Annotated in this window: 230 protein-coding genes, 1 tRNA gene, 1 other RNA gene, 2 pseudogenes, 3 riboswitches and 3 other annotated features (2 of these 240 cut by a window edge); of the genes and pseudogenes, 54 read left to right on the forward strand and 180 right to left on the reverse strand. The window is 47.4% G+C overall.

The window, feature by feature from the left end:
* Positions 1-2,425 carry the 5' portion of a DNA polymerase III subunit alpha gene (gene dnaE, locus ACY2IG_RS12635; protein WP_329468858.1) on the reverse strand. Its footprint begins 737 nt before the window's first position, so 2,425 of the gene's 3,162 nt are visible here — the first part of the coding sequence; the start codon lies at positions 2,423-2,425; its stop codon lies off the left edge, out of view.
* Positions 2,426-2,570: 145 nt separating this feature from the next.
* On the opposite strand from dnaE, the gene ACY2IG_RS12640 reads away from it, so the two are divergent.
* Positions 2,571-2,765, forward strand: a complete 195-nt coding sequence (locus ACY2IG_RS12640; RefSeq protein WP_035406258.1) for a hypothetical protein — start codon at positions 2,571-2,573, stop codon at positions 2,763-2,765.
* Positions 2,766-2,830: 65 nt separating this feature from the next.
* Here ACY2IG_RS12640 and ACY2IG_RS12645 read toward each other — a convergent pair whose 3' ends face one another.
* A complete protein-coding gene (locus ACY2IG_RS12645) occupies positions 2,831-3,766 on the reverse strand; it encodes a DHH family phosphoesterase (RefSeq protein ID WP_329468859.1) in 936 nt (311 codons plus the stop codon).
* Between the two features lie 63 nt (positions 3,767-3,829).
* On the opposite strand from ACY2IG_RS12645, the gene ACY2IG_RS12650 reads away from it, so the two are divergent.
* Positions 3,830-4,138 (forward strand): YtpI family protein, encoded by a 309-nt coding sequence (locus ACY2IG_RS12650; RefSeq protein WP_035406252.1) that lies wholly within the window; start codon positions 3,830-3,832, stop codon positions 4,136-4,138.
* Between the two features lie 52 nt (positions 4,139-4,190).
* Here ACY2IG_RS12650 and ACY2IG_RS12655 read toward each other — a convergent pair whose 3' ends face one another.
* Entirely contained in the window at positions 4,191-5,501 is a 1,311-nt protein-coding gene (locus tag ACY2IG_RS12655) for a DRTGG domain-containing protein (protein ID WP_023469046.1), read from the reverse strand.
* Positions 5,502-5,656: 155 nt separating this feature from the next.
* Here ACY2IG_RS12655 and ACY2IG_RS12660 point away from each other — a divergent pair, with 155 nt between their 5' ends.
* Positions 5,657-6,760 (forward strand): M24 family metallopeptidase, encoded by a 1,104-nt coding sequence (locus ACY2IG_RS12660; protein ID WP_329468860.1) that lies wholly within the window; start codon positions 5,657-5,659, stop codon positions 6,758-6,760.
* A gap of 46 nt (positions 6,761-6,806) precedes the next feature.
* Here ACY2IG_RS12660 and ACY2IG_RS12665 read toward each other — a convergent pair whose 3' ends face one another.
* Entirely contained in the window at positions 6,807-7,532 is a 726-nt protein-coding gene (locus ACY2IG_RS12665) for an SDR family oxidoreductase (protein WP_035406245.1), read from the reverse strand.
* A 154-nt stretch (positions 7,533-7,686) separates the two neighbouring features.
* Here ACY2IG_RS12665 and ACY2IG_RS12670 point away from each other — a divergent pair, with 154 nt between their 5' ends.
* The gene (locus tag ACY2IG_RS12670) at positions 7,687-8,124 is read left to right on the forward strand and encodes a universal stress protein (RefSeq protein ID WP_029342342.1); all 438 of its coding nucleotides are present in this window, start codon (positions 7,687-7,689) and stop codon (positions 8,122-8,124) included.
* A gap of 111 nt (positions 8,125-8,235) precedes the next feature.
* Here ACY2IG_RS12670 and ACY2IG_RS12675 read toward each other — a convergent pair whose 3' ends face one another.
* From ACY2IG_RS12675 to tpx, 4 genes are all read right to left on the reverse strand, one after another.
* Positions 8,236-8,841, reverse strand: a complete 606-nt coding sequence (locus ACY2IG_RS12675) for a 3D domain-containing protein (RefSeq protein WP_035406242.1) — start codon at positions 8,839-8,841, stop codon at positions 8,236-8,238.
* A gap of 303 nt (positions 8,842-9,144) precedes the next feature.
* Positions 9,145-10,356 (reverse strand): acetate kinase, encoded by a 1,212-nt coding sequence (locus ACY2IG_RS12680; RefSeq protein ID WP_035406240.1) that lies wholly within the window; start codon positions 10,354-10,356, stop codon positions 9,145-9,147.
* A 120-nt stretch (positions 10,357-10,476) separates the two neighbouring features.
* Positions 10,477-11,385: a class I SAM-dependent methyltransferase gene (locus ACY2IG_RS12685; RefSeq protein WP_023469052.1), complete on the reverse strand. Its 909-nt coding sequence runs from the start codon at positions 11,383-11,385 to the stop codon at positions 10,477-10,479.
* 100 nt (positions 11,386-11,485) lie between these two features.
* Entirely contained in the window at positions 11,486-11,983 is a 498-nt protein-coding gene (tpx, locus tag ACY2IG_RS12690) for a thiol peroxidase (RefSeq protein WP_155960139.1), read from the reverse strand.
* A gap of 165 nt (positions 11,984-12,148) precedes the next feature.
* On the opposite strand from tpx, the gene ACY2IG_RS12695 reads away from it, so the two are divergent.
* Positions 12,149-12,964: an NAD kinase gene (locus tag ACY2IG_RS12695; RefSeq protein ID WP_023469054.1), complete on the forward strand. Its 816-nt coding sequence runs from the start codon at positions 12,149-12,151 to the stop codon at positions 12,962-12,964.
* Positions 12,965-13,054: 90 nt separating this feature from the next.
* On the forward strand, positions 13,055-13,825 hold the full coding sequence (locus ACY2IG_RS12700) for a MerR family transcriptional regulator (RefSeq protein WP_462617983.1): 771 nt from the start codon (positions 13,055-13,057) through the stop codon (positions 13,823-13,825).
* Here the strand turns inward: ACY2IG_RS12700 and ACY2IG_RS12705 are convergent.
* Both ACY2IG_RS12705 and ezrA read right to left on the reverse strand, forming a co-directional pair.
* The gene (locus tag ACY2IG_RS12705; RefSeq protein WP_329468862.1) at positions 13,817-15,376 is read right to left on the reverse strand and encodes an amidohydrolase; all 1,560 of its coding nucleotides are present in this window, start codon (positions 15,374-15,376) and stop codon (positions 13,817-13,819) included. The genes ACY2IG_RS12700 and ACY2IG_RS12705 overlap by 9 nt on opposite strands.
* A 67-nt stretch (positions 15,377-15,443) precedes the next feature.
* Positions 15,444-17,150 (reverse strand): septation ring formation regulator EzrA, encoded by a 1,707-nt coding sequence (gene ezrA, locus ACY2IG_RS12710; protein ID WP_290752050.1) that lies wholly within the window; start codon positions 17,148-17,150, stop codon positions 15,444-15,446.
* A gap of 222 nt (positions 17,151-17,372) precedes the next feature.
* On the opposite strand from ezrA, the gene ACY2IG_RS12715 reads away from it, so the two are divergent.
* From ACY2IG_RS12715 to ACY2IG_RS12725, 3 genes are all read left to right on the forward strand, one after another.
* A complete protein-coding gene (locus tag ACY2IG_RS12715; protein WP_023469058.1) occupies positions 17,373-17,858 on the forward strand; it encodes a GAF domain-containing protein in 486 nt (161 codons plus the stop codon).
* Between the two features lie 233 nt (positions 17,859-18,091).
* Positions 18,092-18,691 carry a 30S ribosomal protein S4 gene (gene rpsD / locus ACY2IG_RS12720; protein ID WP_035406229.1) on the forward strand — a complete coding sequence of 200 codons (600 nt, stop codon included), beginning with the start codon at positions 18,092-18,094 and terminating at the stop codon, positions 18,689-18,691.
* A gap of 153 nt (positions 18,692-18,844) precedes the next feature.
* Positions 18,845-19,372: a biotin transporter BioY gene (locus ACY2IG_RS12725; RefSeq protein WP_290752056.1), complete on the forward strand. Its 528-nt coding sequence runs from the start codon at positions 18,845-18,847 to the stop codon at positions 19,370-19,372.
* A gap of 44 nt (positions 19,373-19,416) precedes the next feature.
* On the opposite strand, the gene tyrS is transcribed toward ACY2IG_RS12725, so the two are convergent.
* On the reverse strand, positions 19,417-20,664 hold the full coding sequence (gene tyrS / locus ACY2IG_RS12730) for a tyrosine--tRNA ligase (protein WP_035406219.1): 1,248 nt from the start codon (positions 20,662-20,664) through the stop codon (positions 19,417-19,419).
* 55 nt (positions 20,665-20,719) lie between these two features.
* Positions 20,720-20,927 (reverse strand) — a binding site (T-box leader).
* A 148-nt stretch (positions 20,928-21,075) separates the two neighbouring features.
* Here tyrS and ACY2IG_RS12735 point away from each other — a divergent pair.
* Positions 21,076-23,646: a transglycosylase domain-containing protein gene (locus ACY2IG_RS12735; protein WP_462617984.1), complete on the forward strand. Its 2,571-nt coding sequence runs from the start codon at positions 21,076-21,078 to the stop codon at positions 23,644-23,646.
* 47 nt (positions 23,647-23,693) lie between these two features.
* On the opposite strand, the gene acsA is transcribed toward ACY2IG_RS12735, so the two are convergent.
* Positions 23,694-25,397, reverse strand: a complete 1,704-nt coding sequence (gene acsA / locus ACY2IG_RS12740; protein ID WP_056062704.1) for an acetate--CoA ligase — start codon at positions 25,395-25,397, stop codon at positions 23,694-23,696.
* Between the two features lie 146 nt (positions 25,398-25,543).
* Here acsA and ACY2IG_RS12745 point away from each other — a divergent pair, with 146 nt between their 5' ends.
* From ACY2IG_RS12745 to ACY2IG_RS12760, 4 genes are all read left to right on the forward strand, one after another.
* Positions 25,544-26,176 carry a GNAT family N-acetyltransferase gene (locus ACY2IG_RS12745; protein ID WP_023469064.1) on the forward strand — a complete coding sequence of 211 codons (633 nt, stop codon included), beginning with the start codon at positions 25,544-25,546 and terminating at the stop codon, positions 26,174-26,176.
* Positions 26,177-26,194: 18 nt separating this feature from the next.
* A complete protein-coding gene (locus ACY2IG_RS12750) occupies positions 26,195-26,827 on the forward strand; it encodes an acetoin utilization AcuB family protein (RefSeq protein WP_462617985.1) in 633 nt (210 codons plus the stop codon).
* Positions 26,824-28,017: an acetoin utilization protein AcuC gene (locus ACY2IG_RS12755; protein ID WP_056062706.1), complete on the forward strand. Its 1,194-nt coding sequence runs from the start codon at positions 26,824-26,826 to the stop codon at positions 28,015-28,017. Before ACY2IG_RS12750 ends, ACY2IG_RS12755 begins: the two co-directional genes overlap by 4 nt.
* A gap of 102 nt (positions 28,018-28,119) precedes the next feature.
* Positions 28,120-28,863 (forward strand): FixH family protein, encoded by a 744-nt coding sequence (locus ACY2IG_RS12760; protein ID WP_155960138.1) that lies wholly within the window; start codon positions 28,120-28,122, stop codon positions 28,861-28,863.
* A 53-nt stretch (positions 28,864-28,916) separates the two neighbouring features.
* Here the strand turns inward: ACY2IG_RS12760 and ccpA are convergent, their stop codons facing one another.
* The 4 genes from ccpA to ACY2IG_RS12780 all read right to left on the reverse strand — a co-directional run bounded on the left by ccpA (position 28,917) and on the right by ACY2IG_RS12780 (position 32,473).
* Positions 28,917-29,927: a catabolite control protein A gene (gene ccpA / locus ACY2IG_RS12765; protein ID WP_035406207.1), complete on the reverse strand. Its 1,011-nt coding sequence runs from the start codon at positions 29,925-29,927 to the stop codon at positions 28,917-28,919.
* A gap of 158 nt (positions 29,928-30,085) precedes the next feature.
* Positions 30,086-31,171: a bifunctional 3-deoxy-7-phosphoheptulonate synthase/chorismate mutase gene (locus ACY2IG_RS12770; RefSeq protein ID WP_035406204.1), complete on the reverse strand. Its 1,086-nt coding sequence runs from the start codon at positions 31,169-31,171 to the stop codon at positions 30,086-30,088.
* A gap of 199 nt (positions 31,172-31,370) precedes the next feature.
* Positions 31,371-31,907, reverse strand: a complete 537-nt coding sequence (locus ACY2IG_RS12775) for a YtxH domain-containing protein (protein ID WP_056062709.1) — start codon at positions 31,905-31,907, stop codon at positions 31,371-31,373.
* Complete coding sequence (locus tag ACY2IG_RS12780; protein WP_035406198.1) at positions 31,904-32,473, reverse strand: DUF948 domain-containing protein; 570 nt, start codon at positions 32,471-32,473, stop codon at positions 31,904-31,906. The genes ACY2IG_RS12775 and ACY2IG_RS12780 overlap by 4 nt, the downstream gene beginning before the upstream one ends.
* A gap of 138 nt (positions 32,474-32,611) precedes the next feature.
* Between ACY2IG_RS12780 and ACY2IG_RS12785 the strand changes: the two genes are divergently transcribed.
* Positions 32,612-33,724 carry an aminopeptidase gene (locus tag ACY2IG_RS12785; protein ID WP_035406195.1) on the forward strand — a complete coding sequence of 371 codons (1,113 nt, stop codon included), beginning with the start codon at positions 32,612-32,614 and terminating at the stop codon, positions 33,722-33,724.
* A gap of 53 nt (positions 33,725-33,777) precedes the next feature.
* Here ACY2IG_RS12785 and ACY2IG_RS12790 read toward each other — a convergent pair whose 3' ends face one another.
* From ACY2IG_RS12790 to ACY2IG_RS12820, 7 genes are all read right to left on the reverse strand, one after another.
* Positions 33,778-34,218, reverse strand: a complete 441-nt coding sequence (locus ACY2IG_RS12790; RefSeq protein WP_023469073.1) for a Dps family protein — start codon at positions 34,216-34,218, stop codon at positions 33,778-33,780.
* Positions 34,219-34,310: 92 nt separating this feature from the next.
* On the reverse strand, positions 34,311-34,826 hold the full coding sequence (locus ACY2IG_RS12795) for a DUF2179 domain-containing protein (protein WP_035406192.1): 516 nt from the start codon (positions 34,824-34,826) through the stop codon (positions 34,311-34,313).
* A gap of 170 nt (positions 34,827-34,996) precedes the next feature.
* Positions 34,997-36,292 carry a UDP-N-acetylmuramate--L-alanine ligase gene (murC, locus tag ACY2IG_RS12800; protein WP_035406189.1) on the reverse strand — a complete coding sequence of 432 codons (1,296 nt, stop codon included), beginning with the start codon at positions 36,290-36,292 and terminating at the stop codon, positions 34,997-34,999.
* Positions 36,293-36,370: 78 nt separating this feature from the next.
* Complete coding sequence (locus ACY2IG_RS12805) at positions 36,371-37,108, reverse strand: hypothetical protein (RefSeq protein WP_462617986.1); 738 nt, start codon at positions 37,106-37,108, stop codon at positions 36,371-36,373.
* 37 nt (positions 37,109-37,145) lie between these two features.
* Positions 37,146-37,754, reverse strand: a complete 609-nt coding sequence (gene ytpR / locus ACY2IG_RS12810; RefSeq protein WP_462617987.1) for a YtpR family tRNA-binding protein — start codon at positions 37,752-37,754, stop codon at positions 37,146-37,148.
* Positions 37,755-37,807: 53 nt separating this feature from the next.
* Complete coding sequence (locus ACY2IG_RS12815; protein WP_069201486.1) at positions 37,808-38,581, reverse strand: DUF1444 domain-containing protein; 774 nt, start codon at positions 38,579-38,581, stop codon at positions 37,808-37,810.
* A gap of 77 nt (positions 38,582-38,658) precedes the next feature.
* Positions 38,659-38,967, reverse strand: a complete 309-nt coding sequence (locus tag ACY2IG_RS12820) for a thioredoxin family protein (RefSeq protein ID WP_035406177.1) — start codon at positions 38,965-38,967, stop codon at positions 38,659-38,661.
* 126 nt (positions 38,968-39,093) lie between these two features.
* Between ACY2IG_RS12820 and ACY2IG_RS12825 the strand changes: the two genes are divergently transcribed.
* Positions 39,094-39,384 carry a hypothetical protein gene (locus ACY2IG_RS12825; RefSeq protein ID WP_056062721.1) on the forward strand — a complete coding sequence of 97 codons (291 nt, stop codon included), beginning with the start codon at positions 39,094-39,096 and terminating at the stop codon, positions 39,382-39,384.
* Between the two features lie 88 nt (positions 39,385-39,472).
* Here ACY2IG_RS12825 and ACY2IG_RS12830 read toward each other — a convergent pair whose 3' ends face one another.
* Positions 39,473-40,486, reverse strand: coding sequence for a PTS transporter subunit IIC (locus ACY2IG_RS12830; protein WP_290772160.1), 1,014 nt, complete (start codon positions 40,484-40,486; stop codon positions 39,473-39,475).
* Positions 40,487-40,665: 179 nt separating this feature from the next.
* Positions 40,666-41,736 (reverse strand): M42 family metallopeptidase, encoded by a 1,071-nt coding sequence (locus tag ACY2IG_RS12835; RefSeq protein ID WP_214852775.1) that lies wholly within the window; start codon positions 41,734-41,736, stop codon positions 40,666-40,668.
* 119 nt (positions 41,737-41,855) lie between these two features.
* Between ACY2IG_RS12835 and ACY2IG_RS12840 the strand changes: the two genes are divergently transcribed.
* A complete protein-coding gene (locus ACY2IG_RS12840) occupies positions 41,856-42,158 on the forward strand; it encodes a PepSY domain-containing protein (protein ID WP_012371126.1) in 303 nt (100 codons plus the stop codon).
* A gap of 69 nt (positions 42,159-42,227) precedes the next feature.
* Positions 42,228-42,584: a DUF1304 domain-containing protein gene (locus tag ACY2IG_RS12845; RefSeq protein ID WP_035406166.1), complete on the forward strand. Its 357-nt coding sequence runs from the start codon at positions 42,228-42,230 to the stop codon at positions 42,582-42,584.
* A 38-nt stretch (positions 42,585-42,622) separates the two neighbouring features.
* On the opposite strand, the gene ACY2IG_RS12850 is transcribed toward ACY2IG_RS12845, so the two are convergent.
* Together ACY2IG_RS12850 and trmB are read right to left on the reverse strand one after the other, a co-directional pair.
* Entirely contained in the window at positions 42,623-43,138 is a 516-nt protein-coding gene (locus ACY2IG_RS12850) for a hypothetical protein (RefSeq protein WP_035406163.1), read from the reverse strand.
* A gap of 116 nt (positions 43,139-43,254) precedes the next feature.
* Positions 43,255-43,896 (reverse strand): tRNA (guanosine(46)-N7)-methyltransferase TrmB, encoded by a 642-nt coding sequence (gene trmB / locus ACY2IG_RS12855; RefSeq protein WP_035406161.1) that lies wholly within the window; start codon positions 43,894-43,896, stop codon positions 43,255-43,257.
* A 176-nt stretch (positions 43,897-44,072) separates the two neighbouring features.
* On the opposite strand from trmB, the gene cydS reads away from it, so the two are divergent.
* The 3 genes from cydS to budA all read left to right on the forward strand — a co-directional run bounded on the left by cydS (position 44,073) and on the right by budA (position 46,754).
* Positions 44,073-44,174 carry a cytochrome bd oxidase small subunit CydS family protein gene (cydS, locus tag ACY2IG_RS12860; RefSeq protein WP_414651135.1) on the forward strand — a complete coding sequence of 34 codons (102 nt, stop codon included), beginning with the start codon at positions 44,073-44,075 and terminating at the stop codon, positions 44,172-44,174.
* A gap of 163 nt (positions 44,175-44,337) precedes the next feature.
* A complete protein-coding gene (gene alsS / locus ACY2IG_RS12865) occupies positions 44,338-46,029 on the forward strand; it encodes an acetolactate synthase AlsS (RefSeq protein ID WP_056062730.1) in 1,692 nt (563 codons plus the stop codon).
* Positions 46,030-46,040: 11 nt separating this feature from the next.
* Complete coding sequence (budA, locus tag ACY2IG_RS12870; protein ID WP_214852765.1) at positions 46,041-46,754, forward strand: acetolactate decarboxylase; 714 nt, start codon at positions 46,041-46,043, stop codon at positions 46,752-46,754.
* A 40-nt stretch (positions 46,755-46,794) separates the two neighbouring features.
* On the opposite strand, the gene ACY2IG_RS12875 is transcribed toward budA, so the two are convergent.
* Genes ACY2IG_RS12875 through pepV form a run of 6 tightly spaced genes read right to left on the reverse strand, consistent with a single transcriptional unit; the run spans position 46,795 to position 53,832 of the window.
* Positions 46,795-47,595, reverse strand: a complete 801-nt coding sequence (locus tag ACY2IG_RS12875; protein ID WP_056062733.1) for a phosphotransferase family protein — start codon at positions 47,593-47,595, stop codon at positions 46,795-46,797.
* Between the two features lie 51 nt (positions 47,596-47,646).
* Positions 47,647-49,788 (reverse strand): type I pullulanase, encoded by a 2,142-nt coding sequence (pulA, locus tag ACY2IG_RS12880; protein WP_462617988.1) that lies wholly within the window; start codon positions 49,786-49,788, stop codon positions 47,647-47,649.
* Between the two features lie 34 nt (positions 49,789-49,822).
* Entirely contained in the window at positions 49,823-50,677 is an 855-nt protein-coding gene (locus ACY2IG_RS12885) for a hypothetical protein (protein WP_308101853.1), read from the reverse strand.
* Positions 50,678-50,699: 22 nt separating this feature from the next.
* A complete protein-coding gene (gene thpR / locus ACY2IG_RS12890) occupies positions 50,700-51,218 on the reverse strand; it encodes an RNA 2',3'-cyclic phosphodiesterase (protein WP_308101854.1) in 519 nt (172 codons plus the stop codon).
* 7 nt (positions 51,219-51,225) lie between these two features.
* Positions 51,226-52,374: an MFS transporter gene (locus ACY2IG_RS12895; RefSeq protein ID WP_462617989.1), complete on the reverse strand. Its 1,149-nt coding sequence runs from the start codon at positions 52,372-52,374 to the stop codon at positions 51,226-51,228.
* Positions 52,375-52,434: 60 nt separating this feature from the next.
* Complete coding sequence (gene pepV / locus ACY2IG_RS12900; RefSeq protein WP_462617990.1) at positions 52,435-53,832, reverse strand: dipeptidase PepV; 1,398 nt, start codon at positions 53,830-53,832, stop codon at positions 52,435-52,437.
* A 320-nt stretch (positions 53,833-54,152) separates the two neighbouring features.
* Between pepV and ACY2IG_RS12905 the strand changes: the two genes are divergently transcribed.
* The gene (locus ACY2IG_RS12905; protein WP_023469095.1) at positions 54,153-54,371 is read left to right on the forward strand and encodes a DeoR family transcriptional regulator; all 219 of its coding nucleotides are present in this window, start codon (positions 54,153-54,155) and stop codon (positions 54,369-54,371) included.
* Positions 54,372-54,479: 108 nt separating this feature from the next.
* Positions 54,480-55,112, forward strand: coding sequence for an SDR family oxidoreductase (locus ACY2IG_RS12910; protein WP_462617991.1), 633 nt, complete (start codon positions 54,480-54,482; stop codon positions 55,110-55,112).
* A gap of 60 nt (positions 55,113-55,172) precedes the next feature.
* Here ACY2IG_RS12910 and ACY2IG_RS12915 read toward each other — a convergent pair whose 3' ends face one another.
* Together ACY2IG_RS12915 and ACY2IG_RS12920 are read right to left on the reverse strand one after the other, a co-directional pair.
* The gene (locus tag ACY2IG_RS12915) at positions 55,173-55,892 is read right to left on the reverse strand and encodes a pseudouridine synthase (protein ID WP_056062750.1); all 720 of its coding nucleotides are present in this window, start codon (positions 55,890-55,892) and stop codon (positions 55,173-55,175) included.
* On the reverse strand, positions 55,879-57,543 hold the full coding sequence (locus ACY2IG_RS12920) for a putative polysaccharide biosynthesis protein (RefSeq protein ID WP_462617992.1): 1,665 nt from the start codon (positions 57,541-57,543) through the stop codon (positions 55,879-55,881). The genes ACY2IG_RS12915 and ACY2IG_RS12920 overlap by 14 nt, the downstream gene beginning before the upstream one ends.
* Positions 57,544-57,734: 191 nt before the next feature.
* Between ACY2IG_RS12920 and ACY2IG_RS12925 the strand changes: the two genes are divergently transcribed.
* Entirely contained in the window at positions 57,735-59,006 is a 1,272-nt protein-coding gene (locus tag ACY2IG_RS12925) for a BaiN/RdsA family NAD(P)/FAD-dependent oxidoreductase (protein ID WP_462617993.1), read from the forward strand.
* 57 nt (positions 59,007-59,063) lie between these two features.
* Here the strand turns inward: ACY2IG_RS12925 and ACY2IG_RS12930 are convergent, their stop codons facing one another.
* The 5 genes from ACY2IG_RS12930 to ACY2IG_RS12950 form a co-directional block, all read right to left on the reverse strand.
* Complete coding sequence (locus ACY2IG_RS12930; RefSeq protein WP_035406133.1) at positions 59,064-60,041, reverse strand: hypothetical protein; 978 nt, start codon at positions 60,039-60,041, stop codon at positions 59,064-59,066.
* Between the two features lie 131 nt (positions 60,042-60,172).
* On the reverse strand, positions 60,173-62,578 hold the full coding sequence (gene leuS, locus ACY2IG_RS12935; RefSeq protein ID WP_035406130.1) for a leucine--tRNA ligase: 2,406 nt from the start codon (positions 62,576-62,578) through the stop codon (positions 60,173-60,175).
* Between the two features lie 46 nt (positions 62,579-62,624).
* Positions 62,625-62,847 (reverse strand) — a binding site (T-box leader).
* A gap of 38 nt (positions 62,848-62,885) precedes the next feature.
* A complete protein-coding gene (locus tag ACY2IG_RS12940; RefSeq protein ID WP_035406128.1) occupies positions 62,886-63,530 on the reverse strand; it encodes an HAD family hydrolase in 645 nt (214 codons plus the stop codon).
* 90 nt (positions 63,531-63,620) lie between these two features.
* A complete protein-coding gene (locus ACY2IG_RS12945) occupies positions 63,621-64,655 on the reverse strand; it encodes a peptidoglycan bridge formation glycyltransferase FemA/FemB family protein (RefSeq protein ID WP_056062759.1) in 1,035 nt (344 codons plus the stop codon).
* Between the two features lie 183 nt (positions 64,656-64,838).
* Positions 64,839-66,017, reverse strand: a complete 1,179-nt coding sequence (locus tag ACY2IG_RS12950; RefSeq protein ID WP_056062761.1) for an MDR family MFS transporter — start codon at positions 66,015-66,017, stop codon at positions 64,839-64,841.
* A 177-nt stretch (positions 66,018-66,194) separates the two neighbouring features.
* Here ACY2IG_RS12950 and mnmM point away from each other — a divergent pair, with 177 nt between their 5' ends.
* On the forward strand, positions 66,195-66,770 hold the full coding sequence (gene mnmM, locus ACY2IG_RS12955; RefSeq protein WP_035406120.1) for a tRNA 5-(aminomethyl)-2-thiouridylate-methyltransferase MnmM: 576 nt from the start codon (positions 66,195-66,197) through the stop codon (positions 66,768-66,770).
* 50 nt (positions 66,771-66,820) lie between these two features.
* Here mnmM and ACY2IG_RS12960 read toward each other — a convergent pair whose 3' ends face one another.
* From ACY2IG_RS12960 to metK, 3 genes are all read right to left on the reverse strand, one after another.
* Positions 66,821-67,525, reverse strand: a complete 705-nt coding sequence (locus ACY2IG_RS12960) for a serine aminopeptidase domain-containing protein (protein ID WP_035406117.1) — start codon at positions 67,523-67,525, stop codon at positions 66,821-66,823.
* Positions 67,526-67,603: 78 nt separating this feature from the next.
* On the reverse strand, positions 67,604-68,092 hold the full coding sequence (locus ACY2IG_RS12965) for a GNAT family N-acetyltransferase (RefSeq protein WP_035406114.1): 489 nt from the start codon (positions 68,090-68,092) through the stop codon (positions 67,604-67,606).
* A gap of 137 nt (positions 68,093-68,229) precedes the next feature.
* On the reverse strand, positions 68,230-69,438 hold the full coding sequence (metK, locus tag ACY2IG_RS12970) for a methionine adenosyltransferase (protein ID WP_023469108.1): 1,209 nt from the start codon (positions 69,436-69,438) through the stop codon (positions 68,230-68,232).
* A 128-nt stretch (positions 69,439-69,566) separates the two neighbouring features.
* Positions 69,567-69,693, reverse strand: a riboswitch (SAM riboswitch).
* Positions 69,694-69,927: 234 nt separating this feature from the next.
* Here metK and pckA point away from each other — a divergent pair.
* Positions 69,928-71,496 carry a phosphoenolpyruvate carboxykinase (ATP) gene (pckA, locus tag ACY2IG_RS12975; protein WP_197026209.1) on the forward strand — a complete coding sequence of 523 codons (1,569 nt, stop codon included), beginning with the start codon at positions 69,928-69,930 and terminating at the stop codon, positions 71,494-71,496.
* A 26-nt stretch (positions 71,497-71,522) separates the two neighbouring features.
* On the opposite strand, the gene ACY2IG_RS12980 is transcribed toward pckA, so the two are convergent.
* The 9 genes from ACY2IG_RS12980 to ACY2IG_RS13020 all read right to left on the reverse strand — a co-directional run bounded on the left by ACY2IG_RS12980 (position 71,523) and on the right by ACY2IG_RS13020 (position 81,696).
* Positions 71,523-72,776 carry an EAL and HDOD domain-containing protein gene (locus ACY2IG_RS12980; protein ID WP_308101859.1) on the reverse strand — a complete coding sequence of 418 codons (1,254 nt, stop codon included), beginning with the start codon at positions 72,774-72,776 and terminating at the stop codon, positions 71,523-71,525.
* A 166-nt stretch (positions 72,777-72,942) separates the two neighbouring features.
* Positions 72,943-73,707 carry an alpha/beta hydrolase family protein gene (locus tag ACY2IG_RS12985; protein WP_052018981.1) on the reverse strand — a complete coding sequence of 255 codons (765 nt, stop codon included), beginning with the start codon at positions 73,705-73,707 and terminating at the stop codon, positions 72,943-72,945.
* Positions 73,679-74,152, reverse strand: a complete 474-nt coding sequence (gene ytkD / locus ACY2IG_RS12990; RefSeq protein ID WP_035406108.1) for an RNA deprotection pyrophosphohydrolase — start codon at positions 74,150-74,152, stop codon at positions 73,679-73,681. Before ytkD ends, ACY2IG_RS12985 begins: the two co-directional genes overlap by 29 nt.
* A gap of 173 nt (positions 74,153-74,325) precedes the next feature.
* Positions 74,326-75,675 (reverse strand): glucose-6-phosphate isomerase, encoded by a 1,350-nt coding sequence (locus ACY2IG_RS12995; protein WP_035406105.1) that lies wholly within the window; start codon positions 75,673-75,675, stop codon positions 74,326-74,328.
* Between the two features lie 113 nt (positions 75,676-75,788).
* Complete coding sequence (locus ACY2IG_RS13000; RefSeq protein WP_056062767.1) at positions 75,789-76,955, reverse strand: iron-containing alcohol dehydrogenase; 1,167 nt, start codon at positions 76,953-76,955, stop codon at positions 75,789-75,791.
* Between the two features lie 136 nt (positions 76,956-77,091).
* On the reverse strand, positions 77,092-77,484 hold the full coding sequence (gene yugI, locus ACY2IG_RS13005) for a S1 domain-containing post-transcriptional regulator GSP13 (RefSeq protein WP_012371159.1): 393 nt from the start codon (positions 77,482-77,484) through the stop codon (positions 77,092-77,094).
* 425 nt (positions 77,485-77,909) lie between these two features.
* Entirely contained in the window at positions 77,910-78,953 is a 1,044-nt protein-coding gene (locus ACY2IG_RS13010) for a ribonucleotide-diphosphate reductase subunit beta (RefSeq protein WP_035406099.1), read from the reverse strand.
* Positions 78,922-79,410, reverse strand: a complete 489-nt coding sequence (locus ACY2IG_RS13015; protein WP_056062771.1) for a flavodoxin domain-containing protein — start codon at positions 79,408-79,410, stop codon at positions 78,922-78,924. The genes ACY2IG_RS13010 and ACY2IG_RS13015 overlap by 32 nt, the downstream gene beginning before the upstream one ends.
* Before the next feature lie 18 nt (positions 79,411-79,428).
* Positions 79,429-81,696, reverse strand: a complete 2,268-nt coding sequence (locus ACY2IG_RS13020; RefSeq protein WP_056062774.1) for a ribonucleoside-diphosphate reductase subunit alpha — start codon at positions 81,694-81,696, stop codon at positions 79,429-79,431.
* 461 nt (positions 81,697-82,157) lie between these two features.
* On the opposite strand from ACY2IG_RS13020, the gene ACY2IG_RS13025 reads away from it, so the two are divergent.
* Genes ACY2IG_RS13025 through ACY2IG_RS13040 form a run of 4 tightly spaced genes read left to right on the forward strand, consistent with a single transcriptional unit; the run spans position 82,158 to position 84,938 of the window.
* A complete protein-coding gene (locus tag ACY2IG_RS13025) occupies positions 82,158-82,397 on the forward strand; it encodes a NifU N-terminal domain-containing protein (RefSeq protein WP_035406091.1) in 240 nt (79 codons plus the stop codon).
* Between the two features lie 57 nt (positions 82,398-82,454).
* Positions 82,455-83,249 (forward strand): glycosyltransferase family 2 protein, encoded by a 795-nt coding sequence (locus ACY2IG_RS13030; RefSeq protein WP_035406088.1) that lies wholly within the window; start codon positions 82,455-82,457, stop codon positions 83,247-83,249.
* Positions 83,250-83,253: 4 nt separating this feature from the next.
* On the forward strand, positions 83,254-83,751 hold the full coding sequence (locus ACY2IG_RS13035) for an Lrp/AsnC family transcriptional regulator (protein ID WP_035406085.1): 498 nt from the start codon (positions 83,254-83,256) through the stop codon (positions 83,749-83,751).
* Positions 83,748-84,938 carry an aminotransferase gene (locus ACY2IG_RS13040; RefSeq protein ID WP_462617994.1) on the forward strand — a complete coding sequence of 397 codons (1,191 nt, stop codon included), beginning with the start codon at positions 83,748-83,750 and terminating at the stop codon, positions 84,936-84,938. The genes ACY2IG_RS13035 and ACY2IG_RS13040 overlap by 4 nt, the downstream gene beginning before the upstream one ends.
* Before the next feature lie 38 nt (positions 84,939-84,976).
* On the opposite strand, the gene ACY2IG_RS13045 is transcribed toward ACY2IG_RS13040, so the two are convergent.
* Complete coding sequence (locus tag ACY2IG_RS13045; protein ID WP_231496827.1) at positions 84,977-85,864, reverse strand: MazG nucleotide pyrophosphohydrolase domain-containing protein; 888 nt, start codon at positions 85,862-85,864, stop codon at positions 84,977-84,979.
* Positions 85,830-86,015 carry a hypothetical protein gene (locus ACY2IG_RS13050; RefSeq protein WP_056062777.1) on the reverse strand — a complete coding sequence of 62 codons (186 nt, stop codon included), beginning with the start codon at positions 86,013-86,015 and terminating at the stop codon, positions 85,830-85,832. Before ACY2IG_RS13050 ends, ACY2IG_RS13045 begins: the two co-directional genes overlap by 35 nt.
* Positions 86,016-86,104: 89 nt before the next feature.
* Between ACY2IG_RS13050 and ytvI the strand changes: the two genes are divergently transcribed.
* Entirely contained in the window at positions 86,105-87,229 is a 1,125-nt protein-coding gene (gene ytvI / locus ACY2IG_RS13055) for a sporulation integral membrane protein YtvI (protein WP_056062778.1), read from the forward strand.
* Here the strand turns inward: ytvI and ACY2IG_RS13060 are convergent.
* Genes ACY2IG_RS13060 through ACY2IG_RS13070 form a run of 3 tightly spaced genes read right to left on the reverse strand, consistent with a single transcriptional unit; the run spans position 87,209 to position 89,437 of the window.
* Positions 87,209-87,877 (reverse strand): DUF429 domain-containing protein, encoded by a 669-nt coding sequence (locus tag ACY2IG_RS13060; RefSeq protein WP_462617995.1) that lies wholly within the window; start codon positions 87,875-87,877, stop codon positions 87,209-87,211. The two genes, ytvI and ACY2IG_RS13060, sit on opposite strands and share 21 nt — an antisense overlap.
* Entirely contained in the window at positions 87,858-88,028 is a 171-nt protein-coding gene (locus ACY2IG_RS13065; RefSeq protein ID WP_156358998.1) for a hypothetical protein, read from the reverse strand. Before ACY2IG_RS13065 ends, ACY2IG_RS13060 begins: the two co-directional genes overlap by 20 nt.
* On the reverse strand, positions 88,025-89,437 hold the full coding sequence (locus tag ACY2IG_RS13070; protein WP_308101863.1) for a leucyl aminopeptidase: 1,413 nt from the start codon (positions 89,435-89,437) through the stop codon (positions 88,025-88,027). The genes ACY2IG_RS13065 and ACY2IG_RS13070 overlap by 4 nt, the downstream gene beginning before the upstream one ends.
* Positions 89,438-89,789: 352 nt before the next feature.
* Between ACY2IG_RS13070 and ptsP the strand changes: the two genes are divergently transcribed.
* Positions 89,790-91,514 carry a phosphoenolpyruvate--protein phosphotransferase gene (ptsP, locus tag ACY2IG_RS13075; RefSeq protein ID WP_056062784.1) on the forward strand — a complete coding sequence of 575 codons (1,725 nt, stop codon included), beginning with the start codon at positions 89,790-89,792 and terminating at the stop codon, positions 91,512-91,514.
* Positions 91,515-91,621: 107 nt separating this feature from the next.
* Here ptsP and ACY2IG_RS13080 read toward each other — a convergent pair whose 3' ends face one another.
* The 6 genes from ACY2IG_RS13080 to ACY2IG_RS13105 all read right to left on the reverse strand — a co-directional run bounded on the left by ACY2IG_RS13080 (position 91,622) and on the right by ACY2IG_RS13105 (position 99,827).
* Positions 91,622-93,139, reverse strand: coding sequence for an MDR family MFS transporter (locus ACY2IG_RS13080; protein WP_290783253.1), 1,518 nt, complete (start codon positions 93,137-93,139; stop codon positions 91,622-91,624).
* A 136-nt stretch (positions 93,140-93,275) separates the two neighbouring features.
* Positions 93,276-95,387 (reverse strand): glucose-specific PTS transporter subunit IIBC, encoded by a 2,112-nt coding sequence (gene ptsG, locus ACY2IG_RS13085; protein WP_462617996.1) that lies wholly within the window; start codon positions 95,385-95,387, stop codon positions 93,276-93,278.
* Between the two features lie 129 nt (positions 95,388-95,516).
* On the reverse strand, positions 95,517-97,040 hold the full coding sequence (gene ptsG / locus ACY2IG_RS13090) for a glucose-specific PTS transporter subunit IIBC (RefSeq protein WP_290785426.1): 1,524 nt from the start codon (positions 97,038-97,040) through the stop codon (positions 95,517-95,519).
* A 217-nt stretch (positions 97,041-97,257) separates the two neighbouring features.
* Positions 97,258-98,115, reverse strand: a complete 858-nt coding sequence (gene glcT / locus ACY2IG_RS13095; protein WP_035406051.1) for a glucose PTS transporter transcription antiterminator GlcT — start codon at positions 98,113-98,115, stop codon at positions 97,258-97,260.
* Between the two features lie 101 nt (positions 98,116-98,216).
* Positions 98,217-98,534, reverse strand: a complete 318-nt coding sequence (locus ACY2IG_RS13100) for a YuiB family protein (protein WP_035406048.1) — start codon at positions 98,532-98,534, stop codon at positions 98,217-98,219.
* Positions 98,535-98,615: 81 nt separating this feature from the next.
* Positions 98,616-99,827 (reverse strand): NAD(P)/FAD-dependent oxidoreductase, encoded by a 1,212-nt coding sequence (locus ACY2IG_RS13105; RefSeq protein ID WP_023469134.1) that lies wholly within the window; start codon positions 99,825-99,827, stop codon positions 98,616-98,618.
* Positions 99,828-100,070: 243 nt separating this feature from the next.
* Here ACY2IG_RS13105 and ACY2IG_RS13110 point away from each other — a divergent pair, with 243 nt between their 5' ends.
* On the forward strand, positions 100,071-101,069 hold the full coding sequence (locus ACY2IG_RS13110) for an NAD(P)/FAD-dependent oxidoreductase (protein ID WP_035406045.1): 999 nt from the start codon (positions 100,071-100,073) through the stop codon (positions 101,067-101,069).
* A gap of 241 nt (positions 101,070-101,310) precedes the next feature.
* On the opposite strand, the gene ACY2IG_RS13115 is transcribed toward ACY2IG_RS13110, so the two are convergent.
* The 4 genes from ACY2IG_RS13115 to ACY2IG_RS13130 form a co-directional block, all read right to left on the reverse strand.
* The gene (locus ACY2IG_RS13115; protein WP_462617997.1) at positions 101,311-101,802 is read right to left on the reverse strand and encodes an N-acetyltransferase family protein; all 492 of its coding nucleotides are present in this window, start codon (positions 101,800-101,802) and stop codon (positions 101,311-101,313) included.
* Positions 101,799-102,302, reverse strand: coding sequence for a GNAT family N-acetyltransferase (locus tag ACY2IG_RS13120; protein ID WP_462617998.1), 504 nt, complete (start codon positions 102,300-102,302; stop codon positions 101,799-101,801). Before ACY2IG_RS13120 ends, ACY2IG_RS13115 begins: the two co-directional genes overlap by 4 nt.
* On the reverse strand, positions 102,299-103,165 hold the full coding sequence (locus ACY2IG_RS13125) for an NAD-dependent epimerase/dehydratase family protein (RefSeq protein ID WP_290774118.1): 867 nt from the start codon (positions 103,163-103,165) through the stop codon (positions 102,299-102,301). Before ACY2IG_RS13125 ends, ACY2IG_RS13120 begins: the two co-directional genes overlap by 4 nt.
* 118 nt (positions 103,166-103,283) lie before the next feature.
* Positions 103,284-103,634, reverse strand: a complete 351-nt coding sequence (locus tag ACY2IG_RS13130; RefSeq protein ID WP_029342414.1) for a HesB/IscA family protein — start codon at positions 103,632-103,634, stop codon at positions 103,284-103,286.
* A 111-nt stretch (positions 103,635-103,745) separates the two neighbouring features.
* Positions 103,746-103,888: riboswitch (FMN riboswitch) on the forward strand.
* Between the two features lie 154 nt (positions 103,889-104,042).
* On the opposite strand from ACY2IG_RS13130, the gene ACY2IG_RS13135 reads away from it, so the two are divergent.
* Positions 104,043-104,609 (forward strand): ECF transporter S component, encoded by a 567-nt coding sequence (locus ACY2IG_RS13135; protein WP_029342415.1) that lies wholly within the window; start codon positions 104,043-104,045, stop codon positions 104,607-104,609.
* A gap of 76 nt (positions 104,610-104,685) precedes the next feature.
* Here ACY2IG_RS13135 and ACY2IG_RS13140 read toward each other — a convergent pair whose 3' ends face one another.
* A complete protein-coding gene (locus ACY2IG_RS13140; protein WP_023469141.1) occupies positions 104,686-104,919 on the reverse strand; it encodes a YuzB family protein in 234 nt (77 codons plus the stop codon).
* Between the two features lie 92 nt (positions 104,920-105,011).
* Here ACY2IG_RS13140 and ACY2IG_RS13145 point away from each other — a divergent pair, with 92 nt between their 5' ends.
* Positions 105,012-106,064, forward strand: coding sequence for an NAD(P)/FAD-dependent oxidoreductase (locus tag ACY2IG_RS13145; RefSeq protein WP_035406037.1), 1,053 nt, complete (start codon positions 105,012-105,014; stop codon positions 106,062-106,064).
* 41 nt (positions 106,065-106,105) lie between these two features.
* Here the strand turns inward: ACY2IG_RS13145 and ACY2IG_RS13150 are convergent, their stop codons facing one another.
* Positions 106,106-106,402 (reverse strand): DUF1462 family protein, encoded by a 297-nt coding sequence (locus tag ACY2IG_RS13150; RefSeq protein WP_035406035.1) that lies wholly within the window; start codon positions 106,400-106,402, stop codon positions 106,106-106,108.
* Between the two features lie 109 nt (positions 106,403-106,511).
* Here ACY2IG_RS13150 and ACY2IG_RS13155 point away from each other — a divergent pair, with 109 nt between their 5' ends.
* Entirely contained in the window at positions 106,512-106,739 is a 228-nt protein-coding gene (locus tag ACY2IG_RS13155; protein ID WP_012371190.1) for a NifU family protein, read from the forward strand.
* Between the two features lie 42 nt (positions 106,740-106,781).
* Here ACY2IG_RS13155 and ACY2IG_RS13160 read toward each other — a convergent pair whose 3' ends face one another.
* Together ACY2IG_RS13160 and ACY2IG_RS13165 are read right to left on the reverse strand one after the other, a co-directional pair.
* Entirely contained in the window at positions 106,782-107,546 is a 765-nt protein-coding gene (locus ACY2IG_RS13160) for a TIGR01457 family HAD-type hydrolase (protein WP_023469144.1), read from the reverse strand.
* Positions 107,547-107,552: 6 nt separating this feature from the next.
* On the reverse strand, positions 107,553-107,996 hold the full coding sequence (locus ACY2IG_RS13165; protein WP_462617999.1) for a DUF86 domain-containing protein: 444 nt from the start codon (positions 107,994-107,996) through the stop codon (positions 107,553-107,555).
* A 151-nt stretch (positions 107,997-108,147) separates the two neighbouring features.
* On the opposite strand from ACY2IG_RS13165, the gene glpX reads away from it, so the two are divergent.
* Complete coding sequence (gene glpX / locus ACY2IG_RS13170; RefSeq protein ID WP_462618000.1) at positions 108,148-109,128, forward strand: class II fructose-bisphosphatase; 981 nt, start codon at positions 108,148-108,150, stop codon at positions 109,126-109,128.
* Between the two features lie 35 nt (positions 109,129-109,163).
* Positions 109,164-109,439: a DUF3055 domain-containing protein gene (locus tag ACY2IG_RS13175; RefSeq protein ID WP_023469147.1), complete on the forward strand. Its 276-nt coding sequence runs from the start codon at positions 109,164-109,166 to the stop codon at positions 109,437-109,439.
* A gap of 35 nt (positions 109,440-109,474) precedes the next feature.
* Here ACY2IG_RS13175 and ACY2IG_RS13180 read toward each other — a convergent pair whose 3' ends face one another.
* The 27 genes from ACY2IG_RS13180 to ACY2IG_RS13310 form a co-directional block, all read right to left on the reverse strand.
* Positions 109,475-109,921, reverse strand: coding sequence for a general stress protein (locus tag ACY2IG_RS13180; RefSeq protein WP_214727844.1), 447 nt, complete (start codon positions 109,919-109,921; stop codon positions 109,475-109,477).
* A gap of 85 nt (positions 109,922-110,006) precedes the next feature.
* Positions 110,007-110,384: a YutD family protein gene (locus ACY2IG_RS13185; protein WP_056062847.1), complete on the reverse strand. Its 378-nt coding sequence runs from the start codon at positions 110,382-110,384 to the stop codon at positions 110,007-110,009.
* 95 nt (positions 110,385-110,479) lie between these two features.
* Positions 110,480-111,379 (reverse strand): lipoyl synthase, encoded by a 900-nt coding sequence (gene lipA / locus ACY2IG_RS13190; protein ID WP_035406024.1) that lies wholly within the window; start codon positions 111,377-111,379, stop codon positions 110,480-110,482.
* A gap of 61 nt (positions 111,380-111,440) precedes the next feature.
* Positions 111,441-112,742, reverse strand: coding sequence for a bifunctional metallophosphatase/5'-nucleotidase (locus ACY2IG_RS13195; protein WP_462618001.1), 1,302 nt, complete (start codon positions 112,740-112,742; stop codon positions 111,441-111,443).
* 21 nt (positions 112,743-112,763) lie between these two features.
* Positions 112,764-113,606: a DUF72 domain-containing protein gene (locus tag ACY2IG_RS13200; RefSeq protein ID WP_035406019.1), complete on the reverse strand. Its 843-nt coding sequence runs from the start codon at positions 113,604-113,606 to the stop codon at positions 112,764-112,766.
* A gap of 167 nt (positions 113,607-113,773) precedes the next feature.
* Positions 113,774-114,847: an acyltransferase gene (locus tag ACY2IG_RS13205; RefSeq protein WP_462618002.1), complete on the reverse strand. Its 1,074-nt coding sequence runs from the start codon at positions 114,845-114,847 to the stop codon at positions 113,774-113,776.
* A 145-nt stretch (positions 114,848-114,992) separates the two neighbouring features.
* Positions 114,993-115,544: a dihydrofolate reductase family protein gene (locus tag ACY2IG_RS13210; RefSeq protein WP_462618003.1), complete on the reverse strand. Its 552-nt coding sequence runs from the start codon at positions 115,542-115,544 to the stop codon at positions 114,993-114,995.
* An 86-nt stretch (positions 115,545-115,630) separates the two neighbouring features.
* The gene (gene sufB / locus ACY2IG_RS13215) at positions 115,631-117,028 is read right to left on the reverse strand and encodes a Fe-S cluster assembly protein SufB (RefSeq protein ID WP_023469154.1); all 1,398 of its coding nucleotides are present in this window, start codon (positions 117,026-117,028) and stop codon (positions 115,631-115,633) included.
* A 36-nt stretch (positions 117,029-117,064) separates the two neighbouring features.
* A complete protein-coding gene (sufU, locus tag ACY2IG_RS13220) occupies positions 117,065-117,499 on the reverse strand; it encodes a Fe-S cluster assembly sulfur transfer protein SufU (RefSeq protein ID WP_023469155.1) in 435 nt (144 codons plus the stop codon).
* Positions 117,489-118,712 (reverse strand): cysteine desulfurase, encoded by a 1,224-nt coding sequence (locus ACY2IG_RS13225; protein ID WP_035396382.1) that lies wholly within the window; start codon positions 118,710-118,712, stop codon positions 117,489-117,491. The genes sufU and ACY2IG_RS13225 overlap by 11 nt, the downstream gene beginning before the upstream one ends.
* A gap of 1 nt (position 118,713) precedes the next feature.
* On the reverse strand, positions 118,714-119,991 hold the full coding sequence (sufD, locus tag ACY2IG_RS13230) for a Fe-S cluster assembly protein SufD (RefSeq protein WP_023469157.1): 1,278 nt from the start codon (positions 119,989-119,991) through the stop codon (positions 118,714-118,716).
* Between the two features lie 18 nt (positions 119,992-120,009).
* Positions 120,010-120,795 (reverse strand): Fe-S cluster assembly ATPase SufC, encoded by a 786-nt coding sequence (gene sufC / locus ACY2IG_RS13235; RefSeq protein WP_023469158.1) that lies wholly within the window; start codon positions 120,793-120,795, stop codon positions 120,010-120,012.
* 133 nt (positions 120,796-120,928) lie between these two features.
* Positions 120,929-122,179, reverse strand: coding sequence for an MDR family MFS transporter (locus tag ACY2IG_RS13240; protein ID WP_462618004.1), 1,251 nt, complete (start codon positions 122,177-122,179; stop codon positions 120,929-120,931).
* Between the two features lie 79 nt (positions 122,180-122,258).
* Complete coding sequence (locus tag ACY2IG_RS13245; protein ID WP_308101874.1) at positions 122,259-123,086, reverse strand: MetQ/NlpA family ABC transporter substrate-binding protein; 828 nt, start codon at positions 123,084-123,086, stop codon at positions 122,259-122,261.
* Positions 123,087-123,118: 32 nt separating this feature from the next.
* On the reverse strand, positions 123,119-123,784 hold the full coding sequence (locus tag ACY2IG_RS13250; RefSeq protein WP_035406001.1) for a methionine ABC transporter permease: 666 nt from the start codon (positions 123,782-123,784) through the stop codon (positions 123,119-123,121).
* Positions 123,781-124,803: a methionine ABC transporter ATP-binding protein gene (locus ACY2IG_RS13255; protein ID WP_308101875.1), complete on the reverse strand. Its 1,023-nt coding sequence runs from the start codon at positions 124,801-124,803 to the stop codon at positions 123,781-123,783. The genes ACY2IG_RS13250 and ACY2IG_RS13255 overlap by 4 nt, the downstream gene beginning before the upstream one ends.
* 78 nt (positions 124,804-124,881) lie before the next feature.
* A riboswitch (SAM riboswitch) is annotated at positions 124,882-124,986 on the reverse strand.
* A 57-nt stretch (positions 124,987-125,043) separates the two neighbouring features.
* Positions 125,044-126,210 carry a bifunctional cystathionine gamma-lyase/homocysteine desulfhydrase gene (locus ACY2IG_RS13260; protein WP_290752251.1) on the reverse strand — a complete coding sequence of 389 codons (1,167 nt, stop codon included), beginning with the start codon at positions 126,208-126,210 and terminating at the stop codon, positions 125,044-125,046.
* Positions 126,203-127,126 (reverse strand): PLP-dependent cysteine synthase family protein, encoded by a 924-nt coding sequence (locus ACY2IG_RS13265; protein WP_462618723.1) that lies wholly within the window; start codon positions 127,124-127,126, stop codon positions 126,203-126,205. Before ACY2IG_RS13265 ends, ACY2IG_RS13260 begins: the two co-directional genes overlap by 8 nt.
* Positions 127,123-127,587: an S-ribosylhomocysteine lyase gene (locus tag ACY2IG_RS13270; protein WP_023469165.1), complete on the reverse strand. Its 465-nt coding sequence runs from the start codon at positions 127,585-127,587 to the stop codon at positions 127,123-127,125. Before ACY2IG_RS13270 ends, ACY2IG_RS13265 begins: the two co-directional genes overlap by 4 nt.
* A gap of 3 nt (positions 127,588-127,590) precedes the next feature.
* Positions 127,591-128,229 (reverse strand): class I SAM-dependent methyltransferase, encoded by a 639-nt coding sequence (locus ACY2IG_RS13275; protein WP_290774097.1) that lies wholly within the window; start codon positions 128,227-128,229, stop codon positions 127,591-127,593.
* A 539-nt stretch (positions 128,230-128,768) separates the two neighbouring features.
* A complete protein-coding gene (locus tag ACY2IG_RS13280) occupies positions 128,769-129,050 on the reverse strand; it encodes a thioredoxin family protein (RefSeq protein WP_023469167.1) in 282 nt (93 codons plus the stop codon).
* Positions 129,051-129,148: 98 nt separating this feature from the next.
* On the reverse strand, positions 129,149-129,532 hold the full coding sequence (gene gcvH / locus ACY2IG_RS13285) for a glycine cleavage system protein GcvH (RefSeq protein WP_029342437.1): 384 nt from the start codon (positions 129,530-129,532) through the stop codon (positions 129,149-129,151).
* A gap of 64 nt (positions 129,533-129,596) precedes the next feature.
* Positions 129,597-129,959 carry an arsenate reductase family protein gene (locus ACY2IG_RS13290; RefSeq protein ID WP_290752257.1) on the reverse strand — a complete coding sequence of 121 codons (363 nt, stop codon included), beginning with the start codon at positions 129,957-129,959 and terminating at the stop codon, positions 129,597-129,599.
* A gap of 34 nt (positions 129,960-129,993) precedes the next feature.
* Positions 129,994-130,446, reverse strand: a complete 453-nt coding sequence (locus tag ACY2IG_RS13295; RefSeq protein WP_308101877.1) for a DinB family protein — start codon at positions 130,444-130,446, stop codon at positions 129,994-129,996.
* 75 nt (positions 130,447-130,521) lie between these two features.
* Complete coding sequence (locus tag ACY2IG_RS13300) at positions 130,522-132,306, reverse strand: acyl-CoA dehydrogenase family protein (protein WP_308101878.1); 1,785 nt, start codon at positions 132,304-132,306, stop codon at positions 130,522-130,524.
* Complete coding sequence (locus tag ACY2IG_RS13305; RefSeq protein ID WP_462618005.1) at positions 132,303-133,493, reverse strand: acetyl-CoA C-acetyltransferase; 1,191 nt, start codon at positions 133,491-133,493, stop codon at positions 132,303-132,305. The genes ACY2IG_RS13300 and ACY2IG_RS13305 overlap by 4 nt, the downstream gene beginning before the upstream one ends.
* 17 nt (positions 133,494-133,510) lie before the next feature.
* A complete protein-coding gene (locus ACY2IG_RS13310) occupies positions 133,511-135,928 on the reverse strand; it encodes a 3-hydroxyacyl-CoA dehydrogenase/enoyl-CoA hydratase family protein (RefSeq protein WP_462618006.1) in 2,418 nt (805 codons plus the stop codon).
* 183 nt (positions 135,929-136,111) lie between these two features.
* Here ACY2IG_RS13310 and ACY2IG_RS13315 point away from each other — a divergent pair, with 183 nt between their 5' ends.
* Entirely contained in the window at positions 136,112-136,759 is a 648-nt protein-coding gene (locus ACY2IG_RS13315) for a class I SAM-dependent methyltransferase (RefSeq protein WP_462618007.1), read from the forward strand.
* 624 nt (positions 136,760-137,383) lie between these two features.
* Here the strand turns inward: ACY2IG_RS13315 and ACY2IG_RS13320 are convergent.
* The 14 genes and pseudogenes from ACY2IG_RS13320 to ACY2IG_RS13385 form a co-directional block, all read right to left on the reverse strand.
* Positions 137,384-138,064 (reverse strand): hypothetical protein, encoded by a 681-nt coding sequence (locus ACY2IG_RS13320; RefSeq protein ID WP_368914603.1) that lies wholly within the window; start codon positions 138,062-138,064, stop codon positions 137,384-137,386.
* A gap of 75 nt (positions 138,065-138,139) precedes the next feature.
* Complete coding sequence (locus tag ACY2IG_RS13325; protein ID WP_462618008.1) at positions 138,140-138,958, reverse strand: DUF2785 domain-containing protein; 819 nt, start codon at positions 138,956-138,958, stop codon at positions 138,140-138,142.
* A 59-nt stretch (positions 138,959-139,017) separates the two neighbouring features.
* The gene (locus ACY2IG_RS13330; protein WP_029342446.1) at positions 139,018-139,935 is read right to left on the reverse strand and encodes a proline dehydrogenase family protein; all 918 of its coding nucleotides are present in this window, start codon (positions 139,933-139,935) and stop codon (positions 139,018-139,020) included.
* A gap of 84 nt (positions 139,936-140,019) precedes the next feature.
* Positions 140,020-140,694 (reverse strand): TVP38/TMEM64 family protein, encoded by a 675-nt coding sequence (locus ACY2IG_RS13335; RefSeq protein WP_290779020.1) that lies wholly within the window; start codon positions 140,692-140,694, stop codon positions 140,020-140,022.
* Entirely contained in the window at positions 140,691-141,350 is a 660-nt protein-coding gene (trhA, locus tag ACY2IG_RS13340; protein WP_035396436.1) for a PAQR family membrane homeostasis protein TrhA, read from the reverse strand. The genes ACY2IG_RS13335 and trhA overlap by 4 nt, the downstream gene beginning before the upstream one ends.
* Positions 141,351-141,568: 218 nt before the next feature.
* Positions 141,569-142,184 (reverse strand): annotated as a pseudogene (hisIE, locus tag ACY2IG_RS13345) (bifunctional phosphoribosyl-AMP cyclohydrolase/phosphoribosyl-ATP diphosphatase HisIE).
* Complete coding sequence (gene hisF, locus ACY2IG_RS13350; protein ID WP_023469183.1) at positions 142,181-142,930, reverse strand: imidazole glycerol phosphate synthase subunit HisF; 750 nt, start codon at positions 142,928-142,930, stop codon at positions 142,181-142,183. Before hisF ends, hisIE begins: the two are co-directional and overlap by 4 nt.
* On the reverse strand, positions 142,924-143,628 hold the full coding sequence (hisA, locus tag ACY2IG_RS13355; RefSeq protein ID WP_029342450.1) for a 1-(5-phosphoribosyl)-5-[(5-phosphoribosylamino)methylideneamino]imidazole-4-carboxamide isomerase: 705 nt from the start codon (positions 143,626-143,628) through the stop codon (positions 142,924-142,926). Before hisA ends, hisF begins: the two co-directional genes overlap by 7 nt.
* Positions 143,601-144,188 carry an imidazole glycerol phosphate synthase subunit HisH gene (gene hisH / locus ACY2IG_RS13360; RefSeq protein WP_029342451.1) on the reverse strand — a complete coding sequence of 196 codons (588 nt, stop codon included), beginning with the start codon at positions 144,186-144,188 and terminating at the stop codon, positions 143,601-143,603. The genes hisA and hisH overlap by 28 nt, the downstream gene beginning before the upstream one ends.
* The gene (gene hisB, locus ACY2IG_RS13365) at positions 144,185-144,766 is read right to left on the reverse strand and encodes an imidazoleglycerol-phosphate dehydratase HisB (RefSeq protein WP_462618009.1); all 582 of its coding nucleotides are present in this window, start codon (positions 144,764-144,766) and stop codon (positions 144,185-144,187) included. Before hisB ends, hisH begins: the two co-directional genes overlap by 4 nt.
* Positions 144,739-145,710: a pyridoxal phosphate-dependent aminotransferase gene (locus ACY2IG_RS13370; protein WP_462618010.1), complete on the reverse strand. Its 972-nt coding sequence runs from the start codon at positions 145,708-145,710 to the stop codon at positions 144,739-144,741. Before ACY2IG_RS13370 ends, hisB begins: the two co-directional genes overlap by 28 nt.
* Complete coding sequence (gene hisD, locus ACY2IG_RS13375; protein ID WP_029342453.1) at positions 145,710-146,927, reverse strand: histidinol dehydrogenase; 1,218 nt, start codon at positions 146,925-146,927, stop codon at positions 145,710-145,712. Before hisD ends, ACY2IG_RS13370 begins: the two co-directional genes overlap by 1 nt.
* Entirely contained in the window at positions 146,924-147,535 is a 612-nt protein-coding gene (gene hisG, locus ACY2IG_RS13380) for an ATP phosphoribosyltransferase (RefSeq protein WP_023469189.1), read from the reverse strand. The genes hisD and hisG overlap by 4 nt, the downstream gene beginning before the upstream one ends.
* Positions 147,536-148,357, reverse strand: a complete 822-nt coding sequence (locus ACY2IG_RS13385; RefSeq protein WP_462618011.1) for an ATP phosphoribosyltransferase regulatory subunit — start codon at positions 148,355-148,357, stop codon at positions 147,536-147,538.
* 122 nt (positions 148,358-148,479) lie between these two features.
* On the opposite strand from ACY2IG_RS13385, the gene hisJ reads away from it, so the two are divergent.
* Positions 148,480-149,274, forward strand: coding sequence for a histidinol-phosphatase HisJ (hisJ, locus tag ACY2IG_RS13390; RefSeq protein WP_462618012.1), 795 nt, complete (start codon positions 148,480-148,482; stop codon positions 149,272-149,274).
* Positions 149,275-149,313: 39 nt separating this feature from the next.
* On the opposite strand, the gene ACY2IG_RS13395 is transcribed toward hisJ, so the two are convergent.
* The 3 genes from ACY2IG_RS13395 to hxlA all read right to left on the reverse strand — a co-directional run bounded on the left by ACY2IG_RS13395 (position 149,314) and on the right by hxlA (position 151,459).
* The gene (locus tag ACY2IG_RS13395; protein ID WP_462618013.1) at positions 149,314-150,084 is read right to left on the reverse strand and encodes a hypothetical protein; all 771 of its coding nucleotides are present in this window, start codon (positions 150,082-150,084) and stop codon (positions 149,314-149,316) included.
* Positions 150,085-150,274: 190 nt separating this feature from the next.
* Positions 150,275-150,823: a 6-phospho-3-hexuloisomerase gene (gene hxlB / locus ACY2IG_RS13400; protein ID WP_058713829.1), complete on the reverse strand. Its 549-nt coding sequence runs from the start codon at positions 150,821-150,823 to the stop codon at positions 150,275-150,277.
* Positions 150,824-151,459 (reverse strand): 3-hexulose-6-phosphate synthase, encoded by a 636-nt coding sequence (gene hxlA, locus ACY2IG_RS13405; protein WP_214805356.1) that lies wholly within the window; start codon positions 151,457-151,459, stop codon positions 150,824-150,826.
* 204 nt (positions 151,460-151,663) lie between these two features.
* Here hxlA and ACY2IG_RS13410 point away from each other — a divergent pair, with 204 nt between their 5' ends.
* Complete coding sequence (locus ACY2IG_RS13410) at positions 151,664-152,029, forward strand: winged helix-turn-helix transcriptional regulator (RefSeq protein ID WP_029342458.1); 366 nt, start codon at positions 151,664-151,666, stop codon at positions 152,027-152,029.
* 57 nt (positions 152,030-152,086) lie between these two features.
* Here the strand turns inward: ACY2IG_RS13410 and ACY2IG_RS13415 are convergent, their stop codons facing one another.
* From ACY2IG_RS13415 to ACY2IG_RS13485, 15 genes are all read right to left on the reverse strand, one after another.
* Complete coding sequence (locus ACY2IG_RS13415) at positions 152,087-152,596, reverse strand: GNAT family N-acetyltransferase (protein WP_023469196.1); 510 nt, start codon at positions 152,594-152,596, stop codon at positions 152,087-152,089.
* A gap of 123 nt (positions 152,597-152,719) precedes the next feature.
* On the reverse strand, positions 152,720-154,972 hold the full coding sequence (locus ACY2IG_RS13420; RefSeq protein ID WP_462618014.1) for a caspase family protein: 2,253 nt from the start codon (positions 154,970-154,972) through the stop codon (positions 152,720-152,722).
* A gap of 187 nt (positions 154,973-155,159) precedes the next feature.
* Positions 155,160-155,518, reverse strand: a transfer-messenger RNA (tmRNA) gene (gene ssrA, locus ACY2IG_RS13425).
* 58 nt (positions 155,519-155,576) lie between these two features.
* On the reverse strand, positions 155,577-156,047 hold the full coding sequence (gene smpB / locus ACY2IG_RS13430; protein WP_029342464.1) for an SsrA-binding protein SmpB: 471 nt from the start codon (positions 156,045-156,047) through the stop codon (positions 155,577-155,579).
* Between the two features lie 32 nt (positions 156,048-156,079).
* On the reverse strand, positions 156,080-158,434 hold the full coding sequence (rnr, locus tag ACY2IG_RS13435) for a ribonuclease R (RefSeq protein ID WP_023469199.1): 2,355 nt from the start codon (positions 158,432-158,434) through the stop codon (positions 156,080-156,082).
* Between the two features lie 14 nt (positions 158,435-158,448).
* Positions 158,449-159,189, reverse strand: coding sequence for an alpha/beta hydrolase (locus ACY2IG_RS13440; RefSeq protein WP_023469200.1), 741 nt, complete (start codon positions 159,187-159,189; stop codon positions 158,449-158,451).
* 101 nt (positions 159,190-159,290) lie between these two features.
* The gene (gene secG, locus ACY2IG_RS13445; RefSeq protein WP_023469201.1) at positions 159,291-159,524 is read right to left on the reverse strand and encodes a preprotein translocase subunit SecG; all 234 of its coding nucleotides are present in this window, start codon (positions 159,522-159,524) and stop codon (positions 159,291-159,293) included.
* A gap of 137 nt (positions 159,525-159,661) precedes the next feature.
* Positions 159,662-160,579, reverse strand: coding sequence for a ribose ABC transporter substrate-binding protein RbsB (gene rbsB / locus ACY2IG_RS13450; protein WP_035396322.1), 918 nt, complete (start codon positions 160,577-160,579; stop codon positions 159,662-159,664).
* A gap of 27 nt (positions 160,580-160,606) precedes the next feature.
* A complete protein-coding gene (rbsC, locus tag ACY2IG_RS13455; protein ID WP_052019102.1) occupies positions 160,607-161,575 on the reverse strand; it encodes a ribose ABC transporter permease in 969 nt (322 codons plus the stop codon).
* 1 nt (position 161,576) lies between these two features.
* On the reverse strand, positions 161,577-163,055 hold the full coding sequence (locus tag ACY2IG_RS13460; RefSeq protein WP_462618015.1) for a sugar ABC transporter ATP-binding protein: 1,479 nt from the start codon (positions 163,053-163,055) through the stop codon (positions 161,577-161,579).
* A 12-nt stretch (positions 163,056-163,067) separates the two neighbouring features.
* On the reverse strand, positions 163,068-163,457 hold the full coding sequence (rbsD, locus tag ACY2IG_RS13465) for a D-ribose pyranase (RefSeq protein WP_462618016.1): 390 nt from the start codon (positions 163,455-163,457) through the stop codon (positions 163,068-163,070).
* Positions 163,454-164,332: a ribokinase gene (gene rbsK / locus ACY2IG_RS13470; RefSeq protein ID WP_462618017.1), complete on the reverse strand. Its 879-nt coding sequence runs from the start codon at positions 164,330-164,332 to the stop codon at positions 163,454-163,456. The genes rbsD and rbsK overlap by 4 nt, the downstream gene beginning before the upstream one ends.
* Entirely contained in the window at positions 164,329-165,309 is a 981-nt protein-coding gene (locus ACY2IG_RS13475; RefSeq protein WP_050678689.1) for a LacI family DNA-binding transcriptional regulator, read from the reverse strand. The genes rbsK and ACY2IG_RS13475 overlap by 4 nt, the downstream gene beginning before the upstream one ends.
* 197 nt (positions 165,310-165,506) lie before the next feature.
* The gene (locus ACY2IG_RS13480; RefSeq protein WP_308101896.1) at positions 165,507-165,746 is read right to left on the reverse strand and encodes a hypothetical protein; all 240 of its coding nucleotides are present in this window, start codon (positions 165,744-165,746) and stop codon (positions 165,507-165,509) included.
* A gap of 357 nt (positions 165,747-166,103) precedes the next feature.
* Positions 166,104-166,448 (reverse strand): hypothetical protein, encoded by a 345-nt coding sequence (locus ACY2IG_RS13485; RefSeq protein ID WP_290772979.1) that lies wholly within the window; start codon positions 166,446-166,448, stop codon positions 166,104-166,106.
* A 135-nt stretch (positions 166,449-166,583) separates the two neighbouring features.
* Between ACY2IG_RS13485 and ACY2IG_RS13490 the strand changes: the two genes are divergently transcribed.
* Positions 166,584-166,904, forward strand: coding sequence for a hypothetical protein (locus tag ACY2IG_RS13490; RefSeq protein ID WP_023469210.1), 321 nt, complete (start codon positions 166,584-166,586; stop codon positions 166,902-166,904).
* Positions 166,905-167,042: 138 nt separating this feature from the next.
* Here the strand turns inward: ACY2IG_RS13490 and ACY2IG_RS13495 are convergent, their stop codons facing one another.
* The 10 genes from ACY2IG_RS13495 to ACY2IG_RS13540 all read right to left on the reverse strand — a co-directional run bounded on the left by ACY2IG_RS13495 (position 167,043) and on the right by ACY2IG_RS13540 (position 177,067).
* Complete coding sequence (locus ACY2IG_RS13495) at positions 167,043-167,291, reverse strand: hypothetical protein (RefSeq protein ID WP_312193586.1); 249 nt, start codon at positions 167,289-167,291, stop codon at positions 167,043-167,045.
* 2 nt (positions 167,292-167,293) lie between these two features.
* The gene (locus tag ACY2IG_RS13500; protein WP_462618018.1) at positions 167,294-168,217 is read right to left on the reverse strand and encodes an acyl-ACP desaturase; all 924 of its coding nucleotides are present in this window, start codon (positions 168,215-168,217) and stop codon (positions 167,294-167,296) included.
* 265 nt (positions 168,218-168,482) lie between these two features.
* Entirely contained in the window at positions 168,483-169,775 is a 1,293-nt protein-coding gene (gene eno, locus ACY2IG_RS13505; RefSeq protein ID WP_035409961.1) for a phosphopyruvate hydratase, read from the reverse strand.
* A gap of 59 nt (positions 169,776-169,834) precedes the next feature.
* Entirely contained in the window at positions 169,835-171,382 is a 1,548-nt protein-coding gene (gene gpmI / locus ACY2IG_RS13510) for a 2,3-bisphosphoglycerate-independent phosphoglycerate mutase (RefSeq protein WP_462618019.1), read from the reverse strand.
* Positions 171,383-172,135 carry a triose-phosphate isomerase gene (tpiA, locus tag ACY2IG_RS13515; protein WP_023469215.1) on the reverse strand — a complete coding sequence of 251 codons (753 nt, stop codon included), beginning with the start codon at positions 172,133-172,135 and terminating at the stop codon, positions 171,383-171,385.
* Positions 172,136-172,162: 27 nt separating this feature from the next.
* Positions 172,163-173,347, reverse strand: a complete 1,185-nt coding sequence (locus tag ACY2IG_RS13520; protein ID WP_035396304.1) for a phosphoglycerate kinase — start codon at positions 173,345-173,347, stop codon at positions 172,163-172,165.
* Positions 173,348-173,468: 121 nt separating this feature from the next.
* Entirely contained in the window at positions 173,469-174,476 is a 1,008-nt protein-coding gene (gap, locus tag ACY2IG_RS13525; protein WP_462618020.1) for a type I glyceraldehyde-3-phosphate dehydrogenase, read from the reverse strand.
* A gap of 53 nt (positions 174,477-174,529) precedes the next feature.
* Positions 174,530-175,558: a sugar-binding transcriptional regulator gene (locus ACY2IG_RS13530; protein WP_023469218.1), complete on the reverse strand. Its 1,029-nt coding sequence runs from the start codon at positions 175,556-175,558 to the stop codon at positions 174,530-174,532.
* A gap of 115 nt (positions 175,559-175,673) precedes the next feature.
* The gene (locus ACY2IG_RS13535; RefSeq protein ID WP_035409973.1) at positions 175,674-175,934 is read right to left on the reverse strand and encodes a glutaredoxin family protein; all 261 of its coding nucleotides are present in this window, start codon (positions 175,932-175,934) and stop codon (positions 175,674-175,676) included.
* Complete coding sequence (locus tag ACY2IG_RS13540) at positions 175,925-177,067, reverse strand: RNA polymerase factor sigma-54 (protein WP_462618021.1); 1,143 nt, start codon at positions 177,065-177,067, stop codon at positions 175,925-175,927. The genes ACY2IG_RS13535 and ACY2IG_RS13540 overlap by 10 nt, the downstream gene beginning before the upstream one ends.
* A gap of 153 nt (positions 177,068-177,220) precedes the next feature.
* Between ACY2IG_RS13540 and ACY2IG_RS13545 the strand changes: the two genes are divergently transcribed.
* Together ACY2IG_RS13545 and clpP are read left to right on the forward strand one after the other, a co-directional pair.
* A tRNA-Arg gene (locus ACY2IG_RS13545) sits at positions 177,221-177,296 on the forward strand.
* 182 nt (positions 177,297-177,478) lie between these two features.
* Positions 177,479-178,063: pseudogene (gene clpP, locus ACY2IG_RS13550) on the forward strand (ATP-dependent Clp endopeptidase proteolytic subunit ClpP); the annotation flags it as partial.
* A gap of 118 nt (positions 178,064-178,181) precedes the next feature.
* On the opposite strand, the gene ACY2IG_RS13555 reads toward clpP, so the two are convergent.
* From ACY2IG_RS13555 to hprK, 11 genes are all read right to left on the reverse strand, one after another.
* Complete coding sequence (locus tag ACY2IG_RS13555; RefSeq protein ID WP_035409978.1) at positions 178,182-178,418, reverse strand: hypothetical protein; 237 nt, start codon at positions 178,416-178,418, stop codon at positions 178,182-178,184.
* Positions 178,419-178,500: 82 nt separating this feature from the next.
* Positions 178,501-179,457: a DNA-binding protein WhiA gene (gene whiA / locus ACY2IG_RS13560; protein ID WP_035409981.1), complete on the reverse strand. Its 957-nt coding sequence runs from the start codon at positions 179,455-179,457 to the stop codon at positions 178,501-178,503.
* Positions 179,454-180,452 carry a gluconeogenesis factor YvcK family protein gene (locus ACY2IG_RS13565; RefSeq protein WP_035409984.1) on the reverse strand — a complete coding sequence of 333 codons (999 nt, stop codon included), beginning with the start codon at positions 180,450-180,452 and terminating at the stop codon, positions 179,454-179,456. The genes whiA and ACY2IG_RS13565 overlap by 4 nt, the downstream gene beginning before the upstream one ends.
* Positions 180,452-181,321, reverse strand: a complete 870-nt coding sequence (rapZ, locus tag ACY2IG_RS13570; RefSeq protein WP_035409987.1) for an RNase adapter RapZ — start codon at positions 181,319-181,321, stop codon at positions 180,452-180,454. The genes ACY2IG_RS13565 and rapZ overlap by 1 nt, the downstream gene beginning before the upstream one ends.
* Before the next feature lie 112 nt (positions 181,322-181,433).
* Positions 181,434-182,396 carry a thioredoxin-disulfide reductase gene (trxB, locus tag ACY2IG_RS13575; RefSeq protein ID WP_023469225.1) on the reverse strand — a complete coding sequence of 321 codons (963 nt, stop codon included), beginning with the start codon at positions 182,394-182,396 and terminating at the stop codon, positions 181,434-181,436.
* Positions 182,397-182,457: 61 nt separating this feature from the next.
* Positions 182,458-183,942 carry a tetratricopeptide repeat protein gene (locus ACY2IG_RS13580; protein WP_047393317.1) on the reverse strand — a complete coding sequence of 495 codons (1,485 nt, stop codon included), beginning with the start codon at positions 183,940-183,942 and terminating at the stop codon, positions 182,458-182,460.
* A 96-nt stretch (positions 183,943-184,038) separates the two neighbouring features.
* Entirely contained in the window at positions 184,039-184,419 is a 381-nt protein-coding gene (gene kapB, locus ACY2IG_RS13585; RefSeq protein ID WP_023469227.1) for a sporulation phosphorelay system protein KapB, read from the reverse strand.
* A 30-nt stretch (positions 184,420-184,449) separates the two neighbouring features.
* Positions 184,450-184,932, reverse strand: coding sequence for an acyltransferase (locus ACY2IG_RS13590; protein WP_035409993.1), 483 nt, complete (start codon positions 184,930-184,932; stop codon positions 184,450-184,452).
* On the reverse strand, positions 184,916-185,572 hold the full coding sequence (gene ppaX, locus ACY2IG_RS13595) for a pyrophosphatase PpaX (RefSeq protein WP_462618022.1): 657 nt from the start codon (positions 185,570-185,572) through the stop codon (positions 184,916-184,918). Before ppaX ends, ACY2IG_RS13590 begins: the two co-directional genes overlap by 17 nt.
* 3 nt (positions 185,573-185,575) lie before the next feature.
* Positions 185,576-186,406, reverse strand: a complete 831-nt coding sequence (lgt, locus tag ACY2IG_RS13600) for a prolipoprotein diacylglyceryl transferase (protein ID WP_035409997.1) — start codon at positions 186,404-186,406, stop codon at positions 185,576-185,578.
* Positions 186,406-187,341, reverse strand: coding sequence for an HPr(Ser) kinase/phosphatase (hprK, locus tag ACY2IG_RS13605; RefSeq protein ID WP_035396292.1), 936 nt, complete (start codon positions 187,339-187,341; stop codon positions 186,406-186,408). The genes lgt and hprK overlap by 1 nt, the downstream gene beginning before the upstream one ends.
* 123 nt (positions 187,342-187,464) lie before the next feature.
* On the opposite strand from hprK, the gene ACY2IG_RS13610 reads away from it, so the two are divergent.
* The gene (locus ACY2IG_RS13610) at positions 187,465-187,851 is read left to right on the forward strand and encodes a hypothetical protein (protein WP_290773001.1); all 387 of its coding nucleotides are present in this window, start codon (positions 187,465-187,467) and stop codon (positions 187,849-187,851) included.
* Between the two features lie 246 nt (positions 187,852-188,097).
* On the opposite strand, the gene ACY2IG_RS13615 is transcribed toward ACY2IG_RS13610, so the two are convergent.
* The 16 genes from ACY2IG_RS13615 to ACY2IG_RS13690 form a co-directional block, all read right to left on the reverse strand.
* Positions 188,098-189,207, reverse strand: a complete 1,110-nt coding sequence (locus tag ACY2IG_RS13615; RefSeq protein ID WP_462618023.1) for a DUF4097 family beta strand repeat-containing protein — start codon at positions 189,205-189,207, stop codon at positions 188,098-188,100.
* A gap of 100 nt (positions 189,208-189,307) precedes the next feature.
* On the reverse strand, positions 189,308-192,163 hold the full coding sequence (gene uvrA, locus ACY2IG_RS13620) for an excinuclease ABC subunit UvrA (protein WP_375091983.1): 2,856 nt from the start codon (positions 192,161-192,163) through the stop codon (positions 189,308-189,310).
* Position 192,164: 1 nt separating this feature from the next.
* Positions 192,165-194,132, reverse strand: coding sequence for an excinuclease ABC subunit UvrB (gene uvrB, locus ACY2IG_RS13625; RefSeq protein ID WP_290785545.1), 1,968 nt, complete (start codon positions 194,130-194,132; stop codon positions 192,165-192,167).
* A 207-nt stretch (positions 194,133-194,339) separates the two neighbouring features.
* Positions 194,340-195,503, reverse strand: coding sequence for a PDZ domain-containing protein (locus ACY2IG_RS13630; protein ID WP_462618024.1), 1,164 nt, complete (start codon positions 195,501-195,503; stop codon positions 194,340-194,342).
* 22 nt (positions 195,504-195,525) lie between these two features.
* On the reverse strand, positions 195,526-196,950 hold the full coding sequence (locus tag ACY2IG_RS13635; RefSeq protein ID WP_290752387.1) for a S41 family peptidase: 1,425 nt from the start codon (positions 196,948-196,950) through the stop codon (positions 195,526-195,528).
* Positions 196,951-197,043: 93 nt separating this feature from the next.
* The gene (locus ACY2IG_RS13640) at positions 197,044-198,420 is read right to left on the reverse strand and encodes a murein hydrolase activator EnvC family protein (RefSeq protein ID WP_462618025.1); all 1,377 of its coding nucleotides are present in this window, start codon (positions 198,418-198,420) and stop codon (positions 197,044-197,046) included.
* A 40-nt stretch (positions 198,421-198,460) separates the two neighbouring features.
* Complete coding sequence (gene ftsX / locus ACY2IG_RS13645; protein WP_462618026.1) at positions 198,461-199,360, reverse strand: permease-like cell division protein FtsX; 900 nt, start codon at positions 199,358-199,360, stop codon at positions 198,461-198,463.
* Positions 199,350-200,036, reverse strand: coding sequence for a cell division ATP-binding protein FtsE (ftsE, locus tag ACY2IG_RS13650; protein ID WP_035410018.1), 687 nt, complete (start codon positions 200,034-200,036; stop codon positions 199,350-199,352). Before ftsE ends, ftsX begins: the two co-directional genes overlap by 11 nt.
* Positions 200,037-200,230: 194 nt before the next feature.
* Positions 200,231-200,605, reverse strand: a complete 375-nt coding sequence (gene cccB, locus ACY2IG_RS13655; protein ID WP_056062994.1) for a cytochrome c551 — start codon at positions 200,603-200,605, stop codon at positions 200,231-200,233.
* A gap of 115 nt (positions 200,606-200,720) precedes the next feature.
* Positions 200,721-201,590, reverse strand: coding sequence for a YitT family protein (locus ACY2IG_RS13660; protein WP_023469242.1), 870 nt, complete (start codon positions 201,588-201,590; stop codon positions 200,721-200,723).
* Between the two features lie 97 nt (positions 201,591-201,687).
* The gene (locus tag ACY2IG_RS13665) at positions 201,688-202,191 is read right to left on the reverse strand and encodes a GNAT family N-acetyltransferase (RefSeq protein ID WP_462618027.1); all 504 of its coding nucleotides are present in this window, start codon (positions 202,189-202,191) and stop codon (positions 201,688-201,690) included.
* Entirely contained in the window at positions 202,191-202,958 is a 768-nt protein-coding gene (locus ACY2IG_RS13670; RefSeq protein WP_462618028.1) for a class I SAM-dependent methyltransferase, read from the reverse strand. The genes ACY2IG_RS13665 and ACY2IG_RS13670 overlap by 1 nt, the downstream gene beginning before the upstream one ends.
* A gap of 60 nt (positions 202,959-203,018) precedes the next feature.
* Positions 203,019-204,119: a peptide chain release factor 2 gene (prfB, locus tag ACY2IG_RS13675; protein ID WP_035410029.1), complete on the reverse strand. Its 1,101-nt coding sequence runs from the start codon at positions 204,117-204,119 to the stop codon at positions 203,019-203,021.
* Positions 204,120-204,187: 68 nt separating this feature from the next.
* Positions 204,188-206,707, reverse strand: coding sequence for a preprotein translocase subunit SecA (gene secA / locus ACY2IG_RS13680; protein WP_214852501.1), 2,520 nt, complete (start codon positions 206,705-206,707; stop codon positions 204,188-204,190).
* Positions 206,708-206,923: 216 nt separating this feature from the next.
* The gene (hpf, locus tag ACY2IG_RS13685; protein WP_035410035.1) at positions 206,924-207,487 is read right to left on the reverse strand and encodes a ribosome hibernation-promoting factor, HPF/YfiA family; all 564 of its coding nucleotides are present in this window, start codon (positions 207,485-207,487) and stop codon (positions 206,924-206,926) included.
* 279 nt (positions 207,488-207,766) lie between these two features.
* Positions 207,767-207,967: a cold shock domain-containing protein gene (locus ACY2IG_RS13690; protein WP_023469248.1), complete on the reverse strand. Its 201-nt coding sequence runs from the start codon at positions 207,965-207,967 to the stop codon at positions 207,767-207,769.
* A gap of 250 nt (positions 207,968-208,217) precedes the next feature.
* Here ACY2IG_RS13690 and ACY2IG_RS13695 point away from each other — a divergent pair, with 250 nt between their 5' ends.
* The 8 genes from ACY2IG_RS13695 (at position 208,218) to ACY2IG_RS13730 (ending at position 215,229) form a co-directional block, all read left to right on the forward strand.
* Positions 208,218-208,724: a competence protein ComK gene (locus ACY2IG_RS13695; RefSeq protein ID WP_462618029.1), complete on the forward strand. Its 507-nt coding sequence runs from the start codon at positions 208,218-208,220 to the stop codon at positions 208,722-208,724.
* A gap of 108 nt (positions 208,725-208,832) precedes the next feature.
* On the forward strand, positions 208,833-210,689 hold the full coding sequence (locus ACY2IG_RS13700; RefSeq protein WP_462618030.1) for a hypothetical protein: 1,857 nt from the start codon (positions 208,833-208,835) through the stop codon (positions 210,687-210,689).
* A 14-nt stretch (positions 210,690-210,703) separates the two neighbouring features.
* Positions 210,704-210,994 carry an EscU/YscU/HrcU family type III secretion system export apparatus switch protein gene (locus ACY2IG_RS13705; RefSeq protein ID WP_462618031.1) on the forward strand — a complete coding sequence of 97 codons (291 nt, stop codon included), beginning with the start codon at positions 210,704-210,706 and terminating at the stop codon, positions 210,992-210,994.
* Entirely contained in the window at positions 210,991-211,383 is a 393-nt protein-coding gene (locus tag ACY2IG_RS13710) for a flagellar export chaperone FliS (RefSeq protein WP_214852487.1), read from the forward strand. The genes ACY2IG_RS13705 and ACY2IG_RS13710 overlap by 4 nt, the downstream gene beginning before the upstream one ends.
* Complete coding sequence (locus tag ACY2IG_RS13715) at positions 211,380-212,261, forward strand: flagellin N-terminal helical domain-containing protein (RefSeq protein WP_462618032.1); 882 nt, start codon at positions 211,380-211,382, stop codon at positions 212,259-212,261. Before ACY2IG_RS13710 ends, ACY2IG_RS13715 begins: the two co-directional genes overlap by 4 nt.
* Positions 212,262-212,274: 13 nt before the next feature.
* The gene (locus tag ACY2IG_RS13720) at positions 212,275-212,715 is read left to right on the forward strand and encodes a YaaR family protein (RefSeq protein WP_462618033.1); all 441 of its coding nucleotides are present in this window, start codon (positions 212,275-212,277) and stop codon (positions 212,713-212,715) included.
* Between the two features lie 24 nt (positions 212,716-212,739).
* Positions 212,740-213,402, forward strand: coding sequence for a DUF2225 domain-containing protein (locus tag ACY2IG_RS13725; protein ID WP_462618034.1), 663 nt, complete (start codon positions 212,740-212,742; stop codon positions 213,400-213,402).
* Between the two features lie 87 nt (positions 213,403-213,489).
* On the forward strand, positions 213,490-215,229 hold the full coding sequence (locus ACY2IG_RS13730) for a diguanylate cyclase domain-containing protein (protein WP_462618035.1): 1,740 nt from the start codon (positions 213,490-213,492) through the stop codon (positions 215,227-215,229).
* 49 nt (positions 215,230-215,278) lie between these two features.
* On the opposite strand, the gene ACY2IG_RS13735 is transcribed toward ACY2IG_RS13730, so the two are convergent.
* The 12 genes from ACY2IG_RS13735 to ACY2IG_RS13790 all read right to left on the reverse strand — a co-directional run bounded on the left by ACY2IG_RS13735 (position 215,279) and on the right by ACY2IG_RS13790 (position 225,844).
* Complete coding sequence (locus tag ACY2IG_RS13735; RefSeq protein ID WP_169738097.1) at positions 215,279-215,455, reverse strand: hypothetical protein; 177 nt, start codon at positions 215,453-215,455, stop codon at positions 215,279-215,281.
* Positions 215,456-215,482: 27 nt separating this feature from the next.
* Positions 215,483-215,836: a hypothetical protein gene (locus ACY2IG_RS13740; protein ID WP_462618036.1), complete on the reverse strand. Its 354-nt coding sequence runs from the start codon at positions 215,834-215,836 to the stop codon at positions 215,483-215,485.
* Entirely contained in the window at positions 215,833-216,201 is a 369-nt protein-coding gene (gene fliS, locus ACY2IG_RS13745) for a flagellar export chaperone FliS (RefSeq protein WP_056063022.1), read from the reverse strand. The genes ACY2IG_RS13740 and fliS overlap by 4 nt, the downstream gene beginning before the upstream one ends.
* A gap of 15 nt (positions 216,202-216,216) precedes the next feature.
* A complete protein-coding gene (gene fliD / locus ACY2IG_RS13750; protein WP_462618037.1) occupies positions 216,217-217,788 on the reverse strand; it encodes a flagellar filament capping protein FliD in 1,572 nt (523 codons plus the stop codon).
* Positions 217,789-217,805: 17 nt separating this feature from the next.
* Positions 217,806-218,150, reverse strand: coding sequence for a flagellar protein FlaG (locus ACY2IG_RS13755; RefSeq protein ID WP_082478690.1), 345 nt, complete (start codon positions 218,148-218,150; stop codon positions 217,806-217,808).
* Between the two features lie 25 nt (positions 218,151-218,175).
* Entirely contained in the window at positions 218,176-219,387 is a 1,212-nt protein-coding gene (fliB, locus tag ACY2IG_RS13760) for a flagellin lysine-N-methylase (protein WP_462618038.1), read from the reverse strand.
* 101 nt (positions 219,388-219,488) lie between these two features.
* Positions 219,489-220,322: a flagellin N-terminal helical domain-containing protein gene (locus ACY2IG_RS13765; protein ID WP_462618039.1), complete on the reverse strand. Its 834-nt coding sequence runs from the start codon at positions 220,320-220,322 to the stop codon at positions 219,489-219,491.
* Between the two features lie 215 nt (positions 220,323-220,537).
* Complete coding sequence (locus ACY2IG_RS13770) at positions 220,538-221,821, reverse strand: methyl-accepting chemotaxis protein (protein ID WP_462618040.1); 1,284 nt, start codon at positions 221,819-221,821, stop codon at positions 220,538-220,540.
* A 164-nt stretch (positions 221,822-221,985) separates the two neighbouring features.
* Positions 221,986-223,494, reverse strand: coding sequence for a peptide ABC transporter substrate-binding protein (locus ACY2IG_RS13775; protein WP_462618041.1), 1,509 nt, complete (start codon positions 223,492-223,494; stop codon positions 221,986-221,988).
* Positions 223,495-223,589: 95 nt separating this feature from the next.
* Positions 223,590-223,826: a binding site (T-box leader), on the reverse strand.
* A gap of 62 nt (positions 223,827-223,888) precedes the next feature.
* On the reverse strand, positions 223,889-224,281 hold the full coding sequence (locus ACY2IG_RS13780) for a hypothetical protein (RefSeq protein WP_290785599.1): 393 nt from the start codon (positions 224,279-224,281) through the stop codon (positions 223,889-223,891).
* A gap of 185 nt (positions 224,282-224,466) precedes the next feature.
* Complete coding sequence (locus ACY2IG_RS13785) at positions 224,467-225,297, reverse strand: GNAT family N-acetyltransferase (RefSeq protein ID WP_462618042.1); 831 nt, start codon at positions 225,295-225,297, stop codon at positions 224,467-224,469.
* Between the two features lie 64 nt (positions 225,298-225,361).
* Positions 225,362-225,844 carry a hypothetical protein gene (locus ACY2IG_RS13790; protein WP_462618043.1) on the reverse strand — a complete coding sequence of 161 codons (483 nt, stop codon included), beginning with the start codon at positions 225,842-225,844 and terminating at the stop codon, positions 225,362-225,364.
* Between the two features lie 137 nt (positions 225,845-225,981).
* On the opposite strand from ACY2IG_RS13790, the gene ACY2IG_RS13795 reads away from it, so the two are divergent.
* The gene (locus ACY2IG_RS13795; protein ID WP_035410079.1) at positions 225,982-226,485 is read left to right on the forward strand and encodes a hypothetical protein; all 504 of its coding nucleotides are present in this window, start codon (positions 225,982-225,984) and stop codon (positions 226,483-226,485) included.
* A 258-nt stretch (positions 226,486-226,743) separates the two neighbouring features.
* Here ACY2IG_RS13795 and ACY2IG_RS13800 read toward each other — a convergent pair whose 3' ends face one another.
* Positions 226,744-227,840: the 3' portion of a HAMP domain-containing sensor histidine kinase gene (locus ACY2IG_RS13800; protein ID WP_462618044.1), read on the reverse strand. The gene runs 169 nt beyond the window's last position; only the last 1,097 of its 1,266 coding nucleotides appear in the window; the start codon falls outside the window, past its right edge; it ends in the stop codon at positions 226,744-226,746.

Genomic DNA, 227,840 nt, shown 5'->3' on the forward strand with positions numbered 1-227,840 from the left:
CTAATGCGCCACTATAAAGTAGTAATTCGATTTTTGTTCGTTCCTTTTTACCCCATCCGACATGAGTCAATAGATCGGCGATCGTCGCCGTGTGCTTCGACGCTTCTTTTAACCGTTCGAACTCTCGCTCGGAAATACCTTTAATCACATGGATTCCAAGTCGAATCCCCTTTCCCTCTAGTGAAGAACGATAATCGGAAATCCAGACGTCCGGTGATAGGACAGGGAGACGTCGTTCGCGCATCAACCGGACGAGGCGTTCTGGTTGTTCCACCGAAACGAGAAAGAAAATTTGCGGGAAATGCGCTTTGATATACCCAAGGGCATAACTAATCTTTGAGTAGGCGACTGCATGACTTCGGTTAAATCCATATCCGGCAAAACGTTCGATTTGTTCATAAAGTGAATGTGCTACTGTATCATCGAATCCATTCGTTCGTGCACCTTCTAAAAAATGGAGACGTTCCTGTTCGAGTGAATCCGTACTCTTCTTGGAAATCGCACGTCGTAATATATCTGCTTGAGCAAGCGTAAAACCAGCCACTCGCCGTGTGATTTCCATGACTTGCTCTTGGTAGACGATGATGCCATATGTCGACGCCAGCACCTCTTCTAATACAGGATGTACCATCTGATAAGGTTGACCGGCTTTTCGTTTTGCGTACAGATCAATGAATTTCATCGGTCCTGGACGATAGAGCGACATCGTGGCGACCAAATCTTCAAATCGATTCGGTTTCACTTCTCGCAATGTTTGTTTCATGCCTGGTGATTCGAATTGGAAGATATCATCCGTCTCAGCGCGGGCAAAGACTTGGAACGTCGCACGATCTTCTTCTGGAATTTGCGAGAGCGTAAAAGAGGGGTGTTCTCTTCGAATCAATTCTTCCATCCGACGCAAACGACTAAGATTGCGCAGTCCCAGCAAGTCAATCTTCAGTAATCCTTGACGTTCTAATGCTTGCATCAGGAACTGCGTCACGTATCGCTCGTTCGGTCCTGTCTCTAAGGGTGTCGTCTCGACGAGATTCTCTGACCCGATGACGACGCCGGCTGCGTGAACCGAACGTTGTCGCGGGAGACCTTCGACTGCTTGCGCTAGCTGTAAGAGTTGTCGACGTTTTTCACTTCCAGAGAACCAGCGATACGTCTGTTTATTTTGTTCGATTCCTTGTAACGTCGTCGATTTCCCAAGTTGTTTGACTGCAGCATCCAGTTCATCTTTTGAAAACTCCAGCGTTCGTCCGACATCTCGCAGAGCAGCTTTGGCACCAAGCGTTGATAATGTTCCGATTTGGGCGACATGGTCTTTTCCATAACGCATTACGAGATCTTCTAATACCTCTTCGCGTCGTTCATCTTCGATATCAATATCGATATCCGGCATCGAAATCCGCTCTGGATTCAAAAACCGCTCAAAGAGTAATCCATATTTCAACGGATCAACCGTCGTGATTCCAAGCGCATAACTAACGAGAGAGCCTGCTGCCGACCCACGACCAGGTCCAACATGAATGCCTTTCGCCTTTGCTCGTCGAATAAGTTCCTCGACGATCAAGAAATAATCAGCAAATCCGGTTTGTTCGATGATGGACAGTTCATAGGCGAGACGTTCCTCCGCCTCTTTACTTTCATGACCGTGTGCCAGTAATCCTTCTTCAGCATGCGTCCGCAGCATCGCATTCGAATCTTCTGCGACGCGTGGTAATGGACGTTGCTGGAACGGTAATTCTAAGCGTTCAGATGTCGCGGCAAATTGCTCAGCCATCGTGATTTCTCGCTCCGTAAAGTCTTCGAGTAACTCTTCTCGAGTCTTTAAATGCATCAGACGATCTGTTTTTTGATCTTGGAACGTCGTTGCTTCACGGATCGCACGTATTGCTTGATAAGCTGGGGCTTCAGCTCGATGAAGATAACGGACAGGATCGACCGGGATTGTCTCTACACCGAGTGATGCGGCTACTTCCCGATAACGCATGCGACTCTCTCGCTCGACCGTCGAGCGACTCGAAGTCACTCCCATATATGTACGCGCCCCTTGAACGTGTCCCATCCACTGCACGACGGAACGACGTAGACGTGTCATATCTTCCGATGCCTGACGAAGCGGAACGAGCACCGCAATGAGCGATGAGGCTTCAATAACCGGTTGTTCACTAGCTAATCGGTACAATTGCCGTAAGCCATCAGAAGAAAAAGCAAACCACAAGATACAACAGTCTTCTTCCTCGATTCGCTGCTCCCAGCCAATGACCGGTTGTAACTGTCGACGCTGACACGCCTCGATGAATGCCGGAACTCCGGTTAATGTCGTTTCACAGATGATCGCTCGTCCAAGCTGACGATGAACAAGCTCATCGAGGTACGTCTCGATTCGAATCAAACTTTGTAAGGGACTATATTGTGTCCGGACATTTAAGTGCATCTTCTATTCTCCTCTCTCTTCTGATGAAAGCTTAAAAAGTTTTCAGAACATTCATATCTAACTAACTCAAGTACTCGCCATCTGATTTATTATTCGCTACAATAAGTATAGAAATATCATGACGGGTACGGAAGGAGCATTTCTCATGATTTTGAATCGTAGTCAAATCGCACGTGAAAAGGTTGAACAACTAAAGTTAGGTGTTACTGCTTTTACTGAAACGGAAGAAATCGCTGAGAAGATTCGCAAGTCGGTCGCTGAACTTCAACTGAATGTCATTGAAGACCACACAGATCGTGGCGTATGGTTCATTCCGCAAGAAGAAACAAAAACGAAATAAGCATAAAAAGGCTGTTCGCTCCGCTTCCTCACGAGAGGAATGAGACCGAGCAGCCTTTTTTCCATTTAAAACTGGAAGTTCGCAGCGACCTCATTCAGACGATTAACGACACGTTCGACTTCACTTAACTGTTCAATCGTCGCACCAGACGCCATTGGATGTCCACCGCCATTGAATTCTTTTGCTACTTCATTGATGACCGGACCCTTCGAGCGAATTCGGACGCGAACTTCCATATCCGTTTCGAGGAACAGCGCCCAGCACTTCATTCCTTGTAAACCGGCAAAACTATTGACGAGTAACGATGCTTGTTCGACCGTTGCTCCAAATTGCTTCAATGTATTCTGTGTCAAAACGACATAACCGACACCTTGATCCGTTAACTGAATATGTTGAAGAACATATCCTTGTAGATGAAGCGCCGCCAGTTCTGTTTGGTACATATTCCGATACAACCAATCTGTATCAATCCCTGCATCAATCAATTGCCCCGCGACTTCAAAGGTTCGTTTCGTCGTACCACGGAATTGAAAACGTCCCGTGTCACCGACGATTCCCGCATAGAATTGAATAGCAGCTGATGCCGGAATGTCGTATCCCCATTCATTCAATAGATGAACGAGCAGTTCCGATGTCGAACTCATCGTCGTATCGACGAGTTGCACTGACGCGTATGGATCCTCATCGGGATGATGGTCGATTTTAATGACGTCTTTTCCTGTCATCGCGACCTTCCCGTCAATCCGCGCTTGATTCGCCGTATCCAAAATCACGACTAACGCCTCTTTGTATAACTCGTCTTCTACCTGATCGAGCTTCCCCATAAATGACAATGATGTCGCCATCTCACCTGCCGACAAGACTGTTTTTTCAGGAAACTGGTGTTGCAATGTCAATTGTAAGCCGAACTGACTACCGAGTGCATCGGGATCCGGTCGTTCATGACGATGAATGATGATCGTATTTGCAGCTTCAATCATTTGTTTGATTTGCTCTTTCACTGTGCACAGCTCCTCTAATCTTGATATGATACTAGATGAAGACAAAAAGGAGGTCCTTTTAACATGCAATTCATCCTCATCGCCCTCATCGTTTTCTCGCTTGGTGGGTATTTGTTAGCAAAACGCCGCGCGTTCCATACGAAAAGCACGAACCGAAAATACTTGTTCAATACACAAGCGAGCATTTGGTTGAGTCTGTTCGTCATCCTATTCGCCGTCAATCAGTTCGTTTCCGGGAACGGATTAACGACACTCGTCGGAAAAGTGGTCTGTTCTATTTTAATCGTCGTCGGTGTTGCTTCATTCATCGCTGGATTCATCCGTTACAAAAAGATTTATCCATATGTCGTCCGTGAGATGGAGCAATCCTGAGCGAGATTCAGAGGAACCGAAGTCAATAGACTTCGGTTCTTTTTGTATTCACTTAACGATCGATGAGTTGCGAAGTCACGAGTGCTTTCGCAACGATTTGTGTACCTTGATACATTTCGACATCGACTTTCCCGAATTTCCGACCAACGTCAAAGACATTGGCCCGGATCGTTACCGTGCTCTCGATCTGAACAGGTTTAATGAAATAGATGCTGACGTTTTCAATGACAAGGTCACCTTTCTTCATGTGACGCAACATTCGCGTCGCCCCTTCGACGAGAAGCGTCGTCAATACACCACTTGAAGCAGTCCCCATGAAATTCGTCATTTGTGGAGAAACCTCAAGGGATAAGTACGGTCCCCGTTCGTCCTCTGCCGCTTTAATCTGCCCTGTGATCAGATCATCGAATGTCTCCCCGACCTGCGGCTGGCGATTCGCCAGTTGCAACGCCTTGAGGACATCTTGACGGCTAATGATCCCAAGCAATCGCCCATACTGGTCAATGACCGGTAACATTTCGATGCCTTCCCATACCATCTGATGCGCAGAATTCGTGACACTCGTTCGAATGCCGACCGTAATTGGATGCCGCGTCATGACTTTTTCAACAGCCCAGTCATGTGGACGGTCAATGATGTCCTTCGCCGTCACGACACCGACGACCTTCATTTGTTCATCGATGACAGGATAACGATTGTGTTTTGTCTGTTCGTTCAACTCGTGCCAACGTGAAATCGGATCCGTCGTCTGTAAATAGAACGTATCATGTAAAGGGATCAAGATATCCGAGACGAGTAAGATTTCTTTTTTGATCAATCGATCATAAATTGCTCGGTTGATCATCGTTGCGACCGTAAATGTATCGTATGACGTCGAAATGATGGGTAACTCCATCTCATCCGCCAATCGTTTTGCATCCTCCGTTGTATCAAATCCACCGGTGATCAATACAGCGGCCCCTGCTTCAAGCACAAGTTCGTGTGCTTTTTCACGGTTCCCGATGATGACGAGACTGTCGACATCGATGTAACGCATCATCGCTTCAAGCTTCATTGCGCCAATGACGAATTTCGTCAATGTCTTGTGTAATCCGTTTCTTCCACCGAGAACTTGACCATCGACGATATTCACGACCTCCGCGAATGTCAGCTTCTCAATATTTTCTTTTTGTTTCTTTTTGATTCGAATCGTTCCGACTCGTTCGATCGTCGAGACGAACCCAAGATTCTCCGCTTCCTTGATGGCGCGATAGGCCGTTCCTTCGGATACGGTCAAGTCCTTCGCGATTTGTCGGACGGAAATCTTCGTTCCGACATCAAGATCTTCGATATGTCGAATGATCTGTTCGTGTTTCGTAGGCATACTGTATCCCTTCTTTTCCTTTTTTCTACTCTCCTGTCATTATACTGTACTACTCCAAAGATGAAAACGTGTACTAGTCTGATTTACGAGAAATGTTTTTCGAATCGGACGATGGTATACTTATGTAGAAAATGAGTAGAGAGGTGGAGTCACATATGAGCGAACGTACAAATTACATTAGTGCTTTCTTGAAAGAACAAGGAATCGATTTAGCCGTCATTACTTCAAAGGCGAATGTCTTTTACTTTTCAGGAGTCTACGCAGAACCACACGAACGTGTCATGGCAGTCCTCGTTGATGTAACCGGCAAACATGTATTATTCTGTCCGGCACTCGAAGCAAGTATCGTTGCAGCGAGTCCTTGGGAAGGAGACGTCGTCACGTATGAGGATCATGAAAATCCATTCGATCGTTTAGCTGAATTATTCAAGACATTTGAACATTCGAACAATCGGATCGGTATTGAAGGTGAACATATGACGTTTAGTCGATATCAAGAACTGAGCTCACATCTTGAAAATGCAGCCATTCTTGATATTGGTGAGTCCTTACAAGCGCTTCGCTTGAAGAAAACACCGGAAGAAATTGCTATCCTTCAAGAAGCAGCAGCACTTGCGGATGAAGCGATCGAAATCGGTAAACAAGCGATCCGTCCAGGTATCACGGAAATCGAAGTCATTGCGGAAATCGAATATGAAATGAAGAAAAAAGGCGTCCGCGAGATGTCGTTCGATACGCTTGTCCTATTTGGTGCAAACAGTGCTGATCCACACGGTGTCCCAGGTGACCGCGTCATCCAAGAAGGCGATTTCGTCCTATTCGATCTCGGTGTCATTTGGAAAGGCTACTGTTCAGACATTACACGGACCTTCATTTATGGTCAGGCAAGCGAAGAACAGACTAAAATCTATGAAACGGTCCGCCAAGCACTTGAAGCCGCGACAAAAGCGAGTCAGATCGGTACGATACTCGGCTCGTTGGATAAAGCAGCCCGCGACGTCATCACAGAGGCTGGTTACGGTCAGTACTTCACACATCGCGTCGGTCACGGACTCGGAATCGAGGTTCACGAATTCCCGTCCCTCGCTTCAAACAACTTACTGACGGCTGAAGCTGGTATCGTCTACACGCTCGAACCAGGTATCTATGTTCCCGGAGTCGGCGGCGTCCGGATCGAAGATGATATCCATCTTACTGCGGAAGGTCCGGTTGCGTTAACTCGCACACCAAAACACCTTCAATCGATTCCATCATCTTAAATCAGTAAAAACACCTAATCCAAGCGATGGATTAGGTGTTTTTTATTTACTTACGGGATTGATGGACGACATTGACGCCCCCTGTCACATCAAGAATCGCACCTGTGATCATACTTGATTCTTCTGCGAGTAAGAAGGAGATGGCGCGAGCGATATCTTCCCCGACACCCGTTCTTCCGACCGGTGTTTCTTCATCTTGCTCTGCTTCGGAAATCCGTTTCGTCTTGTTATCACCGACGATGTTCCCCGGATTGACCATGTTGACCGTAATGCCGTGCTCTGCCTCTTCAAGCGCCACACTCTTCGTCAAACTCACCATCCCGCTTTTAGCAGCAGCGAACGCTGCCCGGCACACCCATCCTGGCGCTGTCGCACTTTCCGGAAAACCATACGTGATGATTCGACCATAGGCTTGCTTACGCATGACGGGTAATACTTGACGTAACAACCAGAAACTAGCGGTCAGATTCCCGGTAATGACTTCATTCCATTCTTGATCGCTATAATCTACTAATGCTTTCCGCTCGAATATATATGGTCCTGCATTAAGTATCAACGCATCAATCCGACCTTGCTCGTTAATTGCTTGTTGAGCTGCGTGTTCCACTTCTTCTTGGTTCGTCACGTCTGCTTGAATCGTCACAAGATTCGGATGTGTAAACTCGGGTTCGGAACGATGGAACGCCGTTACTTTCCATCCTTCTTCCAATAACTGGCGTGTTACTCGTTCTCCCAGTCCTTTTGTACCTGCTGTAATTAACGCGTGCCTCATCTTGGCATCGCCCCCTTTCACTGACTCCATCTTACGATGGAATGGAAAGGTAGGACAATTTTTAGAACTCGTTGAATGTTTCGTCCGCTTCCAGTAAGAGAATGGTATAATTAGGGTGTACTCATCATATCGATTACGAAGGGATGGATTCATCATGGCAATCGTCTATCATAATGTACTTGTAGCAGTAGATGGCTCAAAAGAGGCAGAACGTGCCTTCGAGACGGCAATCGATGTTTCATTGCGAAATGATGCAAAATTGATCATCGCACACGTCATTGATACACGGACGTTCGCAACAGTAGAAGCATATGACCGTACTATCACGGAACGTGCTGAATCTTACGCGAAGGAATTGCTAGACGAATATGTCAAGACCGCTCAAGATCGCGGTGTACAGGAAGTCGAAGTTGCAATTGAATACGGTTCTCCAAAAGTCACGATTGCCAAAAAACTTGCTCCTAATCACGATGCTGATTTAATCATCTGTGGCGCGACCGGCTTAAACGCTGTTGAGCGTTTCTTCATCGGTAGTGTCTCTGAAAGCATTACGCGTTACGCAAAATGTGACGTCTTGATCGTTCGTTTATGAACCACTCTTCTATCAAACAAAAGCCTCTCTCCCTTCATCTCAAAGGAAGAGAGGCTTTTTGACGACCTGCTTAAACAAAAAACCATCGAACCAATGTCCGATGGTTTGAAATCATTTGTATTTTACTGTAACGGTACGACGACCCCAGTTGAATGCTTCTGAACGAGAGTAGTAAAGGATATCCATCTTCTTACCTTTGATGGCACCGCCAGTATCAGCAGCTGTATATGTCCCTTTCAACTTCCCTTTGTAATACACTTTGACTGTCGAACGAAGTGGAATGACACGTGGATCAACAGCTACGACTTTCTTTTTCGAGCTTTTGATGTTCCAACCGATTGCTGTCAGGTTGCCACTGCCTGGATCATACGGTGTATAAGCTGTCGCACTCACGTTCGTGACTGTTTTCCAACCGCCCGTAGATTGTTTTTTTGATCCGCTTGACGTCACGACCTTCGAGTAGCTCGCGCTAAGATAAGCCGTCTTACCTTTGTAGCTTACTTTGTACCAGTTCCCTGTTTTTGCTTTGTATGATAACGTTTGGTTCTTATATAGAAGACCGAGTTTCTTCGAAGAAGTAGTAGCTTTTTGACGAATGACTAGGCTATCGACTGTTGACTTGACGCTTTTCTTAGTTGCAGCCTCTGCTTGAAGACCTGCGAACGAACTGAGTGCTAACACGACCGTTAAAACACTTGCGAGCATTCGTTTCATCATGTATTTTCTCCTCCATCATTGTTTCGTGTTTGTTAACTGAGATTAATATACATGACAAAAGCAAGTAGTGCCGTTACATATAGACCACAAAAATATGTCTGTACTATTACCGTTATGTTACAAAAGACTCATTTTTTTAAGAAATGACCCTTTTTTAGGTTTATTTTTACGATGATGACGCTTCTTTTTTCGTTGTATGACAAACGTCGTAACAATAGATCATACGTTCGCGTATCACTTTTCTGGGATTTCATCAAAAAAAGGACTAAATCGTCGTATTAACGATTCAGTCCTTTTTAAAAATTATGCGTTTTGAGCAACCAATCCACCAACACGAACTGTATCGCGTGCGATCATCAATTCTTCATTCGTTGGAATGATAATGACTTTGACTGGTGAGTGTGGGTAGTTAATGAAGAGTTCTTCTCCATGAGCTCCATTGTTGAGTGATGGATCCCAGTAAACGCCCATGAATTCGAGACCACGTAGGACACGCTCACGGATTGAATCTGAGTTTTCCCCAACACCAGCTGTGAAGATAATGGCGTCAACACCATTCATCTCAGCAGCATATTGCCCGATGTATCCGTGGATACGGTTCGCGAAGATACGGAGTGCCATCTCTGAACGGTGGTTTCCTTCCTTCGCAGCCGTTTGGACGTCACGCAAGTCACTTGAAAGACCTGAGAGTCCGTAGATTCCAGACTCTTTGTTCATGACGTTCAAGACTTCTTCCGCTGTTTTCCCTGTTTTCTCCATCAAGAATGGAATCAAAGCTGGGTCGAGTGAACCAGAACGTGTTCCCATCGTGATCCCTTCAAGCGGTGTGAAGCCCATCGTCGTATCGATTGATTCGCCACCCGAAACTGCTGCGATTGATGCTCCGCTACCTAAGTGACATGAGATCAAACGAAGGTCTTTTAATGGACGACCGAGTAATTCAGATGCACGTTCCGTAACATATTTGTGGCTCGTACCGTGGAAACCATATTTACGGATACCGTATTCTGTGTAGTAATCATACGGTAAGCTGTAAAGGAAGTTTTCTTCTGGCATCGTTTGATGGAACGCCGTATCGAAGACCGCCACTTGCGGCACTTCCGGAAGCAATGCTTGGAATGCCCGGATTCCGATCAAGTTTGGTGGAATGTGAAGTGGTCCGAGTTCTGTATACGACTCGATATCTTGCATGACTTCATCCGTGATCAATACAGAGTCTGCATATTTTTCTTTACCATGAAGAACACGATGTCCGACACCTTTAATCTCATCGTAAGACGAGATGATTCCGAACTCCATTAATTTTTCGAGGGATAACTCGACTGCTTCTTTATGTGTTGCAAGCGGGAGGACATCTGTATACTTTTGTCCTTCACCATATTTAATCGTAAAGATTGCATCGTCTTTACCGACACGTTCAACGAGTCCGACTGCAATCATCGTTTCGTTCGGCATTTCGAGCAATTGGAACTTCAAAGACGAACTACCTGCGTTTACCGCCATAATTTTTGCCATGATTTTTCCCCTTTTCCATTTGAATCCAATGAACATTCACATCTGTTTAGGTTTTCTTCTATTTCTGTTCTACAACTAGAATAGTCAAATTAACGACAGATTTCAATCACTTTGCGTAATTCATTTTAATTCTGTGTTAATCCATTCATCAATCTGTTTCACCATACCACCAAACGCACGGGCATCTGTGAAAGATGGTAGTTCAGCAAGTAACGCTTGTTTTGGCATCTTCATACCGGCTAAATGATTACGGACGATCAAATAACTTTTTGCTGCCTGTTCTTGTTTGAACATCGTGAGCGGCAACTGCAAAATACCGATGACGTGCGCTTTTGATTCGAAGTATTGTTTCAACTTGCCTTCCGTATCATGCTGGAACAAACCGTTCGGAATGACAAAAACACCGAACCCACCTGGTTTGACGTATTGCATCGCTTGTTCGATCAATAAGAAATGACTATAGCTCATACCCTCATCTCGTTTCAAGATGTAAGAAGCAGCAGCCTCTTCATCCGGATAATAACCGACTGGGAGATCAGCCATCGCAAGATCAACTGGATCTAGCAACAAAGGTCGTAACGCATCTTGATGCGTATACGTAACAGGATAGTCGAGTAATTCCGTTACCGCTGCCGATAAACGAATTAACGTCTCATCTACCTCAACTGCTTCAGCAGATGTGCCCGTCGAAAGCTGACTCAAGACAGCGTGTAACATACCACCTGTTCCACTTCCTAATTCAAGTAGTCGGATGTCCTCCTTACCTACCAATTTCCCGATTAGATAACCAGCAAACAAAGCGACGCTGTCTGGCGTCGGCAAATGGTTCGGTTGCGCTTGTTTCATCCCTTCTAAAATAGCAAGCGATACTGCCTTTCGAATGACCTCTTTGTCTACATTTTCAGTATGGCGATCGTTCAACCGGTCAATCACAGTCGTCAACGCTTCTAGGTAAGGCATATCAAGATCACGTTCGATTTGTTTTGTTTGACGTGTTAATTCCTTATATAACTTTTCTAACGGCTCCATGTACGTCATCCTCTCCAAAACGAAACGGCCCCCCGTAGAGCGGGAGCCGTTTCTATCATTAGTTCCATTGTAACGCTTCAGCGTCGTTTGTAAACCATTCTTACTTCGCTTCACGTGCTGCAGCGAGTGCAGCTTCGAAATTTACCTCATCCGTTGATTCTTCGAGGTATTCGACATACGTGATTTCGTTGTTCGAATCTAAGACGAAGACAGAGCGAGCAAGCAGACGTAATTCTTCGATTGCCACGCCGTACTGTGTACCGAATGAAAGATCACGGTGATCAGACAATGTCACGACTTGATCAAGACCACTTGACGCACACCAACGACGTTGCGCGAACGGAAGGTCGTTTGAGATCGTCATGACCGTCACACCTTCGATTTTAGCTGCTTCTTCGTTAAATTTACGAGTCTGCGCATCGCATACCCCTGTATCGATTGATGGGACGACACTGATGATTCGAACACCTTGGTATGTATCACGTGTTACGGGCGATAAGTCGTTAGCTAACACTTGAAAGTCCGGTGCTGTTTGTCCGACTTGAACCGCTGTACCTTGAAGTGTGATTGGATTTCCTTTAAACGTTGCCATATGAATTCCCCTTTTCCCCTGATTGGATATACTGTATTTTCTATTTAACTATAGGAATGATCTGCGAAGATGGCAAGTATTCTGCCATAATTGATGGACTTCAGTACCCGTCTTTCTAAAAAACAGGTATAATAAAAGAGTTCATGAAACGCTTTCAAGGGGGAATTGACCATGGCTCGAAATAATGTCTACCTGTACTACCGAAATACACAAAGACACGAGACGCAGGTGCGAAAGTTGATTGATGTCGGTACACGATACGGACTGAATGTCGTCCAAGATCATCGACAAGCAAACATCATCGTCTCGATTGGTGGAGATGGGGCTTTCTTGCAAGCGGCACGCTTCACAGGTTTCCGTGATGATGCGATCTATGTCGGATTCGCTGAAGGACCAAACTCGTTCTACTGTGACTTTGATATCAATGATCTTTCTGCGGTCGAAGCAATCTTTAAAGAGACGGGCAATCGTGTCTCGGATGGCGAAATCGAAGTACGTCGTTATCCACTACTTGAAGCATCCATCAACGGTGGACCACCAATGCTCTGTCTGAACGAATGTTCCGTAAAGTCGAGCATCATCAAATCACTCGCAATCGAAGTCTATATCGATGACTTCCTGTTTGAGACATTCCGCGGGGATGGAATGGTCATCTCAACACCGACGGGATCTACGGCTTATAACAAGTCACTTTCTGGTGCGATCGTCGATCCATTGATCCACTGTCTTCAAGTCAGCGAGATCGCTTCCGTTAACAATAACCGGTACCGGACACTCGGTTCTGCTTTCCTATTGAACCGCGGACGGAAACTCTCGTTACGCATCATTGAGGACGGAAACGATTATCCGATCATCGGGATGGATAACGAAGCACTCAGCCTGACACGAACGGATTCAGTCGATATCCAGCTCTCTGAAAAAGAACTTAAAACCGTCAAATTGACGAACAATACATTTTGGCATAAGATTCAACGCTCATTCTTATGACAATAAAAAAATCTGCCTCCTCAGGGCAGATTTTTTTATTGCGTCTTCCGTTACGTCACCCCTTATACTCCAATCAAAGGAGGTACACAGATGATGTATTCCACTCAGGAAATCGCCAAACTTACCGGCGTCACAAAACGAACGCTTTATCATTATGAGACGTTCGGTCTCCTTGTGCCAAAGCGCAACGATGCCGGTCACCGATATTATAGCAGTGAGGATCTTTTACGTTTACAACAAATCCTTCTCTATCGCTCTCTTGATTTTCCGCTGTCAGAAATCCAAAGATTACTTACACAATCTGACTCCAGTCATCACACGATATTGAAAAAACAAATTGTACTACTTCAAGAAAAAGCTTCGCATTATCAGATGCTCGCTCAACTCGCTGAACAAACATTACTCACTTTAATAGGAGAACTCCCCATGAAAGATGAACAATTATTCCGCGGTTTACGTCACGAAGAGATCGTCATGCACGAAAAACAACATGCAGATGAAGTCCAACAACACTACGGTGACACCGACGCATATCGAATCAGTGCAAAAAGACAAAAACAACGTACCCCAAATGAGAAAGAAAGACTTAGCGCCATGCACAAACAACTCGATCAACGCTTGACGATCCTTTACCGCGACGGACGTGCGGCATCTGATCCGGACGTTCAACAGGTCGTCAAGGAACAACATGACTTCATCGATACGTACTATTACCCATGTGAGTTATCTATTTTTGAGTCACTCGGTCAGATGTACGTGTCCGACGAACGGTTTCGCGCTTATTACGATGCGTATGCACCTGGACTATCTTCTTTTTATTCAGAAGCTATTTCGCACTATACAGAAGCAACATCAAACTAAGGTTGCTTCTGCCTGATAGACGATTTTACCAGCTTGGACAGTCTCCACTAAACGGTTATTCAAGATGGCTTCACCACGCAAGCGATAGAAGTCTTCTTCAAAGATGACGAAATCGGCATCGTATCCTGGTAGGAGTAATCCTTTGCGTCCATGTGTCTCGGTCGCGAGATGTGGATTTTTCGTAAAGAGTAACAAGGCTTCGTACATCGATAACGTCTCATTCGCCTTATTGACACGTCCCGCTGTTCCTTCCGTCGCTGCATACAGGGAACGCCGGACATCGGGGTCAGAGATCGGCGCATCTGCCCCACCGCATAATAATGCGCCGGTCTCAGCTAACGAACGTAAACGATAACTCCAGTCTAAGCGGTTCAATCCGAGTCGATCGACGATAAAGTCTGCGTCATCCAGTAAAAAGACCGGTTGAACGTCAATCAAGACCGGTAACTTCCGAATTCGTGCAAGCGTTTCTGGTCGAACGACCGTCGCATGAATGATCCGATCCCGCTTGCCTTTTGGTGCTGGATATTTCTCGAGCACCTGTACGAATCGTTCAATCGCTAAATCACCGATGACATGTGCCGCAACTGTAAACCCGTAACTACGTGCACGCTTGACGAGTTGTTCGAGTTGTTCTGGTGTATGCACTTCGATACCACGTGTCGTCGGATCATCAGAATAACCACGACCGAGAAGAGCTGTCCGTCCTCCGAGTGCGCCGTCGACGAATAGTTTCATCGCACCAATTGACATCGTTGATGGCAAAATTGGTTGCTGTTGCACGAACTCATCGATGACAAGATGATGAACGAGTAGATGTGTATGGAAGCCTGTCTCTTCTGTCACTTCTTTATATGCTTGGAGGATTTCCGCGACATCTCCGTGATACGATAAATCTTCTGTGTGTGCCGCAATGATGCCGTATTGATACAAACTCTTGATTGCTGATCGGAGTGACGATTTGTTTCGCTCTAAGTTTCCAGCTTGTAACGCATACAAAGGTTCAAGCGCCGCATCGTACAAAAATCCGTCAGCTTCGCCGTTATCCGATAAGCCGATCTTTCCACCATCGATGACAGTCGATGCTTTATAGCCGAGCTGTTGGAATAAAACATCGTTGACAAGTGCGGTATGCCGGTCTGTCCGTTTTAATAAGGCAGGAGCGTCCGGGAACAACTGATTCAGCCATGCTTTTGTCGGCGCACGGTCAAGTTTCGTTTCGTCATATCCTTCCGCCACGTGAATCCCATTGATTGGTTCTGCCTTGAGGAAAGCTTGTCCTAATGCTTCAAGCGTCGTATAACGCGAGGCATCGACACGGTTGATCGCTTCCCCGTAACCAATCAGATGAATATGTGCGTCTGTGAAGGCTGGATAAACAGCTTTTCCGTTCAAGTCTTGAATCTGATCAATACGTCTACCGAAACGTCGACGTAGTTTTCCTTCCTCCCCCATTGCGATGATCCGCGTCTTCTCGACGAACATCGCTGAATGGACGTCCTCTTCATGTGCCATCGTTCGAATCAATCCGTTTACGTATAGTGTTCCCATTCTACTCACTCCTCTTTTTACAAAAATAGGGTGACCATGACGGTCACCCTGAATTGTCGATCCTGATTTAAACGTGCAACGTTTCCTCTGGTGCACACGATCGTTTAATGCGTTCGATCGCGTCCGGATCGTATTCATTTAGGACACGTTCCGCTAAGACGATCGTACGTTCATAGTCTCCCGCTAAGAACTTCGTTTCCGCGATCGTCAGCGACATATGTATCTCATTGTCGTGGCGACGGTATCGGTTCGCATACTGGACGAGCCGTTCGGCATACGTGACTTCGAACACTAATGTATCTAACCGTTCTTGCACATGTTTAAACGTTTCTTGGACGTCTTGACTTTGTGCAACGATCGATCGGACATTAAACGGTAACTCTTCGAGCCGTGTCTCAAGCGTCTGTAGCGAACGGTTCGCATTACGTAGTGCTTCTTCAACTTCCGTTGGTAAGTTCGGTAATCCAAGTCGTTTCAGACGAAGACGTGTTTGCGAGAGCTGATGACGCCATTCGACGATCCGTTCGCGCACTTCTGTCTCTTCTTTTCGAAGCGCTTGAAGTTCGACCGTAAAGCGTTCGTACTGAATCATCAACTGTTCCTCTAAGCGAATCGCATCGCGCATTTGATCTTCGAGCATACTGAACGGAATGATTTTCCCAGCAATCGACTCATCGAGATCTTTTGCTGCTTCAAACAGTAGCTCTTCGTCACGCTGGATCGTTTCGTAGTGAATTCCAAGATCTGCTGAGATTTCATACTTTTCACGTAAAATACTGAACTCTTGCGCCAATTGATGAATCCGTTCGCGCATCCGTAATGCTTTTTGTTTCAAGGATTGATTTTCTTTTTTCACTTGATGACGTGCATCAACTTCACGACGGAACGTATCATACATTTGATCAACGTCGGCTGATAACTGTTGAATCGCTTCTTCTAAACCATCGACTTCAAGCATCTCGATTTTTTCAGAAAGGCTCAGACGTTGTTCCTCGAACCGTTTGATCTCGGATTGAAGACCGAGTGGTTCAAGCGGATACCCATCTAACGACATTTCCTTATAACCCGCTCCGAGCTGATCAATCCGTTGACGCAATTCATGTGCGAGAATCTTCCATTGTTTCGGCACGAGTTCAACAAGCTGACGCGTCGTCGCTACTTCTTGCTCAAGCAACAAGCTTGTTTCGTAAGCCTTCGTCACTTCACCCGAAGCTTCGTATTGACACATCTCATTCCAGTGCGCGTTGATTTGTTCACTTCGTTCTTCCAGACGCGCGAGCGCCGGACCGAATGAGTTCGCTTGGATCAATAACGATTTCCGAACTTGCCCAGAATCAGCTTCCCCTTGCGCTTTCAACTCTGCTAGAACCGATTGATTCGTTTTGAACGTCGACATCTCGACGAGCATCTCATCGATCAATCCTTCGAGTTCCGCAATCAATTGTTCCGTTACTTCAAGGTCATTCTTGACGGCGATGAACCGGTATTTATCGAGCGCTTCTTCCGCTCGGTAAAGGGTTTCATCGATTTGGGCGACGTGGACCGTTAACAACTCTTCCCACGCTTGATGCCAGGAGCTGAACTTCGTCTCCGTCTCACCCGCCATCGGTAGTTGCTTTAAGTCCTGCAACTCCTTTGGAATCGATGCACTGACGATGCCTTGTTTGCGCATATCAAGTTCATCGATTTTCGTGTAGTATTTTTTTCGACTGATCATGCTGAATAGCATGACGAGTAATACGATGACGATGACTCCGATCACCCATGCCCACATTTGTCACGACCTCCACTCTGTCGTACGACTTTAGATTTTCTCTAAATCGCAATAATCTTATCCTTATAATAGTATAGCGCAACCGTTTTGCATAGATTTACAGAGGCTTTTCCTGATTTCTTCCGCTGTTTTGAATCCTTTGTCCAAAAATCAATTGTTTGTCAGCTACACGAAAACTCGTTAAACTAAAAAAAATACGCTTTTCACGGGAGGAATTTTATTATGTTCGAAACAAAGACATATGAAGGTGACCGGACGAAACAATATGACATGCTGTCAAAACAACTCGATGCGTTATTAATGGGAGAAGACAATCAAGTCGCGAACTTATCGAATGCGAGCGCGTTACTCAACCAATTCCTCGACCGTATCAACTGGGTCGGCTTCTATTTGACGGATACCGAGCAAAACCAACTCGTCCTCGGACCATTCCAAGGACTTCCAGCATGCGTCCGTATTCCATTCGGTCGTGGTGTTTGCGGAACGTCCGCAGCAGAACAAACGACACAACGGATCGAAGACGTTCACCAATTCCCAGGTCATATCGCATGTGACGCGGCATCGAATTCTGAAATCGTCATTCCACTCGTCAAAGACGGACAAACGATCGGCGTCCTCGATATCGACAGCCCAGAATTCAACCGTTTCGATGAAGTCGACCAAGCTGGTTTAGAAGCATTCTGTACGACACTACTTCGTCATCTGTAATTCTGATTGACAGTCGATTGTCCACACCGTATACTTGTAAAAGTGCAGAAATGATAACGATAGCGGTCAAATCGCTTACGTATCACATTTCATGACTCGGTGAATAACCGGAGGGGCATCGTGTAACTTTGCTATCAAGCGAGGGTGCCACATCATGAAATGGGCGTAACGTGGGTTTGATGGCGTTATTATTTTTATGCAAATAATAACGAACACTAAGGAGGAGTCTTATTATGGCTCGCTATACAGGTCCAGCTTGGAAACTTTCACGTCGTCTCGGTATCTCACTTACTGAAACAGGAAAAGAAATCGCAAAACGTCCGTACGCTCCAGGACAACACGGTAACAGCCGTCGTAAAATGTCTGAGTACGGTCTTCAACTTCAAGCGAAGCAAACGCTTCGTCACATGTACGGAGTAAACGAACGCCAATTCAACCGTATGTTCAACGATGCTGGCAAAATGCCTGGTATTCACGGTGAGAACTTCATGTTCTTACTTGAAACACGTCTTGATAACGTCGTTTACCGTATGGGTATGGCTCGTACACGTCGTGCTGCTCGTCAGCTCGTCAACCACGGTCACATCCAAGTTGATGGCGCTCGCGTCGACATCCCGTCGTTCCGCGTGAAACCAGGTCAAACGATCTCAGTTCGCGAAAAATCGAAGAACTTTGTCGTTATCAAAGAAGCACTCGAAGTTGCTCCAGCAACTAAAGACTTCGTTACTTTCGATGCTGAGAAGCTCGAAGGAACGTTCGTCCGTCTTCCTGAGCGTTCTGAATTGAACGATCAAATCCAAGAACAACTCGTCGTCGAGTACTACTCACGTTAATCGATTGTTCCAGCACTCACTTCGGTGGGTGCTTTTTTTGTACATATCATGAAAATGTATACCTGGTCTTAAAAAAAGAGTGACGCCAATTATTTATTTGTGTTAACCTATAAACATACATAGTTAACACAAATAGAAAAGAGGACTTTATTCATGAAAACAAGAGATTTAACGTTCATCGCCCTTGGTGCTGCCATCATCGCAGCCGTTAGCTCTTTGCCGCAGATCCAACTGGTCGGCGCCGTTCCGATCACACTTCAGATGCTCGCAATCATGACGGTCAGTGCCATTCTCGGTGGAAAACGCGGTGGACTTGCTGTCTTGATCTTCTTATTGCTCGCAGCTGCTGGTCTCCCTGTTCTCGGCGGAAAAGGTGGACTTGCTCCATTCGTCGGACCAACTGTCGGGTATTTGATTGCCTTTCCGATTGCCGGATTCTTCATCGGTCTCATCGCTGAAAAAACACGTCGTTTCGTCCCCCTCTTCATCGGGATGATCGTCTTCGGACTTGGTTTAGTCTACTTGCTCGGAACATTCGGTCTGATGGCTGTACTCGATCTGTCGTTCAAAGATGCTTTTGCGATCAACTATCCTTTCGTCTTATGGGATACGATCAAAGCCGTCATTGCCACGACGATCGCCGTTCGCTTGTTGCCACTTCGCTTATTCCGGACAGCTTAAAAAACGCTCTCTGCATCTATGTGCAGGGAGCGTTTCGTTTATCATCAAGCATGCTCGACGACGAAGTATTTTTTCTTTCCGCGACGTACGATCGTAAAGCGACCGATTGCATCTGATTCAGTGATTTCTTTCGTTAAGTCTTGCTCGCGTTCTCCGTTGAGGTAGATCGCACCGTTCGTGACGTCTTCACGTGCCTGACGTTTTGACGGACTAATCTTCGCCTCAACGAGCACGTCGACGAGGTTGTTTGATTCGCCGAGTGTAAAGCGTGGCATGCCTTTGAAGGCATCTTCGATATCTTCGACTTGCAACGATTTAATATCTCCGCTAAAGAGTGCCGTCGTAATACGTTGTGCTTGTGTCAGACCTTCTTCACCGTGGACGAGAACCGTCATTTCTTCTGCAAGACGACGTTGTGCGACGCGCTTCTCTGGTGCTGCCTTGACTTCTTCTGCAAGTGCATCGAGTTCTTCGTGCGTCAAGAACGTGAAGTATTTCAAGAACTTGATGACGTCGAGATCGTCTACATTGAACCAGAACTGGTAGAACTCGTACGGTGACGTTTTATCAGCATCTAACCAGACCGCACCGCCAGCTGTCTTACCGAATTTCTGACCATCCGCTTTCGTAACGAGCGGTACTGTCAATCCGAATGCTTTTTCTTCATGACCAGCACGACGAATCAGCTCCATTCCTGCTGTGATGTTCCCCCACTGATCACTACCTCCTACTTGAAGACGGCATCCTTTGTCTTCGTAAAGTTTCAAGAAGTCAAACGATTGAAGTAACATGTATGAGAACTCAGTGAATGAGATACCGTTTTGAAGACGTGAATCAACAGAGTCCTTCGCAAGCATGTAGCTGACCGGGAAGTGTTTTCCGATATCACGTAAGAAATCGATGATTGTCAAATCTTTCGTCCAGTCTAAGTTATTGGCGATCGTGACCGGATTTTCACCTTCAAGTGGTAAGAAACGTGACAGTTGATCTTTAATCCGATTCGCGAACTCTTCGACGATATCCGATGTGTTCAATGACCGTTCCGTTGCACGACCACTCGGATCCCCAATCATCCCAGTTGCCCCTCCAACGAGACCTACGACATGGTGACCCGCTTGTTGGAATCTTTTTAAGACTAAAATCGGCAACAAGTGTCCGATGTGAAGTGAATCTGCTGTTGGATCGAAGCCTGTGTAAAGCGTCGTCGGATTCTCGAGTAATGTTTTCAGCCCTTCTTCATCTGTCATTTGGTTAATTAACCCGCGAAATTCTAAATCCTCTAATAACGTCATTGTTTCTCCTCCTAAAGTTCACTATTAACAAAAAAAACCGTCCCTTCGTCTAAAACGAAGGGACGGAATATTCCGTGGTACCACCCTAATTGTCCTTTTGTGTAAAAGGACCACTTGGTTCGTCGATAACGGGACGGACCGCTTGATTTCTCAAGAAACTCCTGGAAGCGTAATTCGTAAGTTCACTGTGTCCTAGTTCGCAGCACCACTAGGTCTCTGTCACAGGGAGTGACTTACTACTATATTCCGATCATGGTTTAGCGCAATATACGAAAATAAGATGGTTTCATGATACGTCGAAGGCGAATCCGCTGTCAAGTCCGATTTCATTAGTAGATTTATGGTATAATACGTCTATCTGTGATTTAATATTAATTTACACCTAAGTTTAAGATGCAAAGGAGATCATTTATGCGCGAGAACTGGTTCAAGTTTTGGAATCATCCCCGGACGAAAGCCGTTCGGCACTGGTCAAATATCACATATGATGTTTCATGGAACATCATTTTGTTCCTCATCATAGCTGTCTTACTCGTCGGTAGTTTTTCTGTTGGTGCAGCGGGCGGCTATTTCGCTTCGCTCGTCAAGGACACAAAAGCACCACCATTGACTGAGATGAAACAACAAGTCAACAGCTATGCCGTCACAAGCCAAATTTATTGGGGAAGTGGTGAAAAGCTGACGAACATCTCAACAGATGAAGAACGTCAGCCTGTCGATATCAAGAAGATTTCTCCTTACTTGATCGATGCGCTTTTATCAACGGAAGATGTAGACTTCTATCAACACGATGGTGTCGTTCCAAAAGCGACATTACGAGCAGTTCTACAAGAACTAACGAATTCTGCGTCGCGCACAGGCGGAAGTACGCTAACACAACAATTAATCAAAAACCAAATCTTGACGAACGAAGTCTCATTCGAACGGAAAGCGAAAGAAATTCTTTTAGCATTGCGCCTTGAAAACGCGATGTCAAAAGATGAAATTTTACAAGCGTATTTGAATGTCGTCTCATTCGGTCGCAATTCACTCGGTCGTAATATCGCGGGGATCGAGGCTGCATCACAAGGAGTTTTCAACAAATCCGCGAAAAAACTGACGTTACCACAAGCAGCTTTTCTCGCTGGGATTCCTAAAAACCCTTATTACTACACCCCTTACCTTCAAGGTGGCGTCGTCAAAAAGGACTTGACGCCAAGCGTCAACCGGATGAAAACAGTATTGAAGCGGATGTATGTCGCGAAAAACATCACGAAGGAACAGTACGAAAAAGCAATCAAGCATGATATTACGAAAGATTTCGCGAAACAATCAAAACGTTCTCGTGATACGTATCCGTATGTCTACGATTTAGCCGAACGTGAAGCAACGAAAATCATGACGAAGTATCTGATGAAACAAGATGGCGTGAAAGAAGATGAAGTGAAACCGTCTGAACTGGCAGAAGTGCGTGCCAACTATCAAGATCAAGCACTTGTTGCACTGCGCCAAGGCGGCTACAAAGTTCACTTGACACTTGATAAAAAAATTCATGAAGCGATGCAACAACCTGCGAAGAACAGTGCGAACTTCCCAGGAAGCATGCAATACAAACAAGTCGTCGATCCAAAAACGAAAAAAAGCGTTTCGAAACAGGATCCAGAAGAAACAGCAGCAGTCATGGTTCAAAATGAAACGGGACGTATCCTCGGATTCGTCGGCGGACGGTATATGGATGGAAAAGCTGACGATTTCAACCGGGCATTCCAAGCCAAACGTCAAATCGGGTCAACGGCAAAACCAATCCTCGTTTACTCGAACGGGATTGAAAATCGCTTGATCACACCAGGGTCTACCGTTAATGATGAAGAGTACTACTACCAGACTGTACCACGTCAACCTGGCGACCGTCCGATCAAGAACGAAGGTGGACGTTACCGTGGTAATGTAACGGTTCGTACGGCATTAGAACTATCATTGAACGTACCGGCCGTTAAGATTTACGAGAAGATGAACATGTCGAATTCGATTCAAAAACTCGTCGATATGGGAGTTGAAGTACCTGATGCGATCCGTTATGCCCCTTCTGCGGCACTCGGAACGATGGAAATCACACCTGTCGAACTCGCAGGTGCTTACGCGACACTTGCCAACTATGGTGAATTCGTCCAACCGTACATCATCTCGAAAATCACGAAAGACGGAAAAGATATCTATAAAGCAAAACCGAAGAAAAAACGGATCTATGAACCACGAACAGCTTACCTGACACTTGATATGATGCGTGGTGTCTTCACGAAAGGTACAGCGACGTTCGCTAAAGCTAGATTGAACGTACCGGGAGATTGGGCCGGTAAGACGGGTACGACCAACGATGTCAAAGACTCTTATCTTGTTGGTTCTACTCCTGGTGTAACCCTTGCCGTCTGGACAGGACACGACCAGAACAACTCACTCATCGGTCCGTCAACGTACTACCAACGTACGCAGACGCTCTGGTCACAGATGGCGAATGCATCGTATGGTGCGAACAGCAGTTACTTCAAATCTGGCGCCCGCTTCACGCAACCATCTTCTGTAACAGCAAATGACTTCCAAAACAGTGGTCGCTTCAAAGAAGAAGATAAGAAGAAAAAAGCCGAAGAAGCAAAGAAAAAAGCCGAAGCGAAGAAACAGAAAGAAGTAGAAGAAAAGAAAAAAGAGGCAGACGCACAGAAGAAAGAAGATCAACAAAAACAACAAGATCAAGCTAAAGAAAAAGCAGATGCTGAGGCAAAGAAAAAAGCAGCAGATGACGCAAAACGTGCTGCCGATGCAAAAGCTGAAGCTGATGCAAAAGCAAAAGCCGACGCAAAAGCCGAAGCCGATGCAAAAAAGAAAGCTGAAGCGGACGCTAAGAAAAAAGAGGCAGATGCGAAGAAACAGCAAGAGCAACAAAAGAAACAGCAAGAGCAACAAAAGAAACAAGATGAAAAGAAAAAAGATGCTGCTTCTGAAAACTAACAAAAAGGATGAATCACCTGTTTCGGTGATTCATCCTTTTTTCATATTCAATCCTCCATCGTCGATAAATCGCCCGTTTCCAAGTTCAACTCCCATGCTTTCAGGACACGGCGCATGATTTTACCACTTCGTGTCTTCGGCAACTTATCTCGGAAATCAATTTCTCTTGGGGCCGCGTGAGCAGCTAGACCTTCCTTGACGAATGCTTGGATTTCTTGTTTTAATTCATCCGTTGGCTCATAACCATCACGTAAGGCAATGAATGCCTTAATGATTTCGCCTCGCACCGGGTCTGGTTTCCCGATGACTCCAGCTTCCGCGACTGCTGGGTGCTCAACGAGACGGCTTTCAACTTCAAACGGACCGACCCGTTCTCCAGCCGTCATGATGACGTCATCAACACGCCCCTGGAACCAGAAATAGCCTTCATCGTCCATATAGGCAGAATCGCCTGACACATACCATCCTTTAAAGAAATAGGATTCATATTTTTGTGGATTGTTCCAAATTTGACGCATCATCGATGGCCACGGTGTTTTCAATGCAAGGTTACCCATCCGGAACGGTGGTAACTCGTTTCCTTGATCATCAATGATCGCAGCTTGGGTTCCTGGAATTGGTTTCCCCATCGATCCCGGTTTAATGTCCATCGACTTGTAGTTACAAATCATCATCGCGCCCGTTTCTGTCATCCACCATGTATCATGAATGCGTTGGTCAAATGCTTCTTTTCCCCAACGAATAACTTCTGGATTCAATGGTTCTCCGACAGACAACACATGACGAAGACTTGAAAGATCATGGTGATTCGCGACGTCCGCCCCCGCTCCCATTAACATCCGGAAAGCAGTTGGCGCGCTATACCAGACCGTTACGTTATACTTCTCGATAACACTATACCAGAAATCTGGATTGAAACGTCCACCGACAACGACGTTCGTTGCCCCATTTAAGAACGGTGCGAAGATACCGTAACTTGTTCCTGTGACCCACCCTGGATCAGCCGTGCACCAGTAGACATCGTCTTCTTGTAGATCGAGTACCCAACGTCCTGTCATTAAATGCTGAATCATCGCATTTTGAACATGAAGGACACCTTTTGGCTTCCCTGTCGATCCTGAAGTATAGTGCAAGATCAATCCGTCTTCACGATCCAACCAGACCGGTTCGAATACATCGGATGCTTGCTTGAACGCTTTTCGGAAATCAAGTAATGTTTCTGATTCTTCAACGCCTTCATCAACGAGTACTACTTTTTCAAGTGATTCCAGTTCCCCAACTGGAACACGCGGGAGCAACGCTTTCGTTGTCACGAGTAGTTTCGCTTCAGAATCAACTAAACGATCACGAACAGCTTGTTCCATGAATGCTTCAAACAACGGACCGACGATCGCCCCTACTTTCAGTGCACCAAGTAGGGCAAAGTACAGTTCTGGTGAGCGTGGCATGAAGATGAAAATCCGGTCACCCGTTTTGACTCCTGCATCGACTAATACGTTTGCCGCTTTATTCGTCAATCGTTTCATGTCTGCATAGGTGAATCGTTGTTCCGTCATTCCATCGAAATAGATCAGCGCATCCTTGTTCGCCCGCTCGCCTTCTGCGTGGCGGTCGATTGCTTCATAGGCCATGTTGACTTTCCCCGTTGTCGCCCATGAAAAGTACTGCTCAGCATCTTTCCAATCGTACGTGTTCGTTTCATCATACTCTGCTAACCAATGCTTCCCCGGAAGCGCTTTCAAAACTTTCATGTCTCGTTCCTCCCCTTCTATGTTTTCCTCTTTATTATAAGCTAGTTATCCGTCAGTTCAATCCATTTGCCGTCAATTTGTTAAAAAATCCCTCTCTTTACTCAAGCGCTTTCGTCTATAATGAATAGGAAGGTGGTGACGCTTACATGTTTGAAAAACAATTCAATCATCGGACGCATGAAACATCACTCGGTCCTGTTGACATCGAAGGTCCCGTACCGAGTCAAACACTAGCAACGTATACACTCGATTCAGGGTTAACGGCTTTTCGTCCACCCGCTGAACAACATCAAGCGCTCGTTGAGATTGCGGACCTTGAAGAAGGACGGATCATCGTCGCTCGTCAAGGAACGGAAATCATCGGTTATGTGACTTACTTATATCCTGATCCCTATGAAACATGGAGTGAGGGAAACAATCCGTACATCTTGGAACTCGGGGCGATTGAAGTCTCCTCTCGGTTCCGCGGACAACAGATTGGTAAAAAATTGCTTGAAATCTCCATGCTAGATCCTGCCATGGAACATTATTTAATTCTAACGACTGAATATTATTGGCATTGGGACTTAAAAGGGAGTGGACTATCAGTGTGGGATTACCGGAAGATCATGGAGAAGATGATGAATCATGGTGGTCTTGTCTTTTTCCCGACCGATGATCCGGAAATCGCCTCCCACCCTGCTAACTGCCTGATGGCACGTATCGGAAAACACGTCTCACCTGAAGTAGTCGCTCATTTTGATGCGCTACGCTTGAGAAGACGCTTCATGTATGACTGAGCTCGAGGAGGAATCGTCATGTTAATCGAACAAATCATGAATACTACGTGCATCACGATGCAACCGACGAATTCCATCGCGCATGCGGTTGAACTCATGCAACGTCATCAGATTCGTCATATTCTCGTCGTTAATGCCCGTCATGAACTCGTCGGTCTTGTCGGACTAAAGGAAATTCAAAGCGCGAGTAGCATCTTTCATCCGGGCACAGCAAAACAAGACCTACAGTATCCCGTTTCAAGCATTATGATCGAAAGCCCTGTCACGGCCCATCCGCTTGATTTTCTAGAAGATGCGGCTGTGCTGTTTTATGAATATCACTTATCCTGCTTGCCAATCGTCCGCGGTCGACGTCTTGTCGGTATCGTCACGGAAACGGATCTGTTACGAACATTCGTTCAGTTGACGGGTGCACTCGAACCAAGTTCCCAAATCGAGATCCGTGTCGAGAATACAGCAGGTACATTAGCGAAGATTTCCGCACTGCTTGCTAAAACGAATATTAATATTTTAAATGTACTCGTGTATCCAACAGACGATCCGTATGTCCGGATTGTTGCGTTTCGTGTTCAGACGATGAATCCAATTCGGATCATCGAGAAGTTACGCAAAGAAGGATTCGATGTACTTGGACCGGATGTGAGCAGATGAAGGATTTTGCTTATCTGTATAGTCCTGAAGAAGCAACCTATCGATTTTCCGAGACCCACCCATTTAACCCAATCCGTCTCGAATTAACCGTTTCCTTGCTTGAATCGATGCATCAATTAGATGACATCCCTTGTATCGCCCCACGTCATGCGACCGATGAAGAATTGGCACTCGTTCATGATCAGGATTATATTGCTGCTGTCAAAGCAGCCGGAACCGGAGTATTATCACCACTCAAGGCACAGATGTACGGTCTTGGTACGGAAGATACTCCCTTGTTTCAAGACATGCATTCGGGTGCTTCCCTCCTTGTCGGCGGAACGATTGAAGCATGTGACCTCGTCTTATCTGGTCAGTATAAACGCACCTTTCATATCGGCGGTGGATTACATCACGGGTTCCGCGGACGTGCTTCAGGGTTTTGTGTCTATAACGATACGGCTGTCGCCATGGCGGCGATGATTGAAAAATATCACTGTAAAATCCTTTATGTCGATACGGATGCTCACCACGGGGATGGTGTGCAATGGGCCTTTTATAATCGAAATGATGTCATGACACTATCTCTCCATGAAACGGGTCGCTACTTATTTCCAGGAACGGGGATGGTAACGGAGAGAGGATCTGAAGAAGGATACGGTTTTAGCTGGAATGTACCACTGGATGCTTTTACGGAAGACGATTCGTTTTTACTTGCTTATGAGACGGCACTCTTTGAAGCATGCGAGTTGTTTCAACCGGATCTCATCATCACACAAAATGGCGCTGATGCGCACGTGCTTGACCCATTGACGCATCTGTCCTTAACGATGAAAAGTTATGAAAAGATTCCTCAAATCGCTGTGGCTGCGGCAGAAAAGTATACAGATGGAAAAATCGTTGCTTTAGGCGGCGGTGGTTATGATTGGTATCGTGTCGTTCCTCGCGCGTGGAGTCAGGTTTTTGCTGCCATGACAGGACAAGATCCTTTTCACGGGGAAATTCCAATTGCATGGCAAGAACGATGGGGCGGACAGGAAATAGCGCCACCCACGCACTGGCATGATCCGTCACCACTTTATCCCGCAATTCCAAGACGTCCTGAAATTGAAGAAAAAAATTGGGAGACCGTCAAACGATTGATTTGGCCATTCGTAAACGATGAACGTAAAAAACAACTGACAGCGATTTCCCCCTATTCCGCTGATTAATTGACTTTTTATCTTCACATTTATTTCGTTCGGAGTTCACATCTTGTTGCTATACTAAATATGGAATTTTTACTTAGTAAACGAATAGTTGGGGGAATCATCATGAAAAAGGCATGGCTTTACTCCGGTCTCATTCTGTCGACAGGGATCGTACTTGCAGGGTGTGGGAATGAAAAGCAGGCAATGGATCACGATAACATGCAAGGGGCCGGAAAACCGACCGTCGACGTCACTGTCGATATCCCAGCAAAGACAATGGATGAAGATGCCGTCGTCTTTAAAGCATCCGCGGTCGAAAAGAAAAAGCCCGTCAACCTTGAGGACGTGACGTTTGAAGTTTGGAAAGCTGGAAAACAAGATGGGGCACATCAAAAATTCAAAGCAACCTTGAAAAAGACAGGTTTCTATCAAGCAGAAGCCAAACTTGCTGAAGGTGAATACGAAGGTCTCTATCATATTAATGATAAAAAAGGACTCCATCACATGGATAAGATCTCTTTTGTCGTCATGGATCATTCACATGAAAAAGAGGAAGCATCGCATGAACACGAAGCCGTCGATGGTCTGTCTGTCCATTATATGGGTGCGACGAAAGTAAAGGCTGGTGCTGACCTCCCTGTCTCCTTTCACGTTTTTCTCGATGGAAAACCATTAAAGGCGAACGTTCAAGTCGAAGTCATTGAAACCGGTATTGAAAAACATAATTATGTTCCATTAACTAAAAAAGGTGATGCATACAGCGGAAAAGTCACATTGAACGCCCCCGGTCAGACGACGGTGCGTCTGCACGTCGAAAATGATCAACTCCACCATCACCAAGATGAACTCATCACCGTCACAAAATGAAAAAGCGTCTCTTTTTTCAAGCAGCTTGCTTGAGAGAAGAGACGCTTTTTCGATTAAGGGCGTGTCGAATCCCTTTGTTCGATTCGGTGTGGTAACGTGACATCGTTCGTTTCGATTTCTTCTTTGTTCAAAATCTTCGTCAAAAGACGCATCGAGACTGCTCCAATATCATACATCGGCTGAACGACAGTCGTCAGTTTCGGACGAATCATCGTCGCAAGACGTGTATTATCGTGTCCGATGACTTCGAAGTCTTCTGGAACACGGTGTCCGGCATCTTGTAAGGCATGGATGACACCAAGAGCCATCTCATCTGTTCCAGCAAAAATCGCACGTGGGCAATCTTCTCCAAGTTCAAGCAACTGGTTCATCGCCTTCATTCCTGAATCATACGTATAGTTTCCAAGGACGACGTTTTGTTCGCTGAACGGAAGATTTGCCTCTTCGAGCGCCCGACGATAACCAGCAAATTTCTTTTCACCATTGATTTGCTGTTCAAGTGGACCAGTGATGAACCCGATCCGTTCATGTCCACGGTCAATCAATGATTTGACGGCGTCATGTGCAGCACTTTCGTAATCGATGTTGACGGCAGGAAGGTCATAATCTTGATTTAGTGTCGCAGCGAGAACGATGGGCACAGGTGATGTCTTGAATTCACGAACGAGATCCTCATGTAGACGCCCACCCATGAAGATGATCCCATCAACCTGTTTTCCAAGTAATGTATTGAGCAAATGGATTTCTTTTTCCCGATTTTGGTCGGAGTTACACAGAATGATGTTATATTTATACATCGTCGCAACATCTTCGATCCCCCGTGCTAAATCCGCAAAAAAGATGTTCGAGATATCGGGTACGATGACACCGACAGTCGTCGTTTTTTTACTTGCAAGTCCACGAGCAACAGCGTTTGGGCGGTAACCCAATTGTTCGATTGCATCTTGGACCTTCTTTCGTGTGGATGGTTTAACGTTCGGATTCCCGTTGACGACACGCGATACGGTCGCCATCGAGACAGCCGCCTCTCGTGCGACGTCATAAATCGTAATATTACTATTCAAAACAAATTCCTCCTTTAGTATGATCCATCTCAAGTGTTTTCATTTCGTTTTCATTTTTAGGCAACACGAAAGGAAGACAGGAAAAGATAGTTTTCTTTTCCCATTCTTCCTTCATTGTAAAACGTTTTCATTCGCTTTAGGTCACCCTTTTTCGAAAATCATTGAACGTTTAGTGCCGGAAAGGTAGTCGTCAAGTTTTCGACGAACGTATCGAATTCTTGGAAATCAAGTTGTTGGTTCGCATCAGATAGTGCGAGTGCCGGAAACGGATGGACTTCAACCATGACAGCATCAGCACCGATCGCGTAAGCCGCTTTCGCTGTTGGCAACAGTAGATCCTTCCGTCCTGTCGAATGCGTCACATCGACCATGACAGGAAGATGTGTCTCTTGCTTCAGAATTGGAACTGCTGAGATATCAAGCGTGTTCCGTGTTGCACGTTCATATGTCCGAATGCCGCGCTCACACAAAATGACTTGATCGTTACCACTTGCCATGATGTACTCAGCCGCGTACATGAACTCCTCGAGTGTTGCAGCAAGTCCTCGTTTTAAAAGAACCGGCTTATTTGTACGACCGACTTCTTTTAGTAAATCGAAGTTTTGCATGTTGCGTGCGCCAACCTGGATAATGTCGACATATGGTAAAGCAGATTCAACCGCACTCGGCGTCATGATTTCAGTGATGACATGCAAACCGTGCGCGTCCGCTGCTTTTTTCAACATTTTTAGACCCTCGAGTCCAAGACCTTGGAAGTCGTAAGGTGATGTGCGTGGTTTGTACGCTCCACCTCGCATGAACTTCACGCCGTGTTTCGCGAGTTGTTCCGCGACTTCGAATACTTGTTCCTCGCTCTCGACCGCACATGGTCCAGCAATCAATTGTTGAGAACCATCTCCGATGACAGCATCTCCGATTCGGATGATCGTGTTCGTCGGTTTTTGTTTCCGTGATACGAGTAATTTCCGAGTCCGATCTTCTCCTTGTAATTCAAGAGAAGCTTTGAAAATTTCTTTAAATACATGCTGAAGGCGTCCTGTTTCAAAAGGTCCATGGTTATTAGCAGCAATTGATTCGAGCATTTGACGTTCCCGAACAGGGTCGTAACGGTCAAGCCCTTGTGCTCGTTTGACTTTTCCGATTTCGACAGCAATTTGACCACGTCGGTTCATCAATTCCAATAATTCTGCATTCACTAAATCGAGTTCATCCCGTAATCTTTTTAATTCTGCGTGTTGATCCATGTCCTACCACTCCCTAATCAGCATATAGCTCGTAATAGCAACTAATTATAACGAACTCTTTCCATGTTGTACATAAAGAAGCTGCATGATTTCTTAAAATATGAAAATAAATTACGTTTTTTCATATAATTTTTTCTGCGTTTTCTCTATAAAAAACATAGAAAAAGAGCCCTCATGATGAGAGCTCCGTATTCACTTCTTATTTCTTATGATTCACATCAGATTGTGGGTCATTGTCTTCCTCTTGCTCTTCCGCCAACTGTTCCCGTAGCTCTGAAAGATCAACGACCGTTTCCGTATCGATTTCTTCTGCCACGGATGCGCCATCGACTTCGTCCCCAATTTCACGCTCGATGTCACGTACAAGCTGTTCTGCTTCTGCGAGAGCTGCATCGATACTTGCCTGATCCTTCTCAAAACCAGCGTATTGTGCCGCTTCTTGAACCGTCGAATTATTCTTCGCTTTTTCAATGACAGGTGCTGCTTTGTCTTTTGCCAGTTGAATCCATTCTCCTACGAGTGGTTCTGCTTTTTCGCGAACAACTTGCGTCTGTTCCGTCAAACGTTGACGTGCAGGAGCAGTACGCTCGTCGATTAAGTCGCGCATCTCACGACCTGATTTCGGACTAGAAAGGAGAGCTGCCGCGGCACCAATCAATCCACCAACGATGATTCCCGCGAGGAAACCTCCTCCTTTAGAAGAATCTTGTGTTTGATATGGGTGTTGTTTCGTCATGATTTACGATCTCCTTTCAACTCATCTGGAATGCTTTCGACGTCCGGGACGGATACGACTTCCGGTGTAACCGGTGTCTCTGCTTTTTTCCGGAATCGACGACGTGGTTTTTTCTCGACTGTCGTCGTTGCTGTCGTATGATTTGAAACTGTTGTTTCTGCCGGTTTATTTTTTTTGAATAATTCTACAGCGACTGAGCCCCAACGGACTGCTTGTGCAATCTGGTCTTTATTCGTATCTGCCGCACCAGCGACCGTATCGGATACCGTCCGGACAGAATCTGTTACTTTATTCAAGGACGTACCAAGCTCTTCGATCGAGTTTGCAACAGGTGCAAGCAACTCGGTTTTTTCTTCAATCGTATCGACAAGACGATTCGTCTTATGTAACAACGCTGTCGTCTCCATCATGATACCGTCCAATTGACGTTCAAGTCCTGCTGTCGTGTTGGCTACATTGTTCAGCGTCTTACTTGCAGCACTTAGTACACGGGCAAGGAAAATGACGAGTACTACGAATGCGATCGCAGCGACTAATCCGGCGATTCCGCCTAATGTGATTTCCATGGTTCTTGCCTCCAATTTTTTGCGTAGTCTTTTGTTATTAGTTCGACATGTAGCAAGTCGTTCCTGCTACTCCAAATGGTTTATTTCCGTTACAATGATAATTGAAACCTACATCATCCATTTCGAGGGGGAAATTTCATGCGTGACCCACGTCTTACTCAACTGGCAACGAATCTGATCAACTATTCGGTTGCCCTTGAACCTGGTGAAAAAGTATTGATTGAAAATTTCGGTATCGAACGTGAACTAGTCGAAGCACTCGTAGAAGCTGCCTACGCGGCTGGCGGTCATCCGTTCGTCTTACTTAAGGATAATCGTATCCTACGAAAATTATACCGAAATGCTTCAGAAGAGCAACTCCAATTGATGGCAGACATCGAACGTAAGCAGATGCAGGCAATGGATGCATACATCGGATTACGAGCTGGTGATAATATCAATGAACTATCGGATGTACCAGCTGAACAAATGAAATTGTACGGTCAAACGATTGGTAAGATGCATACACAGGATCGCGTCAAAGGAACGAAATGGGTCGTCCTTCGCTTCCCGACAGCATCGATGGCTCAACTTGCCAATCAATCGACAGAAGCATTCGAAGACTTTTACTTCGATGTCTGTACGCTTGATTACGAAAAAATGGGACAAGCGATGGAACCGCTCGTCGATTTGATGAACCGGACGGATCGTGTTCGTCTCGTCGGACCAGGAACGGACCTTTCGTTCTCGATCAAAGACATCCCAGCAATCAAATGTGCCGGAAATGCCAATATTCCGGACGGTGAAGTCTTTACGGCACCCGTTAAAGATTCCGTCAACGGTGTCATCTCATATAACACACCATCTCCGTATCAAGGATTCACGTTTGAAAACGTCAAACTGACGTTCAAAGACGGTAAAATTGTCGAAGCGACGGCGAACGATACGGATCGTATCAACCAAGTCTTCGATACAGATGCGGGTTCTCGTTTCGTCGGTGAATTTGCGATTGGCGTCAATCCCTTTATCCAGCATCCAATGAAGGATATTCTGTTCGATGAGAAAATCGATGGCAGCTTCCACTTCACGCCGGGTCAAGCTTACGAAGAAGCCTACAACGGTAATGATTCATCCGTTCACTGGGATCTCGTCAATATCCAACGCCCTGATTACGGTGGTGGGGAGATCTGGTTTGACGACGTATTGATCCGTAAAGACGGTCGTTTCGTCCTTCCTGAACTCGAAGTCCTTAATCCTGAAAACCTGAAATAAGAAAAAGCGGATGGCTCGTCCTTCATAGGACAGGGGCATCCGTTTTCTATATCTTATTTTTTCAATGTCGCACGAAGCATCCAAATTTGTTTTTCGATTTCCTTCGCTTGACCAAGCAGGTCATCTTCCACTGTTACGTCTTGTGCCTCAAGATGTTCAATCGCATCAAGCATCTCTTTTCGGACTTGTTGGAAGTCTTTAATGACCGAATCGATCATCTCATCTGCTGACAAACCTGATTTTGCTTCTTCGAGTGTCGTTTGTTCTAAATATTCTTTTAGCGTCGCTGAAGGTGTCCCGTTATTCATCAAGAGACGTTCCGCAACGACATCATACTGCTCAGACACCCATGTATAGAGTTCTTCAAGCTTCTCGTGAAGCGTCAAGAAGTCTGGACCTTTAATATACCAATGGTAGTTGTGGAGCTTAACGAATAGGACCCCATAGTTTGCGACCTGTTGATTCAAAGCTGATTTTGCATGATTACTGATCATCTGATATTCCCCTTTCCTGATTTCAAATGACGTTCTAATTCATCTTTATCCTTAAATAACAAAGGATAAACATCATTTTCAGGAAGATTGGATTATCGCGGACGTTTTAATCCCTTTAGCATATATCCGCCTTTGAAGTCGACGGAATCGAAGGCAACGAGAAATGCTTTCGGTTCATACTCCTCGACGAGGTTACGGAGCACTTTCATACGTGTTCGTGCCGCAAGGACATCTAATCGGTAACGAACACCGTCTCGACCTTGTCCTTGATAATGCGTCACACCGAAACCATTATCACGGATGACTTGAATGAGTTCTGCCGGAAATTCTTGTGTGTGTACTTGGATCATATTGTAACCGATGGCTAGTTTTCGTTCGACATATCCACCAATGAGTATACCAAGTCCGAATCCGAGTGCATAAACGACCATACCAAGTGTCGTTAAGTCTTGGAACACGATTCCTAGTGCAAAAATGTAAATCAATGTTTCGACCGTCCCAAAGAGTCCGGCAATGACGGTCCGTCCTTTAACAAGCATGATCGTCCGCAATGTCAAAACAGGAACGTAAATCAACTGGAGCAATAAGATGAGTAAAATCTGTCCCATGGTGTCTTTCCTCTCTATAATAACTTCAACACATACACACTATTTCAAACTTTATTTCAAGATGCAATCCTATTTTAGATTTTCCCTATCAGTTTTTTGATTTTACTATCACAATTCAAATTTGCGACAAAAAAATGCCACTCTAATCGAGTGACACTTTTGGTTCTCACTTATTTTACACTTTGATATTGATGCTGATACGTTTGAATGTCGCCCGCTCCCATGAATAAAAGCACAGCATTTTCATGCTGACGTAGGACAGAAACGTTGTCGCGCGTCAGAATAGAAGCTTGCGGAATTTTCTCCTGCAAATCTTCGACTCGAACTTGCCCTTCCTGCTCACGTGCTGAACCAAAGATTTCACATAGATATGTCGCATCTGCTTCACGTAAAGATGTCGCAAAATCATCCATGAATGATTTCAAGCGTGTGTACGTATGCGGTTGGAAAATCGCGATGACTTCACGATCCGGATATTTCTTCCGTGCCGACTCGATCGTTGCGCTGATTTCTTTTGGATGGTGTGCGTAGTCGTCTACTAGGATTTGTGTGCCAAATTCTGACTCACTGAAGCGGCGTTTCACTCCACCGAATGTTGCTAAACGTTCAGCAACGTCTTCTTTACTCAATCCTTCGTACTGACAGATCGCAATGACCGATAATGCATTCAAGACATGATGACGACCGAATCCTGGAATCAGGAACGTGCCATAGAAATCATCACGTAAATAGACATCAAACGATGTGCCGTCTGGCGTTGATGTCGCATTTTCAGCTCGGAAATCATTGTTTTCTCCGAATCCATAATAAAGAACAGGTACATTCGCTTGAATGTTTTGAAGATGTTCGTCATCTCCACAAGCAACGATTGCTTGCTTGACCTGCATCGCCATCTCTTGAAAAGCCGAAACGACATCATCGATTCCCGTGAAATAATCCGAATGATCGAAGTCGATGTTCGTCATGATAGCGTAATCCGGCTTGTAATATAAGAAGTGACGTTTGTATTCACATGCCTCGAAGACGAATGCCTTCGCATCTTCTACTCCTGCCCCTGTTCCGTCTCCGATCAAGAAGGCTGTCGGTGTAATACCGCTCAAGACGTGTGAAAGCAAACCTGTCGTCGACGTTTTTCCGTGTGAGCCTGTAATGGCGACCGAACGATATTCATTTGCTAAGTGTCCTAAGAAATCGTAATAATGATGGATCGTTAAACCAAGTTCATTTGCCCGTGCGATTTCTGGATGATCATCTCCAAAGGCATTCCCCTGGATGATGACATAATCTTCTTTGATGTTATCCGCATTGAACGGGAAGAATGGAATTCCCTTAGCCCGTAACGCGTCTTCAGTAAAAATGTGCTTTTCGATGTCTGAACCTTGTACCTCATGATTCATCTCATGTAGTACTTGGGCGAGCGCACTCATCCCTGTTCCTTTGATTCCAACAAAATGATACTTTGTCATATAAAAGCCCTCCAATTCACGTTCCGGTCCGTACCATCGGGCTCGGGTACAAAACCTGTACCATTATAGCAAACCGATTTATTTTTTACCATGTAAATTATTTTGCTCTCGACGCGCACGATACATCGCCATCAAGTCTTTTGTCGTCATAACGACATTGACAGGCGGTCCAACCGGCTTTTTCACTTCCGACTGAACGGGTGCTACTGCTTCCGCTTCAGCAACAGATGGATCCAAAATCGAAGTGACTTCTTCCGATTGTTGCTTCTCTGCTTCTTGATCATCAAGAAGTCCCTCGCTCGATGTATCCATCGGAACAGTTTGCTCTTCTACGGTTTCACGTGTAGAAGGCGCTTCACCTACCCGCTCTTTTACAACCATTTCTTCTGTTTCAGGTACGGTCGGCAATTCGACTTCGCTTACGTGATCTTGATTGGCTTCAGGTTCCGGTACAAGTAATTCAACGTCCGTCACCGGTACAAATCCAGCATCTGCTTCTGCATTGTCTAAGACAACTTCTTCCGGCGCAACAGCCTCCTGCTCCGTCAAAGTAACCTCATCAGTAATTCCCTGTTCATCTGCATCTGAAACCTGTTCAACGGTTTTTGTTTCTTCCGCAGCTTCTACCGTTTCAGATACAGATTGTTTCGGACGTTGGAATCCATAAATCGGTGAAGGAACATCTGTTAAAACGAAGCGGTCTTCGCGCTCCTCTTTTTTCGGACGCTCTACCGGCTTTGTCTCACGTTCCCCCGCAAGCTCTCGACGAATTCGGGCAGCCTGCTCCTTTAGTGACTGTTCATAACGATTACTCATACGTTCACCCCTCCATCTTGTTAAAAAATCGGTCGAATCATCGACCGATTGAGAATGCTTCCCCTACTGCTGATGTATCATCAAGTACAAGAATCCCTTTTTCTTGTGGCGCATTGGCAAGTCCGAGCTCACGCGCTGAACAGAGCATACCACTTGACGGTACGCCACGTAATGCTGAAGGACGAATGATTAACCCAGACGGCATGACCGCACCCGGTTTAGCGACGATGACCTTTTGACCCGCTGCTACATTCGGCGCTCCACAAACGATTTGTAAAGTTCCGTTATCCACCTCTACCTGACAGACCGATAATTTGTCAGCATCCGGATGCTTCTCACAAGAAGCAACAAACCCGACAACGAATTTCGGAGAATAGTCAACTTGTTCGAGTGACAATTCGATATCTCGGTTTGCAAGTTCCTTTTGGATGCGTGCTGCCAATTCTTCCGTCAATTCAACCGGTCCTTGTGACTCGATCGTAAATGTATTCGACGCCTCAAACAAGTTGTAACCAACAATACGATCACCATGCTTGATTGTTGCTACGTCTCCTTCACGAGTCGCCGTCACTTCCGCACGTGGTGCGTCTTCTAAAATGATCATTAAGACGTCACCGACGCCCTCTTTATTATAAAACACATTCATTCAATCCATGACTCCCTTCCGTCTTTCTCACAATGCCTATTGTATCAGATTCTTTACTCTTTCGGCTGCTTGTTTTTCGCAAGGACGAAGACCGGCTCAAGATTGCCATCTTCATATAAGAATGGCAATGCCGTAACAGGTACACGACCGTTCGAGAAGAAATCAAACATGAGTTGTTGTAAGACATCATATCCAGCGTCATTGCGGATATCGGCAAAAATCAAGACATCCTGGTGTGGAATACCAACAGCGAATTCCCCTTCGATTCGCGCCGCGTAATCAGCTAACAATGTCTTGTTCAAGACACGACTCGCCTCATATCCGTCTCCAAGACTCAAGAAATAAAAGATGTTCCCCGCTACTTCATCTTGTTTAAATGGCGCATCGAGCGATTTCAGGTTAAAACGTGCAGCTTCCGACAGCTGTTCAGCCGTCCATTCTGCAGATGCCAATAACTCCTCGTCAATCAAACGATATGTCGCCCCTAAATCAAGTGCGTACATGATTTTCGTCTCACCAGTATGTGGTGTGCTGACAAGCGTTTTTCCTTCTTTTGTCGTATCAGCAAACGATTTAGCCCGAATGACAGGGAATATTTTCTGTTCTTGTCCAACGAGTGAAATTTGATCCGTTTGTCCGAGTACAGCACGGATGTATTCGATCGTCTCTTCGACTGCGATGACACCTCTTCGTTTTGCTTTTGCGACGAGCGGGTTCAATCCGACATCAACGCCTGATTTATCATGCTTCCGCTCAATTCGTAACACGGACTTTTCACGATCGAAATACGTTGTATAACCTTCTTCTTCGAATGTTTGTGTCATCATTCTTCGGATTTGTTGTAGTTCCACTTGATTTCATCCTTTCTATCATGAAAAAAAGCGAGTCAGCGCTCGCTTTTTTCTTAAACCGTTTCTAAAAATGCTGTCACTTGTTCTGGTGTCTTCCGCTCTTTGCCGACATAACGCCCTGTTTCTTCACCATCTCGGAACGCGACAAAACTTGGAATTCCGAAGATGTCCATTTCCTGGGCAATTTCAATGTGATCGTCGCGATCGACATAGTAAAATTCGAACGCGTCAAACGTCTGCTCGATTTCCGGCATGAACGGATCTAAAAAGCGACAATCCGGGCACCAGTTTGCTGAGAATAAAAAGACGGCCTTGCCTTGTTTTGCTGTATCGAATTCTTGTTTGGATTGTAATGTTTTCATGATGGTTTCCTCCTTTAATTTCCCTAGAAGTCATTGCCCTCATCATAGCATATTCAAATGTGACTGTGCGTTTTTGTGCTCGGTTTGCTATACTGCAACTAGAAAACACCTTGAAAGGACTTCACTATGGCAGATCAACCAATCAAACATCCGTTCGAACGCTTCGTCGGCTTCATCGGCATGACGAGTTGTTTACGTTACGGCTATTCCTTCATTGATTCCGAACGGAGCTTACCCGAAATCTTTTTATATTTAGTTGTCGGTTTCGCGGTCATCATTCTACTCGAAGCACTCGGAAAACGACTTGCTCGGAAATTACCTGTCGTGCGCATGCGTTACTTGATACCCCTCTATCTCGTTTATCTTTACATCTTCTTCACGAGTTTTTATTCGAGTTCATTCGGATTCTCTTTATGAAATGAAAAAAAGCTGATTCAAAAGGCATGTCCTTGTTTATCCACCATTCGGTCAAACAGACACATTCTTTAGAATCAGCTTTTTGTACTTAATATTCGATTTTCAAGTCACCATCTTGAATCCGACCGAGTCGAAGTAATAACCGATAGATGAGATAACTGATGATGCCAGGCGCAATAAAACATAATACGATGACGGCTACATAGTATTCCATTTCAAACCCCATCGTCTTCAACAACATCAATGGACCAACAAAACCACTCGTCCCCATGCCTGAGCCTTCTGGGTTGCTCTCAAGCATCAACAGAACAGTCGCGAATGGCGCTAGGATAGCACCTGCGATCGTAGGCGGAATGAGAATCCAAGGATTGCGGATGATGTTTCCGACTTGGAGCATCGATGTGCCGATACTTTGTGCGATGACGCCCCCGATTCCGTTATCACGATAACTGATGACACCAAAACCAATCATTTGAGCGGCACAGCCGATCGTCGCAGCACCCGCAGCAAGTCCATCCAATCCAAGCATGATTCCAAGTGCGGCACTTGAAATTGGCGCTGTCAATGCAAGTCCCATCACAGTAGCAATGAAGATACCCATGAACAACGGTTCGCGTTCCGTCCCCCAGCGAATTATTTCACCCAGATCGGTCATGCCTTTTCCAATCCATTTCCCGGCATAACGTCCAGCAACGAATCCAACTAGCAACGTGACGAACGGCGTCAACAGAATATCGAGTCGCGTCATCTTTGACACGAGTTTTCCGATTTCTGTTGCAAGTAGCGTCGCAATGTAACTACCTGCCGGTCCGCCAGCTTCATATCCAAATGCTCCAACCGCAACTGCTGCAAATAAGATGAGTGGCGGTGCTTCAAGCGCAAACGCTACGGCGACACCGATCGCTGGTCCCGTCAGAGCAATCGCCTGCTCGCCTAATTGAATAAGAAACCTTGCTTCGATACCACGATCTACCAACCCTTCTCCGATTGTTTGAACAATCAAGCCCATGATCAGCGAACTGAATAAACCAAGCGCCATATAACTTAATACAGTGATGAAATATACTTTAGGGCTAAGTGAAATTCCCTTTTGCTTGAACATCTTGTCACGTCCTTTACTCAACATCGCGTATCATTATACCAAATCCACTTTCGATTCGACTAGGCTGTTTTTCCAGCTGACAAGACAATCAACATCATTATGTTCTCACTACAATAAAATAGACGACGGATTATAAGTCCGCCGTCTATTTCATGAGGATGGTCCTCCCCGTTCGTTATTTACTTGACTTGCAATGTTGCCAGCGTCGTCGTATCAAGATTCGTGACGAGTTTTCGTAGCAATTCCTTCGCCGCATCATAATCATCTGTATGCATGATCGATGCGTGCGTATGGATATAACGTGCCGGTAAACCAACGACTGTTGTTGGAATACCATTGTTCGAGCGATGGATGACACCGCCGTCCGTTCCACCTGCACCGACGTAGTATTGATACGGAATCTTGTTCGATTCTGCCGTATCAAGGACATAATCCGTCATCTCTTTCGAAAGAATCATGACGCTGTCTTTAATACGGAGTAATGGTCCTTGTCCGAGTTGACCAAATTCCGTTTTGTCTCCTGACGCATCATTGGCAGGAGACGCATCGACGACGAACGCCACATCAGGATCGATAAGCGTCGTCGCTGTTTGGGCACCGCGCAATCCGACTTCTTCTTGAACCGTTGCACCAGAGAACAAAATGTTCGGATGATCCGCTGCTGTCGTCTCCTCCAACAATTCGATTGCCATTCCGACACCATAGCGGTTATCCCATGCTTTCGCCATGATTTTCTTCGGATTCGCCATCGGTGTGAACGGGAAAAATGGTACTGCCGGAATACCCGGACGTACACCAAACGATTCCGCTTCTTCTTTTGAATCCGCACCGATATCGATGAACATGTCTTTGATTGCCATTGGCTTATTGCGTACTTCTTCTGTTAATAAGTGTGGTGGAATCGACGCGATGACACCAGGGATGATACCGTTGTCTGTACAGATCGAGAACCGTTGGGCAAGCAATACTTGACTCCACCAACCACCGAGCGGTTGGATCCGTAACATCCCATTCTTCGTGATTTGCGTCACCATGAATGCCACTTCGTCCATGTGTCCGGCAACCATGACTTTCGGTCCTGTCGCATCCCCTGTTCGCTTCCCGAAAATCGAACCCAGTCCATCTGTAACGATCTCGTCCGTGACAGGTGTAATGCGTTCGCGAACGAACTGACGCACCTCGTGTTCAAACCCTGGTGCCCCATTTAATTCCGTCAGTGTTCGAAATAACTCTCTCGTTTTTTCATTCATATGTATCGCCTCCTGTTACCCATTATACAAAAAATTGCTTCAATCACTTAACCTTTTGTTTCTCTCTGAACGAATTATTTGGTACAGTAGGAATAGAACCTGTAAGGAGGGGAATTTTAATGAAAAAACGCTATTGGATTATCGGATTGGCAGCAGCTGTCGTCGCCGCTTTCGCAGTGAAGAAGGCCGTTGACAATAAACAACTTTCTGCCGAAGAAGCGCTCGAAATCACGAAACGCACATTTTCAGCAAAAGGACGTGTCCAAGGTGCATGGATCTCTGCAACACCGGAGGCTTACGCATATGAGTCACGTGACTACCAAAGCTATAAAGGTGGCATCTCGGTCCTTGAAGGTGATGACGAAAAAACGTATCAATTCACAGTCGATGCCGAAACTGGCGCATTACTCGAATACGCTTAATCAGAAGACCGTGCTTCAATCGATGAAGTACGGTCTTTTTTTCACGTTCCTATAAAGGAGGTATGATTCATGTCCATTCTTGCTACTATCTTCGTTTTACTTGTTTCCTTAGAGCACTTTTATATCATGGCTCTTGAAATGTTCTTTTTATCCTCTAAGGCGGCACGACGTACATTCGGACTGACGGATGAAGCGGTCGCATCTAAGCAAATCCAGACGCTTTTTGCCAATCAAGGTCTCTACAATGGATTTTTAGCTGCTGGTCTTCTGTTTGGTCTGATCCGTGAAGATATTGCTGTCCAACTGTTCTTTTTAGCTTGTGTGATCATCGCCGCACTCTATGGCGCCTTGACGGCTAATCGTTCCATTTTACTTAAACAAGGATTACCCGCCATACTCGCTTTCATCTTTGTGTTGTTAGCATAAAAAAAAGCCTCTACCCAAACGGGTAGAGGCTTTTTTGATTAGCGCGGGTTATCGTTGCGCTCATAAATCGGATTCATGTATTCCGAAGTAGAGTACAAACGTGGTACGACGATGTATAAGACGATCGCTGGTACAGCGATGATCAACAACATCAAGAGTACCGGTAACCAGTAAACGACTTTTTGATGAAGATTATCCGAGTTGCTGTCGATGTATTCTTTTACGCCATCAACTTTTGCAGCGTCGGCATTTGTCAACAATTTACCGCTATCGGCATTGAAGAAGTGAATTTCACGTTTGATTGTGATGAAGATGCCGTCACGAACTGTCTTGATGACAGCGATTCCGCCAATGACTTCTTCTCCTTTTCCGTTCGTGAACGTCTTCGGATCCTCGATTTTGACCGAACCTTTTTTATAATCGTAATGCGTCGTTGGTAATTCCTCATTTAATGCTTTTGTCATTTCTGAGGTATCAACCGCAGCAAGTACCGATTGACCGATACTTAACGCGAGAAAGAGCGCCGTTACGAAGGCTAAGCTTTTCTGCCACATCCCCAAATTCCCCCTTTACCTATAAGTACAAGTTCTTCAGTCAACAACATTGTACCAATTAATAAGAAAAAAGTGTGAAAGAAATACCAGGAAAATAAGAAAACTTTTTGTCTAAATTAATTTTGGTATGTTGCTTCCATCCGATAAATTGGTTGACCCATTGAAGAAAAGCGCTCTTCATACTCTGTCCGGACGTTATCCTCCGGTTCATTCGCATGTAGATCAAGCGACATCCAGTCAAAACGCATACCGTATGCCGACATCGTCATCAGACTCGATTCAAACAACTTTCGATTGTCAGTCTTGAAATGGATTTGTCCTTTCGCAGGTAAGATATCTTCATACGTTGAGAGGAACGTTTTATACGTCAAACGACGTTTCGCATGACGTGTCTTCGGCCATGGATCCGAGAAGTTCAAATAAACGCGCGCTACTTCACCTTTTTCGAAGTAATCACGTAAATCTTTCGCATCGACCGTCAAGACGCGAACATTTGCTTGTGGAGCCTCTACTAATTTTTGAACGATCGTCACTGCTACGCTCTCAAAAAGTTCAATCGCGATGAAGTTGATCTCCGGATGTTGGTTTGCCATCCCTGTAATGAAGGCTCCTTTTCCTGAACCCACTTCGATGTAGATCGGATTATCATTTTTAAACTCTGTCGCCCAGTTTCCTTTCAGGGATGCTGGTTCTGCTATATAGATCGAGGATTGTTCCTTCATATAATCCTGTGCCCATGGTTTATGTCGTAAACGCACTATCGTTCATCCTTTCCAAACTTAAATTATCCGCAGATAAGTTTATCATGATTCGGGTAATTATATAAGAACTTCTTCAATCCCGATTGAAGAATGTTCAGCAGTTCGTCACTTGAGAAACAGTGAGCAATCTACTACACTAAAGGTACGTAAGAACTAAAAAGGAGGGCTATACCATGGAAGACTTCTTGATTGCTTGGGGCTCCCCCATCGTTCTCGTCATGGGCATCTGTGCCTTATTCGTCTGGGCGACTTTCGGAAAAGTCGACGTTGAATAAGCGCAATCTCTGTACCTTGTGTAATCGTACACAAGGTACTTTTTTTATTCTCTAAACGAATTTAGGTTGGATTTACCATGAAACAGATGTATACTTTTTTCGAAACAGATTATTTATTACAGCTATCGAACACCAAAAAACGTTGGTAAAAAGGAGAATTGTAATGAACGAAAATAAAAACAGTGATTCAAAAGAACTAGTACAGAAGAAAACAGGTGCAGACTTAGTCGTCGATTCACTCATCGAACAGGGTGTAGATTACATTTTTGGTATTCCTGGCGCCAAAATTGATTCCGTCTTCAATGTGTTACAGGATCGGGGACCTGAACTCATCGTTGCACGTCACGAACAAAATGCTGCATTCATGGCTCAAGCCATTGGTCGCTTGACAGACAAACCAGGCGTTGTACTTGTAACATCTGGCCCAGGCGCATCAAACTTAGCGACAGGTCTTGTGACAGCAAACTCTGAAGGTGACCCAGTTGTCGCAATCGCCGGAGCCGTTACACGAGCAGACCGCTTAAAACGAACACATCAGTCCATGGACAATCAGGCACTCTTTACACCGATTACGAACTTCAGTGCAGAAGTGCAAGATGCCGATAATATTCCAGAAGTACTGTCCAATGCTTTCCGAACAGCGGAAACGACATCTGGGGCTGCTTTCGTTAGTATCCCGCAAGACGTCGGATTGAGCGAAGCGAACGTCACGGCATTCCGTGCGGTTGAAGCACCGAAGCTCGGTGTTGCACCAGAAGCTTGGGTTGAAGAAACAGCTCGTTTGATCCAAGATGCGAAGCTACCTGTCTTGTTGCTCGGTATGCGTGCGAGTCAGCCGGACGTCGTACATGCGATTCGTTCCCTGCTCAAACACGTCTCGATTCCTGTCGTCCAGACGTTCCAAGCGGCCGGCACATTATCACGTGAGCTTGAATCGAATTTCTATGGACGCGTCGGACTATTCCGTAACCAACCGGGAGATGCACTGCTCGCAGAAGCGGATCTCGTCCTCTCGATCGGCTATGACCCAATTGGCTATGATCCGAAATTCTGGAACCAACCGACGCACGACCGGACGCTTGTCCATATTGATCAAATGCGTGCTGAAATTGACCACTTCTATCGCCCAGACCGCGAGCTTGTCGGTGATATGGCGAAAACGGTCGATGCAATCGCCGAGCGCCTGCAACCACTCACATTACCTGAAAGTTCAGCTCAATTCCTTGAAGGATTACATCAACGTCTTGTCGATCGCGATGTTCCTCCTGTCGCGGATTCTCCGTTGACGCACCCACTCTATTTCATGAAGACGTTACGTGAAAAAATTGCAGATGATGTCACGGTCACAGTCGACGTTGGTTCTCACTATATTTGGATGGCACGTCATTTCCGTTCGTACGAACCACGTCACCTTCTCTTTAGTAATGGGATGCAAACGCTTGGTGTCGCGCTTCCTTGGGCAATCGCAGCAACACTCGTACGTCCTGGTAAGAAGGCCGTCTCGATTTCAGGTGATGGTGGATTCCTCTTCTCGGCAATGGAACTTGAGACAGCTGTTCGTTTGAACTCACCACTTGTCCACTTCGTATGGCGTGATAGCGGATTCGACATGGTCGCGTTCCAACAAGAGATGAAATACAAACGGAAATCCGGTACGTCATTTGGTGACGTCGATCTCGTCAAATATGCTGAGAGTTTCGGAGCAAAAGGATTACGCGTCAATCATCCATCTGAACTAGCCGCAATCATGGATGAAGCACTCGCGACAGAAGGACCAGTCATCGTCGATGTTCCGATTGATTATCGCGACAACATCGCGCTCGGAGAACAAGTTCATCTCGATCAATTGAACTGAGGAGGATTCACATGACACACGATAAAACGCTCGTCCAGATTTCAACGATGATGGCACTACTCGACGGAGTATTCGAGAGTGAAGTCACATACGCGTCCGTTATTGATCAACGAAATTTTGGTATCGGAACGTTCGACCACTTGGATGGTGAGATGATTGGTTTTGATGGTCAGTTCTACCAGCTCCGTTCAGACGGTAGCGCTCGACCACTTCAGCCTGAGACGACAACGCCGTTTGCGACATTGACCCGTTTCGTGCCAGAGCAAACGCTCTCCGTGACAGAAGAGATGTCAAAATCGGAATTCGAACACTGGTTGAATGAACAACTACCGACGATCAATAGTTTTTATGCCGTTCGAATTGATGGAACGTTCACAGAGGTGCAGACACGTACCGTCGCACGTCAAGAGAAACCGTTCGTTCCAATCACGGAAGCTGTCGCCTCTCAAAGCGCGCGTACTTTCGAACAAACGGAAGGAACACTCGCCGGTTACTACACACCACGGTTTGGTCACGGTATCGCCGTCGCTGGATATCATCTTCATTTCATCGATGCTGAACGCGCGGGCGGAGGCCATGTCTTTGACTACACGGTCAAGAACGTCACCGTCACATTCGAAGAAAAACCGCAGCTTGATTTACGTTTACCAACGACTGAAGCGTATCGGTCGGCGGATCTTGAAAGTCATGATATTGAAAAAGAGATTAAAATCGCAGAAGGTTAATCAAAAAAGCGTGTCGTTCCTTTTCGGAATGACACGCTTTTTAGTCGTTCGAGTATTCAAGTAACTGTTCTAGAAAATGATAGCTGTCCTCGACATCCGGATGACGCATATCTTCATACCAATACAAGGATAATACAGCTTGCGCTACGACATACCAATGCATTCGTTGTTTCAGATCATTCGTCAACGGATGACCATAATGCTCAAACCATTCGGGCCAAGCCGCTTCATCGACATAACTGTATAACATCATCCCGAGGTCATACGCACGGTCGGCAATGATCGCATCATCCCAGTCGTTCAGGTAGAGTTGACCGTCCGCTCCCGTCAACCAATTATTATGATTTAGATCTGAATGACAGACGACTTGTTCATCCGTTCTTACTTGCTCCAGATTTCGTTCGAGATAATCCATCGCAAGTTCTACCAATTCTGGATTCTCTAAGTCTTCTGGTTGAAAATATAAGTGACATTGGCGCAATAACTCATCAGGCTCGATCGGACGTTGGTCAAGCTGTTGTAGCATGAACAGCAATTCCTTCGAATCATGGATTTTCCCAAGCAAACGCGCCACTTCCGGACGTTCCATCATTTCCGGCTCCAACTCGTCGCCTTCAATGAATTGTTGCGCACTGATGACATCCCCGCTATAGATTCGTTTCGTCCATAATAATTTCGGGACGATTCCGTCCGCGGATAAAATCGCCAAGAACGGCGATGAATTTCGTTTTAAGAACAATTTTGATTGTCCGGTTGAAGCGATGTACGCTTCTCCTGTGATTCCACCTGCTGGCGTAAGGGTCCAGCCTTCGCCAAGCGCATCTAAAATATCTATTTCCATTATAATCCGCTCAACTTTTTTAGTAGATTTGCCTAAGGCACAATGCTTATCTTAACACGTCGCAATCGTCGTTGACAACGGAAGGACTTGAATCCTATCGACACCTTTCAGAAGCGGGTCGACCGAGGCATCATCCCCTTGGACATGTACATTCCAGCGCGAGTGATCGAGTGCGACTTCCACGATTTCGTGCGTCGTATTGTAGACAACGAGCGTGCGTTGCCACGCATCGTACGAATGGATCGCTTCGACTTCGTAGGCGATGACACCCGGACGTAAGTTGATGAAACGAAGCAGTTCTCGAACCTGATTCGCCCGGTGTAGACGGAATCCGCCATGCATTCTGCGAATTTGTAAAATCGTCTTGATATACGTAACGAGTGAGAAATGATCATCCCGGCGTTCCCAGTCCATTCGGTTGATTTCGTCCGATGCATTATAACTGTTTTCGACACCTTGTTTCGTACGCAAGAACTCTTGACCCGCATGCAGAAACGGAATGCCTTGCGCAAGCAAAGCGATCGTTTGAGCTAATCGACTCATCCGTAATAACTGAAGTTCGTCCGCTTCCGGACAGGAGATCTTCAATTTGTCGTACAGCGTATGGTTATCGTGCGCCTCGACATAGTTGATCGAATACGTCGGTTCCGGAAAACGTCCATACGTTTGGTTATCGATATGAACACTACCCGCAATCCCGTTTCGGACCTCTCCTTCTTTCCATCCGTCTCCGGCAACGAATCCTCGATCGTATGCACTGAACGTCGATCCTTTCAAGGCATCACGGAACACGTCATTAAAATGAGCGATTCGCGGCATTTGCGCAGCCGAGGCGCTCATTGCTTTGAATCGTTCCGGCAATGCCGTCGCAAGATCCCAGCCCTCTCCATACACAAGAATCGTAGGATCAATCGCATCGAGTGCTGCACGTACTTCATTCATCGTCTCAATGTCATGAATGCCCATTAAATCAAATCGAAACGCATCAATGCGGTAGACACGAGCAAAGTACGTCAAGCAATCAACGATGAGTCGACGCATCATGAATCGCTCGGATGCGGTATCGTTTCCAACACCCGTTCCGTTTGAGAGCGTGCCGTCTACTTCGTAACGGAAATAATAACCCGGAACGAGCTGTTCAAGAGAGGAACGCTCCCGAACAAAAACGTGGTTCATGACGACATCGAACGTAACACGAATCCCTGCTTCATGGAGTCGCTCCACCATATCCGCGTATTCTCGGACGCGAACGAGCGGTGCGACCGAACTCGCGTAGCTCCCAGCTAATCCGAACCAAAGCATCGGATCGTATCCCCAGTTATATGGCGACCTTGTTCGTTCATCGGTCGTTTCGAAGAAGTGGACCGGTAACAGCTGCAGATGCGTAATCCCGAGATCAAGAAGATAATCAAGACCTGTCGCATGTCCACGAGAAGAAACTGTTCCACGTTCCGCCACCCCTGCATATTGTCCCGGATGACTTGAACCAGCGGAACGATCAATCGTAAAATCGCGAATATTTGCTTCATAGATGACAGCGTCCGACGGTTTGACGAACAGAGGACGCGCGACTCGCTTGGGAAACCACTCGGAAATCGTCTGTTCAACGTCGGCGATGACACCGTAACGACCGTTCTCCGATATCGCATGAGCGTATGGATCGACGACTTCATGTGTGCCAACGTACGTCGTCACTTCATAGCGGTACCATCGTTCTGCTGATTCTTGCCCAAGTCGAAGGTGATAGGTACCTTGCTCTTGTCGCTCCATCTTGTGTCTTCCGAGTACCTGTTCATCTTGATCGTATACGATACACACGATTTGCTCTGCGACAGGCGACCAGACAGCAAAATGATACGTATCGTCTTCTTCCCAGACACCGAGCTTCTCTTCGTAACGGTACTTTCGCTCGAACGCTTCCGTCCGAACTAATCGATCAGGAACGACACGGATTGACCTGCCTGCTCCGAACACCTCATAGCGGCATTCTAACTCGACTGGTTCAAGAACCGTTAACTCATAAATCACGAACTGTTCCTCTCGATGCATTTCGGTCTGTTGAATTTCAAGCGGTTTCCCATCACATTCAAGCGACCAGTGGATTGACGGATTGCCTTCGATCTCGACTCGGATGCTTCGAAACGATGAGAACTCTGCCCGGATCACCGGTATTACCACCTCTTGGTTCGTCATGTCTTTCGCAACGACAATGCCGTCGCTTCCTCCCCTACTCTTGAATTCGTGACTGCCCTTCACTTAGAATTGCCATTTGAAACGGGATCGATACGGTCTCTTTTAGGATTTTTTCACACACCCGCATCTGAAACGCTTTTGTATGCGGCGCACTTGCATTCATTCGTTGCAGCCAGTTTGGAAACTCGACTTTATTGACGTAAGTCGTCGTCGTCTCTTTTGGAATCTGATCAAAATAACCTGAAGGTGCTAAAATGACTCGTTCGATCGGCAAGACATAATCTCGCCCAAGTATGACTCGTAGAATATCTTCCGTCCGCTTTAAACCGATGTTCGGATTCAAAATTTGTTTTGCGGATGCCTTGAACGGTTGTTCCCGCCACAACTTATCTCGCCGGATATGATAGATACTTTCGTCACCGTCAAGCCATTCCATGATATAAATCGCGGATGGACCGACGACGAACGGACTCAATTCGACTTCCCCGACTTGATATTGAATGACGGCTCGATAAAACATTGCATACTGTTCATTCAAGAGGTGTAACATCTGATAAAAATCTAAATGACGTTTTAACGGAATCCGCCAAATGTCCTCTTCGCCCGCTCCACCAGTGACGTTTAATAATTTTTGTAACTCGAGACGTTTTTTGTACCATTTATCAAACGCTCTTCGAGATAATTGTTTACCCGGAAGTTGAATGACTTCGCTTTTTTTCATCACTTGCCACCACTTCTTCGGACGGATGAGCGTTTCCCCGGGAAATAATTCTCCAGCCTCCCATCTACGATAGACATGAGCGTAATCAAGTGCCTGATGTTCACCGAACCGTTTTGTCATCTCAAGCGGATTTTTTTCAAATCGACTATCTAAGTCATATAGTTTCATCAAGATTGCGATGGGGATCACCTCATTCCTCTTTACCTAGATGAATCCGGTAAACCGGTTCATATCGCGGCGAAACGCCTGGTCGTACTTCAAACAGAATAAGTTCACGAACAGTCCATTCCACCGGTTGTATCGGATTCATCGTCCATTCTTCCGCCTCCGTGCGCCACTTCTTCGCGATCGTGACATGCGGAACGAATGGTTTAGTCGCACTTGGATCAATCAGACGCACTAATCGAAACAATTCCTCTGCTTCTGTTCCGAATCCGACGACACGTGGTCGCTCGTTTTGTCCAAAGGTAATTAGACGATCCAATCGAAGTACGAAAGGTTCGATCGTGCGCGCAATCTCCTGCAGTTGCTGTTTCCACGATTGTTGTTCTTTTTCATCCAATGGACCAAAAAAACGAAGCGTCAAATGGTACTCTTCTAACGTATAGACATTTCGAAAGTAATCAGATAGAGATAAACGATTAGCGATATTTGCTAAATCTTCAGAAGGAATCGGTAAGGCAACGAAAAAGTGTCGTTCCTGTCTCATCGTATCTTCACTCCTTCATTCGACCACTGACACTGTACAAGACGGCACCAAGAATACTGCTAATTGTATATACCCAAAAGACGGTATAGATTGTACTTTGGTCTAGCACAAACCCACTCATCAAGTTAAACAGCGCTGTCGCTAGCCCTGTCGTCGTTGCCATATATGTACTGACAGCTGTTGCGACCATCGTCTCTGGAACGAGTGACCGAACATAGTCTAATGCAACAGGGATCAACAATCCGACGATCATTCCTTGCATCGCAGACAATACCCAAAGCATGACGATCGGAAGCTCTAATGCGATCATCGCCGTACGAGCAGCTGACAGCAAGGAAATGAAGACAAGAACTGGAATCGATCCGAATCGTAACAATAGACGCGAAGCGATGCGCATGAACGGGATTTCGCACAGAACGGCGACGAAGAACAAGGTCCCGACGAGCGCGGTTGTCTCTCCACGAATCGTGACGTAGCTGCCAAAGTAATAGTTATTGGCGAAGATCGGTCCGAAGATCAAACTCCCTCCCGCTAAGAATAACAAGAAGCGTCGATTCGAAAAGAGTTGTTTCAACGGTACCTGTTGTTGATGTGAAATGTGTACGTTCCCCGTTTCTTCAATACCGATCAACACAAGAAAACCAAGAACCCACGCTGCACCGGTCGCATAAAAAATCAGACCAAGTCCGCCCTCCTCAGTGATTTGTCCAAGGATGAAGACGGCTAAAGCAAAACCAGCTGATCCAAAAAGACGCAAGGCGCCATAATCTACCTTACGTTTTCGTGTATATTCGATCGCTAATGTATCAACGAGTGGAATATGCGCGCACTGGAATAATGCCCAGACACATGAAATCAACAGTAAAAGTAGATAAGCGGACGTCAGTAAGTAACTTAATGTAAATACTCCAGCGGCGAGCATGGCAACGAGTAAGAGACGTTTCGGCTTTCCGAGTCGATCTGCCGCGATGCCCCAAACGGGCTGTAAGAAAATAGAGAGAATCGGTCCGATCGCAACGATTGTACCAATCTCTGAAGCGGACAGACCGAACGCATCGCTTGAGAAATAAAGCGCAAGATACGGAATGAGTGCACCTTGTCCAAAGAAAATAAAGAAATATAACGCTTGGAAATGATAGGTTTGACGATTTTTCACACGGAACTTCCTTTCAAGAAGCAATCCCCCCATCTTCACGATGCGGGGGATCATCAGTCATTATTTTGCGAGTTCATAAATTGCTTCTGCATAAATCGCGACAGCAAGCAAGAGTTCTTCAAAATCAACATATTCATCGACTTGGTGGGCAACTTCAGGACCACCTGGGAAGACTGGTCCAAATGCGACCCCTGCCGTCAACGAACGTGCATATGTACCACCACCGATAGCAATCAGATCAGCTGGTTGGTTCGTATGACGTTCATACACGGCACTCAGTGTCTGAATCAATTCATGATCCGGATCGACATGGTGTGGTGTCATATGTGTTCGAGTCTGTAACTCGAAGCCATATCCCGCTGCCGCTTCCTTGAGGATTTGCAAGCGTTCCGTGAAGTCTGCTGAATAAGGATAACGGATGTTGATCGACGCTGTTCCTTGCTCTTCTGCATACCGGAATACACCACCGTTGATCGTTAAGTCACCTGTCTCGTCTGAAGCAGCGACACCAATCGCTACACCGCGAGAATCACGGAACATGTGCGTGACAAGCTGAATATAACGACGACCGTTATAATCCAAGTGAAGCGTATTGAGGAAACGTGCTAAATGTAAGGCAGCATTTTTACCGTTATCCGGCTCCATGGCATGGGCTGCGACACCGTTCACATCAAGAACGAGACCTTCCGTTTCTTGCTTGACCGTCCCAGACAAGCCTTGTTCTTCAAGATACGTATGGAAATCCGTTTCAAGCGTCCCCAATTCGACGACACGAAGAAGTGCTTGGGCATGACCCGGAACCATGTTCGGACGTTCGCCGCCTTCAAAACGAACGAGATGGTAGCCTGTATCAGATGCTTGCGCTGGTTTCCCTTGCATCAATAACCCATCATACAGTCCTTTTTCCGCATTGATGATCGGGAAGTCGGCATCTGGTGCAAAACCGAGAGTCGGCATCTCTTCATGTTTGAAGTAATGATTCACACAACGCCATTCACTCTCTTCATCTCCTCCAGCAATCAAACGAATACGTTTTGAGAGCGGTAATCCGAGTTCTTTGACGATCTTCAAGGCATAATAAGCTGCCATCGTCGGTCCTTTATCATCGATTGCACCGCGCGCATACAGCTTCCCATCGACAAGCGTTGGGTTAAACGGACCGTATGTCCAGTGATCGCCACCAGCTGGTACGACGTCTAAGTGACAAAGAATACCGAGTAACTCTTCCCCTTGACCATATTCCAAATGTCCGGCGTATCCATCAACATTTTTTGTCTTGAATCCGTCTCGTTCCCCTGTCGCGAGCATCCAATCAAGGGCTCGTTTGACTTCTTGGCCAAACGGCGCGCCTTCTTCGATTGTTGATTCATCAAGTATACTCGGAATCCGCAGTAGTTCTTTTAAATCCTCTAATAAGTCCTTGCGACGCGCGAGTACTTCTTCTTTCCAATTCACCATCTGATTTCGCTCCTTCATTCTGGGTTGAATTCGTTTCCTTATACACCTTTCTAGTATAGCGAATATTCGTTCAGATACGAACATCCAAATTCTGTTTTCTTTTTTATTTGTTGAAATAACGAACATTCAAAGACATTAAAACTCCAATTATCGACTTTACAATCTGTTTGAATATGTTTTTTATGCAAACGTTCGGTTAAATCACTTGCAATTTAACATCAAAACGTTATACTAAAGGCGAAACAACTGGATATTGCATTGTCTTTTGTCACCCGAAGCTTTAGAACACTATTCTATCCATTGGGGGAGTGGTTATACCAATGAAAGATTCTACAGACCGTATGTTGACCCGGATTAAATCGATTTATCTCTACATCCAAGAGAACGGAGCTACTACGACAGCAGAGTTGGTTGAAGAGTTTGGCATCACTTCAAGGACCGTTCAGCGGGATTTGAACGTGCTCGAATACAACAATCTCATTGTGAGCCCTCGACGCGGTACATGGACGTCGAGCAAGAAACAAAAGCAAGCGGGTTGATCCACTGTTTCACTATGTATATCTTTCGATGACGCGATTCTTCGCGTCTTTTTTTGTTATCTTTTTTAAAACGTGGGGTATAGCTATTGGGAGAAGGAGTTGAGAAGAATGAATATTTTAATCATTGGAGCAAACGGAACGACCGGACGCAAGATGGTCGAATTGATCGCTAAACAAGGTGATCATCAAGCAATCGCGGTCGTACGAGAAGAAAATCAAATCAACGATTTGATTGCACTCGGTGCATCTGAAGTCAGACTTGGGGATTTGACGAAGGATGTCAGTGGTGTCATCAGTAATGCGGACGTCGTCATCTTTGCAGCGGGTGCTGGTGGCGCATCAGACGAATTGACGCGCGCCGTCGATCAAGAAGGCGCAATTAAAGTCATCGATGCAGCAAAAGCCAACGGTATCGATCGTTTCCTGATGCTCAGTTCAGTAGGTACCGAAGAACCAAAAGGTGAATTGAGAGTATATCTCGAATCTAAAGCAACAGCAGACGCACACCTCCAGGAAAGCGGACTCAATTATACGATCGTACGTCCTGGTCCACTCAGCTATGACGACCCGGCAGGCACTGTCGAAACGAAAGAGCATTTCGATTCATACGAAGATCGTAAGGTGTCGCGTGATGATATCGCAGCATTATTCGTTCACTTGATCGATCATCCGACACAATCTCGTGTATTCGAAGTACTCAGTGGTCCTTATCCAATCGCAGAAGCATTGCGTAATCAATAATCGAAACCCATAACAAAAGGCGATGGAATGTACGCTCATTCCACCGCCTTTTCGTTTTGCTTATTCAGGTTGCCACTCAAACAAAGACAGTTCCGCTGGCGTCAGTTCACGATAATCTCCGAGCGCAAGTGCCGGATCGAGTTCCAAGCGGCCAATCGAGCGCCGTTTCAAGAACGTGACCTCTTTCCCGAGCGCAAGCATCATCCGTTTGACTTGATGGAACTTCCCTTCCGTGATCGTCAATTCAAGCGTCGAGTCCGTTTCTGTCGTCGATAAGATGACAAGTTTTCCCGGCTTTGCTCGGTAGCCGTCTTCTAACGTGACGCCTGCCGCAACCGCTTCGATGTCTTCTTGCGTCAAGACACCTGTCACTTCTGCGTAATACGTTTTTTCGACGTGTTTCTTTGGAGACATTAAAGCGTGATTAAACGACCCATCATTCGTCAACAGCAATAGACCCTCTGTATCTTTATCGAGTCGTCCGACCGGGAACGGTTTGAAATACGTCACGTCTTCAAACAACAGATCAATGACGGTCTCATCTCGTTTATCTTCTGTTGCACTAATGACACCCGGTGGTTTATTCATCATCAAGTAGATGTATTTTTGATACGTAACCGGTTCCCCATACATCAGAACCTGTTGCGTCTCGACATCGACATGTTGTTTCGGATCACGCACGATCTCTCCATCGACTTGAATCGCCCCTGCCTTCAGCAGCAGCTTCACTTCTTTTCGGGAGCCTGCTCCCATGTTGGATAACAATTTATCTAGACGCATGACCTCGTCCTCGTTTCAATGAAATTTTACGTCCTAATACGACTTCTGCTAAGCCACTCCAAATCGAGAGTCCTGCAAAAATCACGATTCCGACTGCTGCACCTACGATCAGAATCAATAGAGACGCCCATGTCGTCTCTGGCAAGATGGATACCATTCCCCACTTGACGAGCGCGACACCCGCTCCCATCAAGGCGCTGATGATCAAGATCAACGACGTCCGGCGTAAGACCGTACTGAATGGGAACTTCACCGTTTGTGTGATCCGGAAGAACATCAAACCGGTCGCAACGAGATAGCCGATGATCGTCGCATATCCAGCACCTGTTCCATCACCCGTCAAATGAATCAACGGTGCATTCAAGAGATACTTCGCAAGTAATCCAGCAAGTGTTGCGATGATCGTAAAGTACTGACGGTTAATCCCTTGAAGGACCGCTGCCGTGACTGAATAAAGGGCAAGGAACAAGGCACTTGGTGCATAACTCAACAGATAGACCCATGCTGCCTGATCTTTCGGGAACAGGACGTGGAACGTTTCTTCACTGAGGAGAATCATACCGACGACAGCTGGAATCGTAATAAAGAATACGAGTTGATAGATCTGTGAAATTTGAGCCCGTACCTTTCGCATATCCCCCTGCGTAAATGAGGCTGTCAATAGTGGCGTCGCAGACAAAGATAAGCCCGTTGCGACAGAGACCGGAATCAAGACGATCTTATGACTATCCGCAATCAGATAGGCCGTCGCATTTCCAGCAGCTTCGAGTGTATAACCGATACTTTGTAACGCGGCATTCATCGTGTTCTGATCGATGACTTGATAAAGCGGCGTCGAAACTCCAACCATGACGATTGGAATCGCATATGCTAACAACTCTTTATACAAATCCGTTAACGGGCGATCCGGCGAACGGACGGTTTGTGTAGCGCGTAGTTCCTGTAAACCACTGGCACGCTTGCGGAAGTAATAAATCAGCACGGCTATACTTCCAATTGCGCCAATAAAGGCGCTAAATGTTGCAATCGTCGCTGCCCATGCAACCCCAGAATCAAATAAATAGATGGCGATGCTGACTCCTGCAAGCAAGAAGATGATCCGAACGATTTGTTCTAGGATTTGCGAAATCGCAGTTGGACCCATCGATTGATATCCTTGGAAATATCCACGCGTCATACTCATCGGTGGAATCAAGAGTAACGCAAAACTAACCCCTCGAATCGTCATCGTGACGGCATCGACGTATGAGGCTGAATCGACGTCACCGCCCGGAATGGCCCGGTGCGCTAAATACGGTGCAAGGAAGAATAAGGCAAGAAAAGAAACAACCCCGGTCAAGGACATGATCTTTAGACCAGATCGATACAATCGTTCACTCGTATCATATTCTCCTAACGCATTGTATTTGGCGACGAATTTTGAGACGGCAACAGGAATCCCCGCTGTCGCGACACCAATCATGATCGTGTAATAGTTATAGGCATACGTATAAAACATGATACCTGTCGCACCGACCATGAACTGAAACGGAAAGAGATAAATCAAACCCAGTGCGCGGGAAATCAGTGACGCACCGGACAGGAGCATCGTTCCACGAACGAATCCTGCATTGCCGGAAGAAGTAGACTGCTTATTACTGACTGTGGACATGGTAACATCCCTCACGCTTTCTAATTTTTAAATCGACACTCTAATCGTGACTGTCTCATTATACAAGTTCTCTCGTACACAATTGCAAATCATTATACCGCTGTCTATCTTGAATTGAAAGAGACGGTTTGTTTACAGTCGCAACTTCTGCTAAAGTGAAACAAGCAGAATTCTATGAATGAGGTGACCTTATGTACGATGTAATCGTAATCGGAGGCGGACCAAGCGGTTTGATGGCGACGCTCGCCTCTTTACAAGCCGGAGCCCGGACGCTCCTGCTCGATAAAGGAAATAAATTAGGACGAAAGCTCGCAATCTCTGGCGGCGGACGGTGTAACGTCACGAACCGAAAGCCACTCGATGAGCTCGTCCAGTCGATTCCAGGAAACGGACGTTTCCTTTATAGCGCCTTTTCTCAATTTAATAATGAATCGATCATCGATTTGTTCGAAGGATTTGGTGTCGCACTCAAAGAAGAGGATAACGGTCGGATGTTCCCGGTCTCGGATAAGGCGGCAGACGTCGTTCGTGTATTGATCGATCAAATCCGTGCACATGGCGCCGAGATTCAAACAGACGCGCAAGTCGCTACGCTCGACTTCCATCCAGATGGTTCTTTTGCAGCTGTCATCTTAGAAAACGGCATGCGTCTTGAAGCAAAAAGTTGTATCGTAGCGGTCGGCGGACAATCTGTTCCGCACACGGGTTCGACGGGTGACGGCTATCCGTGGGCTGAAAAAGCTGGTCATACGATCACGGAACTTTTCCCAACGGAAGTCCCGATTTTGTTAGGTGATACGTTCATTCATAAAAAAACATTACAAGGACTGTCGTTGCGTGACGTTGCCTTAACGGTTCACGGTAAAAAGGACAAAGCAATCAAGACACATACGGGTGATCTACTGTTCACACACTTCGGTTTAAGTGGTCCGATCGCTTTACGGTGTAGCCAATATACGATCAAAGAGCGCAAACGATCGAAAGAGACGATCGTTCATCTATCGATCGATCTCTTCCCGGATGAGTCGCTTGGTGCATTAACAGAACGCTTCCAGGCAGCACTTGCGGCAAATCCGAAGAAATCGGTTCGGAATGCCCTTCGTGGTTTTGTACCAGAACGATTGCTTGAACTCCTGTTCGCTCGAATCGGCTTTGGCGATGAAGTTTGTACACAAGTAAAGAAACAGGACTGGACGGACTTCCTGCAACAATTGAAACGATTCCCACTCAAAGCAACAGGAACGCTCGATTTCGATAAGGCCTTCGTCACTGGTGGCGGTGTCTCGATTAAAGAGATTGATCCCAAAACGATGATGTCGAAAAAGGCGGAGCGATTATTCTTCGCTGGCGAAATTCTTGATATCCATGGCTATACAGGTGGATACAATATCACAGCTGCGTTCGTGACGGGTCATTGTGCCGGTAGTCACGCTGCAGAGATGGCACGTGACACTGTCTCTTAATACAAAAAAGACCCGATTTGTCTCTGTTAATCAGAGAAATCGGGTCTTTTTTCTACATCAGTCAATCGGTGTGAACGATCGACTTGAGAATTTATCCGTGACGACTAAGGCGAACAATTCATTATCTTGTACAAAGATTCCTTTTGATCCATACACTTTCGGACTCGCTGTCTCCCCCGTAATCGTTTTCTCTTTCTGATCAATCGAATAAAGATAAAGTGCTTCTGAGTCTAACGTATAGATCCGACCTTGCCGTTCTGCAAGACCAATCGGACGGAATCTGGATTCAAATGCTTTTTTCGCATCACTTCGCATTCCGCTCGCCGCTTCGATTTTCTCTCGTTTGATGATCGACAAGTACGGTGGTTTTTGCTTTTTCTTTAAGGCACGCTTCTTCTTTTCCGAAGCATCTGGATCAATCTTGATTTTGTCCTCTTTCATTGCAAAGTAAGTCAATTCAACACGACCAATCGAGCGAATTTGATTGATTGTATAGAATTCTTTTTTCTTCGCATCATATCCAAGACCATGGAAACTGTCTCGAATCGTCGTCCCTTGTACTTTTTCGCGTTTTTCTTCACTCCAGACGCCATCTTTTCGTTTAATCGTGACTAGAATTTGATTCGACGTCAATAAAGCGACTGTCTCTCCATCAACGAGTGTCATCCCGTCAAGACCAGACAATAAGAGTTTCCCTTCTTCCAACTGAAACGTCGCATTGATACGTTCTCCAGTTCCACTGATTTCAAAGAAACGGTAGTCCTCTGTTACGACGAGGTACGAACCTATGGAATCATCATATAACATCTGTTGAACATTTTTAATTAACGGTTCTTCTGGATTCGGAATGGCTGAAGGCGTTTTCGGTGGCACCTGTTTGACAGCTGCCTGATGCTTCGATTGCGTCTCGATTTTCGCGAACGTTTCCTGAATACGTGACAACGTCTCTGGCTTCGAGAAGACGAGCAGTATACAAAGAATCAACCCCGAAACGACAGCAAAAATCGTTGTATAGACTATATAAGATCGTTTCATTGATGATAATCGCCTTTCTTTCTCGGTTTCTGATTCAGTGTAGCAGAAGGACGTTCAAAAAAAAAGCGGACTTGCGACGGAAATGAAGAAACCCCTTCCATTCGCATCAAGTGAATGAAAGGGGTTATGGCTTAGTTCGCCACGATATTGATCAATTTTTTCGGTACGACGATGACTTTCCGAACCGTCTTGTCGCCAATCCATTCTTGTGTCTTTTCATCAGCAAAGGCAAGTGCTTCGATTTCTTCTTTTGTCGCATCGATGTTGATTTCGATTTTCGAGCGAACTTTACCGTTCACTTGAATGACGAATTCCATCGTATCGCTGACAAGTTTTGATTCATCGAATGTTGGCCATGCCGCATACGTCAATGTCTCTTCAAAGCCAAGTTGTTCCCACAGTTCTTCACCAAGGTGCGGTGCGACTGGTGTTAACAATTGAATGAATCCACGAAGGAAGTGACGCGGGAGAACCGGCTGTTTATTCGCTTCGTTGACGAAGACCATGAGTTGCGAAATCCCGGTGTTGAACTGAATGTTCGCGAAGTCTTCCGTGACCTTCTTGACGGTCTGGTGGTATGTCCGTTCGAAGTCAGCATCGACTTCCGTGACGTCTTGAATGTCTGCTGTCCGTTCGAACAAGCGCCAAACGCGATCGAGGAAACGACGCGCTCCGTCAAGACCGTTCTCAGACCAGGCAACCGATGCATCGAGTGGTCCCATGAACATTTCGTATAAACGTAACGTATCAGCACCATGCGACTTGACGATTTCATCTGGGTTGATGACGTTACCGCGAGATTTTGACATTTTCTCGTTGTTCTCTCCAAGGATCATTCCTTGGTTGTATAACTTCTGGAATGGTTCTTTTGTTGGTACGACGCCTGCATCATACAAGACTTTATGCCAGAACCGTGCATACAACAAATGAAGAACAGCATGCTCTGCCCCACCGATATAAATATCGACTGGAAGCCAGTATTTTAATTTTTCTGGATCCGCAATCGCTTCTTCATTGTGTGGATCGATGAAACGAAGGTAGTACCAGCAGCTTCCGCCCCATTGTGGCATCGTATTCGTCTCGCGACGGCCTTTCATTCCTGTTTCAGGATCTGTGTAATCCAACCAGTCTTCAGCAAGCGCAAGTGGTGATTCGCCCGTACCAGACGGTTTGATTTCTGGAATGATTGGAAGTTCAAGCGGTAATTCCTCTTGATTGAGTGTTTTCATTGAACCATCTTCCATATGAACGACTGGAATCGGCTCGCCCCAATACCGTTGACGACTGAACAACCAGTCTCGGAGTCGATACGTGATTTTTTTACGACCGACTTGGTTCGTTTCGAGTTCAGCGATCATCGTCTCGATTGCTTCTTGTTTCCCAAGTCCATCAAGCATATGCGAGTTGACGTGTTCGCCCTCTCCTGTGTAGGCTGCTTCGTCGACATTTCCACCCGCGACGACTTCAACGATCGGTAAGTCGAATTGTTTCGCGAATTCGTGGTCGCGCTCATCGTGTCCTGGAACAGCCATGATCGCACCTGTTCCGTAAGAAGCAAGGACGTAATCAGCGATCCAGATTGGAAGACGATCGCCTGAGATCGGATTGACCGCAAAAGCACCCGTGAAGACACCCGTTTTTTCCTTCGCTAAATCCGTTCGCTCGAGATCTGACTTCGTTTGGACTTGCGAAATGTACGCATCGACGGCTTCCTTGTGATCCGCTGTCGTGATGTCAGCTACGAATGGATGCTCCGGTGCAAGTACTAGATACGTCGCACCGAAGATCGTGTCCGGACGTGTCGTAAAGACCGTGACTTGTTTTTTATGTCCATCAATCGTGAAATCAATCTCAGCACCCTCAGATTTCCCGATCCAGTTGCGTTGCATCTCTTTGACAGAATCCGGCCAATCGAGATCATCCAGATCTTCAAGAAGGCGATCCGCATATTCCGTGATTTTCAAGACCCATTGACGCATCGGAACACGCACAACCGGATGATTTCCGCGTTCGGATAATCCGTCGATGACCTCTTCATTCGCAAGGACAGTTCCAAGTGCCGGGCACCAGTTGACTGCGACTTCGTCTACGAAGGCAAGTCCTTTTTCATACAACTTCGTAAAGATCCACTGCGTCCATTTGTAGTATTTTGGATCCGTTGTGTTGATTTCACGATCCCAGTCATACGAGAATCCAAGTTCTTTAAGCTGACGCTTGAACGTCTCGATGTTTTTCGCTGTGAATTCGCGTGGATCGTTTCCTGTATCGAGCGCGTATTGTTCTGCTGGTAATCCGAACGCATCCCATCCCATTGGGTGAAGGACATTGTATCCTTGCATCCGCTTCATCCGTGCGAGGATATCCGTTGCTGTGTAACCTTCCGGATGACCAACATGGAGTCCAGCACCTGACGGATACGGGAACATATCAAGGGCATAGAACCCTTCTTTTTCTGGATCTTCTGTCGTGACGAAGGCGTTGTCTTGATCCCAACGCGCCTGCCATTTCGGTTCAATTTCGCGATGATTGTACGGCATGTCTTTTCCTCCTCTAATCTAAAAAAACCGGTCTTCCGCCCCTAAGAAAAGGGACGAAAGACCGGTTTGGCTTCCGCGGTACCACCCACGTTGTCTGTCTATGACAGACCGCTTGATTCACGGATAACGGTGTGAAAGACCGGATTCGCTACTACGACTTCACGAATCGTGCTCCCTGACGAGTTCACGGTTGTTACCGACTGGTTCGCACCTTCCACCAGCTCTCTTGACGGCACCTTTCCCCTACTACTTCAGTTCCATGCATTTGACTATCTTTTTCTAGTGTAATCTGTTTCTTCCTCAAGCGTCAACGCTTCCGTAAAATTTCCTCGATTTCTGCGTGTGATTGCGCGACATGATCCGCTTGCTCTAAGCGTTGCGTTGGCATCCGGTCATCAAGAAGCGCAATCACTTCCATGCCTGCTGCTTTCGCACCAATCATCCCGTTCGCAGCGTCTTCAATGACAAGACAGTTCTCGGGTGCGTGTCCAATCCGCTCTGCCGCAAGTCGAAAAATCGCGGGATCCGGTTTCGAACGGATGACTTCTTCTCCACTGACGTAGTGCGTGATCGGAAGCCCATAATGACGGATGACACGTTCGATTTTCTGAAGTGAACTCGAAGAAGCAATGCCGATATCGTAACCAAGAGTCGCCGCTTGTTCGATGACTTGTGTGACGCCTTTTTTTAATCCACACTCCTCCGGCTTTGCATGAATTTGAAACAAGCGATGTTCTTCCTCAAGCAACGCACTAGCTGTTTCTTTCAGCTGATGCTGGGCGACGAGTTCTTCCCACATTTCATCTCCTGTTTTTCCCATGAACGTCGCATACTGAACCGGATCAAGCGGAATCGATAACCTTTTGAACATCTGTTGATGCACTTCAAAGTAGCGAATCTCACTATCTAAGATAACCCCGTCCATATCAAAAATCAGACCGCGTTTTTTCACGATAACTCCCCCTTTATTGATCGATCCTGACTTCAGCATATCAAAAAAACGACTACACGATGTAGTCGTTTTCATACTCTCATTATCTATTTAACTAGTTGCCACCTGAATACCAGCTTGTCGATACGCCGGAAAATAATCGGAATCAGCATTTGATCCGTATCGTACGCAGAGCAAATCATATAGTGATGGCTGCAGGATGGATTTTCCTTGATGATACTCAAATAGTCGATATCCAGTGTAACGGCATTTACTCTCAAAAAGACTATCCCGTTCTTGATACCCGCCCCCAAGATGTTGTTCGACGAGTCCCCGTGCTTTTGCCTGAAGAATTGCTTCGTACTCAAGTCGCTGATTCGGGAACATCTTCGCTTCATCCCGCTTACAGCCGATCAAATGACCGTGGGCGTATTCTTTTCCAAGCAATACGAAGTATCCCCCAACCGCTTTTCCGTCGATTTCCGCCATCAGTAATAAGGGCTCACAAAGTGGGTTCGTCTCCATCAATTGCTCAAAATACGTCGCGGTAAAATAATAATGAGCCGAGGCATTCTTCCGGTCCATCGTTTCATGATACAACGCTAAAAAAACAGGTAGATCGTCCCGTGTTCCTGTTCTGACGGTTAAGGGTGAAGCAAGCGATTTACGAATCATGCTTCTCGTCTTCTTATGAAATGTCTGCATGATATCTTCAAGTGAAGGACGCAAATCAATACTCGTCGTATGACGGATGAAGGAAACTTTTGTCCAGTCCTGCATAAACCGTTCATTACCTGTTAATGGATTAAAGCGGATCATTTCCGAGACGATCGATTCTTGCTCCGCCCACCTCTCAAAGGATAAACGAGCCTGCTGGATCTCGGACGCAGTCAGTCGACCGATGATTTCCGGTCCGCCATAGCCGTACGGGGTAATGAGATCTGAATAAGGCGTATCAAAAATACGACGCTTCAAAAAAGGATAAAACAGTGTTCCTGCATGACCTTCATAAAGAAATAATACCGCTTGCTCAGACGGTCTAGCGTTGAGCGTGACGTATTGGTGACTATAGAAGATATCAAGAGGCTGTTTCTGTACGTGTGTCGTCCAAGTTGCGGCATCTGTGATGAATTGACACCTTTCCATCCGTGCACCTCCAGTCAAAAAGAAGCAACGTTCATATGACCTTTCTTTTCAAGTTCTTGATTAGAAAGTACCCGTTTCTTTGCCGAAATATTCCATATTATTAAATGTTTGTTTTATAATTTTCGAACGAATGATGTAACAAAAGACAGCTGATCTATTGTCCGCTGTCTCACAAGATAAAGCTCATGATGTGGTTTTAGGAATAGCACGAAGGAAAACAACTCCTGCTAACAGGATCAATCCAATTAAGGTCAAGAAAACTGCTGACATACCTGATAAATCGTAGATCAAACCTCCAACTGTCGGACTGATCATCCGCCCTGCTGAAGCAGCGATATTAACGTATCCTTGGAATTCTCCTTCTTTTCCGATTGGCGCAAGTCGCGCCGCCATTGCAGGAACCGCTGGCCAGATGAACATCTCACCGATTGTCAGAATGATCATCGCCACGAGGAACATCTTGAAGCCGCCTGCAAACGGAACAATCAGATAAGAGAGAAGGAAGATGCCTGTCCCGGTCATCAGTTGGCGTTTCAAATCATCTCCAAACCAACGAAGAATTGGTGTTAATAAAGGTTGTGCGAACACGATAAGCGCTCCATTGATTGTCCAAAGAATCGAGTACTCGGAAATCGTGACACCGAGCGATTTCGTATGGACAGCAAAGGTCCCTTGCCATTGCACATAAACGAACCAAAGTAAGGCATAACCGATCGAAACGAGCAACATCGTCCGTGCGGATCCGCGCGAAAGTGGTGTGCGTGTCGTTTCGATCTCGTCATGTGCCGCATGCATCCGCGCTGGCGCCTGAATCCAGGACAAACCGACAAACAAAATGATGGCAAAGACGATATAGAGAACGAGATTGGCGATGAAGATGTACTGAATCGAAAAAGCAGCAATTTGACCACTAACAGCTGTCCCGAGGGCTACACCGACGTTTTGCGCGACATAGATCGCATTAAAGGCGCGGCGTCCGCCTTCCGGCCAGATGACGCCCGTCATTGCGTAGATCGTTGGGAAAACCATCCCACCGACGAATCCAATCAATCCAAGCATCGCGACGTATCCAATATACGTCTGATGAAATAGCAACAAGCCGACGGAAGACAGGACAAGTCCGATGACACTGATGACAAGCGTCTTCTTTCCGCCGAGTCGGTCAAACGCTTTTCCGCCTAAGTAGTTCCCAACGATTGCTAAGGCTGAGTTGACGAATAACGCCATTCCGGCTTTTGTCATCGACTCCCCTAAATATTCATGAATATATAATGTATTGAACGGCCATAAAAAAGAGGATCCCGTCGTATTGATGGCCATCGCAAGGACGAGGATCCAGACCGCTTTTGGTAATTTTGGCATACCTTTGGTCCTCCTATTTCATTCTCAACCTTGCCACTTTACGCAATCCCTCCCCCGCCTGTCAAGCCACTTCACTTTTCGTCAATGACTCAAAAGATGGTATAATGCAGGAGGAATCATACATACGATGATCATGTATAAAGAGAAAAACAGCCCATAGGAACAGGAGTCTATGCCATGTCACTTGCCCGTGTACTACCTTATACGAAACAATTACTGGAGTCCGTCATCGAACCTGGTGACTGCGTCGTCGATATGACTGCCGGAAATGGACATGATACACAGTTCTTAGCAGAATGCGTCGGTCCAGAAGGTAGAGTCCTTGCGTTCGACGTCCAAGCTCAAGCCATCGAGGAATCGACACGACGTCTCGACGAAGCCGGAATGTTAGAACGCGTCGATCTTTATCACGAAAGTCACATCCATGTTGGTGCGCGTCTTTCGGACGAACGACGGCCTGTTCGTGCCGGCGTCTTCAATCTCGGATACTTGCCTGGAAGTGATAAATCGATCACGACGACAGGTGAAGAGACGCTTGAAGCACTCGACGCTCTCCTCCCGGTACTTGCACCTGGTGGTCTTGTCGTCCTTGTCGTCTATCACGGTCATCTTGAAGGAAAACGGGAACGCGATGCTGTCCTCGATTACGTCACAGCCCTTGATCAGCAAGGTTATGCCGTTCTTCAGTACCGCTTCTTGAATCAACAGAATCATCCACCGTTCATCATCGCGATCGAGAAAAAAGTGCGCTGACAGTAGAAATAAAGAAGTGATGGCTTCCGCTATGGAAACCATCACTTTTTTCATTCTTCGACTAATTTAAAAAACAACAATAATTTTTCCGCAAACCGTGTATTCAACCGTTCAAAGCTGAAATGCGGGAAACCGTGTAGACGTTGTAAGTAAATCTGATCGCCACCCATTTTCCGACATACTTCGAGTGTCAGTTTGACGTCTGCGAACTGATCGTCTGGTGCATAAAAACAAGCCAAGTTTACACGAGGCAGTTTTTTTCGTTCCTCGTCATGTACGACGATCTCTTCTTCGATTTCCCGGTACTGCGCATACGTCAGTTCACCGATGCGAACGGTATCTTCCGTACTTTGACCAAACGGCAACGTACCGAGTGGCGCATCGGGACGGAAACGATCAAACGCACTCGCGAAGACTTGTTTGACACCTCCGAGTTGTTTCGACGGATGCCAATCAAACAATGGTGAAACGAACGCAAGACTTGCGACTGGTAGTTCATATTCTTGCAACAGACGATTGACGACGAGTGCCCCCATGCTACAGGCGATGATATGAATCGGTAGCTTTCGTTTTCCTGCTTCGCGTAATGCTTCTTTTAACAGTTGACCGTGCTCTTCAAACGAAATGCGACGTGGTGCGTCGACGAGTAGCACTTCATACTCTCTTTCGAGTACTCGAATCAAAGCTTCACTCGGACGGGCACGCAGTTGTAACGGATAGACTAATACGATGATTCCTGTTGGTTGTTCAACCACAAACTCACCTCTTCACTTCATACTTCCTTTTCACGATACCTTATTTCAAACGCAAACGAAACCGTCCCGAGACGGATTTCACGAGGCAACATGGCGAAGACGAACGACTGATTCCGCTTGCCCAAATACTTCTTCCGTCATCTCACTAAGTTCTTCAAAACCAAATGAGGTCAGGAATTGACGCGCTTTATAGTTACGTGCTTCCACGTAGACTTCGAGTGGGACGGCTCCTTGTCGTTCGAGTTCACGAATCAGACGTCTTCCGATTCCGTTTTGCTGATATTCCGGCAAGACGTAAAGCCGAATGATCTCCCATGTTCCTTCGACATCAACAGCATGAATGAAACCGACGATTTCCTCGTCGATGATTCCGACATAAAAATACTCTCCCCGTGCTTCTTCCGCCGTCCGGATCGCACGAACGACTTCTTCTTGCGGATACGCCTCCTGCACGAAATGCGCTTTCGAACGTTCGGAATAGATTTCTTCATACGTATCCAACCAAGATGTGATAGCAATGTCATGAATACGTCCTGCATCAGCTGGAATAGCTTCGCGTATTTCCATAATCGGAACCCCCCTTTATACTCATACAAATCGACTCATGTACTTTTACCCTTTTCTAGAAAAAACATTCGTTTCCTGCAAAGTTCCGCGGAAACAAAAAAGCCCGAAAACCCACGTAGGATTTCCGGACTTTTTGATTATGCGAAACGTTTTGCTTGTTCTTCAAGAACTGCTGCTTTATCTGTTTGCTCCCATGGAAGCTCAACATCTGTACGACCGAAGTGACCGTATGCAGCTGTTTGACGATAGATCGGACGACGGAGATCAAGCATGTTGATGATTCCAGCCGGACGAAGATCGAAGTTTTCAGCAACCAATTCGACGAGTTGTGCTTCAGGAAGTTTTCCTGTGCCGAATGTATCAACTGCGATTGATACAGGGTGCGCGACACCGATTGCGTACGCAAGTTGAACTTCTGCTTTGTCTGCAAGACCTGCAGCAACGAGGTTCTTCGCGACGTAACGTGCTGCGTATGCAGCTGAACGGTCGACTTTTGTTGGATCTTTACCTGAGAATGCTCCACCGCCGTGGCGTGCGTATCCACCATACGTATCAACGATGATCTTGCGACCAGTCAATCCAGCATCTCCTTGTGGTCCGCCAATGACGAAACGACCAGTTGGGTTGATGAAGAATTTCGTTGCTGCGTCGATGTATTCAGCCGGGATGACCGGTGTGATGACGTGTTCTTTCAAATCAGCTTGGATTTGCTCAAGCGTAACTTCTTCCGCATGTTGTGTCGAGATGACGATCGTATCGACACGAACCGGCTCGTTGTTCTCGTTGTATTCGACCGTGACTTGTGTTTTTCCGTCCGGACGAAGGTAGTCGAGTTGACCGTTTTTACGCACTTCTGCCAAACGGCGTGCGAGACGGTGCGAAAGCGAAATTGGAAGTGGCATGAGTTCTGGTGTTTCTTTCGTTGCGTAACCGAACATAAGACCTTGGTCTCCTGCACCGATTGCATCGATTTCTGCATCAGACATGCTACCTTCACGTGCTTCAAGCGCTTGGTCGACACCAAGAGCGATATCTGCTGATTGCTCATCGATCGATGTCAATACAGCACATGTATCCGCATCGAAACCGTATTTCGCGCGTGTGTAGCCGATTTCACGAATCGTTTCACGAACGACTTTTGGAATGTCGACGTAAGTGGATGTCGTGATCTCACCTGCAACGAGAACGAGACCTGTTGTAACAGAAGTTTCTGCCGCAACACGTGCGTTTGGATCCGCTGCAAGAATCGCATCGAGGATTGAATCCGAAATTTGGTCACAGATTTTATCTGGATGACCTTCAGTGACTGACTCCGACGTGAATAGTCGGCGATTAAGGTTTGTCATGTATGACCCTCCCAAAAAAGAATTTGACGGTGTACTCATTTCCCCTAGTTGAGTGGGACGGTAAAATGAAAAAAACCTTTCCAAGTCCAAAAAATGGTCAGGGAAAGGTTGTGCGTTCTTCCTTTACCCTCTTATCGTTCGAAGTGTTTACTTCGCTTCAGGAGAGCACCTTTTCCCTCATTAATATATGAATTAATGTAGGACGGTTGCCGGGTTTCTTCGGGCCTTGTTCCCTCCACCTGCTCAGAATAAGAGTATCCGTTACGAATTACATGATATAAAGTTGTACCTACTCTGTCAAGCAAGGTTTCAAATTCTAGTCGAAACTTTTTAAAAGAGATGTTAAACTATTAATGCTGAAAGCGTTTCCAGATAAATAGAAATCAGCACTAGAAAATGATTGCGCTCCCTTTAGTATGTCATATATAATGAATGTGTCATACTAAATGCAGTGAGCCAAAACCAACGTAGGGGAAAGGTGGGGTCAGGATGCCGATGACGGTCCTGAATATCGAAGAACTACTCAAGAAAGAGCATGTGTTCAAACAACTATCTGTTGCTGAACTTGTCGAACATGCGATTCGAAACGAAGAAGGTGTCCTTGCTGAGAACGGCGCACTATCTGTAGAAACGGGGAAATTTACAGGTCGTTCACCAAAAGATAAGTTCATCGTCCGTGATTCTTCCTGCGAGTCTCACATTGATTGGGGTCATGTTAACCAACCGATGGATGGAGACAAATTTGAACAATTGTTACAAAAGGTTCTTCGTTACATGAACGAAGCCGATCAGCTCTACTACACAGAAGCTGCTGCTGGGGCAGATACGCACTTCACCCTTCCGGTTCGTGTGCTCACACAATACGCTTGGCATAACCTGTTTGCCAAACAACTCTTTTTACGCGAGTATCCTGAAGTGGCTGCCTTCGAACCGTTCACGGTCGTCTACGCGCCACATTTCAAAGCAGATCCTACCGTTGACGGAACGAATTCCGAGACATTCATCGCCATGTCGTTTGAACACCGGATCGTCTTGATCGGCGGAACCGAATATGCGGGCGAAATCAAAAAATCGATTTTTTCCGTCATGAACTACCTCTTACCACAAGAAAATGTCCTTTCGATGCACTGTTCAGCAAACGTCGGACACGAAGGCGACGTCGCCTTGTTCTTCGGTCTATCCGGTACTGGTAAGACCACCCTGTCAGCAGACGATAGCCGTCAATTGATCGGTGACGATGAGCATGGTTGGTCGCATGACGGCGTCTTCAACATTGAAGGTGGATGTTATGCGAAGACGGTCAATCTGTCACGCGAAAAAGAACCGCAAATTTTTGATGCGATCCGTTTCGGAACTGTCCTTGAAAACGTCGTGCTCGATGAATCTCGTCATCCTGATTACGATGACACATCGTTGACAGAAAATACACGTGCTGCTTATCCGATCACAGCGATCGATAACATCGCTGTTCCATCACGGGCTGGTCATCCGAAGACGATTGTCTTCTTGACGGCTGATGCGTATGGCGTCTTGCCTCCGATCAGTAAATTGACGAAAGAACAAGCGATGTATCATTTCCTATCAGGTTATACATCAAAACTTGCTGGAACAGAGCGTGGTATCACGGAACCGGAAGCAACGTTCTCGACATGCTTCGGTTCACCATTTCTTCCACTGATACCTGAAAAGTATGCGACGATGCTCGGAGAACTGATTGATCGTCACGGTGTGACCGTTTATCTCGTCAACACAGGCTGGACAGGCGGTGCTTACGGGACAGGTAGTCGAATGAAGCTATCGTATACACGGACGATGGTCAACGCTGCCGTCAACGGAACACTTGCAGCGATTCCAACAGAAGAGCACCCAATCTTCGGACTTCATATGCCACTTGAAGTTCCTGGTGTTCCAAGTGAATTACTCAATCCGGTACGCGTCTGGTCAAATCCTGACGAATACAACACACAAGCGCGTTCGCTTGCTGAGAAATTCCAACATAATTTCCTTCGTTTCGAAAGTGCGACGGATGCGATCAAGTCAGCAGGTCCATGTCTATAAAAAAAAGAGCCTCAGGGCTCTTTTTTTTATAGAATGGCATCTGTCTCTTCTTGAAGATGCACCTCTTTTTGCATAAGCCACTCCTGACTTTCCGTCAGTAACGCATATGCTCGCGGAAGTGATACACCTAACCGTTGACTGAGCAATTCGAACTGTTCGAAATCACCGCGATCTGCGCTGATCGCAAGCACTAGACAATCCCGGAACGGATGGTCTTTTCCTTGGAGGACAATCTTCAAGGAATCCTCGATTGGCAATTGATCGATGATGTCGTCAATATCAACGGACAATAACGCATCGATATGCGATAACAAGCCGATCATATAGGCACTCTCTTGTTGCAGCGTCCTTGTTTCTGTTGCAAACAACTCACAGAGCTTTGCGCAATGTAAGGAAGAACGCAGCAACTCATTCGACCATTCATAAGGACTTGCGAGCTTCATTTCACGTAAGACAATCAACGAAATCCAGCTTTTAAGTTGAGCGAAGCCAAGTAGTGAGATCGCTTGACGAACGGAACTAACTGTATTGCGTAATCCCACTCCCGGAGAATTGATTAGTTGTAATACCTGGATGCTGATATACGGATTGGCTTCGATTTCATCAATGACTTCATCGTACTTCTCATCCGTATCAAGCCACTTCAGCATCTTTAACAACACCGGCAATTGTGGTGGAACAGCTTTCCCTTTCATCAGCATCGGTTTAGCATAAAAATAGCCTTGGAACCAGTCATACCCCATATCAAGACAACGTGTATGATCCTCGTGCGTCTCGACACGTTCAGCAAGCATCTTAATATGAGGATAATTACGTCGAACGATATGCAAAATGGCACTTTGCTCGCGAGGGGAAATTGCCTCGATGTCGATTTTAATTAAATCGATCAACGCAAACAATTCCGCTCCGTGCTGTCGAAGTAAATCTGTCACAAAATCATCTAGTGCTAATGTGAAGCCTGCTTCTTTCCAACTATGCAGAACCGACAACATTTCAGTATCAATATCAACTGTCTCTAAAATTTCAATGACGAATCGGTTAGGATCTAAATAATGAATCAGATCACTTTTCAACAAATCTGACGTAAAGTTGACGAAAAGTTTTTTTCCTTCCGCGACATGTTCCACCCCCATATGGACGAGTGTATTCGTCAATACATCCATCGTCGCTAAATCCCCATCAAAAATAGTCATTTGTTCAATCGAACGATACAATAATTCAAATGCATCAATTGATCCAACTCGATTAACGATGGGTTGACGTGCTAATAGGATATCCATCGTTCTCCTGCCCCCTCCATTGTCCTCAGATGGTTTCTATTATATCAAAGTTTACTTTTTAGGAGATTATTGTTTTTTACAATGTATCAATGGTCTGTTTTTTCAATCTCTATGCTTCATCTTCCAAAATACAAAAAGCAATACGACAAACGTCGTATTGCTTGAATCATGTATCATATCGGTTCCAAATGCCTGTCTCGAACCAAGTCAAAATATCACGCGTCACACGTAATTTTTCATGGATCGGGAACTGATGTGCATACGCATAAGTCTGAAGCAGGGTTTGGTCGGGATGACGTGCAGCATAAGCCGTCGCATGTCGTAAACGAACGTTCTCATCATACGCACCGTGAATCAATAATACTTCACCTTGAGGAGCGACATGAAGCGGCGAGCGCACCTTATACGCCTCAGGTACGGTGTCTGGTGTCCCCCCCGTATAGCGACGCAACATTTTTTGCATCGTCTTCTGCTCCTCGTAGGTCCATGTCAACTCGGTCACGCCTGCCCACGACACCGTCCGCGAAACTGGACGATGATGAGCCAGGAGTAATGCCATTTGCCCCCCACGAGAAAATCCGAATGCATGAACATGCGAGACACGTTGTTGCAACCAATCGAAAGCACTGCATGCGTCTTCGACATCCCGATGTCCGAAATCTTCTTTTCCTGTTCCGCCTAAGTTTCCCCGATAGAAAGGTGCCATGACGAAAAAACCAGCCTGCGCGAACGCGAGCAGCCGTGTCGGTCGAACCATTCCGATAGATCGTGTGCCACCTCGCAAGTAGAGAATCCCCTGTCCGTTCGCGACTTGCGGAAGTACGATATAGGCACCGACGCGCTCCCCGTCTGTCGTCGTATAGAACATCCGAAACGTCCGAAACGGACCTTGCCGCGGAAGTTCAAACCAATCGGCGTTCGCTAAGTACACGGAGTGTCTCCGGAAGGACGCGGTCCTTCATCATGAAACTGTATTGTCGGTTCGTATCGAGACGATCAGGGAGTTCCTCGAACAGAAAAGCACCATCTGTTTCATCTACAGCCAAATGGGATGACAGCGATTCGATTTGCGCGAAGTAGATATTTTTAATGATCGTATCCCCTTTTCCGGCAACACGATATTGCCCGATGTACTTCAAGGAATCGATTTTTCCGCCTGTCTCTTCCATCACTTCACGACGTGCGGCCTCTTCTGCCGTTTCACCCGGTTCAACCTTCCCACCCGGAAATTCATATCCGCGTTGCTTATGATGGGTCAGCAACCATTTCCCTTCGTACACGGCAATGACCCACACATGTAGAGGGCGATCCGAGAACGGATGGTCCTCAAAACTTAACTCCACTTGATTTTGATAATAATCCAAGAATGTAATCACGTACGTGCACCTCATTTCTTCTTCTAACTTCACTTTACCTGTTTCACGGGTATTCTAAAAGTGAAAACGCTAGGATTGCCTATAAATCTGGAAAATGATTACTCGTCCTCATCTCGTGAACGTAAAAAAAACAGCCGATGTTCCACTAAGGAACAATCGACTGTCGTTTTGTATTACTTCAAACGTGCTTCGAGTTCTGCTTTTTCTGCTTCGAATCCTGGTTTTCCAAGAAGAGCGAACATATTTTTCTTGTACGCTTCGACGCCTGGCTGATCGAATGGATTTACTCCAAGGAGGTAACCACTCATCGCACATGCTTTTTCGAAGAAGTAGAACAGGAATCCGAGGTGATACGGTGTCATCTCTGGAAGTTCGACTGTCAGGTTCGGAACTTGTCCGTCCGTGTGCGCAAGCAATGTGCCTTCTGCTGCCTTATCGTTGACGAACTGAATCGACTGTCCTGCGAGGAAGTTCAATCCATCAAGGTCCTGAGCGTCTTCTTCAATCGTCAACGCGTGACGCGCTTGTCCGACTTTAATGACTGTCTCAAACAGATCACGACGACCTTCTTGGACATATTGTCCCATTGAATGAAGATCGGTCGAGAAATCAACTGCTGCTGGGAAAATCCCTTTGAAGTCTTTTCCTTCAGATTCGCCGTACAATTGCTTCCACCACTCTGATACGTAATGAAGTGCTGGTTCGTAGTTGACGAGTAGCTCGATCGTTTTCCCTTTCGCATACAATGCATTTCGGACGACTGCGTATTGGTACGCTTCGTTGTCAGCTAAGTTTTCGCTCGCGTAGCGCTCTTGTGCGTCACGTGCCCCTTGCATTAACTCTTCGATCGAAATTCCTGCTGCTGCGATCGGTAATAGACCAACTGGCGTTAACACAGAGAAACGTCCGCCGACATCATCTGGAATAACGAATGTTTCGTATCCTTCAGAATCTGCGAGTGTTTTTAATGCACCGCGGGCTTTGTCCGTTGTTGCGTAAATCCGGTGTTTCGCTTCTGCTTTACCGTACTTTTCTTCCATGAATGCTTTCAAGAGACGGAACGAGATTGCTGGTTCTGTCGTCGTACCTGATTTCGAGATAATGTTGACCGATACATCTTTTCCTTCAAGTACTTCAAATAAATCATGCAGATACGTTGATGAGATATTATGCCCTGCATAGATGATTTGTGGTGCTTTACGCTCGTCTTTTGATAACAAGTTATGGAATGAGTGTCCGAGCATCTCGATTGCCGCACGTGCACCGAGATACGAACCGCCGATTCCGACGACTAGCAACACATCAGAATCCGACTTGATTTTTTCTGCAGACGCTTGGATACGTGCAAACTCCGCTTGATCGTAGTTCGTCGGAAGATCTACCCATCCTAAGAAATCACTTCCTGCACCTGTTCCTGCATGAATCGCATGGTGGAGCGTCTTTACGGTCTCCGTCATGTGTTCTACTTCATGTTGACCTACGAATTGTAGGGCTTTCGAATAATCAAAACGTACTGTTGACATGCCATCGTCCTCCTTATTCATTCGCAACGAAATGCGACCTTCCTTTTCATTAAAACGCAAGAAGGAAGGTCGTTCAAGTCTTTTGTGAAAAGATTAGCAAATGTTACGAGTTGTTATAGGGCAGCTGTCACGATTTGACGAACATCCTCGTTTCCGAGTGATTTGAAGTTTCCGAAGTCGCCGCGAGTCATTGCTGACTTGACGATTGAATCGACTGTATCTTCTTTGATGTCGTAATCCGCAAGACGGTTTGGTGCGCCGAGTGATGTCCAGAAAGCACTAATCGCGTCGATTGTCGCATGTGCTGCTTCCATCTCTGATTTACCTTCCGTGTCGACGTTAAAGACGTTCTCACCGAGTGTGACGAAACGATGTGCGTTTGATTCGTCGAGTACGTGGCGCATCCAGTTCGGGAAGAGAATGGCGAGTCCACCTGCATGTGGGATGTCATGAACAGCCGAGACAGCATGTTCGATGTTGTGTGATGCCCAGTCGCCGCGTGCTCCCATTTGAAGAACACCGTTGAGCGCCATCGTACCAGCGAAGAGAATCGTTCCACGAAGTTCCACGTTTTCGAGATCGTTAACGAGTTTTGGTGCTGCTTCGACGACTGCTTTCATGACACCTTCTGTCATGCGTTCTTGAACCGGTGCATGTGCAGGATGGAAGTATTGTTCGAGACAGTGACTCATCATATCGACGATACCGTAGATCGTTTGATCTTTCGGTACGCTGACTGTGTATTTTGGATCAAGAATTGAGAATGTTGGGTACGTAAGCGGACTACCCCAACCATATTTCTCTTGTGTTTTCCAGTTCGTGATGACCGATCCTGAGTTCATCTCAGAACCTGTTGCTGCAAGCGTCAAGACTGTTCCGAATGGGATGACTGTTTTGGGTGTCGCTTTACCGATGACGAGATCCCATGCTTCGCCTTCATACGGGATACCTGCTGCGATCAATTTCGTGCAGTCGATGACAGAACCGCCACCAAGTGCAAGTAATGCGTCAACGCCTGCTTCACGTGCAATTTTTATTCCGCGTTCTGCAGTTTCGATGCGCGGGTTCGGTTCGACACCGTCGCATTCGACGTACTCGATTCCTGCCGCATTGAGTTCACGTGTGACATCATCGTAGACGCCGTTACGTTTAATACTTCCACCGCCAAAGACGAGCATGACTTTCTTCGCACCGAGTGCTTCGAGTTGTGGTTTCAGTTGGCTGACTTGACCGTCACCAAAAATAAGTCTTGTTGGATTGCGATATTCAAAGTTTTCCATCTGTGTTGCCTCCTCAATAAGTAATGAACACCTTACATTATCCACACATTCCCCTTTCGCATCTAATTTAATGCTTATTGTATGTAACAATCGCAAAAAAAAAGAGAACCGACCGATGTCGATTCTCTCATGTGGCTTATTTTTGGAAGTTTGATTTTTCAATCCATTCTTCCAATTTACCTTTAAGAACGTTGAATCCAGGTGCTTCTTCTTGTTTGAAAGCAGGACCTGCATCGCGACGTCCAGCGTTTTTGCGTGGACCTTTCGCGCGTGCTTCACGTTTTGGAGCTTCCTGAGTTGCTTTGATCGAAAGCTTCATTTTTTTGTTAGCTTCGTCGATGTCGAGAACTTTAACAGTTACTTCATCGCCAACTTTTACGTAATCGTTGATGTCTTTTACGTAATCGTGTGAGATTTCTGAAATGTGGACGAGACCTTGTGTTTGCTCGTCAAGTGCTACGAAAGCACCGAAGTTTTGAATACCAGTTACTTTACCAGTAACGACTTGGTCTTTTTCAAAGTTTGCCATAATGTATACACTCCCTAACTAAATTCATCAACTTATAATAACACACTTTTCTTGTATCGTAAAAAATATTTTTGGAATTTGTTTATTTTTTATTTCACAAGGGAACATTTTAGTAGCAAGACTTCAAGTATTCCCCCTGATTCTGCCGAACTTTCCGAGTTCGGCCCTTTTTTTGTTCTTTTACTCAATTGACCTAAAAAACAGATACCGAAAAGTGATGTGAGCGACTTTCAAAACGCTCTAATAAAAACAGACAGTCTCGGTCTGCTCGCTTTCCGCGGACAAGCCCTCATGCCGCTTCAGATGCGTCGCATCTTCCAGGGTCATGACGACTTGTTTTTCCGCAGGAGTCGAGCAGAACCTCACCTGTCCTAGCGTAAAGGAAATATAGAGTAGAAGCAATCATCAATTGATCTAATTAATCCTTACAGGTCATCGAATCCATTCGCATCCGTTACTTTCGCATATGAACGTGATTTTTGTTCGAAGAAGTCTGATTTCGTCGCGTTCATCGAATCATCTGAATACGCCCGAATCCATGGCATGACGTCTTCGTCGTGCCCTTCATAGAGATCCGACAAACCGATGACGCGAAGGCGTTTGTTCGCGAGATATTTAACATAGTCACGCATCTCACTGACGTCAAGTCCGTCTAGATCACGTAAGACGTATTCGCTCCACTCGATTTCAAGATCAACGGCACGCTTGAACGTGTCATATACGAATTGTGTGAATGAGCCATCGGCATCAATTTCCGGATGCTCCGACAAGACAGCACGTAACAATTGGCTGATGAAGTACGAGTGTTGCAATTCATCACGTTGAATATAGCTGATCATCGTCGATGTTCCGACCATCTTCTGATGGCGCGCTAGATTATAGAAGAAAGCAAAGCCAGAATAGAAGTTGATCCCTTCAAGAACGATTGAAGCAACGAGTGATTTCGCGAAGTTCTCTGGTGTCCGGTCATTTTGGAAATCTTCGTATAAATCAAGAATGAATGCATTACGCTTCATGACCATATCATCGTCTTTTGCGATATCGAAAATCCGGTTTTGTTCAGCCAATGGAACTAAGCTGGATAAGACGTAGCTATACGATTGATTATGAACGACTTCCTGTTGCGCGATGATGGCGAGAATCGCATGAACGGATGAGTCTGATGTGAACATCGCTGATTCTAAGATGTAGCGTGTCTGAACCGAGTCAAGGATCGAGAGTAGCCCAATGATTCGTTTGAATGCATCTTGTTCCCGTTCACTCAATTGATTCCATTGTTGCATGTCTTTTGACATTGAAATCTCATCTGGAATCCAAAAGTTCGATAACAGTTGTTTGTAGATCGAATAAAACTGTGGATACGCAATGTCGTTCCAGTTGACGATGGCACTTGTTTCGCCACCGATGATCGCTGTCGCGCGATTTGGATGACGTGCATCAAGCAGTTTGATTTTTTGTAGCTGTTCCATGTGCTTCGACTCCTTCTTGCTGTAATTGAAGAATGGTCCGTCTTGTCCATTCCTTGACGAGATGCGGGCGATTGCGTGGTGACTGTTCGATTTTCAACAGTTCTCCGGCAAGCGGGACCCCGAATTTCGAGAGGTGATACGCCATCTCATCGACGGCGCGACAATATTTGACGAACATCTTATCCCCTGTTCCAAAAACAGCTGCCTGCGGAATCGCATGCGTGCTCTCCTTCAAAACCGTTCTAAGACAGTCGCGCATATCGTCGGGTAATTGCCCATCTCCCCACGTATACGAACCAAAATAGACGATATCATAAGGCATTAACTGATACGTCGTCACTTCGTCCGCAAACAACATCGTCGGCTCGATTCCCATCTCAGAACACGTCTTCGCGACGAGTTCTGCCACCTCCTCCGTGTTTCCACTCAATGACGCATATACGATTGCTGCCTTCATGATATCGTCCTCCTTATCTTATGATGAACACGATTCACATTCGTCGATCTCAACCGTCGTCGAACGCGTGTAGTAGATCGTCTTCATCCCAAGTTGCCATGCTTCCATGTGCATCTCGAGTAATTCTTTTGCTTTGACGTTATTTTTCACGTACAGGTTAAAGCTGATCGCTTGGTCGATGTGACGCTGACGCGAAGCATTTTGACGAATGCTCCATAACTGGTCAATCTCAAACGCTGATTTATAGAACCAGTTCGTTTCCGGTGTTAAATCCGGAACGGTAACTGGGATCTTATAGTTTTTCTTCTCTTCTGAGTAGACTTTTTTATAGATTGGATCAATCGATGCCGTACTTCCCGCAATGATCGCCGTCGATGAGTTCGGTGCGACTGCCATCAAGTAAGCGTTCCGCATCCCGTGCGCCGTGATGTCGGCTTGGAGACGATCCCAATCGAGTTCATCCGTCGTTTTGTAGTGGCGACGTTTGATGTACTCTCCTGTTTGCCATTCTGAACCTTCAAAGAGACGGTACGCGCCTTTCTCTTTCGCAAGTTGCATCGACGCATCGATCGTCAAGTAAGCGATTTTCTCGTAGAGACGGTCTGCGTATTGCACCGCTTCGACCGATTCCCAACGGATACCTTCGAGCGCGAGCAGATGATGCCAACCGAATGTTCCAAGACCAACGGCACGGTATTTTTGATTCGTCAATTGTGCTTGCGGAACATCGATCGTATTCAAGTCGATGACGTTATCAAGCATCCGCATTTGAATCGGAATCAATCGTTCGAGAACATCTGAACGAACCGCACGTGCAAGCGCAATCGATGATAAGTTACAGACGACGAAGTCACCTGGTGTCTTCGTGACGATGATTTTACCGTCTTCTGTATATTCTTCTGTCACGGTCGTCGGACTCATGTTTTGCATGATTTCCGAGCACAGGTTTGATGAATAGATCATGCCTGCATGTTTATTCGGATTCGCACGGTTAACGGCGTCACGGAAGAACATGTATGGCGTCCCTGTCTCAAGTTGCGAACGCATGTAGCGTTTGACGAGATCAATCGCTGGGACTGTTTTTTTGCTGAGACGCGGTTCGTTGACACATGCTTCGTATCGTTCCGTGAAGCTACCGCCTTGTTCTGTCTCATCGAAATAATCTTCAAGGCTGAAGCCCATAATCGTCCGAATTTCGTGTGGGTCAAACAGGTGCCAGTCTTCTCGTGCTTCTACAGCACGCATGAAGCGGTCTGGTAAGTTAACGCCCGTGAACAAGTCATGTGTCCGAAGTCGCTCGTCCCCATTGTTGAGCTTCGCATCTAAGAACTCGAGGATGTCCTTATGCCAGATGTCAAGATACACGGCGATTGATCCTTGGCGCATACCGAGCTGATCGACGCTGACTGCCGTATTGTTCAATTGTTTCATCCATGGGATGACACCACTTGAAACACCTTTAAAGCCTTTGATGTCTGATCCACGTGAGCGAATTTTCCCCATGTAGACACCGATTCCGCCGCCACCCTTAGAAAGTGTCGCTACATCCGTGTTCGAGTCATAGATGCCGCGTAGCGAATCATCGACTGTATCGATGAAGCATGATGAGAGTTGACCATATGATTTACCGGCGTTCGAAAGCGTCGGTGTCGCGACCGTCATGTAGAGGTTCGACAATGCCCAGTAGGCTTCTTTGACGAGTTCTAAACGACGTTCCTTCGGTTCGTTCTGCATCAGCGTCATCGCGATGACCATGAATCGTTCTTGCGGTAGCTCGTACAAATTTTTGACGTGATCACGTGCAAGATACCGGTCTGCCAGTGTCCGAAGGCCAATGTATGTGAACAGGTGGTCGCGGGAAGGATCAATCGTTGCCGACAGTTCGTTGATGTCTTCTTTCGAATACGCATCCAGTAAATGTTTCGTGAAGATACCGATTTCTGTCAGCTTTTCAATCAATGTATACAGCGAACCATATCGTTCTTCCGCTGCATATCCGCGGTTTTCACCCGCTTCTAGATATAACCGATTTAAGTAAGTCGCTGTCGCTACGAATGTCCAGTTCGGCTCTTCTGCCTTCAACATATCGAGTGCATGCATCGTTAACAGTTCATAGACTTGATCTGCTTGTAAGGACTTCCCTTCAAGCGCTCGGATGGCACGTTCTGTATAGCGGTCGATATCAAGTTCCGGATACGTTTCCGTCGCTTGTCGAATCACGACATATACGTCTTCTATTGTCATTGCACCCTTAAAGATGCGTGCTGTATTCAGTGGAGATGCCACTATGAACCACTCCCATTCTCTATCGTTAAACAGGTTCGCATTACACGATGAAATACGCTAAACTAAAAAAAGACGTCCTACATATAGAAAGAACTCTACAAGTATCACTCTATATATAGACGTTTTAGACGTTTTTAAACCTGTTAATGTACAAGATATAGGTTATCACTGAAATCTAAAAAAATAACCCCTTGCTTTGAAATTCAGGTCAAACAATTTGAAAAAGGCATCATGACGCCTTTTGAGATATATTGAGATAGCGAGCAAAACATATTATAAGTTCACGCGAACCCTTAAAATAAAGATGAGTCATTTCTCCTATCAGAAGAAAAATATTCTCTTCGAATTTTCTGATATACTGAACGTACCGATCTTCCGTTTGGAGGAAGAAGGATTGAATCCAACTATCATGAAAAGATGACATATGGCATATACGTATGTACGTTGAAAGGAGCTTACCTATGCAAGTCGATTACACACCAAACCCGAATTCCGTCAAAATCACGCTCGAGGAACAGCGCTTCGGTGCGAAAAGTACGAGTGTCAAAAAAGAAGATACACCGGAAGATACGTTGCTCGCATCTTTGATTGCTATCGATGGCATTGATAATCTATTCGCTTACGGCGACTTCGTGACGGTCACGAAAGAACCAGAAGCAGAATGGAATGAGCTGCTACCACGTATCGAAGCAAACATGTAAAAAAACAAGAAGACACCTGTTCCTGAACAGGTGTCTTTGTTCAAGGAGCGATCGCTGATGCCAACCGTATCCATCATCATCCCGACATACAATCGTCCTCGCGAACTAGCAGAAGCGCTAGAAGCGTTGACACGTCAACACTATCAGGACTTCGATGTCATCGTCCTAAACAATAATGGCGACGATGTCTCAGCAGTGACCTCTGCCTATCAGGATCGTCTGCAGATCACATATGTCGAGTTACCTGAAAATCATCACGTCCGTGCTCGAAATCACGGTGTCATGCTCGCTTCCGGTCGGTATATCTTACTTCATGATGACGATGACCTCTTATTACCGAGTCATCTCGAAGAGGCAGTCGGTGATCTCGAAGCCGGCGCGGATCTAACGTATACGGACGCGGAGCTCTTTACGTATCGCTGGGAAGACGGTCACCGGATTGCACTCCATTCCGAACCGTTCGCGTACCCGTATGATCCGGAGACGATCCGAGAAGACTCGACGTACATTCCGTCCGGATCGCTCTACCGTAAATCGCTCCACGATCAACTCGGTCTGTTTGATGAAGACGTCTTCAACTACTGGGACTGGGACTGGATTTTACGCGTCGGTAAGGATCATTTAGTGTTACATCCGGCACGAGCAACCGTCCTGTACGCCTTCAACCCGTCCGGCAATCATGAGTCGGCACGACAAGACGCAACGCGACGCGTCTATTTTGACCGCCTGGTCGAAAAACATCAACTTCCGACACGTGAAATGAAGAACTTCCATATTGTTCAGGAAGAACGACGCGCACGATTGCGACAGACACGCCGTACCTTCAATGGTCAATTGACAGAAAGTGAGTGATTCCATGTACACCGAAAAACAACTCGAATTATTAGCACTATTAACACAAAATGGTCCGATGGACGTAAACTTACTTGCGCAGATGCTCGATTGGGAAGCGTCAGAAGTAGCAGCTTCGATCGAAACATTCAAACGTGACGGTGTCCTACTCGGCTATACCGCCGTCATTGACTGGCAAAAGATTCATGCCCATCACGGCGTGACAGCTTTCATCGATGTCAAAGTCACACCAAAACGGGGACGCGGCTTTGATGAAGTCGCAGAGCGGATCCATCGTTTCCCGGAAGTGACGTCCCTGTATCTGATGTCAGGCGCATATGACTTACAAGTCGTACTTGATGGCAAATCGCTACAAGAAGTGTCTCAATTCGTTTCTGAAAAATTATCAACACTCGACTCCGTCATCTCGACGACGACCCATTTCCGCTTAAAGACGTATAAGCACGATGGCGTTCTCTTCAGTCAGGATGATGACGACAAACGATTGAAGGTGTCTCCATGAAATCTTTATCAACACGTGTCGAACAGCTAGCCCCATCCGGCATTCGTCGTTTCTTTGATTTAGCCGGATCGATGGAAGATGTCATCTCACTTGGTGTCGGTGAACCCGATTTCGTCACGCCATGGAACGTCCGAGAAGCAGGCTTTGCAGCACTTGAACAGGGCTACACTGCATACAGTGCTAACGCCGGTTTACTCGAGTTACGTCAGGAAATCGCGCTTTACATGCAAGAAAAGTTCGCCATCTCCTATTCGACGACGGAAGAAATCATCGTCACGACCGGAGCTTCGGAAGGACTTGACCTTGCGTTTCGTAGTTTGATCAATCCGGGAGATGAAGTCATCGTCGTTGAACCGGCGTTCGTTTCATATGCACCCTTGATCGAACTTGCTGGAGGAATTCCTGTCGCCGCTGCATGTCACGCAGAAGACGGTTTTGCGATTCAACCGGAAACGATCGAACAGTTGCTGACGGACAAAACGAAAGCAATCATTTTCTGTTTCCCATCGAATCCGACAGGCTCGACGATGACACGCGATCAATTAGCGGACCTCGCGTTACTTGTTCAAAAGCATGATTTATATGTCATCAGTGATGAAATCTATGCGGAGCTATCCTACGAAACGGAAGCGATTTGTTTTGCGACCCTTCCTGGTATGCGGGAGCGGACAATCATCATCAATGGTTTCTCGAAAGCCTTCGCGATGACGGGCTGGCGGCTTGGCTTCACTTGCGCACCACCTGCGATCACGCAATCGATGCTGAAGGTCCACCAATATGGAATGATGTGTGCACCAACACTCGTCCAGTTTGCAGGAATTGAAGCGCTCCGTTCTCGTCATAAGACGGTCCCTGATATGGTGACAAGTTATCGCCAACGCCGGAATTACTTCGTCAAGGCGTTAAACGATGCGGGTCTCCCGACGCACTTACCAGGCGGTGCCTTTTATGCTTTTCCGTACATTGGTCATACCGGGCTGACGAGTGAGCAGTTCGCCGAGCAATTGTTGCTCGCTGAGCGCGTCGCCGTCGTTCCAGGATCCGTCTTCGGAGCAAGCGGTGAAGGCTATGTCCGAGCAAGTTACGCGAGTTCAATCGAACAACTGCAAGAAGCCATCGCGCGCATTCAGCGCTTCATGAAAAAATGGCAGACTCAGGATGAGACAACATCGTCTCATTCACACTAAAAATAAGCCGCTTGCTCAAACGAGCAGGCGGCTTATTTTTAATCGACATAGAAAACAAGAAACATCCGATAGTCGTCTTCCGCATGATACGGCGAGACTGGACCGAGTTGTGGCGCAAAGACTTCCAACCGATACGGTGAGTCCTTAAAGTCAAGCGGTGTCCGTTCCTTGATCAAACGTCCCATTTCATCCGCCAGCTCTTTGACTTCAACTAGACTACGCGAGCGTTCCATCGGTGCTTCGAAGACGAACGCCTCGATTCCTTCAATCGTTGCACAACGTAGGAAACGCCGGAGCGAAGGAAGTGCCGTCTCCATATTCTCCTTTAGCGTTTGATCCTCTTCGTACGCAGGGGCTCCCCAGAGACGTGCCTCACTTCCTGTCGCACTCCGGAAGTGATCAATCGTTTTTTCGGTAATGGGATCACGTGTCAAGGCAAAGCGTGTTTTATCCCGCTTGAGATTCTTTTCATTCGTCCGATCGATTTCCGACAGTAAATCGAGTTGAAGTGGTCGTGCTAAACGAAATAATTCCCGTTGCAGACGTGCGATGGAATGACCGATTGGAACAATTGTATCCTTCGCTTTAGGCGGTTTATCCCCTTCGTATCCATTCATGACGCGTGCGACTTGACCAGCTTCATGCACAAGTCGATAAAAGGAACCATCCTGATCATCGTTTACCGTTCCGAGTGTCTCATGTTGCACCGCAAGATCCGTCACGTATTGATTGGCAAGACACGTCGAGATCATCAAAACGTCGACAAGTTCTGAACGAAGAGCTTCTTGATCTCTTTGTTCGAGTGCTTCGCCGACTTCACCGATTTCTTCTGTCAAGCGTGCGAGACCAGATAGCGGTCGAAAATAACCTCCGAGTGAACGAATCGTCGCATCAACCTTTTGTTGCAGTATCTTCATCTGTTCCATCTGTCTGATCCTCCACGATTGCTTGACGTACTTGCGCCTCCGTCTCTTGTTTGACACGTTTGGCAAACGCCTGATTTTTCTTCCATTCTCGGATTCCAACGGATGTCGCAGCAATCAATGCAGCAAATAATCCGATTTCTCTTTTACGCATCGCTTTCTCCTCCTTTTGAATGACTCGTTCCCTACCTAAACATGATATGATGATATCAATTCTACATAATCCAGTAAGAGGTGTTGCTTGTGTCGACTGAACGTCTTTGGCAAATGGCCCGGTTCTTGACGGTGATCTTCGCCTTCGTAGCTGTTGGATGGTTACTCATCCGCCTCTCGTCCATTTTGTACCCGTTTGTCTTTGCGTTTCTGCTTGCTCTTTTCAGCCGTCCGCTCGTCGATTTCTTTCAAAAGCGGTTACGGATCAATCGTGGATGGGGTGCGTTGTTGTCCATCATTTTGATCAGTGGTTTATTGATCGGTTCGCTTGCCTTGATCATCATGCAGTTGATTCGCGGTCTCGTATTTGTCGCCAATCAATTACCGGCACAAATCCAGGAGTTGAGTCTGTATTTCCAAAAGCTATATAACGAAAAACTGGCACCGATTTGGAACGATGCGTCCGAAGCATTACGTTCATTAGAACCATCCCAACAGAATACGGTCCAAAACAGTATTCAATCGCTCGGTAGTTCGCTTGCGAGTGCGATTGGAGAAGGCTCAAAAAGTGTTGCGATGATGCTTCAATCTGTTCTTGCGACTTTGCCATCGATTGCGTTGATTTTCGTCATCGTCTTACTCGCTTGGTTCTTTATCGCGAAGGATTGGCACCAGTACGAAATGCGATTGAAGCGCTACGAGATGCTTCCTTGGTTCGCTCGTGTCGAGTCGGTCTTCTTGAGCTTACGATCTGCCTTATTTGGCTATCTTAAAGCGCAGCTCACGTTGATCACGATCACGTTTTTCATCGTCTTGATTGGTTTGTTCATCATTGGTGTCGATCATCCATTCGCAGTTGCTTTCATCGCTGCCTTCTTCGACATCTTACCGTATCTCGGTACTGGTTCCGTCTTCCTGCCTTGGATCGCCTACTCGGTGATTACTGGAGATACGACGCTTGCGATTGGTCTTGGCATTTTGTACGCCATCGTCATTCTCCAGCGCAACATCATGGAACCGAAGATCGTCGGCGATAACATCGGCATTCAACCGATTACGGCATTGATTGCGTTGTTCGTCGGTATCAAATTCTTCGGCGTCTTCGGGTTAATCCTTGGACCATTGATTGCCGTCATCTTAAAAGCACTCTACAATGCACAGATTTTCCATTATATCTGGGACTTCGTGAAAGGATCACCCACACCATTTCGGTGAGGGTGATTTTTTGGGTACAGCGGCATATAAAGGATACCCTTCCGTGTCCACTGGTTGACTTGCTGGCAAGTAATCGCATGGAAAACGTGCACCGGTCGCAAGCAGACAAGCATCAAGCCAATCATCAATCGCGACGTTCGGCTGACGCTGTTCCCATAACGGGGGACAATCATATTGTTCAAGTAATTCGATTCGTTCCGCGATGCCTTCCCTTGTTTTCTTAGAAAAACGTGCCGGATGACCGGCGAGGCGTGCAAAGCAGACTTCTGGATGTGATTCAATCATTTCAGATCGATACGCATGACGGACTTCTCGGATTTTCGGTAATAGATACCACGCTTGTTTCGAAAGTCCGATACCAGCATGTTGTTTCGCTAAATCATTTGCTTCCATATAACTTGATGTTGTCAACGCACTGAGAAATGGTGTATTAAAGACACTACTCGTTCGTCCGGGGCGTAGTTCCTGTCGCAACAGCTGATCTGTTTCGCGTCGTCCTTCCATCAAACCGATCGGCATATCGATCCAAATTCGGTCGGCTGGCGGGATCTGTCCAAGCGTCGGTTCGATTGATCCTGAGTACGTCTCATTTTCGTACCTGACGACGACCCATCCTGCCTTTGCCGCATCAATCCCGATGACGTGCATTCGTCTTCTCCCGGAAAGAACGCAGTAGTGATAAGACCGTGAAGATACCGATAAATGTCGCAAGACCGAGCGATAGACGATCTCGTGCATCCAAGTACCAGACGACGGTAAGAATCGTCAACAAGACGCCGAGTAGATTCCAACGTCTCATTTTTCTTGCTCGACGAATCGATACAGACTACGAACCATGACACCCGTTGCTCCTTTTGGACCAATCTCAGACGCTTGATTCTGTTCCGATGTTCCCGCGATATCGAGGTGCAACCATGGTGTGTCGCCGACGAATTCCCCGACGAACGCACCACCGAAGATCATGTGTCCCATGCGTCCCGGTGAGTTATTCAAATCTGCGACATCTGAGCGGCGGACTTGTTTTATGAACGCATCGACATATGGCATTTGCCAAACCATCTCGTTCGTCTCTTTCGTCACCTGTTCAAAGCGTTCGTAAAGTGACGCATCATTCGTCAACGCACCTGTGATTTCTGTTCCAAGGGCGACAAGGACACCACCTGTCAATGTTGCGAGGTCGATGATGGCTTTTGGCTGGTACTCTTTCACGTACGTGACTGCATCTGCGAGGACAAGTCGTCCTTCTGCATCCGTGTTCAAGACTTCAATCGTTTTTCCTGCCATCGATGTGATGACATCATCCGGTTTGAAGGCATCCCCAGAAATCATGTTATCCGTTGCCGGAATGACGCCAATGACGTGAACATCAGGTTTGAGTTGACCGAGTGCTTCAAACAGACCAAGAACTGCTGCTGCGCCTCCCATATCTCCTTTCATCCCGACGATCCCGTCTTTTGGTTTGATCGAATAACCACCTGTATCAAACGTGACACCTTTTCCGACGACAGCAATCGGTGCTTCTACTGAGCCTTTGTATTCAAGGACGATCAATTTCGGCGGAATGACCGATCCTTGATTGACGGCAAGCAAGGCACCCATGCCAAGTGCTTCCATCTCTTCCTTATCGATGATTCGGAGATCATGTCCATGACGCTCCGCGATGAAGCGTGCTTCGTCCGCAAGCGCTGGTGCCGTCAAAAGATTTCCCGGCATCGTTACGAGACGTCGCGCCAAGTTCGTTGCTTCCCCTAAGGCTGTTCCGCGACGCACTGCCTCGTCTTCAGAAGGTAAGACCGTCAGATGAAGCGTGTACGCTTTAGAAGGAGATGTTTTATAATGTTTGACCTCATATGTAGCGAGGGTGAATGTCTCAGCAATCAGTTCGACCGGTTGACCTGGAAACGTCGTCGCGTCGACTGTCACCTGTTCTAAGCGGCGTGCTTTGACATGTTGTGCGGCTTTTCCGAGCAAACGTCGTAAATTGTCTTGCGAGAGTTGATCGACTTTCCCAAGTCCGACGAACAGCACACGTGCGACGTCTCCCGATAACGTCGGCAACAGACGAAGTTCTCCCCGTTTCGTTGAGATATCACCTTGACGGACCCACTCTTCTAGTTTGTCACCATACAGTGCTTGTAATCGTTCATCAAGCGGTTGATTCCCTGATATCCCGACGATCAGTACGTCTACGGGTTGATTCGTTTGCATAAAAATTCCCCCTTTATCTAATACCTATTAGTATGAAGTGTTTTCAGTCATTTTCCAACTGATAGCCTCTCAACGAATCGCAAACGCTTACATGATTCTTGTTTGCCAATTTGTCGAAATGCTTGGTTTCAAACAATTGTTGCCCGTTTCACAATATGATAGGATTAAACAGGTGAAATATTGAGACACTTCAAGAAACGATGCGTTTGCTGTTCCGGGAAATGTCTACGTTTTCATTCAAGGGAGAGTGCGCAGAAGGCTCGTTAAGAGAGAGGCGTTTATGGGTATCTATAGATAGCTAAGAAACGAAGTCGTCGCGTTAAAAAAACTTACTGAAAAGAGGGTAATGCACATGGCACAACACATCAAAGGAATTGGCGCTTCTGCAGGGATCGCGATTGCAAAGGCATTCGTGATGGAAACACCGGTCTTTGAGATTCCATCGCACAAAATCGAGGATGCGGCTGCGGAAAAAGAACGTTTCCAAGCAGCGATCGCAAAATCGAAGACGGAACTCGAAGTCATTCGTGAAAATACCTTAAAAGAATTAGGTCCAGATAAAGCGGAGATCTTCTCGGCTCACCTTCTAATCCTAGAAGATCCGGAAATCGTTAGTCAGGTGAACGCAAAAATCGAGGACGAGCAAGCAAATGCTGCGAAAGCACTCGATGAAGTCGCGAACATGATGGTCATGATTTTCGAATCAATGGATAACGAATACATGCGTGAACGTGCAGCGGACGTCCGCGACGTCACGAAACGGACGATGGCTCACCTTCTCGGTATCACGTTCGTCACTCCAGCTCAAATTAACGAAGAAGTCATTATCATCGCGGAAGACTTGACTCCTTCAGATACGGCACAATTGAATCGTAAGTATGCTAAAGGTTTCGCAACGAACATTGGTGGCCGGACATCGCACTCTGCCATTATGTCACGTTCACTCGAAATCCCAGCAGTCGTCGGAACAAAAGTTGTCTTGACGGACGTTAAACACGGCGATCTTCTCATCCTTGACGGTGCGGAAGGTGATGTCATCGTCAACCCAAGTGAAGAGCAAGTCGCTGAGTATGAAGCAAAACGTGCAGCATACATCGCACAAAAAGAAGAGTGGAAAAAACTCAAGAACGAAAAAACAATGACGGCTGACGGTCACCACGTCGAGCTCGCTGCAAACATCGGTACACCAAACGATGTCAAAGGCGTGCTTGAAAACGGAGCAGAAGCTGTCGGTCTCTACCGTACAGAATTCCTCTACATGGATGCAGAGACATTCCCAACGGAAGACGAGCAGTTCACAGCATACAAAACAGTTCTCGAGTCAATGGGCGATAAAAAAGTCGTCATTCGGACGCTCGATATCGGTGGCGACAAAGAATTGTCGTACCTTGATCTCCCACACGAGATGAACCCGTTCCTCGGTTACCGTGCGATCCGTCTCTGTCTCGATCAAACAGACTTGTTCCGTACACAATTGCGCGCACTTCTTCGTGCAAGTGCATACGGTAAACTCGCTGTCATGTTCCCAATGATCGCAACAATCGAAGAGTTCCGTGCTGCAAAAGCACTTCTCCTTGAAGAGAAAGCAAATCTCCAAGGTGAAGGTGTCACTGTATCAGAAGACATCGAAGTCGGTATGATGGTCGAGATCCCAGCAACTGCGGTCATGGCTCGTCAGTTCGCAAAAGAAGTCGACTTCTTCTCTGTCGGAACGAACGATTTGATTCAATACACGATGGCAGCAGACCGGATGAACGAAAAAGTATCATACCTTTACCAGCCGTTCAACCCAGCGATCTTGAACCTCTTGAACAACGTCATCACAGAAGCACACAAAGCAGGCAAATGGGTCGGCATGTGTGGTGAGATGGCAGGAGAAGAATTGGCACTCCCAATCCTTCTTGGGCTTGGTCTTGATGAGTTCTCGATGTCTGCTTCATCTGTCCTTCGCGCACGTAGCTTGATGACACGCCTCAACAAGTCAGAATGTGAAGCAATCGTCGAGCAAGTGCTTGATATGGATACAGCAGAAGAAGTCGTCGACTTCCTCAGCACGACATTCGATATCAAAAAATAATTTCTGTTAGACGAATCTGGAGTAATCCAGGTTCGTCTTTTTTTATGCCGATTAACAAAAAAACAACGCCCTCTTTTAATAAGAAAGAAGGCGTTGTTGAAACCTGATTATTGAGCTTGTTTTTTCTTCGCTGGGGTCGCTTGTTCCGATAAAATCGGACGCTCGTTCCCCATTAAGAAGATAAAGATGACACCGAGTACTGCTGGAATCAAGGCCCAGAAATAGACGGTAGAGATGGATTCTGCAAGCGATGTCTTGATTGCTGTCGCGACTTCTGGTGGCATCTTCGCAAACGCAGCTGCCGTCGGGAACTGCCCACCCGACGGCGCTCCACCTTGCGGCAATCGATCCGCTACAGCCGATGTGAACGTCCGTGATTGAATGATGCCGAGGACCGTGACACCAAGCGTCATCCCGATCGTCCGGAATGTCGATCCCATCGACGTCGCAGCACCACGACGTTGCATCTCGATACCATTGATGCTTGCTAGGTTCAACAACGAGAAGCTAAAGCCAACACCGAACCCAAGAATGATCATATAGATCGTTACTGCTGTACGCGATGTCTCAAGCGTCATTGTACTGAGGAGATACACACCGAGTAGGAAAAAGACAGCCGAGACGATCATGACATTTCGGAAACCAAACTTATTCGGCAACTGGCCACCGAGCTGCGCCGAGATGACCGAGGCAATCAACATCGGCATCAGGATCAGACCGGAGTTCGTCGCACTGCCACCAAAGACACCTTGAACGAAGATTGGAATGAACACACTCGCCGAGATGAAGACGAATCCATAAAAGAACGCAACGCCTTGTGTTGCCGCAAATAAACGACGACGGAACAGACTGAATGTAATAACTGGATCCGCGGCACGGCGTTCAGCGAATGCGAAGGCAACGAACGCGACGAGTGCTGCTCCGAACAGACCAAGAATTTGTGGTGAAGACCATGCATACTCTTTCCCACCCATTTCGAGCGCGAGTAAGAATAAAACCAATCCTGCAACAAGCGTAAAGGCACCGACGTAGTCGATTTTCTGTGTCCGGTGAACTGGTGATTCCTGATAGAAGACCGTCACGAGACCAAGGGCAATCAATCCGAGTGGGATGTTGATATAAAATACCCAGCGCCAGTCGAGGGAATCCGTCAATACGGCACCAAGCAACGGTCCGAAGATACTCGAAATCCCGAAGACCGCTCCGAACAATCCACTGACTTTCCCACGTTTCTCCGGTGGGAAGATATCAAAAATAATCGTAAAGGCGATCGGCATCAACGCACCGCCACCAAGCCCTTGCAAGGCACGATACGCAGACAATTCAATGATTGAGTCTGCCATTCCACACAAGATACTACCAATCATGAAGATGAGCATCCCAAAGAGGAAGAAGCGTTTTCTTCCATACATGTCACTCAATTTACCGAAGATCGGCATCCCGGCAACGGTTGCGATCATGTAAGCCGACGTGACCCAAGCGTACTGATCAAACCCATTCAGTTCACTGACGATCGTCGGCATCGCCGTCGCAACGATCGTGTTATCCATCGCTGCGACTAAAATACCAATCAATAATCCGATGACGACAGGTGTCGTATTCGTTTTTGTTGTAGTCGAAGACATCGACGCACCTCATTTCTAAAAAATTAGCTAACTCATTGTATCATCATATGTGCAAAATCTCACTATCAAATATGCTTTATGATATTTTCACATAAAAAAGACGGATCGTTCGTGACGATCCGTCGCTTTTCTTCCTTTACTCTACACGATACGAAATCGCTTCTCCGGCTTCGACCGTCTGTCCAACATCGACGTCGACTTTTCGATCGCCAATGTTCGTGACGATGATCGGTGTCAGTAACGATGGCACGAGTGGTCGTACTTGCTCGAGATCGACATTGAGAAGTGGTGTCCCCGATTCGACACGATCTCCAGCTTTCGCTAATGCCTCAAATCCTTTTCCTTCAAGTGACACTGTATCAATACCAATGTGAATTAAGATCTCATCTCCGTTATCTGCAAGAATACCGATTGCGTGTTTCGTCGGGAAGAAGGTTGTGATCTCACCAGAGACGGGAGAGACGACATATCCTTCCGTCGGTTCGATCGCATATCCGTCACCCATCATACGACCGGAGAATACTTGATCCGGTACATCATCCAGAGAACGAATGATACCGCTCAGTGGTGCGACGTATCCATCTTCAGGCACATAAGCACCCCCACGATCTCCAGCGAGTGGTCCCGTATCGGTTGTACCCGATCCAGAAGTTCGCGCTTCATCTCCTGTTGGAACTTGTGGAATCGGATCAGCTTCCGGTGTCTCTTTCGGTTTGTAATTTGGATCTTTCATGATATCTGCCATTTCTGACTTGATCCCATCGGATTTCGGTCCAAAGATTGCCTGGACGTTATCTCCGACTTCAAGGACACCGGCAGCACCGAGCTCTTTCAAGCGATCCTTGTTGACACCTGATTTATCATTGACGGTAATCCGAAGACGCGTGATACAGGCATCGAGGTGCTTGATGTTCGATGGACCACCAAACGCCTGCAGGATTTCATACGGAAGATCACCTGCTTGTGCCGTCGATGTCGCAGCACCTTCTTTAATCGCTTCACGTCCTGGAATCTTCAGATCGAATTTCGTGATGACGAAACGGAAACCGAAGTAATAAATGACGGCGAAAACGAGACCGACTGGAATGACAAGCCACCACGAAGTGCGATTCGGTAAAATCCCGAACAACGTGTAGTCAATCAATCCGCCGGAGAACGTCATCCCAATCTTAACGTTTAGCAAGTCCATAATCATGAACGATAGACCTGCAAAAACAGCGTGCACAGCGAACAAAAGCGGTGCAACGAATACGAATGAGAACTCGACTGGCTCCGTGATCCCAGTTAGGAAAGACGTCAATGCAGCTGAGAAGTAAAGACCTTCAACAGCTTTTCGACGATCTTTTGCGACAGTATGGTACATTGCAAGACAGGCTGCCGGCAGACCGAACATCATGAATGGATATTTCCCAGTCATATATGTCCCTGCTGTAAATGGTACACCGTCCTTTAATTGTGCAAAGAAGATTCGCTGGTCCCCATTGATGATCGTTCCTGCTTTATCCGTATATTCACCGAATTGGAACCAAAAGCTTGAGTACCAAATATGGTGAAGACCGAACGGAATCAATGAACGTTCGACGAGTCCAAAGATGAAGGCAGACAACGGTTCGTTCGCTTCGATGATTGTTTTGGAGAACGTATTGATGCCTGTTCCGATCGGTGGCCAAATATATGACAAAGCAAAACCTGCGACAAGACTGAACAAGGCGGTCGCAATCGGAACGAAACGTTTACCTGCAAAGAATCCAAGGAAATCAGGCAGTTTGATTTTAAAGAATTTATTATAACTGTACGCTGCTATCAAACCGGCAATGATCCCCCCGAATACCCCCATTTGCAAGGTCGGTATCCCAAGGACCGTCGCATACGACAAATCACTCGCCTTTTGTGCTTCTGTGATTTTTTCTGGTGTAATCTGCAAGAATGAACTGATGACCTTGTTCATGATCAGGAAACCAACGATGGCTGCTAAGCCGGCGACCCCTTCTCCGTTCGCAAGGCCAATTGCGACCCCTACAGCGAACAATAATCCGAGGTTCGCAAAGATGATGTCACCCGCATCCTGCATGACTCGCCAGATGACGACAAGCGAATCGTTCTCCAGAAACGGTAAATATTGTGTTAAGTTCGGGTTTTGAAACGCTGTCCCGAACGCAAGCAATAACCCCGCTGCCGGCAAAATCGCTACCGGTAACATCAGGGCCTTACCGATCCGCTGTAAGACACCAAACACGTTTTTCCACATGCGCATATTCCCTCCTTTTTTTAAACAAACTACTTAATTCATACCCTAAAATATTCTAGTGCAAAACGATTCTAAACGATTTCGAAAAAAAAATGAGCCCTTCCGCAGAAGGACTCATCTTAAAAAACATTAGACTGTTTTTTCTTGTTTACGTGACGCGATGACAGCTTGAATCTCAGACTTGATGTTGTCTGATTTCGGTCCATAGATCGCTTGGACGTTGTTACCAACTTCAAGGACACCAGCAGCACCTAATTTTTTCAACTCATCTTTGTTGACTTTCGATTTGTCGAGAACTTCAACACGAAGACGTGTGATACATGCATCCAAGTGTTTGATGTTCGACTCTGAACCGAGTGCGTCGAGGATACCTTCAGCAAGTTCAGAACCTTGAGCAGATGAAGTCTCTTGAACTGCATCTTCACGACCTGGAGTTTTCAGGTTGAATTTGCGGATTGCGAAACGGAATCCAACATAGTAGATGACAGAAAGTGCAAGACCGACGACGATGACAAGCCACCACTGCGTGCGTCCTGGAAGAACACCGAAGAGAAGGAAGTCGATCAAACCACCAGAGAATGTCATACCGATCTTAACGTTCAACAATTGCATTGTCATGAACGAAAGACCTGCGAAAACTGCGTGAACTGCGAACAAGATTGGAGCTACGAATAAGAACGCGAATTCGATTGGCTCTGTGATACCTGTCAAGAATGCTGTAAGTGCTGCTGATCCAAGAAGACCACCAACGACTGCACGACGCTCTGGGCGAGCTTCGTGGTACATTGCGAGTGCTGCTGCTGGAAGACCGAACATCATGAACGGGAATTTACCAGTCATGAACGTACCAGCTGTTAATTTTGCGTTGTCTTTCAATTGTGCGAAGAAGATCGCTTGGTCACCATGAACGACTGTTCCTGCTGCATTCTTATACGAACCGAATTCGAACCAGAATGGTGCATAGAAGATATGGTGAAGACCGAATGGAATCAACGAACGTTCGATGAGACCGAAGACGAATGCTGCGAGTGTTGGGTTTTTCTCCATCATGAAGTGAGAGAACGTGTTCAATCCATCTTGCGCGAACGGCCAGACGAATACGAGAACGAGACCTGCAACCAATGAAACAACTGCTGTGACGATTGGAACGAAACGTTTACCAGCAAAGAATCCAAGGAACTGTGGCAATTCGAGATTATGATACTTCCCGTACGCCCAAGCTGCGATTAGACCTATGATGATACCACCGAATACCCCAGTTTGAAGTGTTGGGATACCGAGTACGTTTGCATATCCTTGACCGTTAGCAACCATTTCAGGTGTAACGCCGAGCCATACGCTCATTGTTTTGTTCATGATCAAGAATCCGACGATTGCCGCAAGTCCGGCTGCGCCGTCCCCTGCAAGACCAATCGCGACACCGACCGCGAATAAGAGTGCTAAGTTACCGAAGATGATATCCCCAGCTGCTTCCATCAATTTTGCAACCTTGATGATTGCATCATTTTTTAAGAACTCGAGTTTTGACGTCAAGTTCGGATTTTGCATCGCGTTACCGAATCCGAGTAGGATACCGGCAGCTGGCAAAATCGCTACAGGAAGCATCAACGCTTTACCGACACGTTGAAGAACAGCAAAAATCTGTTTAAACATGTGTGTTTCCTCCTTTTCCTGTTAAGAGCGAAGTATGATGAATAATGCCAATGATTGAGACGAAAAAAGTCAGACATCTGACCGTTTTTTTACAGAAAAAAATCAGGCACGAGCGGATTGTAGACAATAGACTTATCCCGTTGCATAACGGAAATAAAGCTTCTTGCCCGACATCCCACTCATGCCTGATCGTATCAGTAACACGTAGTCCGTGCGGTCATTTACCTGAATCGTACTGCACTAAGCGTTGCAGATGCATCGTAAGATACGTCGCCTCACCGCGCGGTACCGCTTTCTTCAACTGACGTTCCATGATGGACATCAGCTCCCAAGCAGTATCATAGCATAGCGGATATTCTTCACGCAATAGCTTTTCTACTTTTTCTGGAGCCTCTAGATACTCCCCATTGGAAACCCTTTCAATCGCTGAACGAAGATGCCGAATCAGACGCTTGTAATCAAGCGATTTTCGGTCGATTTTAATCTCCAGTCGCTGTTCGATATGACTAGCAATTAAACCGACGAGCTGATGATGGCGGTTAACTTCAAGTACGTCTTTGAAGTTCGTCGCAGAATGAATATGAAGTGCAATGAATCCTATCTCGGCTGGAGGCAGGTAAAAATTCATCTCGGCACTGATGAACTCGACGATTTCTTCTGCAAGTGCGTACTCTTCCGGATACAAGGCTTCCGTTTCGGCAAGAAACGGATTGGTGACTTCCATTCCTTGTTCCAGTCGTTTGAACGTAAACGTCAAATGATCCGTTAATCCGATATGGATATGTTCATCGACTTTTTTTCCAAACCGTGTCTCGATCATTGAAACGATTTCATTCATCAACGCGATGAAATTTTCATCGAGGTGACCGACGAGCGCCTTATATTGATCCTGTTCTTCTTTATCCTTCAACGTGTAGACTTTTTCCAACTTGTCGAGATCTGTCAGTTGATCGCCTGGCTTCCGACCGAAGCCAATCCCTTTCGCGAGGATAATGACTTCCTGATTCGCACCAGTTGAACAAATGACGACATTATTATTCAATACCTTGATAACGTGGTACATTTGTTTATCCATTCGCTCTCAACCCAATCTGCTCTTACACATTTATTTAAAGACATTGTTTTTATTATAACGGTTTTTCAAGCACGAAAAAAGCCTACTTACTCAAGTAGACTTTAAAACATTTGGTAACCGCTCTTACGCAAGAAGCGAATCGATAGACCGGCGATGATGATTCCAGCAAACCCAGCTGCGAACATCGTGATATCCGCTGCCTGCAGTCCAGCAATCCGGTCCCCAAGATTCGGAATCGCTTCACGCGCATTCGTGAAGTATTCGAGCGTAGATTGGTTATCGATCATCATGATGAGGATGATCGGATAGAGTACGAGCATCACCCATGTACTCCGTAACAACATGTTTAAAATGAATCCGATACTAAAGAACATGACGAGATAAAGCACACTCCCGATCACGGCTTGAATGATATGCATACTGTTCCCCCTTTGAATCTCTTCTAGTATAACCGACAAAAAAGGCAAATGCACGAGTGTACATTTGCCTAAAACGTGAACTTAGAACTTCCCTTTTTTGATCGCAAGACCAAGTTTTTTCAGTTCAAAGAAGTGTTTGTTGTCGATGACTTTTTTCATGAATGATGCGTTACGACCGTAAATCTTCTTGCCGAAGACCATGCCGATACCATCTTTATGACCAAGTGAAGCAACCGTTCCTTTGTTCTCGTACGTGAACGTCGATGTTTGACGACCCGCGATGAGTGCTGCGATGTTCTCAGCGACTTTGTGTGCTTGTTGTGTCGCGATTTGTGCAGTTGGTGGGTACGGACGGTTCGAACTTGGATCCATGACTGCTGAACAGTCACCGATCATGAAGACGTTATCGTGTCCTGGAACACGAAGATCTTCTTCGACGACGACACGGTTACGCATCGCTTCGAAACCAGATGCTGCAACGACAGGGTTACCGCTGACGCCACCTGTCCAGATGATCGTACTTGCTTCGATCGTTTCAGTCGTGTCGCCTTGAAGCGGACCGAACGTGACGCTTCCTGGTCCACATTCCTTGATGCCGTTACCGAGTTTGAACTCGACGCCTTGGCGCTCAAGCCATTTGTGTGCGTAGTTGACGAGATCAGCATCGAATCCTGGAAGGACTGTTGGCGCTGCCTCGATGTTAACGACACGAACGAGTTCGCGTGGGATATCATATTGTTTGCACAGTTCTGGAATACGGTTGACGAGCTCACCCATGAACTCGATTCCTGTGAATCCAGCACCACCGACGACGATCGTCAAGAGTGAACGATCTTGTGATCCTGTTGTTTTGTACTGTGCGAATGAGTAATCGATATGTTCCTTGATTTTACGGACGCTGTTCAACGAGCTGATCGTTAATGCGTGTTCCTTCAATCCTTTGATACCGAATGTTTCAGGAACACCACCGAGAGCAACGACGACGTAATCGTAAGGAACTGTTCCGCCATCTTGTAAAAGAACTGTTTTAGCAGCCGTGTCGACTTTCTCAACGATACCTTTGACAAGTTTGACGCGTGACGGGTTGATGACATCATTGATGTAGATGCGTGCTTGCTCCGCAGACATCGTACCTGCAGCTGGTTCATGCAACCAAGTTGTTTGGTAATGATAGTCGTGTTTATTAATCAACGTGATGTTCGCTTGATCGACGCCGAGTTTCTTTTGAAGGTTGACTGCTGTGATCAATCCACCGTAGCCCGCTCCAAGAATAACAATGTTAGGTGTGTTCATGTTCTGATACTCCTTACGAATCGTAGTTTTGTTGTGATTTTCTTCACATTCAATTACAGACGAATGTTCAAAAACTTTGTTCAAATAATGTTCACATGTCTATAAGCCTATTGAAACACTTTTTAAGAATGATTGCAAAAGAAAAATGTAATTTCCTTTAAAAAAATGTGAGATGTTCCGTACTTGCACCTGAACCCCCTACTTCCTATATAATAGACCTATCCAATGCTAGGAGGGAATCAGATGTACCAACCATATGATGTCACGATCATCGGCGGCGGTCCGGTCGGACTGTTCACCGCGTTTTATTCAGGAATGCGCCAGATGAAGACGAAGGTCATCGAGAGTCTACCTCAATTAGGTGGTCAACTCGCTACGCTTTATCCTGAAAAATATATATACGATATCGCCGGTTTTCCAAAAGTAAAAGCGCAGGAACTAGTCGATCGGCTACTTGAACAAGCGAATGAATTTGATCCGACGTATGTGCTCGGTGAGACAGTCATCGCTTATGAACGGATGGATGATGGGATCATCCGCCTCGTCACGAACAAAGGCGAGCATTATACGAAGACCGTCATCTTGACAGCAGGGAACGGTTCGTTCGCTGCGCGCCCACTCGGTGTCGCGGACGCGGAACGCTTCGAGGAAACAAACTTGCACTATTTCGTCAACGACATGGAACGTTTCAAGGATCGTCAAGTCGTCCTGCTTGGTGGTGGCGATTCAGCAGTCGACTGGTCATTGATGCTTGAACCGATTGCGAAATCTGTCACGCTCGTCCACCGTCGCGATAAGTTCCGTGCCCATGAACATTCGGTCGAACTATTACATGACTCATCCGTTAACGTCATGACGCCGTATACGCTCGAATCGGTCACAGGTGAGACGCACATCGAGACGATGACGTTCAAACATGCTGAAAGTGGCGAAGTCGTCGTCGTTGCTGCTGACGATGTCGTCTGCAACTTTGGTTTCGTCTCGTCACTTGGGCCGCTCAAAGAATGGGAAGTCGAGTTCGAACGCAATTCGATTCGCGTCAACTCGAAGATGGAGACTGCGATTCCAGGCGTCTTCGCTTGTGGAGATATTGCGACTTACGAAGGACGCGTCAAATTGATCGCAACAGGCTTCGGTGAAGCACCGATTGCCGTCAACCAGGCGAAACTTCTTGTCGATCCATCGGCTCGTCACCCGCAACACTCGACGAGTCTGTTCGAAAAAGTAACGAACCATTCTTGAGATAAATGAATGGCTGCAAACAAATAAGAGGTCGAATTCTGGATAACATACCGGAGTCCGACCTCTTATTTTGATGGAATCACACCTAGGACGTGACCAAACATCTTTGACTCCTACAGGAAAAGGAAGCACGATGTGTGCTTCCGTCAGGGATAAGGAAGACCCGACAGATCACATGGAATGGGAACTGGCGCGGCTTACATCCCGCCTGAGGAAAGCGAAGATGTTGAAACGTCCGATTTCATACGAATGATCTTTTAACAGGCATCCGGTAAACCCGCTGCACGAGTTCTACCCCACCACGCTCAATCATCGATTCTTCGAAGAGCTGACCGCCGAACCGCTCGTAAAACTGGCACGCCGGATTATCCCGCAAGACAGAAACCTGCATTGCCTCGTATTCCGCCAAGTCCTCGATGATACGTTGAAACAATGCCTTCCCGAGCCCCTGCCCTTGAGAAGCTCGCAAAACATAAATCGCGTAGAGTTCTCCTTCACGCGCATCCCTTCGACTTGGTCCACCTTGCGCGAAGCCAACGACTTCGTCTTCTAACTCCACAACATACACACGCTGATCGATTAACGCCTGCTCCCATTGTTTCGTCCGTTTCTCGTAAGACAACTGTGCTAAATAAGAATCAGGGATGATCCCTTGATACGTCTCCCGCCAGGCATCAATATGAACGCGCGCAATGGTCGACGCATCTTCAAGACGTGCTTCACGAATTCTCATAACGGGATAATGAAGCGACGTGTCTCGCGTCCATTGCGAACAGTCGGTTCGATTTCCTGTCCGCCGTTCGCTAAGATGACACGACGTGATGCGAGATTATCAACACCACACGTCAATAGCACTTGACCGAGTCCACGCTGACGTGCTTCTTCAAGCGCCAATCGAAGACCGGTCGTCGCATATCCTTTCTGACGCTCGGATGGTCGGATGCCGTATCCGATATGTCCGCCGTACAACTTCAAGTTCTCCGTCAAGTCATGCCGGAAGTTTAACGCGCCGACGATTCGCTGTCCATCGACCATCCAGTACGTCGAATGCGTGACAAGACCTTCTCTGACTGTCGTTTCCATTTCTTTAAGCTCCGCGAAATAGGTAGCGAGCGGTTCATACGTATCCCCGACCGCTTCCGGTACGATCGTTTCGCCTGACTCTCGCCAGTCTTCTAAAAAGGCGCGGTACTCCGTTTCCCACGCAAGAGTTGGTTTCATCAACTGCATCATTGGTGATTGCGCACCTCCTCTTCAATCAAACGATCGAGCCAGTCATCGATATGTTGGAACAGATAGCCCGCTTCTTTCGCAGCTGTCGTATCCATATAGAAATCGCGTTCCGGTGCAAGCGGCGATTCATCCTCTCCTTTTGCGACGATTTGGCTCGTCGTTCCCGCAATACGGTCGATTTTATCCATCAGGTCTTGAATCGATAGGACGCCGTCACTCGCAGCGTTGATCGGTCCTGTCAATTCCGAACGACCACACCATTCAAGAAAGGCAGCGGCTTCGTAACTTGAGATGTAGCCCATCTTCGCATAGTTGTTTTCAGCGATAATCGGACGACCGTCAAGCGCGCGTTTGATATGGAAGACAAGTCGTTCCGTATAATCGTCTGGTCCGAGGACAACAGGAAAACGAACGGCAACGACAGGGAAGGTCGCGCGTTGGAAGAAATAACTCTCCGCTTGGCGCTTTCCTTCGCCATAACCATGTTCCTTCTCAAGATCATATTTCCCGGGAAACGGATTGTAGGCACGTTCCGTGATATTCGCACCACCGTCTTCATAAACAGACATCGTCGACGTCAACACATAGCGTCCGACTTTTCCTTCAAACGCGTCGATCGCGAGCTTTGCTTGATACGGCGTGAAGCAAATGTTGTCATAGATGACATCCCAGTGCTGTTGGCTTAAATCCTTCATCGTACTACTTGACGTCCGGTCTCCTTTGAAAAATGTCAAGCCCTTCGCGACTGGTGGAGTATGCTCACCGCGTGTGACGATCGTCACATCATCCCCCGAATCGGCTAAACGAATTGCTAAGCGTCGTCCGAAATAGCGTGTTCCCCCGAAGATCAATACTTTTCTCATCCTGAAGCCCTCCCTATTCGTAGTAGCATTCACTCTCTGTAATATTTCGAGTAAACTCAACAAGTCTCCTGTATGAGAGCAACAAAAAAATCGTGGACGATGTCCACGATTGGATTCATTAACAGCCACCTGGTGTCCCGGCATTCGTTGCTGTCCGGAATGATGTTCCGCAACCACACGTTGCGATGGCATTCGGATTCGTGATCGTGAATCCGCCACCAAGCATTGACTGTTTATAATCGATTTCCAGTCCTTTGACGACCGGATAATCCTTTTCGTCCACGATGACGGTCACGCCGTGCTGTTCAAAAACGAGATCCGTTTCTTTTTGTTGATCGAATCCCATTCCGTACGACAGACCACTACATCCACCACCTTGGACGAGCATCCGAAGATTTCGTTCATCTGCTGGTGCCTGCGCCATCATGTCCTGGACTTGTAGCGCTGCTGCCTCCGTTAAATGGATCATGTCATCACCTTCCTTTTCTTTAGTATACGCAACTTCTGAGCGAATCGAAACCTAGTTGCTTGAAACTATCTTGAATTCGTTGTATAAATGGTATGTACAATAAAATAATCGTTCCATCTTCAGGGCAGGGTGAAATTCCCGACCGGCGGTAAACAACTCTCTTTAAGTTGAAGCCCGCGAGCGAATAGGGCGCTATTTGCTGATTCTGTGTAATTCAGGAGCCGACAGTACAGTCTGGATGGGAGAAGATGGCGGCATGAGTTTGAATTTGATTGATTTTGCAATAATCGATTAGGTTTATTTAATGCGGACTTCTCCCCTGTTGATCTGATCAATAGGGGTTTCTTTATGGTCGCAGTCATGCCAATACTTCATCGAGAGGAACGAGCAAAAGGAGACAATACTCGTATGAAACGCACACAAAAAATGGTCACTCTGTCAATGTTAGGTTCAATCTCATTTGTTCTTATGCTTATCAATTTTCCACTACCGTTCTTACCAAACTATCTGAAGATCGACTTCAGTGATGTTCCTGCTCTTGTCGCAGCGATCATGTTCTCACCGGTCGCAGGTGTCATCGTCGAAGCATTGAAGAACGTGTTATACTACATCTTCCGCGGAAGTGGTGTTCCGGTCGGAGAATTCGCGAACTTCGCTGCAGGCGTCGCATTCGTACTACCTGTCAGCTGGTTCTACCACAAAAAGAAATCAACACAAGGTCTCGCAACTGGTCTCGTCGCTGGTACGATCACGATGGCACTCGGTCTTGCGATCCTCAACTATATCTTGATCCTTCCAGCGTATGCATGGTTCCTCGGTATGGATTACATGGCGGATCCAGCTGTCAAATGGACAGCGATCACTGCCGGTATCTTACCGTTTAACGTTATCAAGGCTTTGTTCATCTCGGCACTCTTCATTCCATTGTTCTTGAAACTACGCCCATGGATGATGCGCCGCCAACAATCTGCCTGATCCGAAAAGCTGCGCCCGCTGACGGACACGAATCCCCTCGTTCAGACGAACGAGGGGATTTTTTGGCTGTCCATGCTCACAGCTCATTCTCTTCGATTTTCAGGTAAATCTTTTCAAGCAACTCTTCCGGCGTTTCACCTACGACGGTCTCACCATCTACGAGACAAAAATGGTCAAGCGAACAAATCCCGCAATAACCGAGGCAACCGTATTCGACGACGTCAACATTCGGGTCACGTTCAAGTTGCTCCATGACGACCTGTGTACCAGCCGCTAAGTTACTAATACAAAATTCAATAATCGGATTCACTTTTTTTCCTCCTTCAAGCAGGAAACGACCTGCCTCATGTCGTATTATACAAGGTCAGACTGATTTAGGGGAACTAAGGGGGATTTTACGTTATGAAGCAATTGATCGTACTCGGCGGAGGTTATGGTGGAATGCGGATTTGTGAGCGATTCAAGGACGAGGAAGTTGCCGTCACGCTCGTCGACCGTCTACCGTACCACGCACTCAAAACGGAATACTACGCACTCGCAGCAGGTACATTATCAGATCGGGATGTCCGGATTGAATTTCCGGAGGGGAAACATCTTACCTATAAATATGGACATGTCATCAAAATCTCACCAGAGACGAATACAGTCCATCTGCAGGACGGATCAGAATTATTCTATGATGACTTAATCATCGCCCTCGGTTGCGAGGATAAATACCACAACATTCCGGGTGCTCAAGAATTTACATACAGCATCCAGACACTAGAAGAATCACGGAAGACACAACAAGCGATTTATGGTCTGTCACCGGAATCCGTTGTCTCGATCGTCGGTGCTGGTCTATCTGGTGTCGAACTCGCCAGTGAACTACATGAGAGCCGGAAGGATTTGACGATTCGTCTATTCGACCGCGGTCCATCCGTCTTGTCGTTCTTATCCGATAAAGTCTCGTCTTACGTTCAGGAATGGTTCGAGGAACATGACGTTGAAGTCATCAACAACTCGAATGTCACGCTCGTCACAGCGGACGATGTGCGAAACGGCGACGATACGTATCCATCCGACTTAACGATTTGGACAGCTGGTACGCAGCCGGTCAAAGTTGTACGCGATCTCGGCTTTGCTGCGGATAGTGGCGGTCGGATCAAATTGACGGAACATCATCACGTACCGGAATACGATAACGTCTTCGTCATCGGTGATTGTGCAAGTCTACCGTATGCACCAAGTGGTCAACTCGCAGAACATCAGGCAGAACAAGTCGTCGATGTCTTACAAGCCAAGTGGCAAGGAAAGAAATTACCGAAGCTGCCAGAAATTAAACTGCGCGGGATGCTCGGTTCACTCGGAAAATCAGATGGTTTCGGAATCGTCATGGGCAAACAAGCACTGACGGGGAAAGTCCCACGTCTCTTGAAGTCCGGTGTCTTATGGAAACACAAAAAGATTAAATGAGCAAAAGAGGTGTCCCAAGCTTTGGGATACCTCTTTTTCGTTCATCCCGCCTGATTCAGCTTCGCATCGATTGCCGCTGTGATCGTCTTGAGTTTGACGTACCCCTCATCAATCATCTCATCATCGAGCACGATCAGTGGATAAAAATAGACATCCTCTTTCAGCGCTTCCGTCCATTGATCTGATGTTGCTGTCTCGAAATCAACATAGCGAAGCGTCATCGCTTGCTCATATTTCCGCCCGAGGACGGCTTGTAGCCAACTGAATGTCTCTTCCGAGCTAGGTGCCCCGACACAACTCGGACAGGTGACCGCTGTTCCGTAAACCGTGATTTCCATCTTGAAGTCCCCCTTTTCAATTCACTCCTCTTTAGTATACAAGTTTTCCAGATTGAGAACATTTTTCAACCCTGTTACAATGAAAATATACGAAAGGATGTGTTTACGCATGGAAATGTTTGATCAAGTGAATGAAGTTCTTGAAAAATTGCGTCCGTTCCTTCTTCGTGATGGAGGAGACGTTGAACTCGTAGATGTAGAAGACGGAATCGTAAAACTCCGTTTGATGGGAGCTTGTGGTAGCTGCCCAAGTTCAACAATCACATTGAAGGCCGGTATCGAACGTGCCCTTCTTGAAGAAGTCGCTGGCGTCGTCGAAGTCGAACAAGTCTTCTAATACATGAAATCCCGAACGAATTCTCGTTCGGGATTTTTTGATTCATAGAATCCATTCAGCTAACGTATCAACCATGTATGTCGGTTGACGATCCTGCCCTTGAATGAAGACTGGTGTATGGACGCCAGAATTGACGTGCATCGTCCGGATACCTCCATTGATCCCGAAAAGAATGTCCGTATGGTAGTTGTCTCCGACCATGATGACGTCTTCTTTTGACAGACCAATCATTTCTGTCGCGATATCGACCATGACTGGTTCTGGTTTACCGATGAAGAACGGTTCCTTCTCCGTCGTCACGCGCAGGACGGACGTCAAAGCACCATTACCTGGCAGGAAACCACGTTCGGTCGGAATCGCGATATCACCGTTCGTTGAAATAAACCGGGCACCGGCACGAATCGCAAGTGCACCAACAGCGAGTTTTTCGTACGTGATTTGACGATCGAGTCCAATAACGACGTAATCTGCCGCTTCGGTTGCGACGACGTCTAACCCTTCTCGTTCAAGCGCGTCGATCAGTCCTGTTTCTCCGATCGCATAGACGCGCGCTTTTGGTGACAGGTCAGCAATATAACGACCAGTCGCCATCGCACTCGTCAAAACGTGTTTCGCATCGGAATGAACACCCATCCCGCGTAGTTTCTCTGCCACGGCTTCTGCCGTCATCGACGCGTTATTCGTCACGAACAAGTACGGAATGCCCTCTGCTTGCAGACGATTGACGAAATCGACCGCTTCTTTTACCGGTTCCGTTCCGTTATACATCGTTCCATCTAAATCAAATAAATAGCCTTTTGCCTTCATCCTGACTCACTCCTCGTTTGGTAAAAATGCAGACACCGGTCCGAGTTCTGTCTCGATATACCGGCGAATCGCTTCCGGAAAACGACGTAGTTCTGCTTCCTCTGTCTCAAGTATCGCCCGAATCTCCGCCATACTCGACTGTGTGAATGACCGGACGATCAACGTACGTAACGCAACGAGCTTTTTCAGACTCGTCGCAAGCGGTCTATCAATCACCTTCTCATCTTCTAGGATGAGGATGATATCTTCATAACTTCCCGGATCCCGCATGATGAATCCATCAATCATACTGTTTCCGATATCGATGACACTCTCGATGACTAAAAAACCGATCCGCTCCATAGCCAGTGCCGTCGTCACCGGATCCCCCGTAATTTCCTTACTTTGTCGAAGTGCTGTCTCATAACAGACGACCGTCTCTTCGATTTTTTGACGATTGACGAAATACATCTTCATTCCCCCTCACATTCTCCATTTTATCGTTATCCAGCAATCCTGAAAAGCAGAAAGGTCATTTGCATCACATTCCCCAATGTGTTATCCTCAATTTAGATTTTTGCTGAAAATAGTATGTCACATTGGTGACGTGGAGGTTATATACATGGAACGGGAACTCGCACTGGAAATCGTACGCGCTACGGAAGCAGCAGCACTAGCTTCTGCTCAATGGATTGGTCGCGGTAAGAAAAATGAAGCGGATGACGCAGCAACGACTGCGATGCGCGAAGTCTTGAACACGGTCAACATGAACGGAACAGTCGTCATCGGTGAAGGCGAGCTCGACGAAGCACCGATGCTCTTCATCGGCGAACGTGTCGGAACAGCGAACGGTCCAATCGTTGATATCGCCGTCGATCCGCTCGAAGGAACGAACATCGTCGCTAAAGGACTTGGCAATGCGATGGTCGTCATCGCCGTCGCCGATCAAGGCGCCCTGCTCCACGCACCCGATATGTATATGGATAAATTAACAGTCGGACCGAACTTGAAAGGGCACGTCTCACTCGACGACCCGCTTGAAGTCATCATCGAAAAGGCAGCACAATACAACAATAAACGGATCGAGGACGTCACGGTCATCATACAAGACCGTCCACGTCATGATCATTTCCGCGAAGCAGCGATGCGGATGGGCGCACGCGTCCGTCTGTTTGAAGACGGTGATGTCTCAGCTGGAATCGCACCACTTTCTCCTGCGACAGGAATCGATATCTTCATCGGAACAGGCGGTGCGCCTGAAGGTGTCATCACGGCTGCTGCCGTCAAAGCGATGGGTGGCGATATGCAAGCACGCTTACATCCATTGAACGAAGAAGAAACAGCTCGCGTCATCCGAATGGGTCTAGCGGATCCACTTCAACTCTTAACGCTCGACGACCTGATCAAAAGCGACGACTGCATCTTCGCAGCAACAGGCGTCACGACAGGCGAAATGCTCGATGGCGTGAAGTTCTTGACGGATGATATCGTTGAAACGACATCTCTCGTCATGCGTTCGAAAACACGGACAATCCGAAAAGTGATCGCCGAGCATAGCTTATCGCGTAAACCATACTTGCAAAAAGTCCCCCAAACCCTTTAATCTGAAACAGACGTTAGGGAAATGAGGGAAGCTGAATGATGGAAGAACGTGATTTTTTATACGATGATGTCGAACAAACAAAGACACGCTTCGTCAGTTGGATTGGCGAAGCAAGTCGCTTTGATCTCGCCATCACGCATTCGGAACATTTTTACGGTAAGATTCTCGTCTTGAATCTCTTATCGAATCGGTATGCAATCATCGGCGCGGATGATTTCGATGAACCCGGCTACATCGCAACGGCGTTTGACGTCGAAGACGATGCGGCAACGGAACTTGAAATGTATCTTCGCGCTTATATCGGTCTATGAAAAAAGCCTTCGTCGCGGACGAAGGCTTTTTTGTCTTATAAGAGACGATCGTTTCGTTCATTTAGTGTGTTCGGTCCGCTAAAGACATTCGTATTATCTGACTCGTCATGAGCACGGCGCTCTGAATGCTGATCCGCTTCATCACCGACAAGTAACACGAACTGACCACTTTCGACTGCATGATTCGCACGATCGACGTCTTCCTTCGTCAAGCCACTTCCGTGGATGGCATCTCCATGAGAGACCGATTCATCTTTTTTGAAGATACTCTTAATTTCCTGCCATAGATTACGATGATCTTCCTGCGATAGACGCGTGGATGTCTGTTGGTTGTTTAGATCCGCCAATTCCTCGATTTGTTCGAGATCGTATTTGTCGTGTGCTAAGACTTTTAAATCAGTCGAGACGACACCCGCAACACGGAGATCGTGCACGGCACTGACGACTTCTGGTACGGATGAGTAAATTCCAACGATTCGCATGGATGATTCCTCCTATAGGTACGTGATACTTATAGTAATAGCCGAATTCCTTCCAATAAAAACGCTTTTCTGTATGACAGTTTGATTACTCGCCTTCCGTCTTGTCTGGTGCAGGTGCGAACTTCCGTTTCAACTTCAACGTATTGGATGAAGAACCGTCGAAGCGAGGTGGTGCTTCTTCTCCTTCTACCAATCCGACCTTCTTGACGATGAAATAGGCACATCCGAAGTTACAGTATTCGTAGAGATAATCAGCCACATGCGAAATCTTCGTATCGAATGTCGCTTTCTCGTGTTGATCCTCATAGAAGCCACGTAGTCGTAATTGACCGTGCCCCCAGTCGCCCACGATATAATCATATTTTTCAAGGACATCGCTGAAACGACCGATGAAGGCTTCTTCATTAAAGCCTTCCCGTTTCTCTTCGACGACTTCATAACGTTCCCGATTGACTTGTATCATTATTCCCACCTCCTGCTGTTCTTATCATAGCATATTCCATTTCTCCTGACAGACGAAAAACCGTCCGAGTCAGCTGCTCGAACGGTCGTTGATCGTTAGTCGATCGGAAGTGCTGTTTTATTCTTTTTCGCTGCGTTGACTTGCTCATCTGCATGATACGATGAACGAACGAGTGGACCAGCTTCACAGTGTGAGAAGCCTTTACCAAGCGCAATCTGTTTCAGTTCAGCGAATTCTTGCGGTGTATAGTACTTGATGACGTCGAGGTGCTTTTTCGTCGGTTGGAGATACTGACCGATCGTCATGATGTCGACGTTGTTTGCGCGAAGATCATCCATCGTTTCGAGAATCTCTTCCCATGTCTCACCAAGACCAAGCATCAAGCTCGACTTCGTTGGAATTTCAGGTGCGAGCTCCTTCGAACGACGAAGGAATTCAAGCGTCCGGTCGTATGTGGCTTTTGCACGAACAGTTGGTGTCAGACGGCGAACCGTCTCGATGTTATGGTTCATAATGTCTGGTTGTGCGTCAATCAATGTTTTCAGAGCTTCGAAATTCCCACCCATGTCTGAAGGTAAGACTTCGATTGATGTCTCCGGGTTCATCCGACGAACTTCACGAACCGTCTCAGCGTAAACGCCTGCTCCGAAATCATTCAGATCATCGCGTGCGACCGCTGTGATGACCGCGTGCTTCAGGTTCATCAAACGGACCGATTCCGCGACACGTTTTGGTTCTTCGAGATCGAGTTCGTTCGGACGTCCTGTCGTCACGGCGCAAAAACGGCACGCACGTGTACAGATACTTCCGAGGATCATGAACGTCGCCGTCCGGCGTACCGCCCAACACTCGTGGATATTCGGACACTTTGCTTCCTCACAGACAGTATGTAGCTTTTTCTCGCGCATCATACTCTTTAATTCTGTGTAGGTCTCATTCGTATTCAGCTTGATTTTCAACCATTCCGGTTTACGTTGGATTTCTCCGCGTCCCATGGTTTCGCTTCCCCCTTCATCCCCAAAAAGTCAATTAAGTCTGCTTTAGTATAACAAACAATCAGGGTTTGCGAACATGCAATTCATTATATTCCGACTTCTCCGATAAGCGTTCAAACAACAAATCACGCAACAATTCAGGCATGAAATATTCTTTTGGCATCTCTTTGATGGCCGGGAATAATGGACCGAACGTAAACATATCCGGCAAGACGACAGAATAATCGCGTGTTAGCTCAAGCGGTTGATGATCCGCCAAACCAGCATAATGCATCCGTCCCATCAACTTTCCTCGGAATCCAAGACCACGAACCTTTAAGTGCTCGAACTGTTCTGTGTTGACTTCATCGAGGAATGTTTGTAATTCCATTCCTGTCATCGTGACTTTACAAGGATTGATCGGATGTGGACAGAGTCGATGTAAATCAAAGGCAGAGACGGGACCTGGTGGAAGCGACCCGAGCAGAATACCGGCTGGTACACAAGCGATATCTGCCTCACACCAGTCGCGCATCGTCTCGACGAGCAACTGTGAAAACGGCGACTCACTGAACCAATCATTGGCTAGACCCGCTGTCTCGCCAATCGGTTCCTTCATCTGTTGTTCCGCCAGATATTGTTCTCGATCGAGTAATTTCGCTGTTGCCTCATCCTCAACGTAATCGTGTAGGGAATGAAGTACTGCTTCTTTCTCACCCGTATCCGTATTCATATAAATCTCACCCGCATACTGACCGTGTTTTCCGGCTTGCGTGATTAAGACACCGTTCTTGACGACACCATCATCGAGGACATGATGCGTATGCGCACCGATGATTAAATCAAGTTCTGGAAAGCGCATCGCAAGTTCTTCATCCTGATAAAATCCGAGGTGACTTAAACAAATCAGGACGTCGACTTCCTGGCGCAAACGTTCAATCTCGCGCGCCGCGACGTCAAATGGTTCTTCGATCGTCCAACCGAGTAATCCGTATAGTTCAATATAAGGTGCCGTCAGACCAAAAACACCGACTTTTCCCGTCGGTAACTCATGAATGACACCTTGCTTGGCGAATGGTGCTTCTAAATTCGAGACAAGGACTGGAAAGTCTGCTTCCGTATAGAGGTCTGCTAACCAGTCGTGCGGAAACGTAATCCCTTCATTGTTTCCGATCGTCACAGCAGTCGGCATCAACGCGTTCAATAAATGCGTATTAATTTTTCCTTTTGTCGCTTCCGTCGCTGGATCGACACGGTCAGCATGATCGCCTAAATCAAAAACAAGCGAATCATACGTCCGGTGTTCCTTGACGAATGACATGTAGCGAGGCCACATGTCGAAGTGTGAGTGCAAATCATTATAGTGAATGATGTGTAACTTCATGCAGAAGCCCCCCTTGATGATTTAAAACAAAGAGATTTGTCGCGGCGCGAGTTCATAGTCGAGATCAAGAATTTCGATTAATCGTTTCGCATTCGGGGCAGCATCTCCTGCTGAGTTGTTATTGAAAAAGACATAGACATCCTTTGCTTCCGCTGCAACGTCGCGGACGTGACTTGCAAGTTCCTGTAGCTCATCTTCTGAGTAACGATAGAGACAGCGGACTTTTCGCCAATCGTCACTACTTTGACCCGGTTTCTTTAACCAACCGGCCTTGTTTCGTCCATGTAATCGAATGAATGCCGTCTCCTGCGTCACGACAGGTACGAATGGTACGGAACCATCTTCCGTCTGCGGTTCATCACAAATCGTATGGATGAACTGATGTTCCTTCAAAAAACGCAGCGTCCGCTCACGATAGGCTTCCGAGTACCACGATGGATTTCGGAATTCGATCGCAACAGGCAGTCCAGCAAGCGATTTTCGGATCGTTTGCAAGTATTCCAAATGCAATTTACTGACATCGAACCATGGTGGAAGTTGGACAAGGATTGCCGCAATTTTTCCACTCTTTCGCATCGGTTCAATCGACGTGATATATTGTTCAAAAATTGGTCCGAGCGGATCTTTATTTTCCCGGTCGTGCCCACTCATCGCCCGGTGGACCTTAACGATGAAGCGGAAACCGTCCGGTGTTTCAGATACCCATTTCTCATAGTTTCGTTCTGGTTGAATCGCATAGAATGTCGAGTCGACCTCAACTGCTGGAAAATGCCCAGCATAGGCAGCTAGTTTTTCTTTTCGATCTTGCGGGGTCAAGTAGAGACTATCATGATCTCCCCAGCCCGTGACACCGATATATATCATGCTCTCTTCCCCCTCGCGTGTTCTATTCTACCTATTCATCATAGCATAGCAGAATCCAGGATTTCTTCTTCGATGCTTCCTGAGCAAACACTCTTTTTCAGAAAAAAGACATCCCTCTCCCCCCTGCTCATGCAGGAAGAAAAAGGATGTCTAGTTAACGATTTTCATTATGAAGCAGAAGCCTGTGCCTCAACAATTTTTGGAGCAGGCGCTCTTCGTTTCGGTACCGGAACGATATAGTTACCGTAGGGCAATAGACTAATGACATACGATACAGAAATCGAAGCTGCAAGCGTGACGATCATCGCACAAACGAACATACTCGCAGAGTCGAAGTAAGCAAAGAGATCCGTTCGACCGATTCCGCGGATGACGAGCGGATGAATCAGATAGATCCCCATCGAATGTGTTCCAATCGTTTGAAAGAGTCGCATTGCTGTCGCATCTCTCTGCACATATTGAAAAGCATAATTCAAAACGACAAGAACGAACGGGATATACACGAGGTTCGCAAGATTCGTAGAAGTATAAATTCGGTTCAAATCAATACTGACCCAAATATCAACTAAAATCAATCCACTGATGAGCAACAAGATCGTCCGGTGACGTTTTAGAATCTGTTGTATTTCTTCATAATAAACAGCGTATGTAATTCCCATCATGAAATACGCGATCCAGTTGAGTAAAAAAGAGCGACTGTTGACGACTTGATTGAGGAAGTCATTATTCGTCGTTAAGCTTCCTGACGTCAGCCAGAAATAGTTGACGCCCATCGCAACCACAGTTGCAACAAGTAGCATGGTTCCTTTCTTGAATCTTACGAGAAATGGAAAGACGACATAAAACTGAAGCACAGTCAAAATGAAGTACAAATGGAAGTTCACCGTTCCATAAAGGAAGTACTCCGATAACGGCACACCCGGCTTCAAACTATCTTCTACATGAAAACGATACACGAGATAGACGGTACTCCAAATCAGATAAGGGATGAAAATTTTAGAAAAACGCGATTTAACGAATGTTCCAAGATTAAATCCTTTGCGCTGGACCATCGACATCAATAGAAAAGCACTGATGATGGCAAAAATCGGCGTACCGATTCGAGCAAACTGGTTGATATAACCGATTGCCTCGTTTGTAAATTCTCCTTGAGAATAATAGAGACCAGCGATGACATGGACAGCGACGACCAAAATTGCCGCAATCGATCGAATGACTGGAATTTCCTGATAAAATTTCATTTTTTCACACCTTAATCAGTTTTATAGATTTTTTACAAAAGTTATTATAATCTATTTTCTCCCATATTAAATGAAAATATCCAAATTTTATTGAATGTCACAAAAAAAGAATCTCTTTTGAAATAAGAGACTCTTTTTATAAAGACTAGATTTTTTCGTAAGCTAACGCGATACATCCCGATTTAAAGACGTGTGTCTCGACTAACCGTAGCGCTTGTGATTGATCAAACATTGGAAACATTCGTTTCCCATCTCCGAGTAGAACAGGATAGATCACAACATGATAGCGATCGACGAGTCCAAGATCAATCGCTTCAGCAGCAAGCGTCGCTCCCCCGATCGCAATCTGTTTGCCAGGTAAGGCTTTTAGTGCTTGAAGTTCCTCGGCAAGCGACGTGGTCGCTAGACGCGCTTTTCCTTCGACAGCGTCGAGCGTTCGCGAGAAAACGATCTTCTCAAGCGCCTGCCACGTTTTCGCATACTCAACGATGATCGGCTCGTCTTCTTGATCCGCTGTCTCCCAGTACTGCATCATTTCATACAAACGACGTCCATAGACATGGGTATCGAACGCTCTCTCATAATCATTAAAGTATTGATGCAGTTCCGCATCCGGTGAAGCGAAATCGATGCTGCCTGACGCATCCTCGATATAACCGTCAAGTGAGACTTGAAAGGAATAAACGATGTCACGCATAGTAACCCCTCCTTTTTCCCTCCTATACCCGTTTTCCTCCAACCATGAAAAAACTCCCTCATCCGCAGATGAGAGAGTAAGACGAATTATCCGATTGAACCTTCCATCTCGAACTTGATGAGACGGTTCATTTCGACCGCATATTCCATTGGAAGTTCTTTTGTGAACGGCTCGATGAAGCCCATGACGATCATTTCCGTTGCTTCCTCTTGTGAGATCCCGCGGCTCATGAGGTAGAACAATTGCTCTTCCGAGACCTTCGAGACTTTCGCTTCGTGCTCGAGCGAAATGTTATCGTTGAGGATTTCGTTGTACGGAATCGTATCCGACGTCGATTGGTTATCCATGATGAGCGTATCACATTCGATGTTCGAACGTGCACCTGTCGCTTTACGTCCGAAGTGAACGATACCGCGGTACGTGACTTTACCACCGTGTTTTGAGATCGACTTCGAGACGATCGTCGACGATGTGTTCGGTGCTAAGTGAATCATCTTCGCACCCGCATCTTGGTGTTGACCTTTACCTGCAATTGCGATTGACAATGTCATACCACGTGAACCTTCACCTTTGAGGATGACGGCTGGGTATTTCATCGTCAGTTTCGAACCGATGTTACCATCGACCCATTCCATCGTTGCGCCAGCTTCACAGATCGCACGCTTCGTAACGAGGTTGTAGACGTTGTTCGCCCAGTTTTGGATCGTTGTATAACGGCAGTAAGCGTTTTTGTTGATGAAAATCTCAACGACCGCTGAGTGAAGCGAGTTCGTCGTGTAGACCGGTGCTGTACATCCTTCGACGTAATGAACCGATGCTTCGTCATCAACGATGATCAACGTCCGCTCGAATTGACCCATGTTTTCCGAGTTGATCCGGAAGTAGGCTTGAAGCGGCGTGTCGACTTTAACGCCTTTTGGTACGTAGATGAACGATCCACCTGACCAGACCGCTGTGTTCAAGGCTGCGAACTTGTTGTCTGTTGGCGGAATCAATTTTCCGAAGTACTCACGGAAGATATCTTCGTTTTCTTTTAAGGCTGTATCTGTATCTTTGAAGACGACACCGATTTCTTCGAGGTCTTCTTTCATGTTGTGGTAGACAACCTCTGACTCGTACTGAGCCGAGACACCTGCCAAGTATTTTTGCTCTGCTTCTGGGATACCGAGTTTGTCAAACGTACGTTTGATTTCTTCCGGTACTTCATCCCACGATTTCTCTGCACGTTCAGACGGCTTAACGTAGTACGTGATATCGTCGAAGTTCAATTCTGAGAGATCGCCACCCCACGCTGGCATTGCTTGTTCGTTGAAGATCTTGAGTGATTTCAAACGGAAATCAAGCATCCATTGTGGTTCTTCCTTCATTTTCGAGATCGTTTCGACGACTTCAGTCGTCAAGCCACGTCCAGAACGGAAGATCGAGATATCGCGATCGTGGAAACCATATTTGTAATCGCCAATTTCCGGCATGTTCTTTGCCATGTTCATTTCCTCCTCTTACTTGCTTGTGACCGAAGTTTACTTCCCTTCTTCTACGCCGCGTTCGAGCGCCTTCCAGGCAAGTGTCGCACATTTGATGCGTGCCGGGAATTTCGTGACACCCGAGAGTGCCTCGACGTCCCCGAGGTCGAACGATTCGTCGTCATAGTCTTTTCCTTGGACCATGTCCGAAAAGATATCCGCGAGTCGTAAGGCTTCTTCGATAGTCTTACCTTTGACGAGTTGCGTCATCATTGAAGCAGACGCCATGCTGATCGAGCAGCCCTCCCCGTCAAATTTCGCATCACGGACGACATCGTCTTCAATCGCGAGCTGGAGACGAATCGTGTCGCCGCACGTCGGATTGTTCATGTCGATCGTGACGCCCCCCTCGATCGCACCGCGATTTCGGGGAGTTTTATAGTGATCCATGATCACTTGACGATACAAGTGATCGAGATTGTTAAAATCCATGACTGAAATACTCCTTCGTTTGGCGAAGTCCTGTCACGAGTGCGTCAACCTCTTCTTTCGTGTTGTAGAGATAGAAGCTAGCGCGAGCCGTCGAGCTCGCTCCGAGCCAACGCATCAATGGTTGTGCACAGTGGTGACCGGCGCGAACCGCGATTCCCTGCATATCAAGGACGGTTGCGACGTCATGTGCATGGACATCACCGAGATTGAACGTGACGAGTCCAACGCGTTCTTCCGGACCGTAAATCGTGAGTCCGTCGATGTCACGCATTTGTGCCATCGCATACTGCGCGAGTTCACGTTCGTGTGCTTCGACGTTCTCTAGACCAATCTCTTCTAAGAAATCAATCGCTGCCGATAAACCAACGGCACCCGCGATGATCGGTGTACCCGCTTCGAAACGATATGGAGACGGTTTGAACGTCGACTCTTCAAGACCAACGTAATCAATCATCTCACCACCGAATTCGACCGGTTCCATCGCATTGAGTAATGCCTTTTTCCCGTAAAGAACACCAACGCCTGTCGGACCACACATCTTGTGTGCGGAGAAAGCGAGGAAGTCACAGTCGAGATCCGTGACATTAATCCGTTGGTGTGGTGCACTTTGCGCAGCATCGACGACCATGACGGCACCACGAGCGTGCGCAAGACGAGCGACTTCTTTGATCGGATTGATTGTACCGAGAACATTCGAGACGTGTGCCATCGCGACGATTTTCGTCCGGTCGGACAGTTGTGCTTCGACCGCTTCGACCGTTACGCGACCATCTGCTGTCAAATCAACGTATTTCAACTTCGCTTTTTTGCGTTTAGCGACTTGTTGCCACGGAATGAGATTCGCATGGTGTTCGAGGTACGTGACGACGATCTCGTCGCCTTCTTCGACATGCTCCATGCCGTAGCTTGACGCGACGATGTTGATCGCCGTCGTCGTGCCGCGGGTAAAGATAATTTCTTCATGGTGTTGCGCCTGGATGAAACGACGAACGTTCTCACGCGCACCTTCGTACGCATCCGTCGCTCGTGTTCCGAGCGTATGGACGCCACGGTGCACATTCGAATGAATCGTCTTATAGTAGTCGTCAATCGCATTGATGACGACGAGCGGCTTCTGCGACGAGGCCGCACTATCGAGATAGACGAGTTTCCGGTCGTTGACCTGTTGGTCGAGGATCGGAAACTGATTGCGGATGGATGCATCGATTCCCATATTAGTTTACTTTCCCTTCGATGACTTGAACGAGACGTTCTTTCACCGAGTCAATCGCAAGTTCCGAGACGACTGGCTGGAGGAAACCGTGAACGACGAGGCGTTCTGCTTCCTTCCGTGAAAGACCACGGCTCATCAAGTAGTAGAGTTGTAATTCATCGACACGACCGACAGATGCCGCGTGTCCTGCCATGACGTCATCCTCATCGATTAAGAGGATTGGGTTTGCATCACCACGTGCCTTTTCCGACAACATGAGGACACGTTCCGTTTGAACGCCGTTTGATTTCGAAGCGCCGTGATGGATCATCGACGTTCCGTTGAAGATTGATGTTGCTGCGTCTTTTTGGACACCGTGGATCAAGATGAAACCTTCTGATCCTTTACCGAAATGGTCCGTACGGACGTTGAAGTTTTGTTTTTGCTCTCCACGACCGACCGTAACGGCTTTCGTATCTGAGAACGAATCGTTTCCGACGAGGTGTGTTTTTGTTTCTGTGACCGTGTGACCGTCATTCATGTGACCGAGTGCCCATTCGAGCTTCGCGCCTTGTTTGACGACACCGCGACGGTTCATATACGTGATGGCACCCTTAGATAGTGTATCTACACCACCAAAGAGAACTTTTGCGTTGTCTTCGACGAATACTTCTGTGACGACGTTGACGTTATGCGCTTCGTCACCGTAAGAGACGAAGTTTTCGATATACGTCAATTCGCTGTCAGCATCTGCAACGATGATTGCGTGATGGTAAAGGGCAGCGCCTGATTGCTCAAGCGTGTAGATTGCTTGCATCGGTACAGACAGCTTGACGCCTTTTGGTACATAAAGGAACGTACCGCCGTTACGAAGTGCTGCGTTTAATGCCGCAAGACGATCTTCGTTGACTTGAACACCTTCAGTCATGAAGTACTTCTCGACGAGTTCCGGGTGTTGTTTTAATGCGTCTTCGAGCGTCGTGAAGATGACGCCGTTCGCCGCTTCACTGTTTTGCGCGTGGACGAGTTGTCCGTTACGCGTGACGAGCATGTGATCACGGTTTTCGCCGATCAATGCTTCGATATCTGAAGAAAGACCAGTGACGGTTTCAAGTTCCGTCGTACCTTCTGTGAAGTTCCAGCCTTCGATCTTGATTTTTTCTACTTTTGGCAATGCGAGCGTTGGGGCAAGATCAAGCGCGTCTTGACGCTTTGCGACCATCCAAGATGGTTCCCCTAAGCGAGTCGCACGTTCTGCCACTGCCTCGCGATTTACTGCAAGATTCAGTTCTACAGTCATCATGCTTCCTCCCTCGTCTTACGCTTTTGTTTCGATTTCGACGTCTTCGATGCCGAGTTCTTTTTTAACCCAGTCATAACCTTCTGCTTCGAGACGGTGTGCGAGTTCTTTACCGCCAGACATGACGATTTTTCCGCCCATCATGATGTGGATGAAGTCTGGCTCGATATAGTTCAAGAGACGTTGATAGTGCGTGATGATCAAGCAGCCGAATTCAGGTGAGCGCATTTCGTTGACACCTTTTGCAACGACTTTAAGTGCATCGATATCAAGACCTGAATCGATTTCATCGAGAATCGCGATTGCTGGTTTAAGCATCATCATCTGAAGAATTTCGTTACGTTTCTTTTCTCCACCAGAGAAACCTTCGTTGAGGTAACGGTGTGCCATTTCTGAAGGCATCTCGAGAAGACCCATTTGTGAATCAAGTTCACGGATGAATTTCATGAGTGAGATTTCATCGCCTTCTTCACGACGCGAGTTGATCGCTGAACGAAGGAAGTCTGAGTTCGTAACACCACTGATTTCGCTTGGGTACTGCATTGCGAGGAACATACCTGCTTGTGCGCGTTCATCGACTTCCATGTCGAGGACGTCTTCGCCGTCGAGTGTGACTGAACCAGATGTCACTTCGTACGATGGGTGACCCATCAATGCTGATGCGAGTGTTGATTTACCTGTCCCGTTTGGTCCCATGACCGCGTGGATTTCCCCGCCTTTGATTTCCAAGTTGACGCCTTTCAAGATTTCCTTGCCGTCGATCGCGACGTGTAGATCTTCAATCTTCAAGTGTGAAGCCTTCATGTTAGAATCCCTCCATCTATTCATTTCGTGACTGACGATTCAGAACACGAGCGTTACTAATTTAGTATCATTCTAATCTTAAAGAAACATGGCGTATTATTCAAGCGTCATCGCTCGTTGTTTTTTCTCAAAATCATGCGTTTTGTTGAGAATCATTCGAAAGTTTCACCGGTTCCTCCAGTTCCTCGATCGTCGAAGTCTGATGAATCCGTTGTGACAGTAGGAGCAGTGGTATTCCGAATAATGTCAAGCCCGCTAAAATCCCGAAAATCGGTAACGGACGGTCCGCTCCATATAAACTTAATAAATGTCCGCCGGCAATTGGACCGATTGATTGTCCGATCGACGTCAAGCCCATTGCCCCGAAATAACTGCCCCTTAATTCCGGCTTCGCAAAGCGATCAGTCAAGATGTCGGTCATCGTGAACATCATCACTTCCCCGCACGTGAAGATGAACATCGCGACGATCATCCACCAGATCGCGTTTGCATTCCCCATGACGAACAGTCCGATCGCAACAGTCGCAATCCCGGTCGTGATCGAAACGAGCGGTGACGTCTTGACGCCGAACTTCATGATCGGATACTGCACGATCAAGACGGTGATCGCATTGATCGTGATTAAGATCGCATAGAGTGTCTTCCCGCCTTCAAGGAGTGACGTCTCAGTCAAGAATTGCGGCAAGGTCGAATTGAACTGACTGTAGCCGAAGACCCCGAAGATGATGCCGGCGAGTGCCAGCGTAAAGGCGATATCCGTCCGCAACAGACGAACCGTCGCTCCGAATGAGACCTTCTTGCCACCATGTGTCTCAGTGATTGGATGACGTTTAAATAAGAATCCAATCATCACCCCGTATGCCATATAGACGAACGCCGTGATGTAAAACGTTGCGGACGTATTCCCCGCACTCAGCAGTAAGGCAATTCCTGGTCCGATCGCAGCTGCGATGTTGATCATCGCGTAACGAATGTTGAAGACGAATAACCGATTTGCTTCGTCCGTCGTATCACTGATCAAGGCACGAGCGGATGGTTCGAAAATCGAACGACAGACTCCGTTCAAGGCACTGAGGATGAAGAATGCCCAGAACGTCTCGACTTGCGCGAGTGCGATGAAGACGATCGCGAACCCGATCGTTCCGGCAAGCATCATCGTCCGGCGACCATACCGGTCCGACAATGTACCGCCGATGAAACTCATAACGAGACTGGCGATCGCCGAAATACTGAGAACCCAGCCGACATCGACCGGATCAAACTTCAGAACGGTCGTCATGTAGATAGCGAAAAACGGCATCGTAATGAACGTTCCGAGACGTGAGAAAAACGTCCCGAACAAGACCCCGAGTGTCAACGGATGCAGTTGACGTATGCGTTGCATATGATTCCCCCTAACCCCTGTTTCAGACAAATGAAAAGCATCCTTCCATTATATAGGAAGGATGCCGGCTTCGGTGAACTTATTTGCTGACTGGAACGACCGCACCTTTGTACTTGTCGAGAATCCAATCTTGGTTTTTCTTTTCGTGTAGAACGTCAAGAAGTGCTGTGACACGCTTGTCTTTTTCATCACCATCACGTGTAACGATGATGTTGACGTATGGTGAAGACTCATCTTCTGACGCGATCGCGTCTTTCAACGGGTTCAAACCGTTATCGATCGCATAGTTCGTGTTGATGAGGACTGCGTCGCCTTCATTGTTTTTGTAAGCTTGCGGAAGAAGCGATGCTTCGATGTTCGTCTTGAACTTGAGTTTCTTCGGGTTCTCCGCGATGTCACCGAGTTGCGCGTCTGTCGTTTTACCGTCTTTGAGTTTGATTAATCCTTCGTTTTGAAGGAACGTCAAGACTCGACCGCGTTCCGCGACGTTTGAGCTCGTTAAGATCGTTGCACCGTTTGGCAACTTATCGAGTGACTTGTATTTCTTCGAATAGATACCGAGTGGTTCAACGTGGACGCCACCTGCGTTCGCAAACTTATACGATTTGTTTTCTTTCTCTTGTTGCTCGAGATACGGCACATGCTGGAAGTAGTTCGCGTCGAGTTCTTTTTCAGCGAGCGCTTTGTTCGGAAGCACATAATCTTGGAATTTCTTGATTTCAAGTTTGTAGCCTTTTGCTTCATATTCCTTTTTAACGTGCTCGAGAATCTCAGCGTGCGGTACGTTTGAAGCACCGATGACGAGTGTCTTGTTGTCGCTTCCTGATGATTTTTCGCCACAAGCAGCAAGACTGATTGCTAAAACGGATACAGCGGCAGTACCTACGAATTTTTTCCAAACTTTCATGAATGATTCCTCCAATATGAATAAAATTTGAATTAACGTTTATCGATTGCTCGGATCAGTAAGTCCCCAATGATTTGGATGACGAAGACGATTGCTAAGATTAAGAGTGTCGCAATGACGATGACATCGTTTTGAGAACGCTGGAATCCTTCGATGAAGGCCATGTCCCCGAGTCCACCTCCGCCGACTACTCCGGCCATTGCCGTGTAACCGACAAGTGCAACGAGTGTAACCGTGATACCAGAAACGATAGCAGGCAATGCTTCTGGGATTAAGACTTTGTAGATGATTTGGAACTTCGTCGCGCCCATCGATTCAGCTGCCTCGATGACACCTTTATCGACTTCGCGAAGTGCGAGTTCAACCATCCGACCGTAGAACGGTGCGGCTCCTAAAATCAGTGCCGGTAATGCTGCTGTTGGTCCGAGGAACGAACCGACGACTGCTTTCGTAAATGGAATCAATAAGATCAGTAAGATGATGAACGGAATCGAACGGAAGACGTTAACGATCAAGCTCAAGATCGAATAAAACGCCCGATTTTTGAACAACAATTCTTCATTTGTCGCAAACAATAATAAACCAATGATCAAACCGAGAACGAATGTCGAAAGACCAGCGACTGCCGTCATATAGATCGTACTGCCTGTCGCTTCCCACACCATGTCCCAGTCTAGGTTGTCAAAGAATGAAATCATCGGTGATCCACCTCCACTTCAACATCACTGGCTTGAAGCTTCGTGATGACCGCTTGTGTTGCTTCTGTTTCCCCGATTAACTGAATGAACAGCGTACCGAGCGCCCCTTCCTGTGATTGACCGACGTTTCCGCCGATGATATTGAACAGGACGGGTGAATCCTTCATGACTTCCGCGAGGATCGGACTTTCCGCCGTCGATCCGACGAATGTCAACTGAACGATTTTTCCGGTTGGGTAGCGTTCGCGGAGTTTCGCGAACGTCAACTCGTTTTCCGATGGCGACGTCAATTGTTTGACGAATTCCTTCGTCATCGCTTGCTTCGGATGACGGAAGACTTCTGCGACCGGTCCTTGTTCGACGATTTTACCGGCCTCCATGACGGCGACCCGGTGACAGATTTTTTGAATGACGTGCATCTCGTGTGTGATCAAGACGATCGTCAGTTTCAATTTTTCATTGATGTCGACGAGTAACTCAAGAATCGAGTCCGTCGTCTTCGGATCGAGTGCACTTGTTGCCTCGTCACATAAGAGAACGTCCGGGTTCGATGCCAGTGCCCGAGCGATACCGACACGTTGCTTTTGACCACCGGATAATTGCGACGGATAGGCTTTTTCGCGTCCATCCAAACCAACGAGTTGGATCAGTTCCGCGACCCGTTCCTTGCGGCGTGCCTTCGGAAAGCCACCAAGTTCGAGTGGGAACATGATGTTCTCTTCAACTGTTCGTGACCAAAGTAAGTTGAAGTGCTGGAAGACCATCGAGACATTCTTGCGGACGCCCCGTAATTCTCTAGGTTTCAGCGATGTCATTTCGACACCATCGATTTGGATCGAACCACTCGTCGGTGCCTCAAGCATATTCAGCAATCGGATCAAGGTCGATTTCCCTGCTCCGGAATAACCGATTATTCCAAAAATTTCACCGCGCTCGATTGTCAGATCGACATTCGCGACGGCTTCGACCGCTCCGCGCTTTGAGCGATAAATCTTTCCTACGTCTTGTAAACGAATCACAACTGTCCCTCCTAAAATAAAAAAAGTGCGCGCGTTTTAGAGCAAACGCGCGCACTTTTCAGTACACAAAACCATTTGCTCTCATCTCCCAGACTTTTGTCTGCTGGAATTAGCACCACTTCGGATTAGATCCGCGGTTGCCGGGTTTCATCGGGCCAGTCCCTCCACCACTCTTGATAAGAGTTTCGGTATTAAGTTTGTAGAATATATTCTGAATATTAGCAGGGGTTATTTTTGTTGTCAAACAGTTTTTTCAGAAACTTTTTCGAGGAACGTGAAAGCACGCGTTAAGTCTTCTTTCAAATCCTCCGCATCCTCAAGTCCAACTGAAATCCGGACGAGACCGTCCGTGATGCCGAGTTCTGCGCGACGTTCTGCTGGGATCGACGCGTGCGTCATCCGTGCCGGAACCGAAATCAGGCTCTCGACGGCACCAAGACTCTCAGCAAGTGTGAAGAAATGTGTCGCCTCGACGAGTTTTTCTGCGTTCGCTGCTGAACCGACATCAAAGCTGATCATCCCACCAAATCCAGTCGCTTGTTTCGCTTGGATGTCGTGACCAGGATGCGATGCAAGTCCTGGGTAGAAGATGTTCGAGACGATGTCTTGCGCTTGCAAGAACGCAACGAGATCATGGGCTGTCTCTTCGATCGCATCCATCCGGATACCGAGTGTACGAAGACCACGGACGAGCAAGAAGCTGTCTTGCGGTCCAAGCACGCCGCCTGTCGAGTTTTGGATGAAGTGCATCTCTTCGCCGAGCGCATCATCTTTGACGACGACAAGTCCAGCGACGACGTCCGAGTGTCCGCCGATGTATTTCGTCGCACTGTGCAAGACGATGTCTGCACCGAGCGCGAGTGGTTGTTGATGATATGGTGTCGCGAACGTGTTGTCGACGACGAGTTTAAGATCGTGACGTTTGGCGATCGTTGCGATCGCTGCGATGTCCGTTACTTTCAACAACGGGTTCGTCGGTGTTTCGACGTAGACGATCTTCGTGTTGTCTTGGATCGCTGCTTCCGTTGCTGCAAGGTCCGTCGTATCGACGAATGTCACTTGAATGTTGAACTTCGGTAAGACGCGTTGCATCAAGCGGAACGTACCACCGTAGACATCATCTGTCATGACGATGTGGTCGCCAGACTCAAGCAAGTGGAAGACGGCATGAATCGCTGCCATCCCAGAACCGAACGCAAAACCACGTGCGCCGCCTTCAAGATCCGCAATCAATCGTTCGATGCTCGTCCGTGTCGGGTTCGCTGTCCGTGAGTATTCGTATCCGTCCTTAAGTTGACCGATTTTATCTTGCTTGTATGTGCTTGTTTGATAGATTGGAGGTGTAACGGCTCCTGTTGCCCGATCGACACCTGTTCCTCCATGAATCAATGCTGTCTTCTTACGCATGAGTTTCGTCCACCTTTTCAAAGATTTGTTGGCTTAAATAGCGTTCGGCACTGTCTGCGAAGACGGTGACGATCGTACTGCCGGGGTGACGCTTTGCGATATCAAGCGCAGCAACGAGCGCTGCCCCTGCTGAGCTACCGACGAGTAATCCTTCGCGAGCAGCGAGTGTATGAACCGCGTCAAATGCATCACGGTCAGAAATCGTATGAATCTCATCAACGAGTTCATGCGGAACGAGGCTTGGCCATTTCGCTGTACCGATACCTTCTGTCTTATGCGGACCGGCTGGACCACCGTTCAAGACGGAGCCTTCCGGTTCGACGATTGCTGCTTTTGTACCGAGACGTTGTTTTAAGAAGTCCGCTGTTCCGGCGAACGTACCACCTGAACCACAACCGGCAACGAACCAGTCGATATGCGGTAAGTCCGCAATCAGCTCAGGACCGAGTGTCCGCTGATACGTGACTGGGTTCTCTTCGTTTTCGAATTGTAACGGAACGTAACTATTCGGAATTTCCTGACCGAGTTCTTTTGCCCGGTCGATGGCCCCTTGCATATCGAGTTCAGTCGGCGTGTTGACGACGGTTGCGCCGAGTGCCCGCATCAACGTCTGCTTTTCCTGACTGAATTTTTCCGGAACGACACAGATGACTTGGAGATCGTATTTTTTAGCGGCGAGCGCCAAGCCGATGCCGGTATTCCCGGCTGTCGGCTCGATGATCGTACCGCCTGGTGTCACATGTCCGTTTTCGATTGCTGCATCAACGAGTTGAATGCCAAGGCGGTCTTTGACGCTGCCCCCAGGGTTCATCCATTCGAGCTTCGCCAAAATGCGCGTACCAGCAGGCAAATCGAATGAAGTGATCTCGTAGAGTGGTGTGTTTCCGACGAGGTCGCGGACGTTGTTCGCGATCATCCGAAGACGATGTCCCATTCATCACGACCGGCAAGCATTTTCTCGGCATAGTGCTTCGCTCCTTTGAGGTCATGTGCGCTCGCAAATCCACATTGGACTTCGTTTTGCGCTGGAATCTCTTCTGCTGCGAGGACGTCTTTCAACGTCTTCTCAACGAGTTCGCTCATTTTTTCGACCGAGTCGAAGTTCATCATCGCCATATAGAAACCTGTTTGGCATCCCATCGGCGAGACATCGATGACATCATCCGAGTAGTTACGGATGTTTTCAGCAAGTAAGTGCTCGAGTGTGTGCATCGCACGCATCGGCATTTGCTCAACGTTTGGTTGTGTGAAACGGATATCGTATTTGACGACTTGGTCGACTTTACCTTCTTTATATCCTGCGACGCGGATGTAAGGTGCTTTGACTTTCGTATGATCCAGGTTAAAGCTTTCGACGTTCATTTTTTGAAGTGCCATGATTTATTCCCCCATTTTCTCGGCTTCTACGAGCCAGACGAAGTGATTGTATTGTATAAATTTAACAGTGAATCCTCGTGATGTAAACAATTCTTCCATGACTGGAATCAACGGGTAAAACTCGCGTTCGAGATCTTCCGCTAACGCATCAAACCCTTGAGCACGTGCTTCACGGATCGTTTGCAGGCGTGCCTCTTCTGAGACGAACATCGTATCCGCGTAGACGATTTTTCCGTCTGCCGGTAAATGTGATGCCATCAGTTCGATTGCTTCTCCCTTTTCCTCATCTGTTAGATGATGAAACGCATACGTCGAAACAAAACTGCGTGCTTCCTTCGCCTCGAACGAGAGGAAGTGACCGTCTTGTACATCAAGTGACGGAATCTTTTCCGTCAGGATTGCCCGCATCTCCGGACTTGGTTCGACGGCGAGTACGGCGTCGTGACGTGCCAGAAGACGTTGTGTCAGGTTCCCTGTGCCTGCTCCGAATTCAATGACCGGCGACTGCGCTTTATCCGCAACTGTATCCAAAATCTCATCGTATCGACGAAAAACCTCTTTATACTCCGGATCATGTCCGGTTACTGTCTCGTCATACGTTGATGCCCATTCTGTGAAAACATCCATAAAACGTACTGTCATGCCTTGTCGTCCTCCATCTCACCAGTTAATTCCGAGTAATCGGATATGAATTAAAGTAATTTTCCTTATTCGCATTGTAGCAAGGAGATTCTATCCTGGCAAGCGACCGGCTCGAAAAACTTCCAGAAAACAAAAAAAAGGCGTTGCCGGCGAACCGACAACACGAATAATGTGGTTAGAAATGCTACGAAGGAAAACCCAGCTCCATTCGGAATTGTTCGCTCTTCCGCGTGGAGGACGGCGCCTGTTCGACATGATCGCCAGCTTACGTTCACTTCCTGATCGGTCCTTTCGATCCACCACCCGTTCATTGCACCGCTTCGTCTTTGGGGGACGACTTAAGGGGAAACAATACACCGGCTTAGGATGGGAGAAAGGGTTCAGGACTTGAATCGTATTGAACGATCATCTCTGCTAGACTTCCTATAATGCATTTCTAGAAGTTGTTATGAATATACCATTCATATTTCTGCGTTGTCAACGGATTATTGTAAATATTCCGACAATTTAACAAAAAGAAAAATCCAATCGGACTTTTCTTACCGTTCTTGACAGAAAGCAAAGACGTTTTGGACAGACTGGAAAGCATAAAGTCGCTCTACGACTTGGTTTTCTTCAATTCGCAACAACGCAGGAACACTCATGACACGGGCTTCTTCTAAGAAATCCGGAATGAAATTCCCGTTCGCCTTCTGAATCGATTGACCTGATTCCGTCGCTTCGACGATATCGAGCATTCGTTCCGCGATAGCGCATGTCCCGCACATCGGTGCATAGACATACAATAGCCCGTTTTCCGGGACGGTCGTGACTTCTTGCATGACGGTCGCTCCTTTCTTCGTGGTATCTGTCGTCAGTATACAAAAAAAAGAGAGCGGACGAAACGCAAGCGCCTCGTTCACTCTCTTTTCGTTAAGTATTACTCGTTGATCATCGATTTGTACGCTGCAGCGTCCATCAATGCCTCGACTTGTGAAGCATCTTCGATTTCGATGTCGACCATCCAAGCGCCTTCGAATGGTGACTCGTTGACGAGTTCTGGGGAATCCGAAAGGTTTTCGTTGATGGCAACGACTTTACCAGAGATCGGTGCGTATAATTCCGAGACTGTCTTGACCGACTCGACTGAACCGAATGGCTCGTTTGCTGAGATCGTATCCCCGACTTCAGGCAATTCGACGAAGACGATATCCCCGAGTTCGTGTTGCGCGAAATCCGTGATTCCGATACGCGCCTTGTTTCCTGATACTTCGACCCATTCATGTTCTTCCGAATAGCGTAAGTTGTCTTTTACTTGACTCATTTCCGATTCCCCCTGTGGACTAATTTGGACTAACGTGTTCAGTATACCAAAATCGACTCTGAACTTAATACCATTTTCCTTGATACATTTCTTCCTTGAAGCCGATCGTGACGTCTTTTCCGTCTGTAACGATCGGTCGCTTCAGTAACATGCCGTCACTTGCGAGCAACTTGTATTGCTCGTCTTCTGATAACTCAGGGAGTTTGTCCTTGATGCCTTGCGAACGATACGATTGACCGCTCGTGTTGAAGAATTTCTTCAGTGGCTCTCCACTCTTTTGATGAAGTTCCTGAATCGTTGCAGCAGATGGTGTCTCCTCGACGATATGTTTGTAATCGACTTCGACACCGTGTTGTTCGAGTGCTTTTTTTGCTTTGACGCACGTACTACATTTCGGGTAGCCGTACATCGTGACTGTTGTTGTCATGTTCATCACCTCACTTCCAAGAGTAGCAGATGGATCACTTCTGCTTCAAGCGTGCGAGCGCCCCGTCGATCTGATCTTGATGATGGGCGTCATGGGCGACGAACGACTCGACGAATTCTTGCGGTCGGAAATTCTCATAGGTCGCCGCAAATTGCTCATCAGACAGACGATTGAGGTGATCGACGATATCACGCCGGACACTGATCGCTTTCTTCAGTAAGGCAAGCGGATCGATATGATGCGCATACTCGACCGCCAATCGATTGAACTGATCGAAATCCGTCTCGACGAGTGTCAGCGGTTCGTCCGGTAACTTCGAGATGGCATGATCATAATAAAACCGGTCCCATAAATAGAGGTGGCTGACGCACTCAAGGACAGTCCACTTGTTCAGGGCAAGCGGCAGATTCCATTCTTCTGGCGACAAACGTTCAAGGGATTGATAGTAGGCAATCGCAAATTGCAGTTCAACCAATTCTTGGCGCATCTCGTTTTCCCTCCTCAACCAAAAACTTCGCCTTTACAGAGATTTTCCCTGCAAAGGCGAAGCGGTAAACCTGACTTAGACCGTATATTTGTTTGATTCGATGAGGCGTTTTGCGATGACGCGTTTCGTACCGATGACGTTGATCGGCTGATAACGGCTGAATTTTTTGAGTGCCGAGAGCAACATCCGGAGTTCGTCGCCGCTTGCTGCCGCGTAGAGAGTCTCTTTCGCGTCACGCTCGACAGCTTCGAATGCTTGTTGCGCGAAGACTTCCGTATAACGGACTTTCAGTTCGCTCTTCTCGATGCCTTTATCGGCAATCGCTTTGTCCGTCCGGACGATCGCTGACTCAAGCGCATAGATTGCACTCATGATGTCGGCTGTGTTCGCTAAGATCTCTTGCTCGCCTTGAAGTTTGTCCTGGTATTTCTGGACCGCTGTTCCGGCAGTCAATAAGAAGATTTTCTTCATCATCGCGAGTAAGTGACGTTCGCGATCGAGTGGCGCTGTTCCGATGTCAGTCGGCATGAAGCTCATCACTTCTTGTTGCAGACGCTGTGCTTCCGCAAGCAATGGTAACTCGCCTTTCATCGCTTTCTTCAGCAATGTTCCTGGTACGAGGAGACGGTTGATCTCGTTCGTTCCTTCAAAGATCCGGTTGATCCGTGAATCGCGGTACATGTTCTCGACTTCGTATTCTGCCATGAAGCCGTAACCACCGTGAATCTGAACCGCTTCATCGATGACATAATCAAATGTTTCCGAAGCAAAGACTTTGTTCATCGAGCATTCAATCGCATACTCCGCGATAGCATCGGCGATTTTCTTACCGTCTTTGCTCTCTTCTTCCGACAGCTGATCAAGACTATCTTGGAACAAACCACCTGTCCGGTAGACTGAGCTTTCCATCGCATACGTCTGTGCTGCCATCGTCGCGAGTTTTTCTTGAATCAATGGGAACGAGCTGATTGGTGTTTTGAACTGCTTACGTTCATTTGAGTACTGGACTGCGAGATCAATCGCCCGTTTCGATGAACCGACAGCACCAACAGCTAATTTATAACGACCGACGTTCAAGATGTTGAAGGCGATGACGTGGCCGCGTCCAATTTCACCAAGGACGTTATCGACTGGTACTTCTGCATCTTGTAAGATCAATGTCCGTGTCGATGACCCTTTGATCCCCATCTTCTGCTCCTCGACACCTGTCGAGACACCTGGATACGATCCTTCGACGAGGAAGGCTGTGAACTTGTCACCGTCGATTTTTGCGTAGACGACGAACAAGCTTGCGAAACCAGCGTTCGTGATCCATTGTTTTTCACCGTTCAAGATGTAGTGCGTGCCGGCTTCATTCAAGACAGCTGTCGTTTTGGCACCGAGAGCATCCGAACCAGAGCCCGGCTCCGTCAATGCGTACGAAGCAATCCACTCCCCTGAAGCGAGTTTCGGCAGGTATTTCTGCTTTTGCTCTTCGTTTCCGAAGAAGACGATCGGCAACGAACCGATTCCGACGTGTGCGCCGTAGCTGAGGGCGAATGAACGGCCACGTGCGAACTTTTCCGTAATGATTGAAGACGAAATCTTATCCATCTGATAGCCGCCGTATGCTTCCGGAACGTCTGCACCGAGTAGACCAAGCTCGCCTGCTTCACGGAGGAGACCGACTGATAATTCGAACTCGTGTTTTTCGATCCGGTCAAGGACAGGAACGACACGATCTTCGACGAACTTCGCTGTCATGTCACCGACCATTTTGTGTTCTTCCGAGAAATCCTCTGGTGTGAAGAGACGTTCTGGCGCTAACTCATCTAATACGAAACTGCCACCTTTGATTAATTCGTTTGTCGTTTGGCTCATTGTCCTGTTCCTCCTTCAACTAGTTCGAATACGCCTGCTGCGCCCATTCCGCCACCGATACACATCGAGACGACACCATACTGGACATTCCGACGTTTCATTTCATGCAAGAGCGTCAATGTGAGTTTTGTTCCTGTACAACCGAGTGGGTGACCGAGGGCGATCGCTCCACCGTTGACGTTGACGATGTCTTCGTTTAATCCAAGCTCGCGGATGACACCGAGTGACTGCGATGCGAACGCTTCGTTCAACTCGATCAATCCGACGTCTTCAAGCGTGATGCCTGCGAGTTCAAGTGCTTTCGGAATCGCGACGACTGGTCCGATTCCCATCACTTCCGGACGGACACCACCGACCGCAAACGACTTGAACTTTCCGAGAATCGGTAACCCTTGGCGTTCTGCTTCTTCCCGTTCCATGACGAGGACAGCAGCCGCACCGTCTGACGTCTGCGAAGAGTTCCCTGCTGTGACGCTACCGCCGAGGCGGAACGCTGGGCGAAGTTTTGCAAGACCTTCCGGTGACGAATCCGGACGAACGCCTTCATCGTGTTCGACGATGAATGTCTTCTCTTCGATTTTCAGTTCATTATTGACGAATTGTTCCGTCACCGTTACCGGGACGATTTCGTCAGCAAACTTACCAGCTGCGATAGCTGCCGCTGCTTTTTGGTGACTCTTCAACGCAAACGCATCTTGATCTTCCCGTGAGACATTGTAGGTCGCAGCGACTTGCTCCGCTGTGTGCCCCATGCTCATGTAGTATTCCGGTGCCGTGTCGACGATCGACGGATTAGGTCGGACGACGTGACCTGGCATCGGAACTTGACTCATCGATTCAAGTCCACCAGCGACAACCGCAGTTGCTTGCCCTGTCATGATCTTCATCGCCGCGTCAGCGATCGATTGTAGTCCACTTGAACAATACCGGTTGATCGTTATTGCCGGTACCTCATGGGATAAACCACCGAGGACTGAAGCGTAACGGGCAATGTTCATCCCCTGCTCTGCTTCCGGTAAGGCACATCCGAGAATGACGTCATCGACCGCTCCCGTGTAACCGGACCGTTTCAACGTTTCTTGGATGGCGATGCCTGCTAATTCATCCGAGCGCATCGATTTGAATGCGCCCTTTTTTGCTTTTCCGACCGGTGTTCGTGCACCGGCGACGATTACTGCTTCCTTCATCCGAATCCCCCCAGTCCTCAGTTACGAAGCGGCTTGCCTTTAACGAGCATGTGCTGCATCCGTTGTTGTGTCTTCATCTCACCGATCAGGCTCAAGAATGCTTCCCGTTCGATGTCGAGCATATATTGTTCATCGACGTGGCTACCGAAGGCGACGTTTCCGCCGGCGATGACGTGTGCGAGTTTACTAGCGATTTTCAAATCGTGTTCCGAGATATAGCCGCCGTAGAACATTTCGCGTGTCGCGAGTTCCAGCGTCGCTTTACCAGCACGACCGACGACTGGAATCTTCGCTTTCGCTGGTGCCGTGTAGCCGGTCCGGTCCAGTTCAAGGACGAGTTGTTTCGCATCATACGTCAAGTGATCTCGGTTCATCGAGATCTGATCAACGGAGCGGACATATCCGAGTTCGCGTGCTTCAAAGGCTGATTTTGAGACTTTTGCCATCGCGACGTTTTCGAACGTTTTTTGTGCTGCTTTCTCGATATTAACGAGTCCGTCTGGTGTGTTTTCTAACAGTCGACGGTACGTATTGACGTTTCCGCCGCCTCCTGGAATTAGACCGACACCGACTTCGACGAGACCCATGTACGTTTCAAGACCAGCTTGCAGGCGAGCTGCCGGAAGCGAGATTTCTGTACCGCCACCAAGCGTCATCCCTTGTGGAGCAGCGACGATCGGACGCGATGCGTAACGAATCTTTTGAATCGATTGTTGGAACTTGTTGATGATCCAGTCGAGTTCGAACCAGTTCTCATCTTCCGCTTCCATCAGCATCATCGCTAGGTTCGCACCGACACAGAAGTTCTTGCCATCGTTCGCGATGACAAGACCACGGTGGTTTTTCTCAACGAGATCGACTGACTGTTCGATCATCTGCATGATGTCGACACCGATTGCATTGCTCTTCGATGTGAACTCGAGGACTGCGACATCGTCACCGATATCAAGCAAGCGCGCTCCGTTGTTCTCTAGTAAAACACCGTTTGACTTCCGGACATCACGGAGGCGGATTTCCTTCGGATTGACCGTTGCTCCGACGTAGTCTTGTGTCGTTGTGTCATAATGACGACCGGACGCATCATAGAAACTCGTTTTTCCTGCTGCGAGCATCTCATCGACCCATGCTGGTACCGCGTAACCGTCTTGTTTCATCTTCACGACCGTTTTCTCGACACCAAGTGCGTCCCATGTCTCGAACGGTCCCATCTTCCAACCGAAGCCCCATTTCATCGCTTCATCGATCGCTTTGATGTCGTCTGCGATTTCTCCAGTCAGCTGAGCCGAGTAGAGCAATGTTTTCGCGTGGATCGGCCAGAGTAAGGCGCCGACACGATCTTGTGCGAAGACGACGGCTTTCAGTTTGTTTTTTGCGCCCGGAAGTGCTTTGGCTTGTCCAATTGACGGTTCAGTAAGCGCTTTCTTTTCGACGTACTCGAATGTCTCGAGATCAAGTTCAAGGATCTGTTTTCCGACTTTCTTATAGAAGCCTTGACCCGTCTTCGCACCGAGTGCTCCTTGTTCGACAAGGCGACGCATCTCAGTCGGAACCGCGAACGTCTCCTTCTCTTCGCCTCCTGGCAACAAGTCATAGACGTTGTTTGCAACGTGGACGAACGTGTCGATGCCGACGACGTCGAGTGTCCGGAACGTCGCTGACCCTGGGCGACCAAGTAATGGACCTGTGACCGAATCGACCTCCCCGATCGAATAGCCACCTTTTTTCATCTCATCCATCGTCACGAGGAGACCGTATGTCCCGATTCGGTTGCCGATGAAGTTCGGTGTATCCTTCGCAATGACGACGCCTTTCCCGAGTCGTTCCTCTGCGAATTGTTTCATAAAGTCGACGACACTCGGATCCGTGTCTGACGTTGGAATCAACTCAAGCAACTTCAGATAACGTGGTGGGTTAAAGAAGTGTGTCCCGAGGAAACGACGGTTGAACGATTCCGAGCGCCCTTTGCGCATCGCTTCAATCGAGATGCCGGATGTGTTCGAACTGACGATTGCGTCTTCCCGAATGAACGGTTCGATCGTTGCGAACAATTGCTGTTTGACGTCGAGTCGTTCGACGACGACTTCAACGATCCAGTCCGCTTCCTTCAGACGCTCTAAGTCGTCTTCTAAGTTTCCGACCTCGATGAAATCGATCAATTTTTTCGACGCGAGTGGTGCTGGATTTTGTTTCAAGAGTTTTTCGCGGTTATCGCGCGCGATGCGGGAGCGGACGCGCGGATCACTCAGCGTCAAGCCCTGCTTCTCTTCTTGTGCCGTAAGTTCTTTTGGTACGATATCAAGCATCAATGTCCGTATGCCAGCATTCGCAAGATGTGCCGCGATGCCTGCACCCATCACCCCTGAACCGATGATGACGGCGAATTGGATGTGTTTCGTCAACTGGATTGTGGTCGGCTGACCGATTTGACTCGCCATGATATACCCCCTGATTTTAAATTGAATGAATAACCATTCATTATACTGACAAAAAAAGAAGCCGAACGACTTTGGTGTGCTTCTTCTACATCTTCATCATAAATGAATAATGATTCAGTAGCAATAAAAAATCAGTCAATGGACAAATTTTCCTGTTAGACTGATAAAAAGGAGTGGTTGAAAATGAGTCAAACCGAGCATGTATGGAATCAAAAAGCCGCCGACTGGGCGGATCGCGCTGACGATATGTGGACGAACGGCAGCCGAAAAACCGTTTTGCCGTTCTTACGAAAAACGATCACCGGTGGTCGTTTGCTTGATCTCGGTTGCGGTGATGGTGCAGCCTGTCGCTTACTGACACCGGACTTTCAGACAGTCGGACTTGATGTCTCAGATGAGATGATCCGGATCGCCCGTGAAAAATCACCCGAGCAGACATTCATCGTCGGGACTGGCGAAGTGTTACCGTTCGCTGATCATGCGTTTGATGTCGTCCTCGCCGTTAACTCACTCGAATGGTCGACACGTCCCGTTCAAGTGCTACAAGAAATCGAACGCGTCGCCCCGCTTGTCGTCATCAGCCTACTCGGTCCGACAGCAGCACCTCGACAACTCGCCTACCGTCGTCTCTATGGCGAAGAAGTCGCGATGGGAAATACGATGATGCCGTGGGAATTACTGCAGCTAGCAAAAGAGTGTGGCTGGACGTTGTTCGATGAAGCAGTCATCCAAAAGGAAGGAGCCGTCATGACGGGGCATCGTCTACTTGATCAAGCACATGCTTTCTCGTGTTTATTTGCTTTTCAGACGACGGCTGTGAGGGAGAGATAAATATGTCATATAGTACTTTTTATACTTTTATTTTGATCGCTCTAGGTATCGTTTTTATCTATTACATTGAGGCTCTTAATATTTTGGAGCGATGGCAATTTTTCTTATTGTTTATGGTTTTCTTCATGGTTGTACCTGAACTCGGAAAGCGACTTTTTAGACGGTATCAAGAAAAACGATTTCATCCACAGACTGCCGTGTTCCTTATCATCCTTATATTCGCGGGTATGCTATTGTTAGGAAATATCGTGGAACCTAATTAATTGATCTCAAGAAGTAAAAGGAGTCTCCTCACTGTCTTCTCACCCGCTTTCCTCAGGCGAGACACAAGCCAGTCTTCTTCACCCTTCGGATGATGAATCCGGGTCTTGTTTGTCTCTGACAGCGCGAGATGAAACGTCGCGCTTTTTCCTGTAGGAGTCGGGTGAAGACATGTGAGGTAGCTTAAATATAATAAACGGTCTCTCACCAGGCGGTAAGAGACCATTTTTACTTAGTTCATCCAGTTCGAAACTGCAAGCCACGCTGTCTTCATCACACGAGTATCCGTAATGAGTATTGTGACTCAAGATCGTCCACTTAAGAAAAATTCGCTTAGTATTTTAAAAAGTACTTTTTACAGCTTCAATCCTCCAAGTCATATTTCAAACGAGAAAAAGAACGACTTACCTTAAAATCGAAATCAATAAGAGTACTTACATCAAATTTCTTTTGCCGATAGATTTCTTTCATGAATTGTAAGAAAATGTAGCGGCACGTATATAAATCATCTCCAGTGTCTTCTCTCATCAAAGCATAATCAATTTCTTCACCTAGCGAATCATAAACAATCGTTTCAAACTCTAAATTCGTATGCCACATAAAATCTAAAAATCCTTGTAGGACTGCCTTTTTATACATATCTAGTGGGAAAGTAGCCAAGATTTGATTTTTATAAGAAAGTTCTACTACTTTTTTTTGATAGAAAAATCGAATGATAAAGTGAGAAGAGACTTCCTCGCTCTCATATGGCAGAGACCAGTTTGATTTTTCGGTATCGTAGAATTCACTTGTTGATATACTTTTTATTAAAGAGTGCCAAAACATGTATAGCTCACTTACATGTGCGTTAAAGGGAAGTGGTTCACCATCTATACAAAAAACAACTTTTCCAGAAGGATATCCGTCAGCTCGGCCAAATGCATAATTAAATACATCGGTGTCTTTTAAATCGGTCATCTTTATAAAGCCTGGGTATTCTTGATTACTATCTAGTTCTTCTTTTTCTGGAGGAATTTCAATAAAGCTTTTAACTTCTAAATGCATAATAAAATCGCCCTTTCATTTAAGAACATACTTCCCGTCTGAGGATGCTGGGGACGTCCGTCACACTATGACTAATCATTCTCCGTGCGTTCGCTGATGTACCTGTCGCAACCACTCTTCAACCAAGACAAGACCCGATTGCTCTTCCCATTTCAGTCGGAAATAGAGTGTCTGTAGCATCTGTTTAACGTTACGATACGTCGTCCACTCCGCATCTCCCCATGTCACGTCACTCTCAAGCCACTCCTTAATATTACGTTCGATTCGTTGCAATAGGATATCTTCCGACAGTCCATGACGACAAGCTTGCAACCACGCCGTCACCATCCGGTCCGCTTCTTCATCGACATAGAGATAATCGGATCGGATCAACTGACGAATCATCGCATCAATCGCTCCGAGCTCCTCCTGTGGACGACTCGCTGGGTGCGTAAACCAAACCGCATAGACATCTGCGATATGTGCTATGCTGTGTGCCCACCCCATTCCATCAATGAATCCACGGACATCCTTTTCTTGCTCCAAATAGGTTTGTAAGTAAGTCGACAGCCGATCCAGCTGACTTTGCGTCAATAAGTGTCGGGTTTTGTCCATCACTAACAATTCAGCGAGTGCTAATGCTGAAAATGATCGCGTCAGGACAGCTGTTGTGTCCGCTGTTCCCATTCTATACATCAATCCATGCCCACTTAAAATAAAATCGAAAATTCGATTGGTGTCTTCTATCGTAAATGACTCTGATGCGATGTAGGTCGCTAACTGCGGATAGACCAATCCATCCCGCAACTCAGAATCCGTCGAACCGATATGTAGAAGCAACTCATCGAGTAACGCAGGTGTTACACTCGCGTCTTGTTGTAGCAGTTCTTTTAGCTGTTGTTCCGTTCGAGCCATTTTGTTCTCTCCCTTCTAAATTCAAAAAAGACGATGCAGCGTTGCATCGCCTTCTCTTCTTATCCTTTGACCATTCCTTTGAGAACGAAGGCAACGTTTGCCGGTCGTTCTGCTAAGCGGCGCATGAAGTAACCGTACCAGTCACGTCCATAAGGAACGTAGACACGGACTTTATAGCCTTGTTTGACGAGTTCGAGTTGACGCTCAACCCGGATGCCGAACAACATCTGGAATTCGAACTGGTCTTTTTCAATCCCGTTTTCTTTAGCGTAACGGATGACTTGCTCGATCATCGCATCGTCATGTGTTGCGACGGCAGCATAGTTTCCGAGTGATAATTGTAACTTCACGAGCTTGATGTAGTTGTGATCGACGTCTTCTTTTTCTGGGAACGCCACCGTTGCCGGCTCTTTATATGCCCCTTTAACGATCCGGAGATTCGTCTCGAAGCGACCGACGCGTTTGATATCATCTTCCGACCGGTAGAGGTATGACTGAATGACCGTACCGATGTTATCGAAAGATTGGCGCAATTCTTCAAACAGTTGAATCGTTTTTTCACAACGTGGCTCATCTTCCATGTCGATCGTGACGAAGACACCGAGTTCTTTTGCCCGTGTTAAAATCCGTTCCATGTTCGAACGAATCAAGTCGTCCGAGATATCAAGTCCGAGTGATGTCAGTTTCAACGAGAGTTGCGAGTCTAATTTTTCTTCCGCAATCATCTCAACCGCACGAATACATTCTTGTGTCATCATCTCTGCTTCCGCTACCGTCGAGATGAACTCCCCTAAATGGTCCATCGTGACGCATAATCCTTTTGCGTTCAATTCCTGGATCGCCCGTTTTGATGCTTCCAATGAATCCCCTGCCACGAAGCGACTTGCTCCGAATTTAAGCCCGTATCGCTTGGCGAGACCGTTCAATGTCTTGTTTTGCGATAAGAAGATAAAACCATCCCGTAGTACTTTTTCCATCACTCATGATTCCCCCTAAATAAATGCTAGGCTGTTTTACCGTATCGGTTCACATCTCTGCCTTTATATTATGACATAAAGCGCTTACATACGCTCTTTCTTTTGTTTATTTTTGAGAATCTGTTGTGCGACAAGTCCCACGGCAAAGAATAAGACATACAGACCGATCGCGAGGAAGAACTGCCACGAGAACGGATCACGAAGGCTTGAGCCGATATTGTTGTAAACGAACGCACCGGGAATGATCCCGATATAGTTCGCGATGGCGAACTGTTTAAAGCGGATTTTTGATAATCCGGACGCGTAGCTGATCGCGTCAAACGGAAACAGCGGAATCAACCGGACGATCAAGACGACGAGAAAGCCGTTCGTTGCAATCCGTTCGTCGAGTACGTTCAGCTTCCCTTTCCCGATCAACTTCTCAACTCCACGGCGACCGAGCAACCGGGCGATCCAAAAGCTGAGTAATCCACCCGTACCGGCACCAATAACATCAAGTAATGTCCCGAGCCACGGACCGTACGTATAGCCGCCAAAGACGGTCAAAAGACTCGCCGGAAAAAAGACGAGTGGTCGGACGGTATAAGCGAGCACATAGAGCAACATCCCTGTCAGACCTTGATTCCGTACCCAATCCGATAATGCTTGAATGTCGAATTGCTCCAACATTCCCGACATCCGGAAATACAGGAGCAATCCAAGTCCAAACATAAAATACAGCGTGATCGGGAGCCAGTCCCGGAGCCGTAGTTTCTTCATGACATCGTCGCTGGAGCAACGTAATAGAAAATCGACAGGAAGATCAACACACTACCAGCAAGGACGAACAGATGCCAAATCGCGTGGTTATACGGCAAGCGTGCCCAGACGTAAAAGATGACGCCGAGCGAGTACGCAAGTCCACCACCGAGGAGCAGTAAGAATCCTTGTAATCCAAGTGCTTCATAGATTGGCTTGATCGCAAACAGACAACACCAGCCGAGGATCAGATAAGACGCATTCGAGATCCAGACATATTTACCGGTCGAATAAAGCTTCCAGATGATGCCGAGCGTTCCGACACCCCAGACGATTCCGAGCAATGTCCAGCCGAGCGGACCACGGAGTGTGATTAAAGCGAACGGTGTATAACTACCGGCAATCAACAAATAGATGCCAGCATGATCTAAAATTTGTAGAACCTTGTTTGCTTTCGTATGCATCAGCGAATGCATCAAGGTCGAGAACAGATAAAGGAGAATCATCGTTGCCCCGAAGATACTGACAGCAGTGACGTTCCAAGCGCTGCCGGATTTCGTCGCCTGCAGGATCAACATCACGAGCGCGACGATACTGAAAATGACACCCAATCCGTGTGTAATGGCACTGGCGATCTCCTCTTTTAAGGAGTCACCTTTTGCGAGTAGCTCTTCGATCGTTTCTTTCGATTGTTGCTTGATCGTTTGCTTAAGTTCTTTTTTGGTAACCAACCGAACACCTACTTTCTAATGACACAAGACTAACACTTTGATTATACGCTCTGAAGCGACAGCGTGCCTATCGAAAGATTCTGTCGATTTGATGACAATCGTCATCTGTTTGTCTTTTCCCGCTTATACAAAAATCCACACCGCCTTTGCGATGTGGATGTCGTTTACCATTGTTCAATATCCGGGCGATCCTTGAACGTCGATTTTGTACCGTGACGTTCGTTAAGGACGGCTTCGACTTCTTTGAATGAGACACCGCGCTCAGCGAGCAAGACCGTTAAGTGATACAGCAAGTCTGCTGTCTCTTCTGCTAACGTATCGTTACCAGCGAGAACGACTTCAAATGCCTCTTCGCCGAACTTCTTCGCGATCTTCTCATATCCAGAAGCAATCAAATAGTTCGTATAGGATTCTGCTTCTTTCGCCTCAATCTTCGCTTTGACCGTCTGTTCCAGTTCGTATAACATCGGGCACCTCCACTTCCGTATAGAAACAACTACGATTTCCTGTATGGCATGTCGGACCATTCGCTTTGACCGTGATCAAGAGACTATCTTGATCACAGTCAATCCACATCCGTTTGAGTTCAAGCGTGTTCCCGCTCGTCTCCCCTTTCGTCCAGAGACGATTCTTCGTCCGCGAGAAGAAGGTGACGAGACCGGTCGCAAGCGTCTTATCATACGCCGCTTGGTCCATGAAGCCGACCATCAAGACATCGTTCGTCTGCTCGTCGACGACGACGGCAGCGACGAGTCCTTTTGAAAAATTCAATGTCGTCATCGGACTTCGACTCCCCGTTCTTTGAGGTAGGCTTTCGTTTCCGGCATCGTGTATGTCGCTTCATGGAAGATTGAAGCAGCAAGGGCTGCGTCAGCGCCCGCTTCCAAACCTTCCGCCAAGTGATCGAGTGTTCCGACCCCACCAGAAGCGATGATCGGCACGTTGACGACTTCACGCAAACGACGAATCAAGGCGAGATCATAGCCGTCTTTTGTTCCGTCAGCGTCCATTGAAGTGACGAGTAATTCACCGGCACCCAGGGCAACGGCTTCCTGTGCCCACTCGATTGCGTCACGTCCGACGGGTTGTGTGCCACCGTGTGAGAAGACACCCCACGAGTCGCCGGTCTGTTTCGCATCGATTGCGACGACTGTCGCTTGGACACCGAACAGGCGGCTGACTTCTTGAATCAGTTGTGGATTTTGAAGCGCCGACGAGTTCAGTGAGACTTTGTCAGCACCAGCACGAATCAAGCGTTTCGCGTCTTCGATCGTCTTGATTCCGCCACCGACCGTAAACGGCATATAGATGACTTCCGCGACGCGTTCGACGATATCAAGCATCGTCTCGCGCCCTTCTTGTGTTGCTGAGATATCGAGCAGAACGAGTTCGTCCGCCCCTTGCTCGTAATAGTATTTCGCGACGGCGACCGGGTCACCAAGATCACGTAAGTTTTGGAATTTGACCCCTTTGACGACACGTCCTTCCTTGACGTCAAGACAGGGAATGATCCGCTTCATCAACATACGCGTAACACCTCTTTTAAGGCGAGTGATCCGTCGAGTAACGCCCGACCGACGACCGCTCCGTCCATCCCGATTTCTTTGAGGCGCGCGACGTCATCGACTGTCGTCACACCACCGGAAGCAATCAATTCGACCCCTTCCCGTTTTAAACGATCGAGTCCATCAACGTCCGGTCCCATCATCATTCCGTCACGCGAAATATCTGTATAAAGGAACGTCTTGATGCCTTTACCGATCAAGTGTGTCATCGCCTCTTCAAGCGTCCAACCGCTCGCTTCGAGCCAGCCGCGTGTTTGAACGATGCCTTCTTTTGCATCCAAGGCAACAGCCAGTTTATCACCAGCGAGGGCAATCATCTGTTCGAGTAACGCCTCGTCTTCAAGGGCAACCGTACCGACGAGAATCCGGTCGATTCCGGCACCGACGTATGCTTCGACGGTCTCGATGTTACGGACACCACCACCCGCTTCGACGAACAAACCGGTCTCCTTTTTGATGTCGGCGATCAAGTTCAAGTGCAACGGTTCGCCGGCTTTCGCGCCATCAAGATCGATCAAGTGGATCGCTGTCGCCCCATCTTCCTTGAAGCGCTTCGCAATCGTCAACGCATCACCGAAGAATGTCTGTTGGTCAAAATCTCCTTGCTTCAGGCGTACGGCCTGTCCGCTCATTAAATCGATTGCTGGGTAGAGTTGCATGTCGTCTCTCTCCATTCCTTCAGTAGTTTCAGTCCGACTTCGCCACTCTTCTCTGGGTGGAACTGCATCCCGGTGACTTGTCCTTTTTGAACGATCGCTGGAACAAGACGTCCGTATTCAACCGCGTCGACGATCCATTCTGGGTCACAAACAGCGCCGTACGAGTGGACGAAATAGACCGCTTCGCCGTGGTTCGTCAGCTGGTGCCAACCCATGTGCGGCAAGCGGACGTCACTCGGTAGTTTTTCAATCGTTCCTGGTAAAATTCCGAGTCCTTCTGTCAGTCCATCTTCGTCACTCGATTCAAAGAGCAGTTGCATCCCGAGGCAAATCCCAAGAAACGGTTTCTTTTCCGCTTGTTCTTTTAAGAAGTCGACGAGTCCCGTTTCCTTCAGGCGCTCCATTGCTGGTGCATAAGCACCGACACCCGGTAAGACGAGTGCTTCCGCTTGGTCGAGCAACTCCGTGTCACTCGTGACGATGACTGCTTCGCCGAGCTCCTTTAACGCCCGCTCGACATTCGCGATATTCCCGACGCCATAATCGACGATTGCTATCATTGATCAATCAACCCTTTCGTAGACGGTACGCCTTCGCTCGTCACGGCAATGGCCTGACGGACGGCCCGACCGAGTGCTTTGAACAACCCTTCGATCATGTGGTGTGTGTTCGAACCATATAAGACTTCAGCATGAATCGTCATCCGGGCACTCCGTGATAAGCCTTGGAAGAACTCTTCTGCGAGTTCCGTATCAAAGTCACCGAGCTTCGGATTCTTGAAACTAGCACGGAAGACCGTGAACGGACGACCGCTGAAATCGAGCACGACCGACGCGAGTGTCTCATCCATCGGTACACGGGCTTCGCCGTAGCGTTCAATCCCGGCTTTATCGCCGAGCGCTTCCGTCAACGCTGCCCCGAGGACGATCGCTGTATCTTCGACCGTGTGGTGCGCATCGATCCACGTATCACCTTTTGCTGTCACCTTCAGACCGATCCGGGCCTGAAAGGCAAATAACGTCAGCATATGATCAAAGAACCCGACACCGGTCTTGATTTCAACGGGACCTCCTGCGAGATCGACCTCAACCTTGATGTCTGATTCTGCACTTACTCGTTCGCTTGCGCCACGCCGCATCGTAATTCCTCCTCTACACACGTTTCTAATACTTGCATCGCTTCTGGTGATCCACAACTGACACGGAATGCTTGGTCAAACAAGCGGATCCGTAATCCAGCGTCAGCACAACGCTGCATAAAACGTTCGGCTTCCGGATACTCGACATAGACGAAGTTCGCTGCACTCGGATACGTCTTGCCGATTGGCGCGAGAATCCGCTCGATCGCTTCACGGCTCGCATACGTTTCTTCTAAGACCCGATCGAGTTCCGGTTCTGCCATGATGGCGATGCCGACAGCTGCTGATAGACCAGAGACGTTGTACGGTGATTTAATCTGTTCGATTTCTTCAATGATTTGTTCGCTCGCGATGACAAAACCAAGTCGAAGCGATGCGAGTCCGAACGCTTTTGAGAGCGTCCGTAAGATGATCGCTTTCGGATATTCCTCTAGTAAATGAAGCATCGACTGTTCGAGCGCGAAGTCGATGTACGCCTCATCGATAACGACGTATTTGCCACTGTCGAGCAAGCGACGGATGTCCGCTTCCTTCCGGAGGACACCGGACGGATTGTGCGGGTGACTCAAGAAGATGATCTCACCAGGAGCTGCGATCAATCCGTCGACGTCAAGTGCCATCTCGTCGAGTAACGGTACGCGTTCAAACGGTGCCCGTGCCCGGTCAGCGTAGAACTGGTACATGACGAAGTCCGGTTCCGAGGCGATGACCGGCATCCCTGGTCCGCCGTAGCGGGCACATAAGTAGCCGATCAGCTCATCCGAGCCGTTCCCGGCGACGAGTTGCGTCGGACGGACACCAGCGTACGTCGCGTACGACGCCTTGACTTGATCGATGATCTCGACAGGATATTCATTTAAAGGGAACGTTGCAATCAATTCTTGAATCGCTTCGATCCCGACTGGACTGTGGGTCGTGAATCGTTCGTTTTGGTGTAATCGCATTAGTCTTCCCTCACTTCGATGGCTTGTGCGTGTGCTTCGAGTCCTTCGACCCGGGCAACGGTCTTCGCTGCGTTCGCGAGACGTTGTACGCCTGCGCGTGTGGCTTCGAGCATCGTCTGGTGACGCAGGAACGTCCGCGCTGATAATCCAGACGCAAAACGAGCTGTTCCGGATGTCGGTAAGACGTGGTTCGTTCCAGCGACGTAATCGCCGAGCGTTTCCGGTGTCTCGTGACCGAGGAAGATCATCCCAGCGTGACGGATCGACTTGACGACCTCTTGTGGATTGGCAACGGCAAGTTCCAAGTGTTCCGCTGCGAGACGGTTCGCTTCTTCGATCGCTTTCTCAAGTGGAGCGACGAAGACGCCACCGTTTTCCATCGCACGACGGGCAATCTCTTGACGCGGCAATTGCTGTAAGCGCCGCTCGATTTCTGCATCCACCGCTTGTTTCATCTCTTCCGTTGGCACGAAGGCGATCGCGACAGCGTCACGGTCGTGTTCGGCTTGCGCAAGGAGGTCGGCTGCGATCCGGTCCGGATGCGCTGTTTCGTCCGCGATGACGACAACTTCCGATGGACCGGCAACCGAGTCGATGCCAACAATCCCGTAGACTTGGCGTTTTGCTTCAGCAACGAAGCGGTTTCCGGGTCCGACGATCAAGTCAACGGCTTGGATGCTTTCTGTTCCAAATGTCAGCGCGGCGACCGCTTGTGCTCCACCAATCGTATAGATTTCTGTCACACCAGCGATGCGTGCCGCAACGAGAACCTCATCACTTAAGTTCGTCATCGGTGTCACCATGACGACGCGTTCGACTCCGGCAACTTTCGCTGGAATCGCGTTCATCAAGACCGTCGATGGATAACTTGCTGCACCACCCGGTACGTAGATCCCGACCGAATCAACGGGAACGAACCGTTGGCGTCGTGTCACGTCTGCTTCGACGAGTTCGATGTCAGACGGTAGTTCTTGTTCGTGCCACTCGACGAGTCGTGTCGCCATCAACTTCAACGAGTCAATCAAGTTGGCGTCTGCCTGTTCGAAGGCTTGTGTGATCCGTGTTTCACTGAGACGGAAATCTTCGAGATCGACCTGATCGAATTGGTTCGTGTAATCGCGGACAGCAGCGTCACCGTCTGTTGCGACGCGTTCGAGAATCGCGCGGACCGCGAGCTCCGTGTCGCGATCGATGCTGAATGGTTTTGTCGGTGTCATGATCGTGTCACTCCTTCTGTCAATTGCTCGAGCAAGCGGATGACTTCCACCCGCTTCCGTTTTAACGTCCATTCGCTCGTAAAGAATCGAGCGCTGATATCGATGATTTTTTCGTATTCATTTAGTCCGTTCGCCCGTAACGTCTCACCTGTCTCGACGATATCGACGATTGCGTCAGCAAGACCAAGTAACGGTGCTAGTTCAACGGATCCGTTCAACGGTACGATGTCGACGTCGACACCGAGTTCGCTGAAGTAGCGTTTTGCGATGACCGGATACTTCGTCGCAATCCGGACGCGGCGTCCGCCTTCGAATTGCAACGGTTCCTTTGCACAGACGGACATCCGGCAGACACCGAACGGTAATTCCGCGAGTTCCGATAGTTCTTGATCTGATTCCAGTAGGATATCACTGCCGGTGATCGCGACATCGAGAACGCCTTGGGCAACATACGGGATCAAATCCGATCCTTTCATGAAGACGAATTCGTGCTCGCCTCGTTTGACGATTAGTTCGCGTTCAATGGCTCCCCATGTCTCGACGCCAGCTTCTTTCAGATAACGTTCTGTCGCTTTCGACAGCCGTCCTTTCGTAATTCCGATTCGCATTTAGAGCACCTCCGCCAACCGTTCGACCGAGAATCCGATGCCGAACGCCTGTTGTTCTTGTCCGAATTGTTCATAGAGCCGGTCGTAGCGTCCACCGACGAGGACGGGTTCCGTCACACCTTCGATGAAACCGTGAATCGTGATCCCGTCATAGTACGTCTGTAAGCCCATTTGACCGAAGTCGAGATCGGCATTGACGGCTTCCGCGAGATCAAGCACGGCATTGAGTCGTGTTTCGTCAACGTACGGTAAGATCGTCTCTGCTCCTTCGCGTCCGAATAATAAAGGAAGTTTCGCGAGTAAAGCATCATCCAGTTGACCCGCGATCCGCTTCAGTTCGATGACGTTACGTAAACGGAGCATCTGCGTCACTTGGTCGCGTAAGTGGTGATCACCGACACGTGTCTCGATCAAATGCTCGATTAGACCAGCATCACCAATTGAGAGGGTGACTTCTTTTCCTGTCAGTTCCTCGACGAGTCGGACCCCGAGTTGGATTGCTTCGACTTCTGCGATTTGTCCCCGTTCCTCGAATCCGACTTGGAACTTCTCTTCCGGTTGAAAGACGGAGCCACTGTAGAAGACACGTTTATATTGTTCTCGACCACGTTCGCTGAGTGCACGCGCGACACTAGTCGTAAAATCCATCCGAATCTGTTCCCGTCCACCGATTTCCTCAATTAAGGGGGTGATTAATCGGGTATAGTTAGATTGTTCGAGTCCATCTTCGAGCTGACGGATGACCTGCTGGAGCCGCGTTGCCGAGGCACCGACGTAGTCCGTCGCTCCATCCTTGAGTCGAATCGTAGAAAATGATTGCATACTCCCACTCCTTTATCTTATTATCACTGTACCACGCTAAATTATTTAACGATAAGATACCGCGTTTCGGGCACATTGTCAATCGCTTTGCTTGCCAATTCTAAAAAATCGGAGGGTTTATCATGCAATTATTGAAATGGGACGGTCACGTCCACAGTCCATATTGTCCACACGGTACGAAGGATCCACTCGAAGCCTACATCGAGCGGGCGTTAGAGCAAGGCTTAGAACGGATCAGCTTCACGGAACACGCCCCCCTACCTGAAGGTCTGACGGACCCCGCACCGAATAACGATTCCGGAATGTCGTTCGCGACAGCCGATGCCTACCTGAAGGAATTGACACAACTCCGCGAGACATACAAGAATCAGATTGATATCCGGATCGGGATGGAGTTCGACTACTGGGAAGGGCATGTCGACGGTACGCGTGACATCATTGCCCGCTACGCTGACGTCTTAACCGACGGCATTCTTTCACTGCATTACTTATACATCGATGAGCAATATTACGGCGTCGACTTCAGCAAGGAAAGCTTCGGTGAGATCGTCACGAAACTCGGAAGCGTCACGGCGGTACACGAACGCTATTATGAAGGCATCCAAGCCCTCGTCATGACGGACCTCGGTGCACACCAGCCGAAGCGCCTCGGTCACTTAACGTTACCGACGAAGTTCATCCAAGCCTATCCGCTTGAGTCGAACCCAACGAACCTCGACGACACGTTACGGAAAATCCGTCAGGCGAACTTCACACTCGACGTCAACACGGCAGGACTCCGTAAGCCGTTATGCGGTCTTTCCTATCCTTACCCGGAACTCTTGCAAGTCACGCAGTCGTTATCGATTCCGCTCGTCTATGGATCAGATGCCCATCTCGCAAAAGATGTCGGTGCTGATTTCGATTTCAAATGGTAAAACAAAAATCCGGATGCCGCAGCGTCCGGATTTTTTTGTTTAGGAATATGGAAAATCAGCAGCTTCGACAGGAGCAATCGATCGTGCTAATTTTTTTAATTGTGCTAGCGACACGTTACCAGACAGGAGGACGATTTGGTTGTCCTCGACGTAATAGAGGTTCGCTCTCCCTTGTTTCTGCTCGAAATAAGCCGTCTGTCCGTTCGCAAGTGTCGTTTCCTTCCAGTCCTCGCCTTGAACGTCTTGCTTCGGAACAACGGTTAGAAGAATCGTTTGGGACTTCGTGTGGAAGAACCAAACACTATCGTCCCCATTAGGAGTCGAACTACTCATAATCGCTTGGAATGTCGAGAACGGTAAATTCAAGCCGCGAGCAGAACTACTCTTCTTAATATTTTGAACGTCGTCATAAGAGACGCCTCCTAACATCCAGTTCTTCTCTTGCTTGGTATACTCTAGTACAGCAAGACGATCTGCTCCTTTTGGATAATGCAGCGTCACGTAAGCATGATTTCCGACAACGATACTGCTCCAGATATCAACTTCAGTCGGGTGCGCTTTTGTTCCATCTTTAAAGTAAAACGTCACGTGACGACGGAAATCCGCTTCAAACGAATCCTGTTCTGAAAAGTCCTTCGCTTTAATGCGTTGCACGATGGCATCGGGATTATTTACATCTTCAGCAGTATTATCCTCGAACCAGTGTGACCTAAGCTGATTCAAAGGCGGAATTTGGTCCGGTTCTGCACAACCGGTCAAGATACTTGCAGCGAGTAAAGCACTGATTACACCAATCCGTTGAAATCGCATGACAATCTCCTTTTCCTCTTTTTTCCTTTCTTTGAGTATCTCACGTTGCGGGACTAAGTCTTTAAGAAAATTATGAAAAGAAGGAAAGGAGAATTTCTGATTAATACGCATTCATACGCGAAAAATCTACAGACAAAAACAGACTAGCCCCCTTCTATTTGAAGAAAAGAACTAATCTGTTTCGCATGTTTCATTCTAAGTTGGCATGTTTCCCGTACATCGTTTGCGAATCGAGCTGTTTGTCTTCCATGATCTGCAGAATCAAGCCATCATAGAACAACAACATCGTCTGTTCGAACAACGAGCCCATCGGTTGAACCGTCTCGTCCGCTGATGCCGTTTGTTCTTTCGGAACTCCAGGCAATTGGACGACCAAGTCGGCTAATCGTGCTAACGTCGACGTCGGATTGATCGTGACGACGGCAACCGTTCCACCAAGTTGCTGTGCTTTCTCGACGATTGGTACCAACGTTTTCGTCTCACCCGATCCGGAACCGACGATCAACAAGTCACCGTCGCGCAAGTTCGCTGTGACCGTCTCACCGACGACATAAGCGTCGAGTCCCATGTGCATTAGCCGCATGACGAACGCTTTCCCCATCAAGCCGGAACGACCAGCTCCTGCAAGAAAGATTCGGTTCGCTTGAAGCACAGCGTCTGCCAGTTCTTTTGTCTCGGTCGCATCGATTGCTTCGACCGTCGAAGTCAGCTCTTCGATAATCGTTTGAATGTGTGTCATTTACGCCTCTTGTAGCATCCGGTGCATCGTTGACGCTGTTTCTTGTTTATCATCTTGTCCTGTGATCCCACCACCGACGATGATCAGATCAGGACGTGCAGCGATGACTTCCGGTAACGTCTCCATCTTGATGCCACCCGCAACAGCTGTTTTTGCATTTGTCACAACCGACTTGATTGTCGCAAGATCCTCGAACGAGTTTTGACCGACCGCTTGGAGATCGTAACCTGTGTGGACACAGATGTAGTCGACGCCTAACGCATCAAGTTCTTTCGCACGTGTTGCGATATCTTTCACGGCAATCATGTCGACGAGAATCTGTTTACCTGATTTTTTCGCTTCTTCGACTGCCCCTTTGATTGACATGTCTTCCGCTGCACCAAGGATCGTCACGATGTCAGCACCGTGTGCGACAGCTTGGCTGACTTCGTAGCCAGCAGCGTCCATGATTTTCAAGTCAGCGAGGACCGTTAAGTTCGGGAATGCGGCTTTCATTTCTTTGACGGCGCGGAGCCCTTCGTTGATGACGACCGGTGTGCCGATCTCAACGATATCTAAATTGTTTTCCCCGATTTCTTTGACTAAAGCGATTGCACCTGCTGTATCGACTAAATCAATTGCGAGTTGTAATTTCATTTTGTATCTCTCCCATCCTTCTCTGTATTGTTGTACCTGACACTTCCTTCAGACGTTCAAGAAGGAACAGGACTAAATATAATCCGCAGGAGCATTCTTGAGAAGTACGCACTTTTAATTTACATAGTGCGGTTTTTCATACATAGTGCGGAAAAGTATACTGTCGACCGGAAGAAAGACTATACTGGAGCAGGAGGTGGATCGATGCCACATTTTGAAGATCGTCAGTTTAACTGTGAGAAGGAATTGACCCTTTCGATCATCGGGGGGAAATGGAAGATGCTCATTCTTTGGCACTTAGGTAAGGAAGGCACGAAACGCTTCGGGGAACTGAAAAGTCTAATGCCCGGGATCACGCAACGGATGCTCGTCAATCAACTGCGGGAACTTGAAGACCACCACATCATTCACCGGGAAGTCTACCCGGTCGTACCACCGAAGGTCGAATATTCGTTGACGCCACACGGACATAGCTTAATGCCGATTTTAGATGCGATGTATGATTGGGGTAAGGATTATGCGAAAAATGTTCTGGAGATCGACTTCGAACAACAAAAAATATCACCATAAAAAAGATGCTCATGGTCTCGTCTCTATTCAGAGATAAGCCCACGGAGCATCTTTTTTTTAGGATTCTTCCGTCGTATAAATCTTCGACATCGCCAGTTCATCAACGTATTCCCCATCGATGAAGAGTGACGCGATGCGTGTTCCTTCGATGTTAAAGCCAAACTTATGATAGAGCTCGATTGCCCGCAAGTTATCCTTGCGAACCGTCAACTCGAGTCGGATGAGTCCTGCTTCAATCGCAAAGGCATCCACCGCTTCAAGTAGACCTGCACCGAGTCCACGACCCGTGTAGGCGTCAAGCAAGCCGATGACGAGGTTTGCCCGGTGACGAATCCGACTCGGTTCACCACCAACGACGAGCACATAACCGACGAGTTGCTCGTCGACATCCACGACGAAGATGTCCGAGTTCGCAGCCTGACCGAACTTCTCGATGAACGCCTCCGCCTGTTCCGTTGACAGGACGCGTTCTTCCGGCTCATACAACATATATTTCGTTTCCCGATCAATGCGTCGCATCAAGTCCGATAAGGCTTTTCCGTCCATTAGAGTGGCTCGTCGTATCATAGGTGTCAGCTCCGTTTCTTAAAATAATGTATGATTATATAATCTATTTCACTAATAAATTCTCATACATTTTTTTAAAAAGAGTATTAAATTATATTTTAAAAATATATAAAACTTAAGCTCTTACCAAATTGCCAATGCTTTCCATACACCTGAATGTAATTGATATTTGCAATTTTCTGGAGCAAAAAATTTAAGTGTTTTTGTTCTATAAGACCAATGTGCAAAATCTGATTCAAAGACACCTAGCAGTCCAATACTATACAAATTATTTAGTAAGTCTTCTGATTTTAAATCGTTGCAGTATGTACTGCGATTAATAAGAGTCTTCATTTCAATAAATGACTTTTTAGATTTCCCCATTTTAGGAAGAATCGTATTAAATAATTCTTTTATTTGTTCATCTGTATAAAATCCAAACAGTTCGTCTTTAAACTCTCTTACTAAATAACCTGAATACTCTTTGAGTGCAGCCCATAGTATTTTTGCATCTAGCGTTTGGTTATTATCCTCACATAATTTTTGGCAACTATTAAAAAATTGGATTACATCTCTAGGTTTATAAGTTGTAAAATCTAATATCCATCCCCATGCATCTTTTTGGCTATACTTATTCTTATTTTTAAATTCAACTTCAAACGGTAAAATTAATTTTAAAGGATTTTCATCCCTAGAGATTTCATATGCTAAAGAATTGGAAATCCTCCGATTGATAAAATCTGCTAAAGGAAAATTATATTTATTTTGTAAATCACTATTCCAAGTTAGTTGTAGCGTATTTGCGAAATTCAACTTATTGACGTTAGCTCCTGAAACAAATTCATAAACATTATTCCTTAAAAAAATTACCACTTTAATGGGTAAATTATCATCGTTAAATTCATTATTCAATCTAGAAGCAGTCCATAGTAATCCATTTAAAGAGTCCTTATACTTCTCATCATTTTTTATTTTTTCATCTAAACCATCTAATACCAATAAATATTGACTATCTTTTATAAAATTAATTTTAGAAAACAGAACAAAAATCAGTTCAACGATATCTTGTAGTTTATAATGAGAATTTTTCTTTCTATAATTTTTACCAATATATTTTTCAAGTTCTGGATTGATTTCTATTCCTCTTTTAAGGTTACTTTTTATTAATTTTCTAAAGGTAGGATTACCTTCGCCTAAAAGATCTGTGTATAACAATTTTAAACTTTCTAAAGCTTCGTCATTTTCAGCATTTTTTTCTGTTGATAGTTTATCTATAATCAATTTACTTACATGCATGCAAATTATCCATTCCCATCCAATTGAGTACTTTTCATAGGAATCGGCTTGAGTATCTTTTATTCCGTCGAATTTTATATAGTCAAATGATTGAAAATTAACATACTTAGTTTTTACATTCTTCGTAATTTCTGATTCGATTTCTAAAAATTTCCCTATATAAGTCTTTCCAGTTCCCTTTTTACCTAATACGATAAATTTGGTTCTATCTTCAATAATTTTTTCTGCTGTTTTATTTAGATCGTAATAATTATTTTTAAAAGCTTCTATATCTTTTGTATATTCATTATCCGCATCAATTACACCAAAATATATATCATTAATATTCAATGGTTTTTCTTTTGATTTTTTATTAGAAAAGTCAAAAATCAAAAATTCATTTTGTGATTTCCCCCAAGAATAAGCAACTTGTTTATGTGATATATTTGAACAATAATTATCAATTTCATATGTCAAGTAGTTTGAAAGAGATGTACTAGTCAGTTTTTTGTGCTCATTTAGCGCTTTTTCAACTTCTCCACTAAATGCTTTTAATAAAAAATGGGTGAATATCCCATTTTTGATTTTACCATCTTCCATCACTGATGCTACACCGTTGACAGCTGCTGCACTGTAAACATAAGTGTATTCAGATTTTTTTTGTAATTGTTCTAAATCATCTAAAGAAAGCTTACTGGACCTTAGGCTTCTTCCTTCAAAAGAAATAGTGCTTTCACAAGCATCAATAAAAAATATACTTTGGTTACATTTTCTATGTTCAATTTTTCCAAGCATACTCTCAATAGATATAGTGGTATTTTCTAAATCTTCAGTATTATGGTTATAGGTATCAAAACAAGTTATCCTTGGTTTTCCATTAATGTTGATTCCGTGGCCAGCAAAGAAAAAATAAAACTTATCACCTTCTTTAATTTTATCTATTATTTTTTGAAATTGAACATTGATATTTAAAAAAGTAGCATCACTATTAATTAAAATTTTAGTTTCAAAATCCATTGTATTTAATAATATTTCATTAAATTTTTCCGCATCATTATCAGCATATAATGTAGAGGATAATTGATAGTATTCCTCAATTCCTACAATTAGAGCATAGTTCAATTTTTTCCCTCACTTTGGCTTATTTTTAGCGTAATCATATTAATCTTCTAATTCCAAAAAGAGAACGTTTGATTCCTTATTAAACTTATTTAATCGATATAATTGTGAAAAATACAGAAAAAAAGTGCTAAAAACTCAAATTCAAAAAGAGTAATAGCACTTTTTTTTAAATCTTTACGATTTCAGGGTATGGAGACGGTGGGAGTCGAACCCACGTCCGAAGGCATCGTATACTTAAGCTTCTACGTGTGTAGTCAATTTATTGGGATCTCGTCGTCAGGCTGCCAATTGACAGGCGTCCGTCCGACCAGTCTGATTCCATCTCTTCTCTTTCCCTCCAGACGGAAGGGTCCAAGCGTAGCCTGTTTAAAGTGAGACCCTAGAAATCAGCCGACCAGGCGACAGCTGCTAGGATCCGCAGTTGCTATTACGCTGCTGCGAGTTGTGTGTTAGTTTTGCCAGTTATGGCTGGTGCGTTTTAACGAGGCCGACCCCTCGACACGCCACAGAAGACCGAACTACCCCCGTCGAATCCGTAACGTCCCCAAGATAATAAATTGGGGCTTTCCGAATACTAATATTCTAGCAGAAAAGTGTTACGGGTTCAATACTTTTGCTTATCGCGTAATGCCCGGTCGATATCGCGCTTCGCATCCTTCTTCTTGAGATCGTCACGTTTATCGAATTTCTTCTTCCCGCGTCCGAGCCCGATCAAGCATTTCGCGTAACCGTTCTTGATGTAGACCTTCAGCGGTACGATCGTATAGCCGTCCCGTGAGACCGCCCCAATCAAGTTTGCGATCTGTTTCTTGTGCAGCAACAGTTTCCGTGGGCGGAGCTGCTCATGGTTGTAGCGGTTTCCCTGTTCGAAGTGGGCGATGTTCGAGTTCCAGAGAATTGCTTCTCCCCCGTCGAATCGGACGAACGCGTCCCCGATGCTGATCTTTCCCTTACGAACCGATTTGATTTCCGTTCCCGTCAAGACGAGACCGGCTTCAATCGTATCCTCGATCGCATAATCGAACGAGGCCCGTTTGTTATTCGCTAAGACTTTCGAATCTGTTCCCTTTGGCATGTTCGTTCACCACATTTCTGATGCGGAAGCGCTTATTTGCGCTTCCGTTTCTTATTCGAGACCGCCTTATGGAATGGCGGTTTATCTTTCTTATTCTTTAACGAGAATCCTTTTCCCTTGCTTTGGTCGCTCTTACCTGACCGTTTCTTGCCGCGACGATCGTCTTTCTTCTTGTCGTCACGTTTTTGTCCCGGACGTCCGCCACTTGAACGGATCGTTTTCGACTCGAACCGTTTCTTCGGTTGCCGTTCTGGCATCCCGACGACGCTGAAGTCAATCGTCCGTTCATCGATGTTGACGTTCGTGACTTTGATCTCGACGACATCGCCGATTCGGAACTGTTGTTTCGTCCGCTCACCGATCAGCTGATAGTTCGCTTCATCGTAGCGGTAAAAGTCATCCGTCATCGCTTGAATGTGGACGAGTCCTTCGATCGTGTTCGGCAATTCGACGAACATCCCGAAGTTCGTGACACCACTGACGACGCCTTCAAATGTCTCACCGATATGTTGCTCCATATACTCGGCTTTCTTCAACGCGTTCGTTTCCCGTTCCGCATCAACAGCGCGACGCTCGCGTTTCGACGAATGATCAGCGATTTCCGGTAGGATCTCTGAGTAACGGTCTTGCGTCTTTTGTGATTTGTCGTTGTAGATGACATATTCACGCAACAGACGGTGGACCATTAAGTCTGGGTAACGACGAATCGGTGACGTGAAGTGCGTGTAGTAGTCCGTCGACAGACCGAAGTGACCAATCGGTTCGATATCATATTTCGCTTGTTGGAGCGAACGGAGCATGACCGTACTGACGACGGCTTCTTCCGGCTCACCTTCGACGGCGTTGAGGATCGATTGCAACGTCTTCGGTGCAACTGACTCACCCTTGCGTTCGACGTTGATGCCGAAGTTACCGATGAACTTGAAGAACGTATCGAGACGTTCTGCTTTTGGCTCATCGTGAATCCGGTACATGAACGGCAGTTTTTGACGCTGAATGTGCTCGGCGACCGTTTCGTTTGCTGCGAGCATGAACTCTTCGATCAGCTTCTCGGCGACTGACCGTTCCCGGAGGATGATCTCGCTCGTCTTGCCTTCTTCGTTGACGAGGACCTTTGCTTCTGGGAAGTCAAAGTTGATCGCACCACGACGTGAGCGGCGTTCGCGGAGAATTGCTGCGAGTTCCGCCATCTTGTCGAAGTACTCGACGAGATCTTGGTACTTCGCGATCACTTCTTCGTCTTCGCGCTCAATGATTTTCCGGACGTCCGTGTACGTCATCCGTTCTGTCGTCTTGATGACACTCTGGAAGATCTCGTGGTTGACGACAGCACCGTTCGCATCGATTTCCATGATACAGCTGAGCGTCAGACGATCAACGTGCGGATTGAGCGAGCAGATCCCGTTCGATAGACGGTGCGGGATCATCGGGATGACACGGTCGACAAGATAAACACTCGTTCCGCGCTCACGCGCTTCTTCATCGAGTGCTGAATCTTCTTTGACGTAATGCGAAACGTCAGCGATGTGGACACCAAGCTCGAAGTTGCCGTTCGCTAATTTTTTAACGTGAACCGCATCATCAAGGTCTTTAGCATCTGCCCCGTCAATCGTGACCGTCAATTCATTTCGTAGATCGACACGTCCAACTAAATCCTTCTCATCGATTTGATCCGGTACAGCATTCGCCTCAGCAATCGCTTCCGGTGAGAAGTCGACGTTGATCCCATGCTTATGGACGATCGACAAGATGTCGACGCCTGGGTCATTCTTGTGACCGATGATTTTCAAGACTTTCGCCGTTCCGGCGTAGCGACCATCGGGATACTTCGTGATCCGGGCGAGGACTTTATGTCCATCGACGGCACCGAGCGTATCGTCGTTTGCGACGACCGGTAAGAACGTCAGCTTCGTATCATCCGGTTCGATATAAGCGATCGATTCGATTCGTCCTTTTGGACTGACGAACGTCCCGACGAAATCGGCTGGTCCGCGTGAGAGAATCTTGAGCAGTTTCCCTTCACGACGGTCGCCGCCGTTTGACTCGGCAAACACTTTGACGAGGACACGGTCGCCGTTATAGACGTTCTTCAGTTCCGGTGCCGGTAAGAAGATGTCGCCTTCAGAACCATCTTCCGGTGAAACGAAACCGAACCCACGTTGGTGGACGGAAATCTTCCCTGCGACTTGACCGATTTGCGCGAGCGTTCCGTACTTGTTCGAGCGTGTCCGGGCGATCAACGCTTCGTCTTCCATCGCGTTTAGCGTCCGGATCAATTCCTTGAATGCTTCCGTATCCGCTAGTTCTAGTTTTTTCGTTAATTGATCAATCGACAACGGACGTTCTTCCGTCGTGATGACCGTTAGTATTCGTTCACGTAATTCCAACGTGACACCTCCAGTTACTTGCTCCAGTTCAATGACTCCAAGAAGTCCAAGATGTCAGAGTGGAGCTGGTCTTTTTCTTTGTCGAGCGTAATGACGTGACCTGAGTTCTCATACCAGATCAGCTCTTTTTGGAAGGCACTGACTCCATCATGGATGATGTTCGCAGAGTCGGTGTTAATCATGTGATCATTGCGCGCTTGGACGACGAGCGTTGGTGCGTAGACGTCTTCAAGCGAATCACGTGTCTCGCGCAGCAGTTCCTGTAAGTCCTTCAAGGTCGGCATCGGTTCGAAGGACGCCATCTCGTGGTCGATCTCTTCTTGCGATTTGCCTTCTCGCTTCTTGAATTCTCGTGCGTACTCGGTGACTCCTGCATACATGACTTCTTCACTTTTGATGTAGGCGGGTGCACACATCGGGATGACCGCTTTGACCGGACGGTTCATCGATAACTTCAGCGACATGACGCCACCGAGCGACAGTCCGCAAACGGCGATTTCGTCATAACCTTTATCGACGAGTTCCTGATATCCGGCAAGGACATCCTGCCACCAGTCGGCTGGCCCGGTCTTCGTCAGCTCTTCGGGTGGGGCAGCGTGCCCTTTATATTGTGGTGCGAGGGACGTATAGCCCTGCTTTTGGAGATAGCGACCGAGGATGCGGACATCCGCGCTCGATCCAGTGAATCCGTGTAATAGTAAAACGGCGCGTGGGCCGGCTTCGAAAAAGAATGGTTTCGGTAAAGTGATTTTCATAAAATGATTCCCCCTCTAACTCTATACCCCATATCCGGAAAAATTGAATATCGAGAAATACAAAAAACGACAGCGCGATCATACGGCTGTCGTTTCAATGCTCACTTATAAAAAGCGACGAGTAACGCCAAGATGAAGAGTAATGCTCCTAAGATAGACGCCACACGATTTAGGACCGCATCCAAGCCACGAGCTTTTTGGCGACCAAATAATTGTTCTGCTCCACCCGTCAATGCTCCGAGTCCGGTCGTACGACCCGACATCAATAGAACGACGATGATGAGAAGAACGGAAACGACGATGAGGCCGACAAGAGCCACGTTATGAATGATCATCGATGATCCTCCTTCAGTAATATACGCTTCTTTCATTATAGAGAAAAACAAGTACGGGAACAAGGAATAGATTTAGGAACTTTTTCCTGCCTGACGAAAAGAGACACCTGAATCGTCGACTCAGGTGTCTCGTCTCCTTATTGTTTGATCAATTCGAGATCGACTGGGATGTTCTTCTCGACTGTTTCACCTTTTAAGTGCTTGATGGCTGTCTCGACACCCATCTTCCCGATCTCAGTCGGTTTTTGAGCGATCGTTCCTGCCATTTTTCCGTCTTTGACGGCTTTGACGGCATCATCCGTTGCATCGAAGCCGATGACTTTAACATCGTTCAGACCCGCTGCTTTTAACGCTTCGACCGCACCGAGTGCCATTTCATCATTGTGAGCGAAGACGGCTTTGATGTCTTTGTTGTTCTGAAGGATGTTCTCCATGACCGACAAGCCTTTTGCCCGGTCGAAGTTTGCTGCTTGTTTTGCGACGACGTCGAGTTTACCATCGACTGCTTCATGGAACCCTTTACCACGGTCGCGTGTTGCGGATGCTCCTGGAATCCCTTCGAGTTCAACGACTTTTGCTTTATCGCCGACGAGTTCGATCATGTACTCACCTGCTTGTTTCCCACCCGCGACGTTATCCGACGCGATGTGTGCGACAACGTCACCTGCTTCTGCGTTCCGGTCAACTGTGATGACGGGGATGTTCGCATCGTTCGCTGTTTGGACGGCTGCACCGACTGCTGCTGAATCCGTTGGGTTGATCAAGATGAGATCGACTTTCTTTTGAACCATGTCTTCGATATCGCTTGCTTGTTTTGCTGCATCATCTTGTGCATCCGCGACTTGAAGTGTTGCGCCCTGTGCTTTTGCTTCTTGTTCTGCCCCTTCTTTTAACGAGACGAAGAATGGGTTGTTGAGGGTTGAAATCGAAAGACCAATCTTGAAGTCCTTCGTCTTTTTCTTCGTATCACCGTTGCTGCTGCCCGGCTGTTCCGTCGAACAGGCGGCTGCGAAGACCATTAATGCCATCATGACGACTGCAAGTAGTTTTTTCATCTGTAGATCCTCCTTTTTGAGTGTGGGTTATGCTGCTTGTTTCCGGTCCGCGAGTACCGCGAACAAAATGACTAAACCTTTGACGACGAGTTGGAAGAACGAGGAGACACCAAGCAAGTTGAGACCATTGTTCAGTGTTCCGATGATCAAGGCACCAATCAAGGTACCGACAATCCAGCCACGACCACCTGAGAGGCTCGTCCCACCAAGGACGACCGCTGCGATGGCGTCGAGTTCGTACGATGTCCCCGCCGTCGGCTGCGCCGAGTTCAGACGAGACGTCAGGATGATTCCGGCAAGTGCTGCCATCAAGCCTGAGAGTGAGTAAATCATGATTTTGACTTTATTGACTTGAATCCCCATCAACTTCGCTGCTTCTTCGTTGCCACCAATCGCATACGTATAGCGACCGAACGTCGTCTTCTTCAAGATGAAGTAGAGAACCGCGAAGGCAAGCAACATCGTTAGGACCGGTACTGGGAAGATCCAGAAGTAGCCGCGTCCGAACAGTTCGAACCAGCCACCCTGGCTAAGTCCAGTGATCGGCTTCCCGTCCGTATAGACGAGCGTCAAGCCTCGGAAAATCGTCATCGTCGCAAGTGTTGCGATGAATGGTGCGACTTTCCCGAGCGAGATGACCATCCCGTTCAACGCACCCATGACGGCTCCGACGATCAGACCAGCTAGAACAGCAATCAACGCTGACGTTCCGTCCGTCATCAGACCCGCGACGAAGGCGGACGAGAGGGCGAGAATCGAGCCAACTGATAGATCAATCCCACCTGTCAGAATGACGAACGTCATCCCGAAGGCAATCAAGGCATTAATCGAGACTTGCCGTAAGATGTTAAATAAATTATTCAGTGTTAAAAAGTCCGGTTCCATGATCGAGACGACGAGGACGATCGCGAACAATCCTGCGAGTGGTCCAAGCTTTTGTCCGATCCCAAGACGTCTCGGTTTTGCTTCCGTTACCTTGCCTTGCATCAATTCCATATCATTGTCCTCCTGTCGCAAGTGTCATGATGCTTTCTTGCGTCGCTTCCTGTCGTGTCAACATGCCGCTCATCTTGCCTTCACGCATGACGTAGACCCGGTCACTCATCCCGAGAATCTCCGGGAGGTCCGAGCTGACCATGATGATCGCGACACCCGCCGCAGCGAGTTCGTTCATGATGAGGTAAATCTCTTTCTTCGCCCCGACGTCGACACCACGTGTCGGTTCGTCGAGGATCAAGACTTTCGGTTGTGTCCCGAGCCACTTCGCGAGGACGACCTTCTGTTGGTTCCCACCGGACAGTGACTTCGCCGGCTGGTCCATCGAGCTGTGCCGGACCGAGAGCGACTTCAAGTATCCTTCTGCGAAATCGCGTTCTGCCTGATCCTTGATGACACCAGAGCTGGATAACGAACGGATCGTCGGCAGCGAGATGTTCTCACGCAGTGAAAAGTCGAGGAACAATCCTTCGCCTTTGCGGTCCTCGGTCAAAAAGCCGATGCCCTGGCGAATCGCATCATATGGTGTCTTGATTTTCAGCGATTGTCCGTTCAATTCGATCGTTCCTTCTTTCAGACGATCGACACCGAACAGTCCACGCATGACTTCCGTCCGCCCGGCACCCATCAAACCCGAGAAGCCGATGATTTCGCCTGCTTTGACGGAGAACGAGACATCGTCGAATCGTTTCCCGCTCGCCTGTTTGACCTCAAGGACGGTCGCGCCGATCGACACATTACGATCCGGATACCGTTCGCCCATCTCACGACCGACCATCTCCCGGACGATCTGTTCGAACGATGTCTCAGGAATTGCGTGCGTCGAGACGGAGATCCCGTCCCGTAAGACCGTGATCCGGTCGCAGAGCTCGAAGATTTCCTCCATCCGGTGCGAGATATAGACGATCGAGACACCTTGGTTGCGTAGTGCCGTCGCGACGCTGAACAGGGCACGAATTTCCCGCTCTGTCAGTGCGGCTGTCGGTTCATCCATGATGATGACCTTCGCGTCCGTCATCAGAGCTTTTGCGATTTCGATCATCTGTTGCTGACCGACCGATAACGTCCGGGCGAGTTGATCGACGTCCATGAAGACGTTCAATTCGGCGAGTTCTCGTTCTGCCTGCCGCTTCATCTCCCCTTGCTTGAGAATCCCGAAGCGTGACTTTAACTCCCGTCCGAGGAACAAGTTCTCCGTCACCGTCAAATCCGGGAGGATGTTCAGCTCCTGGTGGATGAAGGCGATCCCCGCTTCTTCGGCAAGCTTCGGATTCTTATACTCGACGTCCTGTCCATCGACGCGGATTGTACCTGCGTCCGCTTTATGGACACCGGTCAAAATCTTCATCAGCGTCGATTTCCCGGCACCGTTCTCTCCCATCAAGGCATGGATCTCACCCGCAGCGAGTTCGAAGTCGACACCTTTGAGGACAGGGACGGGACCGAATGCTTTTTTGATACCTGTCATCTCGATACGCATCGCATGACCCCCTTAAAAGATTACGCCGGAATGGAAGATGACATTAGCGTACGGTGTCGCTTCTCCGGTCCGGATGATGACCTTCGCCTGCTGTGTCTGTTTCTTGAACTCCTCATGCGAGACAAATGTCGTCTCGATCTGCATGGCTTCGAGTTGCTCGAGGACGTCCGGATTCGCTTCCTTGATCTCTGTTGCCAGTGTCAGCTGTTCAATCGCTATGTCACTGGCGACGACACGGACGACGTCGAGGAATGATGGTGTGCCGAGCTCCAGTGCTAAATCAATTCGTGCGACCCCATCTGGAATCGGTAAGCCGCAATCGGCGATGACGATCGTATCGGTATGACCGAGATCGGTCAGAACTTTGCTAATATGACTGTTTAAGATACCGTGTTTCTTCATGCGTCTCCCTCCATCTGTTCCCGTGTCGGCATGCCGCCTTGAGCGCCAAGCGCGCGAATGGATAAGCCGGCTGCCCGGTTCGCGAAACGAATCGCCTCGACGAGCGGTTGTCCTTCCGTTAACGCGACGGCTAAGGCGCCATTGAACGTATCCCCTGCTCCTGTCGTATCGACGACCGTCGTCTCGATTGCTGGAATCGTCACGATCGACTCTCCGTCGTAGAAGCGTGCCCCGCGACTGCCTTCGGTTACGATCAGTTTATTCGGGTATTCCATCAGCCAATGTTCGATCGGCTGGTCTTGTCCGAAGATCAAGCCACATTCATGTTCGTTTGGCGTTAAGTACGTCACGTGTTCAATCAATTCCGGACTGAGTGACATCGCGGGTGCTGGATTCAATACGACTGGAATGCCGGCTGCATGTGCTTCGCGAGCCACGGTCTCGACCGTTTCGATTGGAATCTCGAGCTGGAGTAAGATGATTTTACTGTCTGCGAGAATCGGTGCGAGTGCGTTATCTGCAAACTTCACATGTTGATTGGCAGACTGAACGACGACGATCGAGTTGTCGCCTTCAGCAAGCGTGATATGTGCAGTTCCCGTACGTTCGCCTTCAATCGTTTGCAAGTGCGTCGTCTGCACCCCTTGCGTCTTGAAGTTTTCGCGGATGGCTTCACCGTTCGCATCACTGCCGACGCAACCGATCATTTCGACGATACTGCCGAGACGCGCGACTGCCACCGCTTGGTTTGCACCTTTTCCACCCGGTACGGTATGAAAGGCATCCCCGATGACCGTTTCTCCTGCGCCTGGGCGGCGTTTACTTTCAACGACGAGATCCATCGAGATACTGCCGATGACACTGATTTGTTTCATGCTTCCTCATCCTTCCGTTTCGTCGTTTCCCGTTCGATGATCTCAACCGTCAACTCATGATGAACGGCGGCAATCGGTGTGCCTTCAATCCGTTGAATCAGGAGTTTCGCGGCTAGTTCTCCCATTTGATAGATTGGCTGCGCAATCGTCGTCAACGGTGGTGAAATCATTTGACCGAGTTCGATTCCGTCATAGCCGATGACTTGTAGTTCGTCCGGAATCGTGATCCCGCGCTCTGCAGCGACTTGTACCGTTGCTGCAGCGATGACATCGCTCGCGGCAAAAATGCCGTTGCAGTGATAGTGATCAAAGAGATAGTTCGCAGCATCGAGCGCTCCTTGAAAGTGGAACGGTGACTCGATGCTTGCGACGAGATGGGTTCCGGCGACTTCCTCAAAGCCGTCCCGGCGTTTCTTGATCGTCGGGAGTTTCGAGGGACCGCTGATGACTGCTAGCTCCGTCGCACCAGAAGCAAGTAAGAACGAAGCTGCCTTTTTCCCGCCTTCGTATCCGTTTGACGTCACCGTCGGAATCGCTCCTTGTAACACGCGGTCTAACGCTACGACCGGCACTTCGAGTTCTTCATAGTTCGGATTGTTCGAGTAGTTCGTCGTGATGATCAATCCGTCGACATGCATCGCCTCGAGTGACTTGATATATTCGCGTTCTTTCTGAAACTGTTCGTCTGTGTTACACAAAATGACCTGAAAACCATGTTGATGTGCCATATCTTCCACAGCTCGTGCGAGTTGTGGGAAGAACGGGTTCGTGATGTCTGGAACGATCAATCCGATCAGTCCGGACCGTTTTTGGAACAACGATCGCGCGACTCGGTTCGGTCGATAGTCCAATTGTTTGATTGCCTGAAGCACCGCCTTACGCGATTTCTCACTGACATAACCCTTTTCGTTCATGACGCGTGAGACCGTCGCGACGGAGACATGGGCCGCTTTCGCTACTTCCCGGATGGTCGACATGTTTCGCCACCTCTTTCTTTTGATAACGCTTACAAGAATCATCATATTGTGTAACCGGTTACACATCAATCTTTTTTATCTAAAATATATTTTATTTTTTTCGAGCTCTTGAATTGAAACATAAAAAAGAAGCCTGACACGGCGTCAGACTTACGGTAATTCCGTATAATCATGCATTTGAACGTTCTGAATCATCCTTAAATAAAGACGATCAGCGAGAGACCAATCAGAATATTAATGAATCCTAATCCATCCGTCGCTTTCGTGTACAACGACGGTTTATCTTTTTTGACGCTATCGTTTAGAAACATTAATGTGATAGCGATTACTGTTGTTACGCCTAGTGGCGCATTGAGAAAACTATCCGAATATGTAAAAAAGTTATTCATAATGTAGACACTGTTTAAAACGGACAATCCGAACAATATTTTATACATGAAAGTCACTCCTATAATCAACGGGATCTTACGAAATTAACTAAGATCTAATTTCGCTCTCCCTCTATTATAGAATATTCTTCCAGTTACTCTTCCTTACACTATTGAAAGAAAGTATTTGGATGCATACGCAAATACACCGCAATACAGCGTCACGCCATCTTACGGTGTATTTCTTGTCCTCTCAGTAGCACGTTAGATTGTTGATTTTCGGAAAAGACGGAGACTCCTGCGGGAAGAGCGGAATAGGCAAGACCCCGCAGGAGCACACGCGACGAGGAGGCTTGCCTTCCGCCCGCGGAAAGCGACGTCTTGGACGGAAATCAATGAACAATCGGAGTCTAGCTGACAAGTCTTTCATCTTTTTGCTTTCCCGGCTCTTTTTCGCTCCACGAACAAACGCCGAATCAAAGCAACAACGAACGCAACGATTGCCAGCGGCTCAAACAAATAAATCAATAGGAACGTGACATCGATGACGGCATCCTCCGGATTATAACGGATGATATAGAGCGCACCGGGTAAGATGGCAATCAGTCCACCAATTCCGAGTGCCGTTCCAAAAATCAGACTCTGACGCGAAAACCGGCTCGTGATTTGATACAAACCGATGAATAGTATGAGTTCCGTAAAATAGATGAGGCGCAACGGGATGTCACCAATCGACGTATCAAGCCCTAAAACCAAAAACCGAAATAGCATGTCGATTCCCCCTTCCCTCTAGTTCTACCCCGAACAGCGTCCTCGTAATACTTGATTTCCAGTTTCCATGCATATCCTCGCTTCAATTAGGGAATAGCTAGAGAGTTACAGTCACATACAGAGAGTTGGGATCGGATGAAAGAAGAACACTCGATGAGGGTCGTCAGTTGTCTGAATGATTATTTCGAACGTCATCAGCAGCCCCTTCAGGTCGATCTCTTACGAGGTCTACCACCGATCGTGCTATTGTTGCGCGATGACGCGAAACGTGCCTTTCCGAAGGAAGCGAACTTGCACGATGAACTGTTACAAGACATCAAACGTTTGATTCAGGAATGTTTGGATCCCGATACACTGCGCGAATTGGGAATCGATGTCGATCTCCCGGACTTTTTCGTGACCCGTGCACCGCTTCATTCTGCCCATCATTATCTCGTTACATTTATTGAAGACTGACTTCATGTTAAAAGCAGCTATTTCTTCTTTCACAAAACATGTGAAGCAAGAGATAACTGCTTTTTTTAGTGATAATAAAAAACCGATAGCGCCAAAGCACTACCGGTTTTGCTTCCCTTCACGTATGGTAAAGACAACTTAATTCTCAACCTCAAGAATCGCTTCGATTTCAGCTTCTACTTCTTTGTTGATCATTTGCGAACGTTTTTTTCGTAACTCGAGATCCATTTCCTGATCGATGAACTGGTTCGTATGCTTGTCGAAGCAATCAAAACAGATCGGATAGAAGTCTTTTGCTTCTTTGTTCAATGAATTGAATTCCCATGTATCGAGTTCCAAGTAACTGACTTGGTTGTTCGTTTCAGTTCCACAGATTTCACACTTCATGTTCACTTGCCTCCTGAGACGTCGATTTTCGCTTTTTCGACTTGACGTTCTTGACGTTCCTTGATGCGTTTCAAACGTCCATGATATTTCATGATGTTCGCTTGTGATTGTTTCGCTTCTTCGCTTGTCGGTTCTAAATCAGCGATGCCCCAGAATTTGACGACGACGTCTAATACTTGGTCGAAGTATTGGAGTGGTCCATAGTTCGTATCAACAGCAATCGTCTTCATCCGTTCCGTGAAGTCCGGCATGACAGCACCTGGCATCGAGAAGTTGATGATGACGTCTTCGAAGAAGACGATGAAGTTCGGGTCAAGCTCTAGGTGTGCTTTGACCGTGTCACGGTAGAACGCATAATGGAGCGCTTCGTCCTTCGCTAGACGACGGAGTAGCGTTGCTAAGTCCTTGTCATGTGCCCCTGCGATCTTCGCTACGTTATTATAAAAGACGAGTGTCGCTAACTCTTGCAGTGACGTATACGCCATCGTTGCTAGCGGGTTCGTGAAGTCCGGGAACCAGCCGTTCTCAACGACGCGTCTTCTTAATTGATGAAGTCGCATTGGATTGACGTTTCGCGTGACGAGTAAATACGTCTCGAGTAAGTTCGAGTGCTGATCTTCTTCTGCTGTCCATGTCCGGACGAAGTCATTGATGACTTCCATCGAGTTCTTGAACGTATAGTCTAAGTGCGACGTATACCACGGTAAGTTGACCTCTGTCAGTAATGCCGTCTCGATTGCGACGATGACACCTTCCGGAAGCGTGACTTGGCTTTCATCCCAAGGAACGCGTTTGAACGACATCGCCTTATCCCACGGAATGAATTCGTGGTAGCTCCAGTCGATGTTGGCTGAACGCTCCTTGTGTAGTCGATATAACTCTTGAATGCGTGGTTCTAAACGGATATCTAAATCTGAATTTAACATGATCCTGTCTCCTTTAGACGTATTTTCATCTGCATCGAGCAAGATGTAATTAATCCCTATAACTATTTAATTTGCACTTATTTATGAGTATAACATTTTAGTCATCTACTCAGATGAATCAATTTTTTGACAGTTCATCATAGTTTTGATGACAAAAGCGATTTTCATGTTTGACATTGCTTGATATAAAAACCTCCTATCCGTGTGTACGTATCACACGAATAGGAGGTTTTGCTTATAGCTTATTCAAACGATCAACCTGAAATTACTTCTTGAGGTTGTAGAATGATTTGATTCCGTCGTAGACAGCAACGTCTGAAAGCATGTCTTCGATGCGGAGAAGTTGGTTGTATTTCGCGATACGGTCTGTACGTGAAAGTGAACCCGTTTTGATTTGACCAGCGTTTGTCGCAACAGCGATGTCAGCGATCGTTGAATCTTCAGTTTCACCAGAACGGTGAGAAACGACAGCTGTGTAACCAGCTTTTTTAGCCATTTCGATTGCGTCGAATGTTTCAGTCAACGTACCGATTTGGTTAACTTTGATGAGGATCGAGTTAGCGATGCCTTTTTCGATACCTTCAGCAAGTTTCTCAGTGTTTGTTACGAACAAGTCATCCCCAACGAGTTGGACTTTGTGTCCGATACGATCTGTAAGAAGTTTGTGACCATCCCAGTCGTTTTCGTCACAACCATCTTCGATTGAGATGATTGGGTATTTGTCAACGAGTTGTGCGTAGAATTCAACAAGCTCTTCTGTTGAAAGGACTTTGCCTTCGCCAGCGAGGTTGTATTTTCCAGCTGCTTTATCGTAGAACTCAGAAGAAGCGACGTCCATTGCAAGGTAAACATCTTCGCCTGCTTTGTAGCCAGCTTTTTCGATTGCTTCAAGGATAACTGTGATTGCTTCTTCGTTTGATTTCAAGTTTGGAGCGAATCCACCCTCGTCACCAACTGCTGTGTTAAGACCCATTCCGCTAAGAACTGATTTCAACGCGTGGAAGATTTCAGCACCCATACGAAGTGCTTCTTTGAATGTTGGAGCACCGACAGGCATGATCATGAACTCTTGGAAGTCCACGTTGTTGTCTGCGTGTGATCCACCGTTGATGATGTTCATCATTGGTGTTGGTAATGTTTTCGCGTTGAATCCACCGAGGTACGTGTAAAGTGGAAGACCAAGCTCATCTGCAGCAGCACGTGCAGCAGCCATAGAAACACCAAGGATTGCGTTAGCGCCGAAGTTACCTTTGTTTTTCGTACCGTCGAGATCGATCATTTTTTTGTCGATTCCAGTTTGGTCGAAGACATCGTAACCGATGATTTCTGGTGCGATTTTTTCGTTGACGTTGTCAACAGCTTTCAAAACACCTTTTCCGAGGTAACGTGCTTTGTCGCCATCACGGAGTTCGACTGCTTCGTGCTCACCAGTTGATGCACCTGATGGTACGAGTGCGCGACCGAAACCGCCATCTTCTGTATAAACTTCTACTTCTACTGTTGGGTTACCGCGTGAATCAAGAATCTCGCGTGCGTAAATCTCTGTAATCATTGACATTTAAATTCGCTCCTTTTGTGTGTAAGAAATATGTGGTGTAATTCTTTCGATCGACGGGATTATTTCTTCAATACGATCGATTTACCAGTCATCTCTGCTGGTTGGTCCGCTCCGAGGAGATCAAGGACCGTTGGTGCGAGGTCAGCGAGTGCACCTGTGAGTGGTTCAAGGAGTTCAACGTCCTCGACCGTCACGATACATGGAACGGGTTCTGTCGTATGCGCCGTCATCTTACTGCCGTCTGCATTGAGGACTTTATCCGCGTTTCCGTGGTCAGCCGTGATGACTGCCGCGCCGCCTTTGCTGAGAATCAAGTCAACGACTTTCCCAAGACATTCATCGACTGCTTCGATCGCCTTTTTCGTCGGCTCGAGCATACCCGAGTGACCGACCATATCCGGGTTAGCGAAGTTGAGGATGATGGCGTCGTGTTTGTCCGAGTTGATTGCATCAACGAGCGCATCTGTGACTTCATAGACGCTCATCTCTGGTTTCAAGTCGTATGTCGCGACTTTTGGTGAAGGGATCAAGATCCGATCTTCCCCTTCGTATGGTTCTTCACGTTGTCCGTTGAAGAAGAACGTGACGTGCGGATACTTTTCCGTTTCCGCGATGCGTAGCTGTTTGAGACCTTGTTTTGACAATGTCTCACCCAGCGTATTCTTGATGTCTTCAGGCGGGAATACGATGTCCGTATCAAGCGCATCCGAGTACTTCGTCATCGAGACGAGTAGCAGGTTCTTCGGTGCGTTATCCGGAAGTTCGAATCCGTCGAAGCCTTTTTTCTCTTTGTAGACTTTTGAAAGCTGAATCGCACGGTCAGGACGATAGTTGAAGAATACGATCGCATCGTTATCGTGGATCGGTGCGACTGGCGTACCGTCTTCCTGCACGACAACAGTTGGTTCGATGAACTCATCCGTTACGTCTTGTTTGTACGAAGCTTCGACCATGCCGATTGGATCCTTCGTCGTTGGACCTTCACCGAACGTGATGACGTCATAGACTTTCTTGACGCGTTCCCAACGGTTATCGCGGTCCATCGCATAGTAGCGACCAGAGATACTCGCGAATTGTCCAACATTCAATTCGTCCATCTTCGCTTGCGCGTCACGGAGGAAACCAGCACCCGATTGTGGGTCGCAGTCACGACCGTCCGTGAAAGCATGGAGGTAGACTTTTTCGATTTCGTGAAGTTTCGCGAATTCAAGCACGGCATACAAGTGGTTGATGTGACTGTGAATTCCACCGTCAGAGACCAAACCGAAGATATGAAGCGCTGAACCGTATTTCTTCACGTGACCTGCCGCATCGTTCATCGCTTGGCGCGAGAAAAACGAGCGATCCTTGATCGCGTTGTTGATTCGGGATAGCGATTGATAGACGACGCGACCAGCACCGATGTTGAGGTGACCCACTTCTGAGTTCCCCATTTGACCATCAGGCAAACCGACGTATTCGCCTTTCGCATTCAACAACGTATGCGGGTATTGACCCCAGTAACGATCGAAGTTCGGTTTGTTTGCCGCCGTAACGGCATTTCCGAACTCCTCGTCACGCATACCAAAACCATCAAGGATGATTAGTGCGACTGGACGTTTTTTCATTTAAATCGCCTCCAACAGTTTGAGGAACGATCCTGTCTCAAGACTTGCACCGCCGACGAGCGCGCCGTCGATGTCTGGTTGAGCCATATATTCTTTGATGTTTTCCGGTTTGACGCTACCACCGTATTGGATGCGGACAGCTTCTGCTGCTTCAGCACCAAATTCAGCTGCAACGACGTCACGGACGAATTTACAAGAATCTTGTGCATCTTGTTCTGTCGCTGATTTACCTGTTCCGATTGCCCAGACAGGCTCGTAAGCGACGACGAGATTTTTCACTTGGTCGACAGTAAGACCTTTAAGGCTGTTTGCTGTCTGTTCGCGGATGACGTCTTCGAACTTGCCGCCTTCACGCTCTTCCAGTGTTTCACCTACACAAACGATTGGAACGAGACCGTGCTCGAACGCTTTTTTCGCTTTGCTGTTGATGAACGCATCTGTTTCACCGAAGTACTCACGACGCTCAGAGTGACCGAGGATGACGTACGTCACGTCGAGTTCTTTGAGCATGAGCGGGCTGATTTCACCAGTGAACGCACCGCTCTCTTTGTCGTACATGTTTTGAGCACCGATCTTAAGATCCGTACCAGCTGCTGCTTCTGTCAAGTGTGCCAAGAATACTGCTGGCGCACACACAGCTGCGTCGACTGTCGTCGAAGCAGGTACAGCTCCTTTGACTTCCTCAACGAATGCGACTGCATCCTTGAGCGTCAGATTCATCTTCCAGTTACCTGCGATAATTGGTTTACGCATTGAGAAACACTCCCTTGTGAACTTAGATTACTTGTCGTTTAGCGCTTCGACACCAGGAAGAGCTTTCCCTTCCATGAATTCGAGACTTGCTCCACCACCTGTAGAGATGTGGCTCATTTTGTCAGCAAGACCGAATTTCTCTGCCGCAGCAGCTGAGTCGCCACCGCCGATGATTGAGTACGCATCACTGTCCGCAAGAGCTTGCGCGACACCTTTTGTACCGTTTGCGTATTTATCGAGTTCGAATACGCCCATCGGTCCGTTCCAGACGACGAGTTTCGAGTTCTTGATTGCCTCTGCATAGAGTTCAACCGTTTTTGGACCGATATCAAGTGACATGTGATCTGCTGGGATCTCTGTGATATCACGTGGTCCGACATATGTTTCTTCTCCGAATTCCTTCGTGATGACACAGTCGATTGGCATGAGGAACTTAACGCCTTTTTCTTCTGCTTTTTTCATGAATTCCTTCGCTTGGTCGATTTTATCGACCTCAAGAAGTGAAGTACCGACTTCGATACCACGAGCTGTGAGGAACGTGTACGATAAGCCGCCACCGATGATCAACGTATCGACGATGTCGAGTAAGTGATCGATGACACCGATTTTATCCGCTACTTTCGAACCACCGATGATTGCCGTGAACGGGCGATCCGGGTTAGAAAGAGCTTTACCGAGAACTTGAAGTTCTTTTTCGATGAGAAGACCTGCAACTGCAGTGTCGACATGGTGTGCGATACCTTCTGTCGATGCGTGTGCACGGTGTGCTGCGCCGAACGCGTCGTTGACGAAGACGTCAGCGAGTTTCGCGAATCCTTTAGCGAGCTCTTCGTCATTTTTCGTTTCACCAGGGTAGAAGCGAACGTTCTCTAAGACGACGACATCGCCGTTTTCGAGTTTGCTGACTGCTTCTTCTGCAACTGGACCGTATGCTTCTTCAACGAGCTTGATGTCTTTACCAAGCAATTCGCTGAGGCGTGCTACGACTGGTGCAAGTGAGAACTCAGGATTCTTTTCGCCTTTTGGACGACCCATGTGGCTAGCGAGAATGACTTTTGCTCCGCCATCGATCAAGTGTTTGATCGTTGGGAGTGCAGCACGGATCCTTGTGTCATCTGTGATTTTACCGTCTTCCAACGGTACGTTGAAATCCACGCGTGTAAATACGCGTTTTCCTTGTACATCGATGTCGCGAATCGATTTCTTATTCATACATTCGTCCTCCGTCTCTTACGTATAGTGAGGGGCGAATGCCCCTCCCGCTTTTTTCCGCAATAAGAGCGGAGACTGATATCGTTTCCGCTCTTATTCAATTGCTATTTAATTGCTCGAATTACTTAGCGATTTCTGCGAAGTGTTTGAGTGTACGAACGAGTTGGCTAGTGTAAGACATTTCGTTGTCATACCAAGCAACTGTTTTAACGAGTTGTTTGTCGCCGACTGTCATGACTTTAGTTTGTGTTGCATCGAAGAGTGATCCGTAAGAGATACCAACGATGTCAGAAGAAACGATTTCGTCTTCAGTGTAACCGTAAGACTCGTTAGCAGCTGCTTTCATTGCTGCGTTGATTTCTTCTACAGAAACTTTTTTGTCGAGTACAGTTACGAGCTCAGTGAGTGAACCTGTAGCGACTGGTACACGTTGTGCAGATCCGTCAAGTTTACCTTGAAGTTCTGGAAGAACGAGACCGATTGCTTTTGCAGCACCAGTTGAGTTAGGAACGATGTTTGCTGCTGCCGCACGTGCACGACGGAAGTCACCTTTAGGGTGTGGAGCGTCGAGTGTGTTTTGGTCACCAGTGTAAGCGTGGATCGTAGTCATGAGACCTTCAACGATTCCGAACTGATCTTGGAGAACTTTAGCCATTGGCGCGAGACAGTTAGTAGTACAAGAAGCACCAGAGATAACTGTTTCAGTTCCGTCAAGGATTTCGTGGTTCGTGTTGAAGACGACTGTTTTCATGTCGCCAGTTGCAGGTGCAGAGATAACGACTTTTTTAGCGCCAGCTTTCAAGTGAAGCTCAGCTTTTTCTTTGTCTGTGAAGAAACCAGTACATTCGAGAACGATGTCAACACCGAGCTCGCCCCATGGGAGTTCTTCTGGGTTGCGGTTAGCAAGTGTTTTGATTTCTTTACCGTTGACGAGGAAGTAACCGTCGTGTACTTCAACTTCGCCGTCGAAACGACCTTGAGTCGTATCATATTTGAGAAGGTGTGCAAGCATTTTAGTGTCTGTAAGGTCGTTGATCGCGACTACTTCGATTCCATCGAATTGAAGAATTTTACGAAGTGCCAAACGTCCGATACGTCCAAATCCGTTAATACCAACTTTTACTGCCATGATAATTTTCCTCCTTTTAATGTAAAGCGAGTTATCTATTATTCAAAAGGGGGTTACCCTTTCAAAATCGAAGCTGCTGCGCCTTCATCCGTGATCAGGATGATGTCAGGCGACTGTTTCACATAGGCGTTGATCGCTTCTGCCTTCGAATGACCACCTGCGACGACGATGACGTGTTCGACTTGCTTCAAGTCAGCCAATTGGAGACCAACCGTCTTGACCCGGTGCACGATGTTCCCGTCTCGGTCGAAGTAATATCCGAATGCTTCCGCTACTGCCTGTTCATGTTCCAGTCGGGTCAGGAGATCCTCAGACGCGCGACGACGTTTTGCCATCGTTTTCGCCTCACCAATTCCATGTACCACGATTGAAGCACCTTTAATCATTTGAAGCACATTTTTTATGCTCGGCTCTTCAATCATCTTGACGAACGTCTCTGTACTGACCATGTCGGGGATGTGAAGCAGATGATAATCACTTTGAGCGCGTGACGCCATCCGTGAGCATACTGTGTTCGCTTGTAGTTCGAGCGTTTCTCCCAGTCCTCCGCGTGCCGGAACGAACGTCATCGGACGGTGTTCCTTGTCTGGCGACATCATCGCCGCGACGGAAGCCATCGTCGTACCGCCTGTGACAGCAATCGTATTGTGATGGTCTGAAGAAAGCTCTCGTTTGAGTCGTGCGACGGTCGCCCGCCCCATGTCTCGTTGTACCCAGAAGGTTTCATCGGAATCACCCGGTACGATGACAACGTCCCGTACTCCAAGTCTCTCTTTTAAGGCTTTCGCCATGTCTGAGATCCCTGCGAGTTCTCCCATGATGCTGTGCATGCTGCGAAGAACATTTCGTCCTTCATCCGTCAAGGACATCCCTTGCGTCGCGACCTCTAGGAGGTCTTGCTGCTTCAAGAAGTCGACTTCCCGACGTAAGACGCGTTCCGTCAAGCCAAGGCTTGTCGCAAGCGTACGTCGTCCGATCGGTTGCATCAGTCGTACGTAATGAAGGATGTCGTAGCGTGTCTGCATTTCTTCGATCAGATCAGGCACGATTCGTTTTTGGATCTGGACTAACTGCCGAATCATGTATTTCCCTCTCCTCTCAAGTAGCTGGACGCTTTCTGTCCCGCATGTCATAACGTGTCCCACTTGGTACACCGTTATCATAACAGTCCATTTCTCGCCTTGCAAGTCTCGTTTCTCAAGTTTTTTGAAGTAAGCGGTTTCTTATCGTTTCCGTATCAAATTTGCCATAACTCCAGATTTCCTCGTCATGCATGACGACCGGAATTTCATATAAGAACCGTAGACTGAGCGCTTCATCCTGATCGATGTTGACTTCCTCGAATGTCCATTCCGGAAACTCATCGAGTACGAAGTCGAGTAAGATGGCGGCTTCTTCACATAGCGTACATCCCGGACGTGAATAGAGTGTTAAGTGTCTGTGTCGTTTTAATCCCATTCTGATTGCGCCTTCCTTTGCTGCATCGTTTTTTTCGTTAAACCAAGTGCTGCCCGATATTTCGCAACCGTCCGTCGCGCGACTGTCAGACCGTCTGCTTGCAGACGATCCGTCAATTGCTGATCACTTAACGGACGATCGCTATGTTGAATGTATTCGGCGATCCGCCGTTTAATTAAAAAACTCGAATCTCCGGTTGTCGTCCGTGAGACGAACAAGTCTTCTAAAGCAACGAGACCATGAATCGTCTCGACATACTTCGCAACAATCGCTCGACCAATCGTTGACGGATGATGCCCCGTCGCCTCAGCGACTTGTTTTTTCGTCAGTGGCTCAAGATGCAGTTCTCCCTTGAACCAGCGTTCTTGTCGCTCAAGCAAGACCGAGAGGATGGCATGCATCGTAACGCGACGTCGTTCGTACGCGCGCAAAAAAGGCGTTGCCTCTTTTAATCCGAGCCACTTCTGATCCATGTCGAGTGTCATCCAGTCGATCTGAAGTTTTCCATCTAACAGGTGAATCCGTGCTTCTGCCATGACCGGTCGTTCTTCTTTAGGAAAATCCGGTGTCCGGCTCAGGCGCGTCAATCGTTTTCGCAACCGTGCTCGATCCTGTTCACTGAACTGCGCGAACACTTGACTCGCCGGTTCATGTCGTAACCGATCCGTTAGTCCGATCAATTCTGCGTCGTCTAGCTCGATCGCCTGTAACCATTGGCACTCGCGCTCCGAGCGGGCAGCGATGCCGACTGGTTCACATTGTTGTAAGAGTGTCCGTGCTTCTGTAATCGTTGCGACATCGGTCGAGAAGGATGCAGCGAGCTCCTCGTCCGATGTCCGCAATAAACCGTCCGCTTCTAAATACACGATGAGTTGTTCCGCCATATATCCTATTTCCTGTCTGACTGATTCTAAACGTATTTGTGCAAGAAGCTCGTCTTCATAGGATGCCAAATGTCCTGCCATCTGCTCGGCCTCTAACGAAACCTGATTCGGGTAATGGCGGTGCAATCGTCGTTTCAACCGCCGCCATTCCTCCTCGAGTTCTGCCGCTGGTTGCTCAAGTACATGTAACTGATACTGTTGTGACGCCGATAACGTCATCTGTTGCGTTTGTTCCTGGCGTTGATCCATCGATTCCCCTCCCTCACTTCTTATTATAGAAGAAACGTTTTGAAAAACATGCTCTGAACCCCTTTTGAGTCGCTAGAGAAAAGAAAAGTCATCCTTTCCTATTGCTTTTCTGAAAAAATGTCGCTATACTATTAATTGTTCAGTACATCAGATGCACCCGTAGCTCAGGGGATAGAGCACTGGTTTCCGGTACCAGGTGTCGGGAGTTCGAATCTCTCCGGGTGTACCATTTATTCAACTACAAGGCAATGCCAGCAATGGCATTGCCTTTTTTCTATACTGATATGTTTCGTTTGCCCTTGTAATGGAAAAATACCTAAAAGTCGCATCGTATCTTTTGACCAATATTGACCAAAGGATTATGATAAGGATAAGTCGAATAGGAAGCTACATACCAACTATAAGGAGGCAAAGACTATGTTAATTCCAACAGTCATCGAACAAACAAACCGCGGGGAACGTGCTTACGATATCTACTCACGTTTGCTAAAAGACCGCATCATTCTTCTCGGGAGCGCGATTGACGACAACGTCGCCAACTCAGTCGTTGCCCAACTTCTGTTCTTAGCAGCAGAAGATCCAGATAAAGAAATCTCGCTTTACATCAACAGCCCAGGTGGTTCGATCACTGCCGGTATGGCGATTTACGATACAATGAACTTCATCAAGCCACAAGTTTCAACAATTTGTATCGGTATGGCAGCATCGATGGGTGCGTTCTTGCTACAAGCAGGCGCAAAAGGAAAACGTTTCGCGTTACCAAACGCTGAAATCATGATTCACCAACCACTCGGTGGTACACAAGGTCAAGCATCGGATATCAAAATCCATGCGGAGCGTATCATCAAAATGCGTGAGCACCTCAACAAAATCATGGCTGAAAACACAGGACAACCACTTGAAGTCATCGAACGCGATACAGAGCGTGACAACTTCATGTCAGCACAAGCTGCTGCTGATTACGGTCTCATCGACCGCGTCATGGAACGCGCATAAGTCATCCAGAGTGTCTCCTTCGGGAGGCACTTTTTTGTATCCATAGAAAATCGAAGCCTTGTCGGTTATCGTTACATACAAAAAACCTCCCGTTCCTTATAGAACGAGAGGGCGATGATCAGTCGATCAAGTCTGTGATGTCTGAAACGATATCGTGGTTTTCACGAATCAGCGAGTAGATCGCGTTCGCATGTGGCGAAAGCTCTTCTTCTGCTTGTAATTGTTTCAGGAATAAAGATGTTGCGAACGCAACGAGTGTGCTTTTCGGTACACCGATTGCTTTTGCTTTTTTTGTTAACACTTCATCAAACTTCGCATCGACTGTCAGCGAAATACGTTTCTTTTCGTTAGCCATTTCAAAAACTCCTTAATTCGAACATTTAGTTGCATCGACTATATATTATAGTAGACTATGGTTCATCCCGCAAGCGACCCTCTTATATGGCCCCTGTCATCGACTCGCCATTTCGTACTTTTTCAGCGATTTGATCAATCTTCCGCAACCGGTGATTGATCCCTGATTTTGAGATGGAGCCGCTTTCGACCATCTCACCAAGCTCTTGCAACGTGACGTCTTGATGTGTCACGCGCAAGATCGCGATCTCCTTCAACTTATCCGGTAAGACATCGAGTCCGACCGTTCGCTCGAGGAACTTAATATTTTCGACTTGGCGTAATGCTGCGCCAACCGTCTTGTTAAGGTTCGCCGTCTCACAGTTGACGAGACGGTTGACCGAGTTACGCATATCTTTTAAGATCCGCACGTCCTCGAACCGTAGCATCGATTGGGTCGCATCGACAAGCTTAAGGAAATCGGAAATCTTTTCGCTCTCTTTAATATAGAGAATGTGTCCCTTTTTCCGTTCGATCGCCTTCGCGTTCAAATCAAAGACGTTTGATAGACCACGGAGCGCCGCATTATGTTCTTCATATAAGCTGAAGATCTCCAAGTGGTACGACGACGTCGCCGGATTGTTGAGCGAACCCCCGGCGAGGAACGCCCCTCGTAAATACGCGCGTGCTTTTCGTTCATCGTTTAGGATCGTGTCACTGATGGAACGAATCATCGTGAACCCTTCTCCTAAAATCCCGAGGTCTTGTAAAATCTTATCCGCCTGTTGTTTGACGCGGACGATGTAGACATTATTCTTTTTCAGACGCATTTTTTTCCGCACGAGCAGATCGAGATGGACCCCGTATGCTTTTTTCAAAAGCGAGTAGATCCGACGAGCAATCGAGGCATTCTCGGTCGAGATGTCGAGTGTCAGACCACGTCCGAGACCGAACGAGATCGCACCGTTCATCCGGGCGAGCGCCGCGAGTTCCGCCTTCATCTCGTGATCGGTAATCGGAATCTGCGTTAATTCTTTTTTGACTTCTGAGGCAAAGCTCATGTCAGCTCCTCCTTTCCTTCGAGTTGACGCATCCGTCGAATCGACAACACTTTTCGCATGACGAGGCTTGCGACGGCATCTGAGTCATGACGGATGAAGTGATGATTGTAATCGACGATATCGTCTGCTAGCACTTCAACGCCTGCTAACTCGAATTGTTTTTCATTATAGGTGACGATGTCAGCGTGATCCTTTTGATATTTCTTCAGGTAACTCGCATCGATCGATTCGTTGTTGACGATGATCGTATCGACGACGCCTTGTCCGAGGAAGCGTTCGAGTGCCGCTAAATGTTCATTGGCTGTGAACGCCGTCGTCTCACCGGGTTGCGTCATGACGTTACAGATATAGACGACCGGAGCTAGCGATTGCTGGATTGCTTCCCGGATTTCGTCGATCAGAACGTTCGGGATGATACTCGTATAGAGACTGCCCGGACCAAGGACGATAACATCGGCATCAAGAATCGCCTGAATCGCTTCCGGTACTGGACGGACATCTTGTTCTTCAAGGAAAATCCGTTCAATCTTCTTACCGACCTTCGGAATCAACGACTCGCCTTTGACGATCGTTCCGTCCTCAAACTCGGCACAGAGCGTGATCGTCCGTTCCGTCGCCGGATAGACTTTTCCTTCCGCGTTCAACAGTTGCCCCATGACACCGATCGCTTCAACGAACGAACCGTTACAAAGTTGGGTTGCTGCCGTCAACATCAGATTTCCGAGTGAATGACCATGCAGTCCTTCCCCGGTCTCGAACCGGTACTGCATGATCCGGTCCATCAATGTCTCTGACTTCGATAAGGAGACGATGACGTTTCGGATATCGCCCGGCGGCAACATATTGAATTCCGTCCGCAAACGACCAGAACTGCCCCCGTCATCAGCAACGGTGACGATGGCTGTGATGTCAAGCGGGTAATGTTTCAGTCCACGAAGAAGCGTCGATAGTCCTGTTCCACCACCGACAGCGACGACTTTACGTTCCCATTTCATCACTTCTCCCCCTTCGCATACACATAATCCCGGTGATTCGTCTCAATATGATACTGCGTCGCAAATTCTTTACTGATCGCTTCTGCAAACGTGATTGAGCGATGTTTCCCACCTGTACAACCGAGGGCGATGACGAGTTGCGACTTCCCTTCCCGCTCGTATTGCGGAATCAGGAATTCGAGCAGGTCGACGAGTTTTTTATAGAACAGCTTTGCTTCCGGCCATTGCATGACGTACGATGCCACTTCCTCGTCAAGTCCAGTTTTTGGACGCAACTCTGGAATGTAGAACGGGTTCGGTAAGAAGCGCAGGTCAAAGACAAGATCCGCATCAAGCGGTAAGCCATGTTTAAAGCCGAACGACATGACGTTGACCGTGAACGGAATCCGTGTGCCTTCCGTGAACTCCTTTAAGAGACGTTCTTTCAGTGCAAGCGGCTTGATGTCACTCGTATCAATCAGCATCTGTGCTTTATCGCGGAATCCTTCGAGCAACGTCCGTTCACGTTCGATTCCAATCAATGGTGAATCCGTCGGTGCAAGTGGATGCGAACGACGCGATTCCTTGTAACGGCGGACAAGGACATCGTTTCGTGCATCAAGGTACAGCATCCGGATTTGTAAGTCCGTTTTCTTTAAATCCTCATAGACGACAAAAAAGCTGTCGATGAAATCACGCGCGCGGGTATCGATGGCAACGGCGATTTTAGGACGCACTTGTCCAATGACTTCGATGAGATGCGGCAGTAACGTCGGGGGTAGATTGTCGACACAAAAATAGCCTAAGTCCTCAAAGCTGTTCATTGCGACAGTCTTCCCAGCCCCACTCATACCCGTGATGATGACAAGTTGCGGTTGATTCTGTTCCATCTTTTCGCCCTCCAGACAACAGTTCCGTGTGTATTTTTTCGCTTCTTTTTCAGTATATCATAAAAAAAGAGCCAGCTTCACTGAAGTCTCCTTCAGTGAAACTGGTTCGATATTATGCGTGTGAGGATTCTTGTAATTCTTCAAGCAACGCTTCAATGAAATGCTGTGCATTTTGCGCTGCAATCGAACCATCGTTCGTTGCTGTAACGACTTGGCGCAATGTTTTTTCACGAACGTCACCAGCAGCAAAGATACCTTTGATGTTCGTTTCCATCGCTTCGTTCGTCACGACGTAGCCTTGGTCGTTTAAAATACCGAGATCTTGGACGTACCCAGTGATTGGGTTCATTCCGATGTAGATGAAGACACCATCAATCGGATGCGTCGTCACGTCAGCTGTTTTTGTATTGATTAGCTCGATGCCGCCGACTTTCCCGTCTTGTTCGTTGATCTGTTTGACTGTATGGTTCCAGATGAAGTCAATTTTCGGGTTGTCGAACGCACGTTTTTGAAGAATTTTTTGAGCGCGAAGCTCGTCACGACGGTGAACGATCGTGACTTTTTTCGCGAAACGTGTCAAGTAGACACCTTCTTCTACCGCAGAGTCCCCGCCACCGATGACGAAGAGTTCTTTTTCTTTGAAGAACGCACCATCACAAACGGCACAATACGAGACACCGCGACCGCCGAGCTCTTCTTCTCCGGGTACGCCGATTTTTTTATATTGTGCACCAGACGCGATGATGATTGCCCGTGCGTAGTAATCTTTGTTGTGTGCATGAATCGTTTTGTATGCTTTACCGTCTTCGATGCTTCGAACATCTCCGTACGCATATTCTGCGCCGAATGCTTTCGAGTGGTCGAACATTTTTTGTGAGAGATCTGGTCCGAGGATGCTATCGTATCCTGGGTAGTTCTCGATATCTTCTGTGTTCGCCATCTGACCGCCCGGAATCCCGCGTTCGATCATCAATGTCGAAAGGTTCGCACGTGATGCATAAAGTGCGGCTGTCATCCCAGCAGGACCTGCCCCGATGATGATGACGTCATAAATTTTTTGTTCTGTTTCCGCCATGATTCCACCCCATTTATCGTAATCGTTGTAGTTTGAGTATAGGTGAGAATCCCCTAAACGTCTAACACTTTGCTTGCAGCGGTGCCAGCATCCGTTCATGTGTCCGGATCATTGACGCGACATGATCGAACGAACAATCGACGAGCGATGCGCATTCCTCGATCAACATTCCGTCTCGTAAATCATGGAACAGGTAAAGCAGTGATGCCGCGGATGCTTCAATTGAATCGAACGATTCTCCACTTAAGACGAGCTGTGCGAAGCGCTCATAAAAGTCCCCTTCAAGACTCATCCGTTCTTCGTCTGAAACGAATCGTTCTGCAAGACGGATCGTCTGCAATGCCCGGTGAATGCGTTCATCCACGACATCGGTCCGTCCTTCCATCTCGATGACAATCTGTTCCGTCAGTAACAGGACGTCTTCTCGGTCCGTTACTTCTGGCATCATCGACAATGCAAGCCGTGCTTCGGCATCGTTCAGCTTGCCAAGAAGAAGTGCCGTGAAGATGCGCGAGACGTCATCTTCCGTCTTCAACGCTTGGATGAGTGCCGAGCGAAACTGTAGGTTGTGGCGGATGTCATACGTATCCGTTTCTTCCTTTAACGCTTGTGCTTCGTCTGACTTTAAGAAAGCGGCTGCCTCTTCGACATGTCCTGTCTTATAAGCAGAAATCGATAACCAGTGCCCAAAGAGGGGATCTCCTCGGTACCCGCGACGCTCGAGTAATTTCAACTCTTCATAGGCGATATCGTACCGTCCGATGATCGCAAGTGTTGATGCGACCTTATAACGTGTCTCAAGGTGCACGGAACGGACGTGTTCGAGCTGACGAGAGAGACGATGCGCCTCTTCGTCCTGTCCCATCTCGTGTAGCAAGACGAGCGTGTTACAGAGGGCATGCAAATTCCCCGGGTTTCCTTCAAGGACCCGTTCGAGGGAAGCGAATGCCTGATCATTCTCTCCTAAATAGAACTCGACGATCGCGAGGTTGTTGTAGGCAGGCCAGAACGTCGGGTACTGGGCAATCAGTCCAGTCAACGTCTCCTGTGCCGCGAACAGCATCCCTTTATCGATCTGGCGTTGTGCTTGACCGTGCAGACGAATCAATTCGTCCTCTTCGTCGTCTTCCATCTCTTGTTCGAGATCAATCAGTTCCACGAGTGCGGCCGATGCCTCCGCGTGTTTACCGTTTGGTGCTTGCTCTAAATATTCCATCGCATGCTGTCGCGCTTCTTCATAAAGTGAGACGTGTGCGTAGTTATTCGCTAAATAAAAGAGTGCTTCCGTATTTGATGCGTCGAGTGCGCGTACTTGTTTCAAGACATCATTCGCATGATTGATTTCTCCTGTCTCGAATAAGACACGGGCATAACGGAGCAAATAACGGATGTCCGCTGGCTGAAGTGTCGTCGCCTCATCTAAATGATAGACGGCTTCATCCAGTCGCCCTTCCCGGTGCGCCTTCCGTCCGCGGAAATAAAAAAGTTCCGCTTGGCGCGCTGTTATCGCAAAGGGGTCTGCTTTGTATTTGGTTAATTCCATCATGATTCAAGCCCCCATAAATAGTAAACTGGTTTCGTAGTTGCAGACACAAGAATACCCTATCTCTAGAAGGCATGCAACAGAAAAAAACGCCGGAGTTCATCCCCAGCGTTTTGCATAAATCGATTCCAGTTCTTTGTAATTCTCTAAGCATTTTCGTACAAAAGCATCCGTCTCTGGATTCAGTCCTTCAAGACGTGCCACGTCCTTGTCATATGCCTGCCGTAAGCTCGTAGCATAATCGGGAATCTCTCCGTCATATGCATAAACGACTGCGGGCGAAACCGTGATCTTTTCGTGCTTATGCAAGGCGGTCCGGATATGAAACAGCGGGACATCGACTTGGTTCGGTTGATGAAGATCTCCTTGAACCGGATGCTTTTCGACAGCCAGTACCTCAACGACGAGACCTTGTGGACGTTCGGCGAATAATCTTCCGAAATACTTTCCTGTCTTATACGTAAAGCGGATGTGCGTCATCTTTTTTCCTTCTTCCTTCTCACAGTTTTGTCACATTTCGTGCCGGCGAAGCGGCTGACTCGAGACGCGTTCGTTCGGAGCGATGTCCCGGTGAACGACCGATCCGGCACCAACGACGGCACCATCTCCGATCGTCACGCCCGGTAGGATCGTCACGTTCGCACCGATCAAGACGTTGCTTCCGATGACGACGTCACCTAAACGATACTCCGTCGTCAAATATTCATGACAGAGGATCGTCGTATTGAAGCCGATGATCGTATTGTCACCAATCGTGATTCGCTCCGGGAACATCGTGTCTGGCATCACCATCAAGGCAAGTGCCGTCTTCTCCCCGATCTTCATTCGGAGGCACGTCCGGTAGAGCGCGTTCTTAAAGCGTAACGACGGGGCAAACCGACCAATCGTGACGATCGTAAAGCACCACATCACTTTAAAGAACGACACCGTTCGGTACATATGCCAGAGTGGATTCGTCGTTCCGACCTGAAACCGATCAGTTCGCCGTGCCATTTCGTTCCTCCAGCCAAGCAGCAAGATGGTCCATCGAATCAATGATGATGTCCGGCTCGAGAGCTTCTAAGTACGCGCGTCCTTTGATCGCCCAACCGACCGCGACTGTCTTCACTCCTGCGTTCTTGCCCCCAAGGATGTCCGTATCGTTGTCACCGACCATGATCGTCTCGTCTGGTGTTGATCCAAGTAACTGCATCGCTTTCTCAAACGGCTCGACGGCTGGTTTTTCTTCCGTTACGTCGTCCGCTGCGATGACAGCGTCAAAGAGTGACGTCAATCCGAATAACTCGATCCCGCGTAAGGCGACACGACGACTCTTCGACGTCACGACCGCCATCTTATAGCCTGCTTCATGCAAACGGCGTAATCCGTCAAGCACACCTGGATACTCGAGTACAAGCGCGTCATGCATGGCAATGTTGTAGCTCCGGTAAAAAGCAACCATCTCTTTCCACTGTTCCGTATTCATCGCTGAGAATGACTTTTCAAGCGTCGGACCGATGAACGGAAGCAGTTCTGCTTCCGTGAACGTCCGGTCGGAGTAATAGTAACTGAGCGTATGCTCAAAGCTTTTTAAGATCAATGGATTCGTATCAATCAACGTTCCATCTAAGTCAAACAAAAGTGTGCGAATCATCGATTACTTCGCCTCCTTTTTTGAACCGTCCAAGTAACGAACGGCATTGCGACGAATGACGAGCATGATCACACCGAAGATGACTAAACAAATCGAGACGACTTGCGCCGTCCGCAGTCCGTCAGCCATCAGACTATCCGTCCGGAGTCCTTCGATAAAGTAGCGTCCGATCGAATACCAAATCAAATAACCGAGGAAGACATATCCACGACGTGGGTTGAACTTCATCCGCCAGACGATTAATAGAATGACACCAATGATGTTCCAGATGCTTTCATAGAGGAATGTCGGTAAGTAGTACGTCCCGTCGATGTACATCTGATTGACGATCCAGTTTGGTAAGTGCAACGTATCTTGTAAGTACGACCACGTCGTCTCGCCGCCGTGTGCTTCTTGGTTGAAGAAGTTGCCCCAGCGTCCGACGGCTTGACCGAACAAGAGCGACGGTGCCAGAATATCAGCGATCTGCCAGAACGAGATCTTTTTCTTACGTGTATAGATGATGACCGTCAAAATCGCGCCGATGATTGCGCCGTGGATTGCGATTCCACCTTGGCGGATGTTGATGATTTGATCGAGATGCTGACTGTAGTAGTCCCACTCGAACGCGACGTAGTAAATCCGGGCACAGATGATACTGATCGGAATCGACCAGATGACGACATCGACCGCATACTCTTCATTGAAGCCGATCCGCTTCGATTCGAAGATCGCGATCAACAGGCCGACGACCGCACCGAGTGCGATGACGATCCCGTACCAGTAAATCGGTACAGGTCCGAGATTGATTGCGACGCGATCAAACGTTGGTTGTACAGAGGCTAGAGTTCCCATCAAAGACCACCATTCCCATCTTCAATTGCTTGCGCGAGACGTCCCGCGAATTCTTCTGCTGTATTAATGCCCATGTTTTTCAGGCGATAGTTCATCGCTGCCACCTCAATAATGACGGCGAGATTTCGTCCGGGACGAACCGGAATCGTCAAGAACGGGATTTCCGTATCGATGATTTGAAGCGTCTCTTGATCCAGACCAACGCGGTCATAGACTTTCGATTGATCCCAAATCTCGAGGTTACAGACGAGGCTGATCTTCTTGTGCGAGCGAACAGCACCTGCACCAAACAACGTCATCACGTCGATGATCCCGATTCCACGAATCTCAAGCAGATGTTGAATCAACTTCGGTGCCGTTCCGACGAGAATCCCGTCACCCGTTTGACGAATCTCGACCGAGTCATCTGCGACCAGACGATGACCCCGCTTGACGAGTTCGAGTGCTGTTTCTGATTTACCGACACCACTTGCTCCTTTAATAAAGACGCCGACACCATAGATATCAACAAGGACACCATGCATTGCCGTCGTTGGCGCGAGTTCCGCTTCGAGGAAGTTCGTGATCTGTGACTCGACCGATGTCGTATGCCCTTTTGTCGTCAACAGTGGCACGTTCGTCTCGTCCGCAGCTTGGATGATCGCTTCCGGCACTTCAAATCCACGTGTGATCAAAATACCAGGTGTTTCATCTGTACAGAGGACGTTCGCTCGTTCACGTTGTTCCTCGTACGTTAAATTATTGAAGAACGTCAATTCTGTTTTTCCGAGAATTTGAAGACGTTCTGCCGGGTAATAAGCATAATAACCGGCAAGCACAAGGCCAGGTCGGCACAAATCAGCCGTTAGAATCGGGCGATGTAAGCCTTCTTCTCCCGTGACGATGTGGAGATTGAATTGTTTTACGATTTCAGCTGTTCGCACTTTTGGTTGCACGCTTCGTCAGCCCCTTTCACTTGAAGTATTGTACCATATTTTTATTCGGTTCATGGAATTGGATTAGAAGCATGATTTCTTGGGAATGGAATAAAGAGTTAATATTTTGAAGGAGGTTTTGCCATGATGTCAGGTGGCGGCATTTGGTTCGTTTTAGTACTTATTTTATTTGGGGTCCTCGCAATCGCTGGTTTCGTATATCTCGTGATTTCGCTGATCGATATGTGGAAAGCCTACTCCCGGAATCAAGATCAAACAGCCCTTTTATTCTTCATTATTTCCATTATCGGGATCTTCATCAGTGGGTCTTTCATCTCTTACGTCCTCGCGATCATCTTCTATTGGAATCGGGCACGCGGAAAGAGTTGGCTCGGCATCGGTCTGATCCTCGTATCGATTTTCCTCGCGATTATCGGTGTCATCGCCTTACTCTCGTTCGGTTACGATATGAATAATATCGAGAACATGAACTTCGATGAACCGATGATGGATCAGGATTACGATTATTGATGTAGCTACACCCATTTTCTTATGAGGATGGGTGTTTTTACATGTGCAGACGAAGTCGTTCCGCATCTGTGACTCCTACAGGAAAAAGCGCGGTCATCCGCGCTGTCAGAGACAAACGAGACCCAGCTACTCGTTCCTAGAACGACGTAGCCGCGGCTCGTGTCTCACCTGAGGAAAGCACGCACAGCGGATACGATGTCATAAGAAAAGCGCAACCTCTTTTTCAAGAAGTTGCGCCGAGTATGCTTATAACGCTTGTGGACTGAGGTGAACACCGTGCGTGACTGAAATCGTACCAGTCTTCGTATCCGCTTCGACCTCAATTTTAGGTGAACGACCGCGCCCTGAGACGAAATGGAGTTTCCGGTTGACGATCTCTTTTTGATCCCGAATCAATTCCATATCGTCAAGATTGCAGTTGAGACCACCGAAGTTCGTCTCAAGTTCTCCGTAGACTTCAGCGCCATGCGGCAACATCAAGGCGATGCTTCCAGCAAGTGACGAGGCTTTGACTTTCGCATTTTGCGCTGTCTTCAGCTCGCAACGTACGTTTCCGTTCGCTGTTTTCAATTCTGAACGTTCGAAGACACCAGTCGTGATGATTTGACCGTTGGCTGTCTTCGCTTTCAAGACCTTCAACTCCGACTCTTCGATTTCGATCGAGCCGTTCGCTGTCGATACTTTGACATCTTCACTGAAGAGGTCACGGATGTTGACCCGACCGTTCGCCGTCATCAGTTGAGCGGACGTCGTATCGAGTGACGATAACGAAATCTCACCGTTCAACGTCTGTAAGACGAATGACTCGTAATGACGGCGTGGTACTTTCAGATGGACTGTCGCACGGACACTCTTATCCTTCAAACGGATCGAGAGTGTGTTCGCCGATACCGCGTGTTGCACAGCGGCTTGAAGTTGCTCAAGCGCCTGTTCTTCCGTCACCTGTTGGCGGCGGAGCGGACGTCCTGTCACCGTCAATTCGCATTCTTCGAGATCACTCGGTTCGACGACCAAGTTCGCATTGAACAGATCGATGTGAACCGTCTCACCGCTGAACGGGAATTGTTTGACGTAGGTGACGTTCGGACCGGACGCCTGATTAAGCGAAAGATCACTGTCCTTGATCCGGCTGACGAGATTATCGAACGCTGACATGACTTTCGTCGTCAGTGAATCGACAGAATACTGGTCGACCCGATCATATTGTTCTGGTTCATCGACGTACTTATGTTCACTGGCAGAAGTTGCACGTTCGTCGATCGCTTCGAGCCGCTCGAGTTTATCGAGTGCCTCATCAATCGTTAACTTTCCTTCTTTGACTTGCTCCAATATCAATTGACGCATATCTTGCTTCATGAACCGTTCCCTCCTATTCTTGAACCTCAAACGTGTGTTACATGATACTTTCGTTTAAGTTCCCTTAGTTCCTTCCTACGAATCCTCATCCACAAAAGTTTCACGATTCAATTCGTGCCGCGTCGCGTTCAAGGACAGGCGCGAGGTATCGTCCCGTATAAGATGCTTCAACTTCAGCGATCTGTTCCGGTGTCCCGGCAGCAACGATCGTTCCGCCACCGTCGCCCCCTTCAGGTCCGAGATCAATCAAATAGTCGGCCGTCTTGATGACATCCAAGTTGTGTTCGATGACGAGCACCGTATCACCATTGTCGACGAGACGTTGTAAGACTTTCAACAGACGCGCGATATCATGGACGTGGAGTCCCGTCGTCGGCTCATCGAGAATATAGATCGTCTTCCCAGTCGAGCGTTTATGCAGCTCGGATGCCAGTTTAACACGTTGTGCTTCCCCGCCGGACAGTTCCGTCGCGGGTTGACCGAGACGCATGTACGTCAGACCGACGTCAGCGATCGTCTGCAGTTTCCGCGTGATTTTCGGAATGTTCTCGAAGAAGGCGAGTGCATCTTCAACCGTCATCTCAAGCACGTCGGCAATCGTTTTGCCTTTATATTTCACTTCCAGTGTTTCGCGGTTATAACGTTTACCGTGACAGACTTCACACGGGACATAGACGTCCGGTAAGAAGTGCATCTCGATCTTGATGATCCCGTCGCCACGACACGCTTCACAGCGTCCACCCTTGATGTTGAAACTGAAACGTCCTTTTTTGTAACCACGGAGTTTCGCTTCGTTCGTCGAAGCAAAGACGTCACGGATATCATCGAAGACACCGGTATATGTCGCTGGGTTCGAACGTGGTGTCCGACCGATTGGTGACTGATCGATATCGATGACCTTATCGATTTGATCCAGACCGGTGATCCCTTTATGGGCACCCGGTTTTTCTTTCGCCCGGTTCATCTCGTGCGCAATCGTCTTATAAAGAATTTCATTGATCAACGTCGATTTCCCGGATCCCGAGACACCAGTGACAGCGACGAACAGACCAAGCGGAATGTCGACATCGACGTTCTTCAGATTGTTTTCCGATGCTTTGTGGATATGGAGCATCCGACCGTCTGGCTCTTTGCGTGTCGACGGAACAGGAATGAACTTCTTCCCGGACAAATATTGACCGGTCAACGAGTTCGCATCCTGCATCAACTCTTCCGGTTTTCCGGCTGCTGTGACGAATCCACCATGATCCCCGGCACCTGGTCCGATATCGATCAAGTAGTCGGCTGCCATCATCGTATCTTCATCGTGTTCGACGACGATCAGCGTATTGCCGAGATCACGCATCGCCTTCAGCGTATTGATCAGACGATCATTATCGCGTTGGTGTAAGCCGATCGATGGTTCATCCAGAACGTAGAGGACGCCCGTCAGACGCGAACCGATTTGTGTCGCAAGACGAATCCGTTGCGCTTCCCCACCGGATAATGTCCCCGCTGCGCGTGAGATCGTCAGGTAATCGAGACCGACGTTCTCAAGGAACGACGCCCGTTCATGAATCTCACGGACGATCATCCGCGAAATCGTCTGATCCTTCTCACTTAATTTCTCCGGTAGTTCGTCGAAGAACATGACCGCTTGTTTAACAGACATCTTCGTCACTTCACCGATATGGTGATCGGATACTTTGACGGCGAGCGATTCCCGTTTCAAGCGATGTCCTTTACACGTCGGACACGCCTTCTTCGCCATGTAGCCTTCCATCTGTTCCCGGATATAATCAGACGACGTCTCCTTGAAGCGACGTTGTAAGTTATTGAGAACTCCTTCGAAGTAGAGGTTCGTATTTCGGACCATCCCGAAGTCATTCTCATAACGGAAGTGAATCTCTTCCTTCGTGTTTCCGTTCAAGATCGTTTCGCGATGTTCTTCTGACAATTGTTCGAACGGTGTATCCATATCGATTTTAAAGTGGTCACACACCGCTTTGAGCAATTGTGGATAATACTGCGAGCTCGTTGGTTCCCACGCCACGATTGCCCCTTCGTTCAATGACTTATCGGGATGCGGCACGACGAGATCAACATCGACCTCAAGCTTCGTTCCGAGACCATCACATGACGTACAAGCACCAAACGGTGAGTTGAACGAGAACATCCGTGGTTCGAGTTCGCCGATTGAGAAGCCACAAATTGGACAAGCATGATGTTCACTGAACAATAGTTCGTTGCCGTCCATCGTATCGACGATGACCCGACCATCCGCGAGGCGAAGTGCAGTCTCAAGTGAGTCCGCAAGACGGGCTTCGACGTCTGGTCGCACGACGACACGGTCGACGACGACTTCGATCGAGTGTTTCTTGTTTTTCTCAAGCGTGATCTCTTCGGCGAGATCCATCGTCTCTCCGTTGACACGGACGCGGACGAAACCTTCCTTCTTCAAATCGTCGAGCACCTTGACGTGCGTTCCTTTGCGTCCGGAAACGATTGGCGCGAGAATTTGCAGACGCGTCCGCTCTGGTTGTTCCATCACTTGGTCAACCATCTGACTAATCGTCTGGCTCGAAATCTCGATTCCGTGATTCGGACAGATCGGCTTCCCGATCCGTGCGTATAACAGACGCAAGTAGTCATAAATCTCTGTGACCGTTCCGACCGTCGAACGTGGGTTTTTACTCGTCGTCTTTTGATCGATCGAAATTGCCGGACTCAGTCCTTCAATCGTATCGACATCTGGTTTATCCATTTGTCCGAGGAATTGACGAGCATAGGCAGACAAACTTTCGACATAACGACGTTGTCCTTCAGCATAAATCGTATCGAAGGCAAGCGACGATTTCCCCGATCCAGACAAGCCCGTCAAGACGACGAGCTGATCGCGAGGGATTTCGACATCGATGTTTTGTAGATTATTGACGCGAGCGCCTTTGATGATAATCTGATTCTTCTTTTCTCCCAACTTAGGCACCTGCTTTCAATTCTAATATGAGATCGCGGAGCTCGGCAGCTCGCTCGAACTGCATGTCCTTCGCCGCTTGACGCATCTCTTGGTCGAGCTGTTCAAGCAACGTTTCGCGCTCCGGTTTTTTAAGTTTGTTGAACTTCTCGAGTTTTTCGACGGTATCGTCGCTCTCGATCGTCGTACTGATAACACCACGGACATCCTTTTTGATCGTCTGCGGCGTGATGCCATGTTCTTCGTTGAACGCCATCTGGATCGCGCGACGACGTTCCGTCTCATCGATCGCCCGTTGCATCGAATCGGTGACTTTATCAGCAAACAAGATGACGTGTCCTTCCGAGTTCCGAGCCGCCCGACCAATCGTTTGAATCAGCGAACGGTCCGACCGGAGGAACCCTTCCTTATCAGCATCAAGAATCGTCACGAGTGAGACTTCCGGAATATCGAGTCCTTCTCGTAACAAGTTGATCCCGACGAGGACATCGTATTTCCCGAGCCTCAAGTCACGTATGATTTCAATCCGTTCCAGCGTCTTGATCTCCGAGTGCATGTAGTTGACCTTGACGCCATTCTCTTTCAAGTAATCGGTCAAATCTTCTGCCATCTTCTTCGTCAGTGTCGTGACGAGAACACGTTCGTTCTTCGCGACCCGGTCACGGATGTTATCCATCAAGTAATCGATTTGTCCTGTGATCGGATGAATCTCGATCGTTGGATCAACGAGACCGGTCGGACGGATGATTTGCTCGACCATCTCTTTCGAATGTTCGAGTTCATACGGTCCTGGTGTCGCCGAGATATAGATCGCCTGACTGACTTTTTCCTCGAACTCCTCGAACCGTAACGGACGGTTGTCTTTTGCCGACGGAAGACGGAAACCGTGATCGACGAGGACTTGTTTCCGTGCCTGGTCCCCGTTATACATCCCGCGAATTTGTGGCAATGTGACGTGTGACTCATCGGCAACGAGTAAAAAGTCCTTCGGGAAGTAATCGAGCAATGTATACGGTGTTGCCCCTTCCGGCATCAAGTTCAAGTGACGCGAGTAGTTCTCGATTCCGGAACAATAGCCCATCTCACGCATCATCTCAAGATCGTAGTTCGTCCGTTGTTCGAGCCGTTGCGCTTCAAGCAACTGATTGTCTTCACGTAACTTCGCAAGCTGCACTTCAAGTTCCTTCTCGATGTTCGCGATCGCTTTCTGTAGACGGGTATCCCCCGTCACGAAGTGGGACGCCGGGAAGATCGAGATGTGCTCGCGGTCCGCGACGATCTCACCTGTCAGCGGATCCATGTCACGGATCCGTTCAATCTCGTCACCGAAGAACTCAATCCGGACACACTGTTCGTCGCGTGACGCCGGGAAAATTTCAACGACATCTCCTCGGACGCGGAACCGTCCGCGCTGGAAGTCAATGTCGTTTCGCTCATACTGAATGTCGATTAGACGACGGAGCATCTCGTTTCGCCCCATCTCATTGCCGACACGCAGTGACAAGACGTGGTTGTTGTACTCTTCCGGGTTACCGAGACCATAGATACACGAGACAGACGCAACGATCAAGACGTCTTCTCGTTCAAACAAGGCGGACGTTGCCGAGTGACGCAACTTATCGATCTCATCGTTGATCGAAGAGTCCTTCTCAATGAACGTATCCGTCGACGGAACGTACGCTTCCGGTTGGTAATAATCATAAAAACTAACGAAGTATTCGACCGCGTTGTTCGGGAAGAATTCCTTGAACTCCGAGTAGAGTTGTCCCGCTAGTGTTTTGTTATGGGCAAGGACGAGTGTCGGTTTCTTGATTTCCTTGATGACGTTCGAGACCGTGAACGTCTTCCCGGTACCGGTCGCCCCAAGCAACGTCTGATGTCGTTCGCCTTGTTTTAGCCCAGTCACCAATTTTTCGATCGCCGTCGGCTGATCACCGCCTGGTTCAAATGGTGAAACGAGTTCAAAATCCATCGTTTGCTTCCCCCTCATCACGTTAAAAAATCTATTTCTATTGTATCACTTTACGAACAAACATTCGATTATGAAGTGCTCCTTTTAGGAAGTTACCCTTTTTTTCGAAAATGCAAAAGTTTCTTTTTACTTCGAGTGCTGATCTTCGATTTTTCTGCCGACAAAAAAATCCCTGTCACGGCTGTTCCGTGACAGGGATGTACTAGTTTAATGCAAAGAGCGTACCTTCGTCCGACCGTGGACCGGTTCGTTGACGAAGAGGATACCGAGCTCATGATGATCTTGTTCATAAAAGGCACGTTGCGCAAAACGGATGTCTCCGTTATGGTTCATGACTTCAAGACGCAGATACGGTTTGTGTTTTTGGATGGCTTCATAGAACGATGCTTCCGAATCGACCTTTTCACCATTGACTTTATAGATCGCTTCACCTGGAATCAAGCCCATCTCAGCAGCCGGTTTATCGGGAAGTGTCCCAAGGATGACGGCACCACGCGTTCCATTGAGGAACAACGGCGTTTGCGCCCGGTTCAAGCGTTTGACCCGCTGGTGCAACAAAATGTGCAGGACGAGCAACAAGACGATTCCGTAGAGCCATTCAGCTTGACCAGTCACGTACGCAAGAACCGTCAATAAAACTGCAACAAGACTCGTGATCAAACGTCCTTGAACGAGCGGACGCATCAATTCTTTCGGCAGCTTACCTGTAAAGAGGAAACTGAAACCGATCGGTAACCAGAGAACGACCGGAACGAGTTCCGGGAAGCTGTAGCGTGGCCACCACGTCTCGAGCACGTCGCCCGGAACGAAAACAAGTAGAGGTAACAGCCAAAGCTTATTTGCCGACAGCCCACCGATGAAGCGACCGCGCTTTGAGACGACGAGTGACGGTGACAGACGCCGCTGCCCGCGCCACCAGACGAGTAGACATTCCGCGACGAGCGTCAACGTCGCAAGCAATAAAATCATCTTTGGCTCAACCGCTCGAACCGGATCAAGACGTGAATCCATCACGAACCAGCCGGTCAGTCCAAGCAAGACGATCGGCCAGAGTGGCAGGTTCAAACGAACGACACCAATCAACAGCAGGACGCTCGAAAGTCCAAGCAACAGTAGAGCGTACTGCGGTGTCACTGTCAATCCGAGCCATCCGCTGACGACGGACAAGACGAGACCAACGAGTAGGCCTGGTAAAAGTGTTTCGAGGACATCGCTTCGTTTACCGTGTGTCCGGGAGCGAAACAGTCCGCGTTCCCGTTTGACACGCCGAATGCCGATGACCCAACTGACAAGGAGTGCTAACCACAAGGTCGGACTGGCGATGAGACTAATCGCGGTCCAACCAATTTCATCGAGTAATTCCACGCGCATTCAGACCTCTTTCCATTCCTTATTATTGAGCAGCGACCTCGAGTGCTTTTTTCCGCTGGACGTCATTCTTATCGTCCTGGAGTTTCTTCAGGAGACGCGTCTCCATCTCACCCGCTGTCTGCTGATCGATTTTTCCAGTGACGTCAAGTTTCGCATCCTTTTGCAAAGCCTCGACAGCTTGTTTCATCGTGTCACCGAAATAGCCGTCCTGTCCTTTTGGCTTATAACCGATCGCTTCGAGGACAAGGTGGGCATTCTCGACTGATTTTCCGTAATCGCCGACAGCGAGTGACTTTTGATCAGTCAAAATTTTCGTGACGTTGAAGTACGCCGGTTGTTTGACTTCGACCGTCGGCTTGACCCCTTTTTTGTGGATCCAGTTCCCGTCTGGTGTCAGCCATTTGTTCGTCGTTAACTTCAGGTCGCTACCGTCCTTCAAATCATACGCACTTTGGACGATCCCTTTCCCGAACGACTTCGTACCGACGACTTCGGCGCCAGCTCCTTCCTTCAGTCCGGCTGCAAGGATCTCGGACGCTGAGGCCGATCCGCCGTCTTCTAAGACGACGATGTTATATGGTTTCTTCTCGTCTGCCTTCCCGAATTCCTGCTGGCGCTCACCTTTATTGTTCTCGACTTGATAAATCGGCACGTCTTTCGGAATGAACGGAGCGATCATTTTCGAGACAGCCGTCAAAAGACCACCCGGATTTCCGCGTACATCGATGACGAGTCCATCAATGTTCTGACTCTCGAGTTTCGTCAACCCCTTCTCGAACTCTTCTGCTGTCGGTTCCGAGAACTGTGTTACTTGTAAGACACCGATCTTCTTGCCGTTGACATTCTCCGTTGACGTATAGACCGTCTCGATTGGAATCGTATCGCGTTTAATCGTGATCTCCATCGCGTCTTGTCCGCTACGCTGAATCGTCAGGACGACATTCGTTCCTTTTTCACCACGAATTTTTTTAACGGCTTGATCCGTCTTTTGCCCTTTTGTCGACTTACCATCGATTTCTAGGATGACGTCACCTGGTTTGATACCAGCTTTTTCAGCAGGTGATCCTTTGATCGGCGAGACGATGACGATCGACTCACCTTTTTGTTCAAGCGTCGCACCAATCCCTTCAAACGAAGACGACAGATTCGTATTAAACGATGCCGTTTCCGACTCATCCATATAAACGGAATATGGATCGTTAAGCACTTCTGTCATGCCAGATAACGCACCATCGAGTAACTCTTTATCTGTCACGTCTTTTAGATAATTTTGTTCGATCATCTGCCGGACCTGGTCGATTTTTTTCCAATCACCCGTCGCATTCGCCGACGACGATGACGTCGAGACAGAATCCGTTCCGCCAGCCGCTAGCATCCCGACGGCGCCTGCCCCTAAACCAAGCCCGAAGGTACTGACCGCAATCACTGCTGTTGTAGATTTTTTCACGCTTGATTCCCCACTTCCATTAAAAACGCATTATTTTTTTCAGTATAGCAAAAAAAGATAGGTTACCCTATCTTTTCAGTATTCTGTGGGATGTCAAAAGATGTACGGTGCTGGGTCAACTGCATTCGGTTGTCCGACTGCCCACTCTCCCTTATGCAATTCGAAATGCAAATGCGGACCTGTCGACCAGCCCGTTGTACCTAATGTGCCGACCGTCTTACCCGGCATGACTGTTTGACCGGCGGAGACGCTGATCGAATCGAGATGTGCATAGACGGTCGTATAGACCTGTCCATCAATCAAATGCGTCACCATGACGACGTTCCCGTAACCTGTTGCACTACCGGCACGTAGAACGATACCACCTGCCGCCGCATGGATCGGTGTTCCTTTTGCATTTACGAGATCAATCCCTTTATGAATCTCCGGCTTTCCTGTCAACGGATTGTTCCGGGGACCGAACGGCGACGAGACATATCCTTGAACCGGTAAATGGAACGGGCGACTCGTCACGGCATCTGCCGGTTGCTCCGGCGTCGCAGTCGGTGACTCGACTTCAGGAATGGTCGGTTCCGCACTTGGAGCATCGGATTTTTTCTTTTTTGCCTCTGCCGCACGTGCCGCTTCTGCCGCTTCCGCTTGACGTTTTGCTTCTGCTACCCGCGCCGCTTCTGCCGCTTTCCGTTTCGCTTCTTCTTTTGCTTTCCGTTCGGCTTCCTGCAGGGCGATCAATTCGTTTTGAATCAGACGGCGCTGATCCGCGAGAATTTCTGCTTCCTCGGCTTTAGAGAACTGCTCTTGTTGCAGTTCCTTGACCTTCGTGTTCAACTGGACGACAAGCTTTCGCTTGAGCTCAGATTCTGCAATGATTCGTGTCTGGAGCACGAGCAACTTCCGTTGTTCCCGTTTCATGCTTTCAAGCAATAGTGCTTGTTCCGACCGTTGTTCGCTCAGTTGTTTGACGTTCCCCTTGTAAGCTTGTAAGACATGATCATCTTGTTTGATGATCTCACTGACCGTACTGAAGCGCGAAATCAAATCACCAAAGTCTTTTGCGTCGAGCAAGACCTCGATGTATTTGACGTCTCCTTTTTGTTGGACGGCACGCAATCGGCTTCCAAGCAACTCTTCTTGTTGATGCAGTTCCTTGAGCGTCTCGGAAATCGCTGCTTCCGTCAGACGCAATTGTTCTTTAGATGCAGCAACAGCCGCTTGTTGATCGGCTATCTTAAGCGCTAAATCATCCAAACGGCTGTTGACTTCATTCAGTTGCGCACGGGCTTCCTTACGCTCCTGTTTCGTCAAGATCAACTTCTCTGATGTCTGATTCTGTAATCGTTCCGTCTCTTTCAGACGGCTTTCGACCTCCTGTTGTTCCTTCAGCAAATCTTCTTTCGACGTGGCATCAACGGACACACTAGTTCCAATCAAAGCTAAGCTCAGGACGGCAGAATAGAATCGGACTTTCATGAGAAGCATCTCTCCTCTATTTTATTTTTGGGTAACTGATTTAAATCTTCAAGAAACGACCGAGTGATGTCGTTGATCCCCATACACCGATGAATGCACCGAGTCCGAGCAGGATTAAGACGACTTGTGCCGACAATTCACCTGGTGGAATCAACGAGAATATTCCCGCATTCACGGTAGAAAGTTGGGGTTGGATCGCATTGTAGGAGACTTCGTAACCGAAGTAGACGACGACGATCGGGATGATGGCACCTAATATGCCCATCAATAATCCTTCGACGAAGAATGGCGCACGGATGAATCCGTTTTTCGCTCCGACGAGGCGCATGATCTCGATTTCCCGGCGACGGGAGAAGATCGTGACTTTAATCGTGTTCGAAATGAGGAACATCGCCATGAACGTCAATCCGACGATCAGAATGATTCCACCGATCCGAACTCCTTCAAGGAAGTTAAACATCTTTTTAACATAGTCCTTACCGTATTCGACACTATCTACATTTTCCATTTTTTTGATGGAATTTGCAAGTGTTTCTGTCTCTTTTGGTGAGGTAGCTTTGACGATATATCGGTCGTGAAGCGGATTGTCTTTTTCAACCGACTGATAGGCTTGGGAACCTTCGCCAAGTTGCTTCTTGAAGCGGTCTAGTTCTTCTTCTTTCGAACTGTAACGAACAGAGTTGACGCCCGGCATCTGCTTGAGGGAATCACCTACTGAATCGATCTTCGACTGGTCTGCTTCTCGTTCGACGAACACTTGGATTTCAACGTCTTTTTCGACGTTATCGGAAATCTTGTTGACGTTGAACATGAGCATCGCGAATATTCCTACGAGAAGTAACGTGACGGTAACGGCACTGACAGAAGCGAATGTCATCCAGCCGTTCCGGACGAGACCTTTTGCCCCTTCCCGTAAATGACGGAATCCATTAAACTTCATAGCCGTACATTCCTTTCTCTTCGTCTCGGACGATTTTTCCTCCATCGATCGCTAAGACACGATGACGCATCTTGTTAACGATGTCCCGGTTGTGTGTCGCCATTACGACCGTTGTCCCACGGCGATAAATCTCTTCGAATACTTCCATGATCTCCCATGCTGTATCCGGGTCCAGGTTTCCAGTCGGCTCATCGGCGATGACGAGTGACGGACGGTTGACGATGGCTCTCGCGATCGAGATCCGTTGTTGTTCGCCCCCAGATAATTCGTCCGGATAGTTGCGCTCTTTATGCTTGAGCTTAACGAGATCGAGTACTTCGAGTACTTTCTTCCGGATTTGTGCTTTGTCTTCCCCTACGACTTCTAGCGCAAAGGCGACATTTTCATAAACCGTCAGTGACGGGAGTAATTTAAAATCTTGGAAGATGACGCCGATTTGGCGACGAAGTTCGGGGATTTGACGGTTCTTCAACTTACCGACTTCGATTCCTTTAAACAAAAATGAACCGCTCGTTGGTTTCTCTTCGCGGTACATCATTTTCATGAATGTTGATTTACCCGCACCCGACGGACCGACGATATAGACGAATTCGCCTTGATTGATCGTCAAATCGACCTCACGGAGTGCCGTGACGCCGTTCGGATAAATCTTACTGATTCGTTGCATCTTGATCACGTACTTCACATCCTTACTTATTTACTGATGCTGAATGAATAGGTCCAAAAACCTACCGACCACCATTATAACAGGGACAAAATTGAACGCACATTACAATCAAATGTCATTTCAGGCGATTATACCATAAAAAAGAGGCACGAATGACGAACACATGTCGTGTGTGTCATCTCGTACCCCATCATATCCCATAATCATTTTTTAGCAGCGAGCCAGTCGGCAACAGCCATGATTTCTTTATCATCTTTCAGGATACCAGCAGGCATTTGCCCTTTCCCGTTCTTGATGATTTTTTGAATCTCTTCTGAAGAATATTTCGAGCCAACCTTCGTCAAGTTCGGTCCGACGTTTCCTTCAAGGTTTTTACCATGACACGTTGCACAGTTGTTGGCGAAGATTTTCTCAGCATCTACACCGGATTGTGTCTTCGACGAATCATCGTTCATCGTTGACTCATCCTTCGTGCCTGACGATGAATCATCAGAACTCGAATCGTCACTACCACCACATGCCGCGAGCGCAAGTGTCGTTCCTAAGCCTAACGCGAGTAACAAGTTTTTCAGCTTCATCCGGATATCCCCCTCTTGTAAGTATCTACATAAACGCTACTGACCTAGTTAGAGTATAACCGTTATCCGGATGAGTTAAGCGTGATTTCACAAAAACTTCACGTTTTAAGAACGATTACGGCACATTACGGTAGCGTTTATCGTCTGTAAACCCGAGTCCGAGCACCTCATGGGCTTCACTGACGACGAGGAATGCCGATGGATCGATGTGTTTGACGATTTCTTTGAGCGTCGTGATTTCTCCTTGACGAACGACGACCATTAGCATTGGTTTGCGTGTCCGCGTGAACGCTCCCGCTGCCTCGATCTCCGTCGCCCCGCGATCGAGCGTCTCGAAGATTTCCTTCACTAACGCTTCCCGTTGATCGGAGATGATGTAGGCAAGTTTGTCGTTCGTGATTCCGAGCTGGACGACGTCGATCATCTTGATCGTGATGAACAAAGCGACGAGTGCATACAGCCCAATCTCCAGCGAGAAGATCGTCGCCGCACTGATGACGATCGTGCCGTCAAGCAAGGCGATACACAGATGAAGTGGCAATTTCGTGAAACGATGCAGGATTTGCGCAATCAAATCCATTCCTCCGGTCGACGCTCGCCCCCGGAAGATCAGACCGAGTCCAATCCCGACCCCGGCACCACCGAAGATTGCAGCAAGCATCGGATTCATTGTCGCAGCCGGAACATCGAACCGCTCATATACGAGGATGACGACCGGTAAGAAGATCGACCCGACGAGTGATTTGACCCCAAAGCCCATCCCGAGGATCATCCAACCGATCGCAAGCAAGACGACGTTCGCGACGAGTTGGAACAATCCTGGCGAAATTCCGAACAAATCGTTCAAGACGATCGATAAGCCACTGACCCCTCCCGAGGCGAGTTGGTTCGGTGCTAAAAATAAACTAAAGGCACTTGCGACGAACAAGGACCCGATTAACAAATACGCATAATCGCGCACGACTTCCTGACGTGTCGATGTCATGACATTCCATTTCCCCTTATCAATTGATTCTCGTGTTTCATTTTAGCGGAAAAGTCAGACAACGACTAGACAGGCGGAACAACTCACAGTGTTCCCTTTATACCGCACTAAAGGGTGGACTGTAACGGACGATGCCGCTGACACCACGTAACCCACTCCGTTCGAGTGCAAGAACGAGAAAGACCTCCGGCGGAATGGGGAACGGCGGCTTGATACCGTAGTCAATCGCCCGTTCAAAGCCGAACTGCGGATAATAGCTGTCGTGACCGAGGACGACAATGTGAGATTCACCGGCGTCCCGCGCATCCTCAATCACTTGACGGATCAATTCAGAGCCGATACCCTTTCGTTGCCAAGCGGGCAGGACACCGACCGGCGCTAAGGCAAGCGACGGGATGTCATCGATATGGATCCGGCTCAAGAGGACATGACCAACGATTTCTCCTTTATCAGTCACGGCGACGCGACCGAAGACTGGTTGCGCGGCTTCTTCCTCGCGTAACGCATCAACGAGATTCGCTTCGTTTGGTTGTTCGAATGCCGCTTCATGGATGAGCCGGATTCCCGTTGCGTCCTTAAAGCCTTCTTTACGTATGATCATTAGTTATTGCTCCCTTCAAATGGTTTGGTTGCGAGGAGCGTGAACTCGGACGGGATGTTCTCACCATTCCAGCCACGATGCTCGTCGAATCGTTCTAATATGAAACGTGTTTGAAGAATCCCGTTTAAGATCTCACTCAATGTAAAATAGCGGACAGAAACGTCTGGAAAATCGACTTGCTCCTCATTCGTAAAGTGCGTCTTATACGCCAAGTCACCCGCTTGCAAGGCTTGATCGAAGTAGCGTGGTGTATACTTCAAATCAGCATCGATCCAGCGTCCGACCGGATGAAAATCGCTAAGGATCAGCTGTCCACCAGGTTGCAAGATTGCAAAGAGAATCTGTAAAAAACGCTTGAGATCAGCAAAATAATGCAAAATCCCGCCTTCTAAGTAAAGAATATCAAAGGTATCGCGATATCGTTCAAGATCGATCGCATAGAGATCACCGACGACATACGTGATTCTTGTCTCAGCATGGTGCGCCAGTTCAAGCGCATACTTGGCATTCTCCTCTGAGATATCGAACACAGTGACGTCTGCCCCGAGTAACGCTAACGGAACCGCCTTGCGTCCGTTTGAACCACAAATATTCGCAATCGCCTTCCCCGCGACGTCTTCGAGATCATGTCGATGCTTCTTCAGGCATGCGGCTGGATCTTGTTTAATACGTGCAGCATATTTGGCTGGTGTCCCATCGCGTTTCTCCCAAAATTCATATGCTCGGTATTCCCACGCCTGTTTGTTGACCCGACTTTGCTTCTTCATCACGCTTCCCCCTTTGACGGTCAAAAAACCAGTCGAACATCGTCCGACTGGTTGGTTGTCTTACATATTCATGAGACGGAGGTACGCATCGATGAAGCCCATGATGTCACCATCCATTGCCCCTTGCGTGTTCCCGACTTCATAGTTCGTCCGGTGATCCTTGACCATGCTGTATGGGTGGAAGACGTACGAACGGATTTGGCTACCCCACGCGATATCCGATTTTTCACCACGGATTTCGTCGAGTTTCTTTTGTTGCTCTTCGATTTCGCGTTGATAGAGTTTCGCTTTCAACATCTTCATCGCCGCTTCACGGTTCTTGATCTGCGACCGTTCTTGTTGACAAGAGACGACGACGCCTGTCGGAACGTGGGTGATCCGGACAGCGGAGTCCGTCGTATTGATGTGCTGACCACCGGCACCAGAAGCACGGTACGTATCGATCCGCAAGTCTTCCGTGCGGACTTCGATATCGATGTCATCGTTGAATTCCGGCATGACGTCACACGAGACGAATGATGTATGACGACGGCCTGACGAGTCAAACGGTGAGATCCGGACAAGACGATGGATCCCTTTTTCGGCTTTCAAGTACCCATAGGCATTGTGCCCTTGAATACGAAGCGTGACCGATTTGACACCTGCTTCATCACCCGGTTGGTAGTCCATCGTTTCGACTTTCCAGCCCTGCTTATCGCAGAAACGTTGGTACATACGCAGTAACATCGATGCCCAGTCTTGTGACTCAGTACCACCCGCACCTGGGTGTAACTCAAGAATCGCGTTGTTTGCGTCATATTCCCCGTTCAAGAGGATTTGTAATTCGAAGTCTTCGAACTTCTTCTTGAGATCGCCGAGTTCTGACTCGAGCTCTTCTTGAAGATCCACATCCGGCTCTTCCTTGATCAATTCATACGTCAAGGCGACGTTCTCGTGACCTGCTTCGAGTTCTTTATACTTGTCGACCATCGCTTTTAAGCCGTTCGACTCATCGATGACTTTTTGTGCCGATTCCTGGTTGTTCCAGAAGTCCGGGTACGTCATCTCGTTTTCGAGTTCTTCAATCCGAGCAATCTTCGACTCAAGGTCGAGTGATGCCTTATATTCGTCGAGTTTTTTTTCCATCCACTCGGCGGTGTTGCGAATTTCTGCTAATTCCATGTAATCCACCTTCTCTTTCCGTGAAAAGAGGCAGGAATCTCCTGCCTCTCTTTCAGTCGATTCATCACTTACGCCTGACGGCCGTGACAGTTCTTATATTTCTTACCGGATCCACACCAGCACGGATCATTGCGTCCGATTTGGTCGTTTGGATTTTTCCGGACCGGTTTTTTCTTGACCGCTTTGTCTTCCTTACCAGAAACCGCGACTTCGTCTTGGACGACTTTTTCGCGTTTGAGGTTCGGGTCGAGATCCGCACGAAGGACGAATTGTGTCACTTCTTCTGCGATCGCAGCGTTCATCGCATCAAACATCATCGAACCTTCTGATTGGTATTCACGGAGCGGGTCGTTTTGACCGTATGCCCGAAGGTGAATCCCTTCACGGAGTTGATCCATCTGATCGATGTGGTTCATCCAGTGTTGGTCGACGGCACGTAGAACGATGACTTTTTCGAACTCATCGAATGCTTCTGCTGGGACTTCTGACCGTTTGTGCTCGTAGTGCGCGAATGTGCGCTCTTTGAGCAACTCGATGATCTCTTCGCGTTCTTTTCCGAAGAGGTCGCTTTCCGTGACTTTCTCTTCGATTGCAAGTGTCTGGTTTGCCCACTCCGCAAGTGCACCGATGCTCCATTCTTCCGGTACGAACTCGACCGGCGTGTACTGATGGACGCCTGCTTCGATCGTCTGCTCGATCATCGGACGGACGATATCTGACACGGAACCAGCGTCGAGAATCGCTGCCCGGTCCGCGTACATGACTTTCCGTTGATCCGCCATGACGTTATCGTAGCCGAGGACTTGTTTTCGCGCATCAAAGTTATTTCCTTCGACGCGTTTTTGAGCCGATTCAACGGCACGAGACACCATCCGGCTCTCGATCGGTTGCGAATCATCCATTCCGAGACGATCCATCATCGACTGCAGCGAATCAGAACCAAAGCGACGCATCAATTCATCTTCAAGTGAGAGATAGAATTGTGATGCCCCCGGGTCTCCTTGACGACCGGCACGACCACGGAGCTGGTTATCGATACGGCGTGATTCGTGACGTTCTGTCCCAAGGATGTAGAGACCACCTTTTTCTAAGACACCTTGACCGAGCTTAATGTCGGTACCACGACCGGCCATGTTCGTTGCGATCGTGACCGAGTTCGCTTGACCCGCGTTCTCGATGATTTCCGCTTCACGTGCATGGTTCTTCGCGTTCAAGACTTCGTGACGGATGCCACGTTTTTTGAGGATATTACTCAGCAACTCCGACGTCTCGACGGCAACCGTACCGACGAGGACTGGTTGTCCTTCACGGTGGGCACGTTCGATTTCGTCTGCGACAGCAGCAAACTTCCCGTTCATCGTCTTGAAGATCAAGTCCGGCATATCGTTTCGGACGACCGGTTTGTTCGTCGGCACCGGTACGACGTGCATGTTGTAGATGTTACGGAACTCTTCTTCCTCCGTCTTCGCTGTACCGGTCATTCCGGCAAGCTTCGTATACATCCGGAAGAAGTTTTGGTACGTGATCGTCGCAAGGGTCATCGATTCGCGTTGAATCTCGACGCCTTCCTTCGCTTCGATCGCTTGGTGCAGACCTTCCGAATAACGACGACCTTCCATGACACGACCCGTGAATTGGTCGATGATCATGACTTCGTCTTCACGAACCATATAGTCGACGTCGCGATGCATGACGGCGTTCGCCCGCAGCGCGAGGCTTAAGTGATGGTTGAGCGCGACGTGTTCGAGACCAAACAAGTTATCAATGCCGAAGTATTTTTCAGCACGGTCGATTCCTTGCTCCGTCAACAGGACACTTTTCGTCTTGATGTCGACCGTGTAGTCTTCCTCTGCCTTCATGATTTTCGCGAACGCATCGGCTTGTGAATAGAGCGCTGTCGATTTTTCGGCCGATCCAGAGATGATGAGCGGAGTCCGCGCTTCATCGACGAGAATCGAGTCGACTTCATCGACGACGGCATAACTGAGTGGACGTTGAACGCGGTCTTCTTTGTAGAGGACCATGTTATCACGCAAGTAATCGAAACCGAACTCGTTGTTCGTTCCGTACGTGATGTCACAGCTGTATGCTGCTTGTTTTTCTTGACGCGACATGCTTGAGAGATTCAAGCCGACCGAGAGACCAAGTGCTGCATAAAGCGGCTCCATGATGTCACGGTCACGTTTTGCGAGATATTCGTTGACGGTAACGACGTGTACGCCGTTGCCTGCGAGAGCATTCAAATAGACAGGGAGTGTTGCGACGAGCGTCTTACCTTCCCCGGTCTTCATTTCGGCGATATCCCCATTGTGCAGGACATATCCACCAATCAACTGAACGCGGTAGTGGCGCATGCCGAGAACGCGTGTTGACACTTCGCGACAGACCGCGAAGGCTTCCGGTAAAATATCATCTAAGTCTTCTCCGTTAGCGAGACGCTCACGGAATTCAACGACTTTCCCTTCCAGTTCTTGATCCGATAACGCACCGATTTGTGTCTCGAGCGCTTCCACAGCGTCTGCTGCTTTTTCGGCTTTCTTCAGGACACGTTTCGTTGGTGCAAATAATTCTTTTAGAAAATTAGCCATGCCTTACAGTCCCCTTACTTCGAACGATTCTTTGAACGAACAGAATTCCGAGATTTTTCCTTTATTCAGTGTACCGAATACAACGTCAAATTTCAACAAGCGGACCGAGCAGCGGTCTCGGTCTTTTGTCGTAGAGCAAACGTACCTTGTTTAGAAATAGTTTTCCATCATATCAAAAAGGGACTCGCCCGTAAGAGCGAATCCCTGTTGCATTCATTATTCTGGTTCAATCAAACCGTAACGACCATCCTTACGACGGTAGACGACGTTCGTGTTGCCCGTTTCTGCGTCTGAGAAGACGAAGAATGCGTGTCCGAGCATGTCCATCTGAAGAATCGCTTCTTCCGTGTCCATTGGTTTGAGTGTGAAACGCTTCGTCCGAACGAGTTCGAGTTCTGCCTCGTCCTCTTCATAGACTGGCGCTTCCGCTTCCGGTCCTTCGAGCGTTTTGAAGTACTCTCCGATGCCGCCTTCTTTAGCGCGCCCTCTCCGGTTCAATTTCGTTTTGTGTTTCCGGATCTGACGTTCGAGCTTATCGACGACGAGGTCGATTGCTGCATACATATCGCCATTGACATCCTCAGCACGGAGCAAGAGGTTTGGCATTGGAATCGTCACTTCGACTTTTTGCTTCTCATTGTTGACTTTGAGATTGACATAAGCCGTTTGCGCTTCCGTAGGAGTTGTAAAATAACGAGTTAACTTTTCAAGCTTTTTCTCGACGTAATCCTTGAGAGCATCTGTGACGTCCAAGTTTTCACCGCGAATGTTGTAGATCATGTAAACTCCTCCTTAAGTAACCGGTTGAACCTATGAATTCGAGATGCTCCAGTCGTTCCCTTCTGAATATTCGAAATTCTTTGGTTCGTTTTTATTATAGCACGATAAGTGAAGGAAGACCATGAGAACAATGACATTCTCATGAACGTTCGCTACTGTTCTTAGCGTACGATAATATTGAAGCATGTTGATGTTAACGTATATACCCGTTTTATTCGAACTCAAAACAAAAACCGCTTTTAGGCGAATAGCCTAAAAACGGTGGCGGCTGCTATTGGATTAGATCTTTGAAACGTTCGCAGCTTGTGGACCACGATCGCCTTCAACGATTTCAAATTCCACTTCTTCGCCTTCTTCAAGTGATTTATAACCATCGACTTGAATCGCTGAGAAGTGTACGAATACGTCTTTCGCGTCAGACGTTTCGATGAATCCATAACCTTTTTCAGCATTAAACCATTTTACTTTACCTTGTTCCATTCGAATTCACGTTCCCTTCGCAAACCAGAGTTCGAGAGCAAGCTCTCTACGGCTTAGTCTATCAAAAGAAGGAATTATTGACAATTAAAAATTCTGATTAATTTGAATTCTAATTTTAAAAAAAACAATACCCCTATTTATTGCTGTATGTTTTAAAAAATGACATTGTCATGACAGTTGTATTATTGTATTATATCGTTAGTAATTACCTATTTTATCCATTGTCCTATCTTAAGGAGGATGTAGTCGAATGCGACCATTCCATAATGACGAAAAGTATCGAATCACGAAACGAACGGTGGCGATTCTCCCGTGCTACGACATGATGAAGCAATCCATCATCGTACTCGAGGATGGCTCGACCATCATGACCCCGCTTCGGCCTTATCAACTACTGCAGCTTTCCTGCAGGCAATACAACAGTTCCATCGAGGAACGCATCGTGACAGCAAAACGTGTCGCATCCGTAAAAGGAAAAGTCCCCGTCGTCATTGAACCGGCACTCGGCCTCGTGTTTTTCCCAACCAAATCACCGAAACGTGATGATTGCGAGTGGTACGCTTGGAGCCACATGTCCGAAGTCATCGAGGAAGACGGACAGACGAAGCTCAAGACTCGTAATGGCATGATCCTTCCCGTAAACGCCTCTCCTTACATCGTCCGCAACCAAATGAAAGCAACTGGCGAGCTGATGGCTCGTTATCAACAATTGAACGCGATGACATTAGAGGAACGCTTTAATGCAATCAAATCTTAAAGAGTAACCGTAAAAAAATCAGGGTTGGGCGATGAATTCGCTCAATCCTTTTTGGTTTCTGCCGATATATAATGAGATGACAGTTTTAAAAAACAAGGAGGCTTCTCGATGAACATCCAATTGAATCCGGCACGTCCGGCACAATCCCCTGGTCAGACGCCGCTTTCGGAGACGAAGACCTATAAAGGAACGGTCCTTGAGCAGACTGGTCCGCATACGGCTCTCGTCCAGGTCGGTCAGGATAAGATCGAGATGACCTTCACAGGCGACGTTCCGACAGGTGATTTCCAGTTCAAGGTCAAAGGACAGACAGCAGAAGGTTACCTGATTGAACAACTGACACCAGCGACACCAGATGATGCGGAAACGCCACCTGTCCTGTCTGTTCCATCAAATGTCAATCCCGCTTTGCTTGAAGGTGTACCGGCTGAACTGAAGCAAGCCGTCGCGAAGTTACTCGCAAGCGGTCAATTGCCACAGACACCGGAAATCGTCGCCCAGCTCGTGACGGCACTGCAAGGAACGTACAAGGACTTAGCACTCGAACTCGTATCGCGACCGGATACAGCACTGCCCGTTGACGCCGACGTCTTGATCGCAAGTCTCCTTGCGACGACGGAAGACTATCCGGACGTCCTGCCGGAACGGGACGCCTTAAAGGAGCAGCCGACGTTTGAAAAAGCCGTTGCGCTTGATGTCGCCCGTGTGACGCTACCGACGCAACGCGATATCGAGACAGCGTCATCTCTGCATATCCGGCAATACATTGAACACGTACCAGCAGAGAAACGCCCGGTACTCGTCGCAACGCTCGAACAAGGCGAGATCGAGACGGTCCGTAAACAACTGGCGCCCTATTTCCCGCAAGCGCCACTCGAGCCGAAGACGAGCGTTCGTGAGCAATTGATCGGTCTGACGGCACGGGCAAGTCAATCGGAACCAGTAACAGGGCAACCGGCACCGGTCCGCTCTGCCTTGACGCTCGTCCGCGAAGTGACACCACGGCTTGCTGAGATCACGAATGATTTCAAGAGCCAACAGCGAACGATCGTCTCCCAACTTCGCCAGATTGAACCACTCGTCGAGACACGTCCGGTCCAGATGGTCGCCGTCATCGAGAGTACGGCGCAACGCTTAAAACAAGTCTTCCAGCAAACGGATGCTTTGTTACATACCTCGATGAAGGATGAAAAACAGCTAGTCCACTTTTTATCGAAACTCGAACGGGGTGCGGAACTGGCGTTACTCGGACGTGGAACAGAGGCAAAAGCCGTCTTACAGGAAGTCCGGGTTGCGTTTGAAGCCTTCCGCTATGCGCCAGCAAACGTTCGTCCGACTTACTTACCGGAGATGCAGGGACTACTGCCACAAGCGCCATCGTTACCAGCACAGACCGCAACAAAAGCCGTTCCATATGAGCCGCAACAGAACAGTCCACGTCTCTTGCAGGAGACCGTCCAAAAGACGCTTCAGCTCCAGACGGCGGAACTGAAACTGAGTACGCCGGCAGCAAATCCGGAAGCTGCCAAATTGCAGACGTTCCTTGCAGCACAACAGCAAGTTAATAAACCGGACAGTCAGCAACAGTTGAACCAAATTTTGCTAGCGCTACCGGTCCAACTCGTCGAAGCAACGGCGGGACTACACGTCCACTTACAAAATAAACGGCCGGACGAAGTGATCGACTGGGAAAACAACACGTTGTACGTCCAGCTCAATACGCCACGCCTCGGGGAGATCGGTGTCCGGGTCGAGACCGTCAACCGAAAGATGCAGATCACGATCGAAAACGATCATCCGGTCCTTGAGCAACTGGCAACACCGTTCCTCGACCGAACGACGGATGCCTTACAAGCGACTGGTTACCAAGACGTCCGGATCCAGTTCCGTCCGTTCACGCGCGAGCAAGTGACGGAGACCGTCAAGCAAGACGAAACACCACGTGGCTATGACTACCGTATCTAAAAGGAGAGACCAATATGTATCAGAAAATCGACTTAACCGGACGCAAGACTGCTGCCGTCCTTCGCTACGATGAAGCATCCGGTCAAGCACCGGTCGTCGTCGCTCGGGCTAGTGGTCAAGCCGCCGATCGAATCCTGCAAGAAGCACGGGCGAACGGGGTCGCGATCGAACACGATACGTCACTGCTCGGTCACTTACTCGATCTTGATCTCGGGACAGCAATTCCCCCGCAACTATACGACGTGATGGCAGAACTGCTCTTACTGATCGAAGAACTCGACAATGCGAAAGTACGACAAACATGACAGAACAAGAACTCTACGCGATGACCCCGCAACAGCTGACGGAAGTGATGTTGACGGGACTCGTCCTTCAATACGATCGCGCCATTCTCGCACGTGATACGAATCGCTTTGACGAGGTCAACGAACGCTTACAAAAAGCCTATCAGTTACTCGACAAATTGCAGGCGGGGTTACACGACGACGGTGGCATCATCACGGCACAACTGGACGCGCTCTACCACTATCTTGCTGAGCAAACGTTACAGGTCTATATGACACCAGCCGTTCTCGACGAGCTACTCGAACTGGTAGAAGACTTACGCGTCACCTGGCAAGCGGCACAGACCGTCGATCGACCACTCGTGCGCGCCGCACATCATCAACGATACGAAGGGATGGAATACGAATGAGAATCACGAATAACGTCCAAGCCTTGAAGGCTTACCGCAACCTCAGCATCAACCAGACGAACGTCAAGACGACGATGGATAAACTGTCGAGCGGTCAGAAAATCAACCGGGGCGCGGATGATGCAGCCGGTCTCGCGATTTCAGAGAAAATGCGCAATCGCTTGAAGGCACTTGATAAAGCGGAACAGAACGTCCTCGATGGCGTCTCAATGATCCAAACGGCTGAAGGTGGTTTGAGTGAGACGCACAACCTGTTGCAACGGATGCGGGAACTGGCCGTTCAAGCTGGGAACGAAACACTTGCAAAAGAAGACCGATTAGCTATCCAAAGTGAGATAACGGCTCTTACAAATGAAGTTTCACGTATCTCAAAAACGACGCAATTCAATGGAAAAGAATTATTAAGTGGGAAATTCAAGAATACTAATAATGCAATATTCATCCAGACAAACGCGGGGGCAAACGAAGGGATTTCGATTACAATTGCGGATATGAGATCATCAGCACTCGGGATAAGTACTAAAACAAAACCAAATGTTGACGTCCCACCTCTTAACCCTAACGTCACTGAATATGCACTAAGTGTCATGACAAGCGCTGACGCAAATAAGGTAATTAGTCAATATACAAAAGCAATTGATAAGGTGTCTTTACAACGGGCACAACTCGGGGCGATCCAGAACCGATTCGAAGCAACGTCGTCCGTCCTCAGTGTCAGCGTCGAAAACTTGACGGCGTCGGAATCACGAATTCGCGACACCGATATGGCGCGTGAGATGATGGAATATGCGAAGTACAATATCCTTAACCAATCCGGGATGGCGATGATTGCTCAAGCAAACGCCCTACCGCAAGGCGTCTTACAATTACTCAACTAAGGAGGCAAACCTGATGGATATCCGCCGCATCCAAGAAACGCAACGACTCCAGTCCTTAAAAGGCGGTCCCCGTGAAGTCGAGGCATCGACGACGTTCTCTACCTTGATGCAGGAGAAACGGGACCACAAAGGTTACGAGCGCCTGCAACAGAAGCTCGCGCTCGTCGAAGAACACGGTCAATTGCTAGCTGAGAGTCAGACGATCGAACATCTCGAGAGCTACAAAGAAAAGATCAAGGACTTCTTAAAAGATGCCCTCGACCAATCACAACAACTCGAAGAGAAGCGCGGCTTTAATCGTCGTGGTCGGACGAAGATTTATAAAGTCGTCGAGCAAGTCGACGCAAAACTCCTTCAGTTGACGGATACGGTCATCTCTGGCGAATCTCGCCGACTCGATATCCTCGACCAAGTCGGCGAGATCAAAGGAATGCTCGTCAACGTCTTCGTTTAATTCAAATTAGAGGAGTTCTCCTACATGCCAGCCTTATATCTTAAAAAATGTACCTGCCCCTATTGCTTGAAAACGACCGAGACGAAACGTGTCCTGTCGCGACATATCCGTGTTGCCTCGACCGACTTTGATGGCTTCATCCGCCATCAAGGTGTCAACGTCTATCTTTATGAACCGGTCCAGTGTAACCATTGTCGGTTCTTCTTCCATGAGTCGTTTGGAAAGTTGTCGCCGGACGTTCGGGCGACCCTGCAAGATCATATCCTGCCGACGCTGCCTGTCTTACCGTTCGCTAGCACGGAGCGGACGATCGAACAGGCAATCCAGCTCTATAAACTCTGTCTCTACACGGCTCAAGTGACGGAGCAAAAGCCAGCAATCCAAGCGATGCTCGGCGTTCGTCTGTCCTGGTTGTACCGCTTGACCGGTCAACAAGACGAAGAACAACTTTGGGCGAGCCGAGCGATTGAGAAGTATGTCTCGCTTTACGAAAATTACACATCCGTTAAAGAAAGTGGTATTCCAGAAGATGTTCTATGGCTTCGGATTGCTGATTTATATGCTGTGACAAAAGACAAAGAACATGCCCGTTTATGGTACAGCCGTTTGTTCCAAAGTCAAACGGCGACCGATAAAATCAAAAATGACGCACGGACTCACTGGGAATGGGTGCAAGAGCAGGACTGATCCTTGTTCGTCAATAGACGCAACAAGAATTTTTTTCACCGCTCGTCGAAAAGAGCCAACACACTGTTTCAGGAAAGGAGGTCCGCAATGCGACCGACGTTACCGATTCTTTATTTACTGATCACCTATGGGCTGATGGTACTTGTCAGCGGAACAGCGTTCGTTCCGCTGGTCGCTGTTCTTGCGACGCTACTTGCTGTGACGTTCGTCGCGATTCAAGCCAGGCGTTGGTTCTTCCCGAAGCACCCGGAACGCTCGGTCGGCATCGCGATTCTCTTATTCGCAAGTGGTCTTTGGATCAACTTTATCCTGACCTTCTTCCCGCACCCGCCGGAAGTCGACTCTGTTGCCAATTTGACACTGACCGCCTTTCTGGTTCTGACCGCCATCTCCTTTGCCCGATTAATCGACTGGTCTTCGATTCGTCATGCACGGCTACTCTATATTGATGGTGTACTCTTATTCGGGATGGTCTTCGTCTTTGGTTATACGGTCATCCTACGACACTTACCAACGTTCGCCCGCTCTGACATCGAATTCGTCGCCATGCTTGGCTACGCGATCAGTTTCATTGCGCAGTTGTTCTTCTTTTTGATTTTGTATGCGACAGGACTTCGTGGATCGGCACACAGACGACTGATTCTGGCGATGATGCTATTCATCTTGGCGAACTTCGGTTATTATACGTTCTTCGTTCGTGGTGAGTTGACGTTCGCTGCTTGCTTCTTCCCGCTTTATGCGGTCAGTTTGTTGGAGCTAGCTGTCTACTTCAAGGACGTGCCACCGAAACACCCGGCACGCGATCGGCTCGGAAGACCGTATTTGCCGTACATCAGTCTGCTCGTTCTGTTGACGGGCATCACATTCCTCCCGATGGCGCAGGATGTTTACTTCCCGACGCTAATCATCTTGTTCTCGTTGTTTATGTTCCGGCAATTTTTCTCTGAACGTCTCAATCGCCAGTTACTAACGGAACTCGAGACGTTCGAAGTCGATTTGACACACCGGATCGACCGCCATACAACGCAACTCGAACTAAGGAAGGAAGAGTATCGCCGCCTGTTCCTCGCCCACCCACAACCGATCATTCGTTTCGACGGCAATGGGCATGAGAAAGCGATGAATCCGGCAGCGGAACGTTACTTCCCGCACGGATATGTTCCCGATGCCTTAGTGCATCAGTTGATTGCGGCATTCCTAAAGCTTGAGACTGGTGAAAAACAATTGCTAATGCGCCCCGTCGACGGACGGACGTTCGAAGTGACGTTGATTCCGATTCCGGGTGAAGCGGATTTGTACGTCATCCTGTCCGATTTGACGGAAGCCTTATCGCAAGAAAAGTGGCTTCAAGAGCTAGGCTATCACGACGCCTTAACAGCACTCCCGAATCGTCGTTACTTCGAGGATCATCTTGGAGCACAGCTCGCAACCTTAACCGAAGGATCACTTCTATTCATCGACCTCGACGGCTTTAAGCAAATCAATGACCACTACTGGCATGACGCCGGAGACTACGTCTTGCAGGAAACAGCACGTCGCTTGCAGCTTGATTTAACGCAGGATGATTTAGCGGCACGCCTCGGTGGTGACGAGTTCATCGTTTTCCTCGCTCGCAGCCGTGCGGAGACGATCACCTACGCTGAGAACGTCCTCCTTCGCTTGAACGATCCGTTCTTCTTTGACGCAACGGCGATGCAGGTTACGCCGTCAATCGGAATTGCCCGTTATCCTGAAGATGGACGGACGACGAGTCTATTATTGATTCGCGCTGACGAAGCGATGTACACCGTCAAGCAGGAAGAGAAGAACGCGTATCGCTTTAAATGAACGGCAAAATGCCCCGTCCAAACAAATGGACAGGGCATTTTTCATGAGCTTACGACTCACGACGATATTTTTCTTCTTCATAGGCATCTGGTGCATCGGAGACAGGGCGTTCGAACTCTTCCCATGATTCCGATTCGACGTCCGGTTCAATGAACTGATCGTACGAGCCGTCCGATTGGAAATACGGCTGCGGTACGGGACGCTTCTTGTCTTCCCGCTTGGTCACGAAAGACCCCTCCCTCACACAAGAAAGTTACTGACGAGAATCAAAATACGGTGAAAAACTATGATCGACTTCCTCGTACGGATCGATGTACGATTTACGACTCGTTTGCGTCTGACGCAACTGACTGATTTGTACCCCTAATTTAGCCGTTTCCGCTGATAATTTCAAGTCGATTTTCCGACTATCAGCGACGAGTTCTTGAATGACGGCTTGATTGGCACCAGCAAGCAGATTCGAATGCGCCGCGATGAATGCTTCCCGTTCGTTCAGCAGACCTTGAATTTTCTCAATCCATTCGTCATACGTCTCTTCATTCGGCGTTTGATCAAGTAATTCAATCAGTCGTTTTGTCTTCAAGCGAAGCGGATCGAGCGGACTCATCGTTGCCGCGCGAGTTTCATCGCTTCTTTCCACGTCTCGCGGAATTCTTCGGCAAAACCGATGACTTCGTCGATTGCAACCAAATCATTTTTGACGTTAGCATCAATCAAGCGTGTTTGCATATAGTCATAAAGACTGTTCAAGTCTTTTGATAGGGCAATCGATTGATTGAGCGTTAATTGCAATTCCGTAATGATCGCTTGCGCTTTTTGGATATTCGTATTTTTTTGTTCGATCATCTTCTGCTCAATTGCTCGTTTTGCAAGCATCGAGAATTTGATCAATCCTTCGTATAACATCAACGTTAAATCTTGAGGTAACGCCGTCGTTACCGAGTTCGTCTGATACGTCGCATAAGGGTTCATCGCGTTTCCTCCTTTTTATTGTCCTTGTCCAAGATAACCAGCAAGCGTCGCCGACTGACTGTTTGCTTGATTCATCGCCTGTTCCATTGCCGCGAATCGCCGATAGTAACTGTCTTCTTTTCGTTTTAGCTTGTCTTCCCATGACAGCATACTCTTATCGAGATCAGCTAGTGATTTTCCAAGTCGATAGGTCGTCGCAATCGCTCCGTCACGCCCGGCGACTCCAGAAATCTTATCGCGAAGCGTCGTTGCGAAGCCTTGAATTTGTCGGACAAACCCATCTAGTCCATTGGAATTCGGAATCGTATTTCCTTGGGCATCTTTCGTCGGTTCCGGGGCGTCAGCTGTAAACAATTTATAGATGCCTTCCGGCTGTTCTTCAAGCATCTTCTTCAGTTTCGCTTCATCGATTTTCAACTTCCCGCCGTCACGAAATTCACTCGTTGAAGTGATACCAATTTGCGACATGTACTGGAGTTGGATCGTATCCGTACCTGACGTATATGAGTAACCCGTATCAATTTTCGACGAAATCACACTACGGAACTGATTAAGTCCATCTTGCAAGTAGCTATCGTTCTTCAGAATCCCACTCATCGCTTTTTCTTCCCATTTTTTTACTTCGTCTTCACTCAATTCTTTACGTTGCGCATCCGTCAACGGTTGATATTCGCGATATTTCTCTTCACGAATCTTTTTGTTCATCTTATCGATGACGTCGTTATATTTATCGACGAAATTCTTGATTGATTCAAAGTTTTTTTGTGTATCAAGCGTCGTATTAATAGTCGTCGTTGTCGTCGTGACGTTATTTAAAGTGATTGTCAGACCGTTCTGAGTGAACGTATTCGTCGTTTGTTCGAGTTGTTGTCCACCAATCGTGTATTTCGCGTTCTGTCCTTCACGACCGAACGTTCCATCCTGCGAATTGATCTTTGCGGTATTATTCGAAGCATCGAAGATGGAGATATCGACACCTGCGGGATTTAAATTACCGGTACTCGTTTTCGTTAAGACAAGTTTCCCCGTCAAATCATTGAAGACGGCGTTCATCCCGAGACTTGTTTTACCATTGATTGCTGCTGTTAAGTCAGAAATCTTTTGTGTTGCGTCAAGCTTCAACGTCTCCGTCACCGCTTGACCTGTCGCATCGAAGGTATTGATCTGCACATTAATTTTCCCGTCCGCGTCCTTCGTGAACAATCCACTTTCTTCGAGTGTCGCAGCACTCTTTTTTCCGCTTGCTGCAACGAGTGTTACCGATGCAGCACTCGCAAGTTGCTCAATCTTATCAATCGTTACACTACCGGCCGGTGCTCCCGGACTTGCCGTTACCGTCAATGCAGTCGGATTCGAGCTCATGACTGTCTTTGATTGATAGTTCTTAGATAACAGCATATCGCTTGCTGCTGTTCGAAATTCAAGTAAAGAACGATTTATTTCACGGTACGCATCTCGCTCCCAAGTTAGTATCTGCTTTTTTTGAGAAAGTCGATCAACGGGTAAACGCTCAGCTTGCATTAGTTTTTTTATCATCGCCTCTGTGTCAATACCACTTGCTAGACCACTCAAACGAATTGAGGTCATTATAGCCACCTCTTTATCTATATTTTTTTATTTATTAATTGATTAAATTCCATAAATTCGGCAAAAAAGTCCAATTCTTTTTTACTTGGAATTTCTTGAATTACATTATTATCAAAATCAACTAATTGAATATAGTATTCATTTAATTTTTCGTGCTTTACAAATCTCAAATCTGTATGTTGTTTTTCTAACTTTATATTAGCTACTTTTATAAAATCCTCTAATTCATTATCTCCTGATGAATTTAATTTCACTTGGTTCTTTGGCTCATTTTCTTTTTCTATACTATTAACGTTTGTATTAGAAAAATTATTATTTAAACTGATAACGCTCGATAAATTTTTATTAATCTCAAGAGACATTTTTCCTCCACCTCAATTGATATAGTTAATTTTTTATTAAAAGCGTTACATATTGAAATTTAATCATGTCTGAATCTCTCATTTTCTTTAGTACATCAATAAAATAAAAAGTGTTATGTTCAAATGTTTTTGAAAGTGATTGAATTAATTTAATAGTCATATCTTCATCAATTTTATTATGAAATGCCCCCATGCCTATCAAATGATTTTTTATCAAAAGAAAATGTGTGGTCAATTTAACAAAACTTTCATATGGTTTTTCAGCATCCATTGGAAAACAATTTTTGAAAACATAGTTAACTAAATAGTTTTCTAATATGTGTGAGTTTTTATTTATAAAAGGTTTATATATCTCATTAAATTTATTTTTATAATTTTTTATAACAACTTCTTCAGATACACCATTTTCTAGTAATAATCCCTTTTGCGTTTCGCTAGAGCATTCAAGATATCTTTTAGAAGATATATCAGCAGATAATCTCAACACTAGTAATTCTCTGAATAATTTCAATTGCAAGTCTTCTCTTTTATCAATGTTATTTAAATCATTTTTTATCTCTAAACTATCAACCATATTCAAAAATACACCAATAAAACTTGGTATTTTATGAATATTTTGATTATCTATATTTTCTTCAATCTCTTGCATTAGCATTCCAACTAAAATCAATCTTTCTTCAATTGTATATTCTCTTTTTTGTAATATATATACTGTAGAATATCTATATTCTTCGAATAAATCTTGCCAACTATAAATTGATTTTATGTTTGTTTTTATATTAGATGAAATTAACTTATTATCAGTTCTATCACCTTTTATCTTTTCAAATTTTATCCCTTCTGGATTGAGTAGTATTTTTCTTGCAGCTTCAGGACAAGAAACAGTCATTGATTTTTCAACAGTATTATTTATAGAATTAAATCGACGTGGGTACATTGAACAAGTGTTACTTAAATATTGTTCACCTAAATCAAGTTGTACACCACACAATTTATCTTCAGTTAAAAAGGTACAACTATTTCCTTTCATTTTGACATAACCGAAATCCGCTTCTGTGTTACTAGATAAATTTTTTTCAACACCACTATTAATTTTATTTTTTTTAGGAAGTTTTTTGTATTTTTTGAACGTTTTTTTATCAATTGGTACATTCCATCCTGCACAACAAGTGTCTTCACATAAAGATCCTATACAAGAGAACTCTTTATAGTAATCTGGAGCTAGTGTATTATCCATGATTAAAATCTCCTTTTTTTGTAAAATGAATATATTTATTTAAATACAAATAGGGAGGTTCGCCTCCCTATTTGTATTTATCTAATATATTCATTTTGTGTTTAACGAAGTAATTGTAAAACACCTTGTGGCTGCTGATTTGCTTGAGCTAACATAGCTTGTGCAGCTTGAGCAAGTATTGAGTTTTTAGTTTGGTTCATCATCTCTTTTGCCATATCAACGTCCCGAACACGCGATTCTGCAGCTGATAAATTTTCAGAAGAAGTTTGTAGATTTTTAATTGTGTGTTCTAAACGATTTTGTGCTGCACCCAAATAACTACGACCTGAAGATACTGATGCAATTTGGGAATCTAATGTAGCAATTGCAGATTCCGATTTTGTTTGAGTACTAATATCTGCAGCGGCTAAAGCTGTATTAACTGCTGTTAAATCAATACCAGCCGTATCTAATTTTAAATCAAACACCTGGTCTTTGTTTGCGCCAATGTGTAGTTTAACAACACCAGCTGTTCCAGCCGTTTTATCCAAAAGATTTTGAGTATTGAACTGTGTAGTAGATGAAATTCTTGCTACTTCTGTAGTTAATTGGTCAAACTCATCTTTTAATGCAGTTCTATCCGCAGCAACGTTTGTGTCAGAAGATGACTGTACTGCAAGCTCACGCTGACGTTGTAAAATGTCATGTACCTCATTTAAAGCACCTTCAGCAGTCTGAATCATAGAGATACCATCTTGTGAGTTTTTAGAAGCCATATCTAATCCACGAATTTGTCCACGCATTTTTTCAGAAATTGCAAGACCCGCAGCGTCGTCGCCTGCACGGTTAATACGTAAACCAGAGGCGAGCTTTTCCATCGATTTTGATTGAGCATTTGTTGCCGCTCCTAGTTGACGATGAGTGTTGAGAGCAGTAATGTTGTGATTGATAATCATTGTAATTTCCCTCCATAGGATCAATTTTTTGTCTCTTTGAAGATCCGTCTTCTCCGAGATGTGCCCCCTGGCCGGCCCAAGGGCGACACGGTGGATGAAGTCTATGACTGCCTCCACTCTATATATCGTCGTCCACTCGAAATGTTTAACAACTTTCTTCAAAAAAATGCAAAAAAAATCGTACATCCATGTCGGACGTACGATTTTCTAATAGTTTAGAAACGCGTTGCACCTGTCTCCTCTTGTAATTGTTCAGCAACTGCAACGAGCTCTTCCATCGCTCCGTTGACTTCCCCGAGCGATGCCGCCTGATGGCTTGATGCTTGCAAAACTTGTTCTGCGTGTTTCGATGCTTCCTCGACCATTGCAAGGATATTTGCTGTCGTTAAGCCAACTTGATCAATTTCTTGATCCGATTTGACCACAAGTTGATCAACCGATTTAACGCGTGAATAGACATTCTCCGTCGAATGATGAATCTCTTCAAACGATGATCCTGCTTGTTCTACGAGTCCGACACCTGTCGCGACTTCACTCTGAACATCCGTCATCGCGTTCGCTGTATCGTTGACGAGACGTTTGACGCCAGAAATCAAATCCGTGATTTCTTTTGCGGATGTCGCTGTTTGTTCTGCGAGTTTTTTGACTTCTGCTGCGACGACCGCAAATCCACGTCCTGCTTCACCTGCTCGTGCCGCTTCAATCGATGCATTCAAACTGAGTAAGTTCGTCTGTGCTGAAATGTCACTGATGACATCCGTAATCCGCGAGATCTCGCCTGTCATATCCGTCAAGCGACCGTTCAGTGTTGCTGACTGCTCCATCTTCTTCGAAATCATATGCATCGCTTCAACAGAATCTGTTGCGAGTGTTTTTCCGTTTTGGGCTTCTGTCTGCATGACCGTCGCTGATTTCAAGGCTTCGTTCATCTCTTTTGCGACTTCATCCATCGTCCGTTTAACGGCACCAAGGGCATCCATCGACAAGTACGCTTGATCGACGTTCTCGTTCATCTTCGCTGACAGCTCTGCCATCGCTGAACGAATACTCTCCCCTGACGCATTGCCTTCTTGGACTGCTGCTGCGATTTCTTGCGCGGACGCTGTCAGCTTATCGCTCGAGCTCCCCATCTGCGTCGCCTGTTTGCGGATATGTAGAACCATGACTTCGAGTTCGTGCATCAGTTGGTCGACTTCATCTCCGCGCTTCGCTTCCTCGAAATCGACGTTGAAGTTGCCGTTTGCGACTTCACGTGCCGTTTCTGTTGCTTTTTCGATCGCTTTGATCGGTTGACGTAGGATTAATTGTGTCAACGACGTTCCAATCAACGATAACAATAAGCCAATCCCTGCTCCGAACCAGATGGCGTTCGTATCCGCGACATCAAGTCCACGGTGGAGATAGAGCACGAGCTGAGCTGAGATGCCGCTCGTGATGACTGAGATCGCCAAGACCCAAAAGAATAACCGTACCTTCAAGTTGCTTCGTAATTTACGCATAACCGAAACTCCCTTTCCTGTATCTTCTTTCACCGTCCTCTCTATCGGTTTCTTTTGTAACCGTTTTAAGTCAGTTGACCCGATTTTCAAAAACGATTCCCAGTGAACTGACAAAAACACATCAAAAAGAGTGATGGATCAAATCTTCCATCACTCTCTTTTTCTTATTTCCGCTCAATCTCAACATACTTATATGAGATATCCGTACCGACATTGTGTCGTGCGAGATTTTTGACTTCCGTGTTTTGCAAGAAGGCATTCTTCCGTTGGTAGACCGGTGAGATCGCTTGATCGTCGAGCAACAAGCTTTCCGCTTTACTGAGTAAGGCGAGACGTTTGTCTTGATCGAGTTCACTTTCAGCCTGCTTCAAGAGACGGTCATACTGTTTGTTCGAATAATCCATCATGTTGAACGGGTTACCGGTCGTGAACAAGTTCAGGTATGTCGTTGCATCCTGATAGTCCGGAGCCCAGCTCGCGAGTGACAGGTCGTAGTCCCCTCGTTCTTCACGGGCGAGACGTTCTTTCTTCGGAAGTGACAACAGTTTAACGTCGACATTCTGCTTCTTCAACGCGCCTTGGATGTACTCCCCGATTTTTTTTGAGACATCGTCATCTTCGATCAACATCGTCAACTCAAGATTTTGCTTCGCCAGCACTTTGTTTGCCGCTGCTACATCATATGATGATTCGATTTGACGCGCACTATCGTATTTCGGATCAAGTTCTTGCGGTACGATGTAGTCCGCTGGCAGTGATCCGTTTCCAAGCAACGTTTCCGTCATCGCTTTTTTATCATATGCCGCGTCGATCGCTTGGCGTGTTTCTTTATCTTTCAAAGCATCTGTCTTTTCGTTCATCCGAATGAAGAACATCCGCGAATCGCTGAACGTGTTGTACTCTTTTTGATCCTTGTACGTCACGACGTTCTCCGAGTTGAGTGGCGCGACATCTAGTTCACCGGACTCAAACAAGTTGATCGCAAGCATCGGATCCTTGATGATTTTAACGTCGACTTCGTCGATCTTGACGTTCTTCCGGTCTGCGTATTCAGCGTTCTTCGCGAGCGTATAGCCTTGCTCGGCTTGATACTTCTTGAATGTGAATGGTCCGTTGTAAACGTTCGTCTTTGGATCCGTTCCGAACTGGTCGCCTTCTGCTTTGACGATATCTTCCCGGACTGGCATATATGTGCCGAACGTCGTCATGCTGAGGAAGTATGGCGTCGGACGTTTCAATTCGATCCGGAGCGTCTCGTCGTCGACCGCTGTCGTTTTTTCGACCGGCTCGAGCAAGTAAGCGAACGGTGAGTTCGTTTTGATGACACGCTCGAATGCATAACGGAAGTTCTCTGCTGTGACGGGCTTTCCGTCTGACCATTTCGCATTCGGGTCAAGCTTGAACGTATAGACTTTTCCGTCTTCAGACACACTATGTGATTTCGCTGCCGCCGGAACAAGTTCGTTGTTCGCGTCGAAGCGATAGAGTCCTTCGTAGATTTGGTTGAAGATGTTTGATGTGATGGCATCTGCCGGGTCAACCGACAAGAGATCGTAACTCTCCATCGTATGCAGGACCTTATTGTCCACTTGTTTATCTTCTGCTGGTTCTGTCGTTGCACATCCTGCGAGTAAAACTGCCGTGCTCGCCGCTGCGATCAATGTCTTTTTCATGTGTAGTGCCTCCTGAGAAATGTGATGAGCGTTGGATGATTCGGCATTTGACGTACAACAAAAGGCGTCCTCCATGCATAGCTAACAGCTAATGCATAGAGGACGCCTGTATCCGCGCGGTGCCACCTCTGATTGAGACGAAAATCGTCTCCACTTGTCGCTGGTCCAACAACCAGCTAGCCCGGTAACGGGGGCAACCGTCCTGTCTACTCGAAGGTTCAACAGGCTCTCAGCGGTCCATTCTCGTTCAGCTTACCGTGTCAGGCTCTCACCATTCCTGACTCGCTTGGTCGGCAGTGTTGACGATACTTACTCCGCGTCGTCGATGTAATTGATATGGCTTAACTTGTTGTTTACTTTACACGGCTTGTTTTTCGCTGTCAACGAAAAAAACTCAGAACGGGTGGTCTTCTTGTTTTTCTTGTTCCCGACGGACCGGTCGTGGTTGAATCGGTTCGACGTGTTTGACATGTGTTCGTGTAACGATGCGGTTATTGAGTGTTGCATCGACCAAAATCGTGATCGCTGCTGCCATGTGTAAGAACATCCCGACGACGGGAATGACACCGACCGTTGATGCGACGATCCCGACGATGTTCCCTTTTGAGACATTTCCAGCACGTGCCGTCAGTACGACGACAACGATGTGGAACGCAAGCATCAACCACAGGGCATTATAACCTGAGAAAATGACGATTGAACCACCTAAAAGCGGAATCCCGAGCACCGCTTCCATTCCACCTGATACCCACTTCAACGTCCGCAATGAATCCTGTCGACTCTCCATGACGTCGCCTCCTCTTTTTTTCCATATGTTTAGTATACGACGGATTGCAGAAAAGGTTCCAACGTTTTTGTTTAGTTTCTGTATTAATCATCACAAAAAAAGAACGATCCGGAGACCGTTCTTCGATGAGGCATCACACGTCCACTCGACTTTTGCGAGCCGAAAAGTCATGATGCTTGCTTCAATTAAACCGCCAACACATGGAACTGATAACCACGATGGACGACGAATCCTGCTTCTTTATAAAGATCGAGTGCCCGGTCGTTATCCGTTTCGACGTCGAGCTCCAGTTGTGTCCGACCTGTCCGGAACAACGCTTGAACCATCAGCTTCAGCATCTTCTTACCGTAACCATTGCCTTGTGCTTCCGGACGAACCGCGAACGCATGGATGCTCGCTTGTGTATCGGAAGCGAGATAGGCACGGATGACACCGACCGGCTTGCCATTGGCGACGCCGATGAAAGTGATCCGGTCGTCGGATTCAATCGCTTGATAGATTGACTCCGCTTCTTCGTCCGTGTTACCGAACGATTTGCCGAGCGTCTCGACGATGAACGGGCGGTCGTCCGCTGTCGCTTCGCGTAATTCGAAATCCGGATCGGCTTTTAAGAACAACTGCGCCTTTTTCAAGATCATGTTGTACTCCGTCATCCGGTACTCTGCCCCTAACCCTTCAAGGACGGCTTGACCTGATTTACTTGCGTCATCAATGACGAACGTGAATGCTTCAACGCCTGCTTCCGTAGCACGCGCGCGTGCCGCTTCAACGAGTGCCGTGAAGATGCCCTGTTTCCGGTAATCCGGATCGACAAAGACATTCAATTCCCATTCCGTCGGTAAGTACGCGAACGCTTGTAAGTACCCGACGAGTTGCTCGCCATCATAGATTGCAAAATCATTCTCGCCGACCCAATCGGCTGCGACCTTTAATTCAATGCCATCGTGATCGTTGACACATTTTTCGAGTTGTAATACATCTGTTGTTTGTTTGACGTCTGTGACGTTCCATTCCATAATTCACTCACCTCATTTTCAACTATACCGAACGAATAAAAGAAGCACTAGCAAAAGCTAGTGCTCATTGCAGTTTGAATGTCTTCATCATCTGCGGGACGTCCTTGACGATCAAGTTCTCGATCGTTTTTTTGCCGACAGCGCCTTTGACGGCCTCCGTCGGTAAGACGTAGTAGTACGTTTTGCTACCTTTCGTCCCGAGATATGTACCATATCCGATTTCACGGTCGAACTGTTTTTTCGAGAGCTTCTTCGGCTCGTAGTTTAAGTTAACGAGTAACTGATCCGCGCCCCTAACTTTATAGTATAACGCGAACGTACCACTCCGCGTGACGACACCGTATTTCGATTTAACCGTCTTGTTCTTGACGAGCTCGACTTTATCTTGTTGAATCGCCTTTTTCAACGCGTCCGTCGTCTTGACCGTATAGCCGAACGTCTTGTTCGCGACGACTCCTTTGTTATATGTCACGTTACTTGCAGCAAAACCCGTCACCGGAGTCAGACATGCTCCGAGTAAGACTCCTGTCATTGCGATTCGTTTCATACTGACTCCCCCTTAAAATGATCGATAGTAATGAATTCCCTTTTGCGAAATAGGTAAACTCTATTCTCGAAAAAGATTTGACGGAATTGTCTAAATTTCTTACGATAAGGATAACGAAACGAAATGGGGTTAAAGCGATGACTGAACAAGAACAATTAACGCAAGAACAGCTCGATAACTTGCTCAAGAATGCGTTTGCAATGCAGGTTCCGATCCTCGAGAAGTTCATGAAGGATACACACGATCGTTATGCACTCGCAACGACGTCGTTCAAGCGTGACATGGAAGCAATGAAAGAGACAGAATGGCATCAGTTCTTCGCTAGTAAACTGTTACCGCACTTCTTCCTCGAGCACCTCGGATTCGGGGCATCGTTCCGCTTCAACGGACACGATAAGGAAGTCGATCTTCCAGAGAACGTCGTCCCAGTCCGCAATGATGCCGATGAGCAAATCGAAAAAGTCGTCCTCGGGGTCAAAAAGGCGATGCAGGATGAGCACATCAAGAACCACGATCTTGTCGCGAATTTCTATAAAGAAACACTCGAACTCGCTTGTCAAATGGGAAGCCGTGTCGGGATGAGCGATGAGTTCTATACGCTCGTCAAACCAAGTCTTGTTCATGCGAACGAAGGCGAATGATCTTTAACTTCTACCAACATTAATAGGAGAACAGTTTCTGTGTGATACGGAAACTGTTCTCCTTTTTCGTGTCCCTATTTCAGAACGAAGTAGCTCATCCGCGACTCCTACAGGAAAAGAAAGTGCCAATAGCACTTTCGTCAGGAACTAGTAAGACCCGGCAGATGGTACGGAGTGCAAGATGCCGCGGCTTACTCCCGCCTGTAGAAAGCAAGGATGACGGAATCGTTCGTCAGAATCCCCTACCATTCTATCCCATCAAAATCGAACGTAGAAGACCGCTCCGCCACCACTTCGGTCGCGGACACCGTAGTCAAATTGATGACTATCGAGAATCATCCGACTGATCGCAAGACCAAGTCCATGTCCGGCACTGCCTTCTTGTTTGACGTAGACGTTCCAGATCGTTGCCCGGTCTTCTGCTCGGACACCCGCTCCTTCATCCTCGACCGTCAATTCGTCATCCGTTAAGCGAACCGTGACCGTTCCTCCGACTGGTGAAGCAAAACGGGCGTTCATCAAGAAGTTGATCAGGACACGTTCGAACATCCGTGAATCAAGTGATTGCCTAACCGGTTGCAGCTCCGTCGCCAGCGTCAGTCCTGCCTGCGTGAACGTCCCACGCAGGCGTTCGACTGTCGCAAGCACGAGTTCATCAAGTGCCACATCCGTCTTTTCAAGCGGCATCCGTCCACCGGCAAGCTTCGAATAAAGTAACGTCTCGTCAATCAGATGACCGAGTCGATCCGTCTCCTCGATGATACTCGTCGTCACGTCGGGCAGTTCGGCAACAGGAATAACACCTGCTGCGAGCGCCTCGGTCTCGTTTCGAATGATTGCGAGTGGCGTCCGCAAGTCATGGGTGATACCGGCGATGAACGTCTTTTGCAGATGATCCTTTTGTTTGAGTTGTGTCTGCATCTCATCGACCGCGTCGATCAACTCCCCGACTTCATCCTTCGGTCGGGCTGGCAGGACGACGTCCGTTTCACCAGCACCAATCTTTTGAGCGACGGATCGAAGCGTCACGATCGGTCGTGTCAGGTGCCGTGCCATATAGTACGCGAGTAAGGATGCCAGCAACAGGGTCACAAGTAACGCGAGTCCGATCGCGACATAGACACCGTCGAGAGCGCTACTCGCTAGCGGCGCTTGTCGCACCGTCGTGATCCGCGTTCCATCAACGTTCAGCTGATACGTCAATAACCGTTCGTCTTGCACTTCGATGACATCTTCTTTCTTAAGATCGTCGAGAAGTGGTAACCGTCCCGCCGGTCCGCGCGCACCGATCCGTTGCGTCAATCCATCGGTCGTCAAAAACCCTTGAATGTCACGCGGAATCGGCGTGTCAGCTT

The organism is Exiguobacterium sp. EF_C8 (assembly GCF_054956715.1).

What these genes read in the sequence shown, in the direction of transcription:
- ACY2IG_RS12930 (WP_035406133.1), bottom strand. Translation starts at nt 60,041, where the DNA reads ATGAAACGATCTTATATAGTCTATACAACGATTTTTGCTGTCGTTTCG.
- ACY2IG_RS13715 (WP_462618032.1), top strand. Translation starts at nt 211,380, where the DNA reads ATGAGAATCACGAATAACGTCCAAGCCTTGAAGGCTTACCGCAACCTC.
- ACY2IG_RS13660 (WP_023469242.1), bottom strand. Translation starts at nt 201,590, where the DNA reads ATGACATCGACACGTCAGGAAGTCGTGCGCGATTATGCGTATTTGTTA.
- rapZ (WP_035409987.1), bottom strand. Translation starts at nt 181,321, where the DNA reads ATGGAACAGAATCAACCGCAACTTGTCATCATCACGGGTATGAGTGGG.
- ACY2IG_RS13320 (WP_368914603.1), bottom strand. Translation starts at nt 138,064, where the DNA reads ATGCATTTAGAAGTTAAAAGCTTTATTGAAATTCCTCCAGAAAAAGAA.
- ACY2IG_RS13045 (WP_231496827.1), bottom strand. Translation starts at nt 85,864, where the DNA reads ATGGAACAGATGAAGATACTGCAACAAAAGGTTGATGCGACGATTCGT.
- sufC (WP_023469158.1), bottom strand. Translation starts at nt 120,795, where the DNA reads ATGAAGGCTTCACACTTGAAGATTGAAGATCTACACGTCGCGATCGAC.
- glcT (WP_035406051.1), bottom strand. Translation starts at nt 98,115, where the DNA reads ATGGATAAACAAATGTACCACGTTATCAAGGTATTGAATAATAATGTC.
- ACY2IG_RS12685 (WP_023469052.1), bottom strand. Translation starts at nt 11,385, where the DNA reads ATGGAGCCGTTAGAAAAGTTATATAAGGAATTAACACGTCAAACAAAA.
- secA (WP_214852501.1), bottom strand. Translation starts at nt 206,707, where the DNA reads ATGGCTAATTTTCTAAAAGAATTATTTGCACCAACGAAACGTGTCCTG.
- ACY2IG_RS13480 (WP_308101896.1), bottom strand. Translation starts at nt 165,746, where the DNA reads ATGTATAAAATATTGTTCGGATTGTCCGTTTTAAACAGTGTCTACATT.
- ytpR (WP_462617987.1), bottom strand. Translation starts at nt 37,754, where the DNA reads ATGAATGTGTTTTATAATAAAGAGGGCGTCGGTGACGTCTTAATGATC.
- ACY2IG_RS13115 (WP_462617997.1), bottom strand. Translation starts at nt 101,802, where the DNA reads ATGAGAATTCGTGAAGCACGTCTTGAAGATGCGTCGACCATTGCGCGC.
- ptsG (WP_290785426.1), bottom strand. Translation starts at nt 97,040, where the DNA reads ATGTTTAAACAGATTTTTGCTGTTCTTCAACGTGTCGGTAAAGCGTTG.
- ACY2IG_RS13300 (WP_308101878.1), bottom strand. Translation starts at nt 132,306, where the DNA reads ATGAGCCAAACGACAAACGAATTAATCAAAGGTGGCAGTTTCGTATTA.
- ACY2IG_RS13780 (WP_290785599.1), bottom strand. Translation starts at nt 224,281, where the DNA reads ATGGAGAGTCGACAGGATTCATTGCGGACGTTGAAGTGGGTATCAGGT.
- ACY2IG_RS13370 (WP_462618010.1), bottom strand. Translation starts at nt 145,710, where the DNA reads ATGCGATTACACCAAAACGAACGATTCACGACCCACAGTCCAGTCGGG.
- ACY2IG_RS13690 (WP_023469248.1), bottom strand. Translation starts at nt 207,967, where the DNA reads ATGGAACAAGGTAAAGTAAAATGGTTTAATGCTGAAAAAGGTTATGGA.
- ACY2IG_RS13495 (WP_312193586.1), bottom strand. Translation starts at nt 167,291, where the DNA reads ATGAAGTGTGAAATCTGTGGAACTGAAACGAACAACCAAGTCAGTTAC.
- ACY2IG_RS12830 (WP_290772160.1), bottom strand. Translation starts at nt 40,486, where the DNA reads ATGTTCAAGCAAAAGGGAATTTCACTTAGCCCTAAAGTATATTTCATC.
- ACY2IG_RS12920 (WP_462617992.1), bottom strand. Translation starts at nt 57,543, where the DNA reads ATGTCCACAGTCAGTAATAAGCAGTCTACTTCTTCCGGCAATGCAGGA.
- sufD (WP_023469157.1), bottom strand. Translation starts at nt 119,991, where the DNA reads ATGACTGTAGAACTGAATCTTGCAGTAAATCGCGAGGCAGTGGCAGAA.
- ACY2IG_RS13565 (WP_035409984.1), bottom strand. Translation starts at nt 180,452, where the DNA reads ATGAAATGGGAACGTAAAGTCGTCGCTGTCGGTGGTGGAACAGGACTA.
- ACY2IG_RS13520 (WP_035396304.1), bottom strand. Translation starts at nt 173,347, where the DNA reads ATGAATAAGAAATCGATTCGCGACATCGATGTACAAGGAAAACGCGTA.
- ACY2IG_RS13580 (WP_047393317.1), bottom strand. Translation starts at nt 183,942, where the DNA reads ATGATGGAATTAACCAAATACAAAGCAGACCCCTTTGCGATAACAGCG.
- ACY2IG_RS13695 (WP_462618029.1), top strand. Translation starts at nt 208,218, where the DNA reads ATGCGACCATTCCATAATGACGAAAAGTATCGAATCACGAAACGAACG.
- ACY2IG_RS13755 (WP_082478690.1), bottom strand. Translation starts at nt 218,150, where the DNA reads ATGTCTCTTGAGATTAATAAAAATTTATCGAGCGTTATCAGTTTAAAT.
- ACY2IG_RS13725 (WP_462618034.1), top strand. Translation starts at nt 212,740, where the DNA reads ATGCCAGCCTTATATCTTAAAAAATGTACCTGCCCCTATTGCTTGAAA.
- ACY2IG_RS12950 (WP_056062761.1), bottom strand. Translation starts at nt 66,017, where the DNA reads ATGCCAAAATTACCAAAAGCGGTCTGGATCCTCGTCCTTGCGATGGCC.
- ACY2IG_RS13180 (WP_214727844.1), bottom strand. Translation starts at nt 109,921, where the DNA reads ATGCGAATCGTTGGAATTTACTCATCCGTACCAGAAGTCGTCAGTGCC.
- ACY2IG_RS13250 (WP_035406001.1), bottom strand. Translation starts at nt 123,784, where the DNA reads ATGATTTCATTCTTTGACAACCTAGACTGGGACATGGTGTGGGAAGCG.
- ACY2IG_RS13155 (WP_012371190.1), top strand. Translation starts at nt 106,512, where the DNA reads ATGGAAATGTTTGATCAAGTGAATGAAGTTCTTGAAAAATTGCGTCCG.
- ACY2IG_RS12905 (WP_023469095.1), top strand. Translation starts at nt 54,153, where the DNA reads ATGAAAGATTCTACAGACCGTATGTTGACCCGGATTAAATCGATTTAT.
- hisD (WP_029342453.1), bottom strand. Translation starts at nt 146,927, where the DNA reads ATGACACCGACAAAACCATTCAGCATCGATCGCGACACGGAGCTCGCG.
- ptsP (WP_056062784.1), top strand. Translation starts at nt 89,790, where the DNA reads ATGGCACAACACATCAAAGGAATTGGCGCTTCTGCAGGGATCGCGATT.
- sufB (WP_023469154.1), bottom strand. Translation starts at nt 117,028, where the DNA reads ATGGCAAAGAACATGCCGGAAATTGGCGATTACAAATATGGTTTCCAC.
- acsA (WP_056062704.1), bottom strand. Translation starts at nt 25,397, where the DNA reads ATGAAAGTTTTGAAAGCGCTTCCGGGGAAGCATTGGTTAGCAGAGTAT.
- ACY2IG_RS13785 (WP_462618042.1), bottom strand. Translation starts at nt 225,297, where the DNA reads ATGGAATGGAACGTCACAGACGTCAAACAAACAACAGATGTATTACAA.
- ACY2IG_RS12675 (WP_035406242.1), bottom strand. Translation starts at nt 8,841, where the DNA reads ATGATGAAACGAATGCTCGCAAGTGTTTTAACGGTCGTGTTAGCACTC.
- ACY2IG_RS13415 (WP_023469196.1), bottom strand. Translation starts at nt 152,596, where the DNA reads ATGATACGACGAGCCACTCTAATGGACGGAAAAGCCTTATCGGACTTG.
- ACY2IG_RS13270 (WP_023469165.1), bottom strand. Translation starts at nt 127,587, where the DNA reads ATGGCACTTCAAAAAATGAACGTCGAAAGCTTTAACCTGGATCATACG.
- ppaX (WP_462618022.1), bottom strand. Translation starts at nt 185,572, where the DNA reads ATGATTCGCACACTTTTGTTTGACTTAGATGGAACGTTGATTGATACG.
- ACY2IG_RS12650 (WP_035406252.1), top strand. Translation starts at nt 3,830, where the DNA reads ATGCAATTCATCCTCATCGCCCTCATCGTTTTCTCGCTTGGTGGGTAT.
- pckA (WP_197026209.1), top strand. Translation starts at nt 69,928, where the DNA reads ATGCCGATGACGGTCCTGAATATCGAAGAACTACTCAAGAAAGAGCAT.
- ACY2IG_RS12700 (WP_462617983.1), top strand. Translation starts at nt 13,055, where the DNA reads ATGATGTATTCCACTCAGGAAATCGCCAAACTTACCGGCGTCACAAAA.
- prfB (WP_035410029.1), bottom strand. Translation starts at nt 204,119, where the DNA reads ATGGAATTAGCAGAAATTCGCAACACCGCCGAGTGGATGGAAAAAAAA.
- ACY2IG_RS13030 (WP_035406088.1), top strand. Translation starts at nt 82,455, where the DNA reads ATGCCAACCGTATCCATCATCATCCCGACATACAATCGTCCTCGCGAA.
- ptsG (WP_462617996.1), bottom strand. Translation starts at nt 95,387, where the DNA reads ATGTGGAAAAACGTGTTTGGTGTCTTACAGCGGATCGGTAAGGCCCTG.
- ACY2IG_RS13080 (WP_290783253.1), bottom strand. Translation starts at nt 93,139, where the DNA reads ATGTCTTCGACTACAACAAAAACGAATACGACACCTGTCGTCATCGGA.
- ACY2IG_RS13305 (WP_462618005.1), bottom strand. Translation starts at nt 133,493, where the DNA reads ATGAAGGAAGCAGTAATCGTCGCCGGTGCACGAACACCGGTCGGAAAA.
- ACY2IG_RS13210 (WP_462618003.1), bottom strand. Translation starts at nt 115,544, where the DNA reads ATGCGTGACATCGTTTATTCCTTTCAAGTCTCACTTGACGGTTATATC.
- ACY2IG_RS12915 (WP_056062750.1), bottom strand. Translation starts at nt 55,892, where the DNA reads ATGCGTCTAGATAAATTGTTATCCAACATGGGAGCAGGCTCCCGAAAA.
- ACY2IG_RS13705 (WP_462618031.1), top strand. Translation starts at nt 210,704, where the DNA reads ATGTATCAGAAAATCGACTTAACCGGACGCAAGACTGCTGCCGTCCTT.
- alsS (WP_056062730.1), top strand. Translation starts at nt 44,338, where the DNA reads ATGAACGAAAATAAAAACAGTGATTCAAAAGAACTAGTACAGAAGAAA.
- lgt (WP_035409997.1), bottom strand. Translation starts at nt 186,406, where the DNA reads ATGGGAACTCTAGCCTCTGTACAACCAACGTTTGATCGCGTCGCAATC.
- ACY2IG_RS13295 (WP_308101877.1), bottom strand. Translation starts at nt 130,446, where the DNA reads ATGCGCCAAGAATTGGTTGAACTGCAATTTGCGATTGCCTACTATCAA.
- ACY2IG_RS13175 (WP_023469147.1), top strand. Translation starts at nt 109,164, where the DNA reads ATGATGGAAGAACGTGATTTTTTATACGATGATGTCGAACAAACAAAG.
- lipA (WP_035406024.1), bottom strand. Translation starts at nt 111,379, where the DNA reads ATGGGACGCGGAGAAATCCAACGTAAACCGGAATGGTTGAAAATCAAG.
- ACY2IG_RS13720 (WP_462618033.1), top strand. Translation starts at nt 212,275, where the DNA reads ATGGATATCCGCCGCATCCAAGAAACGCAACGACTCCAGTCCTTAAAA.
- fliS (WP_056063022.1), bottom strand. Translation starts at nt 216,201, where the DNA reads ATGAACCCTTATGCGACGTATCAGACGAACTCGGTAACGACGGCGTTA.
- ACY2IG_RS13035 (WP_035406085.1), top strand. Translation starts at nt 83,254, where the DNA reads ATGTACACCGAAAAACAACTCGAATTATTAGCACTATTAACACAAAAT.
- hxlB (WP_058713829.1), bottom strand. Translation starts at nt 150,823, where the DNA reads ATGACACACATTCAAACGATTATCGAAGAGCTGACTTCGACGGTCGAA.
- mnmM (WP_035406120.1), top strand. Translation starts at nt 66,195, where the DNA reads ATGTCACTTGCCCGTGTACTACCTTATACGAAACAATTACTGGAGTCC.
- ACY2IG_RS12815 (WP_069201486.1), bottom strand. Translation starts at nt 38,581, where the DNA reads ATGATGACACAAACATTCGAAGAAGAAGGTTATACAACGTATTTCGAT.
- pulA (WP_462617988.1), bottom strand. Translation starts at nt 49,788, where the DNA reads ATGACGAACCAAGAGGTGGTAATACCGGTGATCCGGGCAGAGTTCTCA.
- ezrA (WP_290752050.1), bottom strand. Translation starts at nt 17,150, where the DNA reads ATGTGGGCATGGGTGATCGGAGTCATCGTCATCGTATTACTCGTCATG.
- ACY2IG_RS13070 (WP_308101863.1), bottom strand. Translation starts at nt 89,437, where the DNA reads ATGCAAACGAATCAACCCGTAGACGTACTGATCGTCGGGATATCAGGG.
- ACY2IG_RS12705 (WP_329468862.1), bottom strand. Translation starts at nt 15,376, where the DNA reads ATGGGAACACTATACGTAAACGGATTGATTCGAACGATGGCACATGAA.
- yugI (WP_012371159.1), bottom strand. Translation starts at nt 77,484, where the DNA reads ATGGCAAACTTTGAAAAAGACCAAGTCGTTACTGGTAAAGTAACTGGT.
- ACY2IG_RS13105 (WP_023469134.1), bottom strand. Translation starts at nt 99,827, where the DNA reads ATGAACACACCTAACATTGTTATTCTTGGAGCGGGCTACGGTGGATTG.
- ACY2IG_RS13160 (WP_023469144.1), bottom strand. Translation starts at nt 107,546, where the DNA reads ATGAAGGCAAAAGGCTATTTATTTGATTTAGATGGAACGATGTATAAC.
- ACY2IG_RS13025 (WP_035406091.1), top strand. Translation starts at nt 82,158, where the DNA reads ATGCAAGTCGATTACACACCAAACCCGAATTCCGTCAAAATCACGCTC.
- ACY2IG_RS13110 (WP_035406045.1), top strand. Translation starts at nt 100,071, where the DNA reads ATGTACCAACCATATGATGTCACGATCATCGGCGGCGGTCCGGTCGGA.
- ACY2IG_RS12640 (WP_035406258.1), top strand. Translation starts at nt 2,571, where the DNA reads ATGATTTTGAATCGTAGTCAAATCGCACGTGAAAAGGTTGAACAACTA.
- ACY2IG_RS12790 (WP_023469073.1), bottom strand. Translation starts at nt 34,218, where the DNA reads ATGATCAGTAATCATGCAAAATCAGCTTTGAATCAACAGGTCGCAAAC.
- ACY2IG_RS12875 (WP_056062733.1), bottom strand. Translation starts at nt 47,595, where the DNA reads ATGGAAATAGATATTTTAGATGCGCTTGGCGAAGGCTGGACCCTTACG.
- ACY2IG_RS13540 (WP_462618021.1), bottom strand. Translation starts at nt 177,067, where the DNA reads ATGGATCAACGCCAGGAACAAACGCAACAGATGACGTTATCGGCGTCA.
- ACY2IG_RS13120 (WP_462617998.1), bottom strand. Translation starts at nt 102,302, where the DNA reads ATGATGCAGTTGATGAAACCAACTCTTGCGTGGGAAACGGAGTACCGC.
- ACY2IG_RS12965 (WP_035406114.1), bottom strand. Translation starts at nt 68,092, where the DNA reads ATGGAAATACGCGAAGCTATTCCAGCTGATGCAGGACGTATTCATGAC.
- ACY2IG_RS12780 (WP_035406198.1), bottom strand. Translation starts at nt 32,473, where the DNA reads ATGGAAATCACATTAGGCGGAATCGCCGGATTAGTCGCTGCGATCGCA.
- metK (WP_023469108.1), bottom strand. Translation starts at nt 69,438, where the DNA reads ATGACAAACCTTAATCGCCGACTATTCACGTCGGAGTCAGTCACTGAA.
- ACY2IG_RS13205 (WP_462618002.1), bottom strand. Translation starts at nt 114,847, where the DNA reads ATGAAATTTTATCAGGAAATTCCAGTCATTCGATCGATTGCGGCAATT.
- ACY2IG_RS12715 (WP_023469058.1), top strand. Translation starts at nt 17,373, where the DNA reads ATGTTCGAAACAAAGACATATGAAGGTGACCGGACGAAACAATATGAC.
- ACY2IG_RS13535 (WP_035409973.1), bottom strand. Translation starts at nt 175,934, where the DNA reads ATGGGATTAAAACGACACAGACACTTAACACTCTATTCACGTCCGGGA.
- ACY2IG_RS12680 (WP_035406240.1), bottom strand. Translation starts at nt 10,356, where the DNA reads ATGGCAAAAATTATGGCGGTAAACGCAGGTAGTTCGTCTTTGAAGTTC.
- tpiA (WP_023469215.1), bottom strand. Translation starts at nt 172,135, where the DNA reads ATGCGTAAACCAATTATCGCAGGTAACTGGAAGATGAATCTGACGCTC.
- ACY2IG_RS12770 (WP_035406204.1), bottom strand. Translation starts at nt 31,171, where the DNA reads ATGGATCAACACGCAGAATTAAAAAGATTACGGGATGAACTCGATTTA.
- hisH (WP_029342451.1), bottom strand. Translation starts at nt 144,188, where the DNA reads ATGATAGCAATCGTCGATTATGGCGTCGGGAATATCGCGAATGTCGAG.
- ACY2IG_RS13615 (WP_462618023.1), bottom strand. Translation starts at nt 189,207, where the DNA reads ATGAAGCAAGATATGCGTCAATTGATATTGGAGCAAGTCAAAGAAGGA.
- rbsK (WP_462618017.1), bottom strand. Translation starts at nt 164,332, where the DNA reads ATGAAACAAATCAGTGTCATCGGCAGTATCTCGATGGATCTCGTCGTT.
- ACY2IG_RS13670 (WP_462618028.1), bottom strand. Translation starts at nt 202,958, where the DNA reads ATGAAGAAGCAAAGTCGGGTCAACAAACAGGCGTGGGAATACCGAGCA.
- ACY2IG_RS13135 (WP_029342415.1), top strand. Translation starts at nt 104,043, where the DNA reads ATGAAACGCACACAAAAAATGGTCACTCTGTCAATGTTAGGTTCAATC.
- hisB (WP_462618009.1), bottom strand. Translation starts at nt 144,766, where the DNA reads ATGCGGCGTGGCGCAAGCGAACGAGTAAGTGCAGAATCAGACATCAAG.
- ACY2IG_RS13395 (WP_462618013.1), bottom strand. Translation starts at nt 150,084, where the DNA reads ATGCGATTTCAACGGATTGGTGTAATCAGTGCTTTACTCGCTGCAAGT.
- ACY2IG_RS12945 (WP_056062759.1), bottom strand. Translation starts at nt 64,655, where the DNA reads ATGGAAAGGTGTCAATTCATCACAGATGCCGCAACTTGGACGACACAC.
- ACY2IG_RS13275 (WP_290774097.1), bottom strand. Translation starts at nt 128,229, where the DNA reads ATGACAGTACGTTTTATGGATGTTTTCACAGAATGGGCATCAACGTAT.
- ACY2IG_RS13740 (WP_462618036.1), bottom strand. Translation starts at nt 215,836, where the DNA reads ATGAGTCCGCTCGATCCGCTTCGCTTGAAGACAAAACGACTGATTGAA.
- ACY2IG_RS13000 (WP_056062767.1), bottom strand. Translation starts at nt 76,955, where the DNA reads ATGGAAAACTTTGAATATCGCAATCCAACAAGACTTATTTTTGGTGAC.
- thpR (WP_308101854.1), bottom strand. Translation starts at nt 51,218, where the DNA reads ATGAGACAGGAACGACACTTTTTCGTTGCCTTACCGATTCCTTCTGAA.
- ACY2IG_RS13385 (WP_462618011.1), bottom strand. Translation starts at nt 148,357, where the DNA reads ATGCAATCATTTTCTACGATTCGACTCAAGGATGGAGCGACGGACTAC.
- ACY2IG_RS13630 (WP_462618024.1), bottom strand. Translation starts at nt 195,503, where the DNA reads ATGCGCGTGGAATTACTCGATGAAATTGGTTGGACCGCGATTAGTCTC.
- ACY2IG_RS13335 (WP_290779020.1), bottom strand. Translation starts at nt 140,694, where the DNA reads ATGAAGAAACTACGGCTCCGGGACTGGCTCCCGATCACGCTGTATTTT.
- ACY2IG_RS13325 (WP_462618008.1), bottom strand. Translation starts at nt 138,958, where the DNA reads ATGGCTCGAACGGAACAACAGCTAAAAGAACTGCTACAACAAGACGCG.
- glpX (WP_462618000.1), top strand. Translation starts at nt 108,148, where the DNA reads ATGGAACGGGAACTCGCACTGGAAATCGTACGCGCTACGGAAGCAGCA.
- rpsD (WP_035406229.1), top strand. Translation starts at nt 18,092, where the DNA reads ATGGCTCGCTATACAGGTCCAGCTTGGAAACTTTCACGTCGTCTCGGT.
- ACY2IG_RS13440 (WP_023469200.1), bottom strand. Translation starts at nt 159,189, where the DNA reads ATGAAAATCACTTTACCGAAACCATTCTTTTTCGAAGCCGGCCCACGC.
- ACY2IG_RS13260 (WP_290752251.1), bottom strand. Translation starts at nt 126,210, where the DNA reads ATGCGTAAGAAGACAGCATTGATTCATGGAGGAACAGGTGTCGATCGG.
- ACY2IG_RS12755 (WP_056062706.1), top strand. Translation starts at nt 26,824, where the DNA reads ATGAAGGATTTTGCTTATCTGTATAGTCCTGAAGAAGCAACCTATCGA.
- ACY2IG_RS13485 (WP_290772979.1), bottom strand. Translation starts at nt 166,448, where the DNA reads ATGCTATTTCGGTTTTTGGTTTTAGGGCTTGATACGTCGATTGGTGAC.
- ACY2IG_RS13165 (WP_462617999.1), bottom strand. Translation starts at nt 107,996, where the DNA reads ATGTATTTCGTCAATCGTCAAAAAATCGAAGAGACGGTCGTCTGTTAT.
- ACY2IG_RS13195 (WP_462618001.1), bottom strand. Translation starts at nt 112,742, where the DNA reads ATGAAGTTACACATCATTCACTATAATGATTTGCACTCACACTTCGAC.
- ACY2IG_RS13065 (WP_156358998.1), bottom strand. Translation starts at nt 88,028, where the DNA reads ATGAGACGTTGGAATCTACTCGGCGTCTTGTTGACGATTCTTACCGTC.
- ACY2IG_RS13775 (WP_462618041.1), bottom strand. Translation starts at nt 223,494, where the DNA reads ATGAAAAAGACATTGATCGCAGCGGCGAGCACGGCAGTTTTACTCGCA.
- ACY2IG_RS12805 (WP_462617986.1), bottom strand. Translation starts at nt 37,108, where the DNA reads ATGAGTAATCGTTATGAACAGTCACTAAAGGAGCAGGCTGCCCGAATT.
- ACY2IG_RS13015 (WP_056062771.1), bottom strand. Translation starts at nt 79,410, where the DNA reads ATGAAGGCAGCAATCGTATATGCGTCATTGAGTGGAAACACGGAGGAG.
- ACY2IG_RS13265 (WP_462618723.1), bottom strand. Translation starts at nt 127,126, where the DNA reads ATGATCGCGAACAACGTCCGCGACCTCGTCGGAAACACACCACTCTAC.
- ACY2IG_RS13245 (WP_308101874.1), bottom strand. Translation starts at nt 123,086, where the DNA reads ATGAAAGTTTGGAAAAAATTCGTAGGTACTGCCGCTGTATCCGTTTTA.
- sufU (WP_023469155.1), bottom strand. Translation starts at nt 117,499, where the DNA reads ATGGATTTTAACAATCTCGATCACTTGTATCGTCAAGTGATCATGGAT.
- ACY2IG_RS13500 (WP_462618018.1), bottom strand. Translation starts at nt 168,217, where the DNA reads ATGTTAAATTCAGATTTAGATATCCGTTTAGAACCACGCATTCAAGAG.
- secG (WP_023469201.1), bottom strand. Translation starts at nt 159,524, where the DNA reads ATGATCATTCATAACGTGGCTCTTGTCGGCCTCATCGTCGTTTCCGTT.
- ACY2IG_RS12850 (WP_035406163.1), bottom strand. Translation starts at nt 43,138, where the DNA reads ATGTGGCAGAAAAGCTTAGCCTTCGTAACGGCGCTCTTTCTCGCGTTA.
- ACY2IG_RS12665 (WP_035406245.1), bottom strand. Translation starts at nt 7,532, where the DNA reads ATGAGGCACGCGTTAATTACAGCAGGTACAAAAGGACTGGGAGAACGA.
- ACY2IG_RS13555 (WP_035409978.1), bottom strand. Translation starts at nt 178,418, where the DNA reads ATGGCTAACGAAAAGAAACGTATTTCGCTGACAGTCGATGCGAAGTTT.
- ACY2IG_RS13315 (WP_462618007.1), top strand. Translation starts at nt 136,112, where the DNA reads ATGAGTCAAACCGAGCATGTATGGAATCAAAAAGCCGCCGACTGGGCG.
- ACY2IG_RS13795 (WP_035410079.1), top strand. Translation starts at nt 225,982, where the DNA reads ATGACTGAACAAGAACAATTAACGCAAGAACAGCTCGATAACTTGCTC.
- ACY2IG_RS12840 (WP_012371126.1), top strand. Translation starts at nt 41,856, where the DNA reads ATGAAAAAACGCTATTGGATTATCGGATTGGCAGCAGCTGTCGTCGCC.
- hisG (WP_023469189.1), bottom strand. Translation starts at nt 147,535, where the DNA reads ATGCGAATCGGAATTACGAAAGGACGGCTGTCGAAAGCGACAGAACGT.
- hisA (WP_029342450.1), bottom strand. Translation starts at nt 143,628, where the DNA reads ATGCAACTCTACCCAGCAATCGATTTAATGAGCGGACAGGCCGTACGC.
- ACY2IG_RS12980 (WP_308101859.1), bottom strand. Translation starts at nt 72,776, where the DNA reads ATGGATATCCTATTAGCACGTCAACCCATCGTTAATCGAGTTGGATCA.
- ACY2IG_RS13730 (WP_462618035.1), top strand. Translation starts at nt 213,490, where the DNA reads ATGCGACCGACGTTACCGATTCTTTATTTACTGATCACCTATGGGCTG.
- ACY2IG_RS13790 (WP_462618043.1), bottom strand. Translation starts at nt 225,844, where the DNA reads ATGAAACGAATCGCAATGACAGGAGTCTTACTCGGAGCATGTCTGACT.
- ACY2IG_RS12670 (WP_029342342.1), top strand. Translation starts at nt 7,687, where the DNA reads ATGGCAATCGTCTATCATAATGTACTTGTAGCAGTAGATGGCTCAAAA.
- murC (WP_035406189.1), bottom strand. Translation starts at nt 36,292, where the DNA reads ATGACAAAGTATCATTTTGTTGGAATCAAAGGAACAGGGATGAGTGCG.
- kapB (WP_023469227.1), bottom strand. Translation starts at nt 184,419, where the DNA reads ATGACGCACATCCGCTTTACGTATAAGACAGGAAAGTATTTCGGAAGA.
- ACY2IG_RS13280 (WP_023469167.1), bottom strand. Translation starts at nt 129,050, where the DNA reads ATGCAAGAAGTCACGACCGTCCCGGAAAACGGGCTATTGTATGTCTAT.
- rbsC (WP_052019102.1), bottom strand. Translation starts at nt 161,575, where the DNA reads ATGGAATTGATGCAAGGCAAGGTAACGGAAGCAAAACCGAGACGTCTT.
- trxB (WP_023469225.1), bottom strand. Translation starts at nt 182,396, where the DNA reads ATGGCGGAAACAGAACAAAAAATTTATGACGTCATCATCATCGGGGCA.
- ACY2IG_RS12695 (WP_023469054.1), top strand. Translation starts at nt 12,149, where the DNA reads ATGGCTCGAAATAATGTCTACCTGTACTACCGAAATACACAAAGACAC.
- ACY2IG_RS12795 (WP_035406192.1), bottom strand. Translation starts at nt 34,826, where the DNA reads ATGGGACAGATTTTACTCATCTTATTGCTCCAGTTGATTTACGTTCCT.
- ACY2IG_RS13200 (WP_035406019.1), bottom strand. Translation starts at nt 113,606, where the DNA reads ATGATATATATCGGTGTCACGGGCTGGGGAGATCATGATAGTCTCTAC.
- ACY2IG_RS13770 (WP_462618040.1), bottom strand. Translation starts at nt 221,821, where the DNA reads ATGCGTAAATTACGAAGCAACTTGAAGGTACGGTTATTCTTTTGGGTC.
- ACY2IG_RS12825 (WP_056062721.1), top strand. Translation starts at nt 39,094, where the DNA reads ATGGCAGATCAACCAATCAAACATCCGTTCGAACGCTTCGTCGGCTTC.
- ACY2IG_RS12885 (WP_308101853.1), bottom strand. Translation starts at nt 50,677, where the DNA reads ATGAAACTATATGACTTAGATAGTCGATTTGAAAAAAATCCGCTTGAG.
- ACY2IG_RS12745 (WP_023469064.1), top strand. Translation starts at nt 25,544, where the DNA reads ATGTTTGAAAAACAATTCAATCATCGGACGCATGAAACATCACTCGGT.
- ACY2IG_RS12910 (WP_462617991.1), top strand. Translation starts at nt 54,480, where the DNA reads ATGAATATTTTAATCATTGGAGCAAACGGAACGACCGGACGCAAGATG.
- ACY2IG_RS12785 (WP_035406195.1), top strand. Translation starts at nt 32,612, where the DNA reads ATGCGTGACCCACGTCTTACTCAACTGGCAACGAATCTGATCAACTAT.
- ACY2IG_RS13040 (WP_462617994.1), top strand. Translation starts at nt 83,748, where the DNA reads ATGAAATCTTTATCAACACGTGTCGAACAGCTAGCCCCATCCGGCATT.
- ACY2IG_RS13700 (WP_462618030.1), top strand. Translation starts at nt 208,833, where the DNA reads ATGAACATCCAATTGAATCCGGCACGTCCGGCACAATCCCCTGGTCAG.
- ACY2IG_RS13185 (WP_056062847.1), bottom strand. Translation starts at nt 110,384, where the DNA reads ATGATACAAGTCAATCGGGAACGTTATGAAGTCGTCGAAGAGAAACGG.
- ACY2IG_RS13330 (WP_029342446.1), bottom strand. Translation starts at nt 139,935, where the DNA reads ATGGAAAAAGTACTACGGGATGGTTTTATCTTCTTATCGCAAAACAAG.
- budA (WP_214852765.1), top strand. Translation starts at nt 46,041, where the DNA reads ATGACACACGATAAAACGCTCGTCCAGATTTCAACGATGATGGCACTA.
- ACY2IG_RS12725 (WP_290752056.1), top strand. Translation starts at nt 18,845, where the DNA reads ATGAAAACAAGAGATTTAACGTTCATCGCCCTTGGTGCTGCCATCATC.
- ACY2IG_RS13050 (WP_056062777.1), bottom strand. Translation starts at nt 86,015, where the DNA reads ATGCGTAAAAGAGAAATCGGATTATTTGCTGCATTGATTGCTGCGACA.
- smpB (WP_029342464.1), bottom strand. Translation starts at nt 156,047, where the DNA reads ATGCCAAAGGGAACAGATTCGAAAGTCTTAGCGAATAACAAACGGGCC.
- ACY2IG_RS12775 (WP_056062709.1), bottom strand. Translation starts at nt 31,907, where the DNA reads ATGACGAAACAACACCCATATCAAACACAAGATTCTTCTAAAGGAGGA.
- fliB (WP_462618038.1), bottom strand. Translation starts at nt 219,387, where the DNA reads ATGGATAATACACTAGCTCCAGATTACTATAAAGAGTTCTCTTGTATA.
- ACY2IG_RS12750 (WP_462617985.1), top strand. Translation starts at nt 26,195, where the DNA reads ATGTTAATCGAACAAATCATGAATACTACGTGCATCACGATGCAACCG.
- ftsX (WP_462618026.1), bottom strand. Translation starts at nt 199,360, where the DNA reads ATGAAGTTTAATGGATTCCGTCATTTACGGGAAGGGGCAAAAGGTCTC.
- ACY2IG_RS13665 (WP_462618027.1), bottom strand. Translation starts at nt 202,191, where the DNA reads ATGATCATACGTAAAGAAGGCTTTAAGGACGCAACGGGAATCCGGCTC.
- ACY2IG_RS13475 (WP_050678689.1), bottom strand. Translation starts at nt 165,309, where the DNA reads ATGTCGACCATCCGGGAAGTAGCGAAAGCGGCCCATGTCTCCGTCGCG.
- ACY2IG_RS13530 (WP_023469218.1), bottom strand. Translation starts at nt 175,558, where the DNA reads ATGATTCGGCAGTTAGTCCAGATCCAAAAACGAATCGTGCCTGATCTG.
- ACY2IG_RS12760 (WP_155960138.1), top strand. Translation starts at nt 28,120, where the DNA reads ATGAAAAAGGCATGGCTTTACTCCGGTCTCATTCTGTCGACAGGGATC.
- ACY2IG_RS13590 (WP_035409993.1), bottom strand. Translation starts at nt 184,932, where the DNA reads ATGGCACGGCGAACTGATCGGTTTCAGGTCGGAACGACGAATCCACTC.
- ACY2IG_RS13490 (WP_023469210.1), top strand. Translation starts at nt 166,584, where the DNA reads ATGAAAGAAGAACACTCGATGAGGGTCGTCAGTTGTCTGAATGATTAT.
- ACY2IG_RS12835 (WP_214852775.1), bottom strand. Translation starts at nt 41,736, where the DNA reads ATGAATGAAAAAACGAGAGAGTTATTTCGAACACTGACGGAATTAAAT.
- hpf (WP_035410035.1), bottom strand. Translation starts at nt 207,487, where the DNA reads ATGATCTACAACATTCGCGGTGAAAACTTGGACGTCACAGATGCTCTC.
- whiA (WP_035409981.1), bottom strand. Translation starts at nt 179,457, where the DNA reads ATGAGCTTTGCCTCAGAAGTCAAAAAAGAATTAACGCAGATTCCGATT.
- gcvH (WP_029342437.1), bottom strand. Translation starts at nt 129,532, where the DNA reads ATGAGTCAAGTAAAAGACAACTTACGCTATTCGGAAGAACATGAATGG.
- ACY2IG_RS13100 (WP_035406048.1), bottom strand. Translation starts at nt 98,534, where the DNA reads ATGCATATCATTCAAGCCGTGATCGGGAGTGTGCTTTATCTCGTCATG.
- ACY2IG_RS13710 (WP_214852487.1), top strand. Translation starts at nt 210,991, where the DNA reads ATGACAGAACAAGAACTCTACGCGATGACCCCGCAACAGCTGACGGAA.
- hisJ (WP_462618012.1), top strand. Translation starts at nt 148,480, where the DNA reads ATGCAATTATTGAAATGGGACGGTCACGTCCACAGTCCATATTGTCCA.
- rbsD (WP_462618016.1), bottom strand. Translation starts at nt 163,457, where the DNA reads ATGAAGAAACACGGTATCTTAAACAGTCATATTAGCAAAGTTCTGACC.
- ACY2IG_RS13640 (WP_462618025.1), bottom strand. Translation starts at nt 198,420, where the DNA reads ATGAAAGTCCGATTCTATTCTGCCGTCCTGAGCTTAGCTTTGATTGGA.
- hxlA (WP_214805356.1), bottom strand. Translation starts at nt 151,459, where the DNA reads ATGAAATTACAACTCGCAATTGATTTAGTCGATACAGCAGGTGCAATC.
- ACY2IG_RS12660 (WP_329468860.1), top strand. Translation starts at nt 5,657, where the DNA reads ATGAGCGAACGTACAAATTACATTAGTGCTTTCTTGAAAGAACAAGGA.
- ACY2IG_RS13010 (WP_035406099.1), bottom strand. Translation starts at nt 78,953, where the DNA reads ATGGAACAGCTACAAAAAATCAAACTGCTTGATGCACGTCATCCAAAT.
- ACY2IG_RS13125 (WP_290774118.1), bottom strand. Translation starts at nt 103,165, where the DNA reads ATGAGAAAAGTATTGATCTTCGGGGGAACACGCTATTTCGGACGACGC.
- ACY2IG_RS13145 (WP_035406037.1), top strand. Translation starts at nt 105,012, where the DNA reads ATGAAGCAATTGATCGTACTCGGCGGAGGTTATGGTGGAATGCGGATT.
- ACY2IG_RS12820 (WP_035406177.1), bottom strand. Translation starts at nt 38,967, where the DNA reads ATGAAAACATTACAATCCAAACAAGAATTCGATACAGCAAAACAAGGC.
- ACY2IG_RS13410 (WP_029342458.1), top strand. Translation starts at nt 151,664, where the DNA reads ATGCCACATTTTGAAGATCGTCAGTTTAACTGTGAGAAGGAATTGACC.
- ACY2IG_RS13060 (WP_462617995.1), bottom strand. Translation starts at nt 87,877, where the DNA reads ATGCACGTCATCGGGATTGATGCGGCAAAGGCAGGATGGGTCGTCGTC.
- uvrB (WP_290785545.1), bottom strand. Translation starts at nt 194,132, where the DNA reads ATGGATTTTGAACTCGTTTCACCATTTGAACCAGGCGGTGATCAGCCG.
- ACY2IG_RS12655 (WP_023469046.1), bottom strand. Translation starts at nt 5,501, where the DNA reads ATGCCTACGAAACACGAACAGATCATTCGACATATCGAAGATCTTGAT.
- eno (WP_035409961.1), bottom strand. Translation starts at nt 169,775, where the DNA reads ATGTCAATGATTACAGAGATTTACGCACGCGAGATTCTTGATTCACGC.
- ACY2IG_RS13240 (WP_462618004.1), bottom strand. Translation starts at nt 122,179, where the DNA reads ATGCAACGCATACGTCAACTGCATCCGTTGACACTCGGGGTCTTGTTC.
- ACY2IG_RS13290 (WP_290752257.1), bottom strand. Translation starts at nt 129,959, where the DNA reads ATGACAACAACAGTCACGATGTACGGCTACCCGAAATGTAGTACGTGC.
- ACY2IG_RS13460 (WP_462618015.1), bottom strand. Translation starts at nt 163,055, where the DNA reads ATGCGTATCGAGATGACAGGTATCAAAAAAGCATTCGGTCCCGTCCCT.
- rbsB (WP_035396322.1), bottom strand. Translation starts at nt 160,579, where the DNA reads ATGAAAAAACTACTTGCAGTCGTCATGATGGCATTAATGGTCTTCGCA.
- cydS (WP_414651135.1), top strand. Translation starts at nt 44,073, where the DNA reads ATGGAAGACTTCTTGATTGCTTGGGGCTCCCCCATCGTTCTCGTCATG.
- ACY2IG_RS12925 (WP_462617993.1), top strand. Translation starts at nt 57,735, where the DNA reads ATGTACGATGTAATCGTAATCGGAGGCGGACCAAGCGGTTTGATGGCG.
- hisF (WP_023469183.1), bottom strand. Translation starts at nt 142,930, where the DNA reads ATGTTGATGAAGCGGATCATTCCCTGTCTTGACGTCAAGGAAGGACGT.
- ACY2IG_RS13130 (WP_029342414.1), bottom strand. Translation starts at nt 103,634, where the DNA reads ATGATCCATTTAACGGAGGCAGCAGCGCTACAAGTCCAGGACATGATG.
- fliD (WP_462618037.1), bottom strand. Translation starts at nt 217,788, where the DNA reads ATGACCTCAATTCGTTTGAGTGGTCTAGCAAGTGGTATTGACACAGAG.
- ACY2IG_RS12995 (WP_035406105.1), bottom strand. Translation starts at nt 75,675, where the DNA reads ATGTCAACAGTACGTTTTGATTATTCGAAAGCCCTACAATTCGTAGGT.
- gap (WP_462618020.1), bottom strand. Translation starts at nt 174,476, where the DNA reads ATGGCAGTAAAAGTTGGTATTAACGGATTTGGACGTATCGGACGTTTG.
- leuS (WP_035406130.1), bottom strand. Translation starts at nt 62,578, where the DNA reads ATGCCGTACAATCATCGCGAAATTGAACCGAAATGGCAGGCGCGTTGG.
- tyrS (WP_035406219.1), bottom strand. Translation starts at nt 20,664, where the DNA reads ATGACGTTATTAGAGGATTTAGAATTTCGCGGGTTAATTAACCAAATG.
- ACY2IG_RS13610 (WP_290773001.1), top strand. Translation starts at nt 187,465, where the DNA reads ATGATGTCAGGTGGCGGCATTTGGTTCGTTTTAGTACTTATTTTATTT.
- ACY2IG_RS13150 (WP_035406035.1), bottom strand. Translation starts at nt 106,402, where the DNA reads ATGGAAATCACGGTTTACGGAACAGCGGTCACCTGTCCGAGTTGTGTC.
- ACY2IG_RS12845 (WP_035406166.1), top strand. Translation starts at nt 42,228, where the DNA reads ATGTCCATTCTTGCTACTATCTTCGTTTTACTTGTTTCCTTAGAGCAC.
- cccB (WP_056062994.1), bottom strand. Translation starts at nt 200,605, where the DNA reads ATGAAGCTGAAAAACTTGTTACTCGCGTTAGGCTTAGGAACGACACTT.
- ACY2IG_RS13765 (WP_462618039.1), bottom strand. Translation starts at nt 220,322, where the DNA reads ATGATTATCAATCACAACATTACTGCTCTCAACACTCATCGTCAACTA.
- ACY2IG_RS13310 (WP_462618006.1), bottom strand. Translation starts at nt 135,928, where the DNA reads ATGGCGAGTCAAATCGGTCAGCCGACCACAATCCAGTTGACGAAACAC.
- ACY2IG_RS12735 (WP_462617984.1), top strand. Translation starts at nt 21,076, where the DNA reads ATGCGCGAGAACTGGTTCAAGTTTTGGAATCATCCCCGGACGAAAGCC.
- ACY2IG_RS13225 (WP_035396382.1), bottom strand. Translation starts at nt 118,712, where the DNA reads ATGGGAATCGATGCATCCATCCGCAATCAGTTTCCGATCCTCGACCAA.
- gpmI (WP_462618019.1), bottom strand. Translation starts at nt 171,382, where the DNA reads ATGAAAAAACGTCCAGTCGCACTAATCATCCTTGATGGTTTTGGTATG.
- pepV (WP_462617990.1), bottom strand. Translation starts at nt 53,832, where the DNA reads ATGGTGAATTGGAAAGAAGAAGTACTCGCGCGTCGCAAGGACTTATTA.